Below are 221,207 nucleotides of genomic sequence, written 5' to 3'. Positions count from 1 at the left end.
TGCGATCCCGCCACCGCACGCTCGACCAAAGATCGTTCGATCCCGGGCGACCAGTAGCTTGATGCCAGCCAGCCGTGCACCCGAGCGACATCGAGCCGGGAGGGAGTATCGTCTAGCGCGATCACGCCCGTGCCTCGCGCAGGAAACCCGCGACGATGCGGTCGAGTTCGGGCGAGTCGAGCAGGAACGCGTCATGCCCGTACGGGCTCGACAGTTCGACGAAGCTGACCGGCGCACCGGCGGCGTTCAATGCCTGCACGACCGCGCGCGACTCCGCGGTCGGGTAGAGCCAATCGGTGTCGAAGCTGACGAGGCAGAAGCGCGTCGCGGCATCGAACGCGCGCGCCAACTGCCCGCCATGCTCCTCCGCCAGATCGTAATAATCCATCGCGCGCGTGATATAGAGGTAGGAATTGGCGTCGAACCGGTCGGTGAAGCTCAATCCCTGATGACGCAGGTAGCTTTCGACCTGGAAATCGGCATCGAAGCCGAAGCTTTTCGCCTCACGCGCCTGCAACCGGCGCCCGAACTTCTCGGTCAGCCCGGCCTCGGACAGGTAGGTGATGTGCGCCGCCATCCGCGCTACGGCCAGTCCGCGCGCGGGCGCGTCGCCGCTGTAGTAATCGCCGCCGCGCCAGTTCGGATCGGCCATCACCGCCTGCCGCCCCACCTCGTGAAAGGCGATGTTCTGCGCGGTGTGGCGCGCGGTCGATGCGATCACCATCGCCGCCGCGACGCGCGCCGGACAGGTCGCGGCCCAGCTGAGCGCCTGCATCCCGCCCATCGATCCACCGACCACCGCCGCCAGCCGATTGATGCCGAGATGATCGAGCAGCAGTGCTTGCGCGCGCACCATGTCGCGGATCGTGATGACCGGAAACGTCATGCCCCAGGCACGTGCCGTCACGGGATTGATCGAGGCCGGCCCGGACGATCCCATGCAACTGCCCAGCACGTTGGCGCAGATGACGAAGAAGCGGTCGGTGTCGATCGGCTTGCCCGGCCCGACCATCCGCTGCCACCAGCCCGGCTTGCCGGTGCGCGGATGCGCGCTGGCTACATGATGGTCGCCGGTCAGCGCATGACAAACGAGGATCGCGTTGCCGGCACGCGCGTCGAGCGTGCCGTACGTCTCATACGCGATCTCGACCGGTGACAGCGTTGCGCCACCGTCGAGTTGGAGCGGCCCGGGCAGCACTACGTGCCGCGCAAGGCCGAAGCGTTGATCGTCAGGGTTGCAGGCAATCGGCATCGAGCCGCCGCGATAATCCGCGGCCTGCGCTCCCGCAAGCAGACCCGGTACCGACATTCCAGCTCACGTTGAGGTAACGAGGGGACCGGTGCGACCCCTACATCGCACGACGCGCTTTCCCCCGCGCTCGTCGCGCACTAAGCCTCGGCGCCATGACTGACACTGCGACCGACACGCGCCCAACCGCTCCCGCTCCGAAACAATGGGTGATGGGCATCGCGCCCTACATCCCAGGCCGCTCGACCACCGATGACGGGCGCACGGTCGCCAAGCTGTCGTCGAACGAGAACCCGCTCGGCACCTCGCCTGCCGCACGCGCGGCCTATGCCTCGGCCGCCGACACGCTGGAGCGTTATCCTGATGCCAGCGCCGCGCCGGTGCGCGAGGCGATCGCAGCGGCGTTCGACCTTGATCCCGCGCGGATCATCTACGGCAATGGCTCGGACGAGATCCTCCACCTCGCCGCGGGTGCTTTCGCCGGTCCGGGCGACGAAGTGATCTTCGTCCGCTACGGCTTCGCGGTGTACGAGATCGCGACGCGGCGTGTCGGCGCGACACCGGTGATCGCGCCCGACCGCGACTATGCGACCGACGTCGACGCGGTGCTCGCCTGCGTCACCGATCGGACGCGCGTCGTCTATATCGCCAATCCAAATAACCCGACCGGGACGTTCGCGCCGCGCGCCGAGATCGCGCGGCTCCACGCCGGGCTGCCGGCGCACGTGCTGCTGGTGCTCGATCAGGCTTATGCCGAATATCTTGATGCGGCGGACGACGACGGCGGGCTCGACCTCGCGCGTACCGCGTCAAACGTGCTCGTTACGCGCACCTTCTCTAAAATACACGGCCTGGCCGCTGAACGCATCGGCTGGGGCTATGCGCACGCCGACGTCATCCAGGCGCTGCACCGCATCCGCCTGCCGTTCAACATCACGATCGGCGGCCAGCGCGCCGCAGTGGCGGCGGTACAGGATCGCGATTTCGTCGCGTCGACACGCACCCACAATGCCGAATGGCGCGCCTGGTTCGCGGCTGAGATCGCAGGCCTCGGCAACGCCGGATTGCGTGCGATCCCGAGCGAGGCGAACTTCGTCCTCGTCGTGTTCGAGGGCGAGTTGACCGCGGAAACCGCGTACAAGGGGCTGATGGACGCCGGGTTCATCGTGCGCTGGCTTCCCGGTCAGGGGCTCGCACAAGGGCTGCGCATCACGATCGGCACCGAAGATGAGACGCGCGGGGTCGTCGCCGCGCTACGCGCGCTGGTCGAGCGGCACGCCTCCCCTGTGCACGTCGCCCCGGCAGATCAGGGTATCGAGCGCGGCTGATGCTTCCCTTCGCACGCGTGACGATCATCGGTCTGGGCCTGATCGGCTCCTCGATCGCGCGCGCGGTGCGGGAATATATGCCTGGCGTGCGGCTGACCGGGCATGATGCCAGCGCCGAGGTGCGCGAGGCGGCACGCGCGCTCAAGCTCGCCGACGACGTTACTGACACCGCAGGGGCGGCGGTGACCGATGCCGATCTCGTCATCCTGTGCGTGCCGGTCGGCGCAATGGCGGCAGTCGCAGCCGAGATCGCGGCCGACGTGCCTGCCGACGCGATCGTCAGCGATGTCGGCAGCTGCAAGGCATCGGTCGCCGCGGCGCTGACCGCACACCTGCCGGCAGCGCAGGTCATCCCCGCGCATCCGGTCGCGGGCACCGAGCAGAGCGGACCCGAGGCGGGCTTCGCGACGCTGTTCCGCGGCCGCTGGTGCATCGTCACGCCGCTACCCGAGAATGATGCCGTGGCGGTCGAGCGCGTTGCCGAATTCTGGCGTCGGCTGGGTGCCGACGTCGAGCAGATGGCACCCGACCACCACGACCTCGTCTTGGCGGTCACCAGCCACCTGCCGCACCTGATCGCCTATACGATCGTCGGGACCGCCGACGACCTGCAACAGGTGACTCAGAGCGAGGTCATCAAGTTCTCCGCCGGGGGTTTCCGCGACTTCACGCGCATCGCCGCGTCCGATCCCGTCATGTGGCGCGACGTGTTCCTGTCGAACAAGGATGCGGTCCTCGACATGCTGCAGCGTTTTTCGGAAGATTTGTCGCAGTTGCAGCGCGCGATCCGCTGGGGCGATGGCGACGCGCTCCACGATCGCTTCGCGCGCACCCGCGCGATCCGCCGCTCGATCGTTGATCAGGGGCAGGACGATGCCGCCGCCGACTTCGGGCGACGGCACGACTGAGCGCACCGGGCGGAAGCGGAACGAGCCGCCGCCGAGCCGCTCAGTTGTTCAGCGCGTTGATCGCGGCGTGGACACGCTGCTCGACCTCGCGGCGCGGCAGGCCGGGCGGGATTGCTTCTCCGATCAGCACGCGGACCGGTCCCGGATGCGCGTGTCCGTTGCGCGGCCAGCGCCGTCCGCTGTCGAGCGCAATCGGCACCACCGGATAGCCAAGCGCGCGGTAGAGGCCCGCAAAGCCTGAGCGCAACGGTGGTCGCTCACCATGCGGCATGCGCGAGCCTTCGGGAAACACAATCACCGATCGCCCTTGCGCCTTGAACACGGCCGCATCGCTCATCAGCGTGCGGAGCGCCTTTGCCGATGCTTCGCGATCGACCGGCAATGCGCCATAGATGCGCGCCGCCCAACCCCATAACGGGATTTGTGCCAGCTCGCGCTTGATTACGACCGCCGGACCGCCAAGCCGGTAGGGAAGCTCCAGCGTCTCGTACATCGCCTCGTGCTTCGCGGCGTAGAGCACCGGGCCGCTTGGAAGGGGCACACCGCTCACCTCGGTGTGCACGCCCATGATCCACCGCGCGATCATGCCGTGGTAGCGCGCCCATCCATGCGAGTAAGCGATCATCGCGCGCTGCCCGAACAGCGCCACGAACGGGATCACGATCACGACCAGCAACGATCCGATGGCGAAGAACAATCGAAACAGCCAGGTCCGTACCACGTCAGCCACGCCAGCTCTCCCACCACAATACCACGCGGCGCAGCAGCAGCTTGTGATATTCGTTCAACAATTGCGTCAGGCTCGGCTGGCTGGGCACGCCGTCGATCACCACAGAAACCGCGGGGTCGAGCGACTGCGCCAGCTCCATCGACGCGCGTCTGGCGTGCCAGTTGGAGGTGACCAGCCGGACCGAGCGGTAGCGATGCTCCTTCACCCAGCCGGCGATCTCCTCCGCGTTCGATCGCGTGTCGACCGCCTCGCGCCCCAGATCGACGCAGCAGGCGAACACCGGCGCATAACCGTAGGTGCGCACCAGATCGCGCTGCCGGACGCCGGGTGCGGTGCCCGTCACGAGCATCCGCTTCGCGCGGCCTGCCTCCAGCAGCTCGAGCCCGCGGTCGATGCGTCCCGCCGCGCCGGTCGGCACGACGATGCCGTCGGTCCTCGCATCGTCCGCCGGCTGCGGCAGCGTAACCGCGAACAGCGCGAAGCCAAGCGCCCAGGCGATCAGCGCCAGCCCGACCAGCCGCCGGATCACAACATCTGCCCCAGGCTCAGCACCACCGCGCGGCGCGCCACCGTGGCGGCGAGCGCGACGAACGCGAACGGCAGCATTACCAGCACCGCCCAGCCGGTTGTGCCGATCGTAACCGCACCGAGCAGTTCGGACCCGAGTGCACCCGCCTGCGCACCGAGCAGCGCAACCGTGGCAAGCCCGACCGCCCCGCCGACCGCAGCCCCGAGCGCGGCATCGAGCGACAATCGCCGCTGAAACAGCCGCGCGACCTGCACGTCGGTCGCGCCCAGCATGTGCATGACCTCGATCGTGCCGCGGTGCGCCTCCAGCCCCGCGCGCGCCGCCAGCACGACGACGAACGCGGTCGCACCCAGCATCATCGCGACCAGCAGCGCGGCGAGCAGGCTCATCGTGCGCAGAAAGCCGCGGACCGGCGCCAGTGCCTGGCTGTGCAGGTCGAGCCGCGCGCCCGGCAACATGGCCAGCGCGGAGCGGACCCGCTGCACCACGCCCGCATCGGCGAGCGTCACGTCGACGAGCACCGGTATCGGCAGATCGACGTCGTCGGCGTCGCCGCCGAGCCATGGTTGCAGCAAGCGCGCGATCTCGCCGCGCGGCACGACGCGAACGTGGCTGGCGCCCGCAACGCCCGCGAGCAGCGAGGCCACCTCACCCGCCATCACCTCGCGCCGCGCCGGATCGGCGGCGGCGATCTGCACGGTAGCGCGCCCGCCCAGCTGCACGCCGACCGCCTGCGTCGCCCGCGCGGTGCCGATCCCGCCCGCGGTCGCCAGCACGGTCAGGAACAGCATGATCGCGATCACCCAGATCATGCCTCGCCCGGTCCGCGCGGTGTCGAGGACGCGCGTGCTCGCCTTGCTCGAAGTCGTAGTGTCGGCGCTCACGCGTGCCGCCCCGGCGGGTGACGCAACAGGCCGGTCGGGTCGAGCAGCCGCCCGCCATCGATCCGCATCATCTGCGCCGATCGCACCCGCGCGATCAGTTGTAGGTCGTGAGTCGCGATCACCAGCGTGGTGCCAAGCCCGTTGAGCGAGGCGAACAGCTGGAGCAACCGGTCGGCCATGTCCTCGTCGACGTTGCCGGTCGGCTCATCCGCGACGAGGATCTCGGGACGGCCGATCACCGCGCGCGCGATCGCAACGCGCTGCTGCTCGCCGCCCGACAGCGTCGACGGGCGCGCCTCGGCGCGGCTGGTCAGCCCGACCCACGCCAGCATCTCCGACACCGCCGCGCGCACTTCGTCCTCCAGCACGCCCGCGATCCGCAAGGGGAGCGCGATATTGTCGGCGGCGGACAGGTGCGGGACCAGCCGGAAATCCTGAAAGACCACTCCGATGCGGCGACGGAAACCGGGAATGCGGGAGCGCGGCAACGTGACCACGTCGGTGCCGAACAGGTGGATCGCGCCGCGCGTCGGCCGCTGCGCCAGGTACAGCATCTTGAGCAACGAGGTTTTTCCCGCCCCGCTTGCGCCAGTGAGGAAGTAGAACTCGCCCGACGTCAGCGAGAAGCAGAGGTCCGACAAGACCTCCTCGCCCTGGCCGTAGCGCAGCCCCACATTCTCGAACTGCACGATCGTGGCCACCGGCCGGCGACTTCCCTTCGCTTGAAACAGGTCCGCCATCGCATGGCGCAGGGTCTTGCATCAAGCCGGGCGCGAGAACGCGGGTTGGAACCACGTTCATTGCACCCGTTTCATGCTCGATACTTGCCAGCGCATCATGTCGGGTGTTTACGTTGGTGACGATAACCGTAAGCGTGGCGTCATGATCCTCGAGTGTCCCAAATGCCGCACCCGCTATCTCGTGCCCGATTCCGCGGTCGGCGTCGGTGGCCGCACCGTCCGCTGCGCCAATTGCCGGCATAGCTGGTTCCAGGAAGGCCCGGCGCTCCCGTCGCCGGCACTGGCCGAGCCGCCCGTCGCGGCGATGCCTGCGCCGGCCGAGCCGGGCTTCGCACCCGCGGGTTACGCGCCATCGCCAACGATCACGGCCGATCCTGCCTCGGCGGATGCCGGCTTCGACGCGTTCGCGCACCGCGCGCCGTTCCGCCCGCGCCGCAACATGGCTCGGGTGCGCACGATCGCGTCGATCGCCGCCGGACTGATCATGCTCGCGCTCGTCGGCGTGATCCTGTGGACCACAGCGCCGGGCCTCGCGCAACAAGCCGGTCTCAACATCGGACCGGCGCAGTCGGCGCTGCGGATCGTCGACAATCCGATCGAGCGGCGGCAGATGACCAACGGGTCCGAGCTGTTCGCGGTCAGCGGGCGCATCACCAATCCGTCCTCCGCGGCACAGCGCGTGCCCGACCTGCGCGCCGACCTGCGTGACGAGAACGGCCGCGTCGTGTTCAGCTGGACGATCACGCCGCAGCAGCGGACGCTGCCCGCCAACGGCGCGATCGACTTCAACTCGGCGCAGGTCGACGTACCCGCCTCTTCGAAGCGGCTCGATCTCAGCTTCGTCGGTGAGGCTAGCTGAGTTGATCGGATAAGGTGATGCCGCCCGCACAATCGGCGTTGCCAGGCACGAACGGCTTTGCTAGAGGCCCGCTCCTGCCAGTCGCCGGGCCTGCCCGGTGAACATTGTGTGCGGTCGTGGCGGAACTGGTAGACGCGCAACGTTGAGGTCGTTGTGGCCGAAAGGCCGTGGAAGTTCGAGTCTTCTCGACCGCACCATTCTCCCACCTCTAAGGTGTTGAGATCGTTGGATTAGGGATGGGGTGGATAGCCTCATCCCCCACCTTTATCCCCACAATCTTGGCTGGTCTCGTTGGCAAGCTGCTGCCGAGTGACTCAAGTCCCTGAGCAAATACGGTCACGCGATTGCGCCTGTAACGATTTACTGAATATCCACGCGTCTATCCTAGGATTACGGCCTAGGCGGCACATGAGTCTGGTTGACTCTGCTTAGGAACTATCGGTTGCCAGCGTGATTCTCAGCGTGTTAGGCCGTCGAAGCCATCTATCGGAGCGGCGTTATGCCAATTACTCGCGAAGCCGAGATACGTGAAAATTTCCGGTATTTCGAGCAGGTTGTCAGTGATCTGATGTCTGCGCATCGCGGCCAGTACGCTCTAATTCAATCCACGAAGATAGTGGACTATTTTCGCACGGCCGCCGACGCAGTGCGCGAAGGCTCAATCCGGTTTGGTGAAAAGCCGTTTTCCGTGCAGCATGTGATCAATCGACCGATCGACTTAGGGTTTTTGTCGCATGCCGCAGATAACGGGACAGCTTTTCGAAGGTAAGCCAATCGTTTCGGTGGCCGTCTCAGAAGGCGCTCCGATACCTTCAGCAGTTGGACCACAGCACCAGCCGCCCTCATTTCACATACGTGAATATCGTGCTCTGCTGGACACAGGAGCGGACATCACGTGCGTTCTTCCTCACGTTGCGAAAGAATGCTTTTTAGTTCCTCGTGGTCTTATACCTATGACGAATGGCGTAGGAACCTACCATCATGTCTCCTATCTTATTAACGTAGGCGTTTTCTGCGAGAATAGCGTTTATGTTAATGACGAGATTGAGGTCGAACGATCTTTATACTGGATACCAGAAGCAAATATAGCCGCCGAGATTAAAGCGAACAGCTGGTTTGATATGATCATAGGCATGGATATCATTTCGCAGCACGAGCTATCTTTTCTCAAGGGTGGGCAGTTCCGATTTACGCTGAGTTGATTTTTAGGCAGCTGCTAGCCGCTAACATCAAACTGGCGGAAGAATATAGCTTTGCTGATTGCCCGCCTCAGCATCAATGTAGGATGGTGCATGGCTGCGTTTGATGACTCGACCGACCCCAAACTCGGCGCAGCGTGCAACCGCCTCGCCGCCTTCGTTGAGCCTATGCCTGCGGGGGTGCTTGTCGATCGCACGTCAGGTCTGACCGAGGATGATCTCGCACTCATCCTTCGGCATCTGCATTCGACCCGGCGAAACGACACTGCGGCAGAGGACCTGCCTGATGCGATTGATCCCGCCAGCTACACAACCGTCCCACGCACCTCGCGAAGCTGACTACCACGTCTGGCTGTCACGACATGATTGCTGACTATCTGTCTGATCGCTACGCTTCCACATAGAGCGCGAGGCGGTGAGGCATATGCAATCTAAGTGGTCAGGTGCTGCGGCCTGTATCTCGATCATGCTGTCCGGGTCGCCGGGGAGCGCTAGCGTCCTGCCGCCACCGTCATCGAGCCAGAGTTTACAACGCTGGTTTCCGGGGGATGTGCGGTGCGGAGCAACAACGCTACCCGCTGCCTCGATCAGGCGGCCATTCGTCTCACTCAGTTGGGCGAATCTTGCGACACCACCCCGAACCTATCAGTTCGGTATCGATGCCAATGGCTACCCGTTCTCGATCACCGGGCCGGTAAGCGGATACGATCCAGGCACCTCCGATATAGCGCCCTCATTGGCAGCAACCCATTTCAAGGTCTCGGCGGCGCACAACAGTTGCGAGGTCACCTACACGTCTAAACCGGCCTCGTTGATGGACGCGCCGGTCGGTGATCTAATCTCCTACACCATAACGCCGACGAATGGCCGTCTACCCGAGCAGGGTTGGGCGCGAATTCGTCCGGCCGGCGGAGATTGCGATCAAGAACCGCGGGCGCAGTGGCTGCGTGTTATCCTGCCCGACTTCACGCGCTTGGGTGGCGAACCTGGCGCCCGTGACTGGAGCGTGGTTTCCTACGACCTGGACGCGAAGGGCCGGCCGAAGGCGCTGAAACTCATCGAAAGCACACGCAACCCGGTGCTTGACCGTGCGGCGCTCAAGTCGATGGCTGAGTCACGGCAGACGGGTGGACCGCGTCGTGGTTGCTTGAACCCTTATCACCGTAACGCCACCCGCCTGCCACCGCCGAGCGACGTCGACATGGAGAAGCTGCGGCCAACAGGCGCGACGTGTCTCAAGGAGGTCGACTGGGAGAAGGAGCCCGTGCTCAGATACCCTGAGAGTTGGTCACGGCGCGCGATCGAAGGCTGGGCTATAATCGGGTTCGATGTGGCGCCTTGGGGCGCAACGGGCAACGTGCGCGTTCTCGCGTCAGAACCGTCGAACGAGTTCGGTGAAGCCGCCATCCGGATCATCTCCGAAGCGAAGGCACCCAGTAACAAGACTGGTTACGTCGGCTGCGTTCAGCGAGTCAGATACATAATGGGCCCTGGTGCTGCGTATCCTTCAACACCGGCGCGGGCAGCTGTTCAGCATTACGGCTACCCGAGCTCATGAGACGAACATCGGTTCAAAGGTTGGCCGCGTCAGCACGCCGTGAGGCCACGAGAAGCAGCGTTTAATCATCGATCACATGTGGAACGAAGCGGGCGGTGTTACTGGTTATCAGCCCATCTTCGCGAATGCCCATGCCCGCCGGCTCGCCGTCGACGATCCAGCTACCGATCACCGGGAAACAGCCCGGCGCCGTTTCAGGCAATCGGTAGAGCTCCTGGTAGATAAAGCCTTCCTCGCCGTAGTCGCCAACGGTCTCGGCGATTACGGCGCCTGCCCGCCGAATAGAGACATTGGCGCCCTCCCGTGCCAGCAGCGGCTTGGCCACGGCGTCGCCGTAGGGAATGTCGAAGCTGGCCTTGAGAAGGTTCGAGTGGCCGGGGAACAGCTGCCAGAGGACCGCCAGCACCGCTTTGTTTGACCAGATCATCTTCCAGATCGGCTCCATCCAAAGCGTGTCTTCGAAGCTCTCGAGAAGCTGGGGCGCAAATGCCTCATTTGTCAGCCATTCCCACGGATAAAGCTTGAACGCCGCCTCAATCCGTTGCTCCGCCATGTCAACGAAACATCGGCGCTCGCTATCCCAGCCTAGGTCATCAACCAGGATCGGCACGGTCGCGATCCCGGCTGCTTGCGCGGTGTCCCGCAGGTATGAGGTCGTCACCGTGTCTTCGCCGGCCTCGTCGGACACGTGAGCGAAATGCACAACCGGGGGCAGATGATCGGCGATGTCGCGCCACTTCGCGACGAGCTTGTCGTGAATACTGTTGAACTGGTCCAGCCGAGGGAACTGAGCCTCCTTCCACGACCACTGGATCACGGCCGCTTCAAGTAGCGAGGTTGGCGTGTCACAGTTAAACTCGAACAGCTTTGGGGAATTTACGCCATCATAGCCGAGGTCGAATCTGCCGAAGTTGAGCGCAGGCGGCTCGTTTTCCCACGCCGCGCGGATTGCCCGGTGGAAAATTTGCGGTATGCCAAAGCGGGTAAGTAGCTTGGGATCGTCGACGATCACATCTCCTGCCGCGATGAACAGGCGGTAGAGTTCCGCAGTCGCGTTCTCCAACTCGGTAATCTGCGAGAGCGTGAAGCTGTAGTAGATGGACTCGTCCCAATACGGGCGGCCGTCGACCGAGTGCCAGATCAGCCCTTCGGCTTCGACCTTGCGCTGCCAGTCGGCTCGCGGCCTAGCCGGCAACCGGATCATTCTCCGAAGCCGCCGAATCCGCGGGCGGATGAGCCAAAACCACCTCGGCTAATCGCAACAGACCGGGTCACCGCAGTCGTCACCGGGGCCGTCACATAACGCCCCCCGGACCTGCCTTGATACGAGCCACCGGCAACGCGCTCGCCAAGCGGTGGAATGTTGCGTCCGCGATTGAGGTAATACCAACCGCCGCCGTGGCCGCCTGCGGCGTTCGCTCGTCGGCAATTGACGTCAGCGATGCGACGGCCGCTGGAATCAGTGCAGATCGCCGTGTCTTGCTGCGTGGTCCATTCAGCATCACGGCGATTGCACGCACCGGTCAGCAGTGCGGCGGCTATCGCCGTCGTGATCGTCAGATCCTTCCTCACATCCCACCCCCCAAGCTCGCCCAGCGAGCGCCCCTGCGCATATGTCTAAGAGACAAACATCGCTTCGACTATGGCCTGCATCAGGACCGAGCGCGGCACCGGCACGCTTACGGTGGTGTATCCGTTATTCTGCGCGCGTCGCTGCCCGTAGAGCCCGATCCACTGTCGCCCATGCTGGCGCCAAGCGCGCTGCAACGCCGGCACCGGTAGCAGCACGCACGTCGCGGCCGGCGCGTGCGCATAGGCGATGAAGTCGGCGGCGAGCGGCTTCTGCACCCAGCCGGGGCGACGCAGCCCCTCGTTCGACCATCGCTCCAGCAGAACGTCGGGCCAATCCTCGGTCCTGATTTTCTCGTCGACGGTGTAGGTGCGCCCGCACGCAAGCGTCAGCAGCCGATCGATCCCGCCCCGCTGCGCCCCCCCGTCATGCTCGACCGCCACAGCGGACATCAGCGTCGGAAAGGCGCGACGATAGATCGGTATCCACCAATCGTTGCCATACTGCGCAGACAGCGACAGGCTCTCGTCGAAGCGATGGACACGCTGAAACGCCCCCACGCTGTCACGTCGAGGTTGCGGGCGCAGGGCGGGACGCAGGCTCGTCGGCAATGGCGGCGGCGACGGCCAGATTAGGGCGCTAGACGTGGTTTTCCTCCTGTTCGCGGTCGTGGGTGTCCTCGTCGTCCTCACGCAGGTGTTCGAGGTCTGGGTCGCCGTCGATCTCGTCCATGCGGTCAATCATGCGCTCGGTGAGCCGCGCCAGCTCGGCACGGGGCAACGACGGTATCGCGGCAAACATCGTGCTGATGCCCGCCAGGCCCCCACAACGACACCACGGGCGCCGCCGCTCGCGACGCCAGCGAGGGCGGCGCTGGTGCGTGTGTGCGGGAGTATAGGGAACGGCACCCATCACGCCCCCTCCCCGCATTGCCGGCGCTCGATCGATGCCTTGATCGCTTCCTGACGGCCGGGCTGCCCGATGATCTGTCCCATGACGCCTGCGAGCGCATCAGTGTCGCAGCCATCCACCAGGAAGGCCAGCTTGCGCCCAGACATCAGCGCGTAACCGCCGCCGATCGTGGTGAGAGCTGACAGCCATAGCTGCGGCTCGAAGGAGCAAGGTGGCTGCGGTTGCGCAATGTTCACGCCAGCCTCGAGAGGCTGCCGGTTGGTTGTAGCGACATCCATGTGGTCAGGCCTTCGGGCTGGAAATGCGTTGCACGTCGGCGAGCAGGATCGGAAACAGCCATTCGCCGTCGTCCTCGTCCACCTCGACGAGGAGCGAGAGCTTGGCTTCCAAGTCGGTGATCGTCTCAGCTGGTGCGCTGAGCACGGCATGCTGTGCGGTCGCCATGATCCCGCCGAGCCGGTCGGACTCCGCCAGAACAGCGTCGAGGCCTGTCTCACGTCGAATGCGGGCGATCGCTCGTTCACGTCGTTTGTGCCCAGCGAGCAGATCTCGATAGGCTTGGTAGCGCTCGTGCCGCGGCCTGCTGGCACCGCGAACGATTTTCTCTGCGGCGACAATCCTGACGCGATCGTCAGACGACCAGATCGCGCCGTCACGTAGCGTCACCTGCGTGTGAGGAAGTGCGTCGATCAGCGCAGACACATGCGCCTTGATCGGCGTGTAGTGAATCAGCTCATGTTGGGCGAGGTCGGCTTCTGCCGCCCGGTAGGTCGCCAGCGCCAGCGCCAAAGGTGTGCTGACGCTCACCGATTGCGCTGTTGCCGGCAAGACGAGTGCGACCGATGCAACGCCTGCGAGAAGCGAGTGGAAGGTGGATGGGCTGTTCATGGCTCAAGCCTCCTGCGCGAAGGCAAAGACGTGATCGGCAGCGTGCCGACCCGCGAGGTGCAGCAGGGCACGCAGCGCCTTGGACGCACCCACGGCTTCCGCCTCGTTGCAGGGCTTGTATGCGGCCGGCAGATTGGCCGTGAACGTATCGGTCACTCGCAACGGCTCGGGCAGACCGAGGTAGCGGTGCCCCTCCCCCTGGTCGATGATCCAGCCACCGAGGTCGCTCCACAGGTGCACCCATGCGAGCGTCAGACCGGGTTCGGACGCGAGATGGTACGTGTCTGCGAGCAGTTCGCGAACGAGGTCCATCGGCAGAGCGCCGAAGTCGTCGTAGCGGCGGATAAGCTCCTGCACCTTGTCCGCCATTGCGGCCGCGCTGCGCGGGCGGGTGCCTGCCAGCTCGGAAAGCGTGTCCTGTGATGCGTTCACCAGACGATCGATGTCGTCCTGATCGGCGGCGGCGTCGAGGTCGGTAACCTGCTGCCGGTAGCGGGTCAGCAGGGTCGAGAAGACGCTGTGAAGGCTCATGGCGTTCATCGGTCAGCCCTCCGATTTGGCGGTTGCAGCGTCGCGGTCGATCTGGTCGACCAGCGACTGAACATGGCGCAGGTGCTGCTCCAGCATACTCAGCAGAAAGCAGCCGTGGTTGAACGCTTCCGCCTCTTCCTTACCTTCTGGCACGGTGCGGAACATGTCCCCGGAACTGATTGCGAACAGCGTGGCGGCGGCGCTCGATACGGCGTCTTGAAGCAGCGCGTTGGCGACGGATGGATGCGACGTGGTCATGGATCAGCCCTCCCGTGCGAGCAGGCAGCCATTGATCGGATGCCGCGTGAACAGGTGGTCGCGGGCGTCGCTGGCGATCACCGCCTCAATGGCGCGCTGCTGGCGGCTGTTGGTCGAGCGGTGTTCGCCCGCCAACGTGCGGGCATATGCACCAGGGTTCCCGGTGCGCAGGTGCAGGCGCGCCATGTCGACTGCATGGGCGGTCGCACGACTAAGGCCGGATTTTACATGCGCGATCTTGGCCGGGCACACGGGTGCCGGTAGGGTGTTCGTAGCCATTCTCGATCTCCTGATGATCGTGGTGGTCAGGCCGGACTTGGAGGGCTCAATCTCCGCGTTCGGCCGTCTTGAGCTGATTGGTATCAGCGTTCGCGGTTGTTCGCAATCGTTCTTTTGATGCTAAAAGGCTCGATATGATGTCTCCCGATCAGTGTCGTGCCGCAAGGGCATTGCTCGGTTGGTCGGCTCAGGATTTGGCGAGCGCTGCGGGCCTTGGTCTTGCTACCGTGAAGCGCTTCGAAAGCGGGCAGCTGGTGCAGACCGTAACCGTGCAGGCCCTGCGAAACGCGGTGGAGGCAGCAGGCTTGGTGCTCATCTATCCCGGTGATCGCTCGCCAAGCGGCGGAGAAGGTGTGCGCCGCGCCACCAAGTAGCCTTTCTAATTTCCTCCAGCCGTTTAGACTCGAGATCACCTTCCAAACCGCTAATAGGCTTAGCGCTACAAGCAACAGCGAGCGGGCCGAAACTATCGCTTGTTCGTCGAAAGTATATTTTCGAGGGGGTGATTGCGGCATTTTCCGTCTTGCTGCCAGAATAAGGCCATCATGGAGATGGCGATGCAAACCAGCTACGGAGTGGTGTCCTTCGATCCACGCGGTCCGGTCAAGAACTGGCAGCGCGTCGACAAGATCAACCAGCACAACAACCGCGCAGAGCCACTCCCGCATTGCAAGGAGGGCGCGCCGCTGCCCGTGCACCTGATCGGCACCGGCAATCTGCAATCCGACATCCGCGCGAAGATGCTTGCGCACGGTATCGACCCTGACGCCATCCGCAAGAATGGGGTGATCGGTTTTGAGGTGATCCTATCTGCCTCGCATGCCTTCTTCACGGACGAAGGTGGCCCTGAGCCGATGAAGCGAACAGGCGCGTGGATCGGGGCGGCAATCCAGGCGGCTGAGCGTATCTGGGAAGCCGACCGCATCGTCGCAGCGGTGCTCCATCTTGATGAGCACACGCCGCATATTCACGTTTTTGTTCTTGGCCTCCTCCTGCGGACAAACAAGCGACGACCGGCTGATGGTGAGACGTGGACGCTCGACGCGCGGGTAATCAGCGGACCGGGGCAGTTCCAGCGCGCTCACGATCTCTACGCTGAAACCATGCAGCCGTTCGGGCTCAGCCGCGGCGCCGAGCGATCTGAGCGCAAGCGGCGTCCCTACTCCGATGAACTCGCGAAGTTGAAGCGCAGAAAGGACGCGATGGATCAAGCCATCGAAGCCGCACAGATCGCCAAGGCAAGGTTCAACGACCTTCACGAGGCAGAGAAAGCCCGCTGGCAGGAAGTTCACCGCGAGCAGGCACGCATCGTCAATGAGGCGGAGGCGGAGAAACGGAAAGCCCGTGGGTTGATCAACCGACTGGAAGTCGAACGCCGCCGGCATGCAAGCGTCGTGGTCAAATTCCAGGCCGCATCCGAGCGCTCGCAAAAGACCGCGGCGAGGGCGACCGCTTTCCGCCATGCGCTACGAACCCTTCACCGCCGATCTACCCGCGAACGTGGCGGAGGTGCTGCGGCTGGGCGGGCTCGTCGAGCAATCTGCGCTGGCGGACGCACGCGACGCTCAATCCGATCACAGCGGCTTGCCCGTTGATTTTCTGCTGGCAGCAGGAGCACGCGGCAACAGTCGCCAATGACATGATGGGTAAGAAGGTTGGGCAAGCCGCCCAACCTTCTTGAGCCTTCCCGTTCCCCGCTGGCGCCAAAGCTACTCGAAAGCACGAAGAGGCGTCTCAGCACTCGCTATCACGCACCTTCGCTCACTTTGTGCCATCCATTGACACACAACGGTTTTATGCAATGTGGCCTCATGACCGCGCGCCTCTCCTGCAACGTGTCCCTCACGCCCGAGCTGAAGACTTTTATTTCGGACAGCCTGGCATCTGGTGATTACGCCAACGTCAGCGAGGTCGTGCGAGCAGGGCTACGCTCTTTGCGCGACGGTCAGACGCCAGCTTCCCGATCGATGACCCTCGATTGGCCCTTGGCAGGCGGTGAATGCGGCTCCCTCATCCGCAATCGCGATTGGAGCCGGACTCCTCTTGGCGCTCCGGAAGGTTGGTCGCCAGAGCTCCGGACAACCGTCTCAAACCTGGTCAACTCGCCGGTGGCCAAGGTGCTGATGTGGGGACCGGACCACGTCATGTTCTACAACGATGCCTATCGCGAGATCGCAGGCGATCGTCACCCGTTGGCGCTTGGCACGCCCGTAGCAGAGGCGTTCCCGGAGGTGTGGGACTGGAACCGTCCGGTGCTGGCGGCTGTCCTCACGGGAGAAACCAGGTCCTATCTCGATCAGCCGATCGTTTTCGAACGTCCGGCAGGTCCCCAGACCCTCGTGCTGGGTCTGTTCTATACACCCGTTTATGACTCGGACGGCGTTCCAGGCGGCGTGCTCTGCACCATGATCGACAACAGTGCGCGGATCGCGATCGAGCGGAAGCTGTCGGCTAGCGAGGCCGAACTGCGTCGCATCTCAGACGCTGTGCCGATGCTGGTGTCGTACGTAGACCGCGATCACGTCTACCGGTTCGCGAATGCGGACTACGAAGCGTGGTTCGGTATTGCTCCCGAAGCGATGATCGGCAGGCACGTGCGCGACGTGCTCAGCGAGGAGGCTTATCGCTCGCGAGCATCAGACCTCGAGCTGGCGTTGAGCGGCACTTCGCTTGTTGCCGAAACTGTGCTCCACCACCGTGACCTCGGTCCGCGTCAGACCGAGCTCCGTTATGTCCCGCACACCACCGAGGACGATGAGACGCTCGGGGTCTACATCCTCGGCATCGACGTTAGTGACCGTGTCGAGCGCGAGCGGGAGATCAAGGCGAGTAACAATCGCTTCCGCACCGCGATGGAGGCGGTGCACGGAGTTCTGTGGACCAACAGCGCCGATGGAAGGATGGTCGGCGAGCAGCCCGGCTGGAGCCTGCTGACCGGGCAAACCCAGGACCAGTACCAAGGGTTCGGTTGGGCCTCTGCCGTTCACCCCGATGACGCGGCTGCGTCGGTCATTGCCTGGAACCAGGCCGTGTCCACGCGCAGCATGTTCGTGCACGAGCACCGTGTGTGCCGTCACGATGGCGAGTGGCGGACCTTTGCAATCCGAGCCTTGCCCATTCTCGACGATGTCGGCGAGATCAGCGAGTGGGTTGGTGTCCACACCGACATCACCCACCAGCGCGCGGCGGAGGCAAGCCTGCGCGAGCACGCCGACAGCTTGTCGCGGCAGGTTCGGCATCGCGAGCGCGCGGAGGATCAGCTCCGCCAGCTGAACGAGACACTGGAGAGCCGCGTGATCGACGAGATCGCGGAGCGCCGCCAGGCAGAGGTCAAGCTCGCGCAAGCACAGAAGATGGAGACGGTCGGCAAGCTGACGGGCGGCGTCGCGCACGACTTCAACAATCTGCTTCAGGTCGTCGGCGGCAATCTCCAGCTGCTCATGCAGGACGTTGCCGGGAACGAGCGGGCCGAGAAGCGCGTCAACAACGCGATGTCCGGTGTCACGCGGGGCGCGAAGCTCGCCGCTCAATTGCTCGCATTCGGGCGGCGTCAGGCGCTCGAGCCCAAGGTCGTCAACGTCACCCGCTTCGTTCAAGGCATGGACGACATGCTCCGCCGAGCGATCGGCGAGGCGATCGAGATCGAAACCATCTTCTCGGGTGGTCTCTGGAACACCTTCATCGACCCTGCACAGATCGAGAATGCGTTGCTCAATCTTGCGATCAACGCGCGCGACGCGATGGAGGGGCGTGGCAAGCTGACAATCGAGTTGGCGAACGCGCACCTCGACGACGCATACGCACGCCTCCACGAGGAAGTAACACCTGGGCAGTACGTCATGCTGGCAGTGAGCGACACCGGCTCCGGCATGTCGCCCGAGATCATCGCCAAGGTGTTCGAGCCGTTCTTCTCGACCAAGGCGGAGGGTAAAGGCTCGGGCCTTGGCCTCTCGATGGTCTACGGCTTCGTCAAGCAGTCCGGCGGCCACGTGAACATCTATTCGGAGGTCGGCGAAGGCACGACCATCCGGCTGTATCTGCCGCGGGCTACCGACGCTGAGGACCTCGAAGTGGTCAACGATACGGGTCCGGTCACCGGCGGCACGGAAACCGTGCTGGTTGTGGAGGACGACGAAGAGGTTCGTGCAACCGTCGTCGAGATGCTGACCGACCTCGGCTACCGCGTTCTGAAAGCACCCGAAGCGACCAGCGCGCTTGCGGTGATCGAAAGCGGCATCCCCATCGACATTCTTTTCACCGACGTAGTGATGCCGGGTAAGCTCAAGAGCCCGGAACTGGCGCGCAAGGCACGAGAGCGCCTGCCCGATCTCGCCGTGCTTTTTACCAGCGGCTACACCGAAAACTCGATCGTGCACGGCGGCAAGCTCGATCGAGGAATCGAGCTGCTATCCAAGCCTTACACGCGCGACGCGTTGGCCCGAAAGTTCCGCCATGTGCTGGCTAACCAGCAGCAGCGCAGACAAGTGGCAACGACAGGGTCAGCGGCGCCTGAGCTGGTCACGACGTGCTCGGCACCCATCGCTCCATCCTCCACCATCCGGCAGACGGCGCTCTTGGTCGAGGACGACGATCTCATCCGAGTGACGACCGGTGAGATGCTCGAAGCGGCCGGCTTCGTTGTGGTGGAAGCATCGAGCGCCGAAGAAGCTCTCACGGCCTTGCAAACGGCCCCTGTGGATGTGTTGGTTACCGACCTTAATTTGCCGGGTGCGTCGGGGCGTGAACTGGCCAATAGGGCGCGTGATCTTCGCCCCGACGCGGTGGTCGTGTTTGCAACCGGCGATCCTGCTGCGGTGGCAAACGAAGCGGACTGCGTCGTTTTGTCTAAGCCTTACGACGCTGAGGCATTGGTCAAGGCTATTCGAACCGCTGAGGCAGAGGAAAGCACCGGCAAGACGCCCGTGACGATCGGCACGACCTGAGAGGCGGGAACAGGCTGCGAGCCATCGGTGCTACCGAGCCATGCTTTAGAGCTGAGGCGATGATCAGCACGGCGCAGCATCTAGGAAGCGGATTTGTTGATGGTTCGGTCGAGGAAGCGACGGCAGGAATGGTGAGCTACGTTGAGGGCGTTGTCTTGAGCGACGCGCATGACGCACCGCGCATGACCGACCTGATCGCCGCGCACGATTGGCAGGCAAGTCCGTTGGGCGCTCGCGACACCTGGCCTGCCGCGCTCAGCGTCACTGTCGACACGATGCTGGCCTCACTTCACCCGATGTGCGTCATTTGGGGCCCGGAACGCATCCTGCTCTACAACGACGGCTACGCACCCATCCTTGGTGCGCGGCACCCTGCGGCGCTGGGGCAGCCAACGGCCACGGTGTGGCCCGAGCTGTGGCCTGAGATCGCGCCTCTGATCAATCGCGTGTTCTCGGGCGAGAGCGTAGCGTTCCGCGATCAGCCGCTGACCATGACGCGCAACGGGTTTCCGGAAGAGACGTGGTGGGACTTCGCCTATTCTCCGATACGCGGAGCCAGCGGGGACGTGCTCGGCCTGTTGAATGTCACTTCTGACAGCACACCGCGCCTTAAGGCGCTACGCGAACGTGATAATGGGATCATCACGCTGGCGAACACCGAAACCAAATGGCGCGAGCTGTTCGAGACGTTGGAAGAAGGGTTCATCTTCGCCAAGGTGGTGCGCGACACAAGCGGCGTGATCGTCGACTGGTGCTACGAGGAGGTGAACAGCGCTTGGTATGATCTCGTCGGCATCGAACGCGGATGCGCTGTAGGCCGCACCATCCGCGAGGTGTTTCCCGGCATCGAGGATGAGTGGGTGATGGAGTTTGCCCGGGTCGTCGAGACGGGGCAGGCAATCCGCTTCACGTGTCAGGTCGGTAATCTGCATCGCTGGTATGACGGAGTGTGCCAGCCAGCCGGACCCGATCACTTCACCGTGCTATTTCTAGAAGTCACCGATCGCGTCCGCTCCGACCAGCGTCGCGAGGCGCTGGCCGAGCTTGGCAGAGCGCTGATAGCCATCAACGATCCCGACGACGTGGTGCGTGCCGCCACCGCCATTATCGGCCGGACACTCGGCGTTGGCCGCGTGGGCTACGGCGCGGTCGGTGAAGACGGCGAGACGTTCACCGTGCCGAACGACTGGACGGCACCGGGCTACCCCAGCCTCGCCGGCACCTACCGCATGGATGATTATGGCGGCTACGCCGAAGACCTGCGCCAAGGTCGCACTGTCGTCATCCCCGACATTCGCCTCGATGCCCGCACATTGGACGACACCGCGCCGCTGGAATCGGTATCGGTCCGCAGCCTGGTCAACCGTCCGATCATCGAGAAGGGCCGCACGGTCGCGATCCTCTCCGTCAATTCTGACGCGCCACGCAATTGGACGCTGGAAGAGCTGCAATTCATCGCCGATGCCGGCAATCGGACCTGGACCGCGCTCGATCGTCGTCGCGCGGAAAAGGAGGCAAAGGAGACCGCCACCTTCCTGAGCAGCGTGCTCGCTGCCTCGACCGATTGCATCAAGGTGGTGGAGCTGGACGGGCGTCTCTCGTTCATGAGCGACGAGGGCATGAAGGTCATGGAGATCAGCGACTTCAATTCGGTAAGAGGTTGCCCGTGGCCCGACTTCCTCAAGGGAGGCGGCTCTGCGCTCGCGATGGAAGCGATAGAAGCGGCCAAACGAGGTGAGACGACGCACTTCGAAGCCGCTGCCGACACCTACCTCGGAACACCCAAGCACTGGTCGATCTCGGTGTCGCCGATCCCTGGCCCGGATGGTGAGGTCAGCCGCATCCTGTCCGTGTCGCGCGATCACACCGAATTACAGAAGGCGCGCGAACAGCAGCACCTTCTGAACGGAGAGCTGGCGCACCGCATCAAGAACACCATGAGCGTGGTGCAGGCTATTGCTCACCAGACGCTCGGCAAGGCGCAGGATCAGGAAGCCGTCGCCGCGTTTGGTCAGCGGCTCGGCGCACTCGCCTCGGCGAACGATGTGCTGACCCGCGACAACTGGTCGAGTGCCAAGTTGAACGAGGTGGCGCGGAAGGCGCTTGAGACTTTCGGTGAGGATCGCTTCCTGCTGTCAGGCCCGGACGTGATGATGGGGCCACGTGCGACGCTTGCGCTTTCCCTCATGCTGCACGAACTGGCGACCAACGCCGCCAAATACGGCGCGTTGACCACCGCGGACGGCAGCGTCGCGGTGATATGGGCGGTGAGCCAACACGAAGGTAAGGACGTGCTCGACTTCAGCTGGACTGAGCGCGGCGGTCCGCCGGCGGTGGAGCCGACCCGAAAAGGTTTTGGGTCGCGGATTATCCGCATGGGTCTAAGTGGCTCGGGAGGCGTTACGCTTTGCTACGAAACTGAAGGTCTGACGATGCGCGCGACGGCGCCGCTCTATCAGGTCCAAGAGGCGTAAGGCGTAAGCGTACCGAATGGGACAGTCTCAACCCCTCAAGCGATGGCCGGTGCTGGTGGTCGAAGACGAGCCGATCTTGCGGCTTGACGCGCTCGCCATGGTCGAGAGCGCAGGTTTCGAACCGGTGGAGGCACTGAGCAGCGCCGACGCGATCCAGATCCTCCAAGAGCGTCTCGACATCCGCTTGGTCTACATGGACCTTGATATGCCGCGCAGTCGCAAGGGCATCGAGATTGCAGAGGCGATCCGCAAACGCTGGCCGCCGATCGAGATCATCTTGACCGCCGCATATTTTACGCGTGAAAGTGTCGAGCTTCCCGAGCGGGCCGAATTCTATCCTAAGCCAATTAATCGTGGCGAGGTCATGGACGCGATGCGACGCTTGGTGCCCGATCAGGATGGTGCGCCAGCCTGAGTGACCGACACCTAACGGCTGCGTGGTTGGCTGATCCACAACTCGTAAGGAATGTCACGCGGCTCGCTACTCTCGACATAGGGGATGGGAGGGCAGACAGCCCGTCCCTCTCCGAAGCCTTTCAGCCATGCTGCGCGTTCGACCGGCTCATCGAAGCCGAACGGACATTGACCAGCCCAACCCTCGGGCGAACGACCTGCCTTGATCCCGCGCTCATGAGCATCATCCATAAGAGCGTCTTCTCAAAGCCTTATCAGTCGACGCGGTCGCTTATTGCCGAAGCGGCCACTTATCAACAGCTTCGCTACGGGGTCGGCCGGCGGCCAGGAACAAAGCTGTGGATCACGGGTAATGCCTTGCCCTGCCTAGCTTTTAAGCTGCGGCGGGGTCCTAGGCAGATTGCAGGATTGAGGCGGAAAGCTCGACGGGGCTCTCGGTCAGTGATCCGCTGTTGATGGAGCTCCCGTGCGCTTCTGGTTCTCCCAGCGGTGGCGCATGGGAGCGATCCGGCCTTGCTTCACAATCGGCTTCGATCATTAATGGGGCTGCGCGCTGTTGGTAACAGCATCGCGAAGTCGGCCGCGCCGGTGCTTTCAGCGCCATCAATGCTAAAGGCGCGGTCGGCGACCTCCAGCCTTGGCTCCAAACCAAGCAACAGCGGATCACTGCCTGTTGGCCGGGGCAGGCAGCTCAGCAGGCCTTGTGTCGAGCCCGGCGACGAGCCCTCGCGCGAGCGCGCCGGCTCAGCGTTTCGTGTTGGTGCCCGCCATGTCAGCGAGCACCGGCGAACGAGAAGAGCTCGGTGCGGATCGACGGTGGGGCGGCGGGCTTGAACCAGTTGGTGTCCTGGATGTGACTGGCGGTGACGTAGATGCGCCCGTCACGCCCTTCCGAGAAGGTGTCGGGCCAGCGCAGACGGCGGTCAGTGAGGACGTTCTGCACCGCCGTGCCGTTCAACCGCTTGATCGAATAATCGGTAGGCGAGGTGATATAGAGCGTCCCCGCCTTGCTCATCCACAAGCCGTCGGCGACCTGCGTCTGCGCGACCGTGCGGACACCCGCGCCGCGCTGCGTCTCGCTGACGCCATCGCGCAGCAGCGCGGTGTCGATCGAGTAGAGCGTCTTGCCCGTCAGCGCCTGCCAGTAGAGCGTGCGACCGTCGTTCGAGATGGCGATGCCGTCGGCCGCAAAGGCGGGCTGGCGACCATCGGGCCGAACGAGCGGACGACCATCGAGGGTGACCTTGACCGTCTTGTCGATCTGCGTCGCGGGATGGCCGTCGAGCGTGCGGAACGACCGGCCGCTCTCCAGATCGACGACGATGATCGCGCCGCGCGTGCCGCTGTCGGTGATGTAGCCAGTCTTGCCATCGGGCGAGAAGCGGATGTCGTTGAGGTAGGTGCCTTGCAGCGCGACATCGCCGGGCACGGGAATGACCTTGGTCACGCGATTGGTCTTGAGGTCAATCTTGACCAACTTAGGTGCGCCTTCGAGGATCTTCTCGTTACCGGGCGCACCGGGATCGACCACCCAGAGGTTGCCCTTGCCGTCCGGAACGATCGATTGGACGCAGACGAAATAGTCGCCGACGGGCAGTTCACTGCTGCGCGCGTTGCGCCAGCTGTTCCACTTCGCGTCGGGGTAGGGGCGAAGCGATCCGTCCTTCATCACCTCGGCGACCGAGATCGGCGCGTCATCGGTCCAGCGCGGAAAGTTGACGAAGCGGCGGCCATCGGCCGTGACCGCGACGCCGGTTGCCTGATGGTCGAACTGTGCCTCCTGCTTGAGCCCGCCGGCACCGGCCTGGGCATAAGCGATGGTCCCGGCACCGAGCAGCGTACCGGCGAGGGCGAGAGTGGCAAGAAAGCGGGTCTTAGAGCGCATGATTGTCTCCGGTGTCGAACGGCGCATGGCGCGCGCTGGATGATAGTGAAATGCGAGAGATCGCATTGGGTGCGGCAAGCGTGATGAAAGCATCGGCTAAACACGGTCTATGCAGAGGCGTGCTCAGGCGGGGATGTCATCCACGCTGCCAGTGTTCGCCGCTTCAATGCCGTTCTCACGGTGGCGGAAGTCGCTGAGCGCCTGGTAGACCTGCATCCGCGCGCGCATGACGCCCCCCAGTGGGCGATGCACCGCCAGGCTGTGCGCCGGGCGGAACGTCATCACTTCGTCGAAGTAACGCACCCGCTCGGGGCCATATGCCGCCTGTCGCGGCAGCCTGATCGTCGCGATCGTGCGGTACTCACTCGCGCTCGTCGGCCAATCGACCGATGTATCCTCGATCGGCTGCGTCGTCGCATCGGCCCACAGCTGCGCGCGCAGTTCGAACACCGCATCGTTGCCGCCGAAATACTCGACCGCGGCGTGACGAAAGCCGTTCTCGTCCTCGTGCGGGTCGAGTCGCCAGTCCGTCAACGCCTGCTGCTCCGGCGCGACAGGGAACGCGCCGATCTTCGCGACATGGTCGCCGAAGCGGATCGGGCACTGGCTGAAATAAGGCTCCGCCAGCGGGTGGCTGAACGGGTGCCCGTAGAAGTCGAGCGTCGGGCTGGGGCCGACGCCGACCGCGTTCAGCACCTTGTTGATGTTGCGCGCGATCGACGCCGCCGCGCTCTTCGCCCCCTCGGGCATCGGTACGGTCAAGCCGATCTTCTTGGCCTGCGACAGGAACCCCGCGGCCGTCCCCGCCGGAAACGTCGTGCCGCTTGCCAGCACGAAGTCCTGCGTCGGCGCATCATGGCCCGGCAGCTTATCGCCTTCGACGCCGAACACCTTGACCGACATGCCGCGGTGCGTCGACACGCGGTCGCCGAGCTTCTCTCCCGGCCCCTGCGCGAAGCGGACAGCCACGTCGAAGGTGCCCGGGTTGGCGAACAATCCTTGCGCGAGCTCGGGCGGCAGGTCGGCGGCGACCGTCAGCGTGCCGATGACGCAGGCGGTGCTCTTGGCGTGGCTGGCGCGGACCGCGTGACCGTCGCGCTTCTCGACCGTCTGACTCTCCTGAGTCATGCCCTTGATGATGCCGTCGATGCTTTCCTGCTCGTCCGGCTCGCGCGTCTCGATGTCGTCGCTGTAGCGTAGATAGGTCATTGTACCCGCTCCGATGTCTGCCTGATTGCTGGTCACGCTTGCGCGCCGACCGGTTCGTGGAAGGGGCAGCCGTTCACCCGGGCACGGAAGTTCGCGGAGTGACGGTAAGTTTCATTGCGCGCGCGATTGATGTTGCCGAGTGGCCGGTGCGCGGCGAGACCCGTCCAGATCGCGAAGCGCATTTCCTCGTTGATGTGCTGGAACTTGTCCTCGCTCAGGCTGTCCTGCTTCGCCGCGCGGATGGTCGCCACGGTCTGGAACGGCGCGTCGTCCTGCTTCCACTCGGTGGTCGGATCCTCGATCGGCTGCTTGTCGAGGTCTCGGCACAACTGAACGCGCAACTCCCATTCCATCTCGAACACCTGGGTTTCCGTGCGGATCACGTCGCGCAGCGCATCCGGGCGTGTGCTGGCATCGATCGTCGTGCCTGTCTGGTCGGTCAGGTCCTTCGACACAGGGAAAATCGCAAACTTCGCGACGTAGTCACCGTAACGGAATGGCGTGACGCTGAAGTAGGTTTCCCCCAGCGGATCGGTGTTGGGGGCGCCGCCGAGCGTCTGCACCTTGGGACTCTCGATCCCGACTGCGCTCAGGACGGTGTTCACGCCGCGCAGCACCTTCGACATCGCCTCCTTCGTTCCCTCCAGCCTGTCGGTCGTGCCGGCCAGCAGCTTGAGGTTGCTGAGGAACTGATCGGCGGTCTTGTTCTGAAAGACTGGGCCGTTGACCATCACGAAGTCTTGCGTGCGTCCGTCGGCACCCGGCAGACGATCACCTTGAACATCCATCACCTTCAACGCCAGACCACGCGGCAGGCTGATCGTGTCGGGCAGGATGTCGCCGGCATTGGTCGAGAACCGCATCACGATCTTGTGGTCACCCGGCGTCGCAAACATGCCCTGCGCGAGCTCGGCTGGAAGGTCGCCGTGGATGGTGAGCGTGCCTTCGAGGAACCCATGCGCCTTGGCATGCACCGATCGAACGGCATGACCGTAATCCTCGGCGGTTTTCTCGAGGATGGTGTCGAACGTCTCGTTCAGCTTCGCGATCGTCTCCGCCTCGTCGGACTTCACGTCCTCGATGTCTGGGGAGTAGCGAACAGGTGCCTGGGCCATGATGATTGATCCTCTCGAAAAGAGATGGCGGCGGCGCGATGCCGCCGCCGGTACGCTCAGCGACGCGCCGCAGGAGCCGCGAATGCCGCCTTCAGCCGCGCAATCGCGAGGTCGTTCGCTTCTTTCGCGCCGCGAACGACTTTCGCCATGCCGAAGAACTCGTGGGTCACACCGGGGAAGGTCTTCTGCTCGACCTTGTCGCCTGCCTTGCGCATCGCGGCTGCCAGCGTCTCACCATCCGAGCGCAGCGGATCGATCTGCGCGTTGATGATCGTCGTGGGCGGAAGGCCGCGCAAATTGGCCGACACCAGGTTCAGGCGTGGATCCTGCGCGTCGGCGGCGCTGTTCTGATAGTAATAGCCGAACCACTTCAGCATCGCGGCATTGAGCGGCTTGGCATTCGCCGAGTCCATGCGCGATGGCAGCGTCATGCTGCTGTTGGCGATCGGATAGACCGAGACGATGTGGAGCGGGGCGGTCAGGCCATTGTCGCGCGCGAAGATAGCGGTCGCGACCGCGAGATTACCGCCGGCACTTTCGCCCGCCACGGCGATCTTCATCGGGTCACCGCCCCAGCTCGCAGCGTTCGCCAGCGTCCAACGATAGGCAGCTGCAGCATCATCATGCTGTGCTGGGAACTTGAACTCAGGTGCGTGACGGTATTCGACCGACACGACGATCGCGTTCAGCGCCTTCGACATCGCACGCGGTGCCGCGTCATAGGTCGCGACATCCGCGATCACCCAGCCACCGCCGTGATAATAGACCACGACCGGCATCGGCTTGCCATCTGCGGGCGCGTTGGCCGGCTTGTAGATGCGCGCGAACTGCTTGGGGTCGCTGCCGTAAGGTATATCCTGCGTCGTGACCGAAGCGTCTGGCGTGGTGGGCATGCCTTTCTTCACCATCGCCGCCTTTGCGCCGTCCGCGGCCGACGGCTGCATCCGTGCCTCCGCCGGGGTCAACGTCTCGATCGGCTTGCCGCCGAGCCCCGCCAAGGCATTGAGCACCATCTGCATGTCGGGTGCGGCCTTCGGCGGCTGTGTGCTGGTTGCGGGCGGTGGCGGGGGCGGCGGGGCGCTGACCGACCGCGGCGACTGCGCGAACGCGGCGGCGGAAGCTGTAAGCAGCGCGGCCGCGGCAACTCCGCGTGCCAGAGGCAGTTTCGAGATCGAGCGCATACGTTCCTCCTGTTATCCCGCCCATGAACAATGGAGCCCGCCACAACGTTTCTGTACGGAACCGTTCCAAGATCGGGTGAGCGCAGGAGAGGCCGTGGCGACGATCGTACCTATCAGCGGCACAGCCTCTCTCGTCAGCCCGGCAGGCGGCAATCGCCTGCTCGCGGCCTTGAGCCCCGACGACGCGGCGTTGATCAGACCCTATCTTGAGCCAGTGTCGTTCACCGTCGGTGACTACATCACCCGTGCCGGAGCGCCGATCGAGAGTTTGTGTTTCTTCGAGCAGGGGATAGCCGGCGTGCTGGACTCGCTCGACAACGACCGGCGCTACGCGGTGGGCTTACTGGGCGCCGAGGGATTTGTCGGCTGGCCGCTGCTGATGGGCGACGACCGCTCGCCCTATGATGTCACCATGCGCGCCGAAGCCGGACCCGCGCTGCGCATACCGGCGGACAAGCTGCTGGCGGCAATCGAACAGAGCGCGACCTTGCGCACGAGGCTGCTCCGCTTCGCGCACATCTTCATGTTGCAGATGGGTCGCACGATTGTGTCGTCACTGGCGCACTCGATCGAACGCCGCATGGCCCGCTGGATCCTCTTGTACCACGACCGGGTGCAGGCGGACGAGATCTGCATGACGCACGAGGAGTTTCGGCTGATGCTCGGCGTGAGGCGCAGCAGCGTCACTGATGCTCTTCATCGCCTAGAGGAAGAAAAGGCGATCCGTGCTGTGCGTGCCAAGGTGCTGGTTGTTGACCGAGCCAAGTTAATGGCGTTGGCAGGCGATACCTACGGCTTGCCCGAGCAGGAGTATGCGCGCTTGGTCACTTAGCGGACCGTCTAACGGAATAGCCCAGTCGGTCAGCGTGTGGTAACGTAATAGATAGTGGTAACGCCGTTCGACATTCTTGGTGTGCAGGCGAATGCTGACCCAGAGGTCGTCGATGCGGCGTATCGCGCGCTGATGAAGAAACATCATCCCGACCGCCGCGGTGCAGCGGCTGACGCGAGCAGAGCCCAGCAGATGAATGCAGCCTATGCGGCCATTAAGGCGGGCGGGCATGTGGGCGCGACCGCGGCGGCGTGGGAGCCGCCTGAGGTGACGCTTACCCCACCCCTACGTGTTGAGCGGCGGCTCGCATGGGCAATTCTCTCCTCGCTTGTGCTGCTGGGGATCATGGCTGCGGTCGCCACGTCGTAGGATCAACGATCACCGTTGCGCCATTGTGCTCCTGAGGCGAGCACGGCGGCTGCCAACCGACCATCACGCGCTGCCTCCACCAGCGCCTCGACAAAGCGACTCGCCTGATCGTCCTGCGTAGTCGCGTCAGCGGCTGGCTGAGACCGCCGACCAGTGGCACTCACAGCCTCCTGCGCGGCCTTGCCTGTGTCGTAGCTGGTCATGCCGGCAAGGGTGCGATTGGCTTCGGCGGTTGCTTTCGCCTGCTTCACGAGCCCGCTCACCACGTCGATCGCGGGACCGGCCAGCGGAATGTTGGCGAACTTGGTCGCCATTGGCGCGAGGAAGCGCATCATCTTGAACGCTGTCCCGCTCGGGTTAGTCGTGCCGCTGATCGGGATGGTTGCTTCACCGATGACGCGACGCAGGCTCATCAATCGCCCAAAATCAGGCTCGTCGAGCAGCGTCTTCAATTTGGGGATGCCGAACCGCACAATTTCGCTGTTGAGCTTGGCACCGCTGATGGTGGCCGCGGGACCGCCACCGAGGTTGCTGTTCGCCGTGTAAGCCTTGTCGATGATGCCGCCGATACCCTCAGCCTGGATAGCGCGCCACGCCCCCTTGCTGGTTGGCGTGGGACGGGTCAGCAGGACCGCTTTGATCCGACGCAGGTTGCTCACCTCACCGGATAGCACCTCGCGAATGGCGTTCTCGGGCAGAACGTTGTCGGTGCGAGTGCCCTTCTTCCAGTCGACCAGCTTCTGCACCACGTCTTTGGCGGCAAAGGTCTCCTTGTGCGCCACGACCGCACGGCGTGCCTCGCGCAGCTTCTGACTGACAGGACCATCCACGCCGTTCCGTGCTGCGGCTTCGACCGCCGACTCGACTGCATCATCGACAGCGCCCTTAATGCCCTGAGACAGCTTGCGCGGGCCATCGACCGGGTATTGCGCGCTGATCGCCTTGCGGAACCGCTCAGCGTTGCCGACCGTCAGCGGCTCGGGATCACCGTAGAACTGCACCTTTCGCCCGTCCGTGAGCGTCACCGTGGTCAGCCCGTCCTCGGCGGTAACCGGGTTCTTCCCGATCAGGCCGTAGCGCGCCATCTCCTGACGCACGACGTTCTTTACGCCGTCCGGCACATCCGCTTCCACCAGCACGCGCTTGGCAACATCCGAAATACCGGCAGTATCGAGTGAGAGACCATCGCCACCCATCTCGTTCGCTTCGCGGTAGAGCGCGTTGATCCCTGCCCTTCCCTGATCACGCAGGTCGCGCAGAGCATCGACGACGACACGACCGCGTTCCGCCTTGGTCATGTCGGTGGGACCGAACGCCTCACGAAACCGAGTCGTCGCAGCACTGATCTTCTCGGCCTGGTCGACGAGGAAGGTGCGGGCCTTTTCTCCCTCTCCCGAGGCCTGCGCCCGCAGGGTCTGCTCGGTGTCCTGAATTGCAAAGTCCTGCGTGGCTTGCCCGCGAGTGAGCGGGATGTCCAAAGCCTCTGCATCCTTGGTCCGATCGGCAGCGGTTCGCCCCCGCTCGCAGGCGGCGCCGGTGCCGATGGCTCGGAGGGCGCTTGCGGTGCGGGCGCAACAGGCTGTCGCGACGCCGTAGACAGCGATGGCGTCGATACCGGGACCAGCTCGTCCTTAGGGACAAAGCCTACGTTACCCGTATCCGAGCCGCGCACCTGCGCATTGCCGATGTCGGTAGCGAAGCCGCTTGTTGCGTTTGCAGCGTTAGCACCGAAGCCTGCGACCGAACCGGTTGCGCCAAGCCCGAGGTTGGCGACGCCACCCAGGTTGCTGAGTATCTGCTGATACACCTTGCCGAGTGTATCTGCGCTGAAGTCGGCTAGCCCGCGCTGCGTGTTTCCGCCACGCAGTCCGCCGGTAGCGGCAGCGTTCTGCAACAAGGCTTCCTCACCGTTGCGGTAGGTCGACTCGTAGAGCGGGTCTGCCTTGATACGAGCGGTGAGGCCGGCGCTGTCGCCATCGAAGCCGGTAATCAGTTGCGACAGTTCGTTCATCGCAGCCGATCCCGCCTGCGTATACGGCAAGAAGTCGGAACGGGTTTGCTGGAACTGGTTGTTCTGGATGTCGATCGCACGGTTCAGCGCAAGCGTCTGCTGCTCCGCTGCCGCACGTGCCGCCTTCTTTTGCGCGCCACCACCAAACACGCCCGCCAACGCGCTGAACAAGCCCATATCAATGCACCGTCAATTTAGGAGGAAGGCCCATCTGCTGAGCCAAGGCAATCCAACCAGCCGGGCTGTCGAGCAGCGGCACGCTGAAGATTGGGAAGTGGTAGAGCGCACGGCGCAAGGCACCCGCCAGCATGTCGTTGCCGCAATCAATGCGGTCGAAGCTGCGCAGCGTCATCATGTCTGGCGCATCCCAGTCCAGCACCACGCCGCCGGACGCGTCGGCACGGAGCCAGTCGAGCGGCGTGGCGTGCAGGGTGAGACTGCCCGCGTCCCAACGTGACCCGAGGCACGCGTCGGCATTGAGCAGCCACCCGGTGCCGTTCACCAGACCCCAGCGAGTCGGGTTCGCGACACGCCACGCCACGAGGTCGATCAGCTCGCACCCATCCACGACGGGCTGAATGACGTAGGGCTGACCCTCACCGGGGAGGAAACGACAGAACCGTTCCACCTCGCCGGCACACACGCCGAACGGGGGATAGGCGCTGCCGAGGCGGGCGATGGTGGACGCCGTCACATCTGCTTCGCGCAGGCGGTCGAGGTGCGGCTGGCGCACGTTGGCCACGGCGGTCGCGTAGAGCGCTTCCATGTCGCTGCCGGTCATTTCCTGACCTCGCTTCCGTCACGCGCAACGGCAGGCGGCGATCCAAATCGTCGCGTGACAGCGTCACACCTACTAGGCGCAACTCCCATACGAACGCGCTAAGGTCGTCGCCCGCTTCCCGCAGGCGGAACGTGCCAGTTCCCCAATCAGCGAGCAAAAATTCAGCATTCCACTCCCACCCGTGGATGATGCGATCTCGCTTGACCTCTGACGGTTTGAAGTGCGGCCCTTTATAATCCCGTATCGCGTGATCTGCCCGGGCTCTAAGATATGGCCGCTGACCATCATTGCTCACGAGCCACATCCTCAGCGAGCCAATCGCCTCTTCTCGCAGGCTGCCTCGCTCCATCAAAAGTGACAGCGCGTCAGCAGTAGACATCCAGTCGCCGGCACGCAGGTGCGCTTCGGCCTCTGCATCCTCAGCAGCCTCTCGCTCTCGCTCGTTCGCAAGCCGTGCCAGTTCGGCATCAAGGTCCAGCGGCAGACCATCTATCGGGTCAACATCCTGCATGCCCAGATGTTGGTTGAGCGCGTCGGACAGAGCCGCTTGAGTCATTTTCCCGAGATCAGTGAGGGGGTGACGTGACGCAAGGGTGCGTTCCCACTCCTCCCGGTCAAGGTAGAGCGCCTCTGCGCTTTGCAGCCCTTTGAAAAAAGCATTTCCTGCCCACAACGGTTCCGCCCGAGACATCGAACCATCTCCCGTGGCTCGCCAGACACGAAGAACCGACCATTCCATCAAACCAGCGATCTCGCTCACAGCCTGGTCGTGAAAGGTCTGCCGATATGCGAGCCGGTCGCCTCGGTCGGCTTCGGTTTCGTCGGCAAGTGTAAGCGCTTCGCACACCGGCGAAATGCCTGAATTAGGATTGACGCCCGCGTTGAGGGCTAATCGCTCGAGAAGCCGTTCACGAGCGATCAAAGCTCGAATTGTAAAGTTTGGCTCGGTCACTTCACATCCTCAACGGACAAGGCAAACCGGCCCCACGCCTCCAGCAGTTCACGACGCCAAGCGATAAACTTGGTGCGCTTGTATGCCCGCTCCACCTTATCAGGAACGGCATGAGCAAGTGCCGCCTCGGCAACGGCGTCGGGAATGGCGTCCGATATGGTTTCGGCGTGCCAGTCGCGGAACGACGATCGGAAACCATGCGCGTCATACGGAAAGCCCGCATCGCGCAGCATCTTGTTCATGGTCATATCCGACATCGGCGAACCTTGTCGGCCGGGGAAGACGAGGTCGTGCGACTTGCCTGGACGAGTCGTCCTGATCTCCTCCAGGAGCGCCAACGCGGCGGTGTTCAACGTGACCGTGTGAGGCTCACCCGTTTTCATCATCTCGGCTGGTATGCGCCACTCTTTGTTGGCGATGTCGATCTGTTCCCAACGCGCGCCACGCGCCTCACCCGGCCTGACCGCAGTCAACAATTGGAACAGCGTTGCCTGCCGTCCGACCGTCTGAGCCTTGCTTTGCAGGATGGCTACAAACTTGGGCACATCCGCCCAAGGCATCGCCTTGTAGTTGCCGCCTTTCGGCTGCCGGGGCAGCGCTGCCGTGACTGACTTCACCGGGGCCTCGGTAGGGCGCCAACCCTTCGCGTGCGCGTAGTTCAACACGCGACCAATGCGTTGCCGAACCTTGCGACCCATATCAGGCTTGCTGGTCCAAATAGGCGATAGGACGTTGCTAATGTCGGCGGCGGTGATGGCATCGACTCGCATGTCGCCAATAACGGGATAGGCATGGAGCTCGAGAGAACGCAGGAAGGTAGCCGCTTCTTTCTCCTTGCGGCCATCCTTCCAGGCTGCGTGCGCACCCTTGGCTGCTTCTCGAAATTTAGGAATGCTGCGACGCTCGCGGTCACGCTCAAGCACGGGGTCCAGCCCGGCCTTGGCCGCTTCGCGGAGCATGCGCGCTTTCTCCCGAGCCTCGCTCAGGGTCAGCAGCTTGCGGTGCAGAAGCGGAATGTCGATTGGCGAGCTCTCGCCCTTCCCCGTCGATCGAGGTGTCAGATCAGCAGTGCCCAGCCCTATGTCGCGACGCTTGCCATCGGCTTGGACTCGGAGCACCCATGAACGTGCGCCGCCGGGTTGAACGTTAAGGTATAGACCGTCGCCGTCATGGTGGCGTCCAGGTGGCGCATTGCGAACCGCAGGAGCCGTCAGCTTGGGCAATTTGTTCCACCTTTCGTCCCCACACTTTCGCGCGGTTAGAGGCGAACGTCAACGAACAAGTGCGGAACGAATATTGAGAACCGAGGGCGAACACCAAGGGCATAGCGGGCGATAGCGAACGACGGCGAACAACGAGTTATATGCATCTCGACCGCACCATTTTTTGCTCTTCCTCGAGCAGCGTTGAGCACCGACTTACGGGCCGCTCACCCATTATTGTCACCCGGTCGGCGCATGTAGTCATTGGCCGGGCCCGAACCGTGGCCGTCGGCGTTTGATCGCGATGGCGTCACCCGATCATCCTCCCGTCTATCTGAACGCCATCGGCACCGCGGTACCCGATCACGACATCCATGCGACCTTCATCGGTTGGGCAAGAGAGCGCCTGCCCGAGCGCGAGCACAAGCTGTTCGATCGCATGGCTACGCGCGCTGCGATCCGGCATCGCTGGTCGGTGCTGCCGCAGGGGGCCGGATCGCCGGTCGGCGATGGTGGCTTCTACGCCGGTGCATCGCATCCCGGCACGGCCGCGCGGATGCAGTTCTATGCCGAGGCGGCACCGGTCCTTGCACTCGATGCAGTGACCGCGCTGGCCGGGCAGGTGGCGATCGATGGCGTTACGCATCTGGTGGTCGCCAGCTGCACCGGCTTCGTCGCGCCGGGCATCGATCAGATCGTCGCGCGCGAGCTCGGCCTTGCCGCATCGGTTGAGCGCACATTGATCGGGTTCATGGGCTGCTACGCCGCGGTCGCGGCACTGCGCACCGCACGCCATATCGTCCGCTCGCAACCCGAGGCGCGCGTGCTGGTAGTGACGGTCGAGCTATCCACGCTGCACTTGCAGGCGGTGAATGAGCTCGAGCCGCTACTGGCGATGCTGCAGTTCGGCGACGGCGCGGCGGCGGCGCTCGTCTCTGCCGAGCCGCGCGGGCTGATGCTCGGGCAGCCGTTCGCCACGACGCTCGACGCGTCGGATCAGCTGATCCGCTGGGACATCACCGACACCGGCTTCGCGATGCATCTGTCGGGCGAGGTGCCGGGGCGGATCGGCACCGCGTTGTCCGACTCTGCGCTTGTCGCGCAGATCACCGGCGGCGCGGGCGCTGGCGAGATCGACGCCTGGGCGGTGCACGCCGGCGGCCGCTCGATCCTCGACGCGGTCGAGCATGCGTTGGCGCTCGACGCGCAAGCGCTCGCCGACTCGCGTGCGGTGCTGGTCGACAACGGCAACATGTCATCGGCGACGTTGATGTTCGTGCTCGCCCGCATGCTCGCGCGCGACACGGTAAAGCGCGGCGTGGCGCTCGCCTTCGGTCCCGGTCTCGCGGCCGAGGGTTTCGCATTCGGACCACACGGGTGACCACGCTTACCGAGCGAACCTCGGACGAAGAGTTGATGGACGCCGACGATCTGCCGGCCGACACCTACGCCGCGGTCGTGCGCGATCTGGCGCAGGTCAATACGGTGACGCTGGCGGCGCGACCGACGCTCGCGTTCCTCGGCGCACATATGCGCAAGGGCGCGCGGTATCGGTTGCTCGATGTCGGATATGGCGACGGCGACATGCTGCGTCGGATCGTGCGTTGGGGAAAGCAGCGTGGGGTCGAATTCGAGTGCGTCGGCATCGACCTCAATCCGCGCAGCGAAATAGCGGCGCGCGCAGATACACCAGAAGCATACGGCATCGACTATCGCACCGGCGACTATGCCGATCTTGCCGGTGAGTCCTGGGACTTCGTCATCTCCAGCCTGGTCGCGCATCATATGACGCGCGATCAACTCGTCGCCTTTCTCGCCTTCATGGACGCGCATGCCCGTGTCGGTTGGCTCATCAACGACCTGCATCGCCATCGCTTCGCCTATGCCGGCTGGCCACTGCTGGCCGGGTTGTTCCGCTGGCACGAGATCGTGCGCCACGACGGCCACCTGTCGATCGCGCGCGGTTATCGCCCCGCCGAGTGGCCGCCGTTGTTGAGACGTGCCGGCGTCGATGCGCGCGTGTTCACCGCCTTTCCGTTCCGGTTATGCGTCAGCAGCCGCTGATCGTCGGCGCGGGTCCCGCGGGCACCGCCGCGGCGATCATGCTCGCGCGCGGTGGCGCGCCGCCGGTGGTGCTCGAGCGCGCGCGTGAGACGGGGGACGCGCTGTGCGGCGGGTTCGTCAGCTGGCGCACGATCCGCACGCTCGAACAGCTCGGCATCGATGCCGACGCGCTCAACCCGTCGCGGGCCGTGCGTGCACGCATCTTTGCCGGCGGACGCTGCGGCGAGGCGATGCTGCCCCGCCCTGCCCTTGCCGTATCGCGCCACCGGCTCGACACCGTGATGCAGGATCGCGCAGCAATGTTGGGGGCGAAGATCGAGCGCGGCGTGGCCGTGCGCATGATCGACGATCGTACCGTGACGACTGCGGATGGCGCGACGATCGCGCCCGAGGCGTTGCTGCTCGCCAGCGGCAAGCACGATATCCGTGGGTTGGCGCGCCCTGCCGAGGCGCGTGGGCAAGATCCCGCACTCGGGCTCCGCATCCGGATTGCGTCCTCACCCCGCATCCGCGCGCTGGTCGCCGACGCGATCGAGCTGCATCTGTTCGATCGCGGTTATTGCGGCATCGTGTTGCAGGAGGACGGCAGTGCCAACGCCTGCATGGCGGTGCACCGTTCACGCTTGCGCGACGCGGGCAGCCCAGAGGCGCTGCTGCATGAGATCGCCGCCGAGGCTCCGGCGCTCGCCGACCGGCTTGACGCAGGCCGGGGCGCGGACTGGGGCACGATCGATGCGATCGCCAACGTGCCTTATGGATGGCGCACCGGTGCGACAACGGCGGGCGTGTTTCGGCTGGGCGATCAGGCGGCGGTGATCCCGTCGCTGGCAGGTGAGGGGATCGGGATTGCGGTGGCGAGCGGCTGGTCGAGCGCGCGCGCGCTGCTGGCCGCCGGACCGTTGCAAGCGGCCACGTGGCAGCGGCAGTTCGCGCGAACGGTCACTGCCCCGGTGCGCAATGCCGGTGTGATCTGGTCGCTTGCCGAGCAACGCTGGAGCGCGCCGCTGCTGCCGCTGTTGGCTCGCATCCCTCGCGCGCTCGGCGCTGTCGCGATGGCGACACGCGTGCCGGCGCTTTAGCAACAAACGGACTGATTGCTTCGCGCGCGAGCGATCGCACGGTCGTCGGCTTGTTAAGCATCGCTCAAGCCTTTATTCGCCACGGCCGACGTCTATGGCCCGTGCCCGTCCCACCTCCTCGCGTTCTCGCCCAAAGACCCGCTCACCGTGGCGCCGCCGCTGGTCGATCGCGTGGAAGTCGCTGCTCGTCCTCGCGCTGGTGGCGGTCGGTGCGCTGATTACCGCAGTCTATGTCGCGCGTGCGCAGCTGCCGAGCTTCGAGGACCTGAAATCGTCTCCCAACGGGCAGATGATCCGCGTCCATGCCGCCGACGGGTCGGTGATCGTCTCCCTCGGGCCGAGCTACGGCGAGTGGCTGTCGATCGACCGTGTCCCCGCGGTCATGCAGCGCGCGATGATCTCGGTCGAGGACCGCCGCTTCTACAGCCATCTGGGCGTCGATCCGATCGGCGTCGCGCGATCGGTCGACGTGCGGGTCAAGCGTGGTCGCTGGACGCAGGGCGGGTCGACGATCACGCAGCAGCTGGCGCGCAACATCTTCCTCACCTCAGCCAAAAAGTTCGGCCGCAAGTTCCGCGAGGCGATCCTAGCGCTCGCGATCGAGCGGAAATTCTCCAAGGACCAGATCCTCGAGCTATACCTGAACAAGGTCTATTTCGGTGGCGGCGCGTATGGCATCGACGCGGCCTCGCGGCGCTTCTTCGGGCACGGTGCGGGTCACCTGACGCTATCGGAGGCAGCGATCATCGCCGGGCTGGTCAAGGCGCCGTCGAACTATTCGCCGACTGCCGACGCGGAGGCCGCGGTCGGCCGCGCCGGCGTGGTGATCGAGACGATGCGCGAAACGGGCGCGATCACCTCGGCGCAGGCGGCGGCGGCCGATCCGCAGGGCGTGAAGCTCGCGCCCGCACCGCGGCAGAACAGCGTACGCTACTTCACCGATTGGGCGCTGCCACAGCTCGAACTGCTGATCGACGAGACGGTCAAGCCGCTCGAGGTGTGGACCACGCTCGACACCGACATGCAGCGTGACGCCGACGCCGCGATCCAGCAGAATGTGCCCAAGGGTGCGCAAGGCGCGCTGGTCGCGCTCGACCGCGACGGTGCGGTGCGCGCGATGGTCGGGGGCACCGACTATGTCAGCTCGATCTACAACCGCGCGACGCAGGCGGTGCGGCAGCCGGGTTCGGCGTTCAAGCTGTTCGTCTACCTCGCCGCGATCGAGGCGGGGAAGACACCCGACGACAAGGAACTCGACGCGCCGGTCACGATCGACGGGTGGAGCCCGCGCAACGATTCGCGCCGCAACTCGGGCGAGGTGACGCTCAGGACCGCCTTTGCCTACTCGCTCAACACGGTCGCGGCGAAGCTGGGGCAGATGGTCGGGTTCCAGACGGTGGCGGACATGGCGCGCCGCTTCGGTATCACCACGCCGGTCAACACGCATCCCTCGATGGTGCTGGGCACGTCGGAGGTACGGCTGATCGACATGACGCGCGCCTTCGCAAGCGTCGCGAACAAGGGCGTGGCGGTGACCCCTTATGCGATCACCAAGGTGACGAGCGACGGCGAGACGATCTACACGCACGAGGTCGACCGCAGCCACGTGCTGGTCGCGCCCGACGTGGCGGCGCGGATGACAGACCTGCTGCAGACGACGGTCAATACCGGCACGGGTCGTGCGGCGCAGATCGGGCGTCCGGTTGCGGGCAAGACGGGCACCACCACATCGTCGAAGGACGGCTGGTTCCTGGGCTTCTCGTCGGGTCTGACCACCGGCGTGTGGATGGGCCGCGACGATGCCAGGCCGGTCGCCGGGCTGCACGGCGGCACCGCGCCCGCCAAGGCATTCGCGGCATTCATGCGGCAGGCGGTTGCGAAACGGCCGATCGAGGAATTCGACACCAAGGTGACGCTGCCCGACTGGCAGCTTGAGCCCGATGAGGAGGCCTATTACGGCTCACCCGACAATGGCTCGTTCGTTGACGGCGACGGTTATCCGGTCGGTGGCGGAGAGGTCGTACCCGACGCGCCGCGCGCACCCGCGGACGACGCATTCGAGGCCGGGCAGGAGGGAGAGCAACGGCTCGACCAGGAGTGGATCGACCGGGTGACCAACCGTCGCCGCGATCCGGCGCGTCCGCTGCCCGCGCCGGGTAGCCCGCCGCGAGAGATACCGGTCGCGCCGCAGCCCGAGCGTCGCCCGCCGGTGCGGGTCGACACTTATTCGACGGCGGATCGCCCGAACCAGTGAAGGCTGGCGCCGTGCTGACGCAGCCACTGCCGCTCGGGCGTCGGATCGCGGCCGAATAGTTGCTCGACCAGCGCGTGGAACACCGCGCTGTGGTTCATGTGGACGCGGTGCGCGACCTCGTGCGCGGCGGTGGCGCGGCGTACCTCTGGCGGTGCAAGCGCGAGGCGCCAGCTGTAGCGGATTGCGCCATGCGCGGCGCAACTGCCCCAGCGCGCGCGCGGGTCGCCGATGCCGACCTGCGTCACCGTGACACCGGCGCGCGCGGCATAATAGTCGGTATCGGCCTTGAGCAACGCGAGCGCCTGTCGTTTCAGCCAGCCGGCGACGCGCGCCTCGACGCCTTCCGATGGTCCGCCGACGATCAGTTGGTCGCCGACCCGCTCGACGCGACGCGGCGCATCGGCGCGCCACGCAATTTCGAGCGCCGCGCCATCGAATGGGACGATCGAGCCGGGCACGAACGGGCGTGATTGCGGCAGCGCAGCGCGTTGCGCGTCGATCCACCCTTCCTGCGCGCGCGCCCAGGCCATCAGCGGCGTCAGCGCGGCGCGCTTCGGAATCGTCAACCGGACACGGCCGGTTACGGGATCAAACGACAGCTTCGCCCGCCGGGCGCGGGGGTGGCGCACGACGTCGATCGGCTGGCTCATGCTCGCCTGTTCAATGCCCCGGCGTCGAACAATCGATGCTCAAAGCCGGCGATCGACCATGTGGTTTTCCAGGTCGCCCGCGTCATCCTCGCTGACGGTCCAGCCGCGCACCGACTCGCCGGCATGGTGCACCGCTTCGCGATCGCCGCTGACAAGATAATGCCAGTCGGGCAGCGGCTCGCCGTTCGCGCGCAGGCGATAGGCGCAGGTCGAGGGCAGCCAGTCGATCCGGTCGACGTTGCCGTTGGTGAGGCGCACGCACTCGCTGACATAGGCACGGCGATTACGATAGTTGGAGCATTGACCGCTGCGGCGGTCGAGCAGCCGGCACGCGACGTTGGTGGCGTAGAGTTCGCCCGTCTCGTCATCCTCCAGCTTGTGGAGGCAGCATTTGCCGCACCCGTCGCACAATGCCTCCCATTGCGCGCGGTCGAGCTTCGCGAGCGGCGTGTCCTCCCAGAAGCGCGCGCTCACGACACCCACTTCGCGATCTCGTCGACGATCGCCTGTGGCGGCGTCTCGGGCAGGAGCGCGAGCGGCTTGCCCGCCGGATCCATCAGGTAGATCTGGCGGCTGTGCTCCATTAGGTAGCCGTCCTTGTTCCCTTTTCCGCGTGCGAAGAAGATACCGTATTCCTTAGCGACGCGCGCGATCTCGTCGGGCGTCCCGGTCAAGCCGACCATGCGCGGGTGAAAGGCGGAGGTGAACTGCTTGAGCACCGCGGGCGTGTCACGCGCAGGGTCGACGCTGACGAAGATCGGCACGATGCGGCTGGCGAGCGACGGGTTCGACTTCTCCAGCAGCCGCATCGCCGCGCCGACGTTCTGCATGTCGGTCGGGCAGACGTCGGGGCAGAAGGTGTAACCGAAATACATGATGCGATAGCGCCCGGCGAAATCGCGGTCCGTCACGGTGCGGCCGTTCTGATCGGTCAGCGTGAACGGTCCGCCGATCCGCGCGCCGGCGAGCGGCGGCGTGGCGGGCGCCTGCTCGGGCTGCGACGAGCAGGACGACAGCGCCGCCGCGAACAGCGCAGCCGGGGCGAGTATCAGGCGGGGGATGTACATGGTGCGTCCAGCATTGATGGGTTATACATTGGGGAGCAAGTGCTGCTTCGCCAAGGCGTTGGCCGCATGTCCACCATCGTGCATCCAGTGAGGCCCATGTTTCGTTTCTTGCCCATACCCGCCGCCGCGATCACGCTGGCCGCTCCGGCTGCCGCGCAGCAGCAATCGGCGAGTTACAAGTTCCTGCAGGCGGTGCGTAGCGGTGACGGCAACACGGTGACGCAGCTGGTCGAGCAGCCCGGACAGCGGATCGTCAACACGCGTGACAGCTCGACCGGGGAGACGGCGCTGCACATCGTCGTCAAGCGCGGGGACGCGACCTACCTTCGCTATCTGTTGGCGAAGGGGGCGGATGCCAACATCCGCGACAATGCCGGCAATACGCCGATGATGCTGGCGGTGCAGGAGGGCGAGCCGGCGCTGATCGACATTCTGGCGCTGGTGAAGGCTAATGCCAATCTGGGCAATTCGGGTGGCGAGACCCCGCTGATCCGCGCGGTGCAGCGCCGTGACCTGGCGCTGGTCCGCTCGTTGCTCGCCGCGGGGGCCAACCCGGATCAGACCGACAATGTCGCGGGCATGTCGGCGCGCGATTACGCCAAGGCCGATCCACGCGCCGCGCCGATCCTGAAGGTCCTGTCGGCGACGCCGGCGACCAAGCCGCGGGCGGTGGCGGGGCCGACGCTGCGGTAGCTCACCCGCCGAATTGCATCGCCTCCGGGTCGCTCTGCGCAATCAGCCGCCGCGCGGCGCGACGCGCGAATGCGAGCGTACAGCGTTTGCGTACATGTGCTGGCAATGGCTCTGTCCGCGCCTCGCGCACGATCTCTGCATCGTAGCGGTCGGCAAAGATGACGCCGGTGCGATCGGGCAGGAACGCAGCGCCATCAATTGGTGAGGCATCGAACCCGGCGGGCACCGCCCAGTAGAACCGATCGCAATGCGGCAGGTAATCCTGCCATTTTCCGTCACCGAGCAGGTCGGCGCGCGACACCTTGATCTCGACGATGACGAGCTGCCCGCGCGCATCGACTGCCATCAGGTCGGCGCGCCGGCCTCCTTCAAGCGGCACTTCGTGAATGGTGACAAGATCGTGGCGCAGGAACATGCGCGTCACCCCGCGCGCGACATCGGCGGCACAGAGCGATGTGGCCGATTGATCCTGACAGGTGGCGGGCGGCTGCAACATGGCCCGATACCTAGAACATTGCGGGAACGCAGGCTAGTCGCCCGTGCGTCGCCTCAACGATAGAAGGTGTGGTTGCCGATCGAGGCGACCCGCACCAGCGAACGGCTGGGGGAGCGGCCAGCGTTAAAATACAGCGCCTTCGACGCATCGCTGTCCCAATCGTCGTTCATCGCGACCTTTGCCACCGCCATCGCGGTCCGCCAGCGCGCATTTTCCGCGACGTCGGGAATACGACCGCCACGCACGAAGGAAAATTGTCCCGGCTGCGTGACGACGCCGCACGCGCTCTTGGCAAACCTGCCAGAGTTGGCGCGATTGAGGATGACCTCGGCGACCGCGAGCTGGCCGCTCAGCGGTTCACCGCGCGCCTCGAAATAGATCGCGCCGGCAAGGCAGCGGAGCTGTTCGTCATCGCTGGCGGCGTCCTGCGCGGCGACCGCGGCGGCGAGCGTCGGATAGGCGACCTCGTCATCCTCGTCGGCGTCGGGTGCGAACGCCGGGTCCTGCGCGACCGCCGGCTGGGTGGGAAGTTGTTGAACGAAGTAGGAAACCGGGGGAACAGAGACGGGCGTCACCGGTTTGGAAGCTTGATCCTTCACGACGAGAGCAGGAGCTTCCGCGGCAAAGCTGGCGGTGCTGTGAAGAGCAAGACCGGCCAGGGAGATCAGGGTCGCTGCAACCGTTGCAGCGCGCTTCCGAAACGTCATTCATCGTCTACATTATGCGGTTGGTACACGAACGATGCGTGCTGCTCGCGTGCGAGAACACCACCGCCGGGATCCACCCGACTGCGTAACCGTCCGGCATCGCACACCGGCGCAGCACAACGCGTTTAGTTGATGTCCGCTCTCTTCCCGCGAAGCGTCAGCGCGTCAACAAACCAGGATCGTTTCAGCGGCGAACCGTTCGGCTTGCGCGATCATCAGTTCGACGACCCACAAATCCGGGTCGGAGGCGCGGCGTTTCTTCCAGTAATCGTCCATCGCCGCCCCATCGACATCGATCGGTCCGGCGGGAACGAGAGACTCGCGGTCGTCGAGATCGCGATATCGCTCAAGGCCACGCACCACGCGCCCTTCGTCGATCAGCAGCAGGATCGCACCGGTCTGCGCCTCGCCGCGCGCGCGCACGACAGCGAAGCCGCCGGCATCGTTGACCCGGCGCACCAGCGCACCCACCGCCAGATGGGTCGGAAGTCGTCCGCTCACGTCGCCGCGCCGTAGCCGGGCAGTCCGGCGAGCGCGATCCGCGACCGCATGAAGGTGCCGGTTCCGCGCGCGACCTCCTCGCCGTCCGACGCGATCAGGCGAGCCTCCGCGATGAAGACGCGGCGCTGCCCGCTGATCCAGCGTCCCTCGGCGACGACCGGACCTTCGCCGAGCGGCCGGGTCAGGTTGAGGCTGAACTGCGTGGTCAGCAGGAAACGATCGGTAACGAGGCTGTTGGCGGCGTAGAAAGCCGCGTCGTCGAGCATCTTGAAATAAGCGGTGCCATGGGCTGCCCCCGCGGCGTGGAAGTGACGCCGATCGACCGCGAAGCTGATCCGCGCGACTCCTGCTTCGGGCACCTCCAGTCGCGACTCGAACAGCCGATTGACCGGCGCCGCAGCATAGAGCGCTTCGAGTGCACGGAAGTGGGCGTCTGCTCCTTCAGGCAGCGTCACGTGTCTCATCCGTGGTGAGCAGCGCCCAGATTGCATCGCGTGAACCGGCACCCCGAAGCTTGGCGATCAGCGTGCGGTTCCGCACCAGCCGCGCGACCCGCGCGAGCGCCTTCAGGTGATCGGCACCGGCATTCGGCGGCGAAAACAGAACGAACATGAGGTCGACCGGCACATCATCGACCGCGCCAAAGTCGATCGGCTGCGCGAGCCGGATCGCGCCCGCGACGATGCGGTCAAGGGCGGTCAGGCGCGCGTGCGGGATCGCAACGCCGCCGCCGAACGCGGTCGAGCCGAGTTTCTCGCGCGCGGCGAGCGCATCGGTGATGACGCGCGCATCGGCCGACAGCACCGGCGCGGCGAGCGCGCCGATGTGCGTGAAGGGCGCCTTGCGGGTAGCGGCGGACACGTCCACCGCCACCAGCTCAGGCAGCAACAGGTCACTCAGATCCATGTGGCTGTGTGATCGGATCAACCGCCGCGCTGCGGCTCGACCCAGCCGATCGTGCCGTCGCCGCGACGATAGACCATGTTGTAGGCCCCCGTGCCCGCATTCTTGAACAGCAGCGCCTGGGTGTTGCGCAGGTCGAGCATCATCACCGCGTCAGACACGCTCGCATCGGGAACGTCGACGCGCGTTTCCGCGATGACGAGCGGCGCGTCATTCTCTTCCTCATCGGCGATCGACTCCGCAAATAGCGTGTAACCGGCATTGTCGTAGCCCGACCGCTCCTGCTCGGCCTCCGCCTCGACGTGCATCGCATGGCGGTCCTTCAGCCGACGCATGTAGCGGCGCAGCTGCTTCTCGATCTTCTCGGCCGCGCCATCGAAGGCGAGATGCGCGTCATGCGCCTCGTGCGCGCCCTTCAGCACCAGCCCGCGCATGACGTGCGAGACGATGTCGCAGCGGAACCCGACGTCGTGCGGCCCCTTGCCAAAGGTCACTTCGGCAGAGATCGCGCGCGCGAAATATTTGTCGGCGATACCCTGGAGGCGGTCCTCGACATGGCTCTTCAGCGCGTCGCCGATCGAAACCTGGTGACCATTGGTCCGGATATCCATTGTCTTCTCCTGTCACAGGGCCGAACGACCCTGCCATCCGCGCCAACCGGGCGCGACGGCCCCCTTTACGAAGAGCCCTCGATCGCTCCCCACAAAGGCTCCTTTATTCCGTTCACAAACGCTGCGTGCGCCGCCAGTTCCGCAGCACTGGCGCGAAAGACACGTGGGGCCCGCGCCTTGCGAGGCGCAGCCTCGACTATTTCGACCAGCTCCGGCGCGACCTCGCTGACGAGGCCGAGGCCGATCTGGCGTCCGCCGAGGAGCTCGACATAGACCTGCGCGAGCAGCTGCGCGTCGAGCAAGGCGCCGTGGAGCACGCGGTGCGAGCGATCGACGCCGTAGCGGCTGCACAAGGCGTCGAGCGTGTGCTTCGCGCCGGGATGCCGGCTGCGCGCGATCTGCAGCGTGTCGACCATCCGCGTGCGGCACACGGGTGCGCGGCCACAGCGTTCCAGCTCTCCGTTCAGAAACGAGAAGTCGAACCCGGCATTGTGCGCGATCAGCGGGCTGTCACCGATGAACTCGAGCAGCGCATCGACACCCGCGGTGAAGACAGGGAACTTCGACAGGAAATCGATCCTGAGTCCGTGCACCCGCGCCGCTTCCTCGGGCATGTCGCGTTCGGGATGGTAATAAGCGTGAAACGTCTGCCCGGTCTCGACCCGGTTGAACAATTCCACGCAGCCGATCTCTACCATCCGGTCGCCGCCGGCGAAGCTCAGGCCCGTGGTTTCGGTATCAAAGACAATCTCGCGCATGGGGAATCGGTTATCGTGCTTCGCCGCCTCGGAGGCAAGCGACGACGCGGGCCACGGCGGCGCGGGTCTCCTCAATCGAGATATCGGTCGCGATGACGAAATCGGCGCGCGCGCGCTTTTCCGCGTCGGGTGTCTGGCGTGCCACGATCGCGTCGAACTTCGCCGCGGTCATGCCGGGACGCTGGAGCGTGCGGGTGCGCTGAACGGCGGGCGCGGCGGACACGACGACGATACGGTTGACGCTGGCGTCGCCGCCGGTTTCGAACAACAACGGCACGTCGAAGACGACGATGGGCGCGCCTGCATGTGAGTCAAGGAACGCGGCACGCTCAACGCCGACGGCGGGATGGACGATCGCTTCCAGCGCCTTCATCGCGGCATCGTCGCGGAGCACGGCGGCGCCCAGCTTTGCGCGATCGACACCCCCTGCCCCGGTCGTACCGGGAAAGTGCGCCTCGATCGCGGTGACGAGCCGCCCGCCCGGCCCTTGCAGGCGGTGCACCTCGGCATCGGCGTCGAACACGGGGGCGCCGCAGTCGCGGAACATCTGCGCGACGGTCGACTTGCCCATACCGATCGATCCCGTCAGCCCGACGATCAAGGGCATACTCATGCGAGCAACCGTTCGCGCAGTTCCTCGTCATGATCGCGCGGCGCGGGCTGGCCAAAGAGCAGCTCGAACGCAAGCGCGGCCTGGCCGATCAGCATGTCGAGTCCATCGATCGTGTCGAGTCCGCGTTCGTGCGCCCGGGTCAGCAGTTCGGTCTCAATCGGCGCGTAGACGATGTCGTAGACGATCGCGTCGGCGGGAAGCGAGAGCAGGTCGAGCTCGAGCGGCGGCTGACCCGTCATGCCAAGCGTCGATGCGTTGACGAGCAAGGCGGCGGGCGGGAGCCTGGCGGTGAGCGGCAGCGCCTGTCCCTTCAACCCGAAGGTCGACAGCAGCGCGGCGCCCTTCAGCGGGGTACGGTTGAGCAGCGTGACCGGGCCGACGCCGACTTTCGACAATGCGAACAGGATCGCGCGCGCTGCGCCCCCCGCTCCCACCACGACGACGGGCTTGCCGGCGAGGTCGAGATCGGCGATCGGCGACAGGAAGCCCGCGGCGTCGGTGTTGGTCGCGGCGAGTCCATCGAGCGTGCGGAACACGGTGTTGGCCGCGCCGATCGAGCCGCGCACGTCGCCGGGATCGGGCACGTGGTCGAGCGTCGCGACCTTGTGCGGCACGGTCACGTTGCAGCCGCGCCAGTCGGGATCGGCGGCGCGATCCGCGAAATAGGCGGCGAGTTCACCGGCTGCGACGCGGGTCGCGCGGTAATCTGCGTCGATGCCGAGCTGACCTAGCCAGAAGCGGTGGATCAGCGGCGACTTGGAATGCGCGATCGGATCGCCGATCACCTCGGCATAAGGCTTGGTCATGAAAATCCTGATCCTTGGAAACTCACGCGAGCAGAACGCCGCGCTCGCGCAGATAGCCCAGCACCGGGAGCAGCGGCATACCAAGCACGGTGAACTGGCTTCCCTCGATCCGGCTGAACAATTGCGCGCCCGGCCCCTCGATGCGGTAGCAGCCGACACAGGCCGAGATCGCCGGCCACTCGGCGTCGAGATAAGCCTCGATGAACGCGTCCGACAACGGACGCACGAACATCCGCGCTGCCTCGACATGACGCCAGACGGGACGGCCGTTTTCCGCGATTACCGCCGCACTGACGAGATCGTGGCGCTTGCCCGACATCCGCGCGAGGTGATCGTGCGCGTCAGTACGGTCGCGGGGCTTGTCGAGGATCGTGCCGTCTTCGAGCACCACGAGTGAGTCCGAGCCGAGCACCAATCGTCCGGGATGGCGCGCGGACACCTTGAGCGCCTTCAACTCGGCCAGCGCGTCGGCGACGTCGCGCGGGGGTGCGCCGGTCATCGCGGCCTTGAGCGCCGCCTCGTCCGCATGCGCGGGTTCGGCGGTGAACGGCACGCCGGCGGCCGACAGCATGGCTGTGCGCGAGGCCGATTGCGAGGCGAGGATGATGCTCAAGGGATGATGCTCATGTGATTACAAGGTGACCCGAATCAGTCGTGTGCGTGCACCGCGCCGCCGCGGCGTTCGTTGCACAAGGAGATGATCGCGGCGGCGGTTTCCTCGATCGAGCGGCGGGTGACGTCGATCACGGGCCAGCCGTTATCGGCGAACATGCGCCGCGCGAATGCGATCTCGCGCGCGACGGCATCCCCGTTGACGTAATCGGTCTCGGGCGCCTGATTGAGCGACAGCAGTCGGTTGCGGCGGATCTGGATCAGCCGGTCGGCACTGGTGGTCAGGCCGACGACGAGCGGGTGCCTGAGCTGGTAGAGCAACGGCGGTGGCGGGCTTTCGACTACGACGGGGATGTTCGCGGTCTTGTAGCCGCGATTGGCGAGATAGATTGAGGTCGGAGTCTTCGACGAGCGGCTGACGCCCGCGAGCACGATGTCGGCTTCCTCCCACTCCTCCCACGCGATGCCGTCATCATGCGCGATGGTGAACTGGATCGCATCGACGCGCGCGAAATAGGCGGCGTCGAGCACATGCTGGCGGCCCGGCCGCGCCTTTGCCTGCTGTCCGAGCAGCCCCGACAGCGCGTCGTTGACAGGATCGAGCGGCGCGACGATCGGCAGGCCGAGCGCGTGGCAGCGTGCCTCGAGCGCGCGGCGCGTCTGCGGATTGACCAACGTGAAGATGACGAGACCGGGGTTTTGCGCAATCTCCTGCAGGATGCGGTCGAGATGCGCCTCGGTACGGACCATGGGCCAGAAATGCCTGACCGTTTCGACGTCGTCGTACTGCGCCAACGCCGCCTTGGCGATGTTCTCCAGCGTTTCGCCGGTCGAATCCGACAGCAGGTGGAGATGGAGACGCACCATCGCCGCGTTCAGGATCGAACTGTGGACAACATGGGGACAGGGGCTAGCGTAACTTGGCCGACCCGCCAAGCGGACGTACCGACTGTGGATGACGATGCGGTTGTCCACAATCCCGTCAACGCCGCGTCGTTTTATCCACAGCCTGTGAGTCGTGGTGGTGCTTGAATCGAATCAGAGGGGAATCGCGCCTGCGCTTGAGTCAATCTGTTGGCATTAGGTGTGCGAACGCATAATCCCCGGCCCCCACACGCCAACAACATCAACAACCTCATTCTAGATTCTTCTATTGAAGAAGGAGTGCCCGTTTGCCCGGCTCCAAACCCCTGCTCGCGGTTCTGAACGGAGCGATGCCCCCGCGGCCGCCGGTGTGGCTGATGCGTCAGGCCGGCCGCTATCTGCCCGAGTATCGCGCGCTGCGGGCCGAGAAGGGCGGGTTCCTCGCGCTTGCGACCGACCCGCAGGCGGCAGTGGAAGTGACGATGCAGCCGATCCGCCGCTTTGGCTTCGACGGCGCGATCCTGTTCTCCGACATCCTGATGGTGCCATGGGCGCTGGGACAGGAGCTGACGTTCGGCGTTGGTGAGGGCCCGCGGTTGGCACCGGCGCTGGTCGAGGCGGATCCGGACACGCTTACGCCAGACCTGACGCGGCTTGACCCGGTATACGAGACGGTCAGGCGGGTGGCGGCGATGCTGCCGGCAGAGACGACGTTCCTGGGGTTCGCGGGCTCGCCGTGGACGGTCGCGACCTACATGGTGGCGGGTGCTGGATCGAAGGATCAGGGTGGGACGCGGTTGCTTGCCTACCGCGATCCGGCTCGCTTCGCCGGGATCATCGACCGCGTCGTGGACCTCACGGTCGAGTATCTCTCGCGCCAGATCGAGGCGGGGGTCGAGGCGGTGCAGTTGTTCGACAGCTGGGCCGGATCGCTTAGCCCGGCACAATTCGAGGCTCACGTGATCCAGCCCAATCGCGCGATCGTCGATCGCCTGCGCGCGCGGCACCCGGGCGTGCCGATCATCGGCTTCCCCAAGGGTGCCGGTGCGAAGCTGGTCGACTATGCCGCCGGTGTCGCGCCCGATGCGATCGGGCTGGACGAGACGGTCGATCCGGCATGGGCGAATGCGGTGCTACCCGCCGGCATGCCGGTGCAGGGCAATCTCGATCCGCTGCTGCTGGAAGCGGGTGGCGACGCGCTCGACACGGGCGTTAGGCGGATCATCGACGCGTTGTCGGGGCGCCCCCACGTGTTCAATCTCGGGCATGGCATTGGGCAGCACACCCCGATCGCCCATGTCGAACGGCTGCTCGCCGTGTTAAGGAACTAGGCCATGGAACCGGGTTTTCTGGGTGCGACCTATCTGTGGGTCAAAGCGGCGCATCTGATCTTCGTGATCTTCTGGATGGCGGGGTTGTTCATGCTGCCGCGTTATCTGGTCTATCATCAGGAAGGGCTCGCCGCGCCCATGGAGGCTGCGCGCTGGACCGATCGCGAGAACAAGCTGCGCCGGATCATCCTGACCCCGGCGATGGTGATCGTTTGGGTGCTGGGCATCCTCCTGTCGATCAATGCGGGGTTGCTTGCAGGTGTGCCGGGGCTTGGCTGGCTCCATGCCAAGCTGCTGATCGTCGTGCTACTGTCGGGCTATCACGGCTGGGCGGTCAGTTATGCGAAGAAGCTGGCGCGCGGACGCCCGGCCGTGTCCAACAAGGCGCTGCGCATGATGAACGAGATACCCGCGCTCGCCGCCACGCTGATCGTCATCCTGGTGATCGTGAAGCCGTTCTGATCGGCGGCGAGCGCGCCGGCAGCGCATGCTTGACTTGGTGAGCGGCCAATCTTAGGTCGGTGTAACGGCTGAGGCGCGTCCGCGCTTTGCCGCCTCCCCAGCGTTTCCGCCAGCGATCTCCTTTCCGCCGGAACCAGCTTCTCCCTGTTTACCCGATCACATCGGACCGACGACCATGCACCTGAAAGATTTGAAGAAGAAGGCTCCTGCCGAGCTCGTCCAACTGGCCGAGGAGCTGGGCGTCGAGGGCGCCTCGACGCTGCGCAAGCAGGACCTGATGTTCGCGATCCTGAAGGTTCAGGCGGAGAACGGCGAGCAGATCATGGGCGAGGGCACGATCGAGGTGCTCACCGACGGGTTCGGGTTCCTGCGCTCGGCGCAGGCGAATTATCTTGCCGGCCCTGACGATATCTATGTCAGCCCGAACCAGGTGCGCAAACACGGGCTGCGCACCGGCGACACGGTCGAGGGCGAAATCCGCGGGCCGAAGGACGGCGAGCGCTATTTTGCGCTGGTGAAGATCACCCAGGTCAATTTTGAGGATCCCGAGCGCGTGCGCCAGCGCGTGAACTTCGACAATTTGACCCCGCTCTATCCCGAGGAGCGGCTAAAGCTCGAGATCGAGGACCCGACGATCAAGGACAAGTCGGGCCGCGTGCTCGACGTCGTCACCCCGCTCGGCAAGGGGCAGCGCTGCCTGATCGTCGCGCCGCCGCGCGTCGGCAAGACGATCATGATGCAGAACATCGCGCGCGCGATCTCGATCAACCATCCCGAGGTGTTCCTGCTCGTCCTGCTGATCGACGAGCGGCCCGAGGAAGTGACCGACATGCAGCGCACCGTCGTGGGCGAGGTCGTGTCCTCGACCTTCGACGAGCCCGCGACGCGCCACGTCCAGGTCGCCGAGATGGTGATCGAGAAAGCCAAGCGGTTGGTCGAGCACAAGAAGGATGTCGTCATCCTGCTCGACAACATCACGCGTCTGGGCCGTGCCTATAATACGGTGGTGCCGAGCTCGGGCAAGGTGCTGACCGGCGGTGTCGATGCGAACGCATTGCAGCGTCCGAAGCGCTTCTTCGGCGCGGCACGCAACATCGAGGAGGGTGGCAGCCTGACCATCATCTCGACCTCGCTGATCGACACCGGCAGCCGCATGGACGAGGTGATCTTCGAGGAGTTCAAGGGCACCGGCAATGCCGAGATCGTGCTCGACCGCAAGGTGGCGGACAAGCGCATCTTCCCGGCGATCGACGTCGGCAAGTCGGGCACGCGCAAGGAAGAGCTACTGGTCGACAAGGGGCAGCTATCCAAGATGTGGGTGCTGCGCCGTATCCTGATGCAGATGGGCACCGTCGACGCGATGGAGTTCCTGCTCGGCAAGATGAAGGACTCAAAGACCAACGCCGATTTCTTCGACAGCATGAATCAATAGCTGAGTGCGGCCCGCGCCACGCTGGCGCGGGATTTGCACCGGCTCGGCCGGCGGGTGCGTCGTAGAGCGCACCCGACCGACGACGCGGGCTTTGCCCGCGGCGCGCCCCCCGCCTCCCCCTTTGTGTCAAACCATGTCCAACGGGTTACGCTGCCGACTAGTGCGTATGCCCCGCTTGGCGCGCGGAGTGGTTCCGCTATGACGCAGCGATGAACCGGGAGCAGCCAGCGTGATCCTTGCCACCATCCTTTCCGCCGCGGCCGTCGCCGGACCGGGATCGCTGTCCGACATCTGGAGCCATGTCGTCGCAGACTTCTCCAACCTGTCCGATCCCGCCGCGCTGGCGGCATTCGGGCAGGTGCTGCTGATCGACTTGGTGCTGGCAGGCGACAATGCGATCGTCGTCGGCGCGCTGGCGGCGGGACTGCCCGCGGCGGACCGGCGCAAGGTAATCGGCATCGGGATCGGCGCGGCGCTGGTGCTGCGCATCTTCTTCGCGCTGATCGTCACGTGGTTGATGGGGATCGTCGGACTGATCTTCGCCGGCGGGTTGCTGCTGCTGTGGGTCAGCTGGAAGTTCTGGCGCGAGATTCGCGAGGGCGGCGCACACGAGGCGGACGAGCAGGCGGGGATCAGGCCGGCGCGGAGCTTCGCCGCTGCTGCCTGGGCGGTGGCGGTCGCCGACGTGTCGATGAGCCTCGACAACGTGCTGGCGGTTGCGGGCGCGGCGCGTGAGCATCCGGGTATCCTGGTGATCGGCCTGTTGCTGTCGGTGGCGCTGATGGGATTGGCGGCGAACTTCATCGCGCGGATCATCAACAAGCATCGCTGGATCGCGTACATCGGCTTGGCCGTGATCGTGTTCGTCGCGAGCAAGATGATCTACGAAGGTTGGACTGGGACGGCGGATACAGCGGGGATCATCTCGCTGTTCTGAGCAGCGCACGGGATCGCTCCGGGTTCACGACGCGTTCAATGCCGCTGTGCCAATTGGCGGTATCTCGCAAACATCGGAGCGTTCGATCGTGAAAGCCTTTCTGCCACTCGCCGTGCTCGTCGCAACGTCGGTCCCCGCCGCGGCGCGGAGCGGCGATCTGGCGGCGGTCCAGCGCCACCTGCAATCGGTCAACACCATGACGGCCGCGTTCAGCCAGACCGATCGTAACGGGCAGGTGCTGACCGGCACGCTGACGCTGAAGAAGCCGGGCAAGATCCGGTTCCAATACCAGAAGGGCGTACCGATCCTGATCGTCGGGGACGGCAAGGCGCTGACCTTCATCGATTATTCGGTGCGGCAGGTGCAGCGCTGGCCGATCGGCAACTCGCCGTTGGGCGTGCTGCTCGATCCCAACAAGGACATCTCGCGCTTCGCCAAGGTGGTGCCGAGTGGCGATCCGCGCGTCGTCTCGGTTGACGGATATGACGCCAAGCACCCCGAATATGGCCGCATCAATTTGGTGTTCGCGCGCGATGCGAGTGCACCGGCAGGGTTGATGCTGCAAGGCTGGGTGCAGCTCGATGCACAGGGCAATCGCACGACGATCCGGTTGTCGAACCAGAAGTTCAATGCGCCGGTAAGCGACGGAACGTTCCGCTGGAACGATCCACGGAGGCAGGGACGCTCCGGCTGAACGGGACCGGGGCGGTTCGTTCATCTGAGCGACAGGCGTCCGGGCCTAGAAGGTGACCCGCGGACGTGGAGCGCACCGGGGATTTTTCCCCCTGTTGCCCCGGGCATTCACGGTCCCGCCTGCGTGACGAACGCCAGGTCGGCCCTCGCTCCTTGCCCCCGGAGCGGGGGCCATTCTGCGAATGGACCAGCAAACTGGTCCATGAGCACGGCCCGCGAGCCAACGGCTCGTCCGACGACGCGGGCTCCGCCCGCGACGCTATTCCCCGAGAAGACGCCTCGATTGCCCCTCCCCTTGGCAGTCCCCTGCCCGCGGCGCTACACGCCCACGCGTGAAGATCGTGTCGTGGAACATCAATTCGGTGCGCTTTCGCATCGACATCGTCGAACGGTTCCTGCGTGAGGCGCAGCCTGACGTGCTGTGTCTGCAGGAAACAAAGGTGGTCGACGCAGACTTCCCGGTCGATGCGTTCCGCGCGCTTGGCTACGATCACGTGCTGCTGCACGGACAGCGGATGCATCACGGTGTCGCGATCATCGCGCGTGTGCCGGTGGTGGAGGATGACCGGCTCGACTGGCAGGCGAACAAGGAAGCGCGGCACCTGGGCGTGCGGCTGCCGAACGGCGTGCGGCTGGAGAATGTCTACGTGCCCGCCGGCGGCGACGTGCCCGATCGCACGGTCAATCCGAAATTCGGGCAGAAGCTCGACTTTGTCGAACGCATGACGCGCTGGTCGGAAACACTCGACGCGCCGACGATCCTGACCGGCGACTTCAACATCGCCCCCCTGCCCGCCGACGTGTGGAGCCACAAGGCGCTGCTGAAGGTCGTCAGCCATACGCCGGTCGAGGTCGAGGCGCTTGATACGCTCAAGGCGTCGAACACGTGGGTCGATCTTGGCCGCCACTTCCACCCCGCGCCCGCCCGATTGCACACCTGGTGGAGCTACCGCTCGCCCGACTGGACGAAGAACGATCGCGGACGGCGGCTCGATCACATGTGGGCGACTGCCGACGTCGCTGCGCAGGCAAAAGCGCACACGGTATTCGAGGATTGCCGCAGCTGGTTGAAGCCGAGCGATCACGTGCCGATCATGACCGAGTTTGACTGGTGAGTGCGCGCGCTACCGCGAGGGCGATCGACGCGCTGCGTCGCGGCTGGCCGATCGAACTGCGTGCGCCGGGCGAGGAAGCGTTGACGCTGCTCGCGATCGAGACCGCGGATGAGTGGCGGCTGCGGGCCTTTGCGCCGGATGATTATGGCTTGCTGATCTCGAGCGGTCGGGCCGAGACGCTTAAGCTCCTCAACCAGCGCGCGGCGGGCGATCCCGACCAGCCGGTGTTGATCGAGCGCGCGCCGTGGTTTGACATGGCACTGGCGACCGCGATTGCCGATCCGCAACGTGACCTGGCGACACCGATGAAGGGGCCGTTCCGCACGCTCGAGAACGAGCGGCCGGTTGCAACTGCGGCGGCGCTGCAACTGGCGCGGATTGCGGGGTTGCTGCCGGCGTTCTTCACCGGTGGCGTCGATCCGGAAGTAACGATCGCGCCTGAGGATATCGCGGCGCACGAGGATGCCGCGCGGCTGTCGATCGCGGTGCGTGCCAGGTTGCCGGTCGAGGGTGCGGAGGATGCCGAGATCGTCGCGTTCCGTTCGCCCGAGAGCGCAGACGAGCATATCGCGCTGATCGTCGGTGCGCCGAACGGGCGTGCGCCGGTGGTGCGGCTGCATAGTGAGTGTCTGACCGGTGACGTGCTCGGCAGCCTGAAATGCGACTGCGGGCCGCAGCTTCACGCCGCGATCCATGCGATCGAGGAAAGCGGCTGGGGTATCCTGCTGTACCTGAGACAGGAGGGACGCGGGATCGGGTTGATCAACAAGCTTCGCGCCTATGCCTTGCAGGACCAGGGGTTCGACACCGTTGATGCCAATATGCGGCTTGGCTTCGCGATCGATGCGCGCGACTTCGGCGTTGCGGCGCGGATGCTGACGCTGCTGGGGCAACGTGAGGTGCGATTGCTGACCAACAATCCCGCGAAGGTTGCCGGACTTGAAGCGGCAGGCGTGCGCGTGATCGAGCGTGTGCCGCATTTCCTGCCGACCAACCGGCACAACGAACGCTATCTCGCGACCAAGCGCGACCGGACCGGTCATCAGCTCTGATCCGCTGATCGTCGTGTTCGGCGCCGCGGTGCGCGCCGACGGGCAACCGAGTGGCGCGCTTGCCGGCCGGATCGCGCTAGCGCGGCAACTGGCGAGGCGATGGCCAGAGGCGATCGTGTTCTGCTCGGGTGCAGTCGGGGACGAAGGGCCGTCAGAGGCATCGGTGATCGCGCGGGGCTTGCGCGACACGGTGATTGCCGGACGATTGGTGCTCGACGAGGAAAGCCGCGACACCTTGCAGACTGCACGCGCCGCAGCCGACTATGCGCGGGCGAACGGGATCGCACGGTGCGTGGCGTGCACCGACAATTGGCACCAGCCGCGCGCGCGTATGCTGTTACGTCTGTTCGGCGTGGCGAGCAGCCCGGTGCGGCTCGATCATGGCCACCGTCCGCTCAGGCGACGCGTACGCGCCTACGCACGCGAGGCGCTCGCCCTGCCCTATGATGCGATGGCCGGCTCCTGGGCGCGGCTCAGGCGATCAGGGCGCTGACCTCGTCGAAGTCGTGCGCGACTCCGTCGACGCCGATTGCGCGCAGCCGGTCGGCATGACCGGCCGCGCAATGCGTGCCCGCGACCAGCCCGATGACATAGCCGCCGCTCGCCACCGCGCCGGTCGCGCCGACCGGTGAGTCCTCCAGGATCGCGCAACGTTCGATCGGTACGCCGAGCCGCTCGGCACCGTAAAGGTATAGATCGGGGGCAGGCTTGCCGCGCGTGACATGCTCCGCACCCGAGTAGACGTGCTCGGCGAATACGTCGCCGAGGCCCAGACGCGCGAGATGCGCGTGAAGCCAGCGCGTGCCGCTCGACGACACAACCGCCTTGGGCAGATCGGCCGGCAGGCTGCGCACGAACGCGACCGCGCCGGCGACCTCCTCGATCCCCTCGGCGATGCAGCGCGCATCCTCGCCGGCGCGTGCGGTGTGGAAGCTGTCGGGCAGCGGCCCGCCGATCCAGCGCTCGACCGCGCCGCGGAAATCCGCACCCGACAGGCCCATAAAATTCGCCATCGACTGTTCGGGCGTGGTCGGGTGACCGATGTCGGTCAGGAACGCGGCGATCTGACGATTGCCCGCCGCCTCGCTTTCAATCAGGACGCCGTCGAAGTCGAACAGGAGGCCTGCGAACCTCATGCGCGGTGGCCGAACAATGCGGAGCCGACCCGGACGTGCGTGGCGCCGAGCGTCACGGCGGTCTCGTAATCGTCCGACATGCCCATGCTCAGCCCAGCCACGCCGTGATCGCGCGCCAGCTTGGCCAGCAGCGCGAAATAGGGTGCGGCCTCAAGCCCGGCGGGCGGCAGGCACATCAACCCGGCGACCGGAAGATCGGCCGCGCGTGCCTCCGTCAGCAGCGCCGGCAGCTCGGCGATCGCACAACCGCCCTTTTGCAGCTCGTCGCCGATGTTGACCTGAATGAAGCAGTCCGGCTGGCGATCCTCCTGCTCCATCGCGCGGGCGAGCGCGGTGACAAGCGACGGACGGTCGACGACGTGGATCGCATCGGCGAGGCGGACCGCGTCGCGCGCCTTGTTCGACTGGAGCTGTCCGATCAGGTGGAGCCGCGTGCCGGGATAGGCGTCGCGTAACGCGGGCCATTTCGCCTCGGCCTCCTGCACGCGGTTTTCACCAAAGTCGCGCTGACCTGCCGCGAGCAGCGGCTCGATCGCGGTGGCCGGGTGCGTCTTCGATACCGCGATCAGCGTGAGGTCACCACGCTTGCGGCGCGCGAGCGTGGCAGCCTTGTCGATCCGCGTGCGGATGTCGATCAGGCGCTCGGCAGGCGGGCGATCATCGCTGACGCGCGGCGTGGGACGTGGGACAAGCGAGGGTTCGTCGAAGGGCATTGCGCGCTATAGGCGGCGCGATGGTGACCCGCCAGCCTCGACGCCCGCGCGCGGGCATGCCGCGCCTGCCGACGCGGTGGCTGATGACCGACGAGCGGATGGGCAAGGACTTGTGGCGTGCGCTTCTCAGGCTGCCGCGCGGTGGCGGCGTGGTGTTCCGGCATTATACGCTACCCGCGGACGAACGGCGGCGGCTGTTCGCGCGCATCCGGCGGATCACGCGCTCGCGTGGGCTGATGTTGATCCGCGCGGGAACGATGCGGATGGCCGGCGAGCAGGGCGTGCATGCGCAGCGTGGTGGCGGATGGGTCACCTGGCCGGTCCACTCTATCGCCGAGGCACGGCAGGCGAGGCGGGTCGGAGCGGTCGCCGTGTTCGTTTCGCCGGTGTTCGCGACGCGATCACATCCCGGTGCATCGACCTTGGGTGCTCGGAGGGCACGCTTGATCGGCGCGGTCGCGGGCGCTCCCCCGATTGCACTAGGTGGGATCGATGAGGTGCATTTCGCAAGGCTGGCAGGTTTTCAGGGATATGCTGCGATCGACGCCTGGATGGCGTAACCCGATCAATCAGAAGCGGAAGGCGGTGCCTACGTAGACCGCCTGGCTGTCGTGGCGATCGTCCTCGCGCCGGACCAGCCGCTCGCGCTCGCTCTTGTAGCGCATGCCCGCGGTCAGATCGATGTTGCGCGTCAGCGAGTACGAGCCGCCTAGGTCGAGCGAGTAGCTTGGCCGCTCGGCGATCAGGCTGGGCGTGCCGGCAAGCGCACGATCGGCGGTGGCGCGAAGCTGCCCGGTGATGGCACTGCCTGCGTAGCTGACCGACACGTCGGACGACTCGCGACCGCCCGGCGTCGCGCCGAGATCGACCTTTGCCATGTCGCCGGCGACCGCGAAGCGCTTCCAGCCGACCGCAACACCCAGGTTGTACGCGATCGGCGCCAGACCGACCGCCTGGCTGGGTGCGATCGCGGCAAGACGGCTGTTGTCGCGCATCGGTGCGAGCGTCGAGCGCGCACGGACCGCAACCGTCACCGAGCGGCTGCCGGAGCGCGACTCGGACGGCGTAAAGCTGAACCCGCTGGCATCGAGCCCGCTGCGGGCGAACAAGGCCGCGAGCTTCGGATCGGCGGCAGCAGGGGTAAAGGTGCCCGCGACGCGCGGCGCGACGAAACGCTTGACCGTGCGCGGCGCTGTCTCGGCCGCCCCGAACGCGGGCGCGACGGCAAAGGCGAGCGCGGCTGCCGCAACCCCCATGCTGCCAGCAATGACCCGACGTGCGTTCACGACTCGAATACCCCTCAACGGCGATCTACGCCGCTCCCGAGAAGCGGCGTAGCAGCTTTAGGTTCCAAGTCCATCAGCCACGCGATCGAATGCGCCCGAGTGTTGCGCAGACAGCACAATCGACGCGTGCTTGCCGCGCCCAGATGGTGAGGATAGAGACGGGACAAGCGGTGCGCCTGCCTGGTGGCGCGTGTTTTTGCCAAGGATCCTGCCATGTTTCGCCGTTCGCGTGTCGCATTGGGCCTCTGCGCTGCCCTTGTCATCGCTGGATGCAGCCACGGGGGCAAGCGCCCGACCGCCGATCTCGCCGCGTCGAAGGTGACGACGATCGGCGTCAACAGCTATCTGTGGCGCGCGACGCTCGATGCGTTGAGCTTCATGCCGCTGCTGCAGACCGATTCGAATGGCGGCGTCGTCGTGACCGACTGGTACGTCAATCCGCAGCTGCCGACCGAGCGGATGAAGGTGACGGTGTCGATCCTCGACCAGGACCTGCGCGCCGATGCGGTCCGCGTGGCGGCGCTGCGTGAAGTCAATCGCGGCGGGCAGTGGGTGACCGCGCCGGTGGCAGCGGCGACGACGCAGAAGCTGGAGGACATCATCCTGACCAAGGCGCGCGACCTGCGCCGCGGGTCGGTGACGGGCTGAGCGATCGATACGCATGGCTTCCCGGTTCAATGCCCTGAAGGCGGACGCGCACTGGCAACAGGTGTGGGACGAGCGCCGCACCTTCGCTGCCGACGATCATAGTGCCAAGCCCAAGAGCTACGTGCTCGAGATGTTCCCCTATCCGTCAGGGAAGATCCACATGGGGCATGTGCGGAACTATACGATGGGCGACGTGCTGGCGCGCTATCGCCGCATGACGGGGCACGAGGTGCTTCACCCGATGGGGTGGGACGCGTTCGGGATGCCGGCCGAGAATGCCGCGATGGAGAAGGGCGTCCACCCGGGCAACTGGACGCGCGCCAACATCGCGACGATGAAGGCACAGCTGAAGCGGCTCGGCTTTGCGCTCGATTGGTCGCGAGAGCTGGCGACGTGCGAGCCCGATTATTACGGGCATGAGCAGGCGCTGTTCCTAGAGTTCTACAAGGCGGGGCTCGTCTATCGCAAGGAATCGGCGGTCAATTGGGACCCGGTCGACATGACCGTGCTTGCCAACGAGCAGGTGATCGACGGGCGCGGCTGGCGCTCGGGCGCGCTGGTCGAGAAGCGCAAGCTGTCGCAGTGGTTCCTGAAGATCACGCACTTCGCCGACGAACTGCTCGACGGACTCGGCAGCCTGGAGCATTGGCCCGACAAGGTCCGGCTGATGCAGGAGAACTGGATTGGCCGCAGCCGCGGCCTCCAGTTCCGGTTCGCGCTGTCGAACGGCGGCAGCGTCGAGGTGTTCACGACGCGGCCCGACACGATCTACGGCGCCAGCTTCGTCGCGGTAGCGGCGGATCACCCGATCGCGCAGGCGCTTGCGGCCGACAACGCCGACGCCGCTGCCTTTATCGAGCACTGCAAGCAGGGCGGCACGACCGCGGCGGAGCTGGAAACGCAGGAGAAGCTCGGCTTCGACACTGGGCTGACTGCGGCGCATCCGCTCGGCGCGGGTGAGCTGCCGGTCTACATCGCCAATTTTGTGCTGATGGAATATGGCACTGGCGCGGTGTTCGGCGTGCCCGCGCACGACCAGCGCGATTTCGAGTTCGCGACCAAATACCGGCTGCCGATCCGCCGCGTGGTGGCGGACGGCGAGCGGACAGGTGCGACGTTCGACGATGACGCCGCCTATACCGGCCCAGGCGTGCTGGTGAACTCGCGCGAGTTGGACGGCATGAACGTCGAGGACGCTAAGCGCGCGGTGATCGCGCGGGCCGAGGAAGCGGGCTGGGGCGAGGGGACGACAGTCTATCGCCTGCGCGACTGGGGCGTCAGCCGCCAGCGCTATTGGGGCACGCCGATCCCGATCATCCACTGCGACGCGTGCGGCGAGGTGCCGGTCCCGCGCGCGCAACTGCCGGTGGTGCTGCCCGAGGACGTCAGCTTCGACGTGCCGGGCAACCCGCTCGATCGCCATCCGACGTGGAAGCATGTCGCCTGTCCGTCATGCGGCGCCGACGCGCGACGTGATACCGATACGCTCGACACCTTTGCGGATTCGTCGTGGTACTTCATCCGCTTCGCCAGTGCGCCCGACGACAGGCCGTTCGACCCGGATGTCGCGGCATCGTGGCTGCCGGTCGGTCAGTATATCGGCGGGGTAGAACACGCGATCCTGCATCTGCTTTACGCGCGCTTCTGGACACGTGCGTTGCGCCATGTCGGGATGCTCGACGTGGCGGAGCCGTTCACCGGGCTGTTCACGCAGGGCATGGTGACGCATGAGACCTACCGGCTCGACATTGCCGACCACGATGGTCCGCCAAGCGGATTGTGGGTATCGCCGACCGACCTGACGGTGGGCGAGGGCGGAGCACTCTCGTTCGAGACGCCAGATGGGGCATCGATCCCGATCATCCGTGGTCGCGTCGAGAAGATGTCCAAGTCGAAGAAGAACACCGTCGATCCCGAGCCGATCGTCGATCAGTACGGCGCCGATGCGGTACGCTGGTTCATGCTGTCCGACTCGCCGCCCGAGCGCGACTTGGAGTGGAGCGAAAATGGCATCGAAGGCTCATGGCGCTTCGTCCAGCGGCTGTGGCGGCTAGTCGATGCCGAGGCGCAGCCGAGTGACGCGACCGACATAGCGCTTGATCGAAAGCTGCATCAGGCGATCGCAGGCATCGCCGCCGATATCGAGGCATTGTCGTTCAACAAGGCGGTGGCGAAGCTGTACGAGCTCACCAGTGCGATCGAGAAGGCGCCGCCGTCCACGTCGCGTGGCAATGCCGTCGACACGTTGCTCCGGCTGGTCGCGCCGATGGTGCCGCATCTGGCCGAAGAGGCATGGGCTGGCCGTGGCAACGCCGGCCTTGTTGCCGATGCCGCTTGGCCCGAGGTGGACCCAGCGTTGCTGGTTGATGACGAGGTGACGATTGCGGTTCAGGTCAACGGCAAGCTGCGCGACACGCTGGTAATGGCGAAGGGTGCGACGAAGGACGTGGTCGAAGCGGCGGCGCTCGCGAGCGAGAAGGTCGCACGCGCGATCGAGGGCAAGGTGCCGCGTAAGGTCATCGTCGTGCCCGATCGCCTCGTGAACATCGTCGCATGATGCGGCTGGCTCCACTCACCGTGCTGATGTCGACAATGCTGCTGGGCGGTTGCGGATTGCAGCCGCTATACTCCGGGGGCAGCAATGGCCCGGTGTCGCGCGCGATCGGGCAGGTTTCGGTCGATCCGATCGAGGGCAAGGCGGGCTGGCTGATGACCAACGCGCTGAACGATCGGCTTGGCGCAGTGTCGGGCGGTGGGGCGCCTTACCGCTTGGTCGTGAAGCTCGACGATCAGATCCGTGGCCTGGGCGTCCGCCGCGACAACAGCGTTACGCGTGAGCGGCGGACGTTGCGCGCGCGCTATCAGCTGATCGACTCCGCGCAAGGCACGGTGGTGCTCGATCAGACGGCGGGGTCGGATGTCGGCATCGACGTGGTGCAGAGCGACTATGCGGTCGTGGCGGCGGAGAATACCGCGCTTGAGCGATTGTCCGTCATGCTCGCCGATCAGATTGTCGCGCGGCTGGCACTTTACGCGAGGCGTCGCGCGCAGCCGCAGCCGTGAAGGCGAGCCAGGCGCAGCTGATCGCGGCGCTCGACCGGGGCGGCGGCGATATACGCCTGTTTTTGCTTCACGGACCGGATGAAGCGGGCGCACTCGCATTTGCGGCGCGCCTTGCACGCGCCATGGGCGATGGTGTCGAGCGGGTTGATTTGGAACCCGGTCAGTTGCGCAGCGATCCAGCCAAGCTGGCCGACGAGGCTGCCTCGATGTCGCTGTTCGGTGAGCGGCGTTTCATTCGCGTGGCGGGCGCGGGCGAGGAGAGCGGCGACGCAGTCGAGGCGCTGCTGGAGGCGCCGAGCGCGGGCAATCCCGTCATCATCACCGCGCCGACGATCAAGGCGACCGGCCGCCTGGTCAAGCTGGCGCTCGCCGCTGACCGCGCGATGAGCTTTGCCTGCTATCCGCCCGAGGGTAACAACGCCGAGAGCCTAGTGACGAGTATGGCGCGCGAGCAAGGCTTGCGTCTGGGCGCAGGGGTAGCGGCACGGATCGTGCGGGCGAGTGACGGCGACCGCGCGATCATGGCGTCGGAGGTCGAGAAACTGGCGCTTTATCTTGATGCAGGCGTAGACCATCCACGTGACGCAAGTGCAGCCGATCTGGCGGAGATCGGCGCAGACTTGGACGAAGGCGAGATTAGTCCGATCGTCGAGGCCGTGATCGCGGGTGATGCGCCAGCGCTGATCGCGGCACTGCGTCCGATGCAGGGGAGTGATGCATCACCGATCCCGTGGTTACGCGCGCTGGCGCGACGGTTGGCGAACCTTGCCGAGATGCGTACCGCGGTCGATGCCGGGGAGGGCGCAGGACAGGTCGTAAAGCGCTTCCGCGTGTTCTGGCGTGAGGAAGGGGCAACCATCGCTGCTTTGCAGCGCTGGAACGTGCACCGACTGACCCGCGCGCTCGATATAGTCCGCGAAACCGAGCGCGAGGTGATGGCGCGTGGGGCAGCCGGCCGGACGATCGCCGACCAGCAGTTGCTGACACTCACTCGGCGGCGCTGAGCGCGCTCAGATACCTTCGCCGCTCAAGCGTTGGCACACCATGTCGAGTTGCTCGAGTGTGCTGTAATCAAGCGCGATCGTCCCGTTTCCAGCCGGGGTGAAGCTGATCTTCACCTTGAGACCGAGCAGATCGGCGAGCTGGTTTTCCAGCGCCGCTATATCGGCGCTGCTGGTATCGCCGACGATCGGTTCAGGTGCCGCCGAGCGCGTCGTTTTGCTGCGTTTCTTGCCCGTGCTGGCGAGCTTCTCGGTCTGCCGCACCGACAGGCCCTTGGTCACCACCTGGCTGGCCAGCGCGGCGGGATCGGGTGCGGTGATGATGGCGCGGGCATGACCCATCGACAGCGATCCATCGACCACCTGCGACTGAATCGTGGCGGGAAGATCGAGCAGCCGGAGCAGATTGGCGACGTGGCTGCGCGATTTGTGGACGACCTTCGCGAGCGCTTCCTGCGTGTGACCGAATTCTCCTAATAGGCGCTTGTACGCTTCCGCCTCTTCTATCGCGTTCAGTTCCTGCCGCTGGATGTTCTCGACCAGCGCAATCTGCAGCGTGTCGCTGTCCGAATAGTCGCGGATGACGACCGGTACTTCGTGCAGCCGAGCGCGTTGCGCCGCACGCCAGCGGCGTTCGCCCGCGACGATCTGGTAACCATGCCCGTGTGGACGCACGACGATCGGCTGGATGATCCCGCGCTCTGCGATCGACGCGGCGAGTTCCTCCAGCTTGGTCTCGTCGAAATGACGGCGCGGCTGTTCCGGATGCGGCGCGATCGCACCGACCGAAATGACGCGAACCGACGCGCGTGCGTCGCCACCGGCGCTCGCCTCGCGTTCGTCGCGCGCGACATCTCCCAACAGGGCACCGAGCCCGCGTCCAAGTCCGCCGCGGTTGCGCCGCGTTGCCGTCTCGCTCATGCGGCCACCTCCGCCTCGACCTTGGGCAGGCGCACGATCAACTCGCGTGCGAGCGCCATATAGGCTTCCGAGCCGCTGCAGCGGTGATCGTAGATCAAAGCGGGCAGGCCGTGGCTCGGGGCCTCGGACAGACGCACGTTGCGCGGGATCACGGTCTCGAACACGACCTTGCCCAGCACGGCGCGAACATCGCTTGATACCTGCTCGGTCAGGCGATTGCGACGATCGTACATCGTCAGCGCTACGCCCATGATCGACAGCGCGGGATTGAAACGCGCACGGATCCGCTCGACCGTGCTGAGCAGCTGGCTCAAGCCTTCGAGCGCGAAGAACTCGCATTGCAACGGCACGAGCAGGGCGTCGGCCGCAACCATCGCATTGATCGTCAAGAGCCCGAGCGAGGGAGGACAATCGATCAACACGATGTCCCAGTCGCCGCGGCTCTGCTCAAGCGCCATATGAAGCCGGTGGGTACGCTGATCGAGCTCGACAAGTTCGATCTCGGCACCCGAAAGGTCCACCGTTGCTGGAACGATGTCAAGCTTCGGCACTGCGGTGTGCACCACTGCCTGATCGAGCCCGCCAGCGTCGATCAGGACGTCGTAGCTCGACCGAGTCCGCAGCGCGTGTCCGATCCCCAGGCCGGTCGATGCATTACCCTGCGGATCGACATCGATCAGGAGCACGCGATGACCCGATGCGGCGAGCGCGGTGCCGAGGTTGATCGCGCTTGTCGTCTTGCCGACGCCGCCCTTCTGGTTGGCTATCGCGATGCAGAACATCTGGGGCGTACTCCTGTCGCGATCAGAATGGTGGATGCGGGATCAGTGATGCTCTGTTCCACGTGGAACGTTCCGTGCCATGCAGCGTGCGCTTTAGCAATCTCGTCCTGACCCGATCGACCGCGGGGAAGCAGGTAAGTGGTTAACGCCGAACGATATTGTGCGGTCATGCCGAACAGTGCGTCGACAGTTGCGACGGCGCGAGCGGAGATGATGTCGGCGCGGTTGATCGGGGCTGTCTCCGCGCGCGCCTGGTGCACGGTCGCGTCGGTTCCCAATGCGGCTGCCATGTCGCGCAGGAAGGTGGCGCGCTTCGCTCGCGGCTCGATCATCGTGATGTCACCATCGAAGAGAACGGCCACGACCATCCCGGGGAAACCTGCGCCGGTGCCGACGTCGACCCAGCTATGTGCATCGCGAGGTGCCAACATCAACAACTGCGCCGAGTCGACGATGTGACGCGACCACATCAGCGGGATGGTGGACGGCGAGATCAAATTCTGTCGCGCGGTTTCGTCGCCGACAATCTCGACCAATCGCGCCAGTCGCTCGACCTTCGCCGGCGAGAACCGCTGTTCGATCCAGTTGCGCGCCTCTTCTTCGGTCATGCCACCGGCCGTTGTAATTTGCGCGCATGCAGCCAAAGCGTCGACAAGGCAGCAGGTGTGACGCCTCGAACACGCGATGCCTCGGCCAGCGTCTGCGGCGCGGCACTGGTCAGTCGTTCAAGCATCTCGTTCGACAATCCGGGAATGTCACGCCATGTGCTGCTCGGTGGCAGCGCGACGTGCTCGTCCTTGCGCATCCGCTCGATCTCCTCGGCCTGCCGCGTGAGATAGGGGGCGTAGCGCGCATCCTCTTCTACCTCGCGAAGCAGATCGGTTGGGATGTCGGTTATGATGCCGGCACGTGCCCGCTCGCGCTGTTCCGCTCGCCGTTCGATATGGTCACGTCGTTCGTGAGAGACGCAGCCAAGCTCCATCGCCATCGATGACAGGCGCATCTCCGCATTGTCGGCGCGCAGCGACAGGCGAAACTCGGCGCGCGCGGTGAGCATCCGGTAGGGTTCACTGACGCCCTGCAACACCAGATCGTCGATCATCACGCCCATGTAGCTGGTCGCACGATCGAGCTTTACCGACGCGAGATCGAGCGCGCGCGCAGCGGCGTTCAGGCCCGCGACGAGGCCCTGCGCTGCCGCCTCTTCATAGCCGGTCGTGCCGTTGATCTGTCCGGCGCAGAACACGCCGGGGAGCGCAGCGAGGTGCAGCCTGTGGTCGAGCGCGCGCGGATCGATATAGTCATATTCGACCGCATACCCCGGCGTGATGATGCGGCTATGCTCCAGGCCGGTGATCGAACGGATCATCGCCGCCTGCACGCTGGTGGCGAGCGATGTCGAGATGCCGTTGGGATAGACGGTGGCGTCGTCCAGCGCTTCTGGCTCGAGGAATATCTGGTGACCTTTACGGTCGCCGAAGCGGTGCACCTTGTCCTCGATCGAGGGACAATAGCGCGGACCCTGTCCCTCGATCGCACCACCGAAAAGCGGCGACGTGGACAGGCCGGCGCGAATGATGTCGTGCGTTGCCTGCGTCGTTCGGGTGATCGCGCAGGCGACCTGCGGCAATTGGCGGTGGGGTGACATCGGCGACATCGTCCACCCGTCCTCGTCCGAGGATTGCGGCTCAAGCCGTGCCCAATTGATTGAGCGCCCATCAAGGCGTGGCGGGGTGCCGGTTTTCAGCCGCCCGATCGGGAGGCACAACGCGCGCAACTGCTGACCGAGGCGGTTTGCCGGAGCCTCGTCAACACGGCCACCCTCGTGCCGTTCATCGCCGCGGAACAGTCGGCCACCGAGGAAGGTGCCAGTCGCGAGCACCACGGCCGATGCATGCAGCCGCTGACCTTCTACGGTCATGACACCCATGACTCGATCATGATCCAGCAGGAGCTCCGCGGCCTCACCGGCAAGGATGGTGAGGCCAGGCTGCGGGGCAAGCAGGCCCTGGATCGCGGCGAGGTAGCGGCCGCGATCAGCCTGAATACGCGGACCCTGGACCGCCAGCCCCTTGCTCCTGTTGAGCATCCGGTGATGGATCGCCGCGGCATCGCTCGCGCGGGCCATTAGTCCGTCAAAGGCGTCTACCTCGCGAACTAAATGCCCTTTGCCAAGCCCTCCGATTGATGGATTGCACGACATGGCGCCCATGCGATCTGGTCGCTGTGTCAGCAGAGCGACCGCAGCCCCGCGGCGCGCCGCCGCGGCAGCGGCCTCGGTGCCGGCGTGCCCGCCGCCGATGACGATTACATCATAGTCGTGTTTCACGTGGAACATTCATTTCCCAACGCAGAAGCGGGCGAACAAGGCATCGAGCATCGCCTCCGTGGCGTCGATGCCCAGCAGTGATGCCAAATGGACCCTCGCAATGCGCAGCTGCTCTGCCACCAACAGCAGATCGCTTTCAACCATGGCGTGACGAAGCGCAGCATGTGCCGCCTCTACATGGGTCCTTTGTTGTCGATGAAGCAGTGCAGTCGCCGGTGGCGGGATGATCTCTGTCGCGCGCTGTTGGAGATGCGTCCAAAGATGTGCAACGCTGGCCGAAACGTTAGCTGACGTCGCAACCGAGCCGACTGGTACCGTCTCTCGTCCGGGCACGTCGCTACGCGCATGAACGCGAATCGATCGGGCGGGAGCTTCCCCCGGCGCTCCGAGCCAAAGGACGAGGTCGGCGCGTCTGATCGCCTGATCCGTGCGCGCGATGCCGAGTTGTTCGATCGGATCGACCGTCTCTTCCCGCAAGCCTGCCGTGTCGATCAGCGTGAATGCGATGCCCGCACGCTGGACAACCGCCTCGATCGTATCGCGGGTCGTCCCGGCCTGCGGCGTGACGATCGCGGCATCGCGCGACAGCAGGGCATTGAACAGCGAGGACTTGCCTGCGTTCGGAGGTCCGGCGAGCACGACGGTGATGCCTTCGCGCAGGCGCTCCACCGTGGGTCGATCGAGCACCGCGGCGATGTCGCGCGTCATCGCTTCGATCTCGGCCGCGACTGAACCATAATCCGCCGAGGCGACATCGTCCTCGTCGCTGTAATCGAGCAGCGCTTCGACCTGCGCAGACGCCTGCGCGATGCGGGACAGCCAGCCGGTGACCGCGCGGCTGATCTCTCCCTCGGTCGCCGCAAATGCCGCCTTGCGCTCGCCCTCGGTTTCGGCGGCGAGCAGATCGGCGAGACCCTGCGCCTGAGCCAGATCGAGCCGCCCGTTCTCGAGTGCGCGGCGGGTGAACTCTCCCGCTACTGCGGGACGTAGACCGGGGAGGATGGCCAGCGCTTGCTCGACCGCTAGGACGACGGCGCGCCCGCCGTGCAGATGGAACTCGGCCAAATCCTCGCCGGTTGCGGTCGTCGGACCGGGGAAGGTAAGGATCAACGCACGATCAAGCGAGACACCCGCCTGGTTACGCAGGGTGCGCAACGACGCTCGACGGGACGTGGGCAGCGCGCCCGTCAATTGCCGAACTGCGTCGAACGCTGCCGGGCCGCTGACGCGCATCACGGCAATGGCGGCCGGTGGCCCGCCACTCGACACGGCGAAGATCGTATCCGTCAACTGCCGGGCTTTGCCGCCGCGTTGAACATCGTGCGCCAGAAATCGGTCCCGGCCTCGCTCATCGGAGCCCAGCTTTTCATCATCGTGTTGAGCATCTCGGGCGAGACACCGCCGTTTTCCATCGCGTCCTGCACCTGCGCCAGATAGCGGTCGTGGACGGGGGAAAGATCGGGAAGTCCCATCGCCCGGCGCGCTTCCTCCGGTGTGCATTCGACTTCGATCGTGACTTTCACGCAATCCTCCGATGATCGGTACGGCCAAGTGCGCACCATGCCCGAAGCGTCGGCGATGCGGCAACGTTCGCCCGTTGCAAACCCTTTGCGACCACCGCTAGGCGCTAGATGGTAGCGGCAGAGCGCTGCGGCAATCGACGGAGACGACCATGACCTGCAACGTCACTTTAGATACGCTCGATGGCCAAAGGATGCCCGCTTATCGCGCCGAACCAGCGGGAACTCCGAAAGCCGCGATCGTCGTCATCCAGGAGATCTTCGGCATCAACGCAGGGATTCGGCGCAAGTGCGACACCCTGGCCGAGGCGGGCTATCTCGCGATCGCGCCCGACCTGTTCTGGCGGATCGAGCCTGGCATCGAGCTTGACCCGGACATCAAGCCGCAAACGGAGCGCGCGCTGTCGCTGATGGGCGACTTCGATCAGGATGCGGGCGTGCGCGATATCGAGGCGGCCATCCGTTACGCACGCGATGCGAGCGGCGGTCGCAAGGTCGGTGCGGTCGGCTACTGCCTGGGCGGGCGTCTGGCGTATATGACCGCGGCGCGCACCGACGTGGACGCGAGCGTTGGCTATTACGCAGTTGGTGTCGACGGCCTGTTGGGTGAGAAGCACGCGATCGCCAATCCGCTGCTGCTCCACATCGCCGGTGACGACGGCTTCGTCGACAAGGACACGCAGACGAAGATGCACGAAGGACTGGACGATCATCCCAAGGTGACGCTGCACGACTATCCGGGGGAGGACCACGGCTTCGCAACCGAGTTTGGCGACCGGCGCTCGGATGAGTCGGCGAAGACGGCGGACGAGCGGACGATGGCGTTCTTCGCCGAGCATCTCGGTTGAAGACATGGGGCGGGGTGTCGGAACCCCGCCCGTCAATCAGACCGGTTGTCCGTCGGTGTCGCGCAGCACCTCGCGCCGACCGACGTGATCGGGACGACTGACCACGCCATCCTTCTCCATCCGCTCGATCAGGCGCGCGGCGGAATTGTAGCCGATGCGCAGCTGCCGCTGGATCCACGAGGTCGAGGCCTTCTGGCTCGAGCACACCAGTGCCACCGCGGCGCGGTACTGCTGATCCTCCGCCGTATCCTCGCCGGTCGGCGCACCGTCGAGCGCGAAGCTCTGCTCGGGCTCCTCGGTGACCGAGTTGATGTAATCGGGTGCGCCCTGCGCGCGCCAATGGTCCGTGACCGCCTGCACCTCATCGTCGCTGACGAAAGGACCGTGGACGCGGACGATGCCCTTGCCGCCAGGCATGTAGAGCATGTCACCTTTGCCGAGCAGTTGCTCCGCGCCCTGTTCGCCGAGGATGGTGCGTGAATCGATCTTCGAGGTGACGTGGAAGGAGATGCGCGTCGGCAGGTTCGCCTTGATGACACCGGTGATGACGTCGACCGACGGCCGCTGCGTCGCCATGATGAGGTGGATGCCCGCCGCGCGCGCCTTTTGCGCCAGCCGCTGGATCAGGAACTCCACCTCCTTGCCCGCGGTCATCATCAGGTCGGCGAGCTCGTCGACGACGACGACAATCTGCGGCAGCACGTCATAGTCTAGCTGCTCTTCCTCATGCACCGGTCGGCCATGCTCGTCCCATCCGGTCTGGACGCGGCGACCGAGTGGCGAGCCCTTCGCCTTTGCCGCACGCACCTTCTCGTTGAAGCTGGCAAGGCTGCGCACGCCGACCGATGACATTTGGCGATAGCGGTCCTCCATCGTCTCGACCGCCCATTTGAGCGCGCGGACCGCCTTGGCCGGATCGGTGACAACCGGAGAGAGCAGGTGGGGGATGTCATCGTACATGCTCAGTTCGAGCATCTTGGGGTCGATCATGATCATCCGGCACTGATCGGGCGTGAGCCGGTAGAGCAACGACAGGATCATGCAGTTCAGCCCGACCGACTTGCCCGACCCGGTCGTACCCGCGACGAGCAGGTGCGGCATCGGTGCAAGATCGGCGATGACGGGATCACCAGCGATGTTCTTGCCCAGAATCACCGGCAGCTGCGCGGTCAGGTCGTCGAACGTCTGCGATCCGACGAGCTCGTGCAGCGACACCGATTCACGCTTCTGATTGGGCAGTTCGATGCCGATGACGTTGCGGCCGGGGATGACCGCGACACGCGCCGAAATCGCCGACATGTTGCGCGCGATATCGTCGGCGAGCTGGATCACGCGGCTGGCCTTGATACCGGGTGCGGGTTCCAGTTCGTACATGGTGACGACGGGGCCGGGGCGAACCTCGACGATGTCACCCTTGACGTTGAAGTCGTCGAGCACGGTTTCGAGCAATCGCGCATTGCGCTCGAGCCCGGCCTTGTCGACCGGACCCGAGGTGGAAACCGGCGCGGGGTTGAGCATGTCGAGCGTCGGCAGCACGTAATCGCCGCGCGCTTCGCCGGTCGGGGCCGATGCCGCCTTCGGCTTGGCCGCGGTCGGCGCCAGCTTGCGCTCGCCGATGACGGGCGGGGCGCGATCGCCCAGATCAGCCGGTGCCTCGACATGCGTCTCGCGGCGCGACGGTGGGGAGGAGAGGGCCTGGCTCTCCTCCAGCTGCTCTTCATCTTCCTCGTCCCAGGCGTAATCGTCGTCGCTGCGCGCGCGAATGCGACGACGCGCGAAGCGGCCGAAATCGATCTCAAGGCTGCGACCCCAGACGATCACGCCGGCCAGTCCGGTCACGAAGCCGAGTGCAACCAACGCCCACCAGCTGACCGCTGCGTTGTTCGCGAACGCCAAGCTCCAACGCGCGGCGGCAACGACCGCAAGCCCGATCGCGCCACCCCAGCCGAACGGCAGCGCGGGAACGGCACCCGGCGCGACGCAGCCGAGCGCCACCGCCATCAGCATCACCCCGACCATCGCTGCGCGCAGCATCCGACCCCACGCCCCCGCCGGCTCGTCACGCCATAGCCGCAGCGCGACGATCGGGCCGACCGGCAGCAGCAGCGCACCGGCCGGGCCGAACAGCATCAATGCGATATCGGCGAACCACGCGCCGAGTGGCCCCAGCAGATTGTCGACGCCGCCACCCGCGGTGTTGAGCGAGCTGTCGCCCGGATGATAGCTCGCCAGTGCGAGCGCCATCGCTGCGGTCGCGATGAACAGCGCAATCGCGACCGCAAGCGACCAGCTACGCAGCGCACCTGCCTTCACCGTCTCGCGCCACAAAGGTGCGGTTGCACGGGTCGCCATCATCAATCCCCAGCGATGTATTGAAACGCGTAAACCATCTGCCGACCTCGGGTTTTCGTCAAGCCGGCGACGTTGGCAGGCGCCGCGATGATGGGTACAGCGTGGCGCATGAACAACGCTTCCGCGCACGCAGATGTATTGATCCTGGGCGGCGGGCTGGTCGGCAGCACGCTGGCGATCGCGCTGGCGCAGGCGGGTCTCAGCACGATCGTCGTCGATCCCGCGAACCCCGACGTGATCCTGTCCGCCGGGTTCGATGGGCGCGCCTCCGCGGTGGCGAGTGCCAGCCACCGTCTGCTCGACGTGATCGGCGTCGGCGAGCGGTTGCGCGGGCAGGGCTGTGCGATCCGGCACATCCGCGTCAGCGACGGACTGGCGCCGGGCAAGCTCGATTTCATCCCGGGGGAACAGGACGAGCCGCTCGGCACGATGTACGAGAACCGCCTGCTGCGCACGACCCTGTTCGAAGCGGCGTCGGCGGCAGACGGTGTCGACCTGAGGATGCGGACACGCGCGACTGCGGTGGAGCGCGATCTAGACGGCGTTACTGCGACCTTGTCCGACGGCAGTGTCATTACCGCCGACCTGCTCGTGGCGGCAGAGGGGCGTAACTCGCCGACGCGCGAGGCGAGCGGGATCAAGGTCGCACGGTGGCAGTATGATCATGCCGCGATCATTGGCGCATTTCATCACGAACGTTCGCACGGAAATATCGCGTTCGAGATCTTCTATCCTTCAGGCCCCTTCGCGCTGCTGCCGCTGCCGGACGATGAGGTCGGGCACCGCTCGGCAATTGTGTGGACGGTGGCAAAGGCCCACGCACCGGGCATGCTCAAGCTCGGCGACCGTGGCTTCCTCGCCGAGGCGCAGAAAAGGATGGGCGGGTTCCTAGGCGCGCTGTCGGCGCCGAGCCCGCGGGCGTCATACCCGCTCGGCTTTCATCACACGACGCGGGTCACCGATACGCGGCTGGCGCTGGTGGGCGATGCCGGACACGGTATCCATCCGATCGCGGGGCAGGGGCTGAACCTGGGCTTCCGCGACGTCGCCGCGTTGGTCGAGGTGCTGGTCGAAGGTCGCCGGCTCGGGCTGGAGGCGGGCGACGCGCAGCTGCTCGCGCGTTACGAGCAGTGGCGTAGCGTTGACACGTTTGCGGTGTCGTTCGCGACCGACACGCTGACCCGGCTGTTCGGCATTCCCGGCAAGACCGCGAGCGCAGTGCGGCGGTTCGGGATCAGCGCGGTCGATGCAATCGCGCCGTTGAAGGAGCGCTTCATGGCCGAGGCCCGAGGCGAGAGCGGGCAGCTGCCGCGGCTGCTGATGGGGATGCCCGTCTAGGCGGCGAGCGGAAAGCGCAACAGGCGGTCGTCGAGCGCGACCAGCGCCTCGGCCCGCTTGCCGGTTGCGCGCACGATCTCAGGGTGGGTCGCGTCGAGCCCGCCGGTCAACGAGCCGAAGGCGGGGAAGATCAGCTTGCGCTCGGTCGCGACGAAGCAGCGCCGTGCGACGAGCTTGCCGCGGACGCGCACGCGCAGCTTCGGGTGGAAGTGGCCGGATAGCTCGGGCCGCGCCTCGTCGGCGCGCGCTTCGTGACGCAGCACGATGCCGTCGACTTCCGCTTCATCGCACACCGCGCCGCCGCAACGGTCGACCAATACGCGGTCGTGATTGCCGGTGATCCAGGTCCAGCGCGTGCCGCCGGTCAACGCCGTCAGCATCTCGCGTGCCGGCGGTGGCAGGCGGTCGCACCCGCCGATGTCGTGGAAGCTGTCGCCCAGGCACCAGACTTCCTCTGCTGCGGTCGTGGTGACGAGCGCGGTCAGGTCGGCGAGCGTGCGGAGTGAATCGTACGGCGGCAGCATCTGCCCCGCGCGCGCGAACCAGCTTGCCTTTTCAAGATGCAGATCGGCGACGAGCAAGGCACGACGCGCGGGCCAGAACAACGCCCCCTGCGCCAGTGCGCGCCAGTCATGTCCGCCGAACGAAAAGGGAACCATCGGCGCCCCTTACGCGACGCTTACCCGTGCAAGCAAGTCGGTGATGGCAAGAAAGATCAGCCGGTATAAGCCTTTACCAAGTCGAACAGGTAATCGCGCGAGGCGTAGAGCGAGGAAATGCGGATGCGCTCGTTCAATCCATGCGTGCCGTTGTTGTCGGGTTCAAGGAAGGTGCCGGGCGCGCCGTATACCGGAATGCCGATCGCTTCGTAGAAGATCCCGTCGGTCGCGCCGGTCGACATCAGCGGCAGCAGCGGCACGCCGGGGAAGTGCTTGGCGGCGACGCGGCGCATCGGCTCGATCACCTTGGAATCGAGTGTCGGCGGGATCGCGGTCGGGCGGATCGGCTGGTTGGCGGTAACCGTCACCTTCGAACCGGCGAGCGTCTTCAACGTGGCGAGCGTGCCGTCGACGCTCTCGCCCGGGAAGATGCGGCAGTTGATGTTCGCGGTTGCGCGCTGCGGCAACGCGTTCTCGGCATGACCCGCGTTCAGCAATGTCGCAACGCAGGTGGTGCGCAGCGTCGAGTGGAGCGTCTTGTCGCGGCTGACGATCGCATCGGCGGCGTGGTCGCTCGGGTCGGCGAGCAATCGCGTGATCGCAGCACCGGTCTCGCCGCCCATCCGCTTGGCGGTCGCGGCGAAGAAGGCGCGGGTCGTGTCGGTGAACTTTACCGGGAACTCATGGCCCTGAACCGCCCTCAACGCGTCGGCGAGTTCGTAGATCGCGTTGTCGGGTGGCGGCGCGGAGCTGTGGCCGCCCGCGTTGGTGACGAGGAACGTGTAATTCTGCGCCGCCTTCTCGCCGACCTGCACCGCCAGCAGCTGTCGCTTGCCCTGCGCGTCGAGCCGCCCGCCGCCGCCTTCGTTGAGCGCGAACTCTGCCGCGATCAGATCGGGCTTGTTCTGCGCCAGCCACTGCGCCCCGTTGAAGGCGTAGGTCGTCTCCTCGCCACAGGTGAGCGCGAGCTTGATCGTGCGCTTGGGCTTGTACCCTTGTTGGCGGAAGCGGATCATCGCATCGGCCCAGATCGCCCCCTGCGCCTTGTCGTCGACGGTGCCGCGGCCGTAATAGAAGCCGTTCTCCTCGACCAGCGTGAACGGATCGCGCTGCCAGTCGGCGCGCTTCGCCTCCACGACGTCGAGATGCCCCATCAGCAGGATCGGCTTGGCCGCGGGATCGCTGCCCTTCAACACCGCGACCAGGCCGCCGTCGTTGGGATGGTCGGGTACCGAGAACAGCGTGATGTCCTGATCGGAGTAACCCGCCGCCTTCAACCGCGAGGCGATCTGCGTCGATGCCTTGGTGCAGCTGCCGGTGCCGACGACGGTGTTGGTCTCGACCAGTTCCTTGTAGAGGTCGAAGAATGGTTTCTCGTCGGGGCGAGTCTGCGCGGCGGCAGGAGTGACCCCGAGCATCATGCCTGCCGTCGCCAGCAACGTGTTGAGCAGCCCACGCATTCCCATCCCCTTGTCGAAACATCCCTGACTGCAACGTTGCAGCGGACGCGTTCCGGTGCAACGTCCGTCAGCGCGCGGCGACCGTGCGCGGCAGCAGCAAACGAAGTTCGTGATTGGCGAAGTCGACCTCGACGCGGCGAAACAATCTCAATGCGTCCATCCCGAGGAACAACGCCGGCTTGTCATCGAGCGCGAAGGCGCGGAATGGCGCCGCGTCGGCGAACGCGATCGGCAATCCAGAGATCGTCGCGTTACCGAGCTTCAGGTCACGCGTCGCGGCGTAGTCCGCGGTAAGTTTGTCGCCCAGCACGCTGATCATCTCGGTCTGCGCCTGCTTGCCGCGCCGCATCAGCATCCGCTGCAACGCACGATTGCCGAGGCTGATCGAGGTGCCGGTATCGAGCACGACGCGGACACGGCGGCCGTTGAGCGTCGCATTAGTGACGACCAGCTGACCGAACAGGCTGCGTGCCTGGATCACGATCTCACCGGGAGCTGCGCGCACCGCGCGGTCTCGTCGGTCGGTGGCGGTTACGCTCATCCGCGCTTCATCGAAGTCGATTACCAGCCTATGGCGCTGCAACGTGTCGATGCCGAGGAGCCCAAGCGCGCCAAGATCGACACCGTCGAGCGCGGGCGCCTCGATGCGCTCTCCACCCAGCGTGCTGACCGAGAGCGACGGGATGACGACCGTGTCGACGATACTGGTGCCGGTCATTGCGGTCAGCCGCACGCGCCGACCCGCGGGCAGGCCGAGTCGCCGGGCGAGCTGGCGCGAGATCACGCTGCGTTGCGCACCGGTGTCGATGATGAAGCGATAGGGTCCGGCACCCGCGATCTGAACCGGTACGGTCATGCGGCGATCCACCTCCGCAAAGCTTAGATCGTCGGTGGGTCGTTCGCTGGTCGCGGTTGGGGCGGGAGGCGGCGCAGCGTCGGGTACCTGCGCGTGTGCGGCACACGCGACAAGCCCGAGCAACAGGGCGGCCAGCCTCTCCATGTCGCGATGCTACGCCTGTTACGGCGCGGGTCAACGCGCGCGCATTATTCCAGCGTCATCGCCTCCTGCGCCAGCGCTTCGGCCTCGATCAACAGCGCATCGTCGGCGCTGCTGGTCGAGACGCGCTCACGCCCGATCAGCACCAGCACCGGCACCGCCAGCGGCGAAACGCGCGGCAGGTCGACGTGGACCATCGTGTCGGCGGCGCGCTCAAGCAGGCTGGCGAGGCGCCCGACGTCGGTCATTCGCGCGCGCGCGTCGTTCCACGCCGCCTGCAGCAGGACGTGGCCAGGCTCATACTGGCGCAGCACGTCATAGATCAGGTCGGTCGAGAAGGTGACCTGCTTGCCGGTCTTGCGCTTGCCCGGATGCTGGCGCTCGACCAATCCGCCGATCACCGCCACCTCACGGAACGCGCGCTTCAAAAGGTGCGAGCGCTCGACCCAGTCGACGAACTCGTCCTCCAGGATGTCGGCGGAGAAGAGCGCCGCAGGATCGGTGATCTTTTCCAGCCCGAAACACGCCAGCGCATAGTCGTTCGCGACGAAGCCGAGCGGCTTCAGACCCATCGTCTCCATTCGTTTGGTGACGAGCATGCCGAGGGACTGGTGCGCGTTCCAGCCCTCGAAACTGTACGCGACCAGATAATGGCGCCCCTCGCGCATGAACGTCTCGACCAGCAGCTGGTCGGGGCGCGGCAGCGTCGAGCGTCGTTCCTGTATTTCGAGCCACTCGCGCACGTCGGGCGGGAAGCGGTGCCACTCCGACGGCGTCGCAAGAAAGCCGCGGACACGGTCGGCGAGGCTGGTCGAGAGCGGCATCCGGCTGCCGCCATACTTCGGGATGCGCGCAGGCCGGCTGGTAGCGCGGACGATCAGATCCTCGGTGTCGATCTTCTCGACCTCGAGGCTTAGCCCGGCAAAGAAGAAGGTGTCGCCGTGCGAGAGCGTCGAGGCGAATCCTTCCTCGACCTTGCCGAGCGCGCGGCCGTTACGGAAACGCACCTTGAGCATCGTCGCCTCGATGATGATTCCGGCGTTGAGGCGATGCTGCGCGATGAAGCGGGGGTGGCTGACGCGCCACTCGCCGTTCGCGTCCTGGCTGAGCCGCTTGAAGCGGTCATAGGCGCGCAAGGAGTAGCCACCGTCCCGGATGAAGCCGAGTACGCGGTCGAACAACTCGTCTGTCAGCGCCGAATAGGGTAGCGCGGAGCGGACTTCGTCGAGCATCGCCTCTTGCGCGAACGATGCGGCGCAGGCGCATGCCATCAAATGCTGCGCGAGCACGTCGAGCGTTCCCATGCGGAAGATGTCGGGGTCGAGCTCACCGGCCTCGACCGCATCCAACGCGGCGCGCGCCTCAAGGTATTCGAAGCGATTGCCCGGCACGACCAGCGCCTGCGACGATTCGTCCAGCCGGTGGTTCGATCGTCCGATCCGCTGGAGCAGTCGCGACGATCCCTTGGGGGCGCCCATCTGTATGACGCAATCGACGTCGCCCCAGTCGACGCCCAGGTCAAGGCTGGAGGTCGCGACCAAGGCGCGCAGTCGCCCCGACGCCATTGCCGCCTCGACCTTGCGACGGGCTTCTTTCTCTAGGCTGCCGTGATGGATGCCGATCGGCAGCTGGTCGGTGTTCGACTTCCACAAATCCTGGAAGATCAGTTCGGCGAGGCTGCGGGTGTTGCAGAAGATGATGCTGGTTCGGTGCTGCGCGATCTGCGCCATCACCTGTGCGGCGGCATAGCGGCCCGAATGACCTGCCCAAGGCACGCGATCTTCGGGCAGCAGGATTGCGATATTGGGGTCGGCACCGCCTTCGCCCTGCACGAGGCTCACCGTGTCTATGTCACCGTCGGGGGCGAGCCAGGCGCGGTAGCCGTCGGGATCGGCGACGGTCGCGGACAGCGCGACGCGGCGCATGTCGGGTGCGATCCGCTGCAATCGCGCCATGCACAACGCCAACAGGTCGCCACGCTTGCCGGTGGCGACGGCGTGGACCTCGTCGACGACGATCGTGCGCAGGTTGGCGAACATCGTGAAACTGTCGGGATAGCTGAGCAGCAACGACAGCGATTCGGGCGTGGTGAGCAGAATCTGCGGCGGCTTGACGCGCTGTCGTGCCTTGCGATCGGACGGCGTGTCGCCGGTGCGCGTCTCGACGCGAATGTCGAGCCCCATCTCGTCGATCGGCGCGACGAGATTCCGCTGGATGTCGACCGCTAGTGCCTTGAGTGGCGAGACGTAGAGTGTGTGGAGTCCCTCGGTCGGTTGATTGATCAGATCGGCGAGCGTGGGGAGGAATCCCGCGAGCGTCTTTCCGGCGCCGGTGGTCGCGACCAGCAGCGCGGATCGGCCTCGCCGCGCCTCGACCAACACGTCGAGCTGGTGCCGGCGCGGCTGCCATCCGCGCGCCTTGAACCAGCGCGCGAGCGGGGCGGGTAATGGATCGGGTTCGCTCACGCGGTCACTCGACCGCAGCGGGTCGCATCAGGCAAGCGGGATCACGGCGTGCGCGCGCGGTCCTCGGCCGATTGCTCGTGATAGTTGCGCCGTGTGGCTTCCTCCGTGCGGCGGAAGTCCTCCGGCGTCTGCTTGTTGCGCGTCTTCGCGAACAGGATCGCGCCGCCAAGCACCACGAAGCCGAGGATGACGACGATCGCCATCAGACTGTCACCGAACATCCGCCTGTCTCCCATCTCATTTTCCGATCAACGTGCGCGCCAATCGATTCGATCCCGGAACGCACCCGCCCGGCCGCCGGTTGTCGTCGCATGGCGCGCGCACCCGTTCTCGGCGACTGGATCGAACCCTACCCTCACGGCATCTACGTGCGCCCGGCCGATGCGTGGATCGATCCCTCGACGCCGCAGCCGCGTGCACTGGTGACGCACGGCCACGCCGACCACGCTCGCGGCGGGCATGGCGCGGTGTGGGCGACGCCCGAGACGCTGGCGATCATGGACGTGCGCTATGGCCAGCAATCCGCCAATCCGGTGCAGTACGGCGAGACGATCCGCATGGGCGAAGTCGAGGTCGGCTACGTGCCCGCGGGTCACGTGCTCGGCTCGGCGCAGATCGTGCTTGATTATCGCGGCGAGCGCGTGGTGGTGTCGGGCGACTACAAGCGACGCAGCGATCCGACGTGCACGCCGTTTCAGCCGGTCAAATGCGACGTGTTCGTGACCGAGGCGACGTTCGGCCTGCCGGTGTTCCGCCATCCCGACACCGGCGACGAGATCGACAAGCTGATCGCCGCGCTTCACGCCAATCCAACGCGTTGCGTGCTGGTCGGCGCCTATGCGCTCGGCAAGGCGCAGCGCGTGATCGCGGAGTTGCGCGAGCGCGGGCATGAGGCGCCGATCTTCCTCCACGGCGCGTTGCAGCGGTTATGCGACCTCTACGTCGAACAGGGCGTGCGGCTGGGTGAGTTGCGCCCTGTCGCCGACACGCCAAAGGCGGAGATGGCGGGGCACGTCGTGATGTGCCCGCCCGGCGCGCTCAACGATCGCTGGTCGCGGCGGCTGCCCGATCCGATCACCGCAATGGCGAGCGGGTGGATGCGCGTCCGCCAGCGTGCGCGGCAGAAGAACGTCGAGTTGCCGCTGATCCTGTCCGATCACGCCGACTGGGACGAACTGACGACGACGCTGCTGGAGATCAGCCCGAAGGAGGTGTGGGTGACGCACGGGCGCGAGGATGCGCTGGTCCATTGGTGCATGACGCGGCAGATCAGGGCACGCGCGCTGGCGCTCGCCGGGTTCGAGGACGAAGACGACTGAACCTTAGCGGCAGGCGGGTTTTCCGCCGCCGTTCGCGTAAAGATAGGCGATGACGTCAGCGCGATCGAGCCCGTTACGCAGGCCTGGGAAGTGCATCGACGTGCCGGGCGCGAACGCCGCCGGGTTGGTCAGCCAGTGATCTAGTCTCGCGCAGGTCCACTCGCCCCCGACCGACTGCAACGCGGCGGTGTAGCCGAAGCGCGCGCTGTTGCGCCCGACCTGCGCGTGCGTGACGCCGTGGAGGTTCGGGCCGTCGCGGTCGCCCGTACCCGCGTCGATGGTGTGACACGCTGCGCATTGGCGGAACACCGCGCGACCCAGTCGCGTGTCCGCCACCTTAATGCGCGCGGCGAGCGGCGCGCCGGGCGAAACGCCGCGGTCGCGCTCGGCGGGGGCGCAGGCAGCAAGCAGCACGGCGAGCGTGAAGCTAGTCGAACGAACTGCCGCCGGCATCCTCGTCGCGTCCTTCCAGTTTCGCCCACAAACCGCCGGTCCCTGCCTCCTGCGCGCGATTGACGTATTGCGACGCGACGAGGCAGCCCTTGATCGGGCGCAGCGGCAGCAGGCAGCCGAGCACCATGATCGGCACCGAGGTGACCAGATGCACCCAGGCAGGCGGATCATACGCCACCTGTATCCACACCACGACGAAGGTCAGCGGCAGCGCGATGATGCACAGCGAGAAGAACGCGGGGCCGTCGTCGGCGGCGGCAAAGCGATAATCAAGCCCGCAGCGGTCGCACGCCGGCGCGATCTTCAGCCACGACGAGAACAGGCGACCCTCGCCGCAGCGCGGGCAGCGCCCCTTCAAACCGCAGCGCAGGATCCACTGGAGCGGCGAGGGGCGTGGGGTCGTCGAGGGTCCAGGTTCGTCCATGTGGCGTAGATGGGCGTTCGGGCGTGAGAAGGCGAGGGCGACGACAGGCGATGGTCAGCGCGAGCCGCGATCGACCTCACCGCCCTTCATCACGAAGCTGACACGTTCGAGCGTGCGAACGTCGGCGAGCGGATCGCCGTCGACCGCGATCAGGTCGCCGTAACGGCCGGGCGCGATCGCGCCGACATCGCTGCGGTTCAGCGCCTCCGCGGCGTTCTTCGTCGCCGCTTGAATGGCCTCGATCGGGGTCATGCCCCATTCGACCATCTTGGCGAACTGCCGCGCATTGTCGCCGTTGGGGTAGACGCCGCCGTCGGTGCCGAAGATCATCTTGACGCCCGCGGCATGCGCGGCGCGGAACGTCTCGCGCTGCTTGCGTCCGATCAACCGTTCCTTTTCCAGGCTTTCGGGAAATGCACCGTTCTTCGCGCCCTCGGCCAGAATGTAGTCGTCGTTGTAGATGTCCATGCTGAACCAGGCGCCGTGTTCCTTAGCGAGCTTGAACGATTCGGCGTCGGCCAGGCTGGCGTGCTCGATCGTGTCGACACCGGCGCGCAGCGCGTCGTTGATGCCGGCGGTACCGTGCGCGTGCGCGGCGACCCGCATCCCCAGCATGTGCGCTTCTGCGGTAACCGCTTGCATTTCGGCCAGGCTCATCTGCTGCGCGCCGGGCGAATCGCGTTTTGACAATACGCCGCCGGTGGCGCAGATCTTGATGACCTCGGCGCCGTATTTGCGCATCGTGCGCACCAGCTTGCGATAACCGTCGGGCGTGTCGGCGACGCTGGGGTTGGGTACGGCGGCAAAGGAGGGCGGCAGCGCCTCGGTTGCGTCGCAGTGCCCGCCGGTCGCGCCCAGCGCATAGCCCGCGGGGACGATACGCGGTCCGGGCACGTAGCCGCCCTCGATCCCCTGTTTGAGCGCCACATCGTCGTAATTGCTCGACCCGACGTTGCGCACCGTCGTGAAGCCCGCGTCGAGCGTCTTTTTCGCATTGGCGACGCCGACAACCGTGGCGAAATTGTCGGTGAACTCGAGCCCGCGATAGCCCGACAGCCGCGGGTCGCTGGTCAGGTGGACGTGCATGTCGATCAGCCCGGGCAGCAGCGTGCGCTCACCTAGGTCGATCCGTTCCGCACCGGCCGGTACCGCGTCGCCGCGCCGTCCGACGGCGGTGATCTTCCCGTTGGTCACCACCACCTGCGCATCGTCGACGCGGCGTCCGGCCAGCACGTCGATCATGTGCGCAGCGGTGACGACGACGGTGCGTGCCTCGGCAGAGAGCGGCGAGAGCGCGAGCGTGGCGGCGCCGAGAAGCGCGGGCAAACGGTGCATCGGTTAGGTCCTTCCCCTGTTGCGTACACCTTGCCGTACGTCGGGCGACGCACAAGTGCTTTCGCTTGAACGGGGGAGGCGGGCTGGCTTAGGCTGAACGAAAGACGATGATTACAGGGGGTTCGCGCGTGTTCCGATTGGCTTCATTGCTGTTGTTGACCGTCAGCGCCGCCGGCATGGCGCAGGATCGCGGAGGTGGTGCCGACAAGGCGGCGCCCAAGGAGAAGGCGGGCCGCACCAACGCGGAGATCCAGCGCGATCTGGTCGAGGCCGATTACGCCGCCGCGCCGGTGGCCGAGCGCGCCGAAGTGTCGCACGGCAACGTTTCCGTCGCGGGCAGGCGGCTGGGCTATACCGCCACCGCGGGCACGCTGACGCTGCGCGATAGCGAAGGGAAGCCGACTGCGTCGATGTTCTACACCGCCTACACGCTCGACGGCGTGAAGCCCGGCACCAAGCGCCCGATCACCTATTTCTACAACGGCGGGCCGGGCAGCCCGACCTTCTGGCTCCACATGGGATCGTTCGCGCCCGTGCGGCTGAAGACGGGCAATCCCGAGACGATCCGCCCCGCGCCTTACGATTTCGGCCCCAACCCCGACACGCTGCTCGACAAGACCGACATGGTGTTCCTCGACGCGATCGGCGCAGGCTATTCGCGGCCGCTCGGCGACGTGAAGCCCAGCGCCTTCTACGGCACCGACGAGGATGCCGACGCGTTCGCCAAGGCGATCATCCGCTACTCGACAAAATACGGCCGCTGGAACAGCCCGAAGTTCATCTTCGGCGAAAGCTACGGCACGCTGCGTTCGGGGGCGCTCGCGTACCAGCTGCAGGATCGCGGCATGGCGCTGAACGGCGTGGTGCTGCTCTCCTCCATCATGAACTACGGTTACCGCCAGCCGGGGCTCGATCAGGTATATCTCAACTACCTGCCGAGCTACGCCGCGACCGCATGGTACCACAACCGCATCGCCAATCGTCCGGCGGACGTTGCGACGATCGTCCAGCAAGCGCGCGACTTCGCAGTCGGACCGTACATGTCCGCGCTTGCCAAGGGGCAGAACATCTCAGGTCAGGAACGCGACGCGGTGGCGCGGCGAATGAGCGAGCTGACCGGGCTATCCCCTGAGTTCATCATCCGCTCGAACCTGCGCGTCGACCTGCCGCGGTTCCAGAAGGAGCTGCTGCGCGGCACCCGCCAGACGATCGGGCGATTCGATTCGCGCTACACCGGGCTCGACGCGGATGCAGCGGGTGAGCGGCCGGAGACCGACGCCTCGTCCGACGCGATCTCGGGCGCGTTCATCGCGACGTTCAACGACTATGTGACGCACACGCTCGGCTACAAGACCGACATGCCGTACCGCCTGTCGGCGCGCGATGCGGCGGGCTGGGACTGGAACTGGAAGCATCGCGCGCCCGGCGGCGGCTACGGCGCGATGCAGAACAATCCTAATACTGCGGTCGACCTCGCCGCGGCGATGCGCGCCAATCCGTACCTACACGTCTTGTCGATGAACGGCTGGTACGACATGGCGACGCCGTTCTTCGGCACCGAGAACGACCTCGGCCACATGATGCTCGAGCCCGCGCAGCAGCGGAATCTGCGCTTTACCTATTACCCCGCCGGGCACATGACCTACCTCAATCCCGAGGCGCTGCGCGCGATGAAGCGCGACCTGTCGGCGTGGTACGATCAGGCGGTCAGCGATGCGCGGAGCGGCACGCCCGCGCAGCCCGCCAGCATGTCCGCCGCGCAGACGACGCCGCCGAACTGAAGCGAAACGGTTCAGCCCGCCAGCGCGCGCGCGCGGCGGCGCTGGACCGAGCTGCCGATCCCCATCGCCTCGCGGTATTTCGCGACCGTGCGGCGCGCGATGTCGAAGCCCTTGGCATTGAGCAGGTCGACCAACGTGTCGTCGGACAGAATCTTCGCGCCCTCGCCCGCTATCAGCGCGCGGATCGCGCTCTTCACCGCCTCGGCCGACACCGCGTCGCCGCCATCGGCCGACTGGATCGCCGAGGTGAAGAAGTATTTCAGCTCGAACAGCCCGCGCGCACACGACAGATACTTGTTCGAGGTCACGCGGCTGACGGTCGATTCGTGCAGGTCGATCGCCTCCGCGATCCGTGCGAGCGTCAGCGGGCGCAGCTGCGAGACGCCGTGGACGAAGAACGCCTCCTGCTGCCGCACGATCTCGGTCGCGACGCGGATGATCGTGCGCTGGCGCTGGTCGAGCGCCTTGACCAGCCAGTTCGCGCTGGCGAGTTGATCGCCCAGCCACGCTTTCGACGCCTTGTCCGCCCCCGTCGCGAGCTGCGCGTGATAGCGGCGGTTGACCAGCACGCGCGGCAGCGTCGCACCGTTGATCTCGACGTTCCAGCCCTTCGCCCCGCGTGTCACATAGACGTCGGGGATGACCGCGGGCGCGACCTCGCCACCGAAGCGGCAGCCGGGTTTGGGATCATAGCCGCGCAACTCGCGGATCATGTCGGCCATGTCCTCGTCATCAACGTGGCACAGCCGCTTGAGGCGTGACAGGTCGCCGCGTGCGAGCAGGTCGAGGTTGTCGAGCAGCCGCGCCATGCACGGATCGTAGCGGTCGACCTCGCGTGCCTGAATCGCGAGGCATTCGGCGAGGTCGCGCGCGCCGACGCCGGTGGGATCGAAGGTCTGGATCGTGGCGAGCACCGCCTCGACCTGCGCCAGCGCCACGCCGAGCCGCTGTGCCACCTCCAGCAGCCGGACCTGAAGGTATCCCGCCTCGTCGATATGGTCGATCAGGTGCTGCGCGACGAATAGGTCGGCGGCGGAGAAGGCGGTGCCCGCCTGCGCGAGCAGATGGTCGGCCAAACTCTCCGCACGCGTATCGGCGAAGGCGTCGAGATCGGGCATCTCGCCCCCCGACACGCTGCCCCCCGCCGGGCCCAACGACGTACCGCCGTCTGACGGCGCGTCGTCGAAGCGCTCGGCCGCGATGTCGACGTCGAGGGCCTCGCCCGCAGCCTCACCCGTCATCACCAACTCGTCGGCGCCCGCGGGCTCGTCGCGCGCCGGCTGGGCCACGTCGGGCGCGATCACCGGCGCGTCGTCGGCGGCGGGCGCAGTCTCGAGCAGGGGGTTCTTCTCGACCTCCTCCGCGATCACGCCTTCGATCTCGAGGTTGGAGAGCGCCAGCAGCTTGATCGCCTGCTGCAACTGCGGCGTCATCACCAGCGATTGCGACTGGCGCAGGTCAAGACGTGGCGCGAGGCTCATGGCTGCGGCTCGCCGATGTCGTGCAGGCGCGCCGTCATCGCTACAGCGTGAAACCCTCGCCGAGATAGAGCCGGCGGACGTTGGCGTCGGCAACCAGTTCTTCCGGGCTGCCGGTGAACAGCACGCGACCGTCGTAGATGATGTAGGCGCGGTCGACGATGTCGAGCGTCTCGCGCACATTGTGGTCGGTGATCAGCACGCCGATGTCACGGCTTTTCAGGTCCTTCACCAGATCACGGATGTCGGCGATCGAGATCGGATCGATGCCGGCGAACGGTTCGTCGAGCAGCATGATCGACGGATCGGCCGCCAGCGCGCGAGCGATCTCCGCGCGACGCCGCTCGCCGCCCGACAGCGCCATCGCCGGCGCGTCGCGCAACCGCGTCAGCCCGAATTCGTCGAGCAGCTTCTCGAGCTTCGCCGAACGCGCCGCGGCGTCAGGTTCGGACAGTTCGAGCACGGTCATGATGTTCTTCTCGACCGACAAACCGCGGAAGATCGACGTTTCCTGCGGCAGGTAGCCGAGGCCCAGGATCGCGCGGCGGTACATCGGAAGGCCGGTGATATCATCGCCATCGAGCATGATGCGGCCGGCATCGGGCTTCACCAGTCCCATCACCGAGTAGAAGCACGTCGTCTTGCCCGCGCCGTTGGGACCCAGCAGCCCGATCACCTCGCCGCGCCCGACCGACACCGACACGTCGGTCAGCACGGTGCGCTTGTCGTATGACTTCGCGATCGAGACGACCTGCAAGCCATGACTGACGGGCGCCTCGTGGATCGCCTCGACGTCGTCCAGCGTTTGATCGACGGTTGTTGCCATGCGTGCGGGCACTCTCGTGAAAACCAGTCGGTGCCACTGAAGCGGCCCCGTCAGGCACGCTTTACGCCAAACCGATCGGTGCGCAAAGCGTGAGCGCCGGGGATAAGACGCAACCATCAACCTCCTCTTTCAAGCACCATTAGTTGATCGATGTTAGCGCGATCGTGCGGAACCGTGCCGGTGAGTCGCCCGTATGGCCCGTCCATGCCTACGCCTGAGACACCGATGTTCCCGTGGCGCCACTCCGCCCAGGCTGAACTCGAAGCCATGATGCACGCGCACGTCGATGATCGTGCGTTTCCGTGCGTGGGCGCGAAGGCGGCATTGGCGAAGGGTACGCTGCACGTGCTGGCGTGCAATCGCATCGATAGTTCGTGGGACGATCTGCGCATCCACGACGGGCTGATGCGCTTCGCCGAGGCGTACCGCGATGATCCCGGCCTGTTCCGCAGCTTCGCGGTGGTGTTCGAAGGACCAGACGACCTTGGCGAGCCGGCGTTCGAACAGGCGTTGTGGAAGCGCATTCAGTCGCTGTCGGACAAGGACGTGTGGCGCGGACAGGATTACGACGCGCGCGTTAGTGCCGACCCCGACGACCCGCATTTCTCCTTGAGCTTCGGCGGCGAGGCGTTCTTCGTCGTGGGGCTGCACCCGCACGCGTCGCGGCCGGCGCGGCGGTTCGCGCGACCGACGATGGTGTTCAACCTGCACGACCAGTTCGAGACGCTGCGTGCGCAGGGTCGGTATGAGACGATGCGCGAGAAGATCATGGTGCGCGACGAGGCGGTGGCGGGATCGCGCAACCCGATGCTCGCGCGTCATGGCGCGTCGAGCGAGGCGCGTCAGTATAGCGGGCGCGTCGTCGACGACGCGTGGCGATGCCCGTTCCATTATACGGGCGGCGTGGAGCAGTGAGCGTGGCTGCGGTCGAGATCCCGCCGCGGTCGGGCACAGCCTTCACGCTTGACGCCGGGCAGACGCTGACCGTCATCGATCCGCGCGGCGTACAGGTCGCGGACCTGCTCGCTTACAATCGCGACGACGTGCGTGAAGTGATCTCGTCGGGGCGCACGCTCGATTACGCCGAGACGATCCGGTTGACGACGGGACACTTCCTCTACTCCAACCGCTCCACGCCGATGCTGGAGATCGTCGCGGACGATGTCGGCGTGCACGACTTCCTGCTGACGCCGTGCTCCTTTGACACGTTTCACCATTTCTACCCCGACGAGCCGCCGCATCGCGGCTGTTTCGGTAACCTCGCCGCCGCACTTGAGCCATATGGCGTGACCGAGGACATGATCCCGATCGCGTTCAACTGCTTCATGAACGTGCCGGTTGATGGCAACACCGGACGGTTGCAGGTGCTGCCGCCGATCAGCAAGGCAGGGGACCGGATCGTCTTCCGCGCGCAGATGGACCTGATCATCGGGCTCACCGCATGTTCTGCCGGCGCGTCGAACGGCGGCAGTTTCAAACCGATCGAATACCGGGTCGATTGACTGTACGCATTGGCTGCGAGCCACGCTTGGATACTAAGGCGTTATCATGATCGAGCGCCAGCGTTTCACCCGCATAGAGCCGGACGGTACCTCGGCCTCGATCACGCGCGCCATCGTGCCCGAGCATCCGGTCGCGATCGAGGTGAATGGCCTCGGTTACGCGGTGATGATGGCGACCCCGGCCGATCTCGACGATTTCGTCACCGGCTTCGCGCTGTCAGAGCGGATCGTCGCGGACGCGGCGGAGATCGCTGCGTTGGACCTGTTCGAGGCACCGCTCGGCTGGATCGCCCGACTGGCGGTGCCGCCTGAGCGTGCCGCGGCGCTTGCCGCGCGTGTGCGGACGCGCGCCAGCGACAGTTCGTGCGGATTGTGCGGGATGGACAATCTGGAGGCGGTGCACCGCGCCTTGCCGCGCGTGCCGTCCGCCACGATCGATTTCACCGCGATCTTTCTCGCGCTAGGCGACATGCGCGCGCATCAGCCGCTTAACGCCGCTACAGGGGCCGCGCACGCCGCGATGTTGTGCGACAGCAATGGCGCGGTACGTCTCGCACGCGAGGATGTCGGCCGCCATAATGCCTTCGACAAGCTGATCGGCGCGATGGCGCGCGAAGGTCTCGGCTGGGACGGCGGCTTTGCGTTGCTGTCGTCGCGATGCTCGTACGAACTGGTCGAGAAAGCCGCGTTGTCGGCATGCCCGACGCTGGTCACCGTGTCGGCGGCGACCGACCTCGCACTTGCGCGAGCGAGCGCGGCAGGCTTGACGCTCGTCAGCCTTGCGCGCTCAGATGCGATATTGTTCCCGCCGGCACCGGATGCGGTACTTTCCGAGCCGTTATGAGTTGGATAGCGTATGGCCAAGCAATACGAAGATCGCCCCGATTTCACACCCTACACCGGCCCGTCGGGTGGCTGGGGATCGATGCGCTCGCTCGCCGACATCGTCCCGCGCGAGAAGAACCCGGTCGAGACTTCGGCCGAATTGCTGCGGATGAACAAGCATGACGGCTTTCAGTGCGTCAGCTGTGCCTGGGCGAAACCGCATCCGCCGAGCCCGGCCGAATTCTGCGAGAACGGGGCCAAGGCGACGGCATGGGAAATCACCAGCCAGCGCGTCACGCCCGAGTTCTTCCGCACCAACACGCTGACCGCCTTGCGCGACTGGAGCGACTATCGGCTGGAGGAAGCCGGTCGGCTGACTCACCCGATGAAATATGACGCGGCGAGCGACAAATACATTGTCGTGCCGTGGGAGATGGCGTTCAAGGAGATCGGCGCGAAGCTGAAGAACCTCGCGCCCAAGTCGGTCGTCTTCTACGCCTCAGGTCGTGCGAGCCTGGAAACCTCGTACATGTACCAGCTGCTGGCGCGGATGTACGGCAACCAGAACCTGCCCGATTCGTCCAACATGTGCCACGAATCGACGTCGGTCGGGCTGAAGGCCGCGATCGGCGTGCCGGTGGGTACGACGCGGCTGGAGGATTTCGACACCACCGACTGCATCCTACATTTCGGGCAGAACGTCGCCACCAACAGCCCACGGATGCTTCATCAGCTGCGTTCCGCGCGGAAGCGCGGCGTGCCGATCATCGTGTTCAATCCGCTGCGTGAGCGTGGGCTGGAGCGGTTTACCGATCCGCAGAACCCGATCGAGATGGCGACCGGCGGCGAGACGCGGATCGCGACGCAATACCATCAGGTGCGCGCGGGCGGCGATCTGGCCGCGATGATGGGCATGGCGAAATGGCTGATCGAGCATGATCGGATCGACCATGACTTCATTGCCGAGCACACGCACGACTTCGACGCCTTCGCTGAGAAGGCGCGCGCGACCGGCTGGGACGAGATCGAGCGCGAATCGGGGCTGACGCGCGACGCGCTGTCGATGGCAGCGGAGGTGTACGGCCGCGCCAACGCGACGATCGCGATCTACGGCATGGGGCTGACGCAGCACGTAAAGGGCGTCGACAACGTCCGCATGCTCGTCAACCTGCTGTTGATGCGTGGCAATATCGGAAAACCCGGCGCGGGGCCGACGCCGGTGCGTGGCCATTCAAATGTGCAGGGGCAGCGCACCGTCGGCATCACCGAGAAGCCCGAGCTCGCCCCGCTCGACAAGTTCAAGGAAATGTACGGGTTCGAGCCGCCGCGCGAAAAGGGGCTCGACACGGTCGAGGCGTGCCGCGGCGTGATAGACGGCAGCGTGCGCGGGTTCGTGTCGCTTGGCGGCAATTTCGTCCGTGCGACACCCGAGACGCGGTTGATGGAGGAGGGCTGGCGCCAGCTCGACCTGTCGGTGCAGATCGCGACCAAGCTGAACCGCAGCCACCTGATTCCGGCGAGCGGCGACACCTGGCTGCTGCCGTGCCTTGGTCGGATCGAGCGCGACCTGCAGGAAACCGGCGCGCAGCACGTGACGATGGAGGATTCGACCAGCGTCATCCACCCGTCGTTCGGCAAGGTCGATCCCGCCAGCCCCCACCTCCTGTCCGAACCCGCGATCGTCGCCGGGATCGCCAAGGAAACGCTCGCACCCAATCCCAACGTGCCGTGGGACAAATGGGTCGGCGATTATGCATTGGTGCGCGACGAGATTGCCGAGGCATTCCCCAACTTCTTCGAGCGCTTCAACGAGCGGTTGAAGCAGCCGGGCGGGTTCTGGAAAGGCAACAAGGCGACGGGGCGCGAGTGGGACACACCGTCGAAGAAGGCGGAATTCATCGTTCCCGACGTGCTCAACGCGACAGGCTTCACCGATGCCGACGGGCGCTACCGCATGCTGACGGTGCGGTCGAACGACCAGTTCAACACCACGATATACGGCTATTCCGATCGCTTCCGCGGCATCAACGGAACGCGGCAGGTAGTAATGATGAGCCCGGCCGACATCGCCGAGCGCGGCCTGACCGAAGGGCAGAAGGTGACGCTGGTGGGCGACGCGCAGGATAATGTGTCGCGTCGGGTCGAGGGGTTGATGGTGGTCGCGCGCGACGTGCCCAAGGGCTGCATCGCGACCTATTACCCTGAATGCAATCCGCTGATCGCGCTTGAGCACCATGCCGAGGAGAGCCACGTTCCCGCCGCCAAGTCGGTGCCGGTACGGATCGAGGTTGAGGCGGTCGCCGGCTGATGATCGTGACGGTGGCGCACCTGCGCGCCGCCGTCACCGTGCCTGTAGCGAGGCTCGGCCGAATAGCGATGACCAACCTCGCGACGATCACGCGTGCTTGCGGGCACAATCGTGCGACAAATCCCCGCTAGCCGCATTGTGGCCCGCTGACAGGGCTGGGAGAGTGGCGTGAGGTTGTTCCTGTTGCTGGCGAGTGGCGCGGCGGTTCCGGCCTGGGCGCAGACGCCGCCCACACCGGCGCAGGACGTTGCGAAAAGTGTCGCACCCACTTCCGAGCCGAGCGCGCAGGTACCCGCAACCCCTCAAGCCACTCCGCCCGCCGGCTCGCCGAGCGAAGCCGCCGCTGCTACGCCGGAGGCGCAGGGCGAGGACGGCGAGGGCGAGGATATCGTCGTCACCGGGCGCAAGCCGGTTGGCAGCGTGATCGGCGACATTCCGCCCGAGCAGACGCTGTCGCCCGCCGACATCCGCAGCTACGGCGTCAGCTCGGTCGCTGACCTGCTGACTGAGCTTGGTCCGCAGACGCAATCGGGTCGTGGGTCGGGCGGGGCGCCGGTGGTGCTGCTCAACGGACGCCGGATCGGCGGCTTCTCTGAAATCCGCGACCTGCCGACCGAGGCGATCCTGCGCGTCGAGATCCTGCCGGAGGAGGTCGCGCTCAAATACGGCTACCGCGCCGACCAGCGCGTCGTGAACTTCGTGCTGCGCCCGCGTTTTCGCGCCTACACCGGGGAGGCGGTCGACACGCTCGCGACCGACGGCGGGCGCAATCAGCCGGGTGCGCGGGCAGACTGGCTGCGTATCCAGCGCACCGGACGCACCAGCCTCCACCTGCAATACGATCAGGCGAGCGCGCTTTCCGAGGCGAAGCGGAACATCATCCAGTCGCCCGGCGGCGCGTCGTCAGCGGGTAACGTCACGCTCGCGGACGGCACGATCGTCGGCGCTCCCGCCGCCGCCGCTAACGGCGCGATCGCGGCGGGTGACTTCCTCACAACCCCCAAACCGAGCGATCAGGCACGCTTTCGCACGCTGTTGCCGGCGACGAAGAGTTTTCAGGCGAACGGCGTCTATGCGACCAGCCTGTCGGACCGCGTCGGCGCAACCTTCAACGCGCGGGTCGAGCATGACGTCAGCGACGCCGACCGTGGGCTCGTGGCGGGCAATTTCCTGCTCCCCGTCGGCAATCCGTTCTCGCCCTTTGCCGACGACGCGCGTGTGTCGCGCGCCTTTCCCGAGCTCGGCCCCCTTGCCCAGCATATCGAGAGCACCGATGCGCATTTGGGCGCGAGCGCGAACGGCGACGAGGGGCGCTGGCGCTGGACCGTCAACGCCAACGCCGATTACAGCGCCAGCGACACGCGCAGCCAGACCGGGCTCGACACGACCGCGTTTCAGACGCTGCTCACCGCGGGCGATCCGACCGCCAATCCGTTCGGCGGGTTCAATCTGGTGCGCACGCCCGACAACCTCGGTCGGTCGCGCTCGGCCAATCTCGCGATCGACACGCTCGTCACCGGACCGTTGTTCAGCCTGGCCGCGGGGGACGCCAACACTAGCATCCGCATCGGTGCGTCGAGCAACGATTTCACCAGCCGCTCGACGCGGTTGGGCGAGACGCAGTCCGCCGACATCTCGCGCGACATCGGCAATGCGCAGGTCAACCTCGACCTGCCGATCGCCAGCCGGTCGCGCGGCGTGCTGAGCGCGATCGGCGATTTCTCGCTCAACGCCAACGTCGCGGCGGATCACCTGTCGGACTTCGGCACCTTGTGGACGCTTGGCTATGGCGCGAACTGGTCGCCGCTCCGCGGCGTGCGGCTGATCTACTCGGTGACGAACGAGGACGAGGCGCCCAGCGCGCAGCAGCTGGGCAACCCGCAGGTGCCGACCGCGGGCGTGCGTGTGTTCGACTATGTGCGCGGCACCACCGCCACGGTCACAACGGTGACGGGCGGCAACCCATTCCTGCGCGCCGATGAGCGCCACGTGACCAAGCTGGGCGCGACGATCCAGCCCTGGGCCGACCGCGACATCAACTTCGTCGCCAACTACACCCGGCAGCAGGTCGACGATCCGATCGCCAGCTTCCCCGCCGCCAGCGCCGCAATCGAGCAAGCGTTTCGTGATCGCTTCACCCGCGTCGACGGCACGCTGGTCCGGCTCGACACGCGGCCGGTCAATTTCGCGAGCAGCGAGGAATCGCAGCTCCGCTATGGCTTCAACGTGTCGTTTAAGCTGAAGTCAAAGATACAGAAAGAGTTGGAGGCATACCGCGCCGGCACCGGGCCAAACCCGTTCGCGGGGTTGCGACCACCCGGCGGTCGGCGGCGCGATGGTGGCAACGGCGCGCAGCCCGACGGCAGCGGCGCGCGCGCGGCCGCGAACGGCGGCGAGCAGCCGCGTGGTGCGGGTAGCGTAGGGCCTGGTGGGAACAGCGGCAGTGACCGCGGCGCGGGAGGCGGCTTCCGCGGTGGCGGTGGCGGGCGCGGCTTCGGTGGCGGTCGCTTCGGCGGCGGTGGCGGCGCGGCGGGCGGGCGGGTCCAGTTCGCGCTCTATCACACCTGGCATTTTACCGACCGCGTCACGATCGCGAACGGCGGTCCAGTACTCGATCTGCTGAACGGCGACGCGATCGGCGGCTCGGGCGGGCAATCGCGCCACGAACTGGAGGGACAGGCAGGTTATTCAAACAACGGCCTCGGCGCGCGCGCCTCGCTCAACTTCCAGAGCGCGACGCGCGTCAACGGCGGCACGCCGACCAGCCCCGAAACGCTCAACTTCGGTAGCTTGACGACGCTCAACCTGCGGCTGTTCGCCGATTTGGGGCAGCGGATCGATCTGATTCGCGCGCATCCGTGGCTGCGCGGTACGCGTGTCACCCTGTCGCTCAACAACGCCTTCAACCAGCGCCAGCGCGTCACCGACCAGACCGGCACGGTGCCGATCGGGTTCCAGCCGGGCTATCTCGACCCGCTGGGGCGCACCGTGCGGCTGTCGATCAGGAAGCTGTTCTTCTAGAGTCCAATCTTCGCCGCGAGCCAGCGCGCGGCAATCTCGGGCGTCGCCTTGTTTGTGTCGCGGTCGACCATGTAATTCGCCTCGCGCATTGCAGAGACGGGGATGCGGCCAATCAGCGGACGCAGCGCGGCGAGAAAGCGCGCGTCGTTCGTCCGCCCCGGCGCGACCAGCAGGATCGCGTCGTAGCCGGGAATGGCGCGCTTGGGATCACTCAACGTCACCAGCCGGTCAGCGGCGATTCGCCCGTCGGAGGAAAAGGCGCTGATGACGTCGGCGCGCCCGCTCTCCAACGCGCGATACATGAAGGTCGGGCTGTACGGTGTCGTGCTCGCGAACCGCATTGGATAGGCGCGCCGGATCGCCGCCCATTCGGCGCGGTCGAGGAACTCAAGATCGGCCCCGAGTTTCAGCTGCTGAGACTGGCGCGCGAGATCGGCAAGCGAGGTGATCCCGCGTCGTCGCGCATCCTCGCCGCGCATCGCGAAGGCGTAGGCGTTCTCGAACCCCAGCGCGCCAACCATACCGACGCCACGCGTAGCACGCGCCCAGTCCGCGATTACGCGGACCTGCTCGGCACGGAGCGGCACGTCGCGCCGCTTCATTTCGCCCGCCCAAATCGTCCCGGCGTAATCGACGTAGGCGTCGACGTCGCCGCTCGCGACCGCACCGAACGCCACCGCGGAGCCGAGCCCGTCGCGGTACTGGACGGTGTAGCCCGCGCGCGCCAGCCGATCGCCAATCAGCCGCGCGAGGATATATTGCTCGGAGAAGTTCTTGGCGCCGAGCACCACCGTTCGGTCGCCGCCCGACCGCGGCCAGAGCGGCGCAGTTGCTACCAGCGTCGCTGCACCGAGCAGCGCGACCGCGCCCCAGGTCAGCCACGCGCGCCTCGTCCGCGCGCCATGCTCCGCCAAGCCCAGCAGCGCATCAACGCCGAGCGCGAGCGCGGCGGCGGACACGCAGCCTGCGATCACCAGCGTCCACGCCTGCGTCTGCAATCCGGCGAAGATCAAGTCGCCCAGACTCGGCTGCCCGATCGTGGTCGACAGTGTCGCCGCGCCGATCGTCCACACCGCGGCGGTACGGATGCCCGCCATCGCGACCGGCAGCACCAGCGGGGCCTCGACCAGCCTGAGCTTCTGCGCCGGCGTCATGCCGACGCCGTCCGCCGCCTCCAGCACCGCGGGGTCGATCCCGGTCAGCCCGGTGACCAGATTGCGGATGATCGGCAGCAGCGCATAGAGCGTCAGTGCGAGCAGTGCCGGCAGAAAGCCGAGCGCGGGCACGCCGCCGCCGACCACGCCCGACAGCCACAACAGAACGGGATAGAAGAGCGCCAGCAGCGCGAGGCTGGGGATCGTTTGCACCAGGCTCGCGAAACCCAGCGTCACGCGCGCGACGCGGGGGCGTTTGGCCGACCACCAGCCGAGCGGCAGCGCTAGGGCGAGCGCCAGCACGAGCGCACACATCGCGAGCAGCAGATGCTGTGCCGCGAGCGCGGGCACGCGTGCGAAGGCGTCGCTCATGCTGCGCCCCGCGCCAGAGCGGCGATTCGCTCGGCCTGCGCGCGCGGCACCGCGACCAATGCCTGCGCGGTGTCGCCACCCTCGCCCGCGATCAGTGCGGCGGGCGTCGTGTCGGCGACAATACGGCCGCGCTCCATCACCAGCACGCGCTCGGCATCGAGCAGCGCCTCGGCCATGTCGTGCGTCACCATCAGCACGGTCAGCCCGCGCTCACGCTGCAATTGCACGATCGTTTGTCCAAGCTGTTCGCGCGTGACCGGATCAAGCGCGCCGAACGGCTCGTCCATCAGCAAAAGCCCCGGATTGGTCGCCAGCGCGCGCGCGACGCCGACGCGCTGGCGCTGGCCGCCCGACAGCTCGGCCGGCATCCTGCTGGCGAGATTGCGCGGCAGCTCGACCGTGTCGAGCAGCGCGCCGAAGCGCGCGCGATCGTCGCGCCGCTCCAGCCTGAGCGGCAGCGCGACATTCTCCGCCACCGTCAGATGCGGGAACAGTCCGACGTTCTGGAACACGTAGCCGATCCGTCGCCGCAGCTGCCACGCAGCACCGTCGTTGACGTCCGCGCCGTCGATCAGCACGCGGCCGTCGCTCGGCACGACAAGCCGGTTGACGGTCTTGAGCAGCGTCGACTTGCCCGATCCCGATGCACCCACCAGCGCGACGAAGCTGCCCGGTTCGATCGCGAGCGAGACCGCGTCGACCGCGACGGTGCCGTCGGCGTAGCGCTTGGTCACGCGCTCGAACGCGATCGCCGGGCCGGAATTGTCTGGCATCGCGCACGGTGATGCGGGAAGGATGGGAGCACCACAAGAGGGGACCGGGCATGAAGGCGATCCTGATCACCGGCGGCGGTTCAGGGATAGGGCGCGCGGTGGCGCAACTGTTCGCGAGCAAGGGCTGGCGCGTCGGCCTCGCCGATGTCGATCGCGGCGGTTTGCGCGACACCGCCGCGCTGCTGCCGGCCGAGCGCACCAGCACGCACCAGATGGATGTACGCGATCCGAGCGAGTGGGAGCATGTGCTTGACGAATTCGCTGCCTTGAGCGGCGGACGGCTCGACGTGCTGTTCAACAATGCCGGGATCGCGCTCGGCGGGCCGTTCGGCGAGCTGTCGCTCGAGGCGCTCGACCGCGTGATCGACATCAACTTTCGCGGCGTCGCCTATGGTGCGCGAATGGCCTACCCGTACCTAAAGGCGACGCCGGGTTCGTGCCTGCTCAACACCGCCTCTGCGAGCGCGATCTACGGCTCGGCCGGGCTCGCGGCCTATTCGGCGACGAAGTTCGCGGTGCGTGGGCTGACCGAGGCGCTCGACGCCGAATGGGCGGCGGACGGCGTCAAGGTGCGCGACCTGATGCCCGGCTTCGTCGACACCGCGTTGCTGAGCACGGGCCTGCCCGGCACCAACCGCAGCGTGCGCGAAGCCGTGGTCGCGGCGAAGCTGGAGTTCACGCCGGTCGAAATAGTGGCGCAGGCGGCGTGGGATGCGGTGCACGGCGATCAGGTTCACGCGGTGATCGGCAAAACCGCGCGACGATTGAGCTTCGGCGCGCGCTGGATGCCCGGTCGCGTGCGGCGGATGATGACCGCGCGCGCGCTCGGAGGTTAGTAGCAGGCGAGTTCGCCGGCCGCGTCGGCGACGCAGCGGCGCGCGCGCGGCGCCCCGGCGGGGTGGGGCGCGGTGGGCACGCGAACGCGCGGTCGTGTTCCGGGCGCGGGCGGATCGATCCGCTCCAGCTCAATCCGCGGCGCTGACGAGGGTGCCGGCGGCGCCGGTGATGGGGACGGCGGCGCGACTGGGGCGCTGGTCGGGGCAGCGGGTGACACAGGACGCGGCTCGGCGGTGGCGGGTCCGACGTCGGCGAACCAGGACGGTGTGCCCGTCTCGATCGCGAGGTCGAACGTCTGCACATAGCCGGCGTCCGCGCCCACGCGTGCCGGGTCGAGCGAGAGCAGCACGACATCGACGCCACTGGGGCCGCGACGCAGCATGAACTGTCCGCGGTAGCGGATCGGTGAGCGCAGCTTCAGCGTAGGTTCCAGCCGCCGCGCCTCGGTGAATTGCGCCGCCAGCTGTGTGAAATCCAGAATGGTACGCGACAGCCGCTTTGGCGCGGCGCAGTCGAGCCCGGATGCGCCGGGATTAAGCGCGAGCTTGGGGTCGAGCTCGAACGGTACGCTCAACCCATTGCCGCTCGGCGTGACCACGGACGCCGTTTCATCGAGCCGCAGGTCACCGGGGGCGACCGGCACGCCCAGCGTCGCCGCGGTCCCAATCCGGGACAGGGTCAGCCGCAACTCGCCGCGAACCTTGCCGACGGCGAGCCGCTGCTGCCGCGCGTAGTCGGAATAAGCGAAGTCGAGGTAGTCGCACTTTACCTCGTTCAGCAGCGTCGCGACGGGTACCAGAGCGACCGGGCGCGTAGCGGTGATCGGCGTGGTTCGTTCGCGCGCATCGGCGACGAAAGCGCCGGAAATCAGCGGCGAAGCGACGCCGACGAGTGCCGCGGTGCGCCACGCGGCGCGCATCCAAGAGGAGCCGATCATCCTGTACCCCCCGCCGTCCCGCGCGATGCCCCGTGCGGCGCGCGAGCGTTGACGATTCGTTAATGATCGTCGGTCTGAGGGTGGCTTACGTCAAGCGCGCAGCGGTTGTGCGCGCACGGGCGAGTCAGCCGCCCAAAATGTCGTCGATCGCACCCGCCAGCTCGACATCGCGCGACGACAATCCGCCGGCGTCGTGCGTCGTCAGGAGGATTTCGACGCGATTATAGACGTTCTTCCACTCGGGATGGTGGTCGGCGCGCTCGGCGAGCAGTGCGACCTGCGTCATGAAGCCGAACGCTTCGGCAAAATCGGTGAACACGATCGTCCGCGTGATCGCGTCGCGCGCCTCCTCGAAATCCCATTCGGGCAGCGCGTCCAGCGCGTCGGCACGCTCAGCCTCGCTCAGTTGCTCGATCATCTCCACGCTCCCGTTCTTGCCGCCCTTGGCCTACGCGGACTATGGCGGGCGCGATGGAGCGGCAAGAGGTTCTGGGCGCGGCACCGTCCGCCGATATGATCGAGGCACATGCGCGCGCCACGATCGCACGATTGCCCGAGGCGTTCCGGCAGCATCTGCGCGACGTCGTGCTGCTGGTCGAGGAAGAAGCCGATGCGGAGATGCTCCGAAGCGTCGGGCTCGACCACCCGCTCGACCTGACCGGGGTCTATGTCGGGCGGCCGGTTGGCGAGAAATCGTCATTTGAAAGTGGCGCGCTGCCCGACCGCATTCACCTCTATCGCCAGGCCATCCTCGCCGAATGGTGCGAAACGGGGGTCCGGCTCGACGACCTGGTCGCGCATGTCACGGTACACGAGATCGGGCATCATTTTGGTCTCTCCGATGACGACATGCACGCGCTGGAAGACGCGGTGTCGGATTGAACGACTCGCTGATCGTCGCCGACCTGGCGGTGGCGCGCGGCGGGCGGACATTGTTCGACGGCGTCCGCTTCACCGCCCGCCCGGGCGACGCGGTGATCGTCACGGGGCCGAACGGCGTCGGCAAGTCGAGCCTGTTGCGTGTGCTGGCCGGCATCGGGCGGATCGAGAGCGGCACCGTGAAGTGGCCGGCAGGTGGCGTGGCGTTGATGGACGAGGCGCACGCGCTCGATCGCGGCGCGACGGTGCAGGCGGCGCTACGTTTCTGGGCGCAGCTCGATGGCGGGAGCGATCCGGCCACCCGCGTTGCCGCGGCACTCGACGACGTGGCGCTCGGCGACCTCGCCGACGTACCCGTGCGGCTCTTGTCGGCGGGGCAGCGACGACGTGCCGCGCTCGCGCGCGTCGTGGCGAGCGGGGCAAGATTGTGGCTGCTCGACGAGCCGGCGAACGCGCTCGACGCCGCGGCGCTAGACCGGCTGGCGGCGCTGATTGCGCGGCATCGTGCGCGCGGCGGGATCGTGGTTGCGGCGACGCACCAGCCGCTTGCATGGCATGACGTGCAGCAGGTGCAGCTGTGATCGCGCTGATCTGGCGCGACGTGCGATTGAGCTACGCGGGCGGCGGAGCGACCTTGGTGGTCGCGTTCTTTCTGCTCGTCGCGATCCTGTTCCCGTTCGCGATCGGACCTGACGCGGCGCTGCTGGCGCGGATCGGCGGCGGGGTGATCTGGGCCGCCGCGCTGCTCGCGGCGCTGATGCCGGTCGAGCGGTTGGTCGCACCCGATCTTGAAGCAGGCGTGCTTGACCAATTGGCGGTGCGCCGAGCTTCGATGGCGGTGGTGGCGGCGGCGAAGATGGTCGCGCACTGGCTCGCGTTCGCGCCGCCGTTGATGCTCGCCGGCGTGATTGCAGCGGGGTTGCTCGATCTGTCGGCACCGACGCTGCTGCTGGTGGAGGCGGGGTTGCTGCTCGGTACGCCGGGGCTGGCGGCGCTGGCGGTGGCGACCGCGGCGTTGCTGGCGGGCGCGCGCGGGGCGGGCGCGGTCGCAGGGCTTGTCATGCTGCCGCTCGCGGTGCCGTTGCTGATCTTCGGGGCGGGCGCCATCACCGGCGGCGCAGGGGGACTGAAGCTGCTCGCCGCGACCAGCCTGCTGCTCGCCGCCGGTGCGCCGTTCGTCGCGGGTGCGGCGATGCGCAGCGCGATGGAGTGACTTACCGGCTCGCGGCCGGGTGCCTCAGCGGCTCCAGCGCGCCCAGATCGCTGTCGGCAGCGTCAGACCGCGCGCCTCCTCGCGCACCGCCAACTCGCCCGCTTCGACGGTGCCGGACAGGTCGGCGAACGCCTGCCGCAGCATCTCGCCGATCGCCAGCGCCGACATGCGCACCGCGTAGACGGTCAGGAACAGGTAGCGCGACTCGGCGTCGAGCAAGCGGCGGCAGTCGGCGATCAGTCGCGGCAGGTCCTCTTCCAGCCGCCACACCTCGCCGGTCGGGCCGCGGCCGTATTTGGGCGGGTCGAGCAGGATCCCGTCGTAGCGGCGCCCGCGTCTGACCTCGCGCGCGATGAACTTCGACGCGTCGTCGATGATCCAGCGCGTCGGTGCGTCGGACAGGCCGGACAATGCCGCATTGTGGCGCGCCGCCTCGACCGACTTCTTTGACGCATCGACGTGGACCATCCGCGCGCCGAGCGACGACAAGGCCAGCGTGCCGACCCCGGTATAGCCGAACAAGTTCAAGCATTCGGGCGTGTCCGCGCCCTCAAGCTGCTGGCGCATCCACACCCACACGGGGGCCATGTCGGGGAAGAAGCCCAAATGGCGGAACGGCGTCGTCTGCGCGGTGAAGCGCGCCTCGTGCCACTCGAGCGTCCAGCCGTCGGCGGGCACGCGCTTGTCGAAGCGCCATTGCCCGCCGCCATCCTCGTCGCTGCCCGGCACGAACTCGCCGTGCGCGTCCCAGTCGGAGTGAGCGGGTGCCCACAAAGCCTGCGGTTCGGGGCGGATGAAGCGGTAGCGGCCGTAGCGTTCGAGCTTTCGGCCATGCCCCGAGTCGATCAGCCCGTAATCGCCCCAGGGCTCGCCGATCAGCGTGTCGAGCTTCATCTCGCGACTGCCCGCTCGGCGATGTACGCGCTGACCGCAGCGTAGCTGGCGTCGAGTACGTCGTAGCGTTCCTCGCGCTCGAACAGGTCGCCGACGCGTGACGGCAGGCTCGGGCGCGTGCCGGTCGCGCGCTCCACCGCATCGCCGAACTTCGCCGGATGCGCGGTGGCGAGCGTCACCATCGGTGTCTTGCCGGCGTGACGCTGCGCGGCGGCGAGCGCGATCGCGGTGTGCGGGTCGAGCATTTGGCACGCGTGCTCGTGCGCCCAGCGCATCGCCAGCGCCATGTCGTCGAGGTCGACCCGCTCGGCCGCGAACAGCGCGGCGGCGCCCTCGGATTGCGCGTTGGTCAGCCGCATCGCTCGGCTGCCCTCGAACCCGCGCATCTGCTCGGCAAGCGCGAGGCCGTCGCGATGACCGAGATCGAACAGCAGTCGTTCGAAATTGCTCGAGACCTGGATGTCCATCGATGGCGTCGGCGTCTGCACCACCTGCCGGCTGGAATAATCGCCACTGTTCAAGGCACGCGCGAGGATATCGTTGACGTTGGTCGCGACGATCAGCTTCGCCACCGGCAAGCCCATCTTAGCCGCAACGTAACCGGCGAAGACGTCGCCGAAATTGCCGGTCGGCACGCTGAACGCGATCGCGCGATCGGGCGCGCCGAGCCGCACGGCGGCGTAGAAGTAATAGACCACCTGCGCCATCAAGCGGGCCCAGTTGATCGAATTGACCGCCGACAGGCGGAACCTGCCGGCGAAGGCGGGATCGTTGAACATCGCCTTCACCAGCGCCTGCGCCTGGTCGAAGTCGCCGCGAATCGCGATGTTGTGGACGTTGGGCGCGCCAACGGTCGTCATCTGCCGCCGCTGCACGTCGCTGACGCGGCCTTCGGGGTGGAGCATGAAGATGTCGATGCCCGCGCGCCCCGCAACCGCGTCGATCGCGGCGGAACCGGTGTCGCCGCTGGTCGCGCCGACAATCGTCAGATGGTCGCTGCTGCCGGTCAGGAAGCGCTCGAACAGCAGGCCGAGCAGCTGCAACGCCACATCCTTGAACGCGAGCGTCGGGCCGTGGAACAGCTCCAGCAGCCATTGATCGTGGTCGAGCTGCAGCAGCGGCGTGACCGCGGCGTGCGAGAAGCGGCCGTATGCCTGCTCGCACAGCGCGCGTAGCTCGTCGCGCGTCATCGTCTCGCCGACAAACGGCGCCATGACGGTCACTGCGGTGTCGACGTAGGACATGCCCGCCATCGCGGCGATCTCATCGCGGGTCAGCGTCGGCCACGCCTCGGGAACGTAGAGGCCACCATCGCTGGCCAGCCCGGCGAGCGTAACCTCACGAAAATCGAGTGCGGCCGCAGTGCCGCGCGTGCTGACGTAGCGCATGGCCGGGCGGGGTAGCCTTACTGCTCCGCGCCTGCAACCGGCGCCCGCCGCCGGATCACGGCGACCGCGTAGATGATGGCGGCCACCCCGGCGAACAGGAACCACTGCACGCCGTAAGCCAGGTGGTTGTTGGGAACCGAGCCGATATCGGGACGCGCGTTGGCGTTGAGCCCCGCGGCGGGTCGATCGGCGACGAGCAGCATCACTTGCGGCACGTGGCTGAACAATCCTGCGATCAGCGGTCGTGCATCAGGCGCGTGGCTGACGAAACCGGTCACGATGCCGCCGTCCCACGCCACGCGGGCATTCGGGTCGCGCGTGGTGCCGAGCTGCACCTTGACGTCGGTGCCCGCGCAGGTCGCGATCAGCCGGAACCCGGCATTGCCCGCGCCCGCCCGCGCGATCGAAACAGGCGGATGGCAGGTGGTCGCGGTGCGGCGGAACAGCAACTGATCGTCGGGGTGGAGCGGAAAGGCGACGATCGGCTTCGCGGGGTTGCGCGCCAATTGCGCCAGATAGGCTTCCTTCTCGGGCAGACGGACCGCGATCTGCCAGATGCCGAGCGCGATCATGCCGCACACTGCGAGCGCGACGATGATGGTGGGGACGACCGGAAAACGCTTCATCGCCGCTACCTTACCGCGCGCCGCGCGCGCCGTCGCGCAAAGAAGAAGGGCGCGGTCCGCATCCGGACCGCGCCCATGAGACACCTTCGCGTCGAGACGATCAGCCGCCGTGAACCGGCGCGCCCCAACCGCCCCAGACGTAGATCGTGACGAAGAGGAACAACCACACCACATCGACGAAATGCCAGTACCAGGCCGCGGCCTCGAAGCCGAAATGCTGCTTGGGCGTGAAGTCGCCCTTGTAGGCGCGGATCAGGCAGACGATCAGGAAGATCGTACCGACCAGCACGTGGAAGCCGTGGAACCCGGTCGCCATGAAGAACGATGCACCGTAGTTGATGCCCTTGAACGGGAACGGCGCGTGCATGTACTCATATGCCTGGATCGAGCTGAACAGTAGGCCGAGCGCCACCGTCAGCCACAGGCCCTTGAGTACGCCGTCGCGGTCGCCGACGCCCAGCAGACCCCAGAAACCGCGCTTCACACCGCCGCGCTGATTGTGGATCAGCGCGTGGTGCGCCCAGGTGACGGTCGTGCCGCTGGTCAGCAGGATCAGCGTGTTGAGCAGCGGGAGCTCGAACGCGTTGATGACCTCCAGCCCCTTGGGCGGCCACTGCGCCGCAATCGCCGCGGCGCCTTCGGTTGCGCGTTCGACCTGCCCGTCGACGAAGCTCATCGCGGTCGGGAACAGCGCGAAGTCGAAATAGGCCCAGAACCAGCCGACGAAGAACATCACCTCGGAGGCGATGAACAGGATCATGCCGTAGCGGAAATGGAGCTGGACCACGGGGGTATGATCGCCCGCGTGCGCCTCGCGGATCACCTGGTGCCACCAGCCCCACATCGTGCCGAGCACCCCGGCGAGGCCGATCAGGAACACCCAACCGCCGCCGACCGCCTTGTGCATGTACATGATGCCGCCCGCCGCCATGACGAACGCCATCATCGATCCGATGAGCGGCCATGGGCTGGGTGGAAGGATATGGTAATCGTGGTTCTTCGCGCCGGCCATGCGTGGCATCCCCCTGAAGGCGTTTCCCTACGCCTTAACCCGAGGTTTTGGCAGAATCCACCGGGTAAAACGTGTACGATAGCGTGATCGTCTCCACGTCCCTGGTATCGGGATCGGTCAGGATTTTCGGATCGACGAAGTAGATCACCGGCATCCGCTGCGTCTCGCCAGGCTTCAGCGTCTGCTGCGTGAAGCAGAAGCACTGGATCTTGGTGAAATACTTACCCGCGACCGCCGGCGTCACATTGTAGGTCGCGGTGCCGGTGATCGCCTGTGCGCCGCGGTTGGTGGCCTGAAAGAACGCCATGTCGCGCGCGCCGATGTCGACATCCTGCTCCTCCTGCTCGGGGGTGAAGCGCCACGGCAGCTTGGGGCTGGTGTTGGCGTCGAACGCGATACGGATCGAACGGTGAACGCCGCCGGGCGCTGCGAGCGCGCGGTTGGTGGTGCCGTTCAAGCCCGTAGCCTGGCAGAACAGGCGGTAGAGCGGCACGCTGGCGAAGGCGACGCCGGTCATGCAGCACACGCCCAGTACGGCCAGCAGCGCGGTACGCAGACGCCGATCGATGCGCGGCCCGGCCATCAGTGCGCCATTCCTTCCTTGATCTTGGCGATCGTGATGAAGAACACCAGCGCCACGAAGGCGAGCAGCAGCACCGCCATCACGATCGCGCGCGCCTTCTGCCGCCGCTGGATCACATCCTGTTCGTCGTTCATCATGCCAGCCACCGATCGACGACCAGCGCGCCGAAAATAACGAAGAGATAGATGATGGAGTAAGCGAACAAGCGCTTCTCCGGCTTCATGCCGGGCGTATGCTGCCCGAACGTCACCCGCGCCGCCAGTGCCGCGAAGATCGTGGTCAGGACGATTGAGGCCGCGCCGTAGAAGGCGCCGGTCAGCCCGAGCGGCCAGGGCGCGACCGCCACCACCGCCATAGGGATCGTGTACAGCCCGATCTGTTGCCGCGTCACCCGCTCGCCCGCGACGACGGGCAGCATCGGCACGCCCGCCTTGGCGTAATCGGACTCGATGAACAGCGCGAGCGCCCAGAAGTGTGGCGGCGTCCACAGGAACACGAGCGCGAACAGCAGCATCGGCAGCACCGCGACCTGTCCTGTTGCCGCTGCCCAGCCGATCAGCGGCGGAAACGCGCCCGCCGCGCCGCCGATGACGATGTTCTGCGGCGTGCGCCGTTTCAGCCACACGGTGTAGATCAGCACGTAGAACAGGATCGACACGGTCAGGATCGCCGCCGCGGCCATGTTGACCGCCAGACCCATCAGGATGACCGAGAAAGCGGCGAGCGCGACGCCGAAATGCAGCGCCGATTGCCGGTCCATCCGGCCTGCGGGCAGCGGACGCTTGGCGGTGCGCTTCATCACCGCATCGAGGTCGGCCTCATACCATTGGTTAAGCGCGCCCGCCGCACCAGCGCCGAGGGCGATGCACAGGATCGCGGTGAACGCGAGCACAGGCGCGATCGCGCGCGGGGCTGCCAGCATGCCGCACAATCCGGTGAAGACGACCAGCGTCATCACCCGGGGCTTGGTCAGCGCCAGGAAGTCGCGCCAGTCGGCAGGCGGCAGCAGGGGGGCGGCGGTAGTCATCGCAAGGGGAGCGCTATACCCGTCGCGGGGTGCGCGCGAAAGGCCGCGTTTCGCGTGTCCGATCAGCCGCGTGGCAGCCGCGCGAGCCAGTCGAGCAGCAGGCAGTTGACCTCTCCGGGTCGCTCCTGCTGTGTCCAGTGGCCGACGCCATCGAGGATGTGACCCTCGACCTGAGGCACGTGCGGGCGCATCGCCGCGATCGGATCGGTCAGTGCGCCGAACGCGGTGGTTGCGGGATCCTTGCTGCCGCCGATGAACAAGGCGGGCGCCTCGATCCGGCGATCCTTGAATGGCTGCTGCCATGCCCAGTCGCGCTCGTGGTTGCGGTAGCGGCTGAGCGGTCCGAAGAAGCCCGACGACTCGAATTCACCGACGTAATAGTCGAGATCGGCGTCGCTCAGCCACGCGGGGAAGGTGCCGGGATCGACCATGCCGTCGAGCAGCGTCGCGCCGGCGGGCTTGTCGGGCCAGGTGCCAAGCGGTGCGTCGCCCGAGATCGCGTAATAGAATTTGCGCAGGAAATCGCGCACGTCGCGTTCCGCTTCCGCTTCGGCCGGGCCGACCGCGGCGAACCAGTGCTGGTAGAAGAAGCGGCCCTTGTCGGTGAAGGCGCGGCGGAATGTCTCGTTGAATGGCCGCTTGGCAACGCCGAGGAACGGGACTGACAGGGCCGCCACCGCGCGGAAGCGTTCGGGCCGGGACAGGATCGTGTTCCAGACGATCGGCGCGCCCCAGTCGTGGCCGAGCAGAATTGCAGGCGCGCCCGGCTGCAACGCGTCGGCGACGCCCGCGACATCGGCGGTCAGCGCCTCCATCGCATAGTCCGACACGTCGTCCGGCTTCTCCGACCCGCCATAGCCGCGCACGTCGATCGCCGCGGCGGTGAAGCCCGCGTCGGCCAGCACCGGCAACTGGTGCCGCCACGAATACCAGCTCTCGGGAAAGCCGTGAACCATGACGATCAACGGACCATTACCCTCGATCGCCACGCGAAGCCGCGCACCGCCGGTGTCGATCATGCGAAAATCCGGCATCATGCCCCTCGTCATCCTCAATCCTGTCGGCGAGGGTGAAGGGAGCGCGCGGCCGCGTCAATCGTAGGCGGCGGGAAGCCAATGGCGCGTGACGAGCACGTCGTCACCGACGCGGACGTTGCGGAACAGGATGCGCGCGAACGGCAGCGGCACGCCGATGCAGCCGTGCGTGACCCAGTTCCACTCGACCTTGCTGCCGTGGATCGCGACATAGCTGCGCGTCAGGCGGAGCGAATAGGGCATCGGTGCATCGTAGCTGCGCGAGTATTTGTCGGCGTCCTTTTCCAGGATCGGAAAGCGGCCGAGCGGGGTCGGCATCTCGGGCGGGCCGGAGACCGCGAACGATCGGCCGATCTCGACCCCGCCGCGATAGACGTAGAGTTGCCGCCGTTCGGTATCGACGACGACGTGGGTCGGACCGGCAGGTGCGCCGTCATCGTCCCAGACATAGTCGCCCGGCTCCAGCGGACGGCCGACATCGAGCACGGTGTGCACGTCGGGTCCGCCGGCGGGGGTCGGGATGCGCCGCGCCTCGGCAGCGGTAACGGGCATGCCGGCAAGCACGCCGGCGAGCAGGAGATGGGACAGCAGAGCGCGGATCATGGAGACCAAGATCGCGTGATCCCCCGCGTCGTTCCAGTGGCGCTTTTGCCACGTCTCGTGCCGGGACGATCGGTATGGCCGTTAAGACAAAGAAAAACGCCCCGGTTTGCGGCCGGGGCGTCGTGGAGGTTGGTCGATTGCGGCTGATCAGTCGATCTTGGGCAGCGTCTCGAACTGGTGGAACGGCGGCGGGCTTGACAGCGTCCACTCGAGCGTGGTGGCACCCTCGCCCCAAGGGTTGTCGGGCGCCTTCTTGCCCGCGATCAGCGACCAGATGATGTTGACGAAGAAGATCGCCATGCCCGCCGCCATGATCATGTAGCCGATCGAGGCAACCTGGTTCCAGTGCGCGAAACCGTCCGGATAGTCGGGGTAGCGGCGCGGCATGCCCTGCAGACCCAGGAAGTGCATCGGGAAGAACATGACGTTTACGCCGACGAAGAAGACCCAGAAGTGCAGCTGGCCGAGCAGTTCGGAGTACATCTTCCCCGACATCTTGGGGAACCAGTAGTAGAAGCCCGCGAACAGCGAGAACACCGCGCCGAGCGAGAGCACGTAGTGGAAGTGCGCCACGACGTAATAGGTGTCCTGCATGTAATCGTCGACGCCGCCATTGGCGAGCACGACGCCGGTCACGCCGCCGACCGTGAACATGAAGATGAAGCCGATCGCCCAGACCATTGGCGTCGGGAAGCGAAGCGAACCGCCCCACATCGTCGCGATCCACGAGAAGATCTTGATGCCGGTCGGCACCGCGATCACCATCGTCGCGGCGGTGAAGTACATCTTCACGTTCACGGAAAGACCGGTCGTGAACATGTGGTGCGCCCACACGACGAAGCCGACCACACCGATCGCGACCATCGCGTAGGCCATGCCGAGATAGCCGAAGACGGGCTTGCGGCTGAACGTCGCGACGATGTGGCTGATGATGCCGAAGCCCGGCAGGATCATGATGTACACTTCTGGATGGCCGAAGAACCAGAACAGGTGCTGGTACAGCACCGGATCGCCGCCGCCCGCCGGATCGTAGAAGGTGGTGCCGAAGTTACGGTCGGTCAGCAGCATCGTAATTGCGGCCGCGAGCACCGGCAGCGCCAGCAGCAGCAGGAACGCGGTGACGAGCACGGCCCAGGCGAACAGCGGCATCTTGTGCAGCGTCATGCCCGGCGCGCGCATGTTGAAGATCGTGGTGATAAAGTTGATCGCGCCCAAGATCGAGCTCGCGCCCGCCAGGTGGAGCGACAGGATCGCCATGTCCACGCTCGGCCCCGGCTCACCATAGGTGGAGAGCGGCGCATAGACGGTCCAGCCGGTGCCGGCACCACCGAAGAACGGCGAGGCGAGCAGCAGCAGGAACGCCGGGACGAGCAGCCAGAAGCTGACGTTGTTCATGCGCGGGAACGCCATGTCGGGTGCACCGATCATGATCGGCACGAACCAGTTGCCGAACCCGCCGATCATCGCCGGCATGACCATGAAGAACACCATGATCAGACCGTGCGCGGTCACCAGCACGTTCCACAGGTGCAGCGCCTGGTCGAACGTCTGCTCCTGACCGCCGTGCAGCATCGCGACCCACTTGGGCAGATACTGGATGCCCGGGTGCATCAGTTCGGCGCGCATCAGACCCGAAATCGCGCCGCCGATGATGCCGGCCACGATCGCGAAGATCAGGTAAAGGGTGCCGATGTCCTTGTGGTTCGTCGACATGAACCACCGCGCGAAGAAGCCGGGCAGATGGTCGGCGTGCGCGTCGTGATGATGCGCGTCATGCGCCTGAAAGGCGGATGGGTGGAGAGCGGTGTCGGTCATGGTCAGCGTCCAGCTTCGCCGACGCCGCCGGGGTTACCGGTCGCGCCCTGCGGGATGACGGAAGGAGTGGCGGTGCCGTTCTCGGTCGGGCCGGTCAGGTTGTCGACGATCGCCGCCTCGCTGGCGACGCTGGCCGAATTGTCCGAGCCCGGCTGCGGGATGACCGCGTCCGACGCCTTGCCCGGCGTCGGCATCGTGCCGCCCTTGGCGCGCACCCAGCGCGCAAACTCGGCCGGCGAAACCGCCTCGACCGCGATCGGCATATAGGCGTGACGCGCGCCGCACAGTTCGGAGCACTGGCCGAAATAGAGGCCGGGCTTGTCGATGGTGAAGCTCGTCTCGTTCAAACGGCCGGGGATCGCGTCGAGCTTGATCCAGAACGCGGGCATCGCCCAGCTGTGGATCACGTCGTTGGCGGTGGTGATCAGGCGGATCGGCACGCCGACCGGCAGCACGACCCGGTTGTCGACCGCGAGCAGGCGCGGACCATCGGCATCGGTGCGGTAGCGCTCGCCCGGCGCGACATCCGACTTTTCCTTGAGCAGGTTGGCGGTGATCTCGATCCCGCCGTTGTCGGGATATTGGTAGCTCCAGAACCACTGGTTGCCGATCGCCTTCAGCGTGATCGCACCCGCGGGCGCGGGCTTGAACTGCGCTTGCAACAGCCCGATCGAGGGCACTGCGATCGCCACCAGGATCAGCACGGGGGCAAGCGTCCACACCACCTCTATGAAGGTGTTGTGGCTGGTCTTCGACGGGACCGGGTTACGCGCGGCGCGGAAGCGGACGATCACCAGCACCAGCAGCAGCAGCACGAATAGTGACGTGACCGTGATCAGCGGGAACAGGATGCGATCATGAAACCAGTGCGCGCGCAGGCCGTTCTTGGTCACCTGCGGCTGGATGCGCATCAGCCCGTCGGTCGGCTGCCCGATCATCGGCTTCGCGCTCATCGTCGGCGCACCGTCCTGTGCCAGCTCAAGTGCGGCGGGCGCCTTCTCGTTGAGCTTGGCAGGGGTCGCGGCGCTCATCTTCGGCGCGGCCGGATCGGCGGCGTTGGCAGGTTCGAGCGCGCTCGGCACGCCGGGCTGCGCGGTCTTGATCTCGGGCGCGGCCGGGGGCGTCTGGGCGTGGGCGCCTCCGCCCATCGCGAGGCCGGCGAGCGCGAGGCCGCCTGCCAAGATCATCGTCTTCAAGCGGTTCATCGTGCTTCCATCACCCCTGCGTCGCGGCACGGGAGTGCCCCCCCAGACCTGGCGGGCATTGTCGCCCATCTCCTCCGCCTATACGCGGCACCCCCTTTTGCCTCAAGAGGGCGCGATTGCGCGAATTTTTTGCGCTGACACCGCGTTGCGCCACGGCGGGCGCAACCGTATCTGCGCAAGCCTGACAGGGCCGACAGTGATCAGGAGTGCGCGCGATGACCGAGGACGAGGTGCTGGCCGAGTTCCGTGCTGCCGACGCGCTGCTGGAAGGGCACTTCATCCTGTCGTCGGGGCTGCGCAGCCCGCGTTATCTGCAATGCGCGCGCGTGCTGATGGACCCCCGCCGCGCCCAGCGATTGTGCGAGGCGCTGGCGCGGACGATCCCGACCGACCTGCGCGGACGGATCAGCGCGGTGGTCGCGCCCGCGATGGGTGGCGTGATCGTCGGTTACGAGATGGCGCGGGCGCTGGGCGTCGAGGCGATGTTCGTCGAGCGGCCCACGGGCACCTTCGAGTTGCGCCGCGGCTTTCGGCTGGAGCCGGGCCAAGAGGTGCTGATGATGGAGGATGTCGTCACCACCGGGCTTTCCTCGCGCGAGGCGATCAAGGCGATTGAGGCGGCGGGTGGGCGCGTGATCGCGGGCGCGGCGTTGGTCGACCGCTCGAACGGCAGCGCCGACATCGGCGTGCCGTTCTTCCCGCTGCTGAAACTCGACGTGCCGAGTTACGCCGCCGACGCGCTGCCGCCGGAACTCGCAAGCATCCCGGCGATCAAGCCCGGCAGCCGGGCGGCGGCCTGAGATGGCGCAGCCGCTGCGTCTGGGCGTCAACATCGACCATGTCGCGACGGTGCGCAACGCACGCGGCGGTGCGGTGCCCGATCCGGTGCGTGCCGCGCTGCTCGCGGTGTCGGCGGGCGCGGACGGCATCACCGCCCATCTGCGCGAGGACCGCCGCCACATCACCGACCGCGATATCGCTCGGCTGGTGGACGAGCTCGCCACGATGGAGCGGCCGATCCCGCTCAATCTTGAGATGGCGGCGACCGAGGAGATGCTCGGCATCGCGCTCAGCCATCGTCCGCACGCCGCCTGCATCGTACCCGAGAAACGCGAGGAGCGCACCACCGAGGGCGGTCTGGACGCGGCGGGGCAGCACAACGTTCTGGCGCCGATGGTGCGCGAACTGCGCGGCGCGGACGTGCGCGTGTCCTTGTTCATCGAACCATCGGCGGAGCAGGTCGCCGCCGCGGTGTCGCTCGGCGCGCCGGTGGTCGAGCTTCACACCGGCCGCTACGCCGAGTGCGAGGGCGAAGCGCGTAGCGACGAGCTACGCCGCCTGGGCGACGCCGCCGCGCTTGCCGCGAAGAACGGCATCGAGGTGCACGCGGGGCATGGCCTGACGTTCGACAACGTCCAGCCGATCGCCGCCATCCCGCAGGTCGTCGAGCTCAACATCGGCCACTTCCTGATCGGCGAGGCGATCTTCGTCGGACTGTACGAGAGCGTCCGGCGCATGAAGGCCGAGATGGCGGCAGTACGGTGAGGGCGCGCGCGTGATCATCGGATTGGGTTCCGACCTGTGCAACATCGAGCGGATCCAGGTATCGCTCGACCGCTTCGGCGAGCGGTTCGAGCGCCGCGTCTTCACCGAGGTCGAGCGTGCCAAGGCGGCAAAACGCCCGTTCACGCGCGCGGGCACGCTCGCCAAGCGGTTCGCGGCGAAGGAGGCGTTCTCCAAGGCGGTCGGCACCGGGTTCAGGGCAGGCGTGTTCATGCGCGACATCGGCGTCGTCAACGCAACGTCTGGCGCGCCGACGCTGGCGCTGACCGGCGGCGCGAAGGCGCGGCTCGACGCGATGGTGCCGGCAGGATATGAGGCGCGCATCCATCTGACCTTGACCGACGATCATCCTTGGGCGCAGGCTTTCGTGATCATCGAAGCGTTACCCATCGGATAAGCTGCACGTGGCCGACGACCTCACGCTCCCTTCAAGCGGTCACCCCGACACGGCCTCCAAGGGGAAGGAGCCGGCCGCGCGCGCCGGCTTCGATTGGTGGAGCGAGGCGAAGGGGCTGTTCTGGCTGGTGCTCGCCGTGCTCGGCTTCCACTCGTTCATTGCCAAGCCGTTCTATATCCCAAGCGAATCGATGCTGCCGGGGCTGATGGTCGGCGACCGGCTGGTGGTGTCTAAATTCGCCTATGGCTGGTCGTTCGTGTCGCCGACGATCCCCGATCCGTTCGCGATCGTCGGCGATCTGGTGCTGCACAAACCGGTCGAGAGCTGGTCGGTGCAGCTGCCCTTCATCCCCGGTCGCATTTGGGGCAGCCTGCCCGAGCGCGGCGACGTGGTGATCGTGACCCCGCCGGGATCGTCAAGCGACTACATCAAGCGCGTGATCGGCCTGCCCGGCGATACGCTGGAGGTTCGGGGCGGCGTGGTGTTCCTGAACGGTGTCGCGGTGCCGCGCGGACCGCTGCACTTCCGCGACTTGGCCGTAGATGCCAATGCGACCTGCGATCCGCTGCAATATCCGGGCGCGCGCCGGGTGCTCGCTGACGGGCGCACCGTCTGCCATCTGCCGATCGTAACCGAGACGCTGCCGAACGGGCGCCGCTACGACACGGTCGACCTGCAGCCCGATTCGCCCGGTGACGATTACGGGCCGGTCCGCGTACCCGCGAGTCGCGTGTTCCTGATGGGCGACAACCGCGATCGTTCGGCCGACAGCCGCTTCGCGCTGGGCGGGTTCGAGCATGGGCTGGGCGGACCGGTACCGGTCGAGAATCTGGGCGGGCGTGCGGAGTTCATCACCTTCTCGGTCGACGGCCGTGCGACGCTCAACCCGCTGACCTGGTGGTCTGCGCTGCGGGCTGGTCGCGCGGGCACCTCGCTGCATCCGGAGCGCACGCAATGAGCAATCAAGACGACCGGGTGACCGTGGTCGAGGGCGCGAGCCCGCACGAGGTGCGTGACCCGGCGACGCGTGCCGAGATCAAGCGGGCGGCGGTGTGGCTCGGCCTCGCCGGCGCGATCGCGCTGGTGGTGTTGCTGGTGCAGCCGCTGCTCGTCATCTTCGCCGGGCTGGTGTTCGCCGCACTGCTCGACGGCGGGGTGCGGCTGCTCGGGCGGGTGCTGCCGATCTCGCGCGGGTGGCGGCTGCTGATCGTCTGCCTGCTGACGCTCGGCTTCCTTGTCGGCACCTTTTATCTCGCGGGCGTGCAGATCACCGCGCAGGTGATGCAGTTGCGCTCCACCGTGGAAACGCAGGTTGTGCGTCTGACGGGGTGGCTGTCGTCGAAGGGGATGATGCCCGGCGCGTCCGACCTGAACGGGATCGCGCGGCAGGCGCTCGGGTCGGTCGGGCGCGTGACCGAATGGGTCGGCACCGCGTTCGGCGCGCTGACGACGATGTTCATGATCTTCGTGATCGGGCTGTTCGTCGCGATCGATCCGCGCGTCTACGATCGCGGGTTCCAGTGGATGGTTCCGGAGGAAAACCGCGCTGAGGTGGCGGTGGTGACGCAGCGGATGGCGCGCACGCTGCGCCGCCTGCTTGCCGGGCGGCTGCTGGGGATGGCGTTCGAGGGCGCGTTCGTCGGCGCCGCATTATGGATGGCCGGGGTGCCGATGGCGCTGATCCTGGGTATCTTGACCGGCCTGCTCGCCTTTATCCCCAACGTCGGCGCGTTCGTGTCGGGCGCTATGACGATCGCGGTCGGTTTCTCTGCCGGCGTGCACACCGGCGTGCTCGCGATCCTGATCTACATCGCGGTGCAGGTCATCGACGGCTATGTCGTGATCCCGATGGTCGCGAAGCGGACGGTCGATCTGCCGCCCGCGCTGACGCTCGGCGCGCAGATACTGGCAAGCGCGCTGTTCGGAATCATCGGCCTGGCGCTCGCCGATCCGATGACTGCGATGATCAAGGCGGCGATGGAGCGGCGGTCGGAAAAGGCCGAGGGAGCCCAGTGAGCGACATCGTCCTGCACGATTACTGGCGTTCGTCGGCGGCCTACCGCGTGCGTATCTGCCTGAACCTGAAACGGGTGCGCTATACATCGGTTGCGGTGAACCTGCTGGAGGGGGCCCAGACGGCGGCGGACAATCGCGCGATCAATCCGCAGGGATTGGTGCCGACGCTCGTGGTCTACGGCCGCGCGCTGACGCAAAGCCTCGCGATCGTCGACTGGCTCGACGCGACCTTCCCCGAACCGGCGATGGTGTCGGGCGATCCGTTCGTCCGATCGGGCCAGTTGGCGCGCGCATTGGTGGTCGCTGCAGACATCCACCCGATCAACAATCTTCGCGTGCTGAAAAGGCTGGAGCAGCAGTTCTGCGCCGATCAAGGCGCACGCGACGCATGGTACCGCCACTGGGTGGTCGAGGGGTTGACCGCGCTGGAGGTGATGGCGGCGGACACGCCGGAGGGGCCGTTCCTGGGCGGGAAGGCACCCGACATCGCCGACCTGTGCCTGGTGCCGCAGCTCTACAATGCGCGCCGGTTCGGGGTACCGATCAATGACATGCCGCGGTTGTGCGCGGCCGACGCGGCGATGGCGGCGCTGCCCGAGGTAGCGGCGGCGCACCCCGATTGCGTGCGGCCGAACTGAGCGGCTTGCGTCGCGCCATCTCGCATGCGTTCAATGGTCAAGTGATGACGGTGCCACCGGGTACATATAAGGGCGCGGGGCGATGACCGCTGGAGCGACGCACGATGATGCCGGTTACTCGTCGCCGGAAGAGGTGCGTCTGAGCGCGCTGGAACCGATCCGCCGGAGCCGGCCGCGCTGGCCGCGTGTGCTGGCGACGGCGCTTACGGGCGTGATGCTGCTGGGACTGGCGCAGGAACTGCTCGACCACGGACTTCGTGGCCTGACCCGAGCGGTGCCGCGCAGCGGATGGTTCTACCTGCTGTTCCTCCTGTCCTATTTCACGACGCCGGTGGTCGATTTCCTGATCTTCCGCCGTCTGTGGCACGTGCCGGCGAATGCGTTCGGCGCGCTGAACCTGAAACGCGTCGCCAACGACCTGCTGATCGGCGTAACCGGCGACGCGTATTTCTACGCCTGGGCGCGGACGCGATTGAACATGGTAACCGCACCGTTCGGCGCCGTGAAGGACGTCAGCATCCTGTCGGGACTGGCGGGCAATACCGCCGCGATCCTGCTCGGCGCGGTGGCGCTGCCGCTCGGCTATAAGTTGATCGATCCGCCGGTGCTGCACGCGATGCTGTGGTCGCTGGCGTTGACCGGCGTGGTGGTCGGCGCGGTGTTGTTCCTGTCGCCGATCGTCTTCTCGCTCGCGCGTCGGCAATTATGGTGGATCTACCGCTGGACGATGTACCGGATCGCGATCAGCAGCCTGGCGCTGGCGGTGGCGTGGCATTTCGCGATGCCGAGCGCGTCCGTGTTCATGTGGGTGTTCCTGATGGCAGGGCGGCTGCTGGTCTCGCGTCTGCCGTTTTTGCCCAACAAAGACCTGCTGTTCGCCACGTTTGCGATCCTGGTCATCGGGCATGATCGGGCATTGTCGGACTTGATGGCGTTCACCGCGGCGTCAACATTGCTGGCGCATATCGTCGTCACCGGCGTCTTCGGCGCCGGGTTCGTGTGGGAAAGGCTGAAGGCATGGCGAAGTTCGGGGCAGATGTTCGCCTAAGCATCCTGGCAGCGATTGCGACGCTCGCCGCCGTGCCGGCGGGCGCGCAGGTGCTCGGGCAGGATGCCGCAGCGTGCAGCGGCGGGCAGGGGCCGGCGATCCTGGCGACGATTACCGGCGTGAAGGACGCGCGCGGCACGATCAAGCTCGAGTTGTACCCCGCCAACGAGGCCGATTTCCTGGAGGACGATAAGAAGCTGCTTGCCGCGGGCAAGGTGTTTCGCCGCATCACCGTGCCCGCCCCCGCCGGCAACGTCGCGCGCATGTGCATCCGCGTACCCCGCCCGGGCCGCTACGCGCTGTTCTTCGGCCACGACCGCGACGGCAAGCGCAAGTTCGATTTTTGGAGCGACGGCGCCGGCTTTCCGGGCAATCGCAAGATCGGTCGCTCGCGCCCGAAACTCTCCGACGCGCTGATCCAGGTTGGACCGGGGGTGACGCAGACCGTTATTCGCGCACAATATCTGCGCGGACTGGGCGGTTTCGGGTTCTAGGTTCATGCGTATCGTCGAGGTGAACGAGCTCTACTCGCCGACCGGCGGGGGGGTGAGGAGCTATGTCGATGCCAAGCTGTCGATCATGGCGCGTCAGGGCCACGAGCTGATCGTGATCGCGCCGGGCCGCACGACACGGGTCGAGGAGCGACCGGGCGGCGGCCGCGTTATCTACGTCAAGTCGCCGACGATCCCGATCGACCGCAATTACGGGCTGTTCTGGGACGCGGCGCCGATCCACGCGCTGCTCGACGACCTGCAGCCCGACGTGGTCGAGAATTGCTCGCCTTGGCGTTCGGCCGGGATCGTCGCCGACTGGCAGGGGCCGGCATTGAAGAGCTGGTTCCTTCACAACGACAATCTCGACGCTTATCCCAAGCGCTGGTTCGGACGCATCGTCTCGCCCGAGCGGGTCGAGCGCGCGTTCGACTGGTATAACCGTTACCTCGATCGCTGTTTCGCGCGCTACGACACGGTGGTCACCAACGGGCCGGTGCTGTTCAAGCGCTACCGCGCGCGCGGCGTCCGCGTCGATGCGGCGTTTCCGCTCGGTATCGACCGCGCGCGCTTCTCGCCCGCGCTGCGCGATGAGGCTCTGCGCGCCTCGATGCTGGCGGAATGCGGGCTGCCGCCCGACGCACACCTGCTGCTCGCGGTCGGGCGCCACCATCCCGAGAAACGCTGGCCGACCGTAATCGACGCGGTGCAGCGCGCGGGCGCGCGCGCGCCCGTCGGCATGATGATGCTGGGGCAGGGACCCAACACCGCCGCGCTCGAACGTCATATCGGACGCAGCCCGCACATCCGCCTGTATCGCCCGGTCTACGACCGACCGCAGCTGGCGCGCTTCATGGCGAGCGCCGACGCGTTCATCCACGGTGCGTCGAACGAGACGTTCGGGCTGGTCGCATCCGAGGCGCTGGCGAGCGGCATGCCGCTCATCGTTCCCGACGAGGGCGGGGCGTTCGAGGTCGCGCGGCCGGATTATGCCGAAACGTACCGAGCCGGTGACGCCTACGACTGCGCGGCGGCGATCCTGCGCCTGTTGTCGCGCGACCAGGCCGCGCTACGCGACGCGGCGAAGGCGGCCGGTGCGCTGGTGCGATCGGACGAGCAGCATGCCGCCGACTTGGTAAGCTTCTACGCGCAGCGCATCGCCGAGCGCGACGGTCAGGCGCTCAAGTCAGCGTAGGCGGCAGGTGCGTGATTGCGGAAGGCGTCGAGCGTCCGGGTGATGCTGCGCATCAAGGCGGGTACGCGCGTGTCGCCTGGGTGAACTGCGACGCGGACGGTGCGCGCGGGCTGCAGCACCCGGCGCAGAAGCGCGGCGGCGGCGAGCGAACTTAGCTGGCGCGGACGCGAGCGGCTGGCCCAGGTGATGACGGGCCCGCGCGTGAGCACCTGCCCGGTCGGTTGCCACACCCGCGCGTGATCCTCCGCCAGTGCGAAGCCAGCGTCGCCGAGCGCGCGGCGTGCGTCGTCGGAATAAAGCCACGCCGGCGCGATGAACCCGGCTGCCGCGCGCCCGATCGTATCCTCGACCAGCCCCTTGCCACGCAGCATTCGCGCCAACGCCTCATCGTGGTCGAGCCCGAGGAACTCGCCCTCGCCTGCGGTCATGTGTCGCGCCTTGAACGCGGCGGCGCCGGCGTGGTCGCTGGTGTCGCGATGGAACCAGCCGTGGACGAACATCTCGATGCCGCGGTCCGACCAGTCGCGCAGCCGCGCCTTGAACGCCGGGGTCAGCAGCGCGTCGCCCCAGTGATCGGGCACGACCAGCATCGCCAGCCGCTCACCGACGTGCGGCGCCAGGTGCGCGAGCAACAGATCGACCTCGCGCTCGAAGCGGGGCGAGACGTCATGGATCGAGGCGAGCAGGCGTTTCATTGTGGGCCGCTGTAGCCGATTGCGGTGCAACGTGCAGCAGCGTGCGTGGGGATCAGCGACGCGGGCGCGTCCACAACTCGGACGGGCGCGGCGTGTCGGGGATCGCCATGCGCCCGCGCGCCGCGAGCCAGCTGCGCGCGATCCATGCGAGCTTCTCCCACTTGCTCGTGGTGACGCGGTGGTCCCACGCCGCGGGGCCGCGCCGCGCCACCTTGCGCGCGATGTCGCCGTAGATGCCCGCCGCCGCCAGCACCGCCCAGGCCGATCGCCGCGACAGCGCCTTGGTACCGACGCGCGCGCTCGCCTCGTGCGCCTCGGCGCGGGTGGCGAGCCGGCGCGCGAGCACGACCAGCCGGTCGCGGAACGGCGGCTTCATGTGCTGGCCCGGCGGAATGTCCATCTCCGCCAGCCACTCGTCGGGCAAATAGCAGCGCCCGGCGCGGTCATCCTCCTCCACGTCGCGCGCGATGTTGGCGAGCTGGAACGCGAGGCCCAGGTCGCAGGCGCGATCGAGCGTCGCCTCGTCGTCGGGCGACACTCCCATGACCAGTGCCATCATGCATCCGACCGCACCGGCGACATGGTAGCAGTAGCGGTACAGATCGGCCTCGCTGCGCGGCCGCCACTCCTCCGCGTCGAGCTGAAAGCCGTCGATCAGGTCGTGGGCGAGCCTGCGCGGCAGACCGACCTCGGCGGCGACGATGCGGAGCGCGTCGAACGCGGGATCGCCGATCACCTCGCCGTCGAGCGCGCGATCGGTCAGCCGGCGCACCTCTGCGACGCGTGCCTCCGCGTCGGCCACGCGGCGCATACCGTGGCCGTGATCCTGCCCGTCGACGATGTCGTCGCAGCGGCGGCACCAGGCGTAGAGTAGCCAGGCGCGCTCACGTGTCTCGGGGTCGAACAGGCGTGAGGCGGCGCCGAAGCTCTTCGATCCGCGCGCGATCGACTCCTCGGCCGCGGCGACGATCGCGTCGCGTGATGGAAGCGGAGCGGCGTGTGCGCTCAAAGGTCCTGTGCCGCCATCCGCACGATCGGCTGCGTCGGACGATGATCCGCCATTGCGTCGAGCAGCGCGTCGAACGTGTCGGCGACGATCAGCAGGTCGCGGTGCTGCGCGCGTAGAAAGCCGACCTCTCCCATCTTTTCCCAGAAGGCGATCAGGTGGTCGTAATAGCCGTTCGCGTTCAGCAGCCCGACGGGATCGGCGTGGTAGCCGAGCTGCGCCCAGCTGAGCGCTTCCCATAATTCGTCCATCGTGCCGGTGCCGCCCGGCAGCGTGACGAAGCCGTCCGACAGGTCGGTGAAGGCGCGCTTGCGCTCGTGCATGCCAGTGACGACGTGCAACTCGGTCAGCCCGCGGTGCGCGACCTCGGCATCGACCAACGCCTGCGGAATGATGCCGATTACCTCGCCGCCTGCCGACAGCGCGCCATCAGCGACCGCCCCCATCAACCCTAGACGTCCGCCGCCATAGACGAGGCCGATGCCGCGCTTGGCCAGTCCCTCGCCAACCTCACGTGCGAGGTCGATGTAGGACGGATCGGCGGGCGTGGCGGAACCACAATAGACGGCAAGACGCTTCATGCCCGCTCCGCTAGGCCAAGCGGGGCGGGTCGACAACCATCAGGCGAGGCGATCACGCCGCGACCGGCGCGCGGAACCCCTCCAGCATCAGCGCCGCGGTCGCCTTTGCGCTGCCGACCACGCCTGGGATTCCTGCACCCGGGTGCGTGCCCGCGCCGGTGAAGAACAGGTTCGAGATCGCATCGTCGCGGTTGTGGACGCGGAAATAGGCGCTCTGCGTCAGAACGGGCTCGAGCGAGAAGGCGCTGCCCAGATGCGCGTGGAGGTCGTGCTGGAAATCGGTCGGCGCGTAGCTGAACTTGGTGACGATGCGCGAATGGATGTCGGGGATCAGCCGGCGTCCGACCTCGTCGAGGATGCGCTTCTCCAGGATCGGCTTGACCGTTTCCCAGTCGCCGGTGAACTTGCCCATGTGCGGCACCGGCGCCAGCGCATAGAAGGTCGAGTGACCCTCGGGCGCCAGACTCGGGTCGGTGACGGTCGGGTGGTGGAGGTAAAGCGAGAAGTCCTCGCTCAGCACGCCATGCTCGTAGATGTCGTCGAGCAGCCCCTTATAGCGCGGGCCGAACAGGATCATGTGGTGCGGGATGCCGGGCCATGTGCCGGTCACGCCGAAATGGACCACGAACAGCGACGGCGAGTAGCGTTTGCGCTCCAGCTTCTCCGCGGTCCGCCGTGCCGCGCCCGAATCGGGCAGGAGGTCGCGGTAGACGTGCATGATGTCGGCGTTGGCGGCGATCTGGTCGACTTCTTGCCGGTACCCGCCCGCGGTCTCCACCGCGGTCACGCGGTCGCCCAGCGTCTCGATCTTCGACACCGGATCGCCCAAGCGGATCGTGCCGCCCAGCCGCTCGAACAGCGCGACCATGCCGGCGACGAGGCGGTTGGTGCCGCCCTGTGCGAACCATACGCCGCCGTCGCGCTCCAGCTTGTGGATCAGCGCGTAGATCGCGCTGGTGGTCATCGGATTGCCGCCGACCAGCAAGGTGTGGAAACTGAGCGCCTGCCTGAGCTTCTCGCTTTGAACGAACTTCGACACGATCGAATAAACCGAGCGCCACGCCTGGTATTTGGCGAGCGCGGGCGCGGCCTTCACCATCGAGGCGAAGTCGAGAAAGGCGACGTGGCCGAGCTTCTCATAGCCCTCGCGGTAGACGCCGGCGGAATAATCGAGAAAGCGGCCGTAGCCCGCAACGTCGGCCGGATTGAGCTTGGCGATCTCGGCGCGCAGCACCTCGTCGTTGTTGGTGTAGTCGAAGGTGGTGCTGTCGGGCCAGTGGAGCCGGTAGAAGGGCTGCACCGCCTCCAGCACGACATCGTCGGCCATGCGGTTGCCCGACAGGTTCCACAGTTCCTCCAGACAAGCAGGATCGGTGATCACCGTGGGCCCGGCGTCGAAGGTGAAGCCGTCACGCTCCCAATAATAAGCGCGGCCGCCGGGCTTGTCGCGCGACTCGAGGATCGTCGTCTGGGTCCCGGCGGACTGGAGCCGGATCGCGAGGGCGAGCCCACCGAACCCTGCGCCGATCACCACTGCACGCGTCATGATGCATCCTTCAAAGCTTGGATCGCGCGCCCGATCGGCACCGGCGGACGGCCGGCAAGCACACGCATCTTGTCGAGCGTCGTCGAACGGGCTGCGTAGAAACGCGATACCAGTCCGGGACGTAAGGTATAGAAACGTTCTAGTACGCGGTAACGCTCCGCCGGCTCGGCTGCCTTGAACAGCATCAGGTCGAGCATGCGGTAGAATTTGCGCTCCGCCCAGGTGCGCGCGGCGTGCGCGTGGGTCAGATCATGGAGCGCAGCGCCCGAAAGGTCGTTCGCGTCCGCGATCAGGTGCGCGAACCGGACCGCATCGGGGAACGAATAACCCGTTGTCGGGTGGAACAGCCCGGCACGCACGCCCGCCTTCGCGACCTTGCCGGTCGAGCGCCAATAGGCATCGAAGTCACCGCCGAGCACGACCGCGAGCACGCCCTGCTCTTCGCGTTCGACCGAGTGCACGCCCCAACCAGCGGTGCGCGCGTAATCGCCGATCCGGTCGCGCAAGGCAGCGCGGTCGAGCTCGGGCGTGTCGCTGTAATAGGTGTCCTCGACCAGCAGCGTGTCGGCGGAAAAGGGCAGCAGGTAGACGAAGCGGTAACCGTCGTGCTGGTCGACCGTCGCGTCCATCACCACCGGACGCGCGACGCCGTGGCCGGCCCCCCGCTCGGCGCGACGCGCAACTCCTGCCCGACGAATTTCTGCCAGCCGCATTCGAGCGTGGAGAGGTCGCCTGCGCCGCGCGCGTCTATCACGCCGCGCGCCTCGACGCGGTCGCCGTCCGCCATCACGACCGCGGTCGTGCTGCACGCAAGCACCTTGCGCTCGGTCATCAGCGCGAGCGCGGGCAAGGTCGCGCGGATGTGCGCATTGAGCCGCTCGGAGCGGACGGTGTAATAAGGCTGCGCCAGCGTGCGTGCGTGCGCGGGAAAGCGGACGTCGTAATCAGGCCAGGCATGCGCGACGATCGGTGCGATCAGCGGGCGGTGCGCCTTCATCACATCGGCGCCGAAGAACGACCATAGGTGATGCCCGCCGAACGCGGTGCCGCCCTCAATCACGCGCACGTCGAGGTCGGGCCGGCGTGCGTGAAGCGCCAGCGCAGTGAGCGAACCCGCAAGCCCGCCGCCGACGATCGCGACATCGCATAGGATGGTGGAGGGCATTGCCGTCCGGCCTAGCCGATCGCCGGCGAAGCGGGAAGGTCCAGCGTGGCATGGTCGGGCCGGGCGGAGGCGCGCGGGGCTTGATTTCCGCCGCTACCTCAGGGACGGCGGGGCCATGAGCGATATCGAAGACATGAAGGCGCATTACCTCGTCGCGATCGACGCCTGCGCCGGGCTGGAGGCGCTGGAGGCCGTCCGCGTCGAGGCGCTGGGCAAGCAGGGCCGCGTCACTGCGCTGTTGAAGACGATGGGTAAATTGTCGCCCGACGAGCGGCAGGTGCAGGGCCCCGCGATCCACGGACTGCGCGAGGCGGTGACCCAGGCGCTCGCGGCGCGCAAGGACGTGCTGGAGAATGTCGCGCTGGAGGCGAAGCTCGCCGCCGAGCGCGTCGACGTGACGCTGCCGGTCGATGCGATGCCTGCGGGCAGCGTGCACCCGGTCAGCCAGGTGATGGACGAACTGGCCGAGATCTTCGCCGACCTGGGCTTTGCGGTGGCGACCGGGCCGGAGATCGAGGACGACTGGCATAATTTCGGCGCGCTCAACATTCCCGACACGCATCCCGCGCGCGCGATGCAGGATACGTTTTACCTCGAGCCACAGGCGCAAGCGCCTGCGGCGAGAGCGGCCGGCGACGGGCAGAGCCCATCGTCCGACGGCGCGGGCCGCGCAGGACCAGCGCCATTCGTCCTGCGCACCCACACCTCGCCGGTGCAAATCCGCACCATGATGCAGCAGAAGCCCCCTTTGCGCATCATTGCGCCGGGCCGAGTCTATCGCTCCGACTGGGACGCGACGCACACGCCGATGTTCCACCAGATCGAGGGGCTGGTGATCGACAAGGGCATTACGCTCGGCCACCTGAAATGGACGCTGGAGACGTTCCTGCGTGCGTTCTTCGAGCGCGACGATGTCGTGCTGCGGCTGCGTCCGAGCTATTTCCCGTTCACCGAGCCATCGGCGGAGGTCGATGTCGGCTTCACGGTGGAGAAGGGCAAGCGCGTGATCGGCGGCGATCCGAACGGCCCCGGCGGCGGCTGGATGGAGGTGCTGGGCTCGGGCATGGTCCATCCGAAGGTGATCGCGGCGTGCGGGCTCGATCCCGATGAGTGGCAGGGGTTCGCGTTCGGCTGCGGGATCGACCGGCTCGCGATGCTCAAATACGGCATCGACGACCTGCGCCCGGTGTTCGAGGGCGATATCCGCTGGTTGAAGCATTACGGCTTCGCCGCGCTCGACGTCCCGACGCTTTCCTCGGGTGTTGGGTCGCGCGGCGTCGGCACCGCCTGAACCGGCCTTTCCCTTTTACCGACCCGCCCATGCGGGATCACGGAAGTTTTTGACATGAAGTTCACGCTTTCCTGGCTCAAGGATCACCTCGACACCGGCGCGTCGCTGAGCGACATCCTGAACGCGCTGACGCGGGTCGGGCTGGAGGTCGAGGGTGTCGAGAACCCGGCCGAGCGCCTGTCGGGGTTCCGCATCGCGCGTGTGCTGACCGCCGAGCGTCACCCGCAGGCCGACAAGTTGCAGGTGCTGTCGGTTGACGCCGGGGAGGGCCCGTTGCAGGTCGTCTGCGGCGCACCGAACGCGCGTGCCGGGCTGGTAGGCGTGTTCGGCCTGCCCGGCGCGACGGTACCCGCGAACGGCATGGTGCTGCGCGTCGCCGCGATCCGCGGGGTCGAGTCGAACGGCATGATGTGCTCGACCCGCGAGCTCGAACTGGGTGAGGATCACGACGGGATCATCGAACTGCCCGCCGAGGCACCGGTCGGCACTGACTTCGCGACCTACGCGAGCCTCGACGATCCGGTGATCGACGTGTCGGTAACCCCGAACCGCCCCGATTGCATGGGCGTCCGCGGGATCGCGCGCGACCTCGCCGCCGCCGGGCTCGGCACGCTCAAGCCGCTCGATGTGGCGGCGATTGCGGGCGAGGGTGCAGGACCCGATGTGCGGATCGAGGACGCGCAAGGCTGCCGCGCTTTCTACGCGCAAGGCGTTTCAGGCGTGACGAACGGCGAGTCGCCTGAGTGGCTGCGTCGCCGCCTCCTCGCGATCGGGCAGAAGCCGATCAGCGCGCTGGTCGACGTGACCAATTACGTGATGATCGACCTCGGCCGGCCGCTCCACGTCTACGATCGCGTGAAGCTAGGCGGGGCGCTGGTCGCGCGCGCGGCCAAGGACGGTGAGGAGGTACTGGCGTTGAACGGCCGCACCTACGCGCTTCGCGCCGGCATGACGGTGATCGCGGACGACGTGGGCGTGCACGACATCGGCGGCGTGATGGGCGGTGAGCATTCGGGCGTGACCACGGACACGACCGACGTGCTGATCGAATGCGCCTATTTCGACCCCGACGCCATCGCGCGTACCGGACAAGCACTGCAACTCAGCAGCGACGCGCGCACGCGGTTCGAGCGCGGGGTCGATCCTGCCTTCCTCGACGACGGGCTCGCGATCGCGACGCGGATGGTGGTCGAGCTGTGCGGCGGAAGCCCGAGCGAAGTGACGCGCGCTGGTGCGCCGCCGCTGGAGCCGCGCCGCTATGCCTACGACCCTGCGCGCGCGGAGACGCTCGGCGGACTTGCGGTCGCGCCCGAGCGGCAGCGCGCGATCCTGACCTCGCTCGGCTTCGCGGTCGACGATGATTGGAAGGTGACGGTGCCTGCATGGCGTCCTGACATCGACGGCAGCGCCGACCTGGTCGAGGAGGTGATCCGCATCGAGGGTATCGACAACGTGCCCTCCCTCCCGCTCGCACGCCCAGCGGGTGTCGCGACGCCGACCGCGACGCCGGCGCAGAAGCTGGAGCGTCGCGTCCGCCGCGCCGCCGCCGCGCGCGGGCTCGACGAGGCGGTGACGTGGAGCTTCGTGTCCGAACCCGCCGCGGCGGCGTTCGGTGGTGGCGCCTGGACGCTCGCCAACCCGATCAGCGAGGAGCTCAAGGTGATGCGACCGTCACTGTTGCCGGGGCTGCTTTCGGCTGCCGAGCGCAACCTCAAGCGCGGCGCGGAAGGCGTGCGGTTGTTCGAGCTCGGCCGGCGCTATCTGGCGGATGGCAAGGACGGCGCGGCGGACGAGCGTGCGACCTTGGGCGTGGTACTCGCCGGCAACGCGCGCGCGCGCGGTTGGCGTGGCGGCAAGGCGGCGGCGTTCGACGCGTTCGATGCCAAGGCCGAGGCACTGGCGCTGCTCGCCGCCGCGAGTGCCCCGGTCGACAACCTGCAGGTGATGGGCGCGGATGGCGTCTGGTCGGGCGAGGCGTGGCATCCCGGCCAGTCGGGGACGCTGAGGCTGGGGCCGAAGACGGTGCTCGCCGCCTTCGGCATGCTTCACCCGCGCACCTTGAAGGCGTTCGACCTCGCGGGTCCAGTCGCCGCGGTCGAGCTGTACCTCGACGCGATCCCGGCGAAGCGTGGCAGCGGTGGCTTCATGCGCGCTCCTTACGCGCCGCCCGCGCTCCAGCAGGTGCGTCGCGACTTCGCGTTCGTGGTTCCGGAGGGCGTCAGCGCCGACGCACTGACTCGTGCGGTCAAAGGTGCGGACAAGGCGACGATCGTGTCCGCGCGTGTGTTCGACGTGTTCACCGGCGCGGGCGTCGAGCCGGGCACCAAGTCGGTCGCGCTGGAGATCGTGCTCCAGCCGGGCGAGAAGAGCTTCACCGACGCGGAGTTGAAGGTGATCAGCGACAAGGTCGTCGCGGCGGCGGCGAAGCAGGGCGCGACGTTGCGCGGATAAAGGAACGGGCGGGTGCGATTGCGCCCGCCCGTTGGTAGTTCAACAATGGTGATCGGCCGCGCAGCGCCTAGTCAGGCCGCGGTCACACCCGCATCGGCATGAGGACGTAGAGCGCGGGCGACTTGTCGTTCTCGCGGATCAGCGTCGGCGCAGCGGCATCGGCGAGGTGTACCTCGACCAGGTCGCTGTCGATCTGCCCCAGGATATCGAGCAGGTAGCGGCTGTTGAAGCCGATCTCGAACGGTGCCGAGGTATAGTCGCCCGGCACTTCCTCGGCGGCGGTGCCATTCTCGGGACTGGTCACCGACAACGTGATGCGGTCGCGATCGAGCCCCATCTTCACCGCGCGCGTCTTCTCGGTCGCGATCGTCGAGACGCGGTCGACGCCCTCCATGAAGCTTTTGGGATCGAGTTTCAGAATCTTGTCGTTCGCGGTCGGGATGACGCGGCTGTAATCGGGGAAGGTGCCGTCGATCAGCTTCGATGTCAGGATCGCGCTGCCGAGATCGAAGCGGATCTTGGTCGAGGACAAGGACACGCCAACCGAGCCGTCGACCTCGTCGAGCAGCTTGCGCAACTCGCCGATGCATTTGCGTGGGACGATCACGTCGGGCATGCCGTCCGACCCCTCGGGCTTAGCGACCGTCACGCGCGCAAGGCGGTGGCCGTCGGTCGCCGCGGCCTTCAGCACATCGTCCGACAGGTGCAGGAAGATGCCGTTCAGGTAATAGCGCGTTTCCTCGGTGGAGATCGCGAAGCGCGTCTTGTCGATGATCTGCTTGAGCGTTTCAGCCGGCAGCTCGAAGCTGGTCGGCAGCTCGCCTTCGGCGATCACCGGGAAGTCGTCACGCGGCAGCGTGCCGAGGCTGAACCGCGCGCGGCCGGCGACGATCGCCATGCGCCCGTCGGCGGCGGACAAGGACACCTGCGCACCGTCGGGCAGCTTGCGCGCGATGTCGAACAAGGTGTGCGCCGATACGGTGATCGACCCTTGTTGATCGACCGCGGCGGGAACGCTTTCGTTGATCTGAAGATCAAGGTCGGTCGCCATCAGCCGCAGCGAACCCTCGACCGCCTCGATCAGCACGTTCGACAGAATCGGGATGGTGTTGCGCCGTTCCACCACGGACTGCACGTGGCTAAGCCCCTTCAGGAGCGTTGCGCGTTCGATCGTCGCCTTCATTCGTGATTCCCCCGGCCCGCGGGTCTTGACCAGCGCAGGTCTCGACCGGGGGCGATATGGCCAATGTTTCCTAGCCAAAAGAAAACGGCCGGAGCAAGCGCCCCGGCCGTCTTTCTTGTGCGCTGACCCTATGGAAAGCGTTAATCAGGCGAACAATTCGCGTCAGAAGCGGATGCCGACCCCCGCCATCAGCTGGTGACGGTCGGCGTCGATGTCGTAACCGTCGACGTCACCATAGTGCGAATAGCGGTACTCGCCCTTCACATAGGCGGTCGGGGTCAGGTTGTACTCGAGCCCCGCGCCGACGCGGAAGCCGTCGAGGTTGGTGTGATCGCGGAAGCGTGTCGCGCCGACGTCGTAGCGCGATTCGACCCGCGCGTTGGTGTAACCCGCCTTGGCGTAGATCATCGCCAGCGGCGAGATGACGTAGCCGACGCGCCCGCCGACATAGAGGTCGCGACCTGCGTCGATCGAGAAGCGGTCACCCGCGGTGATCGCATTGTAGCTGCGCGCGCGTGTGGTCGAATCGGTGATCTCGCCCTCTGCACCCAGCACCACGCCGCCAGCCTGCACGTCATAGCCGACGCCGACGCCGTAGACGAAGCCGTCGCGCCCCTCGGAGCTGCCGTCGCCGCCGTCCTGCAGATTGTCATAACCGCCCAGCGCCTCGACCCGCGCGCCGGTGAAGGGCGCATTGGTCTGTGCGGCGGCGGGCAGCGCGGCGATGGCGGTGCCGATTGCGACTGAGGCGAGAACGAGCTTACGCATGGGGAACTCCGTTATCCTGTCCGCCCAACACCGGGCGGGGATGGGGCAAATAGTCAGCAGCGCTGCCGGTTGCATGAACCTCAGCTAAACAGCTTTTCGCGTTGCTTTTGCGCCACACCGGGTTGACATCGCGAGCATGGAAACAGGGTTCGATCATCGCGCGCGGCAGGGCCGTGACTTTGTGGCGCGGCACGGCGAAACGGTGTTCAACGCGGCGCGCCGGTTGCAGGGCGATCACCCGCACACCCCCCTGACACGCGCGGGCTTCGCGCAGGCGGAGGAGATGGGGCGCGCGCTGCGCACTCTGTTGGGCGCGCAACCGGCGCTGACGTTATGGGCCTCGCCAACGGGCCGCGCGTTGCAGACGCTGGCGGTCATCGCGGAACATCTCGAACTTGACTGGCATCAGGCACGCACCGACACGCGGCTGGTCGAGATCGACATGGGCAGCTGGGGCGGCCGCTATTATGCCGATGTGGTGGCGGAGGTCGGTCCGGTGGTGAACGAAGACGGATTGCTCCGCTGCGCGCCGGATGGCGAGACCTACCCCGACATTGCGGCGCGCATCGGCGGCTGGTTGCGCGACACGGACGATGACGCGGGCGACCGACTGGTTATCATGCACGGCATCTCCAGCCGCGTGCTGCGCGGTGTCGCCACGAATGCGCCGGTCGGTGGGTGCGGTGCGCCGGTGCTGCCGGGCCATCCGCAGGGCAGCGTCTCGCTGATCGAGCATGGGCGTGAGGCGCTGGTTCATCGCGGCAGCGGGTACGCGCCGGCATGAGTGCGCTGCTGCTGGCGCTTGCGTTGCTGGCGGGCGAGCGTGAGGCGATCGGCGTGTGGCAGCGCTGGGGCGCGATCCGCGACGCCGGTCCGCCCCGGCGCTGCTTCGCGCTGACGCGACCGGTAACGGCGAGCGGCGACACCGACACGCGCGGCGGGTTCGCGAGCGTCGCCGCGCGGATCGACGCAAGCGGGCGGCAGGCGGTGTTCGTGCGTTTCTCCGCTGAGCGTGAGCCCGGAACGCCGATCACGCTGGCGATCGGCGAGCGGCGCTTCGCGCTGCGCGGTGACAGCCGCGGTGCCCGCGCGCCTGATGCGGCCACCGACCGTGCGATCGTCGCGGCGATGCGCGGCGGGCGCAGCATGAGCGTTTCGGTAGTGGCTGCCGGGAAGCGTCCCCTCGCGGACACCTACGTGCTCGACGGCGCAGCCACCGCGATCGACGCTGCGAGCCTCGCCTGCGCGCGCTGACGTGCGACCGGACCCGAGTCGTCTGCGGCGAACTGCACACCGGCCGCTGCAGCTTTGTAGCAACCACCCGCGGGATCGCGCGTTTGGTGGTCACGATCGGACGGCAATGGCATGGCATTGCTGCCTCCGTTGCATCTCTAGTTAGTGCGTGAATTTATGACCGAGCCTAAGCGGGACGAGCGTCCTGTTCATCAAGATTTCCGCCTGCTGGAACGCGATGTTACAACAGATGCGGCCTCGCGTGCGCAGCCGTTCGTCGCCGCACGTGATGCCTTGCGTCAGGTGTGGGCGCCGCCGCTCGACACGTTCGTGACCGAGGACATGCCGATGCTGCTCACCCGGTTGAACCTGGTGCCACCGAACGGCTTCGTGCGTGAAGAAGCGGAAACCTCCGATAGTTGAGGCGGCTCACACCGCCGTCGCGATCAAGCCTCCGCGCGCAACGGGCGTGACAACAGGGCATCGACCGTCGCGGCGACCGGCGCGCCATCCAGCAGGCGGCATACCGCTTCGGTGATCGGCATGTCGACGCCGGCCTGCGCCGCTGCGTCGCGCAGCACCGGTGCGGTGTGCGCGCCCTCAGCGACGGTCAGCCGGTTCGCCAGCAACGCTGCGGCGGGCGTGCCCTGACCGATGCCGCGCCCGAGCGAGAAGTTGCGCGAGCTGGTCGACGAACAGGTCAGCACGAGGTCGCCCAGTCCCGACAATCCGGCAAGCGTCTCCGCCCGCGCACCGCGTGCGAGGCCGAAGCGCGTCATCTCGGCGAACCCGCGCGCGATGAGCGCGGCGCGCGCATTCTGCCCCAGCCCCGCGCCGTCAACGACGCCGCACGCGATCGCGAGCACGTTTTTCACCGCGCCGCCGATCTCCGCACCGATCACGTCGGTCGAGGCGTAAGGGCGGAAGGTCGGTTGCGCGATCAAGGCGGCGAGTTCGGCGGCGAGTTCGGCGTCTTCGGCGGCTAACGTGACCGCGGTCGGCAGTCCGGCGGCGACCTCGTGCGCGAAGGTCGGACCCGACAGCACCGCGACCGGCGCGCCCGGCACCGCCTGCCGTGCGACCTCGTGCAGTGGCAGCAACGTGCCCGCCTCGATCCCCTTCGAGCACAGGATCAGCGGTGCCTGGTGCTCGCGCAGGTTTGCGAGCGCCGCGCGCATGTGCTGCGCCGGCGTCACGATCAGGATCGCGCGTGCGCCGCTAAGGTCGCTCCACTCCTGCGTCGCGCGGATCGCAGGCGAGAGCGCAACGCCGGGTAGGAAGATGGAATTCTCGTGCGCATCGTTGATGCCGACGACCACTTCACTTTCGCGCGCCCATAGGGTCACCGTATGCCCGGCGCTCGCCGCGACCTGCGCCAGCGCGGTGCCCCAGGCGCCACCGCCGACGACGCCGATCATGTCCGTAGACCCGCTCACGCCTTCACCCCCGCGCCGCGCACCGCCTCAGCATGCGGGTCGAGCGCCCAGCGCGCGCGCGCCGGCGCGTCGAGCGGATCGGTCAAGCCGGCGGCGAACCGCTCCGCCCCGGCCCAGGCGATCATCGCGGCATTGTCGGTGCACAGCCACAGCGGCGGCGCGACGAAGCGCAAATCGTGCTCGGCGGCGAGCGACTGGAGTGCGGCGCGGATCGCGCCGTTCGCCGCCACCCCGCCTGCAACGACCAGCGCGCTGACTGGCCCTGCACGATCCAGCGCGCGACGCGTGCGGTCGATCAGGCAGTCGACCACCGCCGCCTGGAACGACGCGGCGAGATCGGCCGGCGCATGGTCGTTCGCCGCGCGCGCGACCGCCGCCTTCAACCCGGCAAAGGAGAAATGCGGCTCGGGCGAGCGCAGCAGCGGGCGCGGCAGCGGCACCGCACGCGGGTCGCCCTGCGCCGCCGCGCGCTCGACCGCCGGACCGCCGGGAAAGCCGAGCCCAAGGATCTTGGCGGTCTTGTCGAACGCCTCGCCCGCGGCATCGTCGATCGTGGTGGCAAGCCGGCGATAGCGCGCTACGCCCTCCACCAGCAGCAGCTGGCAATGCCCCCCCGACACGAGCAGCAGGAGGTAGGGGAAATCGAGATCGGGATCGGACAGCCGCGGGCTGAGCGCATGACCCTCAAGGTGGTTGACCGCGACCAGCGGCTTGTTCGCCGCATGCGCCAGCGCCTTGCCGGTGACGAGCCCCACCATCACCCCGCCGATCAGCCCCGGACCCGCGGTCGCGGCGACCGCGTCAACATCGGCGAGCGTGACGCCGGCGTCGGCGAGTGCGGCGGCGACGAGCGGTTCCAGCGCCTCGACATGCGCGCGCGCGGCGATCTCGGGCACCACGCCGCCATAAGGCGCATGCGCCGCCTCCTGTCCAAGCAGGCGATGCGCCAGCACCTGCCGGTCACCGGTAACCAGCGCGGCGGCGGTTTCGTCGCAGGAGGATTCTAGGCCGAGGATGAGCATAAGCGGTGATGTAGTGGATCGCGCGGCAAAGGTGAAATGGGCGCGCGAATAAGTTGTTAAGGCTTCGCTGACTACGAACCTGGTCATGCGTTCGGGGCGTGACCTTTGGCGAGTGGCCGGCAAGACCCTGTTCGGGCTCGTCGTGTTCATGGCCGTGCTCTGGGGTTACGCATTCGCGTCGCAACAATGGGCGCTGCGTACGCCGCTACCCGAAGGAGCGCCGCGTTCGGGGCGATGCTCAATCTGGTTCATCGGCAGTTCCACCATCCACAAATGGACCAACATGCGTGAGATCATGTCGCCATGGGATGCGCGCAATCGCGGGGTGAACGGGGCAACGCTGGACGAGATCGATACCCGGTACCGCCTTGACGATCGCACCGCGGGCACGCCCGCGGCGGTGGTCTTCTACATCGGCGAGAACGATATCGCCGATGGCATGACCGGTAGCGAAGCGGCACAGGGCGTGCGCGTGCTGGTGATGCACCAGCGCACAAAAATGCCGAACACGCCGGCGTTCGTGCTGGGCATGAAGCCCAGCCCGACGCGCTGGCGTTTCCGGGCGCAACAGCAAGCGTTCGATCGCACGATCCAGCCGATGATCGCGAAGATGTCCGGCGTGCGCTTCGTGGCGGCGGGCGACACATTGCTGATCGATGGGCAACCAGGTGCTTTCTATCAGGATGACGGCATCCATCTGAACGATGCGGGCTATCGCCGTTGGGGCGGGTTCATCCGGCGCGAGCTGGAAAGCGCACCGACGCTCCGCTATTTGCGCGATTGCCAACCCTCTGGCGGTCACTCGTCATAACCGCGATCGGCAAGCACGACCGCATCGGCGGACTCGACACCTGGCGGACGGCGCTGATGCTTGCGGGGTTGTTGGTACACGGATCGGTTTGGCTCGATCCGCATCCGCTGTTCCTGCTGATTGACCTGATCTCCAAGTCGTTCCGCATGGGGGGTTTCTTCGCCATCTCGGGGTTCCTTGCGGCACGAGCCATGACGCGCTTCGGCGTGAAGCGCTGGCTGCGCGTCCGGTTGATCCAGTTGGGCACGCCCGCGTTGTTCGGGTGGAGCGTGCTGTCGCCGCTGATGTGGCTGATTGCGGTGCTGCATGCCGGATCGCGCGCCCCGAACCTGCTGCTGTTCGACTGGAACCATCTGTGGTTCCTGTACGGACTGCTGCTGTACTCGGGCGTGGTTGCGGCGACGTCTCGCAGCGTTCGCGTGCATCGCTGGTGTGCGAAGGCGGCAGCCTATCTGATCGCAGCGCCGCACCATGCCCGTATCGCGTTGCTGGCAGGCGCGTTGGTGTCGGCCGTGACACTCAGCAGCATTGGGCTGGCGATGCGAGCGATGCTGCCGCTCGCCTATGCGGCGGCATTCAATCAGTTCGAGCTGATCGCGGCTTATCTGCCCATGTTCCTTCTGGGCTACGCCACCGCATCAAGCATCGCGATCCGCGATCGTGTTCTGGCGGTGAAAGGCGTCTGGCTCGTCCTGAGCCTGTTGATCGTTGCCTGCGTGGCGACCACGGTTGCGCAATACTGGCTGCCGCATGCCGTGGCTGGAGCGATCGAGGCAAAGGTGCGACTGGTAGGCGCTACACTGGGTCCGCCGTTCGCGTTCGTTGCGGTGATGCGATCGGCCTTGTCGATCACGCGCGTCGGCCGGTTCACCCGCAGCCTGCCGGACGCGTCCTACACAATTTACCTGCTGCACGTGCCGGCATTGTCGATCAGCAACGCCGTGCTGGTACGCTCGCCCTTGCCCCAGCTCGTCATCTTCGCACTTTCTGTGGTTGCATCGGGTGTGGCCTGCTACCTGTTCCACCTTTACGTTGTCCGCCGTGTCGGAACGCTTGCCTTGCTGTTGAACGGGCGGGTAGCCGCGCCACGACCACCGGGCAGCGTCGCGACGGCTTGAGCATCGCCTTGCCCCTTCGGCGATGCTCGGCGATAGGCGGCGGATGGCTGGAAGCTTTCGACTGGGTACGCGCGGATCGCCGCTCGCGCTGGTGCAGGCGGGAATGGTGCGCGATGCGCTGATCGCGGCGCACGGCTGGAGCGACGTCGACATCGTCGTGATCCGCACCACTGGCGACCGCGTGCAGGATCGCGCGTTGGCCGAGATCGGCGGCAAGGCGTTGTGGACCAAGGAGCTCGACCGTGCGCTGCTGGCGGGCGAGGTCGATGCCTGCGTTCACTCGATGAAGGACGTGGAGACGATCCGCCCGCGCGAGATCGCGATCGCCGCGATGCTGGAGCGCGCCGATGTGCGCGACCGGTTGATCGGCGCCGACGCGATCGCCGACCTGCGCCACGGTGCGGTGGTGGGGACGAGCAGCCCCAGGCGCGCGGCGCAGCTCGGGCGGTTGCGGCCCGATGTGCGGACGACCCTGTTCCGCGGCAACGTCGACACGCGGCTGGGCAAGTTGGCGGTGGGGGAGGTCGATGCGACGCTGCTCGCCGCCGCCGGGCTCGATCGGCTTGGGCGGCACGACACCGGCGTCGCGGTGCCCTTCGAGGAGATGCTGCCTGCGCCGGCGCAAGGGGCGGTCGGGATCGAGACGCTGGCGGACGGTCCCGCACGCGCGCTGGTCGCCGCGATCGATCACGCGACCACGACCTGCGCGGTTGCGGCCGAACGCGCGCTGCTCGCGGCACTCGCGGCCGATTGCCATTCGCCCGTGGCCGCGCTGGCGACGATCGAGGGCGAGCAGGTCCATCTGCGCGCGCAACTGCTGACCGAGCGCGGCGACGAATGGGTTGAGGGTGCGCTGCGCGGCGGCGACGAGGTCGGCGCGGTGCTGGCGCACGACCTGCTCGCACGTGCGCCGGCTGCGGTCAGGCAATTGTTCGCGGGATGACGCTTCCGCGTCGCGCGCTGGTGGTGAGGCCCGAGCCCGGTAACGCGCGCACGGTGGCCAGCTTGCGCGGCGCCGGAGTGGAGGCGGTCGGCGTGCCGTTGTTCGCGGTGCGCGCGATGGCGTGGGACGTGCCCGATCCGGCGCGCTTCGATGCCGTGCTGCTGACCAGCGCCAATGCGGTCCGGCTCGCCGGTGCCGGCCTCCGCCGTCTAAGCACGCTCCCCGTCGTGGTGGTAGGGGAGGCAACGGCGGCGGCGGCGCGTGCAGCGGGTCTCCATGTCGTCGTGACCGGGCGAAACGATGCGGCGGCGGCGATCGCAGCGGCATCAGCGTTTCCGCGCCTGCTCCACCTCGCCGGACGCGAGCACGTCGCCGTGCCGGGGTCTGAGCGCGTGATCGTCTATGCAAGCGACGCACTGCCCGTCGCGCCCGATGCGCTCGCACCCGCGATCGATGGCGTGGTGCTGCTCCACTCGGCCCGCGCGGCGCTGCGATTCGCTGCGCTCTGGGGCGGATCGTCACGAGGATCGGTGATGCTTGCCGCGATCAGCGCCAAGGTCGCGGCGGCGGCAGGCGCGGGCTGGGCGCGGGTCGCCGTCGCGGAAACACCGAACGATGCCGCAGTGATCGCCGCAGCAACGAAGCGCGCGATTGACCCGGCACGCGGGCGCGAGGATAACGCCCGGCATGAGTGACGACCATCCGTTCGGCGACGGCGCGCGGCCTTCGCGCACAGGATCGGGGCGTATGGGGCCGGCGGTGCTGATCGCCGTGCTGGTGCTGGCGATCGGGCTGGGATTGATGATCTTCGCGATCCGTGACGAGCCGAACTGGCTCAGGCGGAGCAGCGACGCAAGCGCGACGCGGACGGCGGCGCGGACCCCTTCCCAGACTGTGACCCAGACGTCGACCGAGCCGTCCGCGCCCGCCGACACCGACGCCTTGTCGCAGCGTGAAGCCGCACTCGCCGCGCAGATCGCGAGCCTGGAAGCGCGTGCCGCGACGCTCGGCAGCAGCACCGCCAATGCCGAGGGTCGCGCCGGCCGCGCCGAGGCGATCCTGATCGCCTTTGCCGCGCGCCGGGCGATCGATCGCGGGCTTGGTCTCGGTTACCTTGAGGAGCAGCTACGCGCCCGCTTCGCCGGCGCGCCGCGTGAGGCGTCGGCGGTGATCCGCGCGTCGCGCAATCCGGTGACGCTTGAAAGCCTGCGCCAGGACCTCGACACCGCCGCACCGACGCTGCTCGCGCGCGAGAGCAGCTGGTGGGGCGGGCTGGGTGCGGAGCTGCGCAACCTGGTCGTGATCCATCAGGCGGGTACGGCGTCACCGCTTCCCGCCGACCGCCTCGCGCGCGCACGTCGGCTGGTCGACGCAGGGCGGGTCGAGGAAGCGCTGGCGGAGGCGAAACGCCTGCCCGGCGCAAAGAACGCCGCGACGTGGACGGACGCCGCGCAGCGCTACGTCGACGCGCATCGCGCGCTCGACCAGCTGGAGACGATCGCGATCGTCGGTCCGGTGACACCGCCTGTCACCACCCCGCAGGTCATCCAGAATCCGGGGCTGCCGATCCAGCCGCAGCCCGCGCCCACGGTCGAGCTCGGCAACTACCTGTAAGGTAACGCGGCGTTCATCTCGGCAGCGTCACGTTCCTCGTCCGGCAAGAGCGTCCAGGCAGACACAGGGGAGGGTGACTGATGCGCACGTGGATCGTCCTTGCGGCGGCGTTGCTGAGCGGATGCGCGGGCGCGCGCATCGCCGGGTTTGATCAGGCCGCGATCGAGGGCGAACGGATCGACGTGACCGGGATTCCGGGATGGTCGAACGGCAGCTTCCGCTTGGGTAATATGCGCGGCACTGTGCGACGTGACGATCGGCGCGATGCGATTGGCTGGGGCGTCGATACGTTTGGCGATGCGTTTGACGCCGTGCGCATCGGACAGGCGGTACGCTATGGCACGATGGCGTTCGAGGTGACGCGCGCCGACATCGGCGGCACGCTGGCGCTACGCGCGCGAGGAACACCGCGATACGCTGGGTGTGGTTGACCTCGCAAGCGAGTCGAACCCACTCCAGCTGGTATGCGCGTTTCGTCTCGACGGGCGCGATGCGGGCGGGCTGAGATTGCGCGCGGTGCCAACTGCGGCGCGTGCTCTTGCCGAACGTCGCAGCGGCACGGTGTCGCTGGGGCACAACCGTCTGTCGATCAGGTCGCTGCATGGAATCGCGGGCGCGACCGCGCTTTCGGGGGCGCTGGCCGGTTACCAGATCGACACGGCCGATGGCACGCAGGCGTCGCTGATCGAATTGACAGCCGGCGGCAGCTGCCGCGTGGTCGTCACGCGCGATCCGGCCCGTCGCGCCGCCGCACTTGCCGCGGTGTTGACGCTCGCGCTCTTTGGCGATTCCGGCGACATCGGATAGCTCGCGCTTAACCCCGTTCGCTCACCTCAATCGCTCGATTAACGCCATCGCGGCGTGCGGCGCGCGTACCTTCGCACCGTTGATCATGAACACGAACGTGTCGCGCGGGCGCACCGGTGCTGGTTCGGCGGCGCATGGCAGCACCTTGGGCGTCTCGCCGTTCGCGAGCGCCTGCGCCGTCTGTGCCCAGCGGTCGAGCGCAGCGGGCGCGTAGCCGGTCGGCTCGTCCTCGCGCGCGTCCTCCAGCCGAAGGTAGGCAAAGTCGCCCGACACGTCGCCGGTCGCGGGGTAGTCGGCCGAGTCGGCGTATACGATCGCGACGCCGGCGGCGCGGCACAGCGCGACGAAATCGGGCGTGAAGAAGCTGTCGTGGCGCACGTGCACCGCATGGCGCAGCGCGACGCCCTCATGCGCGGAGGGCAGCAGCGCCAGGAAGGCGGCGAAATCGTCGGCGTCGAAGTGGCGCGTCGCGGCGAACTGCCACAGGATCGGGCCGAGCTTGTCGCCGAGTTCGACGATGCCCTGCCCAACGAAGCGCGCGATCGACTCGCCGGCTTCCGCCAGCACCTTGCGCGTCACGCAATAGCGCGAGGCTTTCAGCGCGAAGACAAAACCGTCGGGCGCGGTGTCTCGCCAGTTGGCGAAGGTCGCCGGCTTGAACGAGGAGTAGAAGGTGCCGTTGACCTCGATCGCGGAGACGTGCCGGCTCGCATATTCGAGTTCGCGCTTGATCGGCCATTTGGGCGGATAGAAGCTGCCGCGCCATGGCTCATAGGTCCAGCCGCCGATACCGACTCGGATGGGATTGGTCATGCTGGCGGATGTAGCGGATCGTCGCGCGCGGGTCGCCTGGTGGAAGGGCGGCGGGACGACGCCGCCCTACGCGGATCACAGCTGGTTCTTGACCTGCTGCTCGACACGCGCGTCGTCGTTGTCGTCGGCCTTGTCCGCGGCATCGTCGCCCATCTCGCGGACGTTGTCGGCCTTGTCCTCGAGCATGTCGGACTTCTGCTCGTTCGAGGCCGCATCGGCCTGCGCATCGAGCGCGTCGGCGCGGTTCTCGGTCATCGCCTCGATGTTGTCGGCGGCCTTGTCGTCGGCATTGCCGCCGCACGCGCCCAGCATCAACAGGCCGGCGACACCGGCGGCTTTCAGAACGGTCTTCACGGATTGCACCCCTTTTTCGTTGCGGATCGTCAATGATCCGCCGCACCGGAGGGTTCCAAATCGCGGCTCGCGCGTTCCGCCACCATGCCCGATCAGACACCCGCGGCCGAGCACGGCTGGTTCACCATCGCCTCCGACCGGCTTTCCGCCGCGATCAATCCGCACGGTGCCGAACTGTCGTCGATCCGCGATGCGGACGGGCGTGAGTTGATGACGGACGCCGATCCGCGCTGGTGGACCGGGCGCGCGCCTTTATTGTTCCCGGTCGTCGGCAAACCTGCGGGCGAGGTGATCCGCGTCGACGGCCGCGTCTATCCGATGCAGCAGCACGGCTTCGCGCGGCGGCGCGAGTTCGCGCTCGTCTCGCATGAGGCATCGCGCATCGTGTTCGCGCTCGGCGACGACGCGGAAACACGCAAGTCCTACCCATTCGCGTTCCGACTTGAGGCGGCGTTCACGATTACCGACGCCACGATCGAACTCGCGATCACGATCCATAATCCGGCCGACGTGGCGCTGCCCGCCAGCTTCGGCTTCCACCCGGCGTTCGCCTGGCCGCTGCCGTACGGCGAGCCGCGCGCGGACCATCGCATCACCTTTGCCGCCGACGAGCCTGACACGTTGCGGGTACTGAACGCCGACGGGCAGATCACGTCCGAGCATCGCGCCTCGCCGCTCGACGGACGCACGCTGCACCTCACCGACGACCTCTTCGCGCGCGACGCATTGGTGTGGGATCATGTGCGCAGCCAGTCGGTGCGCTACGGCGCCGAGCGTGGCCCCGCACTCGAGATCGCGTTTCCCGACACGCCGATGCTGGGGGTGTGGACCAAGCCGGGCGCGCCGTTCGTCTGTGTCGAGCCGTGGCACGGCATCGCTGACCCCGCCGGCTACACGGGTGAGTATCGCGACAAGCCCGGCGTGTTCGAGGTCGCGCCTGGCGGCGAGAAGCGCATCACCATGTCGGTGACGCTGCTGGCATGACTGAGCCTAAGAACATCAAAGGTACGAGAAACGACAACGGCCGGCCGCTCAAGGAAGCGACCGGCCGTGCAGGCGATCGATCAGCGGCGATCAGCCGTCGTAATCGGCGCCCAGGTTCTGGTTGCGCGGCGGCGCGGCGGCGGTGAGGCGCAGTGCCTCTGCCGACGCGGCCAGGCTGCCGACCTCGTCCGCCTCGTCCTCGTCGTCGATGCGGACACGCTGCAGACCCTGCACTGCCGATTCGTTCAGGTCGCGCGGGCGCACCGTCTGCTCGGCGATCTCGCGCAGCGCGACGACCGGGTTCTTGTCACGGTCGCGATCGAGCGTGAGTTCCGCGCCGCCCGAGATCTGGCGCGCGCGCTGCGCGGCCATCAACACCAGGTCGAAACGGTTCGGGATCTTGTCGACGCAATCCTCGACGGTCACGCGCGCCATCAGCGGCTTCCTTGCGAATAAACGGATACGGGAAGATGCCTGTGTATGACGAGCGTGTCGTGAAGTCAACGAGAGCGGCCGGGAGCAAAGCAACCGGGATAGGGATCGAGCCGGTCACGGTGGACGATCATCGCCTGACCCTGTTGACCGAAGGGCCTGAGCGCCGTCGCGCCTTGCTCGACCTGATTGAGGGCGCACAGACCTCGCTCAGGCTGATCTTCTACATTTACGCCGACGACGCATCGGGAAGGCGGATCAACGACGCGTTGATCGAGGCGGCAAGGCGCGGGGTGACGGTCGCGCTGATCGTCGACGGGTTCGGCAGCGACGACGCCGACGTGCATTTCTTCGATTCCCTACGTGACGCGGGCATATCGGTGTGCCGCTTCTCGCCGCGGTTCGGGCGGCGATACCTGTTGCGTAACCACCAGAAGCTCGCGCTGGCCGACGCTGGCACGAGCCGCGCGCGCATCCTAACCGGCGGATTCAACGTCGAGGACGATTATTTCGGCACCGAGCGCGAGCAGGCATGGCGCGACCTGGGGCTGCTGGTGGAGGGTGAGGCGGCGTCGCGGATGGCAGGCTATTTCGACGCGCTGGAGGAGTGGGTTCAGGCGCCCAAGGGCAAGCTGCGCCACCTCAACCGTGCGCTGTCGCGGTGGAGCGAGACGCAGGGGTCCTTACGCTGGCTGATCGGTGGGCCGACCCGGCGGCTGTCGCCTTGGGCGCGCGCGATTCGGCATGACATGCGGCGGGCCAAGCGGATCGACCTGATCGCGGCCTATTTCACGCCAAGCCCGACAATCCTGCGCCGGCTGGATAAAGCGGGAAAGATCGGTCAGGCGGTGCGCGTCGTCACCGCGGCGAAATCCGACAACAATGCCACGATCGCGGCGGCCCGCTTCACCTATCGCGGCTTGCTGAAAAAAGGCGTGCGCGTGTGGGAATATCAGCCGACCAAGCTGCACACCAAACTCTACGTCGTCGACGACGCGGTCTACATCGGCAGCGCCAATTTCGACATGCGTAGCCTGTTCATCAACCTGGAGCTAATGCTCAGGATCGAGGATGCGGATTTCGCCGCGACGGTGCGCGGCTATATCGACGGCGAGATCGCGCACTCGCGCGAGATCACGCGCGAGGGCTATGCCGAGGCGACCGGATGGTGGCAGCGCAGCAAGCAGTTCGCGGCCTATCTGATCGTCGGCGTACTCGATCCGACCGTGTCGCGCGGACTCAACTTCCGCAGCGAGGCGCTGTAGCGGCCGGCGTCTCCGGTCGCCTCAGTCCTTGTGCGCCCAGTAGAGCTGCGCCGGCGGCACGTTCCACCATTCCATGCTATGGTCGATGCGCGTGAAATGCGCGGCGATGAAGTCGCGTACCTTGGGGCTGAACTGATAGACCAGGAACGCGCCGTCCTTGCGCAGCGCGCGGTGCGTCGCGGCCGCGATCTCCGGGCCGACCCCGTCGGGCAGCGTCGAGAAGGGAAGTCCCGAGAGGATGTAATCGGCCGATTCGTGGCCCTGCTCGGCGATGATCCGCTCGACATCCGCCGCCGACCCCTCAACCGCGACGAAGCGCGAGTCAGTGATCGTATGGTCGAGGTAGCGGATAAAATCCGGGTTGGTGTCGATCGCGATCAGCGTCGCGTCTGGCGCCATCCGCTCCAGGATCGGGCGGCAGAAGGTGCCGACGCCGGGGCCGTATTCGACGAACAGCTTGCAATTCGCCCAATCGACAGGCGCCAGCATCTTGCGGATCAACCGGTCGGACGATGGAATGATCGAGCCGACCATGACCGGGTGCTTCAGGAAGCCCTGAAAGAACATCTGCAGCGGTCCGGGAACACCGGCGGGCCGGGCGCGACGCATCGCGTTGGTCGAACTGGGCATGAGGAAAGGCACTGCTCCCGTTGATCGGTGCTGCTCGGCTCCGCTGCAGCCCGGTTTGACGAACGCTCGATGAAGCGCAAACGCTGCCATAGCGGGGTTGCGCCGCGCCCCCAAGCGCCTAATCGACAAAGCCATGCCGGACGATAGAACAGCGGCGCAGCATGGGAGAACCGGGCAGGTGGCAGTGATCTTCGCCGCCTGGCGCAGCGATGCCGATCATGACGGCTACGCCGCCGCGGCGGCGTCGATGGACGCGTTCGCCGCGCAACAGCCCGGTTATCTCGGTGTCGACGCGGCGCGCGGTGACGACGGCTTCGGCATCACCGTCAGTTACTGGGCGGACGAGGCCAGCGCGATTGCGTGGCGCGCGCACCCCGACCATGCTGCAGCGCGGGAGGCGGGGCGCGGGCGCTGGTACGACGCCTATGACCTGCACGTCGCGCAGGTCTCGCGGAGCTATGCGTGGCGACGAAGGGAGGGGGAGTAGGCATGAAGCGCGGGTTCGACCAGCGGTTCGCGCTGATGTTCCTCGTCATGCTGACGATCGCGGCCGGGAACACCGCGCTGCAATCGGTGTTGCCCGCACTCGGCCGGTCTTTGGGGGTAAAGGACAGCGCGGTCGCTGCCGCCTTCTCCGTCTCGGCGCTGCTATGGGTGCTCGCCGCGCCGTTCTGGGCCAAGCGATCGGACCGGCACGGGCGGCGGCTGATGATCCTGTTCGGCATGGGCGGCTTCTGCGTCAGCCTGACCTTGTGCGGCGTGTTCCTGGCGGCGGGCATCAACGGCTGGATCGGGGGCACGACCGCGTTCGTGCTCTTTATTTTCGGGCGGCTGATCTACGGCACGTTCGGCTCGGCCGCGCCGCCCGCGGTACAGGCGCTGGTGGCGGGGGACACCACGCGCGAGGAGCGGACGCGCGCGCTGACGCTGCTCGCCTCCGCATTCGGTTTGGGTACGATCCTGGGTCCGGCGCTCGCGCCCTATCTGATCCTGGGGCATGTCGGCCGGTTCGAGGTCGGGCTTGCCGGGCCGGCATTCATGTTCGCGGTGTTCGGGCTGATCGTGTTCGTGACGGTCAGGCGCGTGCTGCCTGACGATCGCGGTATCGAGGCCGGCGTGCATGGCGCCGCCAACGCCTATCCCTCGATCGGCGGGCAGGCGTCGGGCGCGAGCGTCACCGCGGCGATCGCGGAGGGGCGCACCGAGGTGCGCTTCACCGACCCGCGGATCAGGGCGTGGATGATCGCCGGGCTAGTGATGGGGCATGCGCAGGCGATGACGGGGCAGGCGATCGGCTTCCTCGTCATCGACCGGCTCCACGTCGCGCCCGCCGCCGCGCTGGAGCCGACCGGCATCGTGCTGATGATGGGCGCGGGCGCGGCGTTGCTCGCGCAATGGGGGCTGATCCCGCTCCTCAACCTGAAGCCCCGCGCGCTGGTGCTGACGGGTCTCGTGCTGGCGGCGGCGGGAACGGCGCTGACGGGACTTGCGACCTCGCTCTACGGCATCGCGACCGCCTATGCGCTGGCGAGCCTGGGGTTCGGCTTCACGCGGCCGGGCTTCACCGCGGGGTCGAGCCTTGCGGTCGGACCGGCGGCGCAAGGGTCTGTCGCGGGCAAGGTGACGAGCGTCAACGGCGCCAGCTTCGTGCTCGGCCCCTCGATCGGGGTCGGGCTGTACGAGGTGCAGCATTCGTTGCCGTATCTGACCGCAGGTGCGGCGTGCCTGCTACTGTTGTTCTACGCTCCACGCGCGCTGCGCACGCCAGAGGGCGACGCGCAGGTGTGGAGCGATCCCGAGGTGTGAGGGTGCCGACCGCGCGGGCGGCGGCACCCGTCAACATCAGTCGCTGCCCTTCGGCCCGCGCGGGGTGAGCTGCCCGGGCGAGATGAAGCCGATCGGCTGAATCGCATTCGCCTCCTGCTTCAGCTTGGCCGCCATCTGCTCATACTCGCGCTCGACCTCGGGCGTGACGCTGGCGCGTGAGTCCTCCAGCGCGCGTTCGAAGTTGGACTGGCTTACCTGCGTGTTGTCGATGTGCTCGCGCAGCGCGATCAGCCCGGCGCGGCGCACCACGTCCTCCAGATCGGCACCGGTGAAGCGCTCGGTACGCGCGGCGATGTCGTCGAGATCGACATCGGACCCGAGCGGCATCTTTTCCGTCTGGATGCCGAGAATGCGCCGACGTCCTTCGCGACTGGGCAGCCCGACGTAGATCAGCTCGTCGAAGCGGCCCGGTCGCAGCAGCGCAGGGTCGACCAGATTGGGCCGGTTGGTCGCCCCGATGACGACGACCGATTGCAGCTCCTCGAGCCCGTCCATCTCGGCGAGGATCGTGTTGACCACCCGCTCGGTCACCTGCGGCTCGCCCATGCCGCCGCCACGCGCGGGGACGAGGCTGTCGAATTCGTCGATGAAGATCACGGTCGGCGCGACCTGTCGCGCGCGCTGGAACAGCCGTGTGATCTGCTGCTCGCTCTCGCCGTACCATTTCGACAACAGGTCGCTCGACTTGGTGGCGATGAAGTTCGCTTCCGCCTCGCGCGCGACCGCCTTGGCGAGCAGGGTCTTGCCGGTGCCGGGCGGGCCGTAGAGCAGGAAGCCCTTGGCCGGACGGATGCCAAGCCGGCGGAACGCGTCGGGGTTCTTGAGCGGTAGCTCGACGCCTTCCTTCAACCGCATCTGCGCGTCGTCCAATCCGCCGACATCGCTCCACTTGGTCGTCGGCGCCTGTACCATCACCTCGCGCATCGCGCTCGGCTGGACGCGTTTCAGCGCACCGAGGAAGTCCTCGCGCGTGACCGCCAGCGTGTCGAGCACCTCCGGCGGGATCGTGCGCTCTTCGAGATTGAGCTGCGGCATGATGCGCCGCACCGCCTCGATCGCCGCCTCGCGCGTCAGCGCGGCGAGATCCGCGCCGACGAAGCCGAAGGTCGTGCGCGCGAGTTCGCCCAAGTCGACCTTGTCGCCCAGCGGCATGCCGCGCGTGTGGATGCCTAGAATCTCACGCCGTCCGCGCTCGTCGGGCACGCCGACGACAATTTCGCGATCGAAGCGACCGGGCCGGCGGAGCGCCTCGTCGATCGCCTCGGGCCGGTTGGTCGCGGCGATGACGACGAGGTTCGCGCGCGCCTCCAGCCCGTCCATCAACGTCAGCAATTGCGCGACGACGCGCTTCTCCGCCTCGCCCGATACCTGCCCGCGCTTGGGCGCGATCGAGTCGATCTCGTCGATGAAGACGATCGAAGGGGCGTTCTTCGCCGCTTCCTCGAATACCTGGCGCAGCCGGCCTTCCGACTCGCCGTAGGCGGAGCCCATGATCTCGGGGCCGTTGATGAGGAAGAATTGCGCATCCGATTCGTTCGCCACCGCGCGCGCCAGCCGCGTCTTGCCGGTGCCGGGCGGACCGTAGAGCAGCAGGCCCTTGGGCGGATCGACGCCCAAGCGCTGGAACAGTTCGGGATAGCGCAGCGGCAATTCGACCATCTCGCGCAGCTGGTCGATCGTGCCCGCCATGCCGCCGATATCGTCGTAGGTGACGTCGGCGCGGCGCGCTGCATCGGGCTCCTCATATTCGGGGCGCAGCTCAATCTCGGTATTCTCGTCGACGTGGACGATGCCCTTCGGCGTCGCCGAGACAACGAGCAGGCGGATTTCCTGCAACGCATAGGCAGGTGCGTTGACGAACTGCTGCATTCCCGGCGGCATGTTCTGCACGCGCTGGTGCCCTGCGGTCGCGACAACATCTCCTTGCGCAAACGGACGCCCGATGAAGGTGCGTTTGAGCGCGTTGGTCGAGCCCTGCAGCCGCAGATTCTGCTGCGCGGGCGCGAAGACGACGCGGGTGGCGGGCTTCGATTCGGCACGGCGCACCTCAACGAAATCGCCCGAGCCGACGCCCGCATTGGCGCGCTGCAACCCGTCGATGCGGATCAGCGCCAACCCTTCGTCCTCGTTGTACGGTCCGACCGCACGCGCCGGTGTCACCTTCTTGCCCGAAATCTCGATCACGTCGCCATCGGTGATGCCGAGCGATGCCATGATCGCGCGCGGCAGATGCGCGATGCCGCGGCCGGAATCCTCAGGCCGTGCGTTCGCGACCTGCAATCTGGTAGGTTGTTCGGCGTCAGCCATTCGATCCCTCACTCGCTCGAAAGCGTCGAGCGCAGGAGATAGGCGGCGGGTTCCCGATTGCGAGCTTGCCACGCGCGAGCGGCCGATCTGACGAAGACGAAAAAAAGGGCCGATCAGATGACCGGCCCGTAAAAGTTTTTAGGAGAGGATGCCTAAAAGGCCCGCTCTTTTTGCGTCGCAGCGGATCATGTTGCAAGTGCGAAAACGGTCATCTACGATTGCACAAATAACAATCGTCTGACATCCTTCCACCTCCCGCGACAAGACGGACCTGCCATGCGTCGCCTGCCCCCGCTTACTGCCATCGAAGCATTCGTCGCGGTCGCGCGGCTGGGGTCGATCAAGGCGGCGGCGACGGAGCTCGCGCTGTCGGCGCCTGCGCTCAGCCGGCGTATCCAGACGCTGGAGCGCTTCCTCGGCCGCCCGTTGTTCGATCGCCGGCATCAGGCGATGACCCCCAACGCGGATGGCGACCGCCTGCTCGCCGCGATCGCGCCTGCGCTCGACAGCCTGTCTGACGCGGTTGAATCGATGACCAGCGGGGGCGAGGTGTTGCGACTTCGGCTCGGCGTGTTGCCGCTGTTTGCCTCGCAACGACTGTTCCCGAAACTGGCGCAGCTGCGCGCGGCGCGCCCCGAGTTGCACCTCGACGTCGACACCGGCAGCAACGCGATCTCGCGACTGGGCGAGGGGCTGGACGCGGTGATCGTGCTGGCGCGCGAGGTCGACCCGACGCTCTATGCCGAGCGGCTCGACCGCAACAAGGTGTACGCGATCGGCGCGCGGACGTTGGTGGATGGGGCGGACCCACTGCTCAGGCCGGAACAGCTCGCCGATCACAGCGTGCTGATCCACCGCGACATGGCCGATAATTTCACCGCCTGGCGCCACAGCGCGGGGATCGCCGATGTCGAGCCCAGGGCGATCGATCATTTCGATTCGGGTGCGCTGATGCTTGAGGCTGCGGCGCAGGGGCTGGGCGTTGCTTTCATGCTCGAAAGCCACTTCAACGACGCGAACGACCCGAGGCTGGTGCGGCTGTTCGGACTGGAGGTCGAGAGCCCCTATTCCTACTGGTTCGTCTGCCGTCCGCGCGCGTTGCAGACGAAGCCGGTGCGCATCTTCCGCGACTGGTTGATCGCGACGCTGCGCACCGACTGAACGGCCCGCCGCCCTGCCGGAGCGGGCGGGCCGGAGATAATTATTCCGCCCCGCTTACTCGGCCTTCGCCTTGACGATCTTGCCCGGCTCGCGCGGCGGCTCACCCTTCGGCAGCGCGTCGATCAGCTCCATGCCGTCGGTCACCTCGCCCCAAACGGTGTACTGGTTGTCAAGGAAGCGTGCATCGTCGAAGCAGATGAAGAACTGCGAATTGGCCGAGTTCGGGTCCATCGTCCGCGCCATGGAGCAGGTGCCGCGCACGTGCGGCTCCTTGCTGAACTCCTGCTTGAGGTTCGGCTTCTTCGACCCGCCGGTGCCGTTGTGGTTACCGCCGTCACCGCCCTGCGCCATGAAGCCGGGGATGACGCGGTGGAACGGAACGCCGTCGTAGAAGCCCTCGTTGGCGAGCTCGCCGATGCGCTGCACGTGCTCGGGTGCGAGGTCGGGGCGCAGGCGGATCGTCACGTCGCCGCCATCAAGCGTCAGTGTCAGGGTGTTGAAGGTATCGGCCACACAGGTTCCTTTCGTGTTCTTGTGCGCACAGTTAGTGTCGCATCGATCGGGAGGCAAACGCGCGGGCAAACGAGTGGGGGCAAATGACGCATGGCCATTCGCGTGAGGCAACGATAAGGCGCGCGGGTCGACGAACAGCAGGGAGGCACGCGACATGGGCGAGACCGAGCTTCCCGACCTCGAACGCGAAGAGGTCATCGAACAAGGTGACCCCGCCGCAACGAACCAGCTGGACGAGGACGATCGGCTGAAACCCGCCTTCGTCGACGCGGTGCTGGACGCGGTCGAGGCGGGCGACGTCGATGCCGCGCGCGCGCTGGTCGCACCGCTCCACCCCGCCGACATCGCCGACCTGTTCGAGCTGACGCCCGAGGACCGCCGCCGCGACCTCGCCGCCGCGATTGCCGACCAGCTCGACGCCGACGTGTTCGCTGAAATGAACGACTATGTCCGCGAGGCGCTGATCGACGCGCTCGACGCGCGGCAGGTCGCCGATATCGCAAGCGAGCTCGACACCGACGACGCCGTCGCGATCATCGAGGACATGGACGTCGAGGACCAGCGCGAGGTCCTGCGCGCGATGGAGCCCGACGACCGCGCCGCGATCGAGGAGGCGCTGTCCTATCCCGAGGAAACCGCCGGTCGCCTGATGCAGCGCGATCTGGTCGCGGTGCCCGAGCATTGGACCGTCGGCGACGCGCTCGATTACCTGCGCGGGCATGACGAGCTGACAACCGATTTCTGGGAAATCTTCGTGGTCGACCCGAGCCACAAGCCGGTCGGCACCTGCGCATTGTCGTGGATCCTGCGCACCCCGCGCGACATTGCGATGGCGGACGTCATGCAGCGCGAGCAGACACTGATCCCGGTCGACATGGACCAGGAGGAAGTCGCGCTCCGCTTTCAGAAATACGCTTTGATTTCCGCTGCGGTGGTCGACGGCTCTGGGCGGCTGGTCGGCATGATCACCGTCGACGACATCGTCCACATCATCCAGCAGGAGGCCGGCGAGGACGTGCTGCGGCTGTCGGGCGCAGGCGAAGGCGACATCAACGAGCCGATCCGGCTGACGGTGCGCACGCGCGTCGCGTGGCTGGTGGTCAATCTGGGCGCAACGATTCTGTCGGCCTCGGTCGTCGGGCTGTTCCAGGGCGAGATCGCGCGCTTCGCCCTGCTCGCCGCGCTGATGCCGATCGTGTCGGCACTGGGCGGCAATGCGGGGACGCAGACGCTCGCCGTCATGGTGCGCGCACTCGCCACCAACCAGCTGACCAGTTCCAACACGCTGCGCATGTTGTTCCGCGAATTTCGCATCGCGCTCGCCAACGGGGTCGCACTCGGCACGGTCGGCGCGGTCGGCAGCTATCTCGTGCTCGGCCACCTGCAGCTGTCGATCGTGTTCGCGATCGCGATGATGATCAACAGCGTGGTCGCGGGGCTGGTCGGCGTGATCGTGCCGGTCGCGCTCGACAAGGCCAACGTCGACCCCGCGGTCTCCTCGGCGGTGTTCGTGACCACCGCGACCGACGTCATGGGGTTCCTGTCGTTCCTGGGTCTTGCGGCCTTGTGGGGGCTGTCGGGCTGACCCACATCGGCGGCCTATGTCCCTGCCGCCACTGCACTTGACCAAGGTCGCGTTCGGCGCGGCAAGCCTCGATGTCCTGACCGATCGGCTGAAGGCGCGCGCGGCGGCGGGCGAGTTGTTTCTGACGACGCGCTACCTGCCCAAGCGTCACGAGGAGGTCGCGGGGCGCGGCTCGCTCTTTTGGATCATCAAGCACCAGCTCGTCGCACGCTCGCCGATCACGGGGTTCGGCGAAGCGGAAGGGGGACGCGTCGCGATCCACCTGTCGCCCGCTTTCCAGTTGATCCACGCCCGCCCGCGCCGCGCGCATCAAGGCTGGCGCTATCTCGAGGCGCACGAGGCCCCCGGGGACCTGAGCGGTGACGCGGGCGACGGTGTCGCCGCGATGCCGCCGGTACTGGTCGGGCGGCTGGTCGAGCTCGCGCTGCTTTGATGCATCAGCCGTTCTGAACCAAGCCGCCGCGGCGCAGTTTGGCTGATGGATCAGGCGGGGGTGAGATGCAGCAGGCGGCCGGTGCGACACCCCATCAACTAGACGCGCCCAAACCGCGCAAGGGCGGCGCGCTGCGCGTGCTCGGCACCGGCGTCATCACCGGGGCCGCCGACGACGATCCTTCCGCGATCGGCACCTACGCCAGCGCAGGCGCGAAGTTCGGCCTCGCGTTCCTGTGGATCGCGCCGGTCCTGCTGCCGATGATGTTCGTCGTGACCTATCTCTCGGCAAAACTCGGGCGGGTCTATGGCAAGGGATTGTTCGCCGCGGTGCGCGACCGCTACCCGCGCTGGCTGCTGTATCCGCTGATGCTCGGCGCGTTCACCGGCAACGTGATTGAGGCGGCGGCGAACATGGGCGGGGTCGGCGCCGCGCTCAACCTGCTCGTCCCGGTCCCCGTGCCCACGATCGTCGTCGCGGTGGCGGTGGGCGTGGTGCTGTTCCAGCTGTTCGGCAGCTACGCGCTGCTGCGCAGCATCTTCCGCTGGTTGACGCTGGCGCTGTTCGCCTATGTCGCGGCCGCGATCCTGGGTCGGCCCGACTGGTCGGCGGTGCTGCGCGCGACGGTCGCGCCGCAGGTGCGTTTCTCGTCCGATTTCCTTGCCATGATCGTTGCGTGCATCGGCACCTCGCTGTCGGCCTATGTCTACACCTGGCAGTCGAACCAGGAGGTCGAGGAGCAGATCGACGAGGGCAAGCTGACCGCCAGGCAACGTCGCGGCGCGAGCCGACGCGAGCTCGCGCGGACGCGGCGCGACGTGATGGTCGGCATGGTCTTCGCCAACATCATCCTCTACTTCATCATCCTGTCCACCGCGACGACGCTCCATCCGCAAGGCATCGCGCAGATCGACAGCGCGGCGCAGGCGGCGCAGGCGCTAGAGCCGCTGGCCGGCGCATGGGCGAAATGGCTGTTCGCGCTCGGCGTCGTCGGCGTCGGCTTTCTCGCGATTCCGGTGATGACGACGGGCGCGGCCTATGACCTGGTGCAAGGGCTGGGCGAGAAGGGGACGCTGCACCACCGGCCGCGCGAGGCGAAGCTGTTCTACGGCGTCATTCTGCTCGTGACGATCGTGGCGGCGGGGCTCAATTTCCTCGGCTTCAATCCGATGCGCGCCTTGGTCGTATCGGGGATCGTGCAGGGCTTCTCGGTCCCGCCGCTCTTGCTCATGATGATGCTGATGACCAACGATCGCGGCATGATGGGGGAGCGGCGCAATGGCGCGTTGTTGAACATCGTCGGCTGGACCACGACCGCAGCGACGTTCGCCGCGACCGCGTGCCTGGTGGTCAGCTGGATCGTGTGATCGCAGCGTCTGCACCGTTTCGCACGCCGGCGCGTTCACCGCGCTCACACCAAGGGAGCACGACATGACCGACGACACCGCCGTTCAGGCCCGCCGCCGCGAGATCGCGAGCGAGCATCTGCTGTTTAAGCTGATCGAATATGTCGAGGCGAAGCATCCAGGCCTGCTCGACCATCTCGACGGCAGCCTCGATCACCTGGGCGACCCGGCGCACGACGAGACCAAGGACGACGAGGCGGTGCGCCAGATCGCGCGGCGCATGATCACCGGCGCGCGCGCAGAACTGGCGGAGGGTTGATCGCGGTGGCGAGGGCGCCGGCGAGCCACGGCTCCTAGGCGCCGCCCCCCAGCTTCGCCTTCAACGCCGCGAACGGGTTCGCCGGCCGCGCCTCTTCCTCGCTGATCACCCCGGCCTCGCGCAGCACCTCGGCGGCGCGCGGGGCACGCGGGAAGGGGTCGAGCGCCAGCACCATCGTCTCCGCGGCGACCTCGCCCAAGTCGATGCCGCCGCCCTCGATCTCAATCGTGTCGATCTCCTCGCCGGCGAGCTCGTACGCGTCGTCGTCGCTGGCGGCGGCGCGCACCCCGGCGGGGTGGACGAAGCGCAGCTCGACGGGCTCATCTACCTGCGCCGGGATCGGGTCGCCGGTGACCGAGCACGCCTGCGTCACGGTCGCGGTCACGCGCCCGCGTACGCCGATGCCCGCCGCCTCCTTCCGCACGGTGAAGCGTCCCTCCAGCCGTTCGATCGCGATCAGCTCAAACCGGCTCGCCAGCGCGGCGCGCTCGGGCTCCTTTGCGCTGATCGACACCTCACGCGGCTCGGACCCGATCGCGTCCAGGCGCTCGACGCGGCTGAATTCGGGCGCGCTCACGGCAGGCGCCCTTCCATCAGGTCAGGGATGGTCGCCTGACCGAGCGCGTGGTGGAGCGACAGCAATTCGCGCCGCACGTGCGCGACCGCTTGCGGATCGACTGCCTCGCCGCGGTACAGGTTGCGTACCAGCGCGGCGTCGAGCGTGCCGTCCGCGATCCCCTCGCGGTAGGCGCCGAGCCGCCCGCCGAGCATCCCCATCATCCGCCCGACATGCTTGCCGACCACCATGTCGCCGAAGCCGATCTGGCGAACCTGCGCGTCCATGTCGTCGACGAACCGCTCGGTCAGCATCGCGGACGGTGCCGCGCCGTCGTCGTCGCGCTCCAGCCGCAGCTGCACCATCGCCAGCACCGCCGCGACCATGTCGAACCGCCCATCAAGCGTATCGGGCACCGCGCCATCCAGATACCAGTGCGGCTGCCGCGCACGCGCGATCACCGCGTCGTACAGCGGCAACGCGGCGGTGCGGTCGCGTCCGCCGAACAAGGATTTCAGCCAGCCCAAGGTTTCTCGTCGCTTCATCAGATAAGGGTATCGATAGATACGGGTGTTATTGGCACGCTTGTGTCGCGCCTGCGCGGGGCATATTGGAGGCAAAGGCCGCACCTGTCCACGTTCGGGCACGCGTCCGCCCGCGTTGATGCGCGCCCGCGACCGGGTGCGGATCGCGAATCGTGCCCGCCGGAGAGTCCATGCGTTTCCTTCTTCCTCTCGCCGTCACCGCCGGACTGCTCGCTTCGGGGTGCACGCCGCTTCGCTCGCACCAGGGTTATATCGTTGACGCCGATCTGGTGAACTCGGTCCAGCCGGGCGTCGACAACCGCCAGTCGGTGCTGGCGACGCTGGGTCACCCGACCTTCGCCAGCCAGTTCAACCAGGGCGACTGGTATTATGTCGCGCGCGACAGCCGCAACTTCGCGTTCAATCCGCCCAAGCCGATCGAGCAGTTGACGATGCGGATCAGCTTCGACGCGGCGGGTAATGTGACCGCGATCCGCAAGTCGGGCGTCGATCAGGTCGCCTCGATCAGCCCGTCCAAAAAGGTCACGCCGACGCTGGGCCGCAGCCGCAGCTTCTTCTCCGAACTGTTCGGCAATATCGGCGCGGTCGGTGCGCCGGGTGCGGGCGGCGGCGCCGGCGGTGGTCGTCCGGGCGGTCGCGACCAGCCGTAACGGGCGCGGTTCGCGAGTTGAGTGAACGGCGGCGCGAAGCTGTCGTTTCGCTGACGATCCTATTCCCGTGTCGTTCAGTCACCGGCGGCTAGTTCCTTGACCATCGTCTGCCGATCCGTGCGGCAGGCACCAAGAGGAGCATCGTCATGCGTCGTCTGATCACCACTGCCCTGCTCGCCGCGGTTGCGCTGCCGGCGATCCCCGCCGCCGCCAGCGCTCAGTCGCGCGAGGAACTGCGCCGCGATCGCCAGGATATCCGCCGCGAGCAGCGCGACGTGCGCGACGCTCAGCGCTACGGCGACCGCCACGACGTCCGCGAGCAGCGCGGCGACCTGCGCGAGGCGCGGCGCGAGTACCGCGAGGACCTGCGCGGACGCTACGGCAACGATTGGCGCGCCGACCGTGACCGCAACTGGGGCCGGGGCGACTGGTCATCGTGGCGGCAGCAGAACCGCGCGCTCTACGCGCGTGGCGACTGGCGCGCGCCGTTCGGCTACCAGACGTTCCGTCCCGGCGGCCGGATCGCGCCAAGCTATTTCGGCACGCGCTACATCATCAACGATCCGTCGCGCTATCACCTGCCCCCGGCGCGCGGCTACACGCGCTGGGTGCGGCATTACAATGACGTGATCCTGGTCGATCAGCGCCGCGGCGTCGTGGTCGATGTGATCCGCAACTTCTACTGGTGATGCGAGTGACGACGCATCTCTTCCGGCGCGCGTCGTCTCCCTCGCGGCGGTGATTGGCCGCGCCGTTGGTTACGCCACGGCGCGGCCGGTACCGGCTTGGGTCGGCACTGGTCCCGAAAGGGGGATAAAGGGACCGAAGCGCGAACGCCGATGCGCTGCGTTTGTTCTATGCCGATTTCGCCTTTCGCGCCAGAATGGCTAAATATCTGACACAAAAAGTCGTAAGTTTTCGCAGCTTGCACGCCTGATACGTATTTCGCAGACTTGGAATGGGAGAACCGGCGTCGGGGGGCGGCATGGTCAATGGCATTGCCGCCGCAGCGTTGCACCTGTGCGACGCATCGCTGCACGAGGCATTGCTGTTCGCCGCGGTCATGTTCGCGATTGGCGGCGTCGACGACCTGCTGGTCGATCTCATGTATATCGTCCACCGTCGTCCGGCCGCGCGTCTCGACCAGCTGCCGCAACCAGCCGGCGGGCGACTCGCGATCTTCGTCGCGGCGTGGGACGAGCAGGCGGTGATCGGCGCGATGCTGCGCGCCGCACTCGCGCGGGTCGAGTATCCCGATTACCGTATCTACGTCGGTTGTTATCCGAACGATCCCGGCACGTCTGACGAGGTTCGCGCGGTTGCACGCCACGATGCACGCGTTCGCATGGTGGTCGGACGCCGCGCCGGCCCGACGACCAAGGCCGATTGCCTCAACACGCTGTGGCACGCCTTGCAGCACGACGACGCGGCGGCGGGAGCGATCACGCGCGCGGTGATCCTGCACGATGCGGAGGATGTGCTGCATCCGGCCGAACTGCGCGTGGTCGCGCATCACCTGCTGTCGCACGCGCTGGTGCAATTGCCCGTCGTACCCTTGATCGATCCGCGGTCGCCGATGGTCACCGGCCATTACGCCGACGAATTCGCGTCGGCGCACGCGATCGCGCTGCCGGTGCGCACCGCGCTTGGAGCGGCGATGCCGCTCGCGGGGGTCGGCTGCGCGATTCGGCGCGATGCGCTCGAACAGCTGGCGGCGCAGACCGGCGATGCGCCGTTCGAGCCTGCAAGCCTGACCGAGGATTACGAACTCGGGCTGCGCGTCGCGGCGCTCGGCTACCGCAGCTGCTTCGTCCGCGTGCGTGACCATGCGGGTACGCTGATCGCGGTACGCGCCTATTTCCCCGACACGATCCGTGCGGCCGTCGTGCAGAAGGCGCGCTGGATGACCGGCATTGCGCTTGCCGGCTGGGACCGTACCGGCTGGGGCGGGCGGGCCCGTTTGCCTGAGCTGTGGATGCGGATGCGCGACCGGCGCGCGCCATTGGCGGTGGTGACGCTTGCGGCGGGCTATCTCGCGCTTGTCGCCTGGGGCGTGTCGATGCTCGGGCACTGGCTGGTCGGCGATACGCCGCCGCCGATGACCGACCTGCTCGCCGCCTTGTTGTCGACCAATGCGGTGCTGCTGGCGTGGCGGTTGCTGGTGCGCGCGCGCGCGACCGCGCACGAGCACGGCTGGCGTGAGGGGCTGCGATCGGTGCCGCGCGCGTTGTTGGGCAATTTCATCGCGCTGCTCGCCGCCCGTCGCGCGGTGATGCGCTATGCCGGAATGTTGGCGGGCCGCGCGCCACGCTGGGACAAGACGGCGCACCGCTTTCCCGCCGTGCTGCCGGCTGCGGGATGATCGGACCGAATACGGCGCGGCGCGGTGTGGGCGCGCTCCGGTTCGGTGGCGACGGGCGCCCGCTGCGATTCCTGATGATCGTCGTCGGCGGCTGGACCGGCGCACGGGTAGCGTTGTTGTGGAATGTCCAGGGCGGCGAGCAGCTGATCGCCGCGCGCGTCGGGCCAGTAGTCGCGCCGCGGGGCATGACCGAGGCCGGCTCGCCTGTCGCGGCCATATCCGGATTCCCACGCGTCGGACATGCCGTGGTGATGCCCGAGCGAGGATCGGCGTCGGAACTCGTTGTCATGCTTCCTCCACGCCGCGCAGTCACAGCGAGCGCCGCAGCGGAAGCGGTTAGGCCGATCGAGCATGCGGTGATCGCCACCGCCGCTGCCCTGCCACCGCGTGCGCCGCAGTCCGAGGTCGCGCAGCCGGTCGCACGAGTGCTGCCCTCACGCGCCCGCTGGTCGGGCAGCGCCTGGTCGCTGGTGCGCGGAAGTGGGAACGCGGGCGGCATCGCGACACCGCAGCTAGGTGGTGCGCAGGTCGGCGCGCGCCTTGCCTACCGCCTGGATGCCCGCGGCCGAGTCCTTGCGGTCGGGCGTGTCGCGGCTGCACTCGGCACGCGGCAGCAGGAGGCGGCATTGGGGCTGGAGTGGCAACCGACCCGGCTGCCGATCCGCCTCGTCGCCGAACAACGTGTCGGGATCGCGCAGACACGCGGTGGCCCAGCGCTCGGGCTGGTCGGCGGCGTCAGCGCGCTGCCGCTCGCCGCAGGTTTCCGCGTCGATGGTTATGCGCAAGCCGGCGTCGTCGCGCGCGATAGCGCGGACGCTTATGTCGACGGGGCAGTCGTGGCTGGTCGTACCGTGATGGTGCGCGGCGGCACGCGGCTTGAGCTGGGCGCGGGTGCATGGGGCGCGGCGCAACGCGGTGCGTCGCGGCTGGATGTGGGGCCTCGGCGACGCTTGTGCTGCCACTCGAGCGCCAAGCGTTGCGCATCGGGGTGCAATGGCGCGAGCGGATCGCCGGCAACGCGCGGCCGGGGTCGGGTGCGGTTCTGTCGCTGGGCGTCGATTGGTGACGCGACCGGGCGCGGCTGCGTGGCTTTCGCGGGGCGCGCGAAACGACTAACCCTGCGGCATGGACGTCTATCTGCCGATCGCGAACCTGTCGGTGAACGCGCTGGTGATGATCGCGCTGGGGGCAGGCGTCGGACTGCTGTCGGGGATGTTCGGGGTCGGCGGCGGGTTCCTCACCACCCCGCTGCTGATCGTCTACGGCATTCCGCCCACCGTCGCCGCTGCCTCGGCGGCGAGCCAGGTGACGGGTGCCAGCGTGTCGGGCGTGTTTGCGCATTTCCGCCGCGGCGGCGTCGACGTGAAGATGGGCACGATCCTGGTCGCGGGCGGAGTCGGGGGCACGATGGCGGGCGCGTTCCTGTTCCGCTTCCTGCAAGCTTCAGGGCAGATCGATACGGTGATCGGCATCATCTACGTCGTGCTGCTCGGCTGGATCGGTGCGCTGATGGCGACGGAGGCGATCCGCTCGATCCGCGTGCTGCACGGCGCGGCGGCGCCCCGCCCGCGCCGGCGGCGGCACCATCCGCTGGTCGCCGGCCTGCCGTGGCGGACGCGCTTCTATGCATCGGGGCTCTACATCTCGCCGCTCGCCCCGCTGCTGCTCGGCTTCGGGATCGGCATCTTGACGGTGCTGCTCGGCGTCGGCGGCGGGTTCATCCTGGTGCCCGCGATGATCTACCTGCTCGGCATGGCAACCGCGGTGGTCGTCGGCACGTCGCTGTTCCAGACGCTGTTCGTCACCATGATCGCGACCATGGTCCATGCGACGACGACCAAGGCGGTCGATATCGTGCTCGCCGGCCTGTTGCTGATCGGATCGGTCGTGGGGGCGCAGGTCGGTGCGCGCTTCGCCAACCGAGCCCGGCCCGAATACCTTCGCCTGGCGCTCGCGGTCGTCGTGCTGCTGGTGTGCCTGCGTGTCGCGCTCGGCCTCGCGTGGCGGCCCGACGAGATCTACACCGTTGAATTGTCGTGAGGGGCACACGCAGTCTTATCCCGGCGCTGCTGATCGCCGCGCCGATGCTGATGGCGCAGGACAAGCCCACGCTCGTTCCCGACGTGTCGCAGCGCGATATCGAGATCAAGTACAGCTTCACCGGCGCGGAACTGCTGCTGTTCGGCGCGATCCTCTATCCCGGTGGTCGCCTGCCCGAGCCCGGGCACCGCACCGACGTGGTGATCGTGCTGAAGGGACCGACGCAGTCGATCGTTATTCGCGAGAAAGAGAAGGTCGCCGGCATCTGGGTCAATGCGGAGGCGCTGCGCTACCGCTCGGCGCCGTCGTTCTACGCCATCGCCTCGTCGCGACCGATCGACAGGCTGGTTGACCCGCGCACCCGCGCGATCTTCGAGTTGGGGCTCGACAGCCTGCAACTCTCCCCCGCCTCCAACGCGCCCTCGGCGGTGCAGGACCGCTTCACCGCCGGACTGGTCGAGCAGCGCCGCCGCAGCGGGTTGTTCGTCGAGGCCCCTGGCGCGGTCGAGATCACGGGCGGCGTGCTCTACCGCGCACGGCTGACGATCCCGGCGCGCGTGCCTACCGGGCGGTTCACCGCGGAAACCTTCCTGATCCGCGACGGTCGCGTCCTCGCCGCCGCGGTTCGCGACATCGACGTGCGCAAGGCGGGGTTCGAGCGTTTCGTGACCCGCGCCGCCGACAGGCATGCGATCCTCTACGGCCTGACCGCCGTCGCGCTGTCGGCGCTGCTCGGCTGGGGCGCGGGGCGGATCGCACGCCGGGCGTAAGTCACGAGTATCGCCTCCGTTTCGGATTCGATCACGCAAAATTTACACTATCGGCTTACCACCCGTCGTCATGGACGGCATGCCCGCATGAACGATCAACCCGCACCGCATTTTTTTGCGTCGGCGCTGGCAGCTGCGCATGGTGCCGCGGAGCCGATCGGCTACGTGCTCGAGGTCGCCGGCGCGCGCAGTGAGATGGTGCTCGATCTCGCCGCGCTCACACCGCTCAGCGGCCATGCCGATGCGGTGCTCGCCACTGCGGGTCAGGTAGGCGGGCAGTTGAAGGTGCGCGTCGGCGCAACCTGGCTGCTCGCCAGCATCCGCTCGCTCAAACTCGCGCCGGGCAGCGCGGGACAGGTCGTCGCCGCGGTCGACTTCGTCGGCGAGGGCGATGAGGAGCAGCTGACGGGGCGCCTCTACCAGTTCCGCCGCGGCGTGACGCGTTACCCGATGCCGGGCAGCGAAGTGTTCCCGGTCACAGGCGATGACCTCGCGCAGGTCTATGCCGCCGATGAGCGCGCGGTGATCGAGATCGGGCACGTCTATCCAACCGACGATGTGCGCGGCGCGCTTTACGTCGACGCGATGCTGGGCAAGCATTTCGCGCTGCTCGGCTCGACCGGTACCGGCAAGTCGACCTCCGCCGCGCTGATCCTGCACCGCATCTGCGCACTGGCGCCGCAGGGCCATGTCGTGATGATCGACCCGCACGGCGAATATGGCGCGGCGTTCAACACCAACGGCGCGCTTTACGACGTCAACAACCTGCAGATGCCGTATTGGCTGATGAATTTCGAGGAGCATTGCGAGGTGTTCCTCACCTCCAGCGGCGCGGACCGGCAGGTCGACGCCGACATCCTCGCCAAATGCCTGCTCGCCGCGCGCGCCAAGGGCCGGGTGGGGCAGGAGATACCGAAACTGACCGTCGACGCGCCGGTGCCGTACCTGCTCAGCGATCTCTTGCAGCTGATCCAGCAGGAGATGGGCAAGATGGACCGCGCCGGCTCCACCGCGCCTTACCTGCGGCTGAAGACCAAGATCGAGGAGATCAAGGCCGATCCGCGCTTCGGCTTCATGTTCTCCGGCATGTTGGTCGCCGATACGATGGCGGCATTCGTGTCGCGCATCTTCCGCCTACCGGGCGACGGCAAGCCGATCTCGATCATCGACGTGTCGGGCGTGCCAAGCGAGATCACCTCGGTCGTTGTCGCGGTGCTGAGCCGGATGGTGTTCGACTTCGCGATCTGGTCCCGGAACGAGCCGCAGCGCCCGATCCTGCTCGTCTGCGAGGAGGCGCACCGCTACGTGCCCTCGGACCGCGACCGGCAGAGCGCGGTGTCGCGCATCCTCAGCCGGATCGCGAAGGAAGGACGCAAATACGGCGTCTCGCTCGGCCTGATCACGCAGCGCCCGTCCGACCTCGCCGAAGGCGTGCTGTCACAATGCGGCACGATCCTCGCTATGAGGCTCAACAACGAGCGCGACCAGGCGTTCGTGCGCGCAGCCATGCCCGAGGGCGCGCGCGGCTTTCTCGATTCTATTCCCGCGCTCAGGAACCGCGAGTGCATCATCTGCGGCGAAGGCGTCTCGATCCCGATGCGCATATCGCTCGACACGCTCGAGCCCGCGAAGCGCCCGGCGTCTGCGGACCCAAGCTTCACCGAGCTATGGCGCGAATCGGGCGATGAGGATCAGATCGTCCAGCGCACCATCCAACGCTGGCGCGCGCAGGGGCGGTGAGAGGCATCCCAGTCGCGGCGCGTGTCGGTTATTGGTGAATAGCTGCTAGGCCATTCTCGCTGCAAAGCGCTGGAAAGCTACCACTGGGCAGATAAACTTAGCCGCATGGACCTGATCTTTGTAAAGCGAAGCGGTAAGTTCGACGATCTCACGATCATCCGCGAGAACGGAGAGCCGGAAGCGATTTCCTGCCCAAAGCAAGGCATCATACCACACGACATGGTGCACTACGCTGCCGAGAGTGTTCTCGCACACCGAGGATTCTTGTCGCTTGTCAACGAGGGCAGGTCGGCGGAGTTCGGGACTAAGGGCGGGGATAGCGAAGAAGCTATTGAGCGACTGGTTGAAGCGCTTCAAGCCGAGATGTGGGGCGGCCGCGTGCCGGCCGCAGACTTGATTGCTACCTATGAGCTTGCCTGCGCCGTACGCGGTCATACCGTTGCTCCAATCTCGGAAGCGGATGTTGATGCAATCCGTCAGCGGCTGGATGACCTTAGCCGGCAGTGGTCGGCTGTCCGCGTCAACGAGGCTCTGAAGGTCCGCTTCTGAGTCGGCGATACGCTGATCTTGACGGCGCTTGTGCGGCGAATGCGGGCACATGGTGCGCGTGCCTGCGCCTGATCTCGGGTTGCTTCACCGTCTACCCAGCCCGCACCCATTGCCATCGCGCCCACGGGGGCTAAAGCCGGCGCGCGAAAGGGTATTCGACCATGAAGCTGTTGACGGGCAATTCCAACCTGCCGCTCGCCACTGCGATCTCGGACTATCTCGAGGTGCCGCTGACCGAGGCGCTGGTGCGGCGCTTCGCCGACGAGGAGATCTTCGTCGAGATCATGGAGAATGTACGCGGCGAGGACGTGTTCCTGCTCCAGTCGACCAGCTACCCGGTCAACGACAACCTGATGGAGCTGCTGATCATGATCGACGCGTGCAAGCGCGCGTCGGCGAAGCGGATCACCGCGGTGCTGCCCTATTTCGGCTATGCGCGGCAGGATCGAAAGCCGGGACCGCGCACGCCGATCTCTGCCAAGCTGGTCGCCAACCTGATCACCACCGCGGGCGCGGACCGCGTGCTCTCGGTCGATCTCCATGCCGGGCAGATCCAGGGCTTCTTCGATATCCCCACCGACAACCTCTTCGCCGCGCCGGTGATGAGCGCGGACATCCGCACACGCTTCGGCGACAAGAATCTGATGGTGGTCTCGCCCGACGTCGGCGGCGTGGTGCGTGCGCGCGCCTTGTCGAAGCGGCTCGACAACGCCCCGCTCGCGATCGTCGACAAGCGGCGCGAGCGCGCGGGCGAGTCGGAGGTGATGAACATCATCGGTGACGTCGAGGGGCGCTTCTGCGTGCTGATCGACGATATCGTCGACTCGGCCGGCACGCTCTGCAACGCGGCGGCGGCGCTGCGTGAGGCGGGGGCGGAGGACGTCGTCGCCTATGTCACGCACGGCGTGCTGTCGGGTGGGGCGGTTGCGCGGGTCGAAGGGTCGGCGCTGCGCGAGCTGGTGATCACCGACTCGATCGGCAATCACGATTCGATCGGGAAGGCGGCGAAGATCCGCCACCTGACGATTGCGCCGCTGCTGGCGGAGGCGATCAAGCGGATCGCGGACGAGACGAGTGTCAGTAGTTTGTTTGACTGACTGCGGCAGGCGCGGCCACGCCCGCGCCGGTGCGCGCAGCACAGCCGCCGGCACGGCCGGCGGACAGGCGCCAGCCTGATCCGGCCGACGACGCGGGCTTTGCCCGCGTGAGCGTTGTTCGCGCTACTTTCGCAGCGAGGTTAGCTTGAGAGAAGGGTAAAAAGTAACACGGGCAAAGCCCGCGTCTTCGTCGGCCGTGTCCGGCTATGCCGGCACGCCGTCCGGCTTACGCGCTGCGCTTACGCGCACCGGCGCGAACGCAGTCGCGCCTGCGCTCAGCGTTCTCCTAACGCCACAATATGCTCCAGCACCGCCGGATGCAGCGCCTTAGAGAACGCACAACCGTAACGAAATTTGTCCCGCCACGCGACCACCGCCTCCAGTGCGGCGAGGCCCGGCAGCGTCAGCCACACGGTCGTCCCCGGCCACAAGGTGAAGCTCGTCTGCGCGCGGAAACCGGTCGCCGACAGGTCGACCACGTCGATCTCGAACCGCGTGTTGCCGCGGTCGCGCAGGTGCGCCTTCATCTTCACCGCGCGACGCAGTGAGTGGCGATGTTCCTCCAACTCAGAAGGCGTGGGAATCGGGACGGCGGGTTCCATGCCGCCGTTATGCGCCGCTAAGGGTTAATCTTCGGCAAAGATCGACGCGTGCGGCACGGTCGACTGGCGCAAACCCTTGCGGCCGCGCCGCCTCAATTCGGCTTTCAGGTCCTCGGGCCGAGGCGCGACAATGAAGCCGAAGCTGACGTTACCTTCGCGTGTCTCGACCACGTGGTGAAGCCGGTGCGCCTGCACGATCCGTTTCATGTACGCGCCCTTGGGCAGGTAGCGGGTCGGCACGCGGCGATGCACGATCACATCGTGGAACCCGAAATAGATCATGCCGTAGGCCGCGACGCCCGCGCCGATCCACACGAACCCCAGCCACCAGCCGTAATGCAGCGCACCGTAGATCATCGCGATCGACGGCACCGCGAAGATCACCGCATAGAGGTCGTTCAGCTCCCAATGTCCGTCGCGCGCGCGGTGGTGGCTCTTGTGCAGGAACCAGCCGGGCCCGTGCATCACCCAGCGATGCATCGCATAAGCGAAACCCTCCATCAGCACGACGGTGACGAGGAACAGGAGAAGTGCGGACCACCAAGCCATTGTGTTCGCGCATATAGCGCTCACGCAGCCTTGTCGCTACGTCGCACCGCATCATGAATGACGACCTTCGCTCCTTTGCGCTCGAATCCAAGGCCTGGCCATATGAGGAGGCGCGCAAGCTCCTTAAACGCTACCCGCAGGGCAAGCCCGGCGGCGAGGCCGTGTTGTTCGAGACCGGCTACGGTCCCTCGGGGCTGCCGCATATCGGCACGTTCAACGAGGTGCTGCGTACGACAATGGTCCGCCAGGCATTCCATGCGCTGTCCAATCAGCCGACGCGACTCGTCGCGTTCAGCGACGACATGGACGGGCTGCGCAAAGTGCCCGACAATGTGCCCAACGGCGCGATGCTGGCCGAGCATCTGGGCAAGCCGCTGACGCGCATCCCCGATCCGTTCGGCAAGTTCGACAGCTTTGCCGCGCACAACAACGCGATGCTGCGCGAGTTTCTCGATCGCTTCGGGTTCGATTACGAGTTCGTCTCCTCGACCGATTACTACACCGAAGGTCGCTTCGACGAGGCGTTGAAAGGCGTGCTGCGCCATTACGGAGGCGTGATGGACGTGATGCTGCCGACGCTACGCGCCGAGCGCCGCGCGACCTATTCGCCGATCCTGCCGATTAGCCAGGTGAGTGGCATCGTACTTCAGGTGCCGGTCGAGGTGGTCGACGCGGAGGCGGGCTTGATCGCCTTCACCGATCCGGCGACAAACGAACGCGTCGAACAGAGCGCGCTCGGTGGCATGTCGAAGCTGCAGTGGAAGGTCGACTGGGCGATGCGCTGGGTCGCACTCGGCGTCGATTACGAGATGGCAGGCAAGGACCTGATCGACTCGGTGACGCAATCGTCGAAGATCGCGCGCGTGCTCGGCGGGCGCCCGCCCGAAGGCTTCAACTACGAGATGTTCCTCGACGAGAATGGCGAGAAGATCTCGAAATCGAAGGGCAATGGCCTGAGCCTGGAGCAATGGCTGACCTACGGCCCCGAGGAGAGCCTCGCCTTCTACGCCTACCGCGAGCCGAAGAAAGCCAAGCAACTCCACATGGGCGTGATCCCGCGCGCGGTGGACGAATATTGGCAGTTCCGCGGAAATTACGGGACCCAGGCGGTCAAGGAACGGCTCGGCAACCCGGTCCACCACATCCATGACGGCACGCTGCCCGAGGGCGAGTTGCCGGTGACGTTCGGGCTGCTGCTCAACCTCGTCGGCGTGATGGGCGAGGGCGCGACGCCCGATCAGGTATGGGCCTATCTCGCGAACTACGTGCCCGACGCGTCGGCGGCGCGCTATCCCGAGCTCGACCGGCTGATCGGCCACGCGCTCGCCTATCACCGCGACTTCATCGCCCCGACGCTCAAGCGCCGCGCGCCCGAGGGGGTCGAGGTCGAGGCATTGCAGCGCCTCGATGCCGCCCTCGCCGCGCTGCCGGCGGACGCGAGCGCAGAGGACATCCAGAACGAGGTCTACGAAATCGGCAAGACCGGTGGGTTCGAGTCGCTGCGCGACTGGTTCAAGGCATTGTATGAGACGCTGCTGGGATCCTCGCAGGGGCCACGAATGGGCAGCTTCATCAAGCTGTACGGGGTGGAGAACAGCCGCAAACTGATTGCGGAGGCTATCGGCGCGGCCACGCCCGCGCCGATGCGCGGCTAGCCGCGCAAACGCCGAGGCCGGCCGGCGGGTCGGCGCTAGCGGACCCGACCGACGACGCGCGCTTTGCCCGCGGTGGCTCCGCGACCAAAGAACTATGTACCCCGGGGCAAACCGCAGCTACCTTGCACCCCGCCGCCACAACCCGCATCTGACGCTGCAATGCAGCAACATACACCCGCGACGCTGAAACCCGCCGCGCCCGTCGGCGTCGTCCACCTGGCACTCGCGGTTGGCGGCTTTGCTATCGGCACGACCGAGTTCGCGGCGATGAGCCTCGAGCCCGACCTCGCGCGCGGGCTGGGCGTCGATGCGCCTGCGGTCGGGCACCTGATCAGCGCCTATGCGCTGGGCGTCGTCGTCGGTGCGCCGGTGCTCGCGGTCGCGCTGGCGAAGCTGCCGCGCCGCACCGCGCTGATCATCCTGATGCTGATGTTCGCGGTCGGCAATGCGTTGTCGGCGATGGCGCCCGGCTATGACGCGATGCTCGTCTTCCGCTTCCTCGCCGGACTGCCGCACGGTGCCTATTTCGGGGTCGCCGCGCTCGTCGCCGCGTCGTTGATGCCGGGGCGGCGCACGACCGCGATCGGGCGCGTGATGCTGGGGCTGACGGTCGCGACGATCGTCGGCGTGCCGCTCGCCAAGATGCTGGGGCAGTGGCTCAGCTGGCGCTACGTCTTCGGCGTGGTCGCCGGGCTGGCGCTCACCACCGCCGCGCTGGTCGCCGCCTTCGCACCGCACGACCGGTCCGACCGCGACGCCAGCCCGCTGCGCGAACTCGCCGCGCTGCGCAACGGGCAGGTGTGGCTGACGCTCGCGATCGGCGCGATCGGTTTCGGCGGACTGTTTGCGGTCTACACCTATCTCGCCTCGACGCTGACCGACGTCACCGGCGCGTCGAACGCAGTCGTGCCGCTGGTGCTGGCGGTATTTGGCATCGGTATGACCGCGGGCAACCTGTTCGTGCCGCGTTTCGCCGACCGCGCACTGATGCCGACCGCGGGCGTGCTGCTGCTGTGGTCGGCCGGCGTGCTGGCGCTCTATCCGTGGGCGAGCGGCAATCTCGTCGCGATCACCGCCTGCGTGTTCGCGATCGGCTGCGGCGGGGCGCTCGCCACCGTGCTCCAGACGCGGCTGATGGACGTGGCGGGCGGCGCGCAGGGGCTCGCCGCCGCGCTCAACCATTCCGCCTTCAACGTTGCCAACGCAATCGGGCCGTGGGCAGGCGGCCTCGCGATCGCGGGCGGCTACGGCTGGGCGTCGACCGGCTATGTAGGCAGCGCGCTTGCGCTCGGCGGGCTTACGATCTGGGCGCTGACGCTCGCCGTCGAGCGGCGCTGGGCAGCGGTTGCCTGAGGCGGATGTCCTACGCGGCGCGTGCGTGGCATGGTGTGCCATGATCGTTGCTCGTCCCGCCAAACGTCGCATCCCACGCGCGCACATGCGTAGGGGTGTGACTTTAGTGACCTTCCAGCCGCTCGCAGGCCGCGCGTGAGGCGCTTTTTCTCGCCCGCGCAAGTCCGCCACGCGCCCGCGCAGGAACTGCACAACGGCGCCTTCGCTGATTACGCCGAGAAGCCGGCGCGCGCGCAGGCGATCCTTGATGCGATCGGCGGCGCGGAGGAGCCACGCGACTATGGTGTCGAGCCGATCGAGGCGGTGCACGATGCCGGCTATCTCGCCTTCCTGCGCGATGCCGCGAACTTGTGGAAGGAAGCGGGGCGTAGCGGTGAAGCGATCCCCTACACCTTCCCGATCGTCGGTCGCCGTCCGCTCGCGCTATCGCGGATCGACGCTTTGCTCGGCCGCTACGCCTTCGACGCGACCACGCCGCTGACGGAGCAGACCTGGGCGGCGGGGTACGCCAGCGCGCAATCGGCGCTCGCCGCGACGCATGCGGTGATGGCGGGCGAGCGCGCCGCCTTCGCGTTGTGCCGCCCGCCCGGCCACCACGCGGGGCGCGATTATTGCGGTGGTTACTGCCACATCAACGTGGCGGCGGTCGCGGCGCAGGCGGCGCGCGACTCCGGCGTTGCAAAGGTTGCGGTGCTCGACATCGATTATCACCACGGCAACGGCACACAGGACATCTTCTGGGATCGCGGCGACGTCTTCTACGCCTCCATCCACGCTGATCCGGCGACCGATTACCCATTCTACTGGGGCCATGCCGATGAGTTCGGCGAGGCGGCGGGCGAGGGCGCGACGCTCAACCTGCCATTGCCGCAGGGCACGCGCATCGACGCGTTCCGTACCGCGCAAGGAGAGGCGCTGGAGGCGATCGCGCGCTTCGGTGCAGAGCTGCTCGTCGTCAGCTTCGGCGCCGACACGTGGGAGGGCGATCCGATCAGCCGTTTCCGCCTGCGCACCGACGATTATGCGCTGCTTGCTCGCGACATCGCGTCAGCCGGGCTGCCGACCGCGATCGTGATGGAGGGCGGCTACGCGATCGGCGCGCTCGGCCGCAACGTCGCGGCGTTCCTGTCGGGGTTCTGATCCGCGTTCAGGCGGTTGCGCGCTTCTCGAACCCGTCGAGCCGCTCGCCCGATGTGTCGTGGCTCACCGCAACGTCGGCGACGCGCGACGCGGGCGAGCCCTGCCGCGCCCGCGCGATCATCGCCTCGACCATCTCGGGCGCGCCCGCGACGACCATTTCGACCGAACCGTCGGCGCGGTTGCGCACCCAGCCATCGAGCCCGAGCACGCGTGCGTGCTCGACCGTCCAGTCGCGGAAGAACACGCCCTGCACCCGGCCGGTGACGACCAGCCGGCGGCGGATCACTCGACCTGGTCGCCGCTCGCGGGTTCGGGATAATCCTCAGGCTTGGTCTGGCCTTGGTTCTTCACCGCCTGCTCGTCCTTGACCGAGCGGACCTTGTCATCGCGCTCGAAATCGCCGCCGGGCTTGTTGGGTTGGTCGGACATTTAATCACTCCTTCGTGACGCTCAACGAGCCGCCGCTCGCGAAGGTTCAGCCATCACGCCGCCGCTCGATCAGCCACGGCCGCGGGCGGCCGGTCGGCTGCGGCTTGCCGTCGAGCCTCACCGCGCGATTGACGCGCACTGGACGCAGCATCAGCGTGCCGCGCATCTGCCCGCCGACCGGCTCGGCCAGGATGCGCCGCACCGTCGCCTGTCCGCCGACGACCCGACCGAAGGCGGCATAGCCCGGATTGCTCGCGCTCCAGTCCATCGACGGCAGCGCGCCGACCGTGATGAAGAAATTGCCGTTGGCCGATCCCGGCGGCCCCATCCGCGCCATCGAGATCGTCATGTCGAGATGCTTGATCCCGGTCTTCTTCGTCGATTCGTGCGGGATGGTGTCGAGGAAGCGGCGCGCATCGGTGCGGATGCCGCCCTGGATGAAGCCGTAGCGTGGATCGCGCTTGTTCTTCGCCGTGCGGTAGAACGACACGCCGTCGAAGCGTCCGTCGTCGACGTAGCGCAGGAAATTGGCGGTGGTCGCCGGCGCCTTCTTTGCCGCCAGCGCGATCACCATCGGACCGTCGCTCGTCTCCAGCCGCACCCGCACCCATCCCGGCGTCGCGCGGTCGGCGCGCTGTGCTGCGGCAGGAGTGACGAGCAGGGGCGCGAGCAGGGCGGCGGCGAGGAAGCGGATCATGGCCGCCGCGGTAGAAGTCGCGCCATCGTGCCGCAAGCTACTCGGTCCGTTTCAGCAGCGCGGCGAGGTCGCCTTCCCAGAACTTCGCCCAGGTGTGCGTGCCGTGCCCGCGCGTCTCGGGCGTCTCCGCGATCAGCCGGAACGTCGCGTCCTTCATCCGCTTCACGCCCTCCACCGGAAAGGTGAACCCGCGCGGGTTGATGAAATCATCGGCCGAGTTGATCCAAACCGTCGGCGCGGTGATCGCCTCAAGTCGCGGCAAAGGATCGTAGGTCCGCGACGCGTCGAGCTGGTAGATCAGGTCGTTCGCGTCGATCCCCTTGATTGACGCCGCCACCCGCTCGCGCGCATAGGTCGTCGCGGCGTCGCGCGTTGGGTAGTTAGCCTGGATCCACAACGGCGCGCCGCCCGCCACGAACAGCAAGGAAGCAGCCCCACGGATGCCCTGCGCCGGCTCCGCGGTGTAGTTGCCGCTCTGCCATGCCGGATCGCTGGTGATCGCGTCGATCGCGAGCTGCCGCCACATCCGGTTCAGCCCCGCAATCGGCACCACCTCGCACCCCAGCGGCATCAACGCGCGGGCGAACGTCGGATAGGTCTCACCCCAGACGAAGGCGTGCATGCACCCCATCGAAGTCCCCATGATCAGCCGCATCCGCTTGATGCCGAGGCCTTCCGTCAGAAGCCGGTGCTGCGCCGCGACCATGTCGTCGTAATCGTATTTCGGAAACGCCATGCGCAGGTCATCGGAGGGCTTGGACGACCCGCCGTGCCCGATATTGTCAGGCAGGATGATCCAGTAGCGGCGGATGTCGAGCGGCTGGCCGGGGCCGTAGAGCCGGTCGGCAAATTGGGGGCTGAGGAACTGCTTGCCCGTGCCGCCGGTGCCGTGGAGCACCATTACCGCATTGTCGATCTCGCCCGCGGCATTGCGGTGCGGGGTGCCGAGCGTCGTGTAGTGGAGCTTGAGCTCGCGCATCCGCTCGCCCGAGCGGAAGGCGAAGTCGCGCATCGTATAATCGGCCTCGCGCGTCGGCCATCTGCTGGTGGTCGCCGGCGTGCTGGCGGCGCGCGTCGCGATAGGCGCGGCGGGTGTGGCCTGCGGCGATGGGGTCAGCGCCTGGACGGCGGCGAGCATGAGCGAGAGCAGCATGGCGCCATGCTACACGCCCGCCGGGCGAGCACCAGTGGCGTCTACCGCTCGCGCGTCGCGTTAAAGCGGACCTTGGGATAACGATCGGCGACGTAGCCGATTTCCCAAGCGCTTTTCGCCAGGAACACCGGATTGCCGTCGCGGTCCTTCGCCATCGCGCCGCGATTGAGGTCGGCGAACGCTTTCAGGTCCCCCGCGTCGCCCGTCACCCAGCGCGCGGTGTCGAACGGCGCGGGCTCCAGTCCGGCGGCGACCTTGTACTCGGCCTCCAGCCGACTGATCAGCACCTCGAGCTGCAATTGCCCGACGACACCGACGATCCAGTTCGATCCGATTTCGGGATAGAAGACCTGCGTCACGCCTTCCTCGGCCATGTCGTCCAGCGCCTTGCGCAGCTGCTTGGTCTTGGTCGGATCTTTCAGCGCCACACGGCGCAGGATCTCGGGCGCGAAATTGGGAAGCCCGGTGAAACGAATGTCCGCGCGCTCGGACAAGGTATCGCCGACGCGCAGCGTGCCGTGATTGGGGATGCCGATGATGTCGCCCGGAAACGCCTCGTCCGCGACCTCGCGGTTCTGCGCGAAGAACAGGATCGGCGAATGCACCGCGATCGGCTTGCCGTGCCCGGTCGGCGTCAGCTTCATGCCGCGCTTGAACGTGCCCGAGCACAGCCGCATGAACGCGATGCGGTCACGGTGGTTCGGGTCCATGTTGGCCTGCACCTTGAATACGAACCCGGTCACTTCATCTGCCTCCGGTGCGATCGGCGCGGGTTCGGCCGGCTGCGGACGCGGGGCGGGCGCATGGCGTGCAAGCGCGTCGATCAGCTCGGCGACACCGAAGTCCTTCAGCGCCGATCCGAAATAGACCGGGGTCAGGTCACCGTTGCGGTACGCCTCGGCATCGAACTCCGCATAACCGGCCTGCGCCAGTTCGACTTCCTCCGCGAACCGCTCGGGCAGCGTCACGTCGGTGTCGACCTTGCCCTGGAAATTGCGGCTGTCGCCCTCGGGCCGGCTGACCCCGCCCGTCTCCAGATCGAGCACGCCCTCGAACTCGCCGCCCATGCCGATCGGCCAGCTCATCGGCGCGACGTCGAGCGCCAGCATGTCGGCGATCTCGTCGAGCAGCTCGAACACCGGCCGGCCTTCGCGGTCGACCTTGTTGACGAAAGTGATGATCGGCACGCTACGCAGCCGGCAAACCTCGAACAGCTTGCGCGTCTGAGCCTCGATGCCGCGCGCGGCGTCAATTACCATCACCGCGGAGTCGACCGCGGTCAGCGTGCGATAGGTGTCTTCGGAGAAGTCCTCGTGTCCCGGCGTGTCGAGCAGGTTGAAGGTGATGACCCCCAGATCATCAAAGGCGCGCTCAAACGTCATCACCGAGGAGGTGACCGAGATGCCACGCTGCTGCTCGATCTTCATCCAGTCGGAGCGCGCGCGCCGGTTCGCGCCGCGCGCCTTGACCTCGCCCGCCAGGTGGATCGCGCCGCCGGCCACGAGCAGCTTCTCGGTTAAGGTCGTCTTGCCCGCGTCGGGGTGGGAAATAATCGCAAAAGTGCGGCGGGGGGAGGTCATGATGGTCCTGAAGAAAAGGCGGCGATCGATCGCGAACGATGCCGGCCATCTGCGGTGTTGAGCGCGCGCATAGCAGCCTGTCGCCGGCGCGAACAGCCGGCGCGTCGGGCGCGCGGCGGGCGCTCAGCCGCGCAACAAAGCGCTGGCGAGCGCGATCATGCCGAACACCGCCACGAACAGCAGCACCAGCACGATCTGGATCGCGCGGTGAACCTTGGGATCATTCGCCACCCGGCTGCTATCGGCGCTGCCGCGCGCGGGCTCAAGTGGCAAGTTCCGCGTGCGTGTACTACAACGACCAATGCGAAAGTTTCGGGAGCATGGATGAGCTCAAGATGAGGAAACAAAGAACTCATCCGTAAGCGCACTGTCATCCCAAAGTATTCAAGGCCCCTTATCGCCCCACGCAAGGCCATGGCCCAACAAGGGGATAACAAGTGTTGAACATCTCGCGCGCTCGGTTGCACCTGCTTGGCAGTGTTGCGGCGGTCATGGTGCCCGTCGCCGCGCAGGCGGCGCCTGTGACCTCAGCGCCTGCCACCGCGACCTCCGCAGAGTCTGCGCCCGTGGCAGAGCCGGCGGCGCAGGTGCCCGCTGCGGCTGATAGCGCGGCCGCGGCACCCGCGGGCGGGCTGGCCGACATCGTCGTCACCGCGACGCGGCGTGAGACCAACCTGCAATCGACCCCCGTCGCGATCAACGTGCTCAACACGCAGGCGCTGCAGGACCGCCACGTCCAGAGCCTGTACGACCTGGCGGACGGCGCGGTGCCGTCCCTGCGTGTCGCGACGTTCGAGGCGCGGCAGAGCGCGCTGACGATCGGCATCCGCGGCATCGTGCCGCTCGACGCCAACCAGCCCGCGCGCGAGCAGGGCGTCGGCATCTACGTCGACGGCATCTACCTCGGGCGACAGCACGGCTTGAACGCCGCTTTGTTCGACGTCGAGCGGATCGAGGTGCTGAAGGGGCCGCAAGGCACGCTGTTCGGCCGCAACACCGAGGGCGGCGCGCTCAGCATCGTGACGCGCGCGCCGTCGGGCGAGTTCGGCGGGCGTGTGCGCGTCGGTGTCGCCAACCTGGGCGGCTATAACGGCGACGTCCACCTTGACCTGCCCGAATATGCCAATTTCAGCGTCAAGCTGGACGCCGTGAAGCAGTATCAGGGTGCGGTGACGAGCAATCCGCTGCCAGGCCAGGTCGGCTGGGGCTATTACGACCGTGTCGCGGCGCGCGGCGCGGTGCGCTGGCAACCGATCCAGGGGCTGACCGACGATTTCTCCTACGACTACGGGCAGGACAAGAACTCGCCCTTCTACAGCCAGCTGTTGAACGCCAATCCGAACGCCTGCGCGCCCGGCGCGCAATCGGCGTCGCCGCGCTGCGTGCTGCCCGGCACCGCCTACACCACGCTGACCGGCGCGGTCCGGCCGATCCTGCCGGTGGTACAAGTGAACGGCAATTCGCGGATGCGCCGCGCCGACATCGGCGTCGTCCAGCAGCCGAGCGTCGACGAGACGCACGGTTTCACCAACGTGTTGAAGTACAAGGCGACGCCCGACATCGAACTCCGCTCGCTTACCGCATGGCGCGGGGTCGACGTGACGCAATGGGACAATTCAGGCGGCGCACACCGCGTGCCGCTGCTCAACTGCACCAGCGCGACCTGCAACTTCAGCCGCTATAGCCTCGCCGACCTGCGCCAGCGCCAGTTCAGCCAGGAGTTCCAGGCGGTCGGCACGGTCAGCGCGTTCGACTTCGTCGCCGGCCTCTATTACTTCAACGAACACGTCAGCGACGACGCCGCGACTCCCAATTCGCAGCAGTATAATCAGGCGACCGGCACCGTCACCACGCTCGATCCCTGCATCGGCGGCGGCAGTGCCGCGTCGCCAGCGGGCTGGCAGCTCGGCTGCCGCCAGATCGACCGCGCATCGGAGGTCCACTCGAAGAGCTATGCGGCCTATGGCCAGGTGACGTGGAACGCGACCGATGCGATCCACGTAACCGCGGGCGGACGCTACACCCACGACAAGAAAGAAGGCGTGCTGCACTTCTCGCGCAACATCAACTACGACAATCCGGCGAATGCGAGCATCGTCGCGCGCAATGGCTACCGGCCGCTCGACGAATCGTGGGACCGCTTCAATCCGATGGTTACCGTCGCCTATGATGCGACCCGCGACCTGCATTTCTACGCCAAATACGCGACCGGCTACCGTGCCGGTGGGGCGAGTTCGCGCACGTCCAACTATCAGGCCTTCGGGCCGGAGGACGTGCGTTCGTACGAGGTGGGCATGAAGTCCGACCTGTTCGATCGCCGCGTGCGCCTGAACCTGGCGGGATACATCATGGACCGCGACGACAGCCAGGTCGACATCAGCTCGATCCAGGTGACCGCGACGGGCAGCTTCAACAACCTCGTCACGATCAACGCGCCGGGCACGACGCGCATCCGCGGTCTTGAGGCCGACCTGACGGTCAACCCGGTCGAAGGGCTGACGCTCAACGCCTCCTACGCCTACACCTACACGCGCATCCCGAAGGTCAATATCGTCAATTCGGTGACGACCAACGGCGTCACCACGTCGACGACCGTGCCGCAGCAATTCTTTATCGTCTTCACGCCGCGCAACGCGGCGAGCGGCGCGATCGATTACGCGGTTCCGGTCGGCGCGGGCAATCGCCTGACCTTCCACCTCGACGGCAATTACGCGCAGGCGACACAGACGTTCGACCAGTTCGCGACCAAGGCGGATGCGTCGCTGATCTTCAACGGTCGCGTCGCGCTTGGCGACATTCCGCTGGGCGCGGGCGCGCAGAAGCTGACGGTCGCGGTCTGGGCACGCAACCTGTTCGACGAGCAATATGTCTATCGCCGCGATCCGTCGAACAGCCTACCGGGCGCGCCGACCACCAACGTGACCAGCGGCAGCATCAGCAACGTGCTGGGCGATTACGGCAACTTCAACACGCCACGCACGATCGGCGTCGAGGCGAGCGTCAACTTCTGATCCTCCGGTGTTCGCATCGGCAGGCTGATCGTCGCGATCAGCCCCGATACGGCGCCGGCACGCGCTGCCGCGTCATCGAGCGTCAGCGAGCCGCCGTGCAGTTGCGCGATCGCGTCGACCAGCGGCAATCCCAGCCCATGTCCCGGACGGTGCCGGCTGGGATCGAGCCGACCAAAGCGGCGCAACGCCTGCGCCCGGTCGGCGGCGGCGATGCCTGGCCCGTTGTCGGTCACGCGCAGAATGACATGCGCATCGTCGCGGTCGAGCGCGATCGTGACCGTCGAACCGGGTGGCGTATGGTCGAGCGCGTTCTCGACCAGGTTGAGCAACGCCTGCGCGATCAGCGCGCGGTCGCCGGTAATCTCGACCGCATGCGCGCTTGCAACCAGCAGGTGATGGTGCCGGTCGTGTGCCGCGTCGCGCATCGTGTCGGCGATCTCGTCCACCAGGCCTGTGAGGTCGAACGGCATGAAGCCGGCACGGCGGTTGCCGCCCTCGATTTCGGCGATGCGCAGGATCGCGGAAAAGGTCGCCTGCATGTCGACGCACTGCGCCAGCGCCTGCTCGACCTCGCGCCGCGCCGCCTCGGGCGTGTCGGCGTCGATCGCGAGCGCCAGACGGCCATGCAGCCGCGCGAGCGGTGCGCGCAGGTCATGCGCGACTTCGTTGCTGATCTGGCGGATACCGTCCATCAAAGCGGCGATCCGATCGAGCATGCGATTGAACGTCTCCGCCTGCGCCGCAAACGCGCCGCCGTGCGCGGGCACACTCAGCCGGTGGCGCAGGTCGCCGTCGATGATCGCCGCGGCGGTGCTACGCACCTCGTCGATGCGGCGGCGCACGATCAGCGTGAAGGTCGCGGTGCCCGCCAGTACGATCAGCAGGATTGCGCCGAAACCAATGACGTAATTGCGCGCGCGAACGAAGGCATAGCCGTCGACAGGTTCGGTTTCGGCGATGGTGATGAGGCGCAGGCCGCTTCCGGCGTCGCGCGACTGGGCGCGGCCGGCGGTCAGTCCCGCGATCCCATCACGGCTCGACACGCTTGAAAAGCCGGGTGCGACCGCGCGTGCGAGCACTACGTTGCCGCCCAGCCGCCGTCCGCGGGCGTCCTCGAGCTCGAACCCGATGTCGCCGGTGTCGCGGCGCCCGGAGAACCGGTCGATCCGCGCCAGGATCGCGCGCGCGTCGCCGGATGCCACATCGGTCAGCACGGCATCGGCTACAAGGTCGATCCGCGCATCGACCAGCCGCGAGATCGCCGCATGTGAGGCGCTGAACGTCGCATAGCCCGTCAGCACGGTCGCGGCGGCGAACAGCGCCAGAAACGCCAGCAGCAGCGACCGGAGCGAGGTCATCTCACGCTTCCAGCATGTAGCCCACACCGCGTTTGGTCACGATCGGATCGGGCGATCCGCTCGCGGTCAGCTTGCGCCGCAGTGCACGGATCTGCACCTCGATGATGTTGGTCGCCGGCTCGAAATCATAGCCCCAGACGCGTTCGAGCAGCATAGTTCGCGTGACGAAGCTGCCCGCGTGGCGCGTCAATTCGGCCAGCAGCTTGAATTCCAGGTTCGACAGATCGAGTGCGTCGTCGCCGTACCAGGCGCGGTGCTTGCCCGGATTGACGAGGATCGCGCCGGCGCGGAGCGTGGTCGCGCCCTCGCCCTTCCAGCCGCGCGCGCGCACCAGCGCATGAAGCCGCGCGTCGATCTCGCCTACGGAGGTTGGTTTCACGACGTAATCGTCCGCGCCCGCCTTCAGCCCGTCGACCTTGTCGATCGACTGGCCGAGCGCGGAGAGCATCAGCACCGGCAGCGTCTGGCCTCGTTCGCGCAGGCGCTCGACCAGGGTCGTGCCGTCCATCTGCGGCAGCATGCGGTCGAGGATGATCGCATCGAACTGGTCGCGATCGTTGAACTCGATCGCCGCGACGCCGTCGCGCGCGACCACGACGTCATGGCCCATCGCCTCAAGCGCGCGCGACAGCGTGGCGGCATAGTCGCTGTCGTCCTCTACCAGCAGCAGTTTCACGGGTGAATGATCCTTGGTGCGACGTAGCGGTTCAGGCTTAAGTATCTGCCACAGGCGCCGAACAGAAGCGCGCGCGACATTGCGGTTGGGCAGAGAACGCGCACTCGATCAGCACACGCCGCCTTGTCAAATGAACATTATATCATGAAGCCGCCAGCTTCGGGACAGCCCATCCCGTGTCGAAGGGATTGGTGACCAGGCGGCAACCCGAGACGATTCGCCGCAGGCCCGGTGTGCGGCTGTTGCTGTGGACAGCGCTGTGCGCGCTGATCTTCAACGGCGTCGCGTTCAGCGCGCATCGTCATGCGCTGCACAGCGCGCCGGTCGTGAGCAGCGTCGATGTGCTGCATGTCGCGACCAGCGACGAAGGCGCATGCGCGCTGTGTTCGGCCGCGGCGATGCTCGAGCCGTATCTGCCGCCGTCCGCCACCGTCCTCATCGCACCGCGCGGGAACGACGCTCAGGCCATCACGGTCGCAGCCGCATACGATCTGTTGTCTTCGCGCGCGCATATCTGGCGCAGCCGCGCACCACCCGATTCCGCTCCGACCTGACGCAATCCCCTCTCGCGCCTGCCGCGATCCGCACGCCGTGGATTCGCTGCGACGCTACGCTCGGAGTTCATCATGCGATCCTTCCTGCTCACCGGCGCGGCATTTGCCGCGCTCTTGCCCGCCTGCGCCAGCGCGCAGCAAGCGCCCTCGACCGATCCTGCTTCCTCCACCCGGCCGGTCACCCCGGTCGACACCGGGCGCGACATTATCGTCACCGCCTCGCCGATTGGGCACGAGCGCGACGACACGCCCGCGATCGTCGCCAAGGTCGATGCCGAGGACATCCTGCGGCGCGGCGGCGCCAGCATTGCCGACGCGCTGTCGCACGTGCCCGGCATCTCGGCGACGGGCTTTGCGACCGGCGCCAGCCGCCCGATCATCCGCGGCATGGACGCGACGCGCGTCCGCATCCTGGAAGACGGCACGAGTTCGTCCGACGTGTCCGACATCGGCCCCGACCACGGCATTCCGATCGACCCGCTCGCCGCACGCAGCATCGAGGTGGTGCGGGGTGCTGGCACGCTGCGTTACGGCAGCCAGGCGATCGGCGGCGTCGTCAACATCCTGAACAACCGCGTACCGACGGCGCTGCCCGACAAGCCGCTGTCGGCCGAACTCGACGGCACCTACGGCACCGTGTCCGACCTGTACCAGGGCGCGGCGCTGGTGGACGCGAATGTCGGCAACCTCGCGCTCCACGCCGATGGGTTCGGCCGTCACGCGGGCGACTATGACACGCCGTTGGGCGTGCAGCAAAACTCGTTCTTCCGCGGCTACGGCGGGGCGCTCGGCGGATCGTATTTCTTCGGCAACAAGAACGACAGCCACGTCGGCGCCGCGATCACGCAATATGACGCCAAATACGGCATTCCGAGCGACACGACGTACATCGACATGCGCCAGACCAAGGTGATGACCCGGTCGTCCACCGCGCTCGGCAGCGGATTGCTCCAGCGGCTCAACCTTGACGGCAGCTACGCCAATTATTCGCACGACGAAAAGGAGCCCGACGGCACGATCGACACCACGTTCCGCAACAAGGAATATAACGCGCGCGCCGAACTGCTGCTCAACCGGATCGGCTTCGTCGATAATTCCGCGCTCGGCTTCGAGTATCAGCACCGCGACTTTTCCGCGATCGGCGAGGATAGCTCCTACCTGTTCCCCGCGACGCAGGAGAGCTTCGCCGGCTATCTCTTCACCGACACGCAACTGGCAGACCGGCTGCACCTGGAGGCAAGCGGGCGCGTCGAGTATGTCCGCCTGAGCGGTACGCCGCGTTCCGGCGCCTTCGTCACGCCCGACTATACCCCGCTCAGCGGCGCGATCGGCACGCTGTACGAGGTGTCGCCCGCGATCAAGCTTGGTGCGACCTTTTCCAGCACCGGGCGTGCACCCGCGCTGACCGAATTGTTCGCGCGCGGCGGGCACGACGGGCCGAACACCTACGAGACCGGCGATCCCAGTCTGAAGATCGAGCGCGCCAATTCGCTCGAGGGTACGTTGCGCGTCCGCTCGGGCGGGTTCCGCTTCGACGGCAGCATCTACAGCAGCTGGTTCCACAACTACATTTACGGCGATTTGACGGGTCGCGTCTGCGATGACGACGGCACCTGCGCGATCGGCGGCGCCGGCGACCTGCGCGAATTGAACTACCGTCAGCAGGGCGCCCACTTCCGTGGGCTGGAGGGCGAGGCGAGCTACGACCTGGTCCGCACCGCTCGTGGCGTCTACCGCTTCAACCTGTTGGGCGACTACACGCGCGCGACGCTGGATGACGGCAGCAACGTGCCGCGCATCCCGCCCTATCGCATCGGTGGCGGGCTAAACTGGCAGGGTGACAAGCTCGACGCCGGGTTCAACCTGATCTACGCCGGGCGGCAGAATAAGTACGGCGCGTTCGATACGCCGACGCCGAGCTACGTCGCACTCGACGGCCAACTGGCGCTGCGCCCGTTCGCATCGCATCCCAACGTCGAGCTTGCGATCGTCGGGCAGAACCTGACGAACGATGTCCAGCGGCTCGCCACCGCGCTCAACAAGGACGAGGTGGTGATGCCGGGGCGGCGCTTGATGGCGACGCTGCGGATCGCGACGAACTGACTATCGCGCGAGCGGACAAGCGCAGTCGGGGTAAGGTGCGCGGCGCTGCCGTTGCACCTTCCCGCTGCGCGTCATGGCTGTGAGATGTCGATTAGGTAGCCCTGCATACCCCGAGGAACAATCGTGAGGTTATCAACCACATTCTATGCACGACGGCGCGGGTTCGTGCAGGTCGCGTTGCAGCAGCGGACGCCCGAGCTTGCGTCGCTGCTCAATCGCTCAGCAGGTGGCGACATCAGCGCGGTCGTGCTTCTGCTCGCGCTGGTCTTGTTCGACAGCTTCGGCCTCGCGATCGAGGCGCAACACCTTGCCATCATCGGCTTGCGCTGACGGCCCCGCGCGCGATTGGATGATCGGGTCCGTTCGGGATTTCGGTTTTGAGCTTGAACATCGCCGCAAGCAGAGCATCCAAGGCCGCGAGCACCTGATGGAGGTGTAGCGATCCGCCGTGGCAACTGTCGTCGAACAGAGACTATTCCGAGGCGGTGAGCAAAACCGGAGGGTCGCTCAAGTACGTGCCGCTGACCCTATCGGATTTAGACAGCTTGTGCTTGAACGTTGCGGGCAGACCTTCCGAAAGGGTTGGGTTTGATAAAAAGGGAGCAACCATGCTGAACGACTTCAAAGCTTTCATCATGCGCGGCAACGTGCTCGACCTCGCCGTTGCGGTCATCATCGGCGCGGCGTTCGGGAAGATCGTGACGTCGCTCACCGAGGACGTGCTGATGCCGATCATCGGCAAGATCTTCGGCGGCCTCGATTTCTCCAGCTACTTCTTCATCCTGTCGCCGGACAAGGTGCCGCCTGCGCTGGCCGGCTCGACGGATTACGCCGCGCTCAAGAAGGCAGGCGTGCCGCTGCTCGGCTACGGCGAGTTCATCACGCAGGCGGTCAATTTCATCATCATCGCGTTCATCATCTTCATGATCGTGCGATCGGTGAACCGCCTCGTCACGCTCAACCAGAAGCCGGTCGAGGCAGCACCCGTGGCGGAGCCCGCCGATCTGGTGCTGTTGCGCGAGATCCGCGACGAATTACGTCGCGGATCGACCACCGTCTGACCTCGTGCGGGAAGGAGCCGGGCTCGGCCTCCTTCCGCCGCTTCATGAGCGCGCGGGTCGGGTGATGTCTCCTTGCTCGTGGCCTCGGCTGTTTGCTGGCCTGGCGGCAGGTGCGAGCAGGCCGAGCGCCAGCGCAAGGACGATCGCCAGCGCAGGCGTGCGTAGCGGATAGTCGACGCAGGAATGCGCGAACAGGCCGGTGATCACGATCATGCCGACGCGGCGTTCGAGCCGTTCGTGGCGATGCGCGGTCGGGCGGGCGAGGCTGGCGCGGACGAACAGCAGCAGCGCCACGAGTGGCACGAACGCCAGCGCGCCCGCCTCGACGAACAGTTCGAGCAGATCGCTGTGCGCATGGTTGATGTAGAACGGGGCGAGCTCGCCAACCGGCTCGATCGGCGCATACACCTCGGCGAAGGTGCCGATGCCGCTGCCCCATGGCCAGTAGAGCATCGCCAGATTGCGGCTGTGTGACCAGATCGACCAGCGCAGATCGCCGCTCACCGCCGTCAACCGCTCCGCAGTACCACCGTTGAGCGGCACCAGCACGATCAGCAGCCCGAACCCGGCGAGCGCCAGCAGGATCGGGATGCGGGTGAAGCCTTTATCCGGTCGCGCCGCATCGCCTGTTCGAGCCTGATCTGCGGATATGGCCAGCAAGGTGGCAAGCGCCATCGCGGTGCCGATCAGCAATCCCGCGCGCGATCCCGAAAGCGCGACGACGGTGAGTGCGGGCAGTGCAGCGGCGGTGAACCACAGCTGCCGCCGTGGCAGGGAGATCGCACCTCGTCCGATCCACGCGCCCGCGAACGCCAGGCAGCAGGCGAGAAACGTTGCGCCGTGATTGCGGTTGGCAAACACTCCCGGCGCGTTGGCGGCGTGCGCCGAATGATAGAAGTCACCCCATCGCCCACCCGACAGGAACTGAACTAGCTCAAGGATGATGCTGAGCCCCCCCAGCAGCGCGAAGCCGAGCAGGACCAGGTTACGCGTTCGCTGCGGCTGCGCGTGGAAAAGCAGGAGGGTAACCGCGAAGACTGCAATCGGCACCGTCGCCAGCGCGGTCGCGAGACGATCGACCGAGATCGACGCGGTCGCCATCGGCACGGCCAGCGCGCGAACGCCGGCGGCAAGCGCTTGTCCGTCGGAGAAAGCGAGCCAACCGATGGGAAGGGGGCACAGCTGAACCAATGCCACCGCAAACGGCGCGAGCGCCACGCCGAGCAGCGTCGCCGGGAAGCGCGACGGATCGACGACGATCCGCCAACTTGCCACCGCTGCCCCGACCACGATCCAGCCGGCGAACGGCAAGCCGCGCCACGTCGGCTGCAACACCGACCCGCCGAGGCTGGCGAGGATGACCAGCGCGGCAACCAGCAGGCAATCGAGCGGACGCAGCCTTGAAGACCCCAGATACCGAGTGCGCGCTGCCATGAAGTGTCGATCGCTGCGCGGGCGGGCGCCTTATTGCGGGCTGGCTGGCGGGGGTGCCGTAGCGCCCCCGTTCCCGCCACCACCGCTCGCCGCCAGCGCCGCGCCTGCACCGCCGAGGCCGAGCAGCGGCAGCAGTAACGGCAGCCCGAAGAAGTTGCGCGATTGCCTGACGCTCGGACGCGCGGGTGTCGGCACGCGGCCGGGCTGCGTCGTGGCCTTGCTGGACGAACGCGCGGCGGTCGGGGTCGACAGACCCGGCGCGGTCTGCGCCACTGCCGGCATTGCCGACGCCGCGAGCAGCCCCGCCAACGCTACCAAATGTCGCATCTGTTACTCCCGCGGCTTGCCATCAACGCCCGAGTAAGTACCCAAGCGGGAGCAAGTCAATCTTCACACGCTTAATGGTAAAGAAGAACCGCTCTATTCGTCTTTACAGCGGAAATTCGGATGTACGCGTCAAGTCGACGCCGGTGTCCGTGCAAACGACGATCATCGAAATTTGTAATTCAGCCCGACCAGATGCTTGCGCGCGAGCGCGATCTTCGCGGCGGGGGAGCGTGAGCGGTGCTTGCGGATCGCCTGCAAAGCACCCTGGTGATATCGTTTCTTGAGCGCCGGATCATTGTCGCGGTGTCCGACCAGCGCGGCATCGACGAAGAGCGACCGGCGTGCCTCGTGCCAGGCACGGATGGCATAATCGGTATCCTCCCCGGCGACCGCCGGCGTACCCAGGCCGAGCTGTTCGTCGAACGATTCGAGCCTCGCGGCCACGCTGGCGTGCACGAAGATCGTGTTCGAGCTGCCATGCGAGATCGCCTGTTGCAGCCGCATCGGCCGCGCATCGGTGTCGGGTCCGGGTGACCGCGCTTGAGTGCCCGAGCGGCAGACGACGAAATCGACGTTCTCATGTCGCGCGATCAGGTCGGTCATGAAGTGCAGCGTACCCGGCAGATACCATGCATCGTCGTCGGGAAACGCGACAACGGCGCGCGTCGTCGCTGCGCGCGGCAGATCGACGCGCGCGAGCAGCATGTTTCGCGCGGTGCTCAGCGGCACCAGCCCAAGAATGGTGTGTACCTCCACCCAGCCGGGCAGATCGGGTGCTGCATGATCGCGTGCGTTCTGTAACAACACTAACAGACGGATCGAACAGTCGGGCCGCTCCTCACGGGCCGCGTCGACCGATCGCACCATCCGCTGCAGTTCGTCGTGACGTCCCGACGCCACATTGGTGGTGCTGAACAGATAGATGTCGGTCTGCGTGGGCTCGACCGCGGTTCGGGCGTCGAGGTGTGTCATGGCTTGCGCAACACGCCGTAGTGACCGGTGTGGATGTCGGCGCGCAGCACGCTTGCCGGATTACCGCTCACGATCGTGTTGGCGGGCACGTCGCGGGTCACGACCGACCCAGCGGCAACGATCGCGTTGTTGCCGATGCGGACCCCGGGCATGATCGTGCTGCGCGCGCCGATGAAGCATTCATCGCCGATGACCGTGTCGGTGCGAAGGCTGCGCACCATGTCGTGCGTCAGGATCGCGGCATCAAACGCGACATAGCTGTGCCGCCCGATATGCAGTCCGCGCGGATGCGTCCGGTCCAGCTTGGCCGAGCGCGACAGCCGCGCGGTCGGGTGGATGTGCATGCCCCAGAAGCGATTGCACACCATGATGCGCGTGCGGATCAGCAGCCGCTGCACCTTGATGAGGTTGTTGAGGCTGGGCATGTCAGTGTCCGCTGACGAAGTCGGCAACGCGATCGATCAGCGCGCGAAATTGCGGCTGTTCGGCCGGGCGATAGGGCGCCGTGCGGTCGCGCAGGCACGCTTGCTCGAGCTCACGCTCGTCATGTGCGATCGTGATGCCGGGATGCGTGCCGAACTGCCGCGCGGTGGCGCGCTGATGTTCGTTGCGGTGTTCGCCGAGTGCCGCAACGCGTGGGAACAGCACCAGCGGCTTGGCGTGCGCGGCGGCCGACAGCATCGTGCCGATCCCCGCATGGCCGACGATCATCACACAGTCTCGCGCAAGCGCGTCGAACTCGGCCGGCGTGAGGCTCGTCCGCTGATCAAGGTGGGTCAGCCCGGCGACCGGCTCCAGCGCCTGCGCGAGGATGTGCAGGTGGTGACGCGCAGCGATCGCGTCGAGCGCGCGGATCAGGCGGGGAAAGGGCAATTGCATGCCGACCGTTGCCAGGATCACAGCACCGCACCCCAATGCTCGACCTGCTCTGCATGCGACACGCCTGGCCATTGGCTGACGCAGCGGGTCGCGAGGCTGCGTGCGCGCCGACCCGACAGCGACATCTCCTCGCCATTGGCGATGCTGTCGATCCACAAGGTGCGCGCGCGCACCAGCCGGCCGAGTGCGATGCCGATCACGCCCGGCAACGCGCCGGTCGTGACGATCACGTGCGGCCGGCGCCACAGGATCAGCACCGCCAGCCGCGCTGCGCAGGCGATCGTTCGCCAGCGCTCGTTGCGATTGCAGTCGGGAACGAGCGTCGCGACGACGCCGGCGCGCTGCGCCAGCCCGTCGTGCGTCGTCACGAACGTCACGTCATGGCCGACGAACGCGGCGCGCAGCCGCATCATCTGATCCCAGTGACCGCCGGCCGAGGCGATCGCGAGTATCCGCTTGCTCAAGATTGCCACGTCCTCCCGAACGTCCCCCGCTCCGAGCATTTCGCGGCGGCTCCGGTCGTGTCAACCAAATCCCGTTCTAGCGCGCCGGCATCGTAAGGAACAGCGGGGCGATCGCCGCTGCCAGCCGCGCAGCACCCAGATCGTAGCCGCCAGCCGACTGGTTCGGCCCCTTCAGACTAGAGGCGAAATGCACCGAATCCTGCCGTGCCAGGTCGGTCGTCTCGGGCGCGATCGTGACGCCGGCTACCTCGGCGGCAAGCTGCGTCTGGATGACGCGCAACGCTTCCATCTGCGCCTGCGCGCCCGACTGGTTGCCGAGCGGCTGGATCAGGATCGGACAATCGTAGCCGATCTTGGCGCGCATCGCGGCCCAGACGAGCTTCGTCTGCGCCTTCCAGTCCGCCGCGACCGCCGTGTCGCCGCTGTTGCCGGCCCAGTAGAGCGCGTCGGTTTCACCTTGCGACCACATGATGACACAGCGACGGTAGCGCTTGCCCGGTGCTGCGCCGAAGTCGATGTTGGCGAGAAAGCTGTTCAGGCTCGGCCCCGGCACTCCGTTGTCGCCATCCCACCAAAATTTGTCGAGCGCGGGATTGGCGCGCTTGAGGATCGGCGAGCCGCCGATCGCAGTGCTTGAACAATATCCGGTCAGCTCGCGCAGCGGATTGGCGGGGATCGACAATCGCGCCGACAGGTCGGTCAGGAACACGCGGGTGAAAGCGTTGCTCCCCGCGCTGCCGTCGCCGCTGGCACCGTCAACGGCATAATATTGCGCGTTCGACTGTCCGGCGAACACCGCCACGAAGCGGTCGGGAAAGCGGGCATCGGCAAGCCCGCCCCACGCCTGCCGCTGCCACGCTGCGATGCGCGCGCATTCCGCATCGGGCAGCGCGCCGGTGTTGAACATCAGCAACTCGCGCACCGACGCATTGGCCGACTGGTTGAGCGCACCGTTGTTGCCGACGACCAGCCGGTTGTTCGCCGACCCCGCGCGGGTATGGGGCCTGGCGGTGAACAGCGTGCGCACATCGCCGCCACCCGAGACGGTCGCGCCAGTGTGGTTGAACCACCAGTTGCGCCAGCGATTAGCAAAATCGGTGCTCGCGTCGACCAGCAGTTCGCCCGCGGCACCATAAAGCGTTGTCTCGCCGCCCGGCCCATCTGCGCCCGACACCAATGCACCGGCAGAAGTCGTACCGTAACCGAACAACGGTCCGGTGGCGGTCGCGTAGATCGCCGGATCGCGCGGGTGCGTGCCGGCACTCGTCCACCCGCGCGTGGCCGTTACCGCGAGCAGCGCCAGATTGGCGCTCCCGCCGACCGACAGCGGCGTCGTTGCGGAGACGAGGTGCTGCGACTTGGCGGTAAAATCCACGAACGCGCCCTCGTAATGCGCAGGCGCGCCGGGGAACACGAGCGTGGGTCGCGCACTGCTGGTCAGATGGTGACCGTTGCCGCTCTGGTCGTACCAGGTGGCGACCGTGAAGGTCTTGCCGTCGCCATATCCGGACCAGCTCGCCGCCGGCGCATCGTAGCTGCCGTCCGCCCTGAACGACAGCGTGCGCAGCGCGTTACCAACGTCGCGCACCTGCAGGCATGCGCCGGCATAGGCCGGCACCACGCGCCTGAGCGAATAGGCCGCGGTCAGCGGCTGCGACGCGGCCGTCGCGGCGAGTGGGTCGATCAGCGCACGTGCGACGCGTCCGCCGGATCGCCGGACCAGTCTGGCGCGTCCCGAAACTGGCAGCGCCATTACGCTTCTCCTACCAGGTCACCCGCGGTCGTCCCCGTCGCGCGCACGTGCGAGACGCGGAGCGCGATGTAGCTGGCATCGGGCAGGTTGCGGTACGCCACATCGACCTGCGCATCGGCCGGGCGAACGATCACCGTGCCACCCTTACCGACGTAGATGCCGCGCGGCACGACGCCGAGCGGCGCGCTATCGTCGGGCTGGATTGCGAATGCGATCGTCGCGGGCGCTGTATCCGCGGTAGAATAAGTGCGAGCCATGACGTGGTCCTCCAGTGCTAACAGAGGACCGCGCCCATATGCGCAGGTCGGTCATGTAGGACAGCGTGAATTCGTCACATCGGCGATGAGCCGGCCGAGCACATCCCGTGCCGTGTCGGGCGAGAAGATTGTGAGATAGTCATCGATCAAGCTGGCGAGCGCGCGAGCTTCTTCCGCATTGGAGAGCAGTGTCACGATCGACCTGATGAAGTCATCGGCGGGGTCGACCACGATGAACGGGCGGGGCGGATCTCCCGGATAGCCTTCTGCGCCGATCGAGCTCGTCACGACCGGCAGGCCGTGGCGCAGATAGTCGAGCATCTTGATCTTGAGCCCGCTGCCCATCCTGACCGGATTGATCGCCAGCGTGCACGTACGCGCTACCGCCGCCAGATCATCGAGGTGGCCGTGCAGGACGATACGGCCGCTTGCATGTTCAGGTGCAGTGACGCTTCCGACCACGTGCAGTGTGCAGGTTGGCACCGCATCAAGGATCGCGGGCCAGCATTCGCGCACGAACCATGCGAGCGCATCCTGGTTGTGCGCGCCATTCGCGCCGAGAAACATGATGCCCGGCGGTCGGGCACGCAAAGACACCGGCGGTGCGCTTGCCGGTTCCACCATCGGGTACAGCGTCCGAACCGGGCGCTCGCCCAGCAGCGTCCGTGCCCGTGCCGCTTCCTCGGCGTTGATCGCGATCAGACCGTCGAAGCGCGACCATCGCGCGATCTCCTCGTCAGGCGAGATGTCGGGCACCGGCATGAAGCCATTATCGCGGAACGAGCGGGATCTGAGATGAAAGATGTCGTGCATGATCAACACGCGCGGATAGTCCGGTTCAGCGACCGGGCCGGGATCGCGAAAGATCGTATCGAACAGCACCAGATCGGGCGATCGGCGCGCGATTGCCTGCCGCACTTGCGTGCGTTCGCGCGCGCCGAGCCAGCGGCCGATCCGGGCAACCCCGGTCTTCGCGCCACCATTTGCCGCGCCGCGGCCAAGCACGATCGCGGGCACGATTCGGCGCATCAACCCTTTCGCCAGCCGCAGGCTGCTCGCCATGCTTCGCGGGATCAGGCCGGCCGCGGTCGCGCGGAAATGGATCAGGGTAGTCGATTGCCACAGGTCGTTCCGATCCGGCACACGCGCGGGAAGAAGATCGCGCCGCGGCGACGTCACGATCAGGTCGATGCGGTATCCCGATGCGCGTAGTGCTTGTGCGACGTCGTTGTTGTATTTCTCCTGCCCGCTCGCCCGGTCGCGCGGATATAATTCGCAGACAAGGACCGCGCGCTTCACGCCGCTCGCGTACGCAGCCGATGCAGCGCGTCCTCCAGGTCGCCGATGCGGTCCTGCAGCGCCGAACGTGACGACAGTTGCGGCTCAAGCCGTGCGATGTCGGTCAGGTCGTCTGCGGCGGCAGTCGCTGCGCGCTCGTCGTACCGCGCGCTCCAGGTTGTTCCGGCCAGCGTGTCTACCGCAGGTTCGATCGCGCGGCGCCACGTGCCTTGAAACCCGCGCTCGACCAGACGCGCCACCGCGCCCTTGCGGCTGTTGCTGAGCATCGCCTGCTCAAGCACCTGCATTCGCATCGCCATGTCGGTCGCCGCATCGATCGGCTGGTTGCCGTTCCAACCGGTCAACGGCCAATAAACGTCCCGGACACGTGACCGCAGCGAGGCGGGCCTGATCCGGTTCAGCCCGATCTTCATGCCCAGCGACAGGGCCCAGTCGTTCCACTTGAAATCGTTGATCTCGTCAGAGCTGCGGACCGGAATCCACGGTACGCCCAATGTGTCGGCAACGATCGCGCCGTGCATCGCCTCCGCGATCAGGAGCGAGCAGCCGCGTATCTGCGCGATCACGCGCACGGAGTCGTGCTCCGGGTCGATATAGTCGATCCCGGCAAGTGCACACACGCGCCGCCAGTCGGTCCGGCGCGATGATGAGATATGCGGGATAAAGGCAACACGCCCGTTTGGCACCCGCGCGCTCTGATATTCGGGCAATCGATGAAGCAGCATCGCCGCATCACCCTGCGGCACCGAGGCAGGTAGGTCGAGCACCCTCGCCGTCAATGGTCCACGCACGGCGAGGAAGCGCCACGATGCGTCCACCCGCGGCGCCGTGCCCAGCCCGGTTCCCGAGCCGACCACATATTTGCGCACCGACGCGTCCGGGAACGCCATCGCCAGGATCGTGCCGATGCCGACCAGCAACTCGTCGGATCGGTCGTCGATCAACCCCGGGTTGAGACGGTCCCACAACCATGAGTTGAGGTCGTCGCCAAAGTTTCCGCGCACATCCTTGTAGTAAAACAGCTGCATCAAACGATCCGGGATGAAAGGTCAGGGAGCACGGCTCAGGCGAACAGCTGGCGGAGCGCGCCGATTGGACGCCGCAATCCACGCCAGCGCGCGAAGAGAAGCCAGACCACACAAGCGACGGCGAGGAACGTCGCCCCGCGCACGATGAACGACAGCGCGAGGTCGGGCCACAAACGCGAGTCCAGACGGCCCGCTACGAGCCAGGACGCAGCCAATCCCGCCGCCGCGGCGATCCAGCTGTCCGCTGTCACACCGATCAGGCGGCGCACCTCGAACCCGGTAGCGTGGCGCAGCAACACCGCGCGGATCGGGATGGTGCATAATGGCAGCGCGCCGACGAGCGTGACTCGCGTTACCGGCGTGATCGGCCAGCGCGGCAACAGAACGCATGCTGCGATCACCGCCTGTGCTCCTGCCGTCAGCAGAACCTGCCCGACATGGCCGACCGACTTCATCCCGAGCGACATGTTGGCGTTTAACAGAAAGGCGTTGCCCGCCAGTGCGGTCACGACCAGGAACGGCCAGGCCGATTGCCCGATCTGGCCGAACAGCAACGTGCAAAACGGCTGCGCGACCGCGGCCAGTCCGGTGAATACGAGCGCACCGATCAGATTGCCAAGCCGCAGCGCGCGCGCAAGCAGGTCGTTGAAGCGCTGCGGCGTCAATCCGGTTGCCGTCATCTGCGACAGCCCGACTTCCAGCAGCACCGCCGATACCATCTGCGCGGCGATAAAGTAGAACCGGCTGCCGATGATGTAGGATGCAAGGATCGCAGGACCGTAATGGTATGGCAGTGCGAGCTCGACCGCGCGGACGGAAACGTAGTTCAGCAGATTGCCGAGCAGGATGAGACTACCGAACGTGAACAGCGGCCGCGCTGCCCGGAAATCGGTAGTTGCCGTGAAGCGTGCGCCGCCGCCAAGGTTCATCTGCAGCACGTTGCTGACAGCAAACACCAACGCTTGCGCGACCAGCGACCACACACCCAGACCAACGATCGCCGCGACGATGCCGACCGTTGATCCAAGCACGGTGCTGCCAAGCCCGATCCGCGCCAACCGCGCGAACCGCATGTCGCGGCGAAGCACGGCCATCGGGATGTAGACAAACGCATTGAGCAGCAGGACCAGCGACAGCGCGGACACAATCGGGCGCAGTCCGGGCGCGCCGAACAACGCCTCGATCCGACTACCGAACAGAAAGAAACCGGCGGACAGCACGATCGATGCGGCGATGTTGACGAGGCTCAGCGCCTTGATCGCGCCGGGTGTCGCATCGCGGTGACGGATCACTGCCTCACCCGTGCCATTTTCGTTGATCAACTCCGCCAGTGCCATGATCGCCAGCGCGGCGCTGAACAGCCCGATCTGCTGCGCCGACAGGATGCGCGCCAGGATGACAAAGGTCAGCGCGGTACCTAGCCGCTGTCCCCATTGCCGCGCCGCCGACCAGACATAATGCCGGATCATCCGCGCCCCGCTACCGCGGCGAAGGGCGTCGGGCGCACGGCCGGGAGCATCGCTCGCCGTGACGGTTTGGCACCGGCCAGATCCGGCACCGGCAGGACGCAGACGATTAGCAACGGAAAATAGGCCGGCGTCGCCAGCGCATTGTCGCTGTGCGAGAGCAGGAGAAAGCCGATCCAGGCAGCCGAAGCGGTGACGTTGAAGGCTGGTCCGCGCGCGGCGGCCCGCAGCATCGCCACCGTCATTGAGAGATAGAATAGCGCGGCGCCGATCGCGCCGAGCTCGACGGTAAGCCGCAGGAAGTCGTTGTGCGCCGCCGCCGACCCGACCGCCACGACGATGTCCTGCGGTGTCTGCCAATATTGATGACCGAACCCGATGCCGGCCCATGGATGGCGATCGATCAGCGTCTGCAGATAGGCCGCCATCTGGTTGCGACCATTGTCGGTACTGGTGATCAGACGGCGCAGGGCAAACGGGATCGCAATCGCGGCGAAGACTGGCAGCACGACGATGCCGCCCATCAGCAACACCAGCTTGTCGCGCACGTGGATCGCGCGGCTGCACGCGACAAGCGCGACCGACACGATCGCCGCTACCGCCAGCGCGGCGCGCCCACCTGCGAGGATCAGGATGACCAGATCGATCGCGACGAGTGCCAGGTAGCGCAGCCGCCGCCATTCGAGTCCCAGGATCAGGTTCGCGACGACGCCGGTCGCAGACAGCCCCGAGAGGAAGGCGGGGATCAGCGATCCTTGTAATCTTGGCGTTCCGGTCGCCCACTCGGCCCCGACCATGCGATGACCGGTCGCGACCAGCCCGATGACGCCGGCGGCGACGCACGCGACCGGCAACCAGGCGCTGGCGCGCAGGATCGTCTCGGCATCATGCTCGCTCGGGTAGAAACCGATCAGGACGTAGATGATGACGAACTGGTTGAGTGACAGCAGCCATGTGACCCAGCTGAACTTCGGAAACGATGTCAACGCTCCCAGCACGATCAACAGCAACAAGGTCGCGACCATCAACGCGATTGCGACCGGGTCCATCCGCCGCCGCAGCAGGACCGCGGCGGCGAGGAGAAGGTACAGACCTTTCTCGAACACGTTCGCGAACGGCAACCCGAGCGTCTGCGCGAGATTGAGCGCGAAGAACATGCTGGCGACGAGATACAGCCGCGCGATCATCGCCAGCCCTCACGCAGTCTCTCACGCCGTCCAACACGCAGCTGATGCGCGAGCCGGCGCGGCCAGTCGCCGTTCATGCATGGGCGTTCCACCGCGACGTAGAACGCCATGCAGCCGAGTATGACGATCGGCAGGACGAGCACGTAGACGAGCGCCACCGCCAGTCCTGCACGCTCCGACAGGTCGAACGCGCCTAGCATCACGCGCGACACGACCTGCAGCAGCGGCACATGGAGCAGGTAGATCGAGTAACATGCGCCACCGACCAGCGCGATCCAGCGGTTGCCGAACCAGCGACGCCCGGTCCTCCCGCGCGCCGCGCCCAGATAGATGAGCATGATCGCCAGCAAGCGCGTTGCGAGCACGCCTGCGCGCCCGAGCGCATCAAGGCGATAATAGAACAACATCGAGCCCGACAGGAACAGCATCAGCCCGATCGCCAGCGCGGCATCAGCCCAGCGCGCGGGCGGCGCCTCGAACGGCAGCCGACGTGCCGCCCAGTCGCTGACCGCGACGCCGAGCAGGAAGGGCGAGAGATGCGTCGCCAGCGAATAGTGCCAGCGCGCGACCGGATCGAGCATCGCCTGCGCGATCAGCGATGTCACGATCAACCCGGCCGCGACCGCAACGCGCGTGGCCGCCCCGTGTGCCAGCATGTAGGCGCCGATGATGAACGGCGCGAACAGATAAAACTGGATCTCGATCTCAAGCGTCCACAACGGCGGATTGAAGCGCGGCGAGACGGCGAAGACCAGACCGTGCAGGTAGAACAGGCTGGCGAGCAGGCTGCCGATCACCGGCAGCGTATCATCCACGTGGCTGATTGCCGGGCTAGGCCCGACACGCCCGCCGGCCAGCACGAACGCCGCGAAGCAGAACAGTACCGTCACGATGTACGGCGGCTCCAGCCGTGTGACCCGGCGCAGGTAGAAGCTTCGCAGCCGCGGCGGACGCCCGGTCAGGAACGGGTAAGCGATGATATAGCCCGATATGAAGAAGAACAGTTCGACGCCAGCGACCCCGTTGGGAGCCCAGGCGAACCAGCCGTCATACGGCATCGCCGCCGGATCGGCCGCGCGCTGTCCACGCAAGCTTGCATGGTAGAGCACGACCTGCGCGATCGCGAGAAAGCGCAACCCGTCGATCTGCGGCACATAGCGGTGCGCGTTGGTGACGCGGCCGAAATGCTCGGGCCAGTGCCGCCAATCGCGCAACCGTTCGCGGAAGCTGACGACGCTCATCTGGCGTCGTCTCCGGGTCGGATGCGCGGCAAGGTGAAGCTTATCGCGATTTCACCGTCATCTATGCGCGCGATCGCTGAGGCGGGGACGATTGCGACCTCACCCGCGGGGCAGGCGAGCGGTTTGTTGACGCCGAAGCGGATGCCGCCGGGGCCAGCGCGACGGTCGGCCATCCGCCATCCGCTTCCCTGGCAACGATAACTAACGGCAAGCAGATCAAGTGTTGCCGCATCACCCTTGATCGCCGCCAGCGTTGCATTCCGGACGAAGGGGCCAAGCAGGTGCCGCGACGCGAAAGGCACATCGCCATGCCCGCTCCATCTGAAGCCGAACGCCAGACGATCGCCCGCGATTACCTGCGTCGCCTCCAAATCGGCGCTCGAGCCAGGCTGCCACTCGAACGGAAAGCGGTCGCCTGAAGCCGCGGGCGCGGTTGTGCCGGCGGTCCGCCAGAACGCGGCGGCAGTGCTGAAATCACGGCGCTTCCAGCTCTCGCGCGACGCGAACGCGGTGATGGCGCGCACATCGCCGTCATCGGCAAGCGCCCGCACTGTCGCCAGCCGCGCCCGGCGCCCCGCTGGGTCCGCCAGCGGCGCGGCGTTAAACAGATACTGGTTGCGCCACACCGGACGACGGCTCAACCGGTCGGCGAGGAAAGGCTGCCACTGCGGCATCCGCTCCATCCGCGACAGCACGGTCACGAGCGGTGCCCGCGCCACCACCTGCGCAAACAATCCGTCCAACCGCAACGCAAACTCGGCCAGGTCGCCACGCTCAAGGCTGTCCGCCATGATGTTGAGCTGGGCGTCGGTGTTGCGAAACCCCACTCGTTGCAACAATGCGAGCGCCTGCGTTCGTTTCGCGCCCGCTGGCAGCGTGCCGATCCAGCGATTGAACAACCCCGCATCCAGCGGCGCGTTGGCGAGCGCTGCGGCGTAGCGTGCGCGGTCGGCCGGTGCGCGATGATCGAGAACAAGGAGCTGTCGCACCGGTGCCGTCGTCAGCGCGGTGCGCTCGGCCCAGGCGCGATGCAGGTCGGCGAGCGCCGCAGCGGCGACCATTCCGGTGCCACCCGCCACCACCAGTGCCCATCCCTGCCGATGTGCCCGCGTCATTGGTTAGGCGGCGGGGGCATGGTGATAGAAGTCGTATCCATATTCCTCGGCATGGGTCGGGCGGTAGAAGGTGAGCAGCGCACCGAGCGGCGCGACCCCGACCTTCGCGAGCTTGGCCAGCGCGCCCTGCACACCGGCGACCCGACCGGCAGCGGCGGAGATCGCGAACAGCACCGTCTGCGCGCGCACCGCAAGCAGCAGGGGATCGCCGAAACCGATCACGGGCGGTGCATCGATCAGAACGACATCATAGGCATCGGTCGCCGCCTCGATCGTCTCGCGCAGCCGTGGACTTGCCAGCAGCACGGCCGGCTGTGGCGGCAGCGTACCCGCGGAAAGGAGGTGAACACCCGGCGTACCGGTGCGCTGCGCCGCCTCCGCCAGCGTCCGCTGGCCGGCAAGCACCTCGGTCAGGCCGTGGCTGCCATCAATGCCGAAGAGGCGGTGCTGGACCGGGCGTCGCAGATCGCCGTCGATGACCAGAACGGATTTGCCGGTCGCGCCAATCACCTGCGCCAGCGCGTGGATCGTGGTCGACTTGCCGTCGCCGACGGATGCGCTGGTCACCAGCAGCGAGCCGGGCAACCCGCGGTCGGTCGCGACATGAAGCGCGGCGATCGCCTCGCCGTAGCTGTTCTCGACCCGCTGGTCGCCGTCATGGCGCGCGACCGGAACCGCGGCGATCACCGGCAGGTGCAGCCGCGCGATCACGTCGGCGGGCGTGCGCAGTCGGACGAACAGTAGCTCGCGCGCCAGCAGGAACAGTGTTGCAAGCGTGATGCCGACGAGCAGCCCGACCGCGCCAAACAGCGGCAGGCTCGGGAAATACGCACGGTCGGGCGGTGCCGCGCGATCAAGGATCGACAGGTTGCTGACCTGCACCCCGGCCTCCGCGTTCAGCTGGTTCAACCGGGCGAGCAGCGCATCATATTGGTTGCGGTTGGTGTCGGCCTCGCGCTGCAGGATGGCGAGATTGACGCCGCGGTCCTGTTCCGACAATCGGCTGGATCGCAGCGCGGCAAGACGCGCGCGCAGCTCTTCCTCGTCGCGCACTGCACTGTCGAGCGGGCTGCGCAGCCCCGTCTTGATCCCGCTCGAAATCTGCGCAAGTTCGCGTTTCAACGACGCCGACTGCGCCTCCAACTGGCGCACTTCGGGATGCTCGGGGCCGTGTCGCGCCGCAGCGGCGTTCAGCTTTGCCTGCACGTCACTCGCTTGCGAGACGAGCGATTGCACGGCGCTGTTGCCGATCACGTCGGGAATGGAGAGCGCGGGTCGGCCGGCGATCGCGCGCCAGTCGGCCTGCGCACGGATGCGCCGCTGTGCCGCATCGGTCAGCTGCTGATTGACCTGATTGAGCGTGTCGCTCGTCAACGTGGCGCCGGTTCGCTCGGCCTGGCGGGCCGGGACCGAGATGATCGCGGCACCGCGGGCGTAATCGTTCGCGCTACGCTCGCTGCTCGACAGACGCGCACGGATCTTCGCCAGTTCGCCTTCAAGAAACTCGCGCGCATAGTTCGACTGTCCGGCGCGCTGCTGAAGATCGTAGCGGACCAGATTGTCGGCGAAGCTGTTGGCGATCCGCGCCGAGAGCGTGGCGTCGGGCGAGACGAAGCCGATGCCGGCGACGCGCGTGTTGGGGATGATCGTCGCCGATCGATTGCTGTCGAGGAGCTTGAGCACCTGTGCCCGCCGCTCCGCGGGCGTGGCGGCGGCCTCGACATGCATCGCGCGCAGGAACGCATCGTCACGCGACAGCTTCAATGCACGCATCACCGCCTCCGCGACGGGAACGCTGCGCGCCATCAGCAGCGTGGTCTCCATCTGGCGATCGATGTCGGCCACCTGCACCGGGGCCGTGGCGTCCTCGGTGCCGACGACACGCTGCGCAGTCGCATCGATCCGCAGCTTTGCTTCCGCGCGGTACGCGGGGCGGATCAGCACGAACGCCAGCAATGCCGCCGCAACGCATGCGACGACGATCGCCGCCATCGGCACCAGCGAGCGACGCACTGGTGCCCAGAGGCGATCGAAATCGAGGTCGAACATGGGGGTGACCGGCACGGCCATCGCCGGGTCGATCCTGCCGAAGGTCGTGTTCACGGCCGCGCCCGCACGGTCACAGCCGCAGGAACACGAGCGTGAGGAGCGGCGCCACCTGCAGGAAGTCGCGGTACAGCCGGCTGGCCTGATTGATGCCGACGACGACGGTATCGCCGCCCTCCAGCACCGGATCGGGATCGACCCCGGCGCGTATCCGCGCGACGTCGAACCGAGCGGCGTAGTTACCGTCGGGTCGATGACGAAAGACGATGACCTCGTTCAGCCGCGCGGTGCGCTGCGGCCCGCCTGCCAGCGCCAATGCTTCAAGCAGCGTGCTCCGCCCCTTGAGCGGGAAGCTGCCCGGTTTCTGCACCTCGCCCTCGACCACCAGCTTCTGCGACGCGGCCTGCAAGACCGAGATCGCCACCTGCGGGTTGACGACATAGCGGCCGGAAAGGCCGGTCCTGATCGTATCTGCCAGTCCCTCGGCGGTCTTTCCTTCCGCAGTGACGTAGCCGAGATAGGGAAAGGGGATCTTTCCGCCACTGTCGACGACGATGCGCTCGAAGCTCATTTCCGGTTCGTAATAAACGTTGATCGACAATTCATCGCCGGGTGACAATTGATAGCCGTCAGTGTTGATGATCGACGTCGTCTGCAATGCCGCATAGGCATCCGGGCCCGCTTGCGCTTGCGGGCGCGGTCCCTGAGCACAGGCGAGCAGAAGCAACGACAACATCGTTGTCGCGAAGACGTGCAACTTCAAGCAGAACGCCCTCCCCATGAGCGTTTACGTAAACAACATAATAACTATCCTGACGTCAAGCATCTTCCTTGCGCCGCTAGACCGCGACTGTACTGTGATTACTTACAATTCTGCGGGGAAAAGGTGCAGCAATCGTGTTTGCTGGTCGGAATGACGCGGCAAATGGCGAAGATGAAGGCGGTGTAAACCACGCGCCGTAACCGGTGATAACGTAGCGCTGTGGCACGGTCCTCGCGTAATCGGAGGAACCGGCGCGTGTTCAGTCGCAAGCATGTCAACCTTGCGTTCTCGCACCTTGCAGCGATTGCGGGTCTCTCGCTCGGCGCAAGCGGCGTGGCGGCCGCGAAGGACCTGCCTGCCGAGCAGCTGGCGCGAGCCGACGCGCGTCTCGCGGCGATCGGCTACCGACTCGCGTCCATGAACGGTGCATCGTGCGACGCGCCGATGATGATCACCGGGCTTAGCCTGCATGATCTTGCAAGCTATGGTCGACGCGACCGCGCACTTGTTCAGGCGCGCGGGCTGGGCACGGGGTTCGCCGTGCAGGCCGAAGTCGCCGGTGGCGCGGCGGCGCGTGCCGGGCTAGCGGTGGGTGACGAGATCATCGCGATCAATGATCGGGATGTCACCACGCTGGGTGCGTCGCTGATCCGCTCACGCGCGACCTACGCCCGCGTGGAGCTGTTCACGGCATCACTGGACAGCGCGTTGCGCGCGGCTCCGGCTGTGCTGACCGTACGTCGTGGTACGACGAGACAGCAGATCGTGCTGACAGCGGACCCGGGATGCGGTGGCGCGGTCACGGTTCAGCCGGGCACGTCGGTCAATGCCTGGGCCGACGGCCGCTATGTCGCGGTCACCAGCCGGGTGATGGATCTGGCCGCCGTCGACGATGAACTCGCCTTCGTGGTCGCGCATGAAATGGCGCACAACATCCTGCACCACCGCGGCGAGGGGCAGCATTCGGCCTTGTTCCCGAAGGCGGGGCGCGGTGTGGCCGGCATCAAGCAGTCGGAGATCGAGGCCGATCAACTCGCCGTCCGGTTAATCGCCCAGGCCGGCTACGACACCGCCGCGCCAGAGCGGTTTCTTCGACGGGTGGCGCCGTCGCGCTGGGCGGACCTGTCGATCACGCACCCGTCGATCGGTCGGCGTATCCAGCTGGTGAATGCGGTTCGCGACGATCTCGACCGCGTGCGTATCGAGATCGCGCTGGCGCGTGGTGGCTACGTGCCCGCACCCGGCCAAAGCTTTCCCATCACACGGGTTGCTGCCGACATGGTGCAAGCTCCGGCTTCGATCCTGTCGGGCCCTCGGTGGTCGACAAGTGCAGCTTCGGTGTCGGTTGATGATGCTGCAATCAGGCCGATGATTCCGGATGTGCGATTGTCGTGGCCGTTCGAGCCTCGTCGAGCCGGGGATGCGCCGGTCGAACAGGCAAGCTGGCATGTTATGGTGCGACCTCTGTTTCATCGCAGCGATCAAGCGGCCGAGCGGACGTAACGACTCGCGTTCACGCCCGAACAGGCAAGAGCAGTCGGTCCGTTCCGATCATTTCGTCATCCCGTAAGGGGACGGTCCGATCCGCTTGTAAAAAGCACCCTGCTGACCGCAGTGTGTAAAATACGTAAAAGAACCGGTATGCCAGATCGTGTCGATGGCAACGGCGCTGGCGTAAAACCGGGGGGTTTATGTCATTGATCGCGCTCGACGGGGTCGGCTCTGCTGTTCGCGCCAAGGAGGTGAGCAGCGGATCACATCGCGTTCCTTTGCTGTCGGGCGGGCAGCGGCGTTTACAGGCACGCGTCGCATTGTTGTGTGGTGATCTGGTCGCGCTTGGTGTTGCGCCGGTGCTTGCATCATTGTCGCAAGGGCGCGGTACCGGCGATCAGTTCTTGGCGCTGATCGCCGTCATTATCCCGCTGTACATCACCATCGCCGCCAGTAGGGCGGCCTATGATCGCGATGCCTTGATAAATCCCATGCGCGGGCTTCGGCGCGCGTTGTCGTCTTTCATGTTGGTATCGTTGCTGACGCTGGGACTCGGGTTCGCCTTCAAGGTCACGGCGGAATATTCCCGGATCGAGCAATCGGTCGCCTTCGTCCTCGCCGCGGCCTTCCTGATCGGCGCTCGCGCGATCAATGCATGGATGGTGCGCAGCTTTTTTCCCTATGGTTTGATCGACGAGTTGTTGCTGCACGATGGAGCGGCGAACGGGACCAAACGCTTTTTCCGTACGCTTCACGTCGCCGATGGCGGGTTGGCGCCGACGCTCGATTGCCCGCACATGCTCGATCGTATCAGCCGTGCCTGTGCCGGCAGCGATCGTATACTCCTTTCGGTCGTACCGGCGGTACGGGCCAATTGGATCGCGGTGCTGAAGGGCCTCGGGACCGACGTTCACGTCGTCATGCCGGAGCTTGAGCCGCTGGGCATCCTGGCGATCGGCAACGCCTGCGATCATCTGACCGCGGTCGTCGCGCATGGTCCGCTTCGCCGTCCCGACGCGATGGTGAAGCGTGCGTTTGATCTCGCCGTCGTGCTGGCGCTATTGCCCGGCATCGCGGTGGTGACGCTGCTGGTGGCGGTGGCGATCAGGCTGGAGGATGGTGGCCCGGTCTTCTTCCGGCAGACCAGGATCGGACGCGCCAACCGGCAGTTCGCGGTGCTGAAGTTCCGCAGCATGCGCGCAGAAGCCTGCGACGCGAACGGTCACGCCTCCGCTGAACGGGGTGACGCGCGGGTCACCCGCGTCGGCAACATCCTGCGCAAGACCAGCCTCGACGAGCTGCCGCAATTCTTCAACGTGGTGATGGGCGACATGAGCATCGTCGGGCCAAGGCCACATGCGCTCGGCTCGCGCGCTGCCGACGCGTTGTTCTGGGAGGTCGATCAGCGATATTTCCAGCGCCACGCCGTCAAGCCCGGCATTACCGGGCTTGCCCAGGTGCGCGGCTTGCGCGGCGCGACCGAGCGGGCCGAGGACCTGACCGAACGGGTGCAGGCCGATCTTGAATATATCACCAACTGGTCGATCTGGCGCGACCTGCGGATTGCCGTATTGACCTTGAAGGTCCTGCTTCACCCCAAAGCCTATTGAGTGGGCGGCGACGCTAGCGCGTGAGCAGGTGGATCACTGCGAACCATGTTAGCGCGCTGACCGCGAGGATGAACAACACCGCGATCGATCGGTAACGGGGGTTTGACATAGGATTTGCGGTCGCCCGATTTGCGAAAGGCCCGGCCTCAAGGCCCGAATGCAGCGTCGTGCCGGTTACAACCATCGTCATCTCCGACGTGTCGCTTAATGGAAATCGGGTGAAGAACACGTAAACGACCGCGTTCGTTCAAGCCAAGCCGTCCGACGAGCGGCCGACACGGCCCGGTGAGGTTCCCGGGAAGATCATCGCCGCGCGTCAGCTGCGGATAGGATGAAGCGGTCGGTTCCGGTACAGACGCCGCGTCGAAAGGTAGAGTGGACCATGGCCAGACGTTCGAAGCAGGACCCGTACGATCATCTGCCGCGGGAGAACGACGCAGCGGCGGCTCCGGTGCCGTGCTGGCTCTGCGGACGGCCGACGGGCAAGACCATCGTCTGGCATCATCCGGTGCCGAAAAGCCGCGGTGGGCGCGATGTCGTGCCGATGCACTCGATCTGTCAGCAGACGCTGACCGCCAATTTCACCAACTCCGAGCTGCAGCGCCACGGCATGCAGGTGTCCGGCCTGCTCGACAACCCGAACGTGCGCAAGTTCGTCGACTGGGTGGCGAAGAAGGACCCTGACTTCACCGCGACGATCACGAAAAAGCAGCGCTGATCCGGGTCGAACAAGACGTGCCCTAGACGGGTAGAGCTCCAGAGCGGATCATCGCTTCGGACATCGGGCGGAACGTCGCGCCGTCTGGCTCGCTCTGGCAGCACGAACGACTACGTCCAAAGGAGATGCTCGATGGCGGAGACAAGAACCGCGACGCTTTACCGCATGGTGTTGCCCGACCATGTCTGCCCCTTCGGCGTTCGCGCCAAGCAATTGCTGGAAGGCGCCGGTTTCGAGGTCGATGACCGCATCCTTCGATCACGCGACGACGTCGACGCGTTCAAGGCGGAGCACGGCGTCGCTACCACGCCGCAGGTCTTCATCGCTGGCGAGCGGATCGGCGGCAGCGACGATCTGGAACGATATCTTGCCGGCTGATGATCGCATCGCGTCGGTGATCCGCCTTGAGAAGGGTCGCGCTGGATTGTCGAGCGCCGAGGATCACGGTCGGCACGCCAGCGAAGGCTGTTGCCGCGCAAGCCCCACGGTAGGTCGATGAAGCGGGTCACCGTCTGGTACGATGGCGACTGCCCGCTCTGCCACCGTGAGATCGCGCTGATGCGCCGTCTCGATCGACGCGGGGCGATCGATTTCGTCGACGTGGCCGGTGCGGGCACGTGTCCGCTCGACCGCGCCGCGTTGCTGGCGCGCTTTCACGCGCGCGAGGGGGAGGAGCCAATCGTGTCGGGCGCAGCCGCCTTTGCCGCGATGTGGCGCGCGATCCCGCTGCTCCGCCCGCTTGGCGAGGTGGCGCGGCACCCGGCCGTGCTGTCGCTGCTGGAGCGCGCCTACATCCACTTCCTGCATGTCCGCCCGCACCTGCAACGATGGTTGCGCCGGCGCGAGGCGCGGGCATGAGGCCGCGGCCTGATCCCGTCCTGCCGGGGCAGGAGAGCGTGTGGCATTATCCGCGCCCGGCGGTTGCGGAGCCGAGCGATCGGCACCTCCGCATCGAGCATCGCGGCGTCGTCATCGCCGATACGCACGCCGCCGTCCGTACGCTCGAGACAAGTCATCCGCCGACCTGGTACCTGCCGCCCGCCGACGTGACCGCCGGGCTGTTGCGTCCCTCGCCGCGACGCTCGTTTTGCGAATGGAAAGGGGAGGCGGTCTACTGGCACCTCGCGATCGGCGACGAGCTGCTGCGCGATGTGGCGTGGAGCTACCCGCACCCGACGCCTGGCTTCGCCGCGCTGCGCGACCACGTCGCCTTCTACGCCGCGCCGCTCGATCGCTGCACGGTCGACGGCGAGCAGGTCGTGCCGCAGCCCGGCGGGTTCTACGGCGGGTGGGTCACCTCGGACCTCGGCGGCCCGTTCAAGGGCGTCCAGGGCAGCATGGGCTGGTGACGGCGCCGTGACGAGGGAGCGAAGATCGCCGCCGCGACGCCGGGACCTTTAACCTATCGCCATATGCTGACGCGCTCGGCCGGCGGCAGGTACATCGCGTCGCCCGGCTTGACGCCGAACGCCCTGTACCAGGGCGCGAAGTTTCGGACGATGCCGTTGACGCGGTACTTGTCGGGCGAGTGCGGATCGCTGAGCAGCGCCTGCCGCGACGCCTCCTCGCGCCGCTTTCCCTGCCATGCCTGCGCATAGGCGAGAAAGAAGCGCTGATCGCCCGTCAGTCCGTCGAGCACCGCCGGCTCCCCGTGGCGCGCGACGTAGCGGCGGTAGGCGGCGTAAGCGGTCTCAAGTCCGCCGAGGTCGGCCAGATTCTCGCCCAGCGTCAACCGGCCCTTGATCTTCACGCCCGGGATCGGCTCGTATCCGTCGAACTGCGTCGCCAGCCGGTCCGCCTGCACATTGTACTTCGCCGCGGTGTCCTTGCTCCACCAGTCGCGCAGCCGGCCCTGCGCGTCGAACTGGCGCCCCTGATCGTCGAAGCCGTGACCCATTTCGTGCCCGATCGTGGTCGCGCCGGTTTCGGCATAATTGACCGCGGGGTCGGCGTTGGGATCGAAGAACGGCGGTTGCAGGATCGCGGCCGGCAGCGTGATCTGGTTCATCGTCGGATCGTAATAGGCATTCACTGTCTGCGGTGTCATGTACCACAGGCCACGGTCGACGGGCTTGGGGAAGCGGGCGAGCTGCTGGCGCCATTGGAAGTCGGCAACGGCCAGGCTGTTCGCGAGCGGATCGGTGCGGCTGATCCGCAGTCCCGAATAGTCGATCCACTTCTTGGGATGGCCGACGCGCGGGTCGAACGTCGCCAGCTTGGCGAGCGCGGCGTTGCGCGTGGCGGCGTCCATCCACGTCGCCGCCTCGATCTTGTCCTTGTACGCCGCCTGCATGTCCGCGACGAGCTCGTCCGCCTTGGCCTGCGTCGCGGGCGACCAATATTGCCGTACGTAGATCGCGCCGACCGCCTCGCCCAGCGCGTCGTCGATCAACCCCATGGCCCGCTTCCAACGCGCGCGCTGCTCGGGCACGCCGCGCAACGTTTTTGAGTAGAAGTCGAAGTTCGCCCGATCGAACGCGGCCGGCAGGAATGGCGCGGCGTTCGAGATGAAACGCGCCGTCATCCACTCCTTCCACGTCGACAGCGGCACGTCGCCGATCCGCTTCGACGCAGCGGCGACCGCGCTCGGCTCCGATACGTTGACGCGCTCGGCAGCAGCCAGCCCCATGCTGGCGAGCGTCGGCGTCCAGTCGAGCTCGGGCGCGAGCGTGGTAAGCGCCGCACGAGTCATCGGATTGTGCGTCTTCACCGGATCACGGCGCTGCTCGGGCGTCCACTGGTCCTGGCTCAACCGCGTCTCCAGCGCGATGATGCGGTCTGCCTTGGCTTCCGCATCGGCGATGCCCGCCAGCGTCTGGATGCGGATCAGATAGGCACGATAGGCGCGGCGGATCGCGTCGTACTTGTCGCCGCTCAGCAGGTAATAGTCCCGCGTCGGCAATCCCAGCCGCGCCTGCCCGGCATCGGCCATATAATGCGTCGGATCGTCGGCGTCGGTCGAGATGCCGATGTTGACGGGCGAGGAATAGCCCGGGCGCATCATCAGCTCTACTAGCTGTGGGCGCGTCGTCACCGCGTTGATCCGCGCCAGCCACGGCTTGAGTGGCGCCAACCCGCGCTGCTCGATGCCCGGTGCGTCCATCCAGGCGGCGTAGAAGTCGCCGACCTTGCGCGCGGTCGCGTCACTCGGGTGTGCTGCCGCGTTCTCGACGATACGGCGCACCTGTCCCTCGATCTCGTCAGGCAGGTCGTAATTGTAACCCGCGCCCACCTTGTCCGCCGGGATCGGGTGATCGCGCAACCACGTCCCCTCGGCATAAGCGTAGAAGTCGTCACCCGGCTTCACGCTCCTGTCCATGTTCTGCAATTCCAGACCCCACGGCTGGTAGCGCGGCGTGCCCGTCTGCGCGACAAGCACGGCGGGAATGCTCAGAAGGGCAAGGGCGAAGAGGGAGGCATGGCGCATGGCGGTATCCGGCGGAACGTGTCTGCCAGCGGGTGTAGGCGCATCACCGTCGCACCGCTACGTCGAAGCGGTGCGTTCAGGCGGGCATATTTGTTGACGAAGGGAGGATGCTCATGGCATTGGCCCTCTTGCACCGCGGGTGTAGCTCAATGGTAGAGCAGAAGCTTCCCAAGCTTACGACGAGGGTTCGATTCCCTTCACCCGCTCCATCTCCGCGCCAGGGACTCGGCGATACGCTTCGCCCTGCTATCGTTCGCCGAAGAGGTCGCGTTGCGCCTTTTCCAGCTCCTCGGCATAGCGGCGGCGCACGAAGGTTTCGGACAATAATCCGAGCACGCGGCGATCGGCATCGAGCACTGCCAGCTCATCCGCGCCCGAGGCATCGAAGCGCTTCATGATCGCCTGAATGTCCATGTCGGGGGCAAGCGCCGCATCGCGGTTGATCGCGAGCGTGTCGACTTCCGCGCGTGGATCGAGCGTGTCCGCATAGGCCGCGGGCGTCTGGATGATCCCGGCGTAGCGATCCTCGCGATCGGTCAGCACGACGCGGCTGGTCGCGCCGAGCGGAAAGCGGCGGCGGAATTCCGCGACACTGGTCGTGCCGGGCGTCGCGCGTGCGTCGCGGCGCATCATCTTTCCCGCGGTCAGCATCCGCGTCCAGCCGACATCGCGCGCACTCTTGATCGTCTCGCCGCGCAAGTGCAGCCGCCACGTCGAGAAGCTGTAGCCGAATGTCTCACGCACTAAGGACGACGAAACCAGTGCGGCGGCGAGCACTGCGCCGGTCAAGCCGAAGTCGTGCGTCGCCTCCAGCACCAGCATCGCCATCGTCATCGGCCCGCCGATCACCGCAACCGCCAGCGCCGCCATGCCGACCATCGCGGCGTCGCGCAGGTCGAGCGTGACCCAGCCCGCCATCGCCAGCAGTCCGGCGAACAGATGCCCGACCAGCGTTCCCATGAACAATGACGCGAAGAACAGCCCGCCGCGATAGCCGAACCCCAATGACACGATCGAGGCGAGCGCCTTTGCAACGAGGATCGTCGCCACGAACGTGAGCGGCACGCCCATCGCCAGGTCGGCGTGGAGCGCACCGTGCCCGGCGGACAGCACCTGCGGCGAGATCAGCGCGATCGGGACCAGCAGCACGCCGCCCAGGATCGGGCGAAGCTCGCCTGGCAACGGCATCCGCCGCGTTGCCTGCTCGGCCAGCGTGATCACCCGCATCAATGCGATGCCGACGCCCGCGCAGATGATCCCCAGCGTGGCGTAGAGCAGGTAATGGTGCGTCTCGATTGGCGCGGTCGTCGCCACGTCGATCAGATATGGCCGCGCACCGAACAGTTGCGCGACGAACACGCCGGTCAGCGCCGCCGCGACCACGGGCGCGATCGCGGCGGGCGTGTAGGCGCCGATGACGATCTCGAACGCGTAGAAGGCCCCCGCCAGCGGTGCACCGAACGCAGCGGCGATCGCGGCACCAGCGCCGGCGCCCACCAGGGTGCGGAAATCGCTGCGCCTAAGTTCCAGCCAGCGCGCCGCGAACGAGGCACCCGCGCCGCCCAGCTGCGCATAGCCCGCCTCCAGCCCGACCGAAGCGCCGAAGCCGTTCGACAATGCGGTCTGGCCTGCGATGACCAGGCTGTCGAGCGACGACATGCGCCCGCCGTGCAGCGCATTCGCCTCCACCGCGTCGACCAGTCGCCGCTTGCGCGCACGGACCAGCCAGTTGAACGCGACGAGCACCGCGCCGCCGAGTGGCAGCATGACGACCACCGCGGGCGACAGCGCAGGCACGGCGCTCAGCCGCGCTTCGTCGGGCAGTGCGAAAGCCCAGGATTGTACCCCGCGCGCCAGCGTGCCCAGCAGCACGCTGCTCAATCCCGCCACCGCGCCGACGATCACCGACAGGACGATGAATGCCGCCTCGCTCGCGCGCAGCTTGCGCCTGAGCCATGCCGTGCGGATCGACCAGCTTTGCGGCACGCCTGGCCGCTTCATCGCAGCGGTCGAGTCCGTTCCATGCAGGTCGCGTTAGGCCGCGACCGAGTTCGCGACAACGCGGGATCAGGCGTTTGCGACGTGCCGCCCCTCCCATTGTGGCCGCGCGATCCTATCTGCGTGGCGCAAGGGGGCTTCATGACCGAACCAATCCTCACGCTCACCGGCGTGTCAAAGACCTACAAGGGCGGGTTCACCGCGCTCCACGGCGTCGATCTGTCGATCAACAAGGGCGAGATCTTCGCGCTGCTCGGCCCCAATGGCGCGGGCAAGACGACGCTGATCAGTATCGTCTGCGGCATCGTCACGCCGTCGACCGGCACGATCCGGGTCGGTGGGCATGATGCGGTGCGCGACTACAAGGCCGCGCGCACGCTGATCGGGCTGGTGCCGCAGGAACTGTCGGTCGACATGTTCGAGACCGTGCTCGCGACCGTCACCTTCTCGCGCCGGCTGTTCGGCCGCTCGGGACACAGCGAATATATCGAGCAGGTGCTGCGCGACCTGTCGTTGTGGGACAAGCGCAACAACAAGATCATGGAATTGTCGGGCGGCATGAAGCGCCGCGTGCTGATCGCCAAGGCGCTGGCGCACGAGCCTGAGATCCTGTTCCTCGATGAACCCACCGCCGGCGTCGACGTGGCGCTGCGCCGCGACATGTGGAAGCTGGTCCACTCGTTGCGCGAACGCGGCACCACGATCATCCTGACGACGCATTATATCGAAGAGGCCGAGGAGATGGCCGACCGTGTCGGCGTCATCAACAAGGGCCGGCTGCTGCTGGTCGATGAAAAGGCGGCGCTGATGCAGAAGCTCGGCAAGCGCGAGCTCGACCTGACCTTGGTCGATGCGCTCGACATGGTGCCGGCGGGGTTCGAGCAATGGCAGCTCAGTCTCGTCAACGATGGCCATACGCTGCGCTACGTTTTCGACGCGACCGAGGAGGATACCGGCATTCCGTCGCTGCTGCGCGCGCTTGGCGAACGCCACATCGCGTTCAAGGATCTGGAGACATCGAAATCGAGCCTCGAAGACATCTTCGTCGACCTGGTGGAGGAACGGGCATGAACGCGCCCGGCCTGAACCTGCCCGGTCTGAACCTGCATGGCATCTGGGCGATCTATCGCTTCGAGATGGCGCGGTCGCTGCGCACGCTGTGGCAGAGCCTGATCGGACCGGTGCTCACCACCAGCCTGTATTTTATCGTCTTCGGCGGCGCGATCGGCAGCCGGATGCAGAGCGTCGACGGGGTCAGCTACGGCAGCTTCATCGTGCCCGGCCTGATCATGCTGTCGCTCTTGACGCAGAGTGTCGGCAATGCCTCGATCGGCATCTATTTTCCGAAATTCACCGGTACGATCTTCGAGCTCCTGTCCGCGCCGATCTCGGCGATGGAGCTGGTGGTCGGATATGTGGGGGCGGCGGCAACGAAATCGGTGGTGATCGGCTCGATCATCCTCGCAACCTCCGCCTTCTTTGTGCCCGTGGTGGTCGAGCATCCGCTGGCGATGATTGCGTTCCTGCTGCTGACGTCCGTGGCGTTCAGCCTGTTCGGATTCATCCTGGGCATCTGGGCGAACAGTTTCGAGCAGCTGAACTTCGTGCCGTTGCTGCTCATCACCCCGCTGACGTTCCTGGGCGGCAGCTTCTACTCGATCGACATGCTGCCGCAGCCGTGGCGGACGGTCAGCCTGTTCAATCCGGTCGTCTATCTGGTCAGCGGATTCCGCTGGAGCTTCTTCGGGCACGGCGACGTCGATATCGGCCTGAGCCTCGGCGTGACGCTCGGCTTCCTTGTCGCCTGTCTCGCCGTGATCGCATGGATCTTCAAGAGCGGGTGGCGGCTGAAGAGCTGAGCTAGGCGGACAGGTTCTCGATCACCTCGTCCAGCAACGCGGTGAGCTGCGCCAACTTTTCCGGCGGCAGGCCGACATCGGCGAAGTAATGCTCGCGATCGGCAAACACGCCCAACCGCTCAAGGATCGGGAGCGCCGTGTCGGTCACATGAAGGCGATTGACGCGGCGATCACCCGGATCGCTGCTGCGCGTGATCCATTGTAGGCGTTCGAGCCGGTCGATCGTCTGCCCGGTCGCGACCGCACCGATCTCGAGCCGTTCGGCGAGTTCCTTCTGCGTGCACCCGGCATTGAGGTAGATGGTGGCGAGCGCGCGCCACTGCGCCTGCGTCAGCGCCTCGCCCCAGCCGGCGCCCTCGCTCAGCGCCACCGCGCGGGCGCGCTCGTCGAAGCGCTTGCGCAAGAGCTTCGACACCAGCTTGATCTGCGCGACGAGGCTGCGTTGTTCGATGACCTCGGCCGCTGCTGCCGGCGCGGTCGTCAAGGTGGCTTCCTCTTGGCTCATCCGCGGCGTCTCTACAGCGGCTTGGAACCGATGCAAGGCGTTAGTGAGGTAGCGTATTATCACGTTGCGTTTTATTTGAGAGAGGTGCAACGGGCTCAGGCAATCGAGATCGCGCTGCTGGTGTCGCGTCTGATCCGTGAGGAAACATGAGCCTGGACGACCCACAAAACCAACGGCCTGCGCCCGAGACGCTCAGCGACTCGGTTCCGGTCACCGAACCAGCACCCGTGGTCGAGGCCGCTGACGAGCCACGCACGCGGCGCAACCGCTTGCGCCTGCCGCTGCTGATCGCCGCGCCGATCCTGGCGGTGGTGTTGGGACTGTATTTCTACCTGAGCGGCGGCCGCTTTCAGGAGACCGACAACGGCTACATCCAGGCCGGGCTGGTGCCGGTCAGTGCAAGCGTCAGCGGGCCCGTCGTTGCGGTGCTGGTGCACAACAACCAGCGCGTCCGTGCAGGCGACGTGCTGTTCCGCATCGACCCGGCGCCTTTCCAGGCCGCAGTCGACGAAGCGGCGGCGGAACTCGCCAACGCGCGCACGCAGGTGTCGTCGCTGCGCGCCAATTACCGCGAGGGTGAGGCGAGCCTGGCCGCCAACAAGGCGCGGCTGGATTACGCGATCCGCGAAGCGGCGCGGCAGAAGTCGCTGCTGGCGGAAGGCATCTCGTCGCAGAACCAGTATGACCAGGCGGTGCTCGCCGCACAGACCGCGCGCCAGCAGATCCAGACCTCGGTGCAGCAGAATGCGGGCGTCGCAGCAACCTTGACCGGCAGCGTCGACGCGCCCACGTCGGCGCAGCCGGCGGTACAGCGCGCGCAGGCGGCGCTTGAGCGCGCGCAACTCAACCTCAGCTACACGGTGGTGCGCGCGGCGCAGGACGGGATCGTCACCAAGGTCGATCAACTGCAGCGTGGCAGCTACGTGTCGGCGTCGAAGCCGGTCTTCACGCTGGCGGGCACGCGGATGTGGGTCGAGGGGAATTTCAAGGAAGACCAGCTCAACCACATGCGCGTCGGACAGCCCGCGACCTTTCACATCGACGCGTTTCCCGACCTGAAGCTGACCGGCCGGCTGACGAGCTTCAGCCCCGGCACGGGCAACAGCTTCGCATTGTTGCCGGCTGAGAATGCGACGGGCAATTGGGTCAAGGTCGTGCAGCGATTGCCCGTCGAGTTCAGCATCGATCGCCTGCCGCCGAACGTGCCGCTGCATGCGGGGCTCAGCGTCGAGGTCAGCGTCGACACCGGGCACAAGCGCCACCTGTTCGGCGGTGGCACGGCCGAGCGCTGACGGCAGGTTAGCCATGACAGGCTCCTATCCCGACGCGGTGTCGCGTCGCTTCATCACCGCATCGGTGATGGCGGCGACCGTGATGAACTCGCTCGACAGCACGATCGCCAATGTCGCGCTGCCGCACATCCAGGGCAGCGTGTCGGCGTCGGGTGAGGAGATCACCTGGGTGCTGACGTCGTACATCGTCGCGGCCGCGATCATGACGCCGCTGACTGGTTGGCTCGCCGGGCGGTTCGGGCGCAAGCGGTTGATGCTGTGGTCGATCATCGGTTTCACCACCGTGTCGGGGCTGTGCGGCATCGCCAACAGCCTGGGCGAGCTGGTCGCGTTCCGGCTGCTCCAGGGCGTGTTCGGCGCCGCGCTGGTGCCGATGAGTCAGGCGATCCTGCTCGACATCAACCCGCCCGAACGCCACGGCCCCGCGATGGCGGTGTGGGGGATGGGCGCAATCCTGGGTCCGATCATCGGGCCGGCACTGGGCGGCTGGCTGACCGACAATCTGACGTGGCGCTGGGTATTCTACATCAACCTGCCGATCGGTGCGTTGGCCTTTGCCGGGCTGTCGGCGTTCCTGTCGGAGACGAAGGACGCGGCAAGACCGCGGCTCGACCTGTTCGGCTTCGCGATGCTCGCGCTGGCAATCGGTTCGTTCCAGCTGATGCTCGACCGGGGTCAGACCAAGGACTGGTTCAGCTCGACCGAAGTATGCGTAGAGGGAGCGCTGGGCCTATTCTTCGGTTATCTGTTCGTCGTTCACACCCTGACGGCCAAGCGTCCGTTCATCGACATCGGCATGTTCAGGGACCGCAACTTCCTGACCGGTTCGATCTTCGGCTTCTTTCTCGGCACCGTGCTGTTCGGGGTGCTCGCCTTGCTGCCGACGATGCTGGAGAATTTGATGAGCTATCCGGTCGTGCTGACCGGGCTCGTCACCGCGCCGCGGGGCATCGGCACGCTGATCTCGATGGTGGTCGTCGGACGGCTGATCAAGAAGGTCGATCCGCGGCTGCTGATCTTCACCGGATTCCTGATCGCGGCCTATTCGCTCCACATGATGTCGGGCTTTTCGCTCGGGATGAACGAGCGGCTGGTGATCATCTCCGGGTTCATCCAGGGGCTGGGCACCGGTCTCGTGTTCGTGCCGCTGACGACGATCGCCTTCGCGACGCTCAGTCCGAAATACCGCAACGAGGGCGCGGCCATGTTCACGCTGATGCGCAACATCGGGTCGGCGGTCGGCATTTCGGTGTTGCAGGCGCTGACGATCCGCAACGGTGCCACCGTCCACGCGCGGCTGGTCGAGGACATTCGCCCCGACAATCCGGTGCTGCCCTCCACCTTCGACTTCAACGTGCCAAGCGCAGTCGCCGCAACGAATGCGCAGATCACGCGGCAGGCGGCGATGGTATCCTATGTCGATGCCTTCTGGCTGCTGTTCATCCTGACTCTCGCGGTCATCCCGCTGCTGTTGTTGATGCGCCGCCCGCGCGGCGGCGCCGGCGACGGCCCGACGATCCACATGGACTGATTGCCATGAAGCGTTTCGCTACCCTCGCATTCGCCACCGCGCTTGCCGGCTGCACGGTCGGCCCGAACTTCACGCGTCCGCAGGCACCGGCGGCCACTGCCTACCAGTCGCCTGGCGAGACGACGCCTGCCGGCATTGCGCTCGGCGAAGGGCCGCAGCTGCGCTGGTGGTCCGCGTTCGGTTCGCCGCAGCTCGACGCGCTGGTCGATCAGGCGATCGCCAACAACCGCAGTCTCGCGGCGAGCAACGCGACGCTCGCCGCCAGCCGCGACGAGGTGCGCGCGATCGCGGGCCGTCGCCTGCCGCAGGTCGATGCCAACGCACGCGCCGACCAGCAGCAGGTCAACCTTGCCGGGTTCGGCCTCTCGGGGAACAACCCGCTCGCGGCCGCGGGCAATCCCGAGTTCCACCTCTACACCGTCGGAGGCGGCGTCAGCTACGACCTCGACCTGTTCGGCGGACTTAAGCGCAGTGTCGAGCAGAGCGCGGCGCAGGCGGAGGCGCAGCAGCGCCAGACCGAGGCGGCGCATCTGACGATCGCGGGGCAGGTGGTCAATCAGGTGCTGACAATCGCCGCGCTCCATGCGCAGATCGACACCGCGAGCGCGCTGCTCGCCGACGACCAGCGCAACGTCGATCTGACGGAGAAGCGTCGCGCAGGCGGCGAGGGGACGCTGGTCGAGGTGCTGAACGCGCAAAGCCAGTATGCCGCCGACCGCGGCGACCTGCCGCAGCTCGATCAGCAACTGGCCGAGGCGCGGCATCTGCTCGCGACCCTGCTCGGCATCACGCCGGCGGCGCTGCCGGCAAACGACATCGCGTTTGCGCAGCTGACGCTGCCGGCGCAGGTGCCGGTCGCGCTGCCCTCGAGCCTCGTCCACCGCCGCCCCGACATCCTGCAGGCGGAGGCGGAACTGCACGCCGCGACCGCGGCGGTCGGGGTCGCGACCGCGCGGCTTTATCCCGACATCACGCTCGGCGCGACGTTGACGCAGGGCGCGCCCGCGGTCGGCGACCTCGTGAAGAATGCGTTTCGCGGCTACGACCTGTTCGCCGGGCTGACCGCGCCGATCTTCCATGGCGGAACGCTCAAGGCCGAGCGTGCGGCGGCGATCAATCGCGCGCGCGCCAGCCAGGCAAGTTACGAGCAGACGGTGCTGGTCGCCTTCAGCCAGGTCGCCGACCTGCTATCCGCGATCCACAACGACGCGCGCTCGGTCGCGGACCAGCGATCGTCGGTGCAGGTCGCGGAGCGGTCGCGACACCTGTCGCGGCGCAGCTTCCAGGTCGGTAATTCGGGCGTGTTGCAGGTGCTCGAGTCAGAGCGACTGTATCAGCGCGCGAGCAACGGGCTGGTGGTCGCGCGGACGCGGCAGTTCCTGAACGTTGCGCGGCTCTACGTCGCCACCGCGGGTGGCTGGACCGGCGCGTCGGGGATCGGGTCGTCGACTGCGCAGACGTCACGCTAGAGGGGACGCAGCGCCAAGCACATGATCTCGGCCGCTTGCGGGAACTGGCGGCCGGCTCGGGCCTTGATACTGCCCCGGCCGCGCGTTGCCGCCGTCATGCAAACGAGCGCGACTTCATGCTCTTCACTGCCGCCGCAGCCGCCCTCCTGGTGCTGGTGCAAGGCTCTTCTGCTCCGGTCGCCAACCCCGCAGCGACGGCCGTGCCGACCAGCGGAACGATCACGATTGCGTCGATCGGTGGCCAGGCGCTGACCGATCAGGCGCGCGCGGTGTTCGGGGATGCCGTGGAGCGCGCGCTGGCTGCGAAGGGATTCACCTTGTTGCCCGACGCTGGCCACGGCCGCTATGTCGCGAAGGTGACGGTCGATCGCCGCCCGCGCGGGGTGGTGACCTCGAGACGGGCAGGCGGCGGCGCGCCGAGCATGAGCCTGAACGGCGGCATCAGCGTCGGATTGCCCGCGGGCGGCGATCGGCTGGGCGATCTGGTCGTCACTGAACTGACCGTCACGATCGCAGGCCGCAGCGATGCGCGTGTCGTCTGGACAGGTAGCGCGGTTACCGCGCGTGTGTCGGGAACGCCAGCGGGCGGCGCCGTGCTTGTGGCGCAAACACTCGCCGACGCGGTGATGGCGCAGTTCCCGGCGCGCACGCGCGGTCCGATCTCGATCCCGTAAGCGACGGACGTGCCCGGCGGCGTGGTCGATCGCCGCCGGACATGGGTGATCCCCGTTAGCGCGCGACCGATCCCGCCACCGCCGCGGTGATCTCCGCCGCCTTGGCATCGCGCAGCGCGCCGCACAGCCGGATCGTCTCCAAGGTCCGCTCATAAGCGAGCACGCCGACGTTGGCGCGGCGGATCGCCGGTCCCACCTTGGCGTCGATCGCCGCAGCCCGGTCGACGCCGCACTGCGACGCGAACGCCGAGGGAAGCCGCGTCGAGATGAACACACCGTTCGCGTCGGCGATCAGCCGTTCGTAGTTGGCGAGCACCCAGTCAGTGCCGAGCTCGCGCGTCTCGACCGTGCCGACCACGCCGAAGATCACGCGCAAGCGATCGAAGCCGCGCATCCGCGGATCGTTGAGCGTGAGCAGGTAATTGGCGACATCGCTGCGCCCGCTCGACGCCGCAGCGGCCAGTGCGCTCGATCGCAGCGTCGCATCCTCGCTCGACAGCGCGCGCTCCACCAATGTGCGCGCAACCGGCATGCCACCGTCCTGCGCCAGCACGCTCAGGCCGTCGGACAGGAAACCAGGGTCGAGCGCGGCGGTGTCGCCGGCGAGATAGCGCGTTGCCGCTGCCTTCAGCGTCGCGCGTGTGCCCGCATCCTGCGCCTCGTCGGCGACCAGGCTGACGAGGCGGTGGCGCAGCTCCTGCTGGCGCGGATCCTCTGCCTTGTACGCGCCCGCTGCCGGGTTGAAGCCGAGCTGCTTCAGTCGCGGTGTGTAGACCGCGTTCATCAGCGACTTGTATGCCGGCAATGCGCTGGCGCCGATCAGCCCGCGCGAGCGCAGCCCGGCGATCCGCGCACCCGGATCGACACTCGCCGCCGGATCGGGGTTCGCCGCCATCGCGCGCGCCTCAGCGATAAGCGAGGCCGCGGGTGCCTTGCCGGCACGGAACGAGGCCCACAGGCTGTCTGTGGTGGCAACCGCCTCGCCGCCGCCCAGCGTCGCCGACGATGCGATCAGCGCCTGCCAGTCGGCGGGGGCGAGATCGAAGCGGTAGTAACCCGTACCGCCGACGTTGGGCATCACCACGCGACCGGCGGGAACGGTCATCGTCGTCGTTTTCGCATCAAGCAGACTGCACTGCTTGGCCGCATCGACGCGCAGGCACAGCGGGATCGTCCAGCTGAGTGGCTTGGGCGTCGAGCCGATGAAGGCATAGCGCGCCTGCGTCGCGGTCAGCTTCGTCCCCTGACGTCGAATGTCGACGACGGGCACACCCTGCTGATCGACGAAGCTGGTCAGCGCGGCGAGCACCTTGGGGTCGTGCGCGGCATCCGCGATCGACTGGAAGAACTGCTCGGACGAGGCATTGCCGTAGGCGTGGCGCTTGAGGTGCAGCCGAACGCCCTGCTTGAACTTGTCGTCACCCAGATAGGCCGCGATCATCGCGACGACCTGCCCGCCCTTGCCATAGGTGATGCTGTCAAACGCGCTGTCGATCTGGCTGTTCTCGGTGATCGGCTGGTGGATCGGACGGCCGACCTCCAGCGCGTCGGTGTTCATCGCCGCAAAGCCCTCGGCGAGCGCGCCGACGCCGATGCCGAGTTCGGGCTTCCACTCGTTGGCGATGCGATAGCCCATCCAGTTGGCGAAACTTTCGTTCAGCCAGATGTCGCTCCACCATTCGGGCGAGACGAGATCGCCAAACCATTGGTGCGCCAGCTCGTGGCTGACGACCATGCCGAACTCCTTCCTGTCGCCGGTCGTCGCATTCGGCTCAAGGAACAGGATGCCGTCGCCATAGGTGTCGGCGCCCGCATTCTCCATCGCGCCGGGCATGATCGGCGATCCGATCTGATCGAGCTTGGGGAAGGGGAAGGCTTCGCCGAAATAGCGCTCCAGCAGCGCGACGATCGGCGGTGTCTCCGCAAACGCATAGGCCATCTTGTCCTTCTGCGCCTGCGTCGCGACGACGCCGTACGGCATCCCTTGCGCACGCTCGGGCGTCGCCGGGATCGTGCCGGGCTGACGGACGAACGGTCCGGTGTCGATCGCGACGAGATAGGTCGGCAACGGCTTGGTGGGCGCGAAGCGGTGCACCTCCATTCCGCCCGCGGCCTTTTCGACGCCGGTCGCGGGACTGTTGCTGACCACGGTCATGCCGGACGCGGTCGTCACGCTGACCGTGAACGGCTGCTTGTAGCCGGGTTCGTCGAACGACGGGAAGGCGGCGCGCGCGTCGATGCTCTCGAACTGGGTCCAGCTGTACCAGCGGTCAGCGACCTTGACGTGGTACAAGCCGGACGCGTCGTTGCCGAACTTGGCCGTATAGTCGAACACGAGGGTGGCGGCACCCGCGGGCACGGCGCGGGCGAAGTCGAGCCGCGCGGTGCCGGTCGCGTCGACCTGCGTGAAGGTCGCGGGTACGATCGTCTTGCCGATGCGCGCGACGACCTTCGACACGTTCAGGTCGCGGCCGTGCAGGTACAGGTGCTGCGTCGGCTGTTTCAGGACGACGTCGATCTCGTCGTGGCCGGAGAAACCTTCCTTCTCGGGCAGGATGGTGAAATCGAGCCGGTAGGCCTTGGGCACCGCCGCGTCGGGCAGCCGGCCCTTCGGTGCCGCCGCGTCGGGCGTGAACGTCGGTGCGGCCGATTGCCCGAACGCGGCGGTCGATAGCAGCGTCGCCGCCGCCGCCAGCATCATCCTCTTGCGCAACGCTTAAATCCTCTTCGTTTCTGCGTCGTTGCTAGAGCCGCGGTGCGTGCGCGGCAAGCGGGCGGGAAACGAAGAGGATGTCGTCGGCGTCAGGGGATCAGGCGCTGTTCGCGCAGCCGCTCGAATAGCGCGAAGAACGCGTCGTCGGTCGGCTGGTAGCCGGTGAAACCGAGCCGCCGGCTCTTCGACATATCGGTTACCACCTCGATCGGGCGGCCGAGATCGGCGTCGGTGTGCCACGGCGAGGCGAGACGGGCGAGATCGGGCTCCGCCAATCCTTCGCGCACGGCGATCTCGCGCCAGATGCCGGTGCAATTGTTCGGGTCCTCCGCCATCTGCTGCTCGAGCGGGCGGACGATGCCGTCGAACGGCGCGGCCTCGATGCCGAACCAGTCGGCGATGCGGCTCCACATCCATTGCCAGCGGAAGACATCGCCGTTGACGACGTTGAACGCCTGATCGTGCGCGGCCTCGGTCTCGGTTGCCCACAGCAGGTGCTTTGCCAGCTGCCCTGCATCAGTCATGTCGGTCAGCCCCGCCCATTGCTGCGCCGAGCCGGGGAAGGTGAACGGACGCCCCGTCTCGCGACACAAGGTGGCATAGACCGCCAGCGTCGTACCCATGTTCATCGCATTGCCGACCGCGAGGCCGATCACGGTGTGCGGACGATGCACGCTCCAGGTGAAGCCGTCGCGCGCGGCGGCGGCGAACAGTTCGTCCTCCTGCGCATAATAGAAATTCTCGACATCGAGCCGGCCCTGCTCCTCGCGGAAGGGCGTCTGCGGCAGCGTGCCTTTGCCGTACGCCTCGAACGGGCCGAGATAGTGTTTGAGCCCGGTCACCAGCGCGACATGGCGCGGGCGGGTCGGCTTGGGCAGCCCGCCCAGCAGGTTGCGCACCATCGCACCGTTGACACGGATGTTCTCGGCCTCGCTGTCCTGCCGCAACCACGTGGTGATGAACACCGCATCGGGGTCGAGGTCGGCGAGCGCCGCCTTCGTCGCCGACGCGTCCTGCAGGTCGGCTGCGACCGGCTGCACGCCTGCCTGCTCGACCGCGCGACGTGCGAGGCCGTGCACGGTCCAGCCCTGTTCCACCAGCAACGCCGCAGTCGCGCTGCCGACGATCCCGCTTGCACCCACCACTAATGCCGTCTTCGTCATCGCGATCTCCTTACGCTCTGTCAGCTAGTCACGGCTGGACAGCGTTGCCAGACGGCACCATCTACCGACCCAGGCACCAGGAGGTAACCACGTGGAACCCGGCACGCACGACGACCAATGGCGCGAGGATTGCGCGCCCAGACGCGTGCTGGAACTGTTTGCGACCAAATGGACCAGCATGGTGCTCCACACGCTGCACGCGCGCCACGACGGGGTCGCACGCACCGGTGTGCTGTTGCGCAGCCTGCCGGGCATCTCGAAGAAGATGCTGACGCAGACGCTGCGCGACATGGAGGCAAGCGGGCTCATCACCCGGCACGTCCACAGCGCGATCCCGCCGATGGTCGAATATCGCCTGAGCGAGCTGGGACAGCGTTTCGTCGAGCCGGTCGAGCTGCTCTATGGCTGGGGACGCGACAATGCCGACGCACTCGACCGGCTGGTGCCGCGTCCGACCTCGCGGCGCAGTTGATGCGGCTCAGGCGCGTGCGGTGACCGCGATCAATGGATCGCTGGTGCTGCCGTTAGCGAGCATGATCGCCTCGGCTTGGTCGAAGCCAGCGCGGTCGCAATAGTGCGTGATCAGCGCGGCCTGCCCCTCCACGTCGAGCGCGCACCACACCGCCACCGCCTTGGTGGGAAAACAGCGGTTGGAGTAACTGGCGATCAGCACGCCGCCCGGCCTGAGCACACGACGCAGTTCGCGGAATACGGCAAGCGGGCGTTGCAGATATTGGACGCCGACGCAGATCAGTACCGCGTCGAACGCGGCATCTGGCTCGGTAAGCATCGGGTTATCATTGAGATCCTGTACGAACCAGCGCGACAGCCGTGGGTTGGCGGCCAGCTCCTGCGCGTTCATGCCGTGCCCGACGACGTCGAGCGGCACGTCATCCGGCAGGTGGCTGACCCAGCTGGACATGAGATCGAGCACGCGGTCGCCGGGCTTGAGCAGCGCGGCGTAGAGCGCGGTCAACGCCGCGATCGCGCCCTCGTCGATGTGCGTAACGAGCCGCGCGGGGGCGTAGAAGGCAGTGTCGGCACCGTCATCCTGCTTGTCGAAAGCGTGTGCGGGCAGGCCGAGTTCTTCCGCGTCGGTCATGCTGCCTCGACGCCCCGCGTGCCTGCGTTGTTCCTCCGCGTGAAAGTGAGCCTGAGTGTTTGCGCCGGCACGATCCGTAAGGGCCGACCCGCCGCGATCGCCTTCGCCGCGCGCGTGTAGGCGGCGCTGTTCAGCACCTTGCGCGAATAGGGCGGGTCGGCCGCGACGACCAGCATCGTCGTCGACAGGCCGACGCCTGAATGGATCGTCGCACCCTCCGCGGCGAGCGCACAGGCGAGTGCGCCGTCGCGCGGCTGGCCCAGGATCGCGACGCGCTCGCCGAGAAAACGCCCGTCTACCGCCGCTTTCGGCGCGGGACCGGGCGGGCGCGGCGGCAGCATCCATTCGGCGAGTGAGACCCCGCTGTGCTCGATCGCGCGCACGATCACCCAGCCCGCGGCGCGTGCGTCGCTCAGGGCATCGTGATGACGGTGCTCGACCTTCAGGAACCGCGCGAGATTGCCCAGGCGGTGGTTGTCGAGATCGGGCCACGCGCGCTGCGCGACACGGACGCTGTCGAGCCAGCGCGTCTCGATGCCGGGCAGCGCGTGGATGCGGCATGCGGCGGCGAGCGCGCCCTTGTCGAACATCGAATGCGCGACGGTGATCCGCCCCGACAGATGCCGCTCGATCACGCCGTGCAGCTGCGTGAAGCTCGGCTGCCCCGCGACATGGTGCGCGGCGATGCCGTGGATGCGCGTGTTGAAGGGATCAAACGTGTCGAGCGGATCGACCAGCGATTCCCATGCGAACACCTCCTGTCCGTCGCGGAAACCGACGATGCCGATTTGGCAAATGCTGCTGACACGCGCGCACGCGGTCTCTACGTCGATCACGACGAAATCGGGCATGTGCCGGTCGCTCATCACACCGCCATCGGCCGCACACGGCGGCGGCGCAATCATCAGCCGACCGCGCCGCCGGGTAGCCGCAGCGTCACGCACAATCCGCCGCCCGGCGCGTCATCGAGTGTCAGCGCGCCGCCGTACAGCTCGGCCAGTTCGATCGCGATGGCGAGTCCGAAACCATGTCCGTCGCGCTGCTCGTCGAGGCGGACGCCGGCTTTCGCGGCACGCGCGCGGTCTGCCGCCGGTATGCCCGGCCCATCATCGCAGATCGTCAGCGTGACGGTGCGTGCGTCGTGCGGCCGCGCACTGACAGACACGTGCGTCGCCGCATTCTTGGCCGCGTTGTCGAGCAGGTTGCCGAGCAGTTCGTCCACGTCGCGCGCATCCATCGCCAGCGCGAGCGCGACTGCCGGCAGGTTCTGTTCGATCGCGATCTGCTTGTCGCGATAGATCGTCGCGATGACCCGTGTAAGGTCGGCAAGCGCGGGGCCGAGTGGGGTACGCGCGCGCGGATCGGCGGTCTGCGCACGAGCGCGGGAGAGATGGTGGCGGATCGTGTCGTCGATCCGTGCAACCTGCGCCGCGCGCGTAGGCTCGTCACGCAGGTCGAGTGCGAGCGCGGCGACGGGGGTCTTGAGCGCATGGGCGAGGTTCGCCGCCGATCGCCGTGCGGTGGAAAGTGCTGCGGCATTGTCGCGGGCGAGCGCGTTCAGCTCGAGCGCGAGCGGTTGCAGTTCGCTCGGCTGGTCTTCATCGACGCTCATGCGCTGTCCGCTGCGGATCGCCGCAACCTCGTCGCGCAGCCGGCGCAAGGGGCTGAGACCGAGGCGCAACTGTACCAGTGCGGCCGCGCCCAGCAACGCGCCGAGCAGTGCGAGCACCAGCAGCAGCGGCGCGACCGCGTCGCGGATCGGACGGCGGATTACGTCGCGCGGCGCGGCGGCGGTGATCATCACCAGACCCCCACTCGTGGCGATGGTGAGCCGACGCGCGTGGGTGCTACTGCCGCGGTCGGTGATTCCGTCGACCGTGTGGAGCCGTTCCGCCAACGCTGCCTGCGGCGGTGGCGGCGGGCCGGGCGGGGGTGGTCGATCGACCGACGCAGGATCGGCGGGTGGGGGCGCGGCAGCGACGGGCAGCGCGGGGAAGTCGGTCGATGCAATCGTTCCCGCAGGCGCTACGATCTGCCATTGCCAGCCACGTTCGTCCTCCAGCGCACCGATCCGTCGTTGCAATCGGCCACGGTCGATGCTGCCATCGTCGGTCACGGCGGTCGCCAGCAATGCGACCTCGCTGTCGAGCCGGCGGTCGATGCCTGCGGTCACGAAGCGTTCGAGCACCGCCGCGATCGACCAGCCCGCGACCGCGAGCGCGACCAGCGTCGCCGCGGCCGACAAGGCCAGCATGCGCGCGTGAAGCGAGCGTGGCAGCCAGCGCGCCCGCGTCATGCCGGACACGCCAGCCGGTAACCGCGTCCGCGCACCGTCTCGATCAGCGTCGCACCGATCTTCTTGCGCAGCCGTCCGACGATGACCTCGAGACTGTTCGAATCGACATCGGCATCGCCCTCGTAGACGCGTTCGAGCAGGTCGAGCCGCTCGATTACCGCGCCGCGGCGGAGCATCAGCTGCGACAAGACGCGCCACTCGAACGCGGTCAGGCGCAGCGGCAGGCCGTCGAGCTCGAACTGCCCGGTCTGCGTTTCGAAGGCGAGCGGGCCGCAGGCGATCCGTGGCTGTGCGTGACCCGCCGCGCGGCGGACGAGCGCGCGCAGCCGCATCACCAGTTCCTCGACGCGGAACGGCTTCACCAGATAATCGTCCGCGCCTGCCTTGAACCCCGCCACCTTGTCCGACCAGGCATCGCGTGCGGTCAGGATCAGCACCGGCAGGGCGCGCTCGGCCTCGCGCCACGCACGCAGCACCGCCACGCCGTCCATGCCGGGCAGCCCAAGGTCGAGCACCGCGGTATCGTACGCCTCGGTCGCGCCCAGATGCGCGGCGTCGATGCCGTCTGCCGCGACATCGACCGCGAAATGTTCATCGCGCAACGCGCGTGCGATCGCGGGCCCGAGGTCGCGGTCGTCTTCGACAAGGAGGATGCGCATCGTGTCGGCTCCTAGGTGCGATGCTTAAACCGAAACTGAACCGCCGGGTTCAGCGGGGGTGGGCGTGAGCAGGCGTAGACGGTGATTCGTCGAAGCCAAGGAGAAGGAAATCATGTCTCACCTGAACGTGCCGCGGGTCAGCCGCGGTCAGAAACTGGGCATCGCCGCCGCCGCGCTGGTCGCGATCGGCGTTGCCGGCGGTGCGGGCGCGGTGTCGCTGACTCGCCCGTCGATCGAGATGGCGCCGACCGTCCCGACCGCGATCGCGCGGCTGCCGCAATCGAGCGGCGTGGTGACGGTCAAGGGGCGCGTTGCCGAAGTTTATGGCAACCGCTTCGTGGTGCAGGACGGTAGCGGGCGGACGCTGGTCGATGCGGGCCGCGAGGCGCAGAATGCGGTGCGCGTCGGCACGCCGATGCTGGTGCAGGGCCGCTACGACCAGGGTCAGCTGCGCGCGCGCTTCCTGGTCGACTCCTCGGGCAGCGTGCAGGAGGTGGGCGCGCCGCCTCCGCCGCCGCCGCAAGGTGCGGGTGCTCCGCCGCCCCCGCCGCCGGGTGGAGCCGGCGCGCCTCCGCCTCCTCCGGGTGGAGCCGGTGCGCCTCCGCCCCCGCCGCCTGGCG

General features: G+C 66.7%; 229 protein-coding genes and 2 tRNA genes (1 of these 231 running past the window's edge). 107 read left to right on the top strand and 124 right to left on the bottom strand.

Annotation, left to right across the window (positions count from 1 at the left end; translation table 11 throughout):
- Positions 1-125: the beginning of a GNAT family N-acetyltransferase gene (locus SMN802W_RS0102885; protein WP_026325676.1), read on the bottom strand. 310 nt of this gene lie to the left of the window's left edge; 125 of the gene's 435 nt are visible here — the first part of the coding sequence; it begins with the start codon at positions 123-125; its stop codon lies beyond the left edge, outside the window.
- The gene (gene metX, locus SMN802W_RS0102880) at positions 122-1,252 is read right to left on the bottom strand and encodes a homoserine O-acetyltransferase MetX (protein WP_026325675.1); all 1,131 of its coding nucleotides are present in this window, start codon (positions 1,250-1,252) and stop codon (positions 122-124) included. The genes SMN802W_RS0102885 and metX overlap by 4 nt, the downstream gene beginning before the upstream one ends.
- Positions 1,253-1,404: 152 nt before the next feature.
- On the opposite strand from metX, the gene hisC reads away from it, so the two are divergent.
- Entirely contained in the window at positions 1,405-2,577 is a 1,173-nt protein-coding gene (gene hisC / locus SMN802W_RS0102875; protein ID WP_051083442.1) for a histidinol-phosphate transaminase, read from the top strand.
- Positions 2,577-3,485, top strand: coding sequence for a prephenate/arogenate dehydrogenase family protein (locus SMN802W_RS0102870; RefSeq protein ID WP_019515383.1), 909 nt, complete (start codon positions 2,577-2,579; stop codon positions 3,483-3,485). Before hisC ends, SMN802W_RS0102870 begins: the two co-directional genes overlap by 1 nt.
- 40 nt (positions 3,486-3,525) lie before the next feature.
- Here the strand turns inward: SMN802W_RS0102870 and SMN802W_RS0102865 are convergent, their stop codons facing one another.
- Genes SMN802W_RS0102865 through ftsE form a run of 4 tightly spaced genes read right to left on the bottom strand, consistent with a single transcriptional unit; the run spans position 3,526 to position 6,329 of the window.
- Positions 3,526-4,215, bottom strand: coding sequence for a lysophospholipid acyltransferase family protein (locus SMN802W_RS0102865; protein ID WP_019515382.1), 690 nt, complete (start codon positions 4,213-4,215; stop codon positions 3,526-3,528).
- Entirely contained in the window at positions 4,208-4,744 is a 537-nt protein-coding gene (locus SMN802W_RS0102860) for a YdcF family protein (protein WP_019515381.1), read from the bottom strand. Before SMN802W_RS0102860 ends, SMN802W_RS0102865 begins: the two co-directional genes overlap by 8 nt.
- A complete protein-coding gene (locus tag SMN802W_RS0102855; RefSeq protein WP_019515380.1) occupies positions 4,741-5,628 on the bottom strand; it encodes a cell division protein FtsX in 888 nt (295 codons plus the stop codon). The genes SMN802W_RS0102860 and SMN802W_RS0102855 overlap by 4 nt, the downstream gene beginning before the upstream one ends.
- A complete protein-coding gene (ftsE, locus tag SMN802W_RS0102850; RefSeq protein ID WP_026325674.1) occupies positions 5,625-6,329 on the bottom strand; it encodes a cell division ATP-binding protein FtsE in 705 nt (234 codons plus the stop codon). Before ftsE ends, SMN802W_RS0102855 begins: the two co-directional genes overlap by 4 nt.
- 181 nt (positions 6,330-6,510) lie before the next feature.
- On the opposite strand from ftsE, the gene SMN802W_RS0102845 reads away from it, so the two are divergent.
- The 5 genes from SMN802W_RS0102845 to SMN802W_RS17775 all read left to right on the top strand — a co-directional run bounded on the left by SMN802W_RS0102845 (position 6,511) and on the right by SMN802W_RS17775 (position 9,984).
- Entirely contained in the window at positions 6,511-7,227 is a 717-nt protein-coding gene (locus tag SMN802W_RS0102845) for a zinc-ribbon domain-containing protein (RefSeq protein ID WP_026325673.1), read from the top strand.
- 110 nt (positions 7,228-7,337) lie between these two features.
- Positions 7,338-7,424, top strand: a tRNA-Leu gene (locus SMN802W_RS0102840).
- A 537-nt stretch (positions 7,425-7,961) separates the two neighbouring features.
- Entirely contained in the window at positions 7,962-8,429 is a 468-nt protein-coding gene (locus tag SMN802W_RS18090; protein ID WP_156818691.1) for a hypothetical protein, read from the top strand.
- Positions 8,430-8,519: 90 nt separating this feature from the next.
- Positions 8,520-8,765 carry a hypothetical protein gene (locus tag SMN802W_RS0102835; protein WP_019515377.1) on the top strand — a complete coding sequence of 82 codons (246 nt, stop codon included), beginning with the start codon at positions 8,520-8,522 and terminating at the stop codon, positions 8,763-8,765.
- A gap of 397 nt (positions 8,766-9,162) precedes the next feature.
- A complete protein-coding gene (locus SMN802W_RS17775; protein WP_162139987.1) occupies positions 9,163-9,984 on the top strand; it encodes a TonB family protein in 822 nt (273 codons plus the stop codon).
- Positions 9,985-10,045: 61 nt separating this feature from the next.
- On the opposite strand, the gene SMN802W_RS0102830 is transcribed toward SMN802W_RS17775, so the two are convergent.
- From SMN802W_RS0102830 to SMN802W_RS0102795, 9 genes are all read right to left on the bottom strand, one after another.
- Positions 10,046-11,188 carry a glutathionylspermidine synthase family protein gene (locus SMN802W_RS0102830; protein ID WP_019515376.1) on the bottom strand — a complete coding sequence of 381 codons (1,143 nt, stop codon included), beginning with the start codon at positions 11,186-11,188 and terminating at the stop codon, positions 10,046-10,048.
- Positions 11,185-11,556, bottom strand: coding sequence for a hypothetical protein (locus SMN802W_RS17770; RefSeq protein WP_083925553.1), 372 nt, complete (start codon positions 11,554-11,556; stop codon positions 11,185-11,187). The genes SMN802W_RS0102830 and SMN802W_RS17770 overlap by 4 nt, the downstream gene beginning before the upstream one ends.
- A 45-nt stretch (positions 11,557-11,601) precedes the next feature.
- On the bottom strand, positions 11,602-12,114 hold the full coding sequence (locus SMN802W_RS0102825) for a hypothetical protein (RefSeq protein WP_019515375.1): 513 nt from the start codon (positions 12,112-12,114) through the stop codon (positions 11,602-11,604).
- A 79-nt stretch (positions 12,115-12,193) separates the two neighbouring features.
- The gene (locus tag SMN802W_RS18460) at positions 12,194-12,355 is read right to left on the bottom strand and encodes a hypothetical protein (RefSeq protein WP_019515374.1); all 162 of its coding nucleotides are present in this window, start codon (positions 12,353-12,355) and stop codon (positions 12,194-12,196) included.
- 110 nt (positions 12,356-12,465) lie between these two features.
- On the bottom strand, positions 12,466-12,702 hold the full coding sequence (locus SMN802W_RS0102815) for a hypothetical protein (RefSeq protein ID WP_019515373.1): 237 nt from the start codon (positions 12,700-12,702) through the stop codon (positions 12,466-12,468).
- A 46-nt stretch (positions 12,703-12,748) separates the two neighbouring features.
- The gene (locus SMN802W_RS0102810) at positions 12,749-13,354 is read right to left on the bottom strand and encodes a hypothetical protein (RefSeq protein ID WP_019515372.1); all 606 of its coding nucleotides are present in this window, start codon (positions 13,352-13,354) and stop codon (positions 12,749-12,751) included.
- Positions 13,355-13,357: 3 nt separating this feature from the next.
- A complete protein-coding gene (locus SMN802W_RS0102805; protein ID WP_019515371.1) occupies positions 13,358-13,885 on the bottom strand; it encodes a hypothetical protein in 528 nt (175 codons plus the stop codon).
- 12 nt (positions 13,886-13,897) lie between these two features.
- Positions 13,898-14,143, bottom strand: coding sequence for a hypothetical protein (locus SMN802W_RS0102800; protein WP_019515370.1), 246 nt, complete (start codon positions 14,141-14,143; stop codon positions 13,898-13,900).
- A gap of 3 nt (positions 14,144-14,146) precedes the next feature.
- On the bottom strand, positions 14,147-14,329 hold the full coding sequence (locus SMN802W_RS0102795; protein WP_019515369.1) for a hypothetical protein: 183 nt from the start codon (positions 14,327-14,329) through the stop codon (positions 14,147-14,149).
- A gap of 227 nt (positions 14,330-14,556) precedes the next feature.
- On the opposite strand from SMN802W_RS0102795, the gene SMN802W_RS18880 reads away from it, so the two are divergent.
- The 5 genes from SMN802W_RS18880 to SMN802W_RS0102765 all read left to right on the top strand — a co-directional run bounded on the left by SMN802W_RS18880 (position 14,557) and on the right by SMN802W_RS0102765 (position 22,254).
- On the top strand, positions 14,557-14,796 hold the full coding sequence (locus SMN802W_RS18880; RefSeq protein ID WP_037522975.1) for a helix-turn-helix domain-containing protein: 240 nt from the start codon (positions 14,557-14,559) through the stop codon (positions 14,794-14,796).
- Between the two features lie 171 nt (positions 14,797-14,967).
- The gene (locus tag SMN802W_RS0102780; RefSeq protein ID WP_019515366.1) at positions 14,968-16,017 is read left to right on the top strand and encodes a plasmid recombination protein; all 1,050 of its coding nucleotides are present in this window, start codon (positions 14,968-14,970) and stop codon (positions 16,015-16,017) included.
- Positions 16,018-16,566: 549 nt separating this feature from the next.
- On the top strand, positions 16,567-19,365 hold the full coding sequence (locus tag SMN802W_RS0102775; protein ID WP_019515365.1) for a PAS domain-containing protein: 2,799 nt from the start codon (positions 16,567-16,569) through the stop codon (positions 19,363-19,365).
- Positions 19,366-19,424: 59 nt separating this feature from the next.
- Positions 19,425-21,839, top strand: a complete 2,415-nt coding sequence (locus tag SMN802W_RS17765; protein WP_019515364.1) for a PAS domain-containing sensor histidine kinase — start codon at positions 19,425-19,427, stop codon at positions 21,837-21,839.
- Between the two features lie 16 nt (positions 21,840-21,855).
- Entirely contained in the window at positions 21,856-22,254 is a 399-nt protein-coding gene (locus SMN802W_RS0102765; RefSeq protein WP_037522972.1) for a response regulator, read from the top strand.
- A 771-nt stretch (positions 22,255-23,025) separates the two neighbouring features.
- Here SMN802W_RS0102765 and SMN802W_RS0102760 read toward each other — a convergent pair.
- From SMN802W_RS0102760 to SMN802W_RS0102745, 4 genes are all read right to left on the bottom strand, one after another.
- A complete protein-coding gene (locus SMN802W_RS0102760; protein ID WP_019515362.1) occupies positions 23,026-24,138 on the bottom strand; it encodes an L-dopachrome tautomerase-related protein in 1,113 nt (370 codons plus the stop codon).
- A 123-nt stretch (positions 24,139-24,261) separates the two neighbouring features.
- Positions 24,262-25,347 (bottom strand): catalase family protein, encoded by a 1,086-nt coding sequence (locus tag SMN802W_RS0102755; protein ID WP_026325669.1) that lies wholly within the window; start codon positions 25,345-25,347, stop codon positions 24,262-24,264.
- Between the two features lie 32 nt (positions 25,348-25,379).
- Positions 25,380-26,462, bottom strand: coding sequence for a catalase family protein (locus SMN802W_RS0102750; RefSeq protein ID WP_026325668.1), 1,083 nt, complete (start codon positions 26,460-26,462; stop codon positions 25,380-25,382).
- A gap of 56 nt (positions 26,463-26,518) precedes the next feature.
- Positions 26,519-27,355 carry an alpha/beta hydrolase gene (locus SMN802W_RS0102745; RefSeq protein WP_238560089.1) on the bottom strand — a complete coding sequence of 279 codons (837 nt, stop codon included), beginning with the start codon at positions 27,353-27,355 and terminating at the stop codon, positions 26,519-26,521.
- Here SMN802W_RS0102745 and SMN802W_RS18080 point away from each other — a divergent pair.
- Positions 27,354-28,475: a Crp/Fnr family transcriptional regulator gene (locus tag SMN802W_RS18080; RefSeq protein WP_238560088.1), complete on the top strand. Its 1,122-nt coding sequence runs from the start codon at positions 27,354-27,356 to the stop codon at positions 28,473-28,475. The genes SMN802W_RS0102745 and SMN802W_RS18080 overlap by 2 nt on opposite strands.
- 54 nt (positions 28,476-28,529) lie before the next feature.
- Positions 28,530-28,844 carry a J domain-containing protein gene (locus SMN802W_RS0102735; RefSeq protein ID WP_162139986.1) on the top strand — a complete coding sequence of 105 codons (315 nt, stop codon included), beginning with the start codon at positions 28,530-28,532 and terminating at the stop codon, positions 28,842-28,844.
- 1,294 nt (positions 28,845-30,138) lie between these two features.
- Here SMN802W_RS0102735 and SMN802W_RS18940 read toward each other — a convergent pair.
- Complete coding sequence (locus SMN802W_RS18940) at positions 30,139-31,032, bottom strand: hypothetical protein (protein WP_443208575.1); 894 nt, start codon at positions 31,030-31,032, stop codon at positions 30,139-30,141.
- A 1-nt stretch (position 31,033) separates the two neighbouring features.
- Positions 31,034-31,636 (bottom strand): hypothetical protein, encoded by a 603-nt coding sequence (locus tag SMN802W_RS0102725; protein WP_019515355.1) that lies wholly within the window; start codon positions 31,634-31,636, stop codon positions 31,034-31,036.
- Between the two features lie 397 nt (positions 31,637-32,033).
- Between SMN802W_RS0102725 and SMN802W_RS0102720 the strand changes: the two genes are divergently transcribed.
- Positions 32,034-32,222, top strand: a complete 189-nt coding sequence (locus SMN802W_RS0102720) for a hypothetical protein (RefSeq protein WP_019515354.1) — start codon at positions 32,034-32,036, stop codon at positions 32,220-32,222.
- A gap of 362 nt (positions 32,223-32,584) precedes the next feature.
- Here the strand turns inward: SMN802W_RS0102720 and SMN802W_RS16245 are convergent, their stop codons facing one another.
- Entirely contained in the window at positions 32,585-33,811 is a 1,227-nt protein-coding gene (locus SMN802W_RS16245; RefSeq protein WP_037522967.1) for a tyrosine-type recombinase/integrase, read from the bottom strand.
- 283 nt (positions 33,812-34,094) lie between these two features.
- Here SMN802W_RS16245 and SMN802W_RS0102710 point away from each other — a divergent pair, with 283 nt between their 5' ends.
- The 4 genes from SMN802W_RS0102710 (at position 34,095) to SMN802W_RS0102695 (ending at position 39,187) form a co-directional block, all read left to right on the top strand.
- Positions 34,095-35,171, top strand: a complete 1,077-nt coding sequence (locus tag SMN802W_RS0102710) for a type III polyketide synthase (protein ID WP_026325666.1) — start codon at positions 34,095-34,097, stop codon at positions 35,169-35,171.
- Entirely contained in the window at positions 35,168-35,854 is a 687-nt protein-coding gene (locus SMN802W_RS0102705; RefSeq protein WP_019515350.1) for a methyltransferase domain-containing protein, read from the top strand. The genes SMN802W_RS0102710 and SMN802W_RS0102705 overlap by 4 nt, the downstream gene beginning before the upstream one ends.
- Positions 35,836-36,933 carry an NAD(P)/FAD-dependent oxidoreductase gene (locus SMN802W_RS0102700; protein ID WP_019515349.1) on the top strand — a complete coding sequence of 366 codons (1,098 nt, stop codon included), beginning with the start codon at positions 35,836-35,838 and terminating at the stop codon, positions 36,931-36,933. The genes SMN802W_RS0102705 and SMN802W_RS0102700 overlap by 19 nt, the downstream gene beginning before the upstream one ends.
- A gap of 94 nt (positions 36,934-37,027) precedes the next feature.
- Positions 37,028-39,187, top strand: a complete 2,160-nt coding sequence (locus tag SMN802W_RS0102695; RefSeq protein WP_156818688.1) for a transglycosylase domain-containing protein — start codon at positions 37,028-37,030, stop codon at positions 39,185-39,187.
- Here the strand turns inward: SMN802W_RS0102695 and SMN802W_RS0102690 are convergent.
- Genes SMN802W_RS0102690 through SMN802W_RS0102680 form a run of 3 tightly spaced genes read right to left on the bottom strand, consistent with a single transcriptional unit; the run spans position 39,157 to position 40,904 of the window.
- Positions 39,157-39,837 (bottom strand): M48 family metallopeptidase, encoded by a 681-nt coding sequence (locus SMN802W_RS0102690; protein WP_019515347.1) that lies wholly within the window; start codon positions 39,835-39,837, stop codon positions 39,157-39,159. The genes SMN802W_RS0102695 and SMN802W_RS0102690 overlap by 31 nt on opposite strands.
- A gap of 39 nt (positions 39,838-39,876) precedes the next feature.
- Complete coding sequence (locus SMN802W_RS0102685) at positions 39,877-40,311, bottom strand: YcgN family cysteine cluster protein (protein WP_443208574.1); 435 nt, start codon at positions 40,309-40,311, stop codon at positions 39,877-39,879.
- Entirely contained in the window at positions 40,308-40,904 is a 597-nt protein-coding gene (locus tag SMN802W_RS0102680) for an SCO family protein (protein WP_019515345.1), read from the bottom strand. The genes SMN802W_RS0102685 and SMN802W_RS0102680 overlap by 4 nt, the downstream gene beginning before the upstream one ends.
- Positions 40,905-41,000: 96 nt before the next feature.
- Here SMN802W_RS0102680 and SMN802W_RS0102675 point away from each other — a divergent pair, with 96 nt between their 5' ends.
- A complete protein-coding gene (locus SMN802W_RS0102675) occupies positions 41,001-41,597 on the top strand; it encodes an ankyrin repeat domain-containing protein (RefSeq protein WP_019515344.1) in 597 nt (198 codons plus the stop codon).
- Position 41,598: 1 nt separating this feature from the next.
- Here the strand turns inward: SMN802W_RS0102675 and SMN802W_RS0102670 are convergent, their stop codons facing one another.
- From SMN802W_RS0102670 to SMN802W_RS0102620, 11 genes are all read right to left on the bottom strand, one after another.
- Positions 41,599-42,093: an MmcB family DNA repair protein gene (locus SMN802W_RS0102670; protein WP_019515343.1), complete on the bottom strand. Its 495-nt coding sequence runs from the start codon at positions 42,091-42,093 to the stop codon at positions 41,599-41,601.
- Between the two features lie 53 nt (positions 42,094-42,146).
- Positions 42,147-42,668 carry a cell wall hydrolase gene (locus SMN802W_RS0102665; protein ID WP_019515342.1) on the bottom strand — a complete coding sequence of 174 codons (522 nt, stop codon included), beginning with the start codon at positions 42,666-42,668 and terminating at the stop codon, positions 42,147-42,149.
- A 297-nt stretch (positions 42,669-42,965) separates the two neighbouring features.
- Positions 42,966-43,301 (bottom strand): DUF1491 family protein, encoded by a 336-nt coding sequence (locus SMN802W_RS0102660; RefSeq protein WP_019515341.1) that lies wholly within the window; start codon positions 43,299-43,301, stop codon positions 42,966-42,968.
- Positions 43,298-43,765 (bottom strand): PaaI family thioesterase, encoded by a 468-nt coding sequence (locus SMN802W_RS0102655; protein ID WP_037522962.1) that lies wholly within the window; start codon positions 43,763-43,765, stop codon positions 43,298-43,300. Before SMN802W_RS0102655 ends, SMN802W_RS0102660 begins: the two co-directional genes overlap by 4 nt.
- Complete coding sequence (locus SMN802W_RS0102650) at positions 43,743-44,207, bottom strand: PTS sugar transporter subunit IIA (protein ID WP_019515339.1); 465 nt, start codon at positions 44,205-44,207, stop codon at positions 43,743-43,745. Before SMN802W_RS0102650 ends, SMN802W_RS0102655 begins: the two co-directional genes overlap by 23 nt.
- Before the next feature lie 17 nt (positions 44,208-44,224).
- Positions 44,225-44,815 (bottom strand): ribosome hibernation-promoting factor, HPF/YfiA family, encoded by a 591-nt coding sequence (gene hpf / locus SMN802W_RS0102645; protein WP_019515338.1) that lies wholly within the window; start codon positions 44,813-44,815, stop codon positions 44,225-44,227.
- Positions 44,816-44,880: 65 nt separating this feature from the next.
- On the bottom strand, positions 44,881-45,573 hold the full coding sequence (dnaQ, locus tag SMN802W_RS0102640; protein ID WP_019515337.1) for a DNA polymerase III subunit epsilon: 693 nt from the start codon (positions 45,571-45,573) through the stop codon (positions 44,881-44,883).
- A 10-nt stretch (positions 45,574-45,583) separates the two neighbouring features.
- Positions 45,584-46,186 carry a dephospho-CoA kinase gene (coaE, locus tag SMN802W_RS0102635; RefSeq protein ID WP_019515336.1) on the bottom strand — a complete coding sequence of 201 codons (603 nt, stop codon included), beginning with the start codon at positions 46,184-46,186 and terminating at the stop codon, positions 45,584-45,586.
- Positions 46,183-46,992, bottom strand: coding sequence for a shikimate dehydrogenase family protein (locus SMN802W_RS0102630; RefSeq protein ID WP_019515335.1), 810 nt, complete (start codon positions 46,990-46,992; stop codon positions 46,183-46,185). The genes coaE and SMN802W_RS0102630 overlap by 4 nt, the downstream gene beginning before the upstream one ends.
- Before the next feature lie 22 nt (positions 46,993-47,014).
- Positions 47,015-47,605: a Maf family protein gene (locus SMN802W_RS0102625; protein ID WP_019515334.1), complete on the bottom strand. Its 591-nt coding sequence runs from the start codon at positions 47,603-47,605 to the stop codon at positions 47,015-47,017.
- Positions 47,606-47,640: 35 nt separating this feature from the next.
- Positions 47,641-48,471, bottom strand: coding sequence for a pyruvate, water dikinase regulatory protein (locus SMN802W_RS0102620; protein ID WP_019515333.1), 831 nt, complete (start codon positions 48,469-48,471; stop codon positions 47,641-47,643).
- Between the two features lie 305 nt (positions 48,472-48,776).
- Here SMN802W_RS0102620 and hemE point away from each other — a divergent pair, with 305 nt between their 5' ends.
- The 8 genes from hemE (at position 48,777) to SMN802W_RS16240 (ending at position 55,983) form a co-directional block, all read left to right on the top strand.
- Positions 48,777-49,799, top strand: a complete 1,023-nt coding sequence (hemE, locus tag SMN802W_RS0102615) for a uroporphyrinogen decarboxylase (protein WP_026325661.1) — start codon at positions 48,777-48,779, stop codon at positions 49,797-49,799.
- Between the two features lie 3 nt (positions 49,800-49,802).
- The gene (locus SMN802W_RS0102610; RefSeq protein WP_019515331.1) at positions 49,803-50,261 is read left to right on the top strand and encodes a CopD family protein; all 459 of its coding nucleotides are present in this window, start codon (positions 49,803-49,805) and stop codon (positions 50,259-50,261) included.
- A 175-nt stretch (positions 50,262-50,436) separates the two neighbouring features.
- The gene (gene rho / locus SMN802W_RS0102605; RefSeq protein WP_019515330.1) at positions 50,437-51,693 is read left to right on the top strand and encodes a transcription termination factor Rho; all 1,257 of its coding nucleotides are present in this window, start codon (positions 50,437-50,439) and stop codon (positions 51,691-51,693) included.
- A 229-nt stretch (positions 51,694-51,922) separates the two neighbouring features.
- Positions 51,923-52,630, top strand: a complete 708-nt coding sequence (locus SMN802W_RS0102600; protein ID WP_019515329.1) for a YjbE family putative metal transport protein — start codon at positions 51,923-51,925, stop codon at positions 52,628-52,630.
- A gap of 88 nt (positions 52,631-52,718) precedes the next feature.
- Positions 52,719-53,324: an outer-membrane lipoprotein carrier protein LolA gene (locus SMN802W_RS0102595; RefSeq protein ID WP_019515328.1), complete on the top strand. Its 606-nt coding sequence runs from the start codon at positions 52,719-52,721 to the stop codon at positions 53,322-53,324.
- A 331-nt stretch (positions 53,325-53,655) separates the two neighbouring features.
- Positions 53,656-54,438, top strand: a complete 783-nt coding sequence (locus SMN802W_RS0102590) for an exodeoxyribonuclease III (RefSeq protein ID WP_019515327.1) — start codon at positions 53,656-53,658, stop codon at positions 54,436-54,438.
- The gene (ribA, locus tag SMN802W_RS0102585; protein ID WP_019515326.1) at positions 54,435-55,490 is read left to right on the top strand and encodes a GTP cyclohydrolase II; all 1,056 of its coding nucleotides are present in this window, start codon (positions 54,435-54,437) and stop codon (positions 55,488-55,490) included. The genes SMN802W_RS0102590 and ribA overlap by 4 nt, the downstream gene beginning before the upstream one ends.
- A 13-nt stretch (positions 55,491-55,503) precedes the next feature.
- Positions 55,504-55,983, top strand: a complete 480-nt coding sequence (locus SMN802W_RS16240; RefSeq protein ID WP_019515325.1) for a YdcF family protein — start codon at positions 55,504-55,506, stop codon at positions 55,981-55,983.
- On the opposite strand, the gene SMN802W_RS0102575 is transcribed toward SMN802W_RS16240, so the two are convergent.
- Positions 55,964-56,626: an HAD family hydrolase gene (locus SMN802W_RS0102575; protein WP_019515324.1), complete on the bottom strand. Its 663-nt coding sequence runs from the start codon at positions 56,624-56,626 to the stop codon at positions 55,964-55,966. The genes SMN802W_RS16240 and SMN802W_RS0102575 overlap by 20 nt on opposite strands.
- A complete protein-coding gene (locus SMN802W_RS0102570) occupies positions 56,623-57,339 on the bottom strand; it encodes a YggS family pyridoxal phosphate-dependent enzyme (RefSeq protein ID WP_019515323.1) in 717 nt (238 codons plus the stop codon). Before SMN802W_RS0102570 ends, SMN802W_RS0102575 begins: the two co-directional genes overlap by 4 nt.
- Positions 57,340-57,362: 23 nt before the next feature.
- Here SMN802W_RS0102570 and SMN802W_RS0102565 point away from each other — a divergent pair, with 23 nt between their 5' ends.
- Entirely contained in the window at positions 57,363-57,899 is a 537-nt protein-coding gene (locus tag SMN802W_RS0102565; protein WP_238560087.1) for a thiamine phosphate synthase, read from the top strand.
- Positions 57,900-57,908: 9 nt separating this feature from the next.
- On the opposite strand, the gene SMN802W_RS0102560 is transcribed toward SMN802W_RS0102565, so the two are convergent.
- Entirely contained in the window at positions 57,909-58,625 is a 717-nt protein-coding gene (locus SMN802W_RS0102560; RefSeq protein ID WP_338010590.1) for a hypothetical protein, read from the bottom strand.
- A gap of 213 nt (positions 58,626-58,838) precedes the next feature.
- On the opposite strand from SMN802W_RS0102560, the gene SMN802W_RS0102555 reads away from it, so the two are divergent.
- The 4 genes from SMN802W_RS0102555 to holA are packed head-to-tail and all read left to right on the top strand — an operon-like array spanning position 58,839 to position 63,340.
- The gene (locus tag SMN802W_RS0102555) at positions 58,839-59,273 is read left to right on the top strand and encodes a DUF3576 domain-containing protein (protein ID WP_019515320.1); all 435 of its coding nucleotides are present in this window, start codon (positions 58,839-58,841) and stop codon (positions 59,271-59,273) included.
- Positions 59,274-59,286: 13 nt separating this feature from the next.
- Entirely contained in the window at positions 59,287-61,830 is a 2,544-nt protein-coding gene (gene leuS, locus SMN802W_RS0102550) for a leucine--tRNA ligase (RefSeq protein WP_019515319.1), read from the top strand.
- Positions 61,827-62,336 (top strand): LPS assembly lipoprotein LptE, encoded by a 510-nt coding sequence (gene lptE / locus SMN802W_RS0102545; RefSeq protein WP_019515318.1) that lies wholly within the window; start codon positions 61,827-61,829, stop codon positions 62,334-62,336. The genes leuS and lptE overlap by 4 nt, the downstream gene beginning before the upstream one ends.
- Complete coding sequence (holA, locus tag SMN802W_RS0102540) at positions 62,333-63,340, top strand: DNA polymerase III subunit delta (protein WP_019515317.1); 1,008 nt, start codon at positions 62,333-62,335, stop codon at positions 63,338-63,340. Before lptE ends, holA begins: the two co-directional genes overlap by 4 nt.
- A 6-nt stretch (positions 63,341-63,346) precedes the next feature.
- On the opposite strand, the gene SMN802W_RS0102535 is transcribed toward holA, so the two are convergent.
- Genes SMN802W_RS0102535 through SMN802W_RS0102510 form a run of 6 tightly spaced genes read right to left on the bottom strand, consistent with a single transcriptional unit; the run spans position 63,347 to position 68,892 of the window.
- On the bottom strand, positions 63,347-64,258 hold the full coding sequence (locus tag SMN802W_RS0102535) for a ParB/RepB/Spo0J family partition protein (protein ID WP_019515316.1): 912 nt from the start codon (positions 64,256-64,258) through the stop codon (positions 63,347-63,349).
- Positions 64,255-65,040, bottom strand: coding sequence for a ParA family protein (locus SMN802W_RS0102530; protein WP_019515315.1), 786 nt, complete (start codon positions 65,038-65,040; stop codon positions 64,255-64,257). Before SMN802W_RS0102530 ends, SMN802W_RS0102535 begins: the two co-directional genes overlap by 4 nt.
- The gene (rsmG, locus tag SMN802W_RS0102525; protein ID WP_019515314.1) at positions 65,022-65,648 is read right to left on the bottom strand and encodes a 16S rRNA (guanine(527)-N(7))-methyltransferase RsmG; all 627 of its coding nucleotides are present in this window, start codon (positions 65,646-65,648) and stop codon (positions 65,022-65,024) included. The genes SMN802W_RS0102530 and rsmG overlap by 19 nt, the downstream gene beginning before the upstream one ends.
- Positions 65,645-67,378: a tRNA uridine-5-carboxymethylaminomethyl(34) synthesis enzyme MnmG gene (gene mnmG / locus SMN802W_RS0102520; protein ID WP_019515313.1), complete on the bottom strand. Its 1,734-nt coding sequence runs from the start codon at positions 67,376-67,378 to the stop codon at positions 65,645-65,647. Before mnmG ends, rsmG begins: the two co-directional genes overlap by 4 nt.
- Positions 67,379-68,659 carry a tRNA uridine-5-carboxymethylaminomethyl(34) synthesis GTPase MnmE gene (gene mnmE, locus SMN802W_RS0102515; RefSeq protein ID WP_019515312.1) on the bottom strand — a complete coding sequence of 427 codons (1,281 nt, stop codon included), beginning with the start codon at positions 68,657-68,659 and terminating at the stop codon, positions 67,379-67,381.
- Entirely contained in the window at positions 68,656-68,892 is a 237-nt protein-coding gene (locus tag SMN802W_RS0102510; RefSeq protein WP_019515311.1) for a DUF6489 family protein, read from the bottom strand. Before SMN802W_RS0102510 ends, mnmE begins: the two co-directional genes overlap by 4 nt.
- 149 nt (positions 68,893-69,041) lie before the next feature.
- On the opposite strand from SMN802W_RS0102510, the gene SMN802W_RS0102505 reads away from it, so the two are divergent.
- Positions 69,042-69,737 (top strand): dienelactone hydrolase family protein, encoded by a 696-nt coding sequence (locus SMN802W_RS0102505; RefSeq protein WP_026325659.1) that lies wholly within the window; start codon positions 69,042-69,044, stop codon positions 69,735-69,737.
- A 36-nt stretch (positions 69,738-69,773) separates the two neighbouring features.
- Here the strand turns inward: SMN802W_RS0102505 and SMN802W_RS0102500 are convergent, their stop codons facing one another.
- Positions 69,774-72,089 carry an FtsK/SpoIIIE family DNA translocase gene (locus tag SMN802W_RS0102500; protein WP_026325658.1) on the bottom strand — a complete coding sequence of 772 codons (2,316 nt, stop codon included), beginning with the start codon at positions 72,087-72,089 and terminating at the stop codon, positions 69,774-69,776.
- A 108-nt stretch (positions 72,090-72,197) separates the two neighbouring features.
- On the opposite strand from SMN802W_RS0102500, the gene SMN802W_RS0102490 reads away from it, so the two are divergent.
- Positions 72,198-73,427, top strand: coding sequence for a UbiH/UbiF/VisC/COQ6 family ubiquinone biosynthesis hydroxylase (locus tag SMN802W_RS0102490; RefSeq protein ID WP_019515307.1), 1,230 nt, complete (start codon positions 72,198-72,200; stop codon positions 73,425-73,427).
- Here the strand turns inward: SMN802W_RS0102490 and pdeM are convergent.
- From pdeM to SMN802W_RS0102465, 5 genes are all read right to left on the bottom strand, one after another.
- A complete protein-coding gene (pdeM, locus tag SMN802W_RS0102485; RefSeq protein ID WP_019515306.1) occupies positions 73,424-74,086 on the bottom strand; it encodes a ligase-associated DNA damage response endonuclease PdeM in 663 nt (220 codons plus the stop codon). The two genes, SMN802W_RS0102490 and pdeM, sit on opposite strands and share 4 nt — an antisense overlap.
- A gap of 56 nt (positions 74,087-74,142) precedes the next feature.
- Positions 74,143-75,546 (bottom strand): M20/M25/M40 family metallo-hydrolase, encoded by a 1,404-nt coding sequence (locus SMN802W_RS0102480; protein ID WP_019515305.1) that lies wholly within the window; start codon positions 75,544-75,546, stop codon positions 74,143-74,145.
- Between the two features lie 67 nt (positions 75,547-75,613).
- Positions 75,614-76,402 carry a retroviral-like aspartic protease family protein gene (locus SMN802W_RS16235; protein WP_162139985.1) on the bottom strand — a complete coding sequence of 263 codons (789 nt, stop codon included), beginning with the start codon at positions 76,400-76,402 and terminating at the stop codon, positions 75,614-75,616.
- Positions 76,403-76,590: 188 nt separating this feature from the next.
- On the bottom strand, positions 76,591-79,008 hold the full coding sequence (locus tag SMN802W_RS0102470; RefSeq protein ID WP_019515303.1) for a ligase-associated DNA damage response DEXH box helicase: 2,418 nt from the start codon (positions 79,006-79,008) through the stop codon (positions 76,591-76,593).
- A 41-nt stretch (positions 79,009-79,049) separates the two neighbouring features.
- Positions 79,050-79,229 carry a hypothetical protein gene (locus SMN802W_RS0102465; RefSeq protein WP_019515302.1) on the bottom strand — a complete coding sequence of 60 codons (180 nt, stop codon included), beginning with the start codon at positions 79,227-79,229 and terminating at the stop codon, positions 79,050-79,052.
- Between the two features lie 90 nt (positions 79,230-79,319).
- Between SMN802W_RS0102465 and SMN802W_RS0102460 the strand changes: the two genes are divergently transcribed.
- Complete coding sequence (locus SMN802W_RS0102460) at positions 79,320-80,327, top strand: ligase-associated DNA damage response exonuclease (RefSeq protein WP_019515301.1); 1,008 nt, start codon at positions 79,320-79,322, stop codon at positions 80,325-80,327.
- A gap of 3 nt (positions 80,328-80,330) precedes the next feature.
- On the opposite strand, the gene SMN802W_RS16230 is transcribed toward SMN802W_RS0102460, so the two are convergent.
- From SMN802W_RS16230 to SMN802W_RS0102445, 3 genes are read right to left on the bottom strand one after another with little or no spacing between them, the layout of a single operon-like run.
- The gene (locus tag SMN802W_RS16230; RefSeq protein WP_051083440.1) at positions 80,331-80,780 is read right to left on the bottom strand and encodes a c-type cytochrome; all 450 of its coding nucleotides are present in this window, start codon (positions 80,778-80,780) and stop codon (positions 80,331-80,333) included.
- Complete coding sequence (locus tag SMN802W_RS0102450; RefSeq protein WP_019515299.1) at positions 80,755-81,204, bottom strand: DUF983 domain-containing protein; 450 nt, start codon at positions 81,202-81,204, stop codon at positions 80,755-80,757. The genes SMN802W_RS16230 and SMN802W_RS0102450 overlap by 26 nt, the downstream gene beginning before the upstream one ends.
- A 54-nt stretch (positions 81,205-81,258) precedes the next feature.
- Complete coding sequence (locus SMN802W_RS0102445; protein ID WP_037522954.1) at positions 81,259-82,539, bottom strand: Xaa-Pro dipeptidase; 1,281 nt, start codon at positions 82,537-82,539, stop codon at positions 81,259-81,261.
- A gap of 176 nt (positions 82,540-82,715) precedes the next feature.
- Here SMN802W_RS0102445 and SMN802W_RS0102440 point away from each other — a divergent pair, with 176 nt between their 5' ends.
- Entirely contained in the window at positions 82,716-84,320 is a 1,605-nt protein-coding gene (locus tag SMN802W_RS0102440) for a S10 family peptidase (protein WP_156818700.1), read from the top strand.
- Between the two features lie 11 nt (positions 84,321-84,331).
- On the opposite strand, the gene rpoN is transcribed toward SMN802W_RS0102440, so the two are convergent.
- A complete protein-coding gene (rpoN, locus tag SMN802W_RS0102435; RefSeq protein ID WP_019515296.1) occupies positions 84,332-85,801 on the bottom strand; it encodes an RNA polymerase factor sigma-54 in 1,470 nt (489 codons plus the stop codon).
- A gap of 40 nt (positions 85,802-85,841) precedes the next feature.
- Positions 85,842-86,624, bottom strand: coding sequence for an LPS export ABC transporter ATP-binding protein (gene lptB / locus SMN802W_RS0102430; protein WP_019515295.1), 783 nt, complete (start codon positions 86,622-86,624; stop codon positions 85,842-85,844).
- A 204-nt stretch (positions 86,625-86,828) separates the two neighbouring features.
- Here lptB and gntA point away from each other — a divergent pair, with 204 nt between their 5' ends.
- The 5 genes from gntA (at position 86,829) to SMN802W_RS0102400 (ending at position 94,280) form a co-directional block, all read left to right on the top strand.
- The gene (gene gntA / locus SMN802W_RS0102425; protein ID WP_026325657.1) at positions 86,829-87,539 is read left to right on the top strand and encodes a guanitoxin biosynthesis heme-dependent pre-guanitoxin N-hydroxylase GntA; all 711 of its coding nucleotides are present in this window, start codon (positions 86,829-86,831) and stop codon (positions 87,537-87,539) included.
- Complete coding sequence (locus tag SMN802W_RS0102420) at positions 87,503-88,126, top strand: DUF1989 domain-containing protein (protein ID WP_051083454.1); 624 nt, start codon at positions 87,503-87,505, stop codon at positions 88,124-88,126. The genes gntA and SMN802W_RS0102420 overlap by 37 nt, the downstream gene beginning before the upstream one ends.
- Before the next feature lie 46 nt (positions 88,127-88,172).
- On the top strand, positions 88,173-88,970 hold the full coding sequence (gene fdhD, locus SMN802W_RS0102415) for a formate dehydrogenase accessory sulfurtransferase FdhD (RefSeq protein ID WP_019515292.1): 798 nt from the start codon (positions 88,173-88,175) through the stop codon (positions 88,968-88,970).
- Positions 88,971-88,982: 12 nt separating this feature from the next.
- Positions 88,983-91,259 carry an FdhF/YdeP family oxidoreductase gene (locus SMN802W_RS0102410; RefSeq protein ID WP_019515291.1) on the top strand — a complete coding sequence of 759 codons (2,277 nt, stop codon included), beginning with the start codon at positions 88,983-88,985 and terminating at the stop codon, positions 91,257-91,259.
- A 168-nt stretch (positions 91,260-91,427) separates the two neighbouring features.
- Positions 91,428-94,280: a hypothetical protein gene (locus SMN802W_RS0102400; RefSeq protein ID WP_019515289.1), complete on the top strand. Its 2,853-nt coding sequence runs from the start codon at positions 91,428-91,430 to the stop codon at positions 94,278-94,280.
- Here SMN802W_RS0102400 and SMN802W_RS0102395 read toward each other — a convergent pair.
- Both SMN802W_RS0102395 and SMN802W_RS0102390 read right to left on the bottom strand, forming a co-directional pair.
- A complete protein-coding gene (locus SMN802W_RS0102395) occupies positions 94,277-95,806 on the bottom strand; it encodes an ABC transporter permease/substrate-binding protein (protein WP_019515288.1) in 1,530 nt (509 codons plus the stop codon). The two genes, SMN802W_RS0102400 and SMN802W_RS0102395, sit on opposite strands and share 4 nt — an antisense overlap.
- Positions 95,803-96,579, bottom strand: coding sequence for an ATP-binding cassette domain-containing protein (locus SMN802W_RS0102390; protein ID WP_019515287.1), 777 nt, complete (start codon positions 96,577-96,579; stop codon positions 95,803-95,805). The genes SMN802W_RS0102395 and SMN802W_RS0102390 overlap by 4 nt, the downstream gene beginning before the upstream one ends.
- Positions 96,580-96,629: 50 nt before the next feature.
- Between SMN802W_RS0102390 and SMN802W_RS0102385 the strand changes: the two genes are divergently transcribed.
- Positions 96,630-97,415 (top strand): SDR family oxidoreductase, encoded by a 786-nt coding sequence (locus tag SMN802W_RS0102385; protein ID WP_019515286.1) that lies wholly within the window; start codon positions 96,630-96,632, stop codon positions 97,413-97,415.
- Here SMN802W_RS0102385 and SMN802W_RS0102380 read toward each other — a convergent pair.
- Positions 97,412-98,353: a hypothetical protein gene (locus tag SMN802W_RS0102380; RefSeq protein ID WP_156818687.1), complete on the bottom strand. Its 942-nt coding sequence runs from the start codon at positions 98,351-98,353 to the stop codon at positions 97,412-97,414. The genes SMN802W_RS0102385 and SMN802W_RS0102380 overlap by 4 nt on opposite strands.
- 124 nt (positions 98,354-98,477) lie before the next feature.
- On the bottom strand, positions 98,478-98,771 hold the full coding sequence (locus tag SMN802W_RS0102375; protein WP_026325655.1) for a 4a-hydroxytetrahydrobiopterin dehydratase: 294 nt from the start codon (positions 98,769-98,771) through the stop codon (positions 98,478-98,480).
- A 53-nt stretch (positions 98,772-98,824) separates the two neighbouring features.
- On the opposite strand from SMN802W_RS0102375, the gene SMN802W_RS0102370 reads away from it, so the two are divergent.
- The 3 genes from SMN802W_RS0102370 to SMN802W_RS0102360 are packed head-to-tail and all read left to right on the top strand — an operon-like array spanning position 98,825 to position 100,445.
- Entirely contained in the window at positions 98,825-99,235 is a 411-nt protein-coding gene (locus tag SMN802W_RS0102370) for a metallopeptidase family protein (protein ID WP_026325654.1), read from the top strand.
- Positions 99,232-99,813: a heme ABC exporter ATP-binding protein CcmA gene (gene ccmA / locus SMN802W_RS0102365; RefSeq protein WP_019515283.1), complete on the top strand. Its 582-nt coding sequence runs from the start codon at positions 99,232-99,234 to the stop codon at positions 99,811-99,813. Before SMN802W_RS0102370 ends, ccmA begins: the two co-directional genes overlap by 4 nt.
- A complete protein-coding gene (locus SMN802W_RS0102360) occupies positions 99,810-100,445 on the top strand; it encodes a heme exporter protein CcmB (protein WP_019515282.1) in 636 nt (211 codons plus the stop codon). The genes ccmA and SMN802W_RS0102360 overlap by 4 nt, the downstream gene beginning before the upstream one ends.
- 24 nt (positions 100,446-100,469) lie before the next feature.
- Here SMN802W_RS0102360 and SMN802W_RS0102355 read toward each other — a convergent pair whose 3' ends face one another.
- The 11 genes from SMN802W_RS0102355 to coxB form a co-directional block, all read right to left on the bottom strand.
- On the bottom strand, positions 100,470-101,339 hold the full coding sequence (locus SMN802W_RS0102355; RefSeq protein WP_019515281.1) for a class I SAM-dependent methyltransferase: 870 nt from the start codon (positions 101,337-101,339) through the stop codon (positions 100,470-100,472).
- Positions 101,336-102,727: a threonine synthase gene (gene thrC / locus SMN802W_RS0102350; protein ID WP_019515280.1), complete on the bottom strand. Its 1,392-nt coding sequence runs from the start codon at positions 102,725-102,727 to the stop codon at positions 101,336-101,338. Before thrC ends, SMN802W_RS0102355 begins: the two co-directional genes overlap by 4 nt.
- 17 nt (positions 102,728-102,744) lie before the next feature.
- The gene (locus SMN802W_RS0102345; protein ID WP_026325653.1) at positions 102,745-103,353 is read right to left on the bottom strand and encodes an SURF1 family cytochrome oxidase biogenesis protein; all 609 of its coding nucleotides are present in this window, start codon (positions 103,351-103,353) and stop codon (positions 102,745-102,747) included.
- Positions 103,354-103,453: 100 nt separating this feature from the next.
- Positions 103,454-104,365, bottom strand: a complete 912-nt coding sequence (locus tag SMN802W_RS0102340; protein ID WP_019515278.1) for a cytochrome c oxidase subunit 3 — start codon at positions 104,363-104,365, stop codon at positions 103,454-103,456.
- A 34-nt stretch (positions 104,366-104,399) separates the two neighbouring features.
- Positions 104,400-104,948: a cytochrome c oxidase assembly protein gene (locus SMN802W_RS0102335; RefSeq protein WP_019515277.1), complete on the bottom strand. Its 549-nt coding sequence runs from the start codon at positions 104,946-104,948 to the stop codon at positions 104,400-104,402.
- Positions 104,948-105,082: a hypothetical protein gene (locus SMN802W_RS18790; RefSeq protein ID WP_019515276.1), complete on the bottom strand. Its 135-nt coding sequence runs from the start codon at positions 105,080-105,082 to the stop codon at positions 104,948-104,950. The genes SMN802W_RS0102335 and SMN802W_RS18790 overlap by 1 nt, the downstream gene beginning before the upstream one ends.
- Positions 105,082-105,975 (bottom strand): heme o synthase, encoded by an 894-nt coding sequence (locus SMN802W_RS0102325; protein ID WP_019515275.1) that lies wholly within the window; start codon positions 105,973-105,975, stop codon positions 105,082-105,084. The genes SMN802W_RS18790 and SMN802W_RS0102325 overlap by 1 nt, the downstream gene beginning before the upstream one ends.
- A 62-nt stretch (positions 105,976-106,037) precedes the next feature.
- Positions 106,038-107,009, bottom strand: coding sequence for an alpha/beta fold hydrolase (locus SMN802W_RS0102320; protein WP_037523029.1), 972 nt, complete (start codon positions 107,007-107,009; stop codon positions 106,038-106,040).
- A 57-nt stretch (positions 107,010-107,066) separates the two neighbouring features.
- On the bottom strand, positions 107,067-107,612 hold the full coding sequence (locus SMN802W_RS0102315) for a L,D-transpeptidase family protein (protein ID WP_019515273.1): 546 nt from the start codon (positions 107,610-107,612) through the stop codon (positions 107,067-107,069).
- A 147-nt stretch (positions 107,613-107,759) separates the two neighbouring features.
- Positions 107,760-109,427, bottom strand: coding sequence for a cytochrome c oxidase subunit I (gene ctaD, locus SMN802W_RS0102310; RefSeq protein ID WP_019515272.1), 1,668 nt, complete (start codon positions 109,425-109,427; stop codon positions 107,760-107,762).
- Between the two features lie 2 nt (positions 109,428-109,429).
- The gene (gene coxB, locus SMN802W_RS0102305) at positions 109,430-110,632 is read right to left on the bottom strand and encodes a cytochrome c oxidase subunit II (RefSeq protein ID WP_019515271.1); all 1,203 of its coding nucleotides are present in this window, start codon (positions 110,630-110,632) and stop codon (positions 109,430-109,432) included.
- A gap of 215 nt (positions 110,633-110,847) precedes the next feature.
- On the opposite strand from coxB, the gene pyrE reads away from it, so the two are divergent.
- The 9 genes from pyrE (at position 110,848) to SMN802W_RS0102260 (ending at position 117,980) form a co-directional block, all read left to right on the top strand.
- Complete coding sequence (pyrE, locus tag SMN802W_RS0102300; RefSeq protein ID WP_026325650.1) at positions 110,848-111,432, top strand: orotate phosphoribosyltransferase; 585 nt, start codon at positions 110,848-110,850, stop codon at positions 111,430-111,432.
- A gap of 1 nt (position 111,433) precedes the next feature.
- Positions 111,434-112,177, top strand: a complete 744-nt coding sequence (locus SMN802W_RS0102295; RefSeq protein WP_019515269.1) for a pyridoxine 5'-phosphate synthase — start codon at positions 111,434-111,436, stop codon at positions 112,175-112,177.
- 10 nt (positions 112,178-112,187) lie between these two features.
- Positions 112,188-112,592: a holo-ACP synthase gene (gene acpS, locus SMN802W_RS0102290; RefSeq protein WP_019515268.1), complete on the top strand. Its 405-nt coding sequence runs from the start codon at positions 112,188-112,190 to the stop codon at positions 112,590-112,592.
- Positions 112,593-112,599: 7 nt separating this feature from the next.
- Positions 112,600-113,550 (top strand): signal peptidase I, encoded by a 951-nt coding sequence (lepB, locus tag SMN802W_RS0102285; RefSeq protein WP_019515267.1) that lies wholly within the window; start codon positions 112,600-112,602, stop codon positions 113,548-113,550.
- Complete coding sequence (locus tag SMN802W_RS18675; RefSeq protein ID WP_019515266.1) at positions 113,547-114,608, top strand: AI-2E family transporter; 1,062 nt, start codon at positions 113,547-113,549, stop codon at positions 114,606-114,608. The genes lepB and SMN802W_RS18675 overlap by 4 nt, the downstream gene beginning before the upstream one ends.
- Positions 114,605-115,246, top strand: coding sequence for a maleylacetoacetate isomerase (gene maiA / locus SMN802W_RS18670; protein WP_019515265.1), 642 nt, complete (start codon positions 114,605-114,607; stop codon positions 115,244-115,246). Before SMN802W_RS18675 ends, maiA begins: the two co-directional genes overlap by 4 nt.
- 82 nt (positions 115,247-115,328) lie before the next feature.
- On the top strand, positions 115,329-116,294 hold the full coding sequence (locus SMN802W_RS0102270) for a hypothetical protein (protein ID WP_019515264.1): 966 nt from the start codon (positions 115,329-115,331) through the stop codon (positions 116,292-116,294).
- Positions 116,264-116,788 carry a DUF2141 domain-containing protein gene (locus tag SMN802W_RS0102265; protein ID WP_019515263.1) on the top strand — a complete coding sequence of 175 codons (525 nt, stop codon included), beginning with the start codon at positions 116,264-116,266 and terminating at the stop codon, positions 116,786-116,788. The genes SMN802W_RS0102270 and SMN802W_RS0102265 overlap by 31 nt, the downstream gene beginning before the upstream one ends.
- A 4-nt stretch (positions 116,789-116,792) precedes the next feature.
- Positions 116,793-117,980: a glycosyltransferase gene (locus SMN802W_RS0102260; protein ID WP_019515262.1), complete on the top strand. Its 1,188-nt coding sequence runs from the start codon at positions 116,793-116,795 to the stop codon at positions 117,978-117,980.
- Here SMN802W_RS0102260 and SMN802W_RS0102255 read toward each other — a convergent pair.
- The 6 genes from SMN802W_RS0102255 to SMN802W_RS18870 are packed head-to-tail and all read right to left on the bottom strand — an operon-like array spanning position 117,959 to position 122,973.
- The gene (locus tag SMN802W_RS0102255) at positions 117,959-118,675 is read right to left on the bottom strand and encodes a DUF2334 domain-containing protein (protein WP_019515261.1); all 717 of its coding nucleotides are present in this window, start codon (positions 118,673-118,675) and stop codon (positions 117,959-117,961) included. The genes SMN802W_RS0102260 and SMN802W_RS0102255 overlap by 22 nt on opposite strands.
- A 52-nt stretch (positions 118,676-118,727) precedes the next feature.
- Positions 118,728-119,684 (bottom strand): phytoene/squalene synthase family protein, encoded by a 957-nt coding sequence (locus SMN802W_RS0102250; RefSeq protein WP_019515260.1) that lies wholly within the window; start codon positions 119,682-119,684, stop codon positions 118,728-118,730.
- The gene (locus SMN802W_RS0102245; protein ID WP_019515259.1) at positions 119,681-120,262 is read right to left on the bottom strand and encodes a TIGR00730 family Rossman fold protein; all 582 of its coding nucleotides are present in this window, start codon (positions 120,260-120,262) and stop codon (positions 119,681-119,683) included. Before SMN802W_RS0102245 ends, SMN802W_RS0102250 begins: the two co-directional genes overlap by 4 nt.
- 52 nt (positions 120,263-120,314) lie before the next feature.
- Positions 120,315-121,808 (bottom strand): phytoene desaturase, encoded by a 1,494-nt coding sequence (locus SMN802W_RS0102240; protein ID WP_019515258.1) that lies wholly within the window; start codon positions 121,806-121,808, stop codon positions 120,315-120,317.
- A complete protein-coding gene (gene crtY / locus SMN802W_RS18875) occupies positions 121,805-122,437 on the bottom strand; it encodes a lycopene beta-cyclase CrtY (RefSeq protein ID WP_338010588.1) in 633 nt (210 codons plus the stop codon). The genes SMN802W_RS0102240 and crtY overlap by 4 nt, the downstream gene beginning before the upstream one ends.
- Complete coding sequence (locus SMN802W_RS18870; RefSeq protein ID WP_338010587.1) at positions 122,437-122,973, bottom strand: lycopene cyclase family protein; 537 nt, start codon at positions 122,971-122,973, stop codon at positions 122,437-122,439. Before SMN802W_RS18870 ends, crtY begins: the two co-directional genes overlap by 1 nt.
- A 115-nt stretch (positions 122,974-123,088) precedes the next feature.
- Between SMN802W_RS18870 and pheS the strand changes: the two genes are divergently transcribed.
- Together pheS and pheT are read left to right on the top strand one after the other, a co-directional pair.
- Positions 123,089-124,264 carry a phenylalanine--tRNA ligase subunit alpha gene (gene pheS / locus SMN802W_RS0102230; RefSeq protein WP_019515257.1) on the top strand — a complete coding sequence of 392 codons (1,176 nt, stop codon included), beginning with the start codon at positions 123,089-123,091 and terminating at the stop codon, positions 124,262-124,264.
- Positions 124,265-124,318: 54 nt separating this feature from the next.
- The gene (pheT, locus tag SMN802W_RS0102225) at positions 124,319-126,715 is read left to right on the top strand and encodes a phenylalanine--tRNA ligase subunit beta (protein WP_019515256.1); all 2,397 of its coding nucleotides are present in this window, start codon (positions 124,319-124,321) and stop codon (positions 126,713-126,715) included.
- Positions 126,716-126,797: 82 nt separating this feature from the next.
- Here pheT and dnaN read toward each other — a convergent pair whose 3' ends face one another.
- Together dnaN and SMN802W_RS0102215 are read right to left on the bottom strand one after the other, a co-directional pair.
- On the bottom strand, positions 126,798-127,898 hold the full coding sequence (gene dnaN / locus SMN802W_RS0102220; protein WP_019515255.1) for a DNA polymerase III subunit beta: 1,101 nt from the start codon (positions 127,896-127,898) through the stop codon (positions 126,798-126,800).
- A 162-nt stretch (positions 127,899-128,060) separates the two neighbouring features.
- Positions 128,061-128,666, bottom strand: coding sequence for an outer membrane protein (locus SMN802W_RS0102215; RefSeq protein WP_019515254.1), 606 nt, complete (start codon positions 128,664-128,666; stop codon positions 128,061-128,063).
- Positions 128,667-128,802: 136 nt separating this feature from the next.
- Between SMN802W_RS0102215 and SMN802W_RS0102210 the strand changes: the two genes are divergently transcribed.
- The 3 genes from SMN802W_RS0102210 to SMN802W_RS0102200 all read left to right on the top strand — a co-directional run bounded on the left by SMN802W_RS0102210 (position 128,803) and on the right by SMN802W_RS0102200 (position 130,322).
- A complete protein-coding gene (locus tag SMN802W_RS0102210; RefSeq protein WP_019515253.1) occupies positions 128,803-129,450 on the top strand; it encodes a histidine phosphatase family protein in 648 nt (215 codons plus the stop codon).
- Positions 129,447-129,920, top strand: coding sequence for an invasion associated locus B family protein (locus SMN802W_RS0102205; RefSeq protein ID WP_019515252.1), 474 nt, complete (start codon positions 129,447-129,449; stop codon positions 129,918-129,920). The genes SMN802W_RS0102210 and SMN802W_RS0102205 overlap by 4 nt, the downstream gene beginning before the upstream one ends.
- A 156-nt stretch (positions 129,921-130,076) precedes the next feature.
- Positions 130,077-130,322 (top strand): hypothetical protein, encoded by a 246-nt coding sequence (locus tag SMN802W_RS0102200; protein WP_019515251.1) that lies wholly within the window; start codon positions 130,077-130,079, stop codon positions 130,320-130,322.
- Between the two features lie 23 nt (positions 130,323-130,345).
- On the opposite strand, the gene SMN802W_RS0102195 is transcribed toward SMN802W_RS0102200, so the two are convergent.
- Both SMN802W_RS0102195 and tsaD read right to left on the bottom strand, forming a co-directional pair.
- The gene (locus tag SMN802W_RS0102195; protein WP_019515250.1) at positions 130,346-131,317 is read right to left on the bottom strand and encodes an NAD(P)H-dependent glycerol-3-phosphate dehydrogenase; all 972 of its coding nucleotides are present in this window, start codon (positions 131,315-131,317) and stop codon (positions 130,346-130,348) included.
- A gap of 14 nt (positions 131,318-131,331) precedes the next feature.
- The gene (gene tsaD, locus SMN802W_RS0102190; RefSeq protein ID WP_019515249.1) at positions 131,332-132,357 is read right to left on the bottom strand and encodes a tRNA (adenosine(37)-N6)-threonylcarbamoyltransferase complex transferase subunit TsaD; all 1,026 of its coding nucleotides are present in this window, start codon (positions 132,355-132,357) and stop codon (positions 131,332-131,334) included.
- An 85-nt stretch (positions 132,358-132,442) separates the two neighbouring features.
- On the opposite strand from tsaD, the gene SMN802W_RS0102185 reads away from it, so the two are divergent.
- The 7 genes from SMN802W_RS0102185 to SMN802W_RS0102155 all read left to right on the top strand — a co-directional run bounded on the left by SMN802W_RS0102185 (position 132,443) and on the right by SMN802W_RS0102155 (position 137,650).
- Complete coding sequence (locus SMN802W_RS0102185; protein WP_083925539.1) at positions 132,443-133,168, top strand: GDSL-type esterase/lipase family protein; 726 nt, start codon at positions 132,443-132,445, stop codon at positions 133,166-133,168.
- Entirely contained in the window at positions 133,138-134,286 is a 1,149-nt protein-coding gene (locus SMN802W_RS0102180; RefSeq protein ID WP_019515247.1) for an acyltransferase family protein, read from the top strand. The genes SMN802W_RS0102185 and SMN802W_RS0102180 overlap by 31 nt, the downstream gene beginning before the upstream one ends.
- A gap of 43 nt (positions 134,287-134,329) precedes the next feature.
- Entirely contained in the window at positions 134,330-135,229 is a 900-nt protein-coding gene (gene hemC / locus SMN802W_RS0102175) for a hydroxymethylbilane synthase (protein WP_019515246.1), read from the top strand.
- Positions 135,230-135,282: 53 nt separating this feature from the next.
- Complete coding sequence (locus tag SMN802W_RS0102170; RefSeq protein WP_338010586.1) at positions 135,283-135,924, top strand: uroporphyrinogen-III synthase; 642 nt, start codon at positions 135,283-135,285, stop codon at positions 135,922-135,924.
- Entirely contained in the window at positions 135,917-136,843 is a 927-nt protein-coding gene (locus tag SMN802W_RS0102165) for a hypothetical protein (protein WP_019515244.1), read from the top strand. Before SMN802W_RS0102170 ends, SMN802W_RS0102165 begins: the two co-directional genes overlap by 8 nt.
- Before the next feature lie 80 nt (positions 136,844-136,923).
- Entirely contained in the window at positions 136,924-137,274 is a 351-nt protein-coding gene (locus SMN802W_RS0102160) for a hypothetical protein (protein ID WP_019515243.1), read from the top strand.
- A gap of 76 nt (positions 137,275-137,350) precedes the next feature.
- Entirely contained in the window at positions 137,351-137,650 is a 300-nt protein-coding gene (locus SMN802W_RS0102155; RefSeq protein ID WP_156818686.1) for a hypothetical protein, read from the top strand.
- Between the two features lie 21 nt (positions 137,651-137,671).
- On the opposite strand, the gene SMN802W_RS0102150 is transcribed toward SMN802W_RS0102155, so the two are convergent.
- Positions 137,672-138,463, bottom strand: coding sequence for a DUF72 domain-containing protein (locus SMN802W_RS0102150; protein ID WP_019515241.1), 792 nt, complete (start codon positions 138,461-138,463; stop codon positions 137,672-137,674).
- 75 nt (positions 138,464-138,538) lie between these two features.
- Complete coding sequence (locus SMN802W_RS0102145) at positions 138,539-138,817, bottom strand: hypothetical protein (protein WP_026325647.1); 279 nt, start codon at positions 138,815-138,817, stop codon at positions 138,539-138,541.
- A gap of 84 nt (positions 138,818-138,901) precedes the next feature.
- Between SMN802W_RS0102145 and SMN802W_RS0102140 the strand changes: the two genes are divergently transcribed.
- Positions 138,902-139,801 carry an aldose 1-epimerase family protein gene (locus tag SMN802W_RS0102140; RefSeq protein ID WP_019515239.1) on the top strand — a complete coding sequence of 300 codons (900 nt, stop codon included), beginning with the start codon at positions 138,902-138,904 and terminating at the stop codon, positions 139,799-139,801.
- A gap of 90 nt (positions 139,802-139,891) precedes the next feature.
- On the opposite strand, the gene rpoZ is transcribed toward SMN802W_RS0102140, so the two are convergent.
- Positions 139,892-140,236: a DNA-directed RNA polymerase subunit omega gene (gene rpoZ, locus SMN802W_RS0102135; protein ID WP_019515238.1), complete on the bottom strand. Its 345-nt coding sequence runs from the start codon at positions 140,234-140,236 to the stop codon at positions 139,892-139,894.
- Positions 140,237-140,355: 119 nt separating this feature from the next.
- Here rpoZ and SMN802W_RS0102130 point away from each other — a divergent pair, with 119 nt between their 5' ends.
- On the top strand, positions 140,356-141,498 hold the full coding sequence (locus SMN802W_RS0102130; protein WP_019515237.1) for a phospholipase D-like domain-containing protein: 1,143 nt from the start codon (positions 140,356-140,358) through the stop codon (positions 141,496-141,498).
- 21 nt (positions 141,499-141,519) lie between these two features.
- Here SMN802W_RS0102130 and SMN802W_RS0102125 read toward each other — a convergent pair whose 3' ends face one another.
- Positions 141,520-142,128, bottom strand: coding sequence for a class I SAM-dependent methyltransferase (locus SMN802W_RS0102125; protein WP_019515236.1), 609 nt, complete (start codon positions 142,126-142,128; stop codon positions 141,520-141,522).
- Between the two features lie 133 nt (positions 142,129-142,261).
- Here SMN802W_RS0102125 and SMN802W_RS0102120 point away from each other — a divergent pair, with 133 nt between their 5' ends.
- Positions 142,262-142,615: an antibiotic biosynthesis monooxygenase family protein gene (locus SMN802W_RS0102120; protein ID WP_037522942.1), complete on the top strand. Its 354-nt coding sequence runs from the start codon at positions 142,262-142,264 to the stop codon at positions 142,613-142,615.
- Positions 142,616-142,617: 2 nt separating this feature from the next.
- Positions 142,618-143,934 (top strand): MFS transporter, encoded by a 1,317-nt coding sequence (locus SMN802W_RS0102115; protein WP_019515234.1) that lies wholly within the window; start codon positions 142,618-142,620, stop codon positions 143,932-143,934.
- A 36-nt stretch (positions 143,935-143,970) separates the two neighbouring features.
- Here SMN802W_RS0102115 and SMN802W_RS0102110 read toward each other — a convergent pair whose 3' ends face one another.
- Complete coding sequence (locus SMN802W_RS0102110; protein ID WP_026325645.1) at positions 143,971-146,262, bottom strand: CDC48 family AAA ATPase; 2,292 nt, start codon at positions 146,260-146,262, stop codon at positions 143,971-143,973.
- 276 nt (positions 146,263-146,538) lie between these two features.
- Here SMN802W_RS0102110 and SMN802W_RS0102105 point away from each other — a divergent pair, with 276 nt between their 5' ends.
- A complete protein-coding gene (locus SMN802W_RS0102105; RefSeq protein WP_019515232.1) occupies positions 146,539-147,423 on the top strand; it encodes a LysR substrate-binding domain-containing protein in 885 nt (294 codons plus the stop codon).
- 54 nt (positions 147,424-147,477) lie between these two features.
- On the opposite strand, the gene SMN802W_RS0102100 is transcribed toward SMN802W_RS0102105, so the two are convergent.
- Positions 147,478-147,936: a peptidylprolyl isomerase gene (locus SMN802W_RS0102100; RefSeq protein WP_019515231.1), complete on the bottom strand. Its 459-nt coding sequence runs from the start codon at positions 147,934-147,936 to the stop codon at positions 147,478-147,480.
- A 154-nt stretch (positions 147,937-148,090) separates the two neighbouring features.
- Between SMN802W_RS0102100 and mgtE the strand changes: the two genes are divergently transcribed.
- The 4 genes from mgtE (at position 148,091) to SMN802W_RS0102080 (ending at position 151,619) form a co-directional block, all read left to right on the top strand.
- Positions 148,091-149,521: a magnesium transporter gene (gene mgtE, locus SMN802W_RS0102095; protein ID WP_019515230.1), complete on the top strand. Its 1,431-nt coding sequence runs from the start codon at positions 148,091-148,093 to the stop codon at positions 149,519-149,521.
- A 16-nt stretch (positions 149,522-149,537) separates the two neighbouring features.
- Positions 149,538-149,954 (top strand): DUF1489 family protein, encoded by a 417-nt coding sequence (locus tag SMN802W_RS0102090; RefSeq protein WP_019515229.1) that lies wholly within the window; start codon positions 149,538-149,540, stop codon positions 149,952-149,954.
- 65 nt (positions 149,955-150,019) lie between these two features.
- Positions 150,020-151,321, top strand: a complete 1,302-nt coding sequence (locus SMN802W_RS0102085) for an Nramp family divalent metal transporter (protein ID WP_019515228.1) — start codon at positions 150,020-150,022, stop codon at positions 151,319-151,321.
- Positions 151,322-151,385: 64 nt separating this feature from the next.
- Complete coding sequence (locus SMN802W_RS0102080) at positions 151,386-151,619, top strand: hypothetical protein (RefSeq protein ID WP_019515227.1); 234 nt, start codon at positions 151,386-151,388, stop codon at positions 151,617-151,619.
- Between the two features lie 34 nt (positions 151,620-151,653).
- On the opposite strand, the gene SMN802W_RS0102075 is transcribed toward SMN802W_RS0102080, so the two are convergent.
- The gene (locus SMN802W_RS0102075; protein WP_019515226.1) at positions 151,654-152,196 is read right to left on the bottom strand and encodes a YceD family protein; all 543 of its coding nucleotides are present in this window, start codon (positions 152,194-152,196) and stop codon (positions 151,654-151,656) included.
- A complete protein-coding gene (locus tag SMN802W_RS16220) occupies positions 152,193-152,720 on the bottom strand; it encodes a ubiquinol-cytochrome C chaperone family protein (RefSeq protein WP_037522937.1) in 528 nt (175 codons plus the stop codon). The genes SMN802W_RS0102075 and SMN802W_RS16220 overlap by 4 nt, the downstream gene beginning before the upstream one ends.
- Positions 152,721-152,890: 170 nt before the next feature.
- Here SMN802W_RS16220 and SMN802W_RS0102065 point away from each other — a divergent pair, with 170 nt between their 5' ends.
- The 3 genes from SMN802W_RS0102065 to SMN802W_RS0102055 all read left to right on the top strand — a co-directional run bounded on the left by SMN802W_RS0102065 (position 152,891) and on the right by SMN802W_RS0102055 (position 155,732).
- Positions 152,891-153,370 carry an outer membrane protein assembly factor BamE gene (locus SMN802W_RS0102065; protein WP_020424624.1) on the top strand — a complete coding sequence of 160 codons (480 nt, stop codon included), beginning with the start codon at positions 152,891-152,893 and terminating at the stop codon, positions 153,368-153,370.
- A gap of 146 nt (positions 153,371-153,516) precedes the next feature.
- Positions 153,517-154,059: an RcnB family protein gene (locus SMN802W_RS0102060; protein WP_019515222.1), complete on the top strand. Its 543-nt coding sequence runs from the start codon at positions 153,517-153,519 to the stop codon at positions 154,057-154,059.
- A gap of 296 nt (positions 154,060-154,355) precedes the next feature.
- The gene (locus tag SMN802W_RS0102055) at positions 154,356-155,732 is read left to right on the top strand and encodes a glycosyl transferase family protein (protein ID WP_019515221.1); all 1,377 of its coding nucleotides are present in this window, start codon (positions 154,356-154,358) and stop codon (positions 155,730-155,732) included.
- A 512-nt stretch (positions 155,733-156,244) separates the two neighbouring features.
- Here SMN802W_RS0102055 and SMN802W_RS17465 read toward each other — a convergent pair.
- A complete protein-coding gene (locus SMN802W_RS17465; protein ID WP_156818685.1) occupies positions 156,245-156,517 on the bottom strand; it encodes a hypothetical protein in 273 nt (90 codons plus the stop codon).
- A gap of 340 nt (positions 156,518-156,857) precedes the next feature.
- On the opposite strand from SMN802W_RS17465, the gene SMN802W_RS0102040 reads away from it, so the two are divergent.
- The 5 genes from SMN802W_RS0102040 (at position 156,858) to SMN802W_RS0102020 (ending at position 161,928) form a co-directional block, all read left to right on the top strand.
- Positions 156,858-157,772, top strand: a complete 915-nt coding sequence (locus tag SMN802W_RS0102040) for a sulfite exporter TauE/SafE family protein (protein ID WP_019515218.1) — start codon at positions 156,858-156,860, stop codon at positions 157,770-157,772.
- A 50-nt stretch (positions 157,773-157,822) separates the two neighbouring features.
- Entirely contained in the window at positions 157,823-158,542 is a 720-nt protein-coding gene (locus SMN802W_RS0102035) for a TIGR02186 family protein (RefSeq protein WP_083925566.1), read from the top strand.
- Positions 158,543-158,629: 87 nt separating this feature from the next.
- Positions 158,630-160,282 (top strand): ATP-binding protein, encoded by a 1,653-nt coding sequence (locus SMN802W_RS0102030; RefSeq protein WP_019515216.1) that lies wholly within the window; start codon positions 158,630-158,632, stop codon positions 160,280-160,282.
- Positions 160,283-160,387: 105 nt separating this feature from the next.
- Positions 160,388-160,831, top strand: a complete 444-nt coding sequence (locus SMN802W_RS0102025) for a hypothetical protein (protein WP_019515215.1) — start codon at positions 160,388-160,390, stop codon at positions 160,829-160,831.
- Positions 160,832-160,992: 161 nt separating this feature from the next.
- A complete protein-coding gene (locus SMN802W_RS0102020) occupies positions 160,993-161,928 on the top strand; it encodes a ribose-phosphate pyrophosphokinase (RefSeq protein WP_019515214.1) in 936 nt (311 codons plus the stop codon).
- Between the two features lie 275 nt (positions 161,929-162,203).
- Here the strand turns inward: SMN802W_RS0102020 and SMN802W_RS0102015 are convergent, their stop codons facing one another.
- Both SMN802W_RS0102015 and SMN802W_RS16210 read right to left on the bottom strand, forming a co-directional pair.
- Positions 162,204-162,530: a PilZ domain-containing protein gene (locus SMN802W_RS0102015; protein WP_051083434.1), complete on the bottom strand. Its 327-nt coding sequence runs from the start codon at positions 162,528-162,530 to the stop codon at positions 162,204-162,206.
- 24 nt (positions 162,531-162,554) lie between these two features.
- The gene (locus SMN802W_RS16210) at positions 162,555-163,079 is read right to left on the bottom strand and encodes a sterol desaturase family protein (RefSeq protein WP_019515212.1); all 525 of its coding nucleotides are present in this window, start codon (positions 163,077-163,079) and stop codon (positions 162,555-162,557) included.
- 53 nt (positions 163,080-163,132) lie between these two features.
- On the opposite strand from SMN802W_RS16210, the gene SMN802W_RS0102005 reads away from it, so the two are divergent.
- The 3 genes from SMN802W_RS0102005 to SMN802W_RS0101995 all read left to right on the top strand — a co-directional run bounded on the left by SMN802W_RS0102005 (position 163,133) and on the right by SMN802W_RS0101995 (position 167,227).
- Positions 163,133-164,734 carry a lysine--tRNA ligase gene (locus SMN802W_RS0102005; RefSeq protein WP_019515211.1) on the top strand — a complete coding sequence of 534 codons (1,602 nt, stop codon included), beginning with the start codon at positions 163,133-163,135 and terminating at the stop codon, positions 164,732-164,734.
- Between the two features lie 159 nt (positions 164,735-164,893).
- Complete coding sequence (locus SMN802W_RS0102000) at positions 164,894-166,087, top strand: MFS transporter (protein ID WP_019515210.1); 1,194 nt, start codon at positions 164,894-164,896, stop codon at positions 166,085-166,087.
- 135 nt (positions 166,088-166,222) lie between these two features.
- Positions 166,223-167,227, top strand: coding sequence for a histone deacetylase family protein (locus SMN802W_RS0101995; protein WP_019515209.1), 1,005 nt, complete (start codon positions 166,223-166,225; stop codon positions 167,225-167,227).
- A 7-nt stretch (positions 167,228-167,234) separates the two neighbouring features.
- On the opposite strand, the gene SMN802W_RS0101990 is transcribed toward SMN802W_RS0101995, so the two are convergent.
- From SMN802W_RS0101990 to SMN802W_RS0101970, 5 genes are read right to left on the bottom strand one after another with little or no spacing between them, the layout of a single operon-like run.
- On the bottom strand, positions 167,235-167,513 hold the full coding sequence (locus SMN802W_RS0101990) for an acylphosphatase (RefSeq protein ID WP_019515208.1): 279 nt from the start codon (positions 167,511-167,513) through the stop codon (positions 167,235-167,237).
- Complete coding sequence (locus SMN802W_RS18075; RefSeq protein WP_019515207.1) at positions 167,510-167,656, bottom strand: hypothetical protein; 147 nt, start codon at positions 167,654-167,656, stop codon at positions 167,510-167,512. The genes SMN802W_RS0101990 and SMN802W_RS18075 overlap by 4 nt, the downstream gene beginning before the upstream one ends.
- A 46-nt stretch (positions 167,657-167,702) precedes the next feature.
- Positions 167,703-168,353 carry a peptidylprolyl isomerase gene (locus tag SMN802W_RS0101980; protein ID WP_019515206.1) on the bottom strand — a complete coding sequence of 217 codons (651 nt, stop codon included), beginning with the start codon at positions 168,351-168,353 and terminating at the stop codon, positions 167,703-167,705.
- A 37-nt stretch (positions 168,354-168,390) separates the two neighbouring features.
- The gene (locus tag SMN802W_RS0101975; RefSeq protein ID WP_019515205.1) at positions 168,391-169,506 is read right to left on the bottom strand and encodes an alpha/beta fold hydrolase; all 1,116 of its coding nucleotides are present in this window, start codon (positions 169,504-169,506) and stop codon (positions 168,391-168,393) included.
- A gap of 41 nt (positions 169,507-169,547) precedes the next feature.
- Positions 169,548-171,086 (bottom strand): peptide chain release factor 3, encoded by a 1,539-nt coding sequence (locus SMN802W_RS0101970; protein WP_019515204.1) that lies wholly within the window; start codon positions 171,084-171,086, stop codon positions 169,548-169,550.
- 491 nt (positions 171,087-171,577) lie between these two features.
- Between SMN802W_RS0101970 and SMN802W_RS0101960 the strand changes: the two genes are divergently transcribed.
- A complete protein-coding gene (locus SMN802W_RS0101960; protein WP_026325642.1) occupies positions 171,578-174,097 on the top strand; it encodes a TonB-dependent receptor in 2,520 nt (839 codons plus the stop codon).
- On the opposite strand, the gene SMN802W_RS16205 is transcribed toward SMN802W_RS0101960, so the two are convergent.
- On the bottom strand, positions 174,040-175,455 hold the full coding sequence (locus SMN802W_RS16205; RefSeq protein WP_019515201.1) for a sensor histidine kinase: 1,416 nt from the start codon (positions 175,453-175,455) through the stop codon (positions 174,040-174,042). The two genes, SMN802W_RS0101960 and SMN802W_RS16205, sit on opposite strands and share 58 nt — an antisense overlap.
- Position 175,456: 1 nt before the next feature.
- Positions 175,457-176,131, bottom strand: a complete 675-nt coding sequence (locus SMN802W_RS0101950) for a response regulator transcription factor (protein WP_019515200.1) — start codon at positions 176,129-176,131, stop codon at positions 175,457-175,459.
- A 233-nt stretch (positions 176,132-176,364) separates the two neighbouring features.
- Between SMN802W_RS0101950 and SMN802W_RS0101945 the strand changes: the two genes are divergently transcribed.
- From SMN802W_RS0101945 to mscL, 4 genes are all read left to right on the top strand, one after another.
- Complete coding sequence (locus SMN802W_RS0101945; protein ID WP_019515199.1) at positions 176,365-176,685, top strand: hypothetical protein; 321 nt, start codon at positions 176,365-176,367, stop codon at positions 176,683-176,685.
- A 72-nt stretch (positions 176,686-176,757) separates the two neighbouring features.
- The gene (locus tag SMN802W_RS0101940; protein ID WP_019515198.1) at positions 176,758-178,788 is read left to right on the top strand and encodes a TonB-dependent receptor; all 2,031 of its coding nucleotides are present in this window, start codon (positions 176,758-176,760) and stop codon (positions 178,786-178,788) included.
- A 123-nt stretch (positions 178,789-178,911) separates the two neighbouring features.
- A complete protein-coding gene (locus SMN802W_RS18070; RefSeq protein ID WP_156818684.1) occupies positions 178,912-179,118 on the top strand; it encodes a hypothetical protein in 207 nt (68 codons plus the stop codon).
- A gap of 278 nt (positions 179,119-179,396) precedes the next feature.
- Complete coding sequence (gene mscL, locus SMN802W_RS0101925) at positions 179,397-179,849, top strand: large conductance mechanosensitive channel protein MscL (RefSeq protein ID WP_019515195.1); 453 nt, start codon at positions 179,397-179,399, stop codon at positions 179,847-179,849.
- A 42-nt stretch (positions 179,850-179,891) separates the two neighbouring features.
- On the opposite strand, the gene SMN802W_RS0101920 is transcribed toward mscL, so the two are convergent.
- The 16 genes from SMN802W_RS0101920 to SMN802W_RS16190 all read right to left on the bottom strand — a co-directional run bounded on the left by SMN802W_RS0101920 (position 179,892) and on the right by SMN802W_RS16190 (position 196,053).
- Positions 179,892-181,283 (bottom strand): O-antigen ligase family protein, encoded by a 1,392-nt coding sequence (locus tag SMN802W_RS0101920; RefSeq protein WP_019515194.1) that lies wholly within the window; start codon positions 181,281-181,283, stop codon positions 179,892-179,894.
- A 30-nt stretch (positions 181,284-181,313) separates the two neighbouring features.
- On the bottom strand, positions 181,314-181,610 hold the full coding sequence (locus tag SMN802W_RS0101915; protein WP_019515193.1) for a hypothetical protein: 297 nt from the start codon (positions 181,608-181,610) through the stop codon (positions 181,314-181,316).
- A gap of 162 nt (positions 181,611-181,772) precedes the next feature.
- A complete protein-coding gene (locus tag SMN802W_RS0101910) occupies positions 181,773-182,582 on the bottom strand; it encodes a glycosyltransferase family 2 protein (RefSeq protein ID WP_019515192.1) in 810 nt (269 codons plus the stop codon).
- Entirely contained in the window at positions 182,579-183,007 is a 429-nt protein-coding gene (locus SMN802W_RS16200; protein ID WP_019515191.1) for an acyltransferase, read from the bottom strand. Before SMN802W_RS16200 ends, SMN802W_RS0101910 begins: the two co-directional genes overlap by 4 nt.
- 1 nt (position 183,008) lies before the next feature.
- Positions 183,009-183,482 carry a glycosyltransferase gene (locus SMN802W_RS0101900; RefSeq protein WP_019515190.1) on the bottom strand — a complete coding sequence of 158 codons (474 nt, stop codon included), beginning with the start codon at positions 183,480-183,482 and terminating at the stop codon, positions 183,009-183,011.
- A complete protein-coding gene (locus tag SMN802W_RS0101895; protein WP_019515189.1) occupies positions 183,479-183,934 on the bottom strand; it encodes a hypothetical protein in 456 nt (151 codons plus the stop codon). Before SMN802W_RS0101895 ends, SMN802W_RS0101900 begins: the two co-directional genes overlap by 4 nt.
- 67 nt (positions 183,935-184,001) lie before the next feature.
- Positions 184,002-185,678: a hypothetical protein gene (locus SMN802W_RS0101890; RefSeq protein WP_019515188.1), complete on the bottom strand. Its 1,677-nt coding sequence runs from the start codon at positions 185,676-185,678 to the stop codon at positions 184,002-184,004.
- The gene (locus tag SMN802W_RS0101885) at positions 185,678-185,935 is read right to left on the bottom strand and encodes a spike base protein, RCAP_Rcc01079 family (RefSeq protein ID WP_019515187.1); all 258 of its coding nucleotides are present in this window, start codon (positions 185,933-185,935) and stop codon (positions 185,678-185,680) included. Before SMN802W_RS0101885 ends, SMN802W_RS0101890 begins: the two co-directional genes overlap by 1 nt.
- 51 nt (positions 185,936-185,986) lie before the next feature.
- On the bottom strand, positions 185,987-187,234 hold the full coding sequence (locus SMN802W_RS0101880; protein ID WP_019515186.1) for a glycosyltransferase: 1,248 nt from the start codon (positions 187,232-187,234) through the stop codon (positions 185,987-185,989).
- Positions 187,231-188,262: a polysaccharide pyruvyl transferase family protein gene (locus SMN802W_RS16195; RefSeq protein ID WP_019515185.1), complete on the bottom strand. Its 1,032-nt coding sequence runs from the start codon at positions 188,260-188,262 to the stop codon at positions 187,231-187,233. The genes SMN802W_RS0101880 and SMN802W_RS16195 overlap by 4 nt, the downstream gene beginning before the upstream one ends.
- A 35-nt stretch (positions 188,263-188,297) precedes the next feature.
- Positions 188,298-189,731, bottom strand: a complete 1,434-nt coding sequence (locus SMN802W_RS0101870; RefSeq protein WP_019515184.1) for an oligosaccharide flippase family protein — start codon at positions 189,729-189,731, stop codon at positions 188,298-188,300.
- Positions 189,728-190,915, bottom strand: coding sequence for an O-antigen ligase family protein (locus SMN802W_RS18455; protein ID WP_019515183.1), 1,188 nt, complete (start codon positions 190,913-190,915; stop codon positions 189,728-189,730). The genes SMN802W_RS0101870 and SMN802W_RS18455 overlap by 4 nt, the downstream gene beginning before the upstream one ends.
- Complete coding sequence (locus tag SMN802W_RS0101860) at positions 190,912-192,156, bottom strand: acyltransferase family protein (protein WP_019515182.1); 1,245 nt, start codon at positions 192,154-192,156, stop codon at positions 190,912-190,914. The genes SMN802W_RS18455 and SMN802W_RS0101860 overlap by 4 nt, the downstream gene beginning before the upstream one ends.
- Entirely contained in the window at positions 192,153-193,271 is a 1,119-nt protein-coding gene (locus SMN802W_RS0101855) for a hypothetical protein (protein WP_156818682.1), read from the bottom strand. The genes SMN802W_RS0101860 and SMN802W_RS0101855 overlap by 4 nt, the downstream gene beginning before the upstream one ends.
- A gap of 3 nt (positions 193,272-193,274) precedes the next feature.
- Positions 193,275-195,374 (bottom strand): GumC family protein, encoded by a 2,100-nt coding sequence (locus tag SMN802W_RS0101850; protein ID WP_019515180.1) that lies wholly within the window; start codon positions 195,372-195,374, stop codon positions 193,275-193,277.
- A 16-nt stretch (positions 195,375-195,390) separates the two neighbouring features.
- The gene (locus SMN802W_RS16190; RefSeq protein WP_162139984.1) at positions 195,391-196,053 is read right to left on the bottom strand and encodes a polysaccharide biosynthesis/export family protein; all 663 of its coding nucleotides are present in this window, start codon (positions 196,051-196,053) and stop codon (positions 195,391-195,393) included.
- A 282-nt stretch (positions 196,054-196,335) separates the two neighbouring features.
- Here SMN802W_RS16190 and SMN802W_RS0101840 point away from each other — a divergent pair, with 282 nt between their 5' ends.
- The 6 genes from SMN802W_RS0101840 to SMN802W_RS0101810 all read left to right on the top strand — a co-directional run bounded on the left by SMN802W_RS0101840 (position 196,336) and on the right by SMN802W_RS0101810 (position 201,248).
- Positions 196,336-197,583 carry a M48 family metallopeptidase gene (locus tag SMN802W_RS0101840; RefSeq protein ID WP_019515178.1) on the top strand — a complete coding sequence of 416 codons (1,248 nt, stop codon included), beginning with the start codon at positions 196,336-196,338 and terminating at the stop codon, positions 197,581-197,583.
- A 188-nt stretch (positions 197,584-197,771) separates the two neighbouring features.
- Positions 197,772-199,181, top strand: a complete 1,410-nt coding sequence (locus SMN802W_RS0101835) for a sugar transferase (protein WP_019515177.1) — start codon at positions 197,772-197,774, stop codon at positions 199,179-199,181.
- Between the two features lie 382 nt (positions 199,182-199,563).
- A complete protein-coding gene (locus SMN802W_RS0101825; RefSeq protein WP_019515175.1) occupies positions 199,564-199,899 on the top strand; it encodes a hypothetical protein in 336 nt (111 codons plus the stop codon).
- 132 nt (positions 199,900-200,031) lie between these two features.
- A complete protein-coding gene (locus SMN802W_RS0101820; RefSeq protein WP_026325640.1) occupies positions 200,032-200,277 on the top strand; it encodes a glutaredoxin domain-containing protein in 246 nt (81 codons plus the stop codon).
- Positions 200,278-200,394: 117 nt separating this feature from the next.
- Complete coding sequence (locus tag SMN802W_RS0101815) at positions 200,395-200,757, top strand: thiol-disulfide oxidoreductase DCC family protein (protein WP_019515173.1); 363 nt, start codon at positions 200,395-200,397, stop codon at positions 200,755-200,757.
- Positions 200,754-201,248 carry a DUF427 domain-containing protein gene (locus SMN802W_RS0101810; protein WP_026325639.1) on the top strand — a complete coding sequence of 165 codons (495 nt, stop codon included), beginning with the start codon at positions 200,754-200,756 and terminating at the stop codon, positions 201,246-201,248. The genes SMN802W_RS0101815 and SMN802W_RS0101810 overlap by 4 nt, the downstream gene beginning before the upstream one ends.
- A 53-nt stretch (positions 201,249-201,301) precedes the next feature.
- On the opposite strand, the gene SMN802W_RS0101805 is transcribed toward SMN802W_RS0101810, so the two are convergent.
- Entirely contained in the window at positions 201,302-203,326 is a 2,025-nt protein-coding gene (locus SMN802W_RS0101805) for a M13 family metallopeptidase (protein ID WP_026325638.1), read from the bottom strand.
- 135 nt (positions 203,327-203,461) lie between these two features.
- On the opposite strand from SMN802W_RS0101805, the gene SMN802W_RS0101800 reads away from it, so the two are divergent.
- Positions 203,462-203,535: transfer RNA gene (locus SMN802W_RS0101800), tRNA-Gly, on the top strand.
- 37 nt (positions 203,536-203,572) lie between these two features.
- Here SMN802W_RS0101800 and SMN802W_RS0101795 read toward each other — a convergent pair.
- On the bottom strand, positions 203,573-205,327 hold the full coding sequence (locus SMN802W_RS0101795; protein WP_019515170.1) for a chloride channel protein: 1,755 nt from the start codon (positions 205,325-205,327) through the stop codon (positions 203,573-203,575).
- Positions 205,328-205,465: 138 nt separating this feature from the next.
- On the opposite strand from SMN802W_RS0101795, the gene SMN802W_RS0101790 reads away from it, so the two are divergent.
- Both SMN802W_RS0101790 and SMN802W_RS0101785 read left to right on the top strand, forming a co-directional pair.
- Positions 205,466-206,395 carry an ABC transporter ATP-binding protein gene (locus tag SMN802W_RS0101790; protein WP_019515169.1) on the top strand — a complete coding sequence of 310 codons (930 nt, stop codon included), beginning with the start codon at positions 205,466-205,468 and terminating at the stop codon, positions 206,393-206,395.
- Entirely contained in the window at positions 206,392-207,183 is a 792-nt protein-coding gene (locus SMN802W_RS0101785; RefSeq protein ID WP_019515168.1) for an ABC transporter permease, read from the top strand. The genes SMN802W_RS0101790 and SMN802W_RS0101785 overlap by 4 nt, the downstream gene beginning before the upstream one ends.
- Position 207,184: 1 nt before the next feature.
- Here the strand turns inward: SMN802W_RS0101785 and SMN802W_RS0101780 are convergent, their stop codons facing one another.
- Positions 207,185-207,667 (bottom strand): MarR family winged helix-turn-helix transcriptional regulator, encoded by a 483-nt coding sequence (locus tag SMN802W_RS0101780; protein ID WP_051083449.1) that lies wholly within the window; start codon positions 207,665-207,667, stop codon positions 207,185-207,187.
- 167 nt (positions 207,668-207,834) lie between these two features.
- On the opposite strand from SMN802W_RS0101780, the gene SMN802W_RS0101775 reads away from it, so the two are divergent.
- The 4 genes from SMN802W_RS0101775 (at position 207,835) to SMN802W_RS16185 (ending at position 212,654) form a co-directional block, all read left to right on the top strand.
- A complete protein-coding gene (locus SMN802W_RS0101775; RefSeq protein ID WP_019515166.1) occupies positions 207,835-208,980 on the top strand; it encodes an HlyD family secretion protein in 1,146 nt (381 codons plus the stop codon).
- 13 nt (positions 208,981-208,993) lie between these two features.
- Positions 208,994-210,511, top strand: coding sequence for a DHA2 family efflux MFS transporter permease subunit (locus SMN802W_RS0101770; RefSeq protein ID WP_019515165.1), 1,518 nt, complete (start codon positions 208,994-208,996; stop codon positions 210,509-210,511).
- A 5-nt stretch (positions 210,512-210,516) separates the two neighbouring features.
- Positions 210,517-211,980 carry an efflux transporter outer membrane subunit gene (locus SMN802W_RS0101765; protein ID WP_019515164.1) on the top strand — a complete coding sequence of 488 codons (1,464 nt, stop codon included), beginning with the start codon at positions 210,517-210,519 and terminating at the stop codon, positions 211,978-211,980.
- A gap of 116 nt (positions 211,981-212,096) precedes the next feature.
- The gene (locus SMN802W_RS16185; RefSeq protein WP_019515163.1) at positions 212,097-212,654 is read left to right on the top strand and encodes a DUF4136 domain-containing protein; all 558 of its coding nucleotides are present in this window, start codon (positions 212,097-212,099) and stop codon (positions 212,652-212,654) included.
- A 55-nt stretch (positions 212,655-212,709) separates the two neighbouring features.
- Here SMN802W_RS16185 and SMN802W_RS0101755 read toward each other — a convergent pair whose 3' ends face one another.
- A complete protein-coding gene (locus SMN802W_RS0101755) occupies positions 212,710-215,367 on the bottom strand; it encodes a M1 family metallopeptidase (protein ID WP_238560085.1) in 2,658 nt (885 codons plus the stop codon).
- 89 nt (positions 215,368-215,456) lie between these two features.
- The gene (locus SMN802W_RS0101750) at positions 215,457-216,530 is read right to left on the bottom strand and encodes an SDR family oxidoreductase (protein ID WP_026325636.1); all 1,074 of its coding nucleotides are present in this window, start codon (positions 216,528-216,530) and stop codon (positions 215,457-215,459) included.
- Positions 216,531-216,621: 91 nt separating this feature from the next.
- Here SMN802W_RS0101750 and SMN802W_RS0101745 point away from each other — a divergent pair, with 91 nt between their 5' ends.
- Positions 216,622-217,002, top strand: a complete 381-nt coding sequence (locus tag SMN802W_RS0101745; RefSeq protein ID WP_019515160.1) for a winged helix-turn-helix transcriptional regulator — start codon at positions 216,622-216,624, stop codon at positions 217,000-217,002.
- A 6-nt stretch (positions 217,003-217,008) separates the two neighbouring features.
- On the opposite strand, the gene SMN802W_RS0101740 is transcribed toward SMN802W_RS0101745, so the two are convergent.
- The 4 genes from SMN802W_RS0101740 to SMN802W_RS0101725 are packed head-to-tail and all read right to left on the bottom strand — an operon-like array spanning position 217,009 to position 220,587.
- A complete protein-coding gene (locus SMN802W_RS0101740) occupies positions 217,009-217,632 on the bottom strand; it encodes a class I SAM-dependent methyltransferase (RefSeq protein WP_019515159.1) in 624 nt (207 codons plus the stop codon).
- Positions 217,629-218,498 carry a 3'-5' exonuclease gene (locus SMN802W_RS16180; RefSeq protein ID WP_156818681.1) on the bottom strand — a complete coding sequence of 290 codons (870 nt, stop codon included), beginning with the start codon at positions 218,496-218,498 and terminating at the stop codon, positions 217,629-217,631. The genes SMN802W_RS0101740 and SMN802W_RS16180 overlap by 4 nt, the downstream gene beginning before the upstream one ends.
- 38 nt (positions 218,499-218,536) lie before the next feature.
- Positions 218,537-219,928, bottom strand: a complete 1,392-nt coding sequence (locus SMN802W_RS0101730; protein WP_037523002.1) for an ATP-binding protein — start codon at positions 219,926-219,928, stop codon at positions 218,537-218,539.
- Complete coding sequence (locus SMN802W_RS0101725; RefSeq protein WP_019515156.1) at positions 219,925-220,587, bottom strand: response regulator; 663 nt, start codon at positions 220,585-220,587, stop codon at positions 219,925-219,927. Before SMN802W_RS0101725 ends, SMN802W_RS0101730 begins: the two co-directional genes overlap by 4 nt.
- A gap of 112 nt (positions 220,588-220,699) precedes the next feature.
- Between SMN802W_RS0101725 and SMN802W_RS16175 the strand changes: the two genes are divergently transcribed.
- Positions 220,700-221,207, top strand: a 508-nt coding sequence (locus tag SMN802W_RS16175) for a hypothetical protein (RefSeq protein WP_019515155.1), incomplete at its 3' end; no start/stop codon positions are given.

The organism is Sphingomonas sp. Mn802worker, from assembly GCF_000382485.1.
GTDB lineage: Bacteria > Pseudomonadota > Alphaproteobacteria > Sphingomonadales > Sphingomonadaceae > Sphingomonas.
Note: the sequence above shows the minus strand (reverse complement) of the source record. Positions and strands in the feature narration are given on the sequence as shown.

What these genes read in the sequence shown, in the direction of transcription:
- metX (WP_026325675.1), bottom strand. Translation starts at nt 1,252, where the DNA reads ATGCCGATTGCCTGCAACCCTGACGATCAACGCTTCGGCCTTGCGCGG.
- hisC (WP_051083442.1), top strand. Translation starts at nt 1,405, where the DNA reads ATGACTGACACTGCGACCGACACGCGCCCAACCGCTCCCGCTCCGAAA.
- SMN802W_RS0102870 (WP_019515383.1), top strand. Translation starts at nt 2,577, where the DNA reads ATGCTTCCCTTCGCACGCGTGACGATCATCGGTCTGGGCCTGATCGGC.
- SMN802W_RS0102845 (WP_026325673.1), top strand. Translation starts at nt 6,511, where the DNA reads ATGATCCTCGAGTGTCCCAAATGCCGCACCCGCTATCTCGTGCCCGAT.
- SMN802W_RS18090 (WP_156818691.1), top strand. Translation starts at nt 7,962, where the DNA reads ATGCCGCAGATAACGGGACAGCTTTTCGAAGGTAAGCCAATCGTTTCG.
- SMN802W_RS0102835 (WP_019515377.1), top strand. Translation starts at nt 8,520, where the DNA reads ATGGCTGCGTTTGATGACTCGACCGACCCCAAACTCGGCGCAGCGTGC.
- SMN802W_RS0102830 (WP_019515376.1), bottom strand. Translation starts at nt 11,188, where the DNA reads ATGATCCGGTTGCCGGCTAGGCCGCGAGCCGACTGGCAGCGCAAGGTC.
- SMN802W_RS18460 (WP_019515374.1), bottom strand. Translation starts at nt 12,355, where the DNA reads ATGTTTGCCGCGATACCGTCGTTGCCCCGTGCCGAGCTGGCGCGGCTC.
- SMN802W_RS0102810 (WP_019515372.1), bottom strand. Translation starts at nt 13,354, where the DNA reads ATGAACAGCCCATCCACCTTCCACTCGCTTCTCGCAGGCGTTGCATCG.
- SMN802W_RS0102805 (WP_019515371.1), bottom strand. Translation starts at nt 13,885, where the DNA reads ATGAGCCTTCACAGCGTCTTCTCGACCCTGCTGACCCGCTACCGGCAG.
- SMN802W_RS0102800 (WP_019515370.1), bottom strand. Translation starts at nt 14,143, where the DNA reads ATGACCACGTCGCATCCATCCGTCGCCAACGCGCTGCTTCAAGACGCC.
- SMN802W_RS0102795 (WP_019515369.1), bottom strand. Translation starts at nt 14,329, where the DNA reads ATGGCGCGCCTGCACCTGCGCACCGGGAACCCTGGTGCATATGCCCGC.
- SMN802W_RS18880 (WP_037522975.1), top strand. Translation starts at nt 14,557, where the DNA reads ATGATGTCTCCCGATCAGTGTCGTGCCGCAAGGGCATTGCTCGGTTGG.
- SMN802W_RS0102780 (WP_019515366.1), top strand. Translation starts at nt 14,968, where the DNA reads ATGGAGATGGCGATGCAAACCAGCTACGGAGTGGTGTCCTTCGATCCA.
- SMN802W_RS0102775 (WP_019515365.1), top strand. Translation starts at nt 16,567, where the DNA reads ATGTTCTACAACGATGCCTATCGCGAGATCGCAGGCGATCGTCACCCG.
- SMN802W_RS17765 (WP_019515364.1), top strand. Translation starts at nt 19,425, where the DNA reads ATGATCAGCACGGCGCAGCATCTAGGAAGCGGATTTGTTGATGGTTCG.
- SMN802W_RS0102765 (WP_037522972.1), top strand. Translation starts at nt 21,856, where the DNA reads ATGGGACAGTCTCAACCCCTCAAGCGATGGCCGGTGCTGGTGGTCGAA.
- SMN802W_RS0102760 (WP_019515362.1), bottom strand. Translation starts at nt 24,138, where the DNA reads ATGCGCTCTAAGACCCGCTTTCTTGCCACTCTCGCCCTCGCCGGTACG.
- SMN802W_RS0102755 (WP_026325669.1), bottom strand. Translation starts at nt 25,347, where the DNA reads ATGACCTATCTACGCTACAGCGACGACATCGAGACGCGCGAGCCGGAC.
- SMN802W_RS0102750 (WP_026325668.1), bottom strand. Translation starts at nt 26,462, where the DNA reads ATGGCCCAGGCACCTGTTCGCTACTCCCCAGACATCGAGGACGTGAAG.
- SMN802W_RS18080 (WP_238560088.1), top strand. Translation starts at nt 27,354, where the DNA reads ATGCCTTTCTTCACCATCGCCGCCTTTGCGCCGTCCGCGGCCGACGGC.
- SMN802W_RS0102745 (WP_238560089.1), bottom strand. Translation starts at nt 27,355, where the DNA reads ATGCCCACCACGCCAGACGCTTCGGTCACGACGCAGGATATACCTTAC.
- SMN802W_RS18940 (WP_443208575.1), bottom strand. Translation starts at nt 31,032, where the DNA reads ATGGGCTTGTTCAGCGCGTTGGCGGGCGTGTTTGGTGGTGGCGCGCAA.
- SMN802W_RS0102725 (WP_019515355.1), bottom strand. Translation starts at nt 31,636, where the DNA reads ATGACCGGCAGCGACATGGAAGCGCTCTACGCGACCGCCGTGGCCAAC.
- SMN802W_RS0102710 (WP_026325666.1), top strand. Translation starts at nt 34,095, where the DNA reads ATGGCGTCACCCGATCATCCTCCCGTCTATCTGAACGCCATCGGCACC.
- SMN802W_RS0102700 (WP_019515349.1), top strand. Translation starts at nt 35,836, where the DNA reads ATGCGTCAGCAGCCGCTGATCGTCGGCGCGGGTCCCGCGGGCACCGCC.
- SMN802W_RS0102695 (WP_156818688.1), top strand. Translation starts at nt 37,028, where the DNA reads ATGGCCCGTGCCCGTCCCACCTCCTCGCGTTCTCGCCCAAAGACCCGC.
- SMN802W_RS0102690 (WP_019515347.1), bottom strand. Translation starts at nt 39,837, where the DNA reads ATGAGCCAGCCGATCGACGTCGTGCGCCACCCCCGCGCCCGGCGGGCG.
- SMN802W_RS0102680 (WP_019515345.1), bottom strand. Translation starts at nt 40,904, where the DNA reads ATGTACATCCCCCGCCTGATACTCGCCCCGGCTGCGCTGTTCGCGGCG.
- SMN802W_RS0102675 (WP_019515344.1), top strand. Translation starts at nt 41,001, where the DNA reads ATGTTTCGTTTCTTGCCCATACCCGCCGCCGCGATCACGCTGGCCGCT.
- SMN802W_RS0102670 (WP_019515343.1), bottom strand. Translation starts at nt 42,093, where the DNA reads ATGTTGCAGCCGCCCGCCACCTGTCAGGATCAATCGGCCACATCGCTC.
- SMN802W_RS0102655 (WP_037522962.1), bottom strand. Translation starts at nt 43,765, where the DNA reads ATGAGACACGTGACGCTGCCTGAAGGAGCAGACGCCCACTTCCGTGCA.
- SMN802W_RS0102650 (WP_019515339.1), bottom strand. Translation starts at nt 44,207, where the DNA reads ATGGATCTGAGTGACCTGTTGCTGCCTGAGCTGGTGGCGGTGGACGTG.
- hpf (WP_019515338.1), bottom strand. Translation starts at nt 44,815, where the DNA reads ATGGATATCCGGACCAATGGTCACCAGGTTTCGATCGGCGACGCGCTG.
- dnaQ (WP_019515337.1), bottom strand. Translation starts at nt 45,573, where the DNA reads ATGCGCGAGATTGTCTTTGATACCGAAACCACGGGCCTGAGCTTCGCC.
- coaE (WP_019515336.1), bottom strand. Translation starts at nt 46,186, where the DNA reads ATGAGTATGCCCTTGATCGTCGGGCTGACGGGATCGATCGGTATGGGC.
- SMN802W_RS0102630 (WP_019515335.1), bottom strand. Translation starts at nt 46,992, where the DNA reads ATGACCAAGCCTTATGCCGAGGTGATCGGCGATCCGATCGCGCATTCC.
- SMN802W_RS0102620 (WP_019515333.1), bottom strand. Translation starts at nt 48,471, where the DNA reads ATGGTGCGTCTCCATCTCCACCTGCTGTCGGATTCGACCGGCGAAACG.
- SMN802W_RS0102610 (WP_019515331.1), top strand. Translation starts at nt 49,803, where the DNA reads ATGGAACCGGGTTTTCTGGGTGCGACCTATCTGTGGGTCAAAGCGGCG.
- rho (WP_019515330.1), top strand. Translation starts at nt 50,437, where the DNA reads ATGCACCTGAAAGATTTGAAGAAGAAGGCTCCTGCCGAGCTCGTCCAA.
- SMN802W_RS0102575 (WP_019515324.1), bottom strand. Translation starts at nt 56,626, where the DNA reads ATGAGGTTCGCAGGCCTCCTGTTCGACTTCGACGGCGTCCTGATTGAA.
- SMN802W_RS0102570 (WP_019515323.1), bottom strand. Translation starts at nt 57,339, where the DNA reads ATGCCCTTCGACGAACCCTCGCTTGTCCCACGTCCCACGCCGCGCGTC.
- SMN802W_RS0102555 (WP_019515320.1), top strand. Translation starts at nt 58,839, where the DNA reads ATGTTTCGCCGTTCGCGTGTCGCATTGGGCCTCTGCGCTGCCCTTGTC.
- leuS (WP_019515319.1), top strand. Translation starts at nt 59,287, where the DNA reads ATGGCTTCCCGGTTCAATGCCCTGAAGGCGGACGCGCACTGGCAACAG.
- lptE (WP_019515318.1), top strand. Translation starts at nt 61,827, where the DNA reads ATGATGCGGCTGGCTCCACTCACCGTGCTGATGTCGACAATGCTGCTG.
- SMN802W_RS0102535 (WP_019515316.1), bottom strand. Translation starts at nt 64,258, where the DNA reads ATGAGCGAGACGGCAACGCGGCGCAACCGCGGCGGACTTGGACGCGGG.
- SMN802W_RS0102530 (WP_019515315.1), bottom strand. Translation starts at nt 65,040, where the DNA reads ATGTTCTGCATCGCGATAGCCAACCAGAAGGGCGGCGTCGGCAAGACG.
- rsmG (WP_019515314.1), bottom strand. Translation starts at nt 65,648, where the DNA reads ATGACCGAAGAAGAGGCGCGCAACTGGATCGAACAGCGGTTCTCGCCG.
- mnmG (WP_019515313.1), bottom strand. Translation starts at nt 67,378, where the DNA reads ATGTTCCACGTGAAACACGACTATGATGTAATCGTCATCGGCGGCGGG.
- SMN802W_RS0102505 (WP_026325659.1), top strand. Translation starts at nt 69,042, where the DNA reads ATGACCTGCAACGTCACTTTAGATACGCTCGATGGCCAAAGGATGCCC.
- SMN802W_RS0102500 (WP_026325658.1), bottom strand. Translation starts at nt 72,089, where the DNA reads ATGGCGACCCGTGCAACCGCACCTTTGTGGCGCGAGACGGTGAAGGCA.
- SMN802W_RS0102490 (WP_019515307.1), top strand. Translation starts at nt 72,198, where the DNA reads ATGAACAACGCTTCCGCGCACGCAGATGTATTGATCCTGGGCGGCGGG.
- pdeM (WP_019515306.1), bottom strand. Translation starts at nt 74,086, where the DNA reads ATGGTTCCCTTTTCGTTCGGCGGACATGACTGGCGCGCACTGGCGCAG.
- SMN802W_RS0102480 (WP_019515305.1), bottom strand. Translation starts at nt 75,546, where the DNA reads ATGCGTGGGCTGCTCAACACGTTGCTGGCGACGGCAGGCATGATGCTC.
- SMN802W_RS16235 (WP_162139985.1), bottom strand. Translation starts at nt 76,402, where the DNA reads ATGACCGTACCGGTTCAGATCGCGGGTGCCGGACCCTATCGCTTCATC.
- SMN802W_RS0102465 (WP_019515302.1), bottom strand. Translation starts at nt 79,229, where the DNA reads ATGTTCGGTGACAGTCTGATGGCGATCGTCGTCATCCTCGGCTTCGTG.
- SMN802W_RS0102460 (WP_019515301.1), top strand. Translation starts at nt 79,320, where the DNA reads ATGGCGCGCGCACCCGTTCTCGGCGACTGGATCGAACCCTACCCTCAC.
- SMN802W_RS16230 (WP_051083440.1), bottom strand. Translation starts at nt 80,780, where the DNA reads ATGCCGGCGGCAGTTCGTTCGACTAGCTTCACGCTCGCCGTGCTGCTT.
- SMN802W_RS0102450 (WP_019515299.1), bottom strand. Translation starts at nt 81,204, where the DNA reads ATGGACGAACCTGGACCCTCGACGACCCCACGCCCCTCGCCGCTCCAG.
- SMN802W_RS0102445 (WP_037522954.1), bottom strand. Translation starts at nt 82,539, where the DNA reads ATGCACCGTTTGCCCGCGCTTCTCGGCGCCGCCACGCTCGCGCTCTCG.
- SMN802W_RS0102440 (WP_156818700.1), top strand. Translation starts at nt 82,716, where the DNA reads ATGGCGCAGGATCGCGGAGGTGGTGCCGACAAGGCGGCGCCCAAGGAG.
- rpoN (WP_019515296.1), bottom strand. Translation starts at nt 85,801, where the DNA reads ATGAGCCTCGCGCCACGTCTTGACCTGCGCCAGTCGCAATCGCTGGTG.
- lptB (WP_019515295.1), bottom strand. Translation starts at nt 86,624, where the DNA reads ATGGCAACAACCGTCGATCAAACGCTGGACGACGTCGAGGCGATCCAC.
- gntA (WP_026325657.1), top strand. Translation starts at nt 86,829, where the DNA reads ATGCCTACGCCTGAGACACCGATGTTCCCGTGGCGCCACTCCGCCCAG.
- SMN802W_RS0102420 (WP_051083454.1), top strand. Translation starts at nt 87,503, where the DNA reads ATGCCCGTTCCATTATACGGGCGGCGTGGAGCAGTGAGCGTGGCTGCG.
- fdhD (WP_019515292.1), top strand. Translation starts at nt 88,173, where the DNA reads ATGATCGAGCGCCAGCGTTTCACCCGCATAGAGCCGGACGGTACCTCG.
- SMN802W_RS0102410 (WP_019515291.1), top strand. Translation starts at nt 88,983, where the DNA reads ATGGCCAAGCAATACGAAGATCGCCCCGATTTCACACCCTACACCGGC.
- SMN802W_RS0102395 (WP_019515288.1), bottom strand. Translation starts at nt 95,806, where the DNA reads ATGAGCGACGCCTTCGCACGCGTGCCCGCGCTCGCGGCACAGCATCTG.
- SMN802W_RS0102390 (WP_019515287.1), bottom strand. Translation starts at nt 96,579, where the DNA reads ATGCCAGACAATTCCGGCCCGGCGATCGCGTTCGAGCGCGTGACCAAG.
- SMN802W_RS0102385 (WP_019515286.1), top strand. Translation starts at nt 96,630, where the DNA reads ATGAAGGCGATCCTGATCACCGGCGGCGGTTCAGGGATAGGGCGCGCG.
- SMN802W_RS0102380 (WP_156818687.1), bottom strand. Translation starts at nt 98,353, where the DNA reads ATGATCGGCTCCTCTTGGATGCGCGCCGCGTGGCGCACCGCGGCACTC.
- SMN802W_RS0102375 (WP_026325655.1), bottom strand. Translation starts at nt 98,771, where the DNA reads ATGATCGAGCAACTGAGCGAGGCTGAGCGTGCCGACGCGCTGGACGCG.
- SMN802W_RS0102370 (WP_026325654.1), top strand. Translation starts at nt 98,825, where the DNA reads ATGGAGCGGCAAGAGGTTCTGGGCGCGGCACCGTCCGCCGATATGATC.
- SMN802W_RS0102355 (WP_019515281.1), bottom strand. Translation starts at nt 101,339, where the DNA reads ATGAAGCTCGACACGCTGATCGGCGAGCCCTGGGGCGATTACGGGCTG.
- thrC (WP_019515280.1), bottom strand. Translation starts at nt 102,727, where the DNA reads ATGCGCTACGTCAGCACGCGCGGCACTGCGGCCGCACTCGATTTTCGT.
- SMN802W_RS0102345 (WP_026325653.1), bottom strand. Translation starts at nt 103,353, where the DNA reads ATGAAGCGTTTTCCGGTCGTCCCCACCATCATCGTCGCGCTCGCAGTG.
- SMN802W_RS0102340 (WP_019515278.1), bottom strand. Translation starts at nt 104,365, where the DNA reads ATGGCCGGCGCGAAGAACCACGATTACCATATCCTTCCACCCAGCCCA.
- SMN802W_RS0102335 (WP_019515277.1), bottom strand. Translation starts at nt 104,948, where the DNA reads ATGGCCGGGCCGCGCATCGATCGGCGTCTGCGTACCGCGCTGCTGGCC.
- SMN802W_RS18790 (WP_019515276.1), bottom strand. Translation starts at nt 105,082, where the DNA reads ATGAACGACGAACAGGATGTGATCCAGCGGCGGCAGAAGGCGCGCGCG.
- SMN802W_RS0102325 (WP_019515275.1), bottom strand. Translation starts at nt 105,975, where the DNA reads ATGACTACCGCCGCCCCCCTGCTGCCGCCTGCCGACTGGCGCGACTTC.
- SMN802W_RS0102320 (WP_037523029.1), bottom strand. Translation starts at nt 107,009, where the DNA reads ATGCCGGATTTTCGCATGATCGACACCGGCGGTGCGCGGCTTCGCGTG.
- SMN802W_RS0102315 (WP_019515273.1), bottom strand. Translation starts at nt 107,612, where the DNA reads ATGATCCGCGCTCTGCTGTCCCATCTCCTGCTCGCCGGCGTGCTTGCC.
- ctaD (WP_019515272.1), bottom strand. Translation starts at nt 109,427, where the DNA reads ATGACCGACACCGCTCTCCACCCATCCGCCTTTCAGGCGCATGACGCG.
- coxB (WP_019515271.1), bottom strand. Translation starts at nt 110,632, where the DNA reads ATGAACCGCTTGAAGACGATGATCTTGGCAGGCGGCCTCGCGCTCGCC.
- pyrE (WP_026325650.1), top strand. Translation starts at nt 110,848, where the DNA reads ATGACCGAGGACGAGGTGCTGGCCGAGTTCCGTGCTGCCGACGCGCTG.
- SMN802W_RS0102295 (WP_019515269.1), top strand. Translation starts at nt 111,434, where the DNA reads ATGGCGCAGCCGCTGCGTCTGGGCGTCAACATCGACCATGTCGCGACG.
- SMN802W_RS18675 (WP_019515266.1), top strand. Translation starts at nt 113,547, where the DNA reads ATGAGCAATCAAGACGACCGGGTGACCGTGGTCGAGGGCGCGAGCCCG.
- SMN802W_RS0102270 (WP_019515264.1), top strand. Translation starts at nt 115,329, where the DNA reads ATGACCGCTGGAGCGACGCACGATGATGCCGGTTACTCGTCGCCGGAA.
- SMN802W_RS0102265 (WP_019515263.1), top strand. Translation starts at nt 116,264, where the DNA reads ATGGCGAAGTTCGGGGCAGATGTTCGCCTAAGCATCCTGGCAGCGATT.
- SMN802W_RS0102260 (WP_019515262.1), top strand. Translation starts at nt 116,793, where the DNA reads ATGCGTATCGTCGAGGTGAACGAGCTCTACTCGCCGACCGGCGGGGGG.
- SMN802W_RS0102255 (WP_019515261.1), bottom strand. Translation starts at nt 118,675, where the DNA reads ATGAAACGCCTGCTCGCCTCGATCCATGACGTCTCGCCCCGCTTCGAG.
- SMN802W_RS0102245 (WP_019515259.1), bottom strand. Translation starts at nt 120,262, where the DNA reads ATGAAGCGTCTTGCCGTCTATTGTGGTTCCGCCACGCCCGCCGATCCG.
- SMN802W_RS0102240 (WP_019515258.1), bottom strand. Translation starts at nt 121,808, where the DNA reads ATGACGCGTGCAGTGGTGATCGGCGCAGGGTTCGGTGGGCTCGCCCTC.
- crtY (WP_338010588.1), bottom strand. Translation starts at nt 122,437, where the DNA reads ATGGACGCGACGGTCGACCAGCACGACGGTTACCGCTTCGTCTACCTG.
- SMN802W_RS18870 (WP_338010587.1), bottom strand. Translation starts at nt 122,973, where the DNA reads ATGCCCTCCACCATCCTATGCGATGTCGCGATCGTCGGCGGCGGGCTT.
- pheS (WP_019515257.1), top strand. Translation starts at nt 123,089, where the DNA reads ATGAGCGATATCGAAGACATGAAGGCGCATTACCTCGTCGCGATCGAC.
- pheT (WP_019515256.1), top strand. Translation starts at nt 124,319, where the DNA reads ATGAAGTTCACGCTTTCCTGGCTCAAGGATCACCTCGACACCGGCGCG.
- dnaN (WP_019515255.1), bottom strand. Translation starts at nt 127,898, where the DNA reads ATGAAGGCGACGATCGAACGCGCAACGCTCCTGAAGGGGCTTAGCCAC.
- SMN802W_RS0102215 (WP_019515254.1), bottom strand. Translation starts at nt 128,666, where the DNA reads ATGCGTAAGCTCGTTCTCGCCTCAGTCGCAATCGGCACCGCCATCGCC.
- SMN802W_RS0102210 (WP_019515253.1), top strand. Translation starts at nt 128,803, where the DNA reads ATGGAAACAGGGTTCGATCATCGCGCGCGGCAGGGCCGTGACTTTGTG.
- SMN802W_RS0102205 (WP_019515252.1), top strand. Translation starts at nt 129,447, where the DNA reads ATGAGTGCGCTGCTGCTGGCGCTTGCGTTGCTGGCGGGCGAGCGTGAG.
- SMN802W_RS0102200 (WP_019515251.1), top strand. Translation starts at nt 130,077, where the DNA reads ATGACCGAGCCTAAGCGGGACGAGCGTCCTGTTCATCAAGATTTCCGC.
- SMN802W_RS0102195 (WP_019515250.1), bottom strand. Translation starts at nt 131,317, where the DNA reads ATGATCGGCGTCGTCGGCGGTGGCGCCTGGGGCACCGCGCTGGCGCAG.
- tsaD (WP_019515249.1), bottom strand. Translation starts at nt 132,357, where the DNA reads ATGCTCATCCTCGGCCTAGAATCCTCCTGCGACGAAACCGCCGCCGCG.
- SMN802W_RS0102185 (WP_083925539.1), top strand. Translation starts at nt 132,443, where the DNA reads ATGCGTTCGGGGCGTGACCTTTGGCGAGTGGCCGGCAAGACCCTGTTC.
- hemC (WP_019515246.1), top strand. Translation starts at nt 134,330, where the DNA reads ATGGCTGGAAGCTTTCGACTGGGTACGCGCGGATCGCCGCTCGCGCTG.
- SMN802W_RS0102165 (WP_019515244.1), top strand. Translation starts at nt 135,917, where the DNA reads ATGAGTGACGACCATCCGTTCGGCGACGGCGCGCGGCCTTCGCGCACA.
- SMN802W_RS0102160 (WP_019515243.1), top strand. Translation starts at nt 136,924, where the DNA reads ATGCGCACGTGGATCGTCCTTGCGGCGGCGTTGCTGAGCGGATGCGCG.
- SMN802W_RS0102150 (WP_019515241.1), bottom strand. Translation starts at nt 138,463, where the DNA reads ATGACCAATCCCATCCGAGTCGGTATCGGCGGCTGGACCTATGAGCCA.
- SMN802W_RS0102140 (WP_019515239.1), top strand. Translation starts at nt 138,902, where the DNA reads ATGCCCGATCAGACACCCGCGGCCGAGCACGGCTGGTTCACCATCGCC.
- rpoZ (WP_019515238.1), bottom strand. Translation starts at nt 140,236, where the DNA reads ATGGCGCGCGTGACCGTCGAGGATTGCGTCGACAAGATCCCGAACCGT.
- SMN802W_RS0102125 (WP_019515236.1), bottom strand. Translation starts at nt 142,128, where the DNA reads ATGCCCAGTTCGACCAACGCGATGCGTCGCGCCCGGCCCGCCGGTGTT.
- SMN802W_RS0102120 (WP_037522942.1), top strand. Translation starts at nt 142,262, where the DNA reads ATGCCGGACGATAGAACAGCGGCGCAGCATGGGAGAACCGGGCAGGTG.
- SMN802W_RS0102115 (WP_019515234.1), top strand. Translation starts at nt 142,618, where the DNA reads ATGAAGCGCGGGTTCGACCAGCGGTTCGCGCTGATGTTCCTCGTCATG.
- SMN802W_RS0102110 (WP_026325645.1), bottom strand. Translation starts at nt 146,262, where the DNA reads ATGGCTGACGCCGAACAACCTACCAGATTGCAGGTCGCGAACGCACGG.
- SMN802W_RS0102105 (WP_019515232.1), top strand. Translation starts at nt 146,539, where the DNA reads ATGCGTCGCCTGCCCCCGCTTACTGCCATCGAAGCATTCGTCGCGGTC.
- mgtE (WP_019515230.1), top strand. Translation starts at nt 148,091, where the DNA reads ATGGGCGAGACCGAGCTTCCCGACCTCGAACGCGAAGAGGTCATCGAA.
- SMN802W_RS0102090 (WP_019515229.1), top strand. Translation starts at nt 149,538, where the DNA reads ATGTCCCTGCCGCCACTGCACTTGACCAAGGTCGCGTTCGGCGCGGCA.
- SMN802W_RS0102085 (WP_019515228.1), top strand. Translation starts at nt 150,020, where the DNA reads ATGCAGCAGGCGGCCGGTGCGACACCCCATCAACTAGACGCGCCCAAA.
- SMN802W_RS0102080 (WP_019515227.1), top strand. Translation starts at nt 151,386, where the DNA reads ATGACCGACGACACCGCCGTTCAGGCCCGCCGCCGCGAGATCGCGAGC.
- SMN802W_RS16220 (WP_037522937.1), bottom strand. Translation starts at nt 152,720, where the DNA reads ATGAAGCGACGAGAAACCTTGGGCTGGCTGAAATCCTTGTTCGGCGGA.
- SMN802W_RS0102065 (WP_020424624.1), top strand. Translation starts at nt 152,891, where the DNA reads ATGCGTTTCCTTCTTCCTCTCGCCGTCACCGCCGGACTGCTCGCTTCG.
- SMN802W_RS0102060 (WP_019515222.1), top strand. Translation starts at nt 153,517, where the DNA reads ATGCGTCGTCTGATCACCACTGCCCTGCTCGCCGCGGTTGCGCTGCCG.
- SMN802W_RS0102055 (WP_019515221.1), top strand. Translation starts at nt 154,356, where the DNA reads ATGGTCAATGGCATTGCCGCCGCAGCGTTGCACCTGTGCGACGCATCG.
- SMN802W_RS0102040 (WP_019515218.1), top strand. Translation starts at nt 156,858, where the DNA reads ATGGACGTCTATCTGCCGATCGCGAACCTGTCGGTGAACGCGCTGGTG.
- SMN802W_RS0102035 (WP_083925566.1), top strand. Translation starts at nt 157,823, where the DNA reads ATGGCGCAGGACAAGCCCACGCTCGTTCCCGACGTGTCGCAGCGCGAT.
- SMN802W_RS0102030 (WP_019515216.1), top strand. Translation starts at nt 158,630, where the DNA reads ATGAACGATCAACCCGCACCGCATTTTTTTGCGTCGGCGCTGGCAGCT.
- SMN802W_RS0102025 (WP_019515215.1), top strand. Translation starts at nt 160,388, where the DNA reads ATGGACCTGATCTTTGTAAAGCGAAGCGGTAAGTTCGACGATCTCACG.
- SMN802W_RS0102020 (WP_019515214.1), top strand. Translation starts at nt 160,993, where the DNA reads ATGAAGCTGTTGACGGGCAATTCCAACCTGCCGCTCGCCACTGCGATC.
- SMN802W_RS0102015 (WP_051083434.1), bottom strand. Translation starts at nt 162,530, where the DNA reads ATGGAACCCGCCGTCCCGATTCCCACGCCTTCTGAGTTGGAGGAACAT.
- SMN802W_RS16210 (WP_019515212.1), bottom strand. Translation starts at nt 163,079, where the DNA reads ATGGCTTGGTGGTCCGCACTTCTCCTGTTCCTCGTCACCGTCGTGCTG.
- SMN802W_RS0102005 (WP_019515211.1), top strand. Translation starts at nt 163,133, where the DNA reads ATGAATGACGACCTTCGCTCCTTTGCGCTCGAATCCAAGGCCTGGCCA.
- SMN802W_RS0102000 (WP_019515210.1), top strand. Translation starts at nt 164,894, where the DNA reads ATGCAGCAACATACACCCGCGACGCTGAAACCCGCCGCGCCCGTCGGC.
- SMN802W_RS18075 (WP_019515207.1), bottom strand. Translation starts at nt 167,656, where the DNA reads ATGTCCGACCAACCCAACAAGCCCGGCGGCGATTTCGAGCGCGATGAC.
- SMN802W_RS0101980 (WP_019515206.1), bottom strand. Translation starts at nt 168,353, where the DNA reads ATGATCCGCTTCCTCGCCGCCGCCCTGCTCGCGCCCCTGCTCGTCACT.
- SMN802W_RS0101975 (WP_019515205.1), bottom strand. Translation starts at nt 169,506, where the DNA reads ATGCTGCTCTCGCTCATGCTCGCCGCCGTCCAGGCGCTGACCCCATCG.
- SMN802W_RS0101970 (WP_019515204.1), bottom strand. Translation starts at nt 171,086, where the DNA reads ATGACCTCCCCCCGCCGCACTTTTGCGATTATTTCCCACCCCGACGCG.
- SMN802W_RS0101960 (WP_026325642.1), top strand. Translation starts at nt 171,578, where the DNA reads ATGGTGCCCGTCGCCGCGCAGGCGGCGCCTGTGACCTCAGCGCCTGCC.
- SMN802W_RS16205 (WP_019515201.1), bottom strand. Translation starts at nt 175,455, where the DNA reads ATGACCTCGCTCCGGTCGCTGCTGCTGGCGTTTCTGGCGCTGTTCGCC.
- SMN802W_RS0101940 (WP_019515198.1), top strand. Translation starts at nt 176,758, where the DNA reads ATGCGATCCTTCCTGCTCACCGGCGCGGCATTTGCCGCGCTCTTGCCC.
- mscL (WP_019515195.1), top strand. Translation starts at nt 179,397, where the DNA reads ATGCTGAACGACTTCAAAGCTTTCATCATGCGCGGCAACGTGCTCGAC.
- SMN802W_RS0101920 (WP_019515194.1), bottom strand. Translation starts at nt 181,283, where the DNA reads ATGGCAGCGCGCACTCGGTATCTGGGGTCTTCAAGGCTGCGTCCGCTC.
- SMN802W_RS0101915 (WP_019515193.1), bottom strand. Translation starts at nt 181,610, where the DNA reads ATGCGACATTTGGTAGCGTTGGCGGGGCTGCTCGCGGCGTCGGCAATG.
- SMN802W_RS0101910 (WP_019515192.1), bottom strand. Translation starts at nt 182,582, where the DNA reads ATGACACACCTCGACGCCCGAACCGCGGTCGAGCCCACGCAGACCGAC.
- SMN802W_RS16200 (WP_019515191.1), bottom strand. Translation starts at nt 183,007, where the DNA reads ATGCCCAGCCTCAACAACCTCATCAAGGTGCAGCGGCTGCTGATCCGC.
- SMN802W_RS0101890 (WP_019515188.1), bottom strand. Translation starts at nt 185,678, where the DNA reads ATGGCGCTGCCAGTTTCGGGACGCGCCAGACTGGTCCGGCGATCCGGC.
- SMN802W_RS0101885 (WP_019515187.1), bottom strand. Translation starts at nt 185,935, where the DNA reads ATGGCTCGCACTTATTCTACCGCGGATACAGCGCCCGCGACGATCGCA.
- SMN802W_RS16195 (WP_019515185.1), bottom strand. Translation starts at nt 188,262, where the DNA reads ATGCAGCTGTTTTACTACAAGGATGTGCGCGGAAACTTTGGCGACGAC.
- SMN802W_RS0101870 (WP_019515184.1), bottom strand. Translation starts at nt 189,731, where the DNA reads ATGATCCGGCATTATGTCTGGTCGGCGGCGCGGCAATGGGGACAGCGG.
- SMN802W_RS18455 (WP_019515183.1), bottom strand. Translation starts at nt 190,915, where the DNA reads ATGATCGCGCGGCTGTATCTCGTCGCCAGCATGTTCTTCGCGCTCAAT.
- SMN802W_RS0101860 (WP_019515182.1), bottom strand. Translation starts at nt 192,156, where the DNA reads ATGAGCGTCGTCAGCTTCCGCGAACGGTTGCGCGATTGGCGGCACTGG.
- SMN802W_RS0101855 (WP_156818682.1), bottom strand. Translation starts at nt 193,271, where the DNA reads ATGACGCGGGCACATCGGCAGGGATGGGCACTGGTGGTGGCGGGTGGC.
- SMN802W_RS16190 (WP_162139984.1), bottom strand. Translation starts at nt 196,053, where the DNA reads ATGTTGTCGTTGCTTCTGCTCGCCTGTGCTCAGGGACCGCGCCCGCAA.
- SMN802W_RS0101835 (WP_019515177.1), top strand. Translation starts at nt 197,772, where the DNA reads ATGTCATTGATCGCGCTCGACGGGGTCGGCTCTGCTGTTCGCGCCAAG.
- SMN802W_RS0101825 (WP_019515175.1), top strand. Translation starts at nt 199,564, where the DNA reads ATGGCCAGACGTTCGAAGCAGGACCCGTACGATCATCTGCCGCGGGAG.
- SMN802W_RS0101820 (WP_026325640.1), top strand. Translation starts at nt 200,032, where the DNA reads ATGGCGGAGACAAGAACCGCGACGCTTTACCGCATGGTGTTGCCCGAC.
- SMN802W_RS0101815 (WP_019515173.1), top strand. Translation starts at nt 200,395, where the DNA reads ATGAAGCGGGTCACCGTCTGGTACGATGGCGACTGCCCGCTCTGCCAC.
- SMN802W_RS0101810 (WP_026325639.1), top strand. Translation starts at nt 200,754, where the DNA reads ATGAGGCCGCGGCCTGATCCCGTCCTGCCGGGGCAGGAGAGCGTGTGG.
- SMN802W_RS0101805 (WP_026325638.1), bottom strand. Translation starts at nt 203,326, where the DNA reads ATGCGCCATGCCTCCCTCTTCGCCCTTGCCCTTCTGAGCATTCCCGCC.
- SMN802W_RS0101795 (WP_019515170.1), bottom strand. Translation starts at nt 205,327, where the DNA reads ATGAAGCGGCCAGGCGTGCCGCAAAGCTGGTCGATCCGCACGGCATGG.
- SMN802W_RS0101790 (WP_019515169.1), top strand. Translation starts at nt 205,466, where the DNA reads ATGACCGAACCAATCCTCACGCTCACCGGCGTGTCAAAGACCTACAAG.
- SMN802W_RS0101785 (WP_019515168.1), top strand. Translation starts at nt 206,392, where the DNA reads ATGAACGCGCCCGGCCTGAACCTGCCCGGTCTGAACCTGCATGGCATC.
- SMN802W_RS0101775 (WP_019515166.1), top strand. Translation starts at nt 207,835, where the DNA reads ATGAGCCTGGACGACCCACAAAACCAACGGCCTGCGCCCGAGACGCTC.
- SMN802W_RS0101770 (WP_019515165.1), top strand. Translation starts at nt 208,994, where the DNA reads ATGACAGGCTCCTATCCCGACGCGGTGTCGCGTCGCTTCATCACCGCA.
- SMN802W_RS0101765 (WP_019515164.1), top strand. Translation starts at nt 210,517, where the DNA reads ATGAAGCGTTTCGCTACCCTCGCATTCGCCACCGCGCTTGCCGGCTGC.
- SMN802W_RS16185 (WP_019515163.1), top strand. Translation starts at nt 212,097, where the DNA reads ATGCTCTTCACTGCCGCCGCAGCCGCCCTCCTGGTGCTGGTGCAAGGC.
- SMN802W_RS0101750 (WP_026325636.1), bottom strand. Translation starts at nt 216,530, where the DNA reads ATGACGAAGACGGCATTAGTGGTGGGTGCAAGCGGGATCGTCGGCAGC.
- SMN802W_RS0101740 (WP_019515159.1), bottom strand. Translation starts at nt 217,632, where the DNA reads ATGACCGACGCGGAAGAACTCGGCCTGCCCGCACACGCTTTCGACAAG.
- SMN802W_RS16180 (WP_156818681.1), bottom strand. Translation starts at nt 218,498, where the DNA reads ATGAGCGACCGGCACATGCCCGATTTCGTCGTGATCGACGTAGAGACC.
- SMN802W_RS0101730 (WP_037523002.1), bottom strand. Translation starts at nt 219,928, where the DNA reads ATGACGCGGGCGCGCTGGCTGCCACGCTCGCTTCACGCGCGCATGCTG.
- SMN802W_RS0101725 (WP_019515156.1), bottom strand. Translation starts at nt 220,587, where the DNA reads ATGCGCATCCTCCTTGTCGAAGACGACCGCGACCTCGGGCCCGCGATC.